We start from the raw sequence: 228,631 nt of genomic DNA on the forward strand, positions 1-228,631 counted from the left end.
CTGCCCAGTTCGCGAAAGTTGCCCGGCCAGCGCGCCTGCGGCGAGCAGGCGAAGGCGAGATAATTTTCGCGCGCCGTTTTATCAAAGCGGATCTGCGTCTGCTGCTGCGCCGAGAAGCGCTGTAGCTCATACTCCACGTTTGGCGCGATATCCTCGCGGCGCTCGGCGAGGCCCGGCAGCGCGAAGGCCCACATATTAATACGCGCAAAGAGATCTTCACGAAAGCGGCCTTCGGCGACCCATCGCGCCATGTCGCGGTGCGTACCGGCGATCAGCTGAAAATCGCTCTGCACTTCTTTATCCGCGCCGAACGGGAAAAAGGTCTTTTCCTCAATAGCTTTCAGCAGCATCGCCTGTTCATCGAGCCCCAGCTCAGCGATTTCATCCAGAAACAGCACGCCGCCGTCGGCCTCGCGCAGAAGCCCTGGCCGCGCCTGCTGCGCGCCGGTAAACGCGCCCTTCACGTGGCCAAAGAGCGTCGACATCGCGTTATCGCCGCGAAGCGTCGCGCAGTTCACGGAGACCAGTTTTCCCTGCACCAGATGCCGCGCCTGGCGCAGCTGGAAAATGCGCTTTGCGAGAAACGATTTCCCCGCGCCGGTCGGCCCCGTCAGCAGAATCGGCGCGGTGGATCGCAGCGCCACGCGCTCGATCTGGTCGATCAGACGGTTAAACGTGGCGTTACGGGTGTCGATGCCGGATTTGAGGAACGACACCGACTGCTGCTGCTCGCGCTGGAAGCGGCTGGTCAGCGTCGCATAGCGGCTTAAATCGAGATCGATGACCGACGTCGTGCCGATGGTTTTCTGCGCTTCATCGTCGCCCTGACGATCGGGGCTGGTCTGTAACAGCGCCGCCGGGAGATACCGCGCTTCGGTCAGCAGGAACCAGCAGATCTGCGCCACGTGCGTGCCTGTTGTGATATGCACCAGATACTCTTCGTTATCGGTATCAAAGGGATAGCGCGTGGCGAAATCCAGCAGCGCGGCGTACACCTCCTCGAAATCCCACGGATCGTCCATCACCACGGTGTGCGGGCGTACTTCGGTATGCGGCGAGACGGCGGCGATATCTTCTGTGACCCGCTCTGCGAGCGACGCGTCGCGCGCCTGGTACAGCAGTTCAAAGCGGTCGACAGGCAAACCGGGCTGCTGGCACAGCGCGACGGACGGACGCCATTTATTCCAGCGGTTGGCGCGCTTACCGCGCCGGTCCAGTACGGTGCCCAGCATGCCAATCACCACGCGACGCTTTTGCATCTCTTATCCTTAAAGATAAATAACGATATTAAAAGATAAATCATACGCCTTTCTGTTATAGCCGTCGCGTATCGAATAAAAAATTTATCTCTTAATAATCAACATATTAAAAATTTATTTTCACCTTAAACGAAACTGGCACGCATCTGGCAATTATCACTTCGTCAGCACGCTGGGTATGCAGGGGTTTATAGCCCCGCCGGCGCACCGGGAACGGTAACACGTTATCCAGGGGGCGTTCCGCCAGTGCAATGACGTGGAAAACGTTCGGTTTATCAGGTTCGACTCCTGAACTTTCTTTCTCCTTCCAGAGAAACGTTAAAAGCAGTACCCCGGCGGTTGAGTCGTTAGCGACCGCCACACACTGACGCCGGTAACGGCGCCGGGCGGCAGGCAGAAAAGACCGGAACAGAGGTGGCTTCCCCCTCCCGCTTCGCGCCGTTATCCGCGTCAGCCACAACAGTAAGGGAAAAAAATGAATAACAAAGTGACGATTCGTAAGGGCCAGCTGGGTTTACTGGCAAAACAGGGTGATTTTTATCAGGTGCTGGAAGCGGGCGAGCATCGCCTGCCGTGGTTCAACAAACCGGATGTGACGCTGGTGGAGATGAACAGCGGTGACGTCGCGCCGGCGCTGACCGACTATCTGCGCCGTTTTCAGCCAGAATGGGTAGAGAAATATTGCCTGGCGGTTGATACCGCCGATAACGAAACCGCGGCGCTGTGGCGTAACAACGTGCTGGTGGAAATTATCCCGCCGGGTGCGCGGCGTCTCTTCTGGCGCGACGGCGACAGCCTGCGCGCCGTGCGTATGGATACCCGCGACGTGCAGGTGCCGACGGAGATAATGGCCGCCGTGTTACAGCCGCGCGGCCGTGATGTCGTAGTGAAAGGGCGCGACGCTATCCTGACCGTTAACGTGCCCGCCTGGCATGTGGGCGTGCTGAAAATCGACGGCGTTACGCAGCCGCTGCTGCCGCCAGGCTTAAGCGCGTACTGGAAAATCAACCATCTGGTGGAGGCGGAAGTCGTGGATACGCGCCTTCAGGCGATGGAAGTCTCCGGGCAGGAGATCCTGACCAAAGATAAAGTGAACCTGCGCATTAATCTGGGGGCCAACTGGCGCTATCAGGACGTGTTGCAGGCGTACAGCCAGCTTGCCAAACCGCTGGAGCATTTATACCGCGAGCTGCAGTTTGCGTTGCGAGAGGCGGTCGGCACCCGCACGCTCGATGAGCTGCTGGAAAATAAACAGATCATCGACGATGTGGTGAGCGCGCAGGTTATCGCCCGTATGGCACCGTTTGGTATCGACGTGGCGTCGACCGGCGTGAAAGACATCGTGCTGCCGGGCGACATGAAAACGATTTTGTCGCGGCTGGTGGAGGCGGAGAAATCCGCGCAGGCGAACGTGATTCGTCGCCGTGAAGAGACCGCCGCGACCCGTTCGCTGCTGAACACCGCAAAAGTCATGGAAAACAATCCGGTCGCACTGCGACTGAAAGAGCTCGAAACCCTGGAAAAAGTGGCGGAGCGTATCGATAAGATCTCCGTATTCGGCGGCCTGGATCAGGTGCTGCAGGGGCTGGTACAGATTAAAGGGGTATAACAATGAAAGAGAATCACTATCAGACGCTGGCGCAGGCTAACGGCGCGCCGGTAAAAATGTGGACCCACGGCGTGCCGGTAGAGCCGGAAGCGCGTGAGCAGCTGCTGAAAACGGCGAAAATGCCGTTTATTTTTAAACACCTGGCGGTGATGCCGGATGTGCATCTCGGTAAAGGCTCGACCATCGGCAGCGTGATCCCGACCAAAGGCGCGATTATCCCGGCGGCGGTGGGCGTGGATATCGGCTGCGGGATGATCGCGGTGCGCACGTCGCTCGTGGCGCGCGATCTGCCGGATAACCTGAGCGGGCTGCGCAGCGCCATCGAACAGGCCGTCCCGCACGGGCGCACCACAGGGCGCGGCCAGCGTGATAAAGGCGCGTGGTCGAACACGCCGCAGGATGTGGACCACCACTGGGCATCGCTTGCGCCGCGCTTTAAACGCCTGACGGATAAATATCCCAACCTGTTGAAGACTAACAATCATCAGCATCTGGGAACGCTCGGTACGGGTAACCACTTTATCGAGATCTGCCTTGATGAACAGGAGCGCGTGTGGGTGATGCTGCACAGCGGATCGCGCGGCGTGGGTAACGCCATCGGCACCCATTTCATCGGGCTTGCGCAGAAAGATATGCAGCGCCATATGGCGAATCTGCCGGACCGCGATCTCGCCTATTTTGAAGAGGGCAGCAAGCACTACGCCGATTACATCGAGGCGGTGGAGTGGGCGCAGGATTTCGCGCGCCAGAACCGCGAAGTGATGATGAACCGCGTGCTGGCGGCGCTTTCCTCGATTATCACGAAGCCGTTTATGACGCAGCAGGAGGCCGTGAACTGCCACCATAACTATGTGCAGAAAGAGACGCATTTTGGTGAAGAGATCCTGGTGACGCGCAAAGGCGCGGTGTCGGCGCAAAAAGGCCAGATGGGCATCATTCCGGGCTCCATGGGTGCCAAAAGCTTTATCGTGCGCGGGCTGGGAAACGAAGAGAGTTTTTGTTCATGCAGCCACGGCGCAGGGCGCGCGATGAGCCGTACCGCGGCGAAAAAACGCTTCACGGTGGAAGATCAAATCCGCGCCACGGCGCACGTGGAGTGCCGTAAAGACAGCGATGTCATTGATGAGATCCCGATGGCGTATAAAGACATCGACGCCGTGATGGCCGCGCAGTCGTCGCTGGTGGAAATTGTGCATACGCTGCGTCAGGTCGTGTGCGTGAAAGGATAATTTTTAAGGAAAAATGATGGAACTGAACGGGGTGGATGCCGCTATGCGCGAGCGCGTGCGGCAGGTGTTAAACGAGGTGCAAACAAAGTATGGCGTGAAGGTGCTTTACGCCTGTGAATCGGGCAGCCGGGGCTGGGGCTTTGCCTCGCCGGACAGCGACTACGACGTGCGCTTTCTCTATGTGCATCCGCCGGAGTGGTATTTACGGGTCGATGCGCCGCGCGATGTCATCGAACTGCCCATCGACGACACGCTTGACGTCTGCGGCTGGGAGTGGCGCAAGGCGCTCGGGCTGCTCAAGCGGGCAAACCCGACGCTTATCGAGTGGCTCGACTCTCCCATCGTCTACCGGCAGGATGAAACCGCCATCGGCGCGCTGCGCGACCAGGTGCCGCTCTGGTTCTCCGCTGAGCGTGCGCGCTGGCACTACTACTCGATGGCCCGCAAAAACTTTCACAGTTATTTGCAGGGCGAGACGGTGCGGCTGAAGAAATATTTCTACGTGCTGCGCCCGCTGCTGGCGGTGCGCTGGGTGGAAGCGGGTAAGGGCGCGCCGCCGATGCGCTTTCGCACGCTGCTGGAGGGTACGGTGAACGATCCGCTGCTGCGGGCGGAAATCGACACGTTGCTTGCCGCCAAACAGCGAGCGGGTGAGGCCGAGTACGGCGCACCGATGCCGCGGATACACGCGTTTATCGCTGCAGAGCTGGCGCGCGGCGAAACGCCGCCGGAGCTGCCGCAGAGTGAAAAGGCGCAGGCGAGTCTGTTAGATAAGCTGCTTTATGAAACGGTGATGGCCTGACAATGTCAGGCCATTTTTTTGGCTTACTCGAAGAGATTGTGGTGCAGCTTCTGGACGACCTGTTCGGCATCGTTGCCCGGCACCAGGAAGCAGAGGTTATAGCTCGACGCGCCGTAGCAAATCATGCGGATGTTAAACGGCTCCAGCACGCCAAACACCTCTTTGCCGACGCCGCAGGCTTTGGAGAGGTTATTGCCAATCAACGCCACCAGCGCCAGGTTTTCTTCCACCTCCACGCGGCAGAGCGAGGAGAGCTCGGTCAGCAGCGCCTGCGTCAGCAGCGTATCGCCGGTTGACGTGGAGCCGGTCGTGTCGAGCGTCAGCGCCACGCTCACTTCCGACGTGGTAATGAGATCGACCGAAATATTATGGCGCGCCAGGATGCTGAACACTTCCGCGAGGAAACCGCGCGAGTGCAGCATGTTCAGGCTGTGGAGCGTCAGCAGCGTCTGCTTGCGGCGCAGCGCCAGCGCGCGGAACAGCGGCGGGTTGGTGGTTTTGTTGCACACCAGCGTGCCGCCTGCTTTAGGGTCTTTGCTGGAGCCGACAAACACCGGAATATCGCTGCGCACGGCCGGCAGCAGCGTCGCCGGGTGCAGCACTTTCGCGCCGAATGTCGCCATCTCGGCAGCTTCTTCAAAGGCGATTTCATCAATGCGTTTCGCGGCGGGCACCACGCGCGGATCGGTGGTGTAAATGCCCGGCACGTCGGTCCAGATATCCACGCGGCGCGCTTTCAGCGCCTCGGCGAGCAGGGCGGCGGTATAGTCGCTGCCGCCGCGGCCAAGCGTAGTGGTGCGTCCTTTGGCTTCGCTGCCGATAAAACCCTGGGTGATAACCAGCCCTTCCGCCAGGCGCGGCGCGAGCTGCTGCGTACAGAGTTCGGCGAGCGCCGCGACATCCGGCTCGGCGCGGCCGAAGCGGTCGCTGGTGCGCATCACTTTACGCACGTCAAACCACAGCGCGTCCACGCCGCGCTCGCGCAGGATCTCGACAAACAGCAGGGTGGACATCAGCTCGCCGTGGCTGACCAGCTCATCGGTAAGCGCGGTGGAGGTCGCAAGCGACGCGGCTTCGGAAAGCGTGGCGATGTTTTCCAGCAGGCGATCAATCTCTTCGCGGATAACCGTCGGGTTTTGCAGGCGTTCCAGAATGTCGTACTGAATTTTGCGGATGGTGTCGAGCTTTACATAGCGCTCGGTCGCTTCGAGCCCTTCAGCCAGCGCCACCAGCAGGTTGGTGATCCCGGCGGAGGCGGAAAGCACCACGAGACGGACGTGAGCGTCGTCCAGGACGACATTGGCGCTGCGGTTCATGGCGTCGAAATCCGCCACGCTGGTGCCGCCAAATTTAGCGACCACTAAAGAATCTGTCATAACAACCTCGTGTCAGGGCGCCATTCATCATGTATGGCGGAATCTGTTCAGCCTGGGCACAAGGAAAGCGCAGTAAAGGGGCGGACGCAGGAGTATAAAACCAACGTTACGATACACCCAGAAGCGCTCCACCTTGCGAAACGTTCGACTGCCGTCGTTTCGGGTGACAGCCCAGGGGATTCAGCCCCTGCAGCCGATGACGCGCCTTACCAGACAGCGCGCCATCTCGGCGTCGTTCCCCCTCGCGTGTGGTCGTAGGACGGGTTCCTCGCACACGTTACCTGGCCGACGCGCCTCTTCCGGTTTTCCTTCATATTTCAGGCTGTGGCGGCGTTGGTTGCGCTTGCTCACCCCAGTCACATACTTTTGCATGCTCCTGGGGATTCACTCGCTTACCGTCTTGCCACATCCCGAACTATTTTGGAAAACAATGATTTTCGTCCTGTTTGTGGCTACTTCGCTGCGTCGCCGCCTTCGCGTAACCCCAAACCGTTTGAAAATCGTGTTCTCTTTCTTTCTCAGGCTATGGCGGCATTGGTTGCGCTTGCCATACCCGAACTCATCTGAAAAACGCTGACGCCGTGCTGCTGTTTTATTGCCGTAATGCGCAAAACCCTAAGCGGGCGTCAGAGGCGGCTTCAGGTTGCGTAAGCAAGTAACTAAAGCCGCAGAAAAAAACAGGCCAGGCGTGCGCAGGGCGCGTCGGGCCGGTACTTATTCATAAATAAAGGGTTGGCCGGGGGATTGTCAACGATACGGTCATGGGGATTTTTCATATTACGCAGGCTGCCAGGAAAATAACTTATAACGACTATACTTTTCTCTTGTCGCCGGGGAGGCTGGCGTCCGGCCTTATGATAAAAATCATCACAATTTCAGCGACTGGCGCTACAATCGACCGCAGTCACAATTCTCAAATCACAAGAGTATTGCTATGAAAAACATCAACCCAACGCAGACTTCTGCCTGGCAGGCACTACAAAATCACTTCGACGCGATGAAAGAGGTCACCCTCGCGGAACTCTTCGCGAAAGACGCTGACCGCTTCGGTAAATTCTCCGCCACCTTCAACGATCAGATGCTGGTGGACTACTCCAAAAACCGCATCACGGAAGAAACCCTCAGCAAGCTGCTGGACCTGGCAAAAGAGACCGATCTGGCGGGCGCCATTAAATCGATGTTCTCCGGCGAGAAGATCAACCGCACTGAAGACCGCGCCGTACTGCACGTCGCACTGCGCAACCGCAGCAATACGCCGATTCTGGTAGACGGCAAAGATGTGATGCCGGAAGTGAACGCCGTGCTGGAGAAGATGAAAAAATTCTCCGAGGCCATTATCTCCGGCGAATGGAAAGGCTATACCGGCAAGCCCATCACTGACGTGGTAAACATCGGTATTGGCGGATCTGACCTCGGCCCGTTCATGGTGACCGAAGCGCTGCGCCCGTACAAAAACCACCTCAACATGCACTTTGTTTCTAACGTCGACGGCACCCACATCGCCGAAGTGCTGAAAAAGGTGAACCCGGAAAGCACCCTGTTCCTGGTGGCGTCCAAAACCTTCACCACCCAGGAAACCATGACCAACGCTCACAGCGCGCGTGACTGGTTCCTGAAAACCGCCGGTGACGAAAAACACGTGGCGAAGCACTTCGCGGCGCTCTCCACCAACGCCAAAGCGGTCGGCGATTTCGGCATTGATACCGCCAATATGTTTGAGTTCTGGGACTGGGTCGGCGGCCGTTACTCCCTGTGGTCGGCGATTGGCCTCTCCATCATTCTGTCCGTGGGTTACGACAACTTTGTTGAGCTGCTCTCCGGCGCGCACGAGATGGACAAACACTTCTCCACCACGCCGTTTGAGAAAAACCTGCCGGTGCTGCTGGCGCTGATTGGCATCTGGTACAACAACTTCTTTGGTGCCGAAACCGAAGCGATTCTGCCGTACGACCAGTACATGCACCGTTTCGCGGCGTACTTCCAGCAGGGCAATATGGAATCCAACGGCAAATACGTTGACCGCAACGGCAACGCCGTGGATTACCAGACCGGCCCGATTATCTGGGGTGAGCCGGGCACTAACGGCCAGCACGCGTTCTATCAGCTGATCCACCAGGGCACTAAACTGGTGCCGTGCGATTTCATCGCACCGGCGATTACGCATAATCCGCTCTCTGATCACCATCAGAAACTGCTCTCGAACTTCTTCGCCCAGACCGAAGCGCTGGCGTTCGGTAAATCCCGCGACGTGGTGGAGCAAGAGTTCCGCGACCAGGGGAAAGATCCGGCTCAGCTGGAAAACGTGGTGCCGTTCAAGGTGTTTGAAGGCAACCGCCCGACCAACTCTATTCTGCTGCGTGAAATCACTCCGTTCAGCCTGGGCGCGCTGATTGCGCTCTACGAGCACAAAATCTTCACCCAGGGCGCCATCCTGAACATCTTCACCTTCGACCAGTGGGGCGTGGAGTTGGGTAAACAGCTTGCTAACCGCATTCTGCCGGAACTGGGTGATAACAAAGAAATCGCCAGCCACGACAGCTCCACCAACGGCTTAATTAACCGTTATAAAGCCTGGCGCGGTTGATTTTAAATAAGCGTGTCAAATAAGCGTAATGATGCCGGCAATATGCCGGCATTTTTTTCTCAGATAAATCTTGTTGTTCGCCCACGTCCCGCTACTCTTTAATCTTGAGGTTAATCCGAAAATCGCCGTGCCCGTCTTCTGCACGCCTGAAATGTTTCAGATAAACCGGATTTCCATTTTGCAGGGATATATTATAACAAGTTGAAAAACAGGCGATTTATATAAAATCTATTACGCCATCCTGCGCCATTTGTCTAATTATCCTAAAACCCTGTGCCTATTTCCCTGTGTCGTAAACCGGCAGGGGTTGTTGTGTATACTCGGAAGCGCCTGAAAAGCTTTTCAGGTAAATCTCCATTCATTCAATGAAGGGAAATTGATATGAAGAAAATCCTTAGTGGCGTTTTCGCCATTGCAGCGCTTGGCGCTGTCTCAGCCCAGGCTGCACCGGTTAGCGTCGGTGAAGCGGCAGGCTCGGCAGCGACCTCCGTGTCGGTTGGCAGCTCCAGCGCCACCGCGTCAAGCACTGTAGGGTCGGTTGTTGGTGTGGCGCTTGCCGCCACCGGCGGCGGCGATGGTTCCAACACCGGGACCACGACCACCACCACCACCAGCACTGCCACCCAGTAAACCCTTCGGGGGCTTTAACCATAACCACACTACGGTGTGGTTATTTTGACTTTTTTTGGGGAAATATCGTGAAGCGACTCGCGATTGTGTTGATGTGCCTGATGATTCAGGCCTGCTCCACCACGACCAAGGGACTCGGCAATTCACTCAGGCAAAGTATTTTCGGCCCGGATGGCGTGCAGCTCACGGATGACGATATCCAGAACATGCCCTACGCCAGCCAGTACATGATGCTGAATAACGGCCCGCAGCTTTTTGTGGTGCTCGCTTTTTCTGAAAACGGCCAGCAAAAATGGGTGACGCAGGACCGCGCGACGATCGTGACGCAGCATGGCCGCGTCGTGAAAACCTTAAGCCTCGCCGATAACCTGATAGACATTAACAATCTGGCGGCCGATCCGCTGGCGCACGCAAATCAGATTATCGACGGCGCAAGCTGGACGCGCACGATGGGCTGGACGGAACGCCATCAGGTGCGTTACGCCACCGCCCGCTCCACCTTTACCTGGGATGGTACCGATACCCTGAAAGTGGGCAGCGACATCACGCCGGTGCGCATTCTGGATGAAGAAGTGACCACAGAAGCCGCCACCTGGCACAACCGCTTCTGGGTGGACAGCGATGGGCAGATTCGTCAGTCAAAACAATATCTGGGTGCGGGGTATTTTCCGGTCACCACCATTCTGTTGAAGGCAGCGAAATAATGAAAACCACACTTATCGCTTCGCTGATTTTTAGCCTCGGCAGCTTTTGCGCTTTCGCCGACGGCACCATTACCGTTTATCGGGACCATGCACAGCCGCTAAAAGTCTCCGGCGCGAAACATCTCGCCGATCTGGTTTCTCAACCGCAGTTAGCCGGCAGCTGGTGGCTGGGTGCGGTTATCAGCGAACGTCAGGCAAGCGTTGAGGCGCAGGCGCAGCATCAGGTGCTGTTAAATCGCCTCGCGTCTCTTGCCGCCGAAGAGGGCGGCGATGACGGCGCGGCGATTAACCGCGTGCGCCAGCAGTTACAGGCCATCAAAGTGACAGGCCGTCAGAGAGTGATCCTCGACCCGGACCGCGTGCGGGTGCGTCCGCACAACAACCCGCCGCTGGAAGGCGATTACGAGCTGTGGGTGGGCCCGCAACCGTCCACCATTACGCTTGTCGGGCTCGTCAGCGCGCCGGGCAAAAAAACGTTTACGCCCGGCAAACCGGTGACCGATTACCTGGACGACGTCAGCCGTCTGAGCGGTGCCGAGCGCAGCTACGCGTGGCTGATTCAGCCGACCGGGCGCGTGGAAAAGGTGCCGGTGGCGTACTGGAATAAGCGCCACGTAGAGCCGATGCCCGGCAGCATTCTGTATGTCGGCTTCGCTGACCATACGTTTACCTCAGCGTATGACGGGCTGAACGAGCAAATCATCTCTTCTCTGACGCATCGGATACCGGATTAATGAAAAAACATTACTACTTCAGCCTGCTGGCGCTGGCGGTCGCTTCCGCCTGCCATGCCGAAACGTATCCGGCACCGGTGGGCCCTTCGCAGTCAGATTTCGGCGGCGTCGGCCTGATGCAGACGCCGACGGCGCGCATGGCGCGCGAGGGCGAGCTGAGCCTGAACTATCGCGATAACGATCAGTATCGTTACTACTCCGCGTCCATTCAGCTCTTTCCGTGGCTGGAAACCACGCTGCGCTACACCGACGTGCGCACCCGCGAATACTCCAACGTGGATGCGTTCTCCGGCGACCAGACCTATAAAGATAAAGCGTTCGATCTCAAGCTGCGCCTGTGGGAAGAGGGCTACTGGCTACCGCAGGTGGCGGTGGGCGCGCGCGATATCGGCGGTACGGGGCTGTTTGACGCCGAATATCTGGTCGCCAGCAAAGCCTGGGGGCCGTTTGATTTCTCGCTCGGTCTCGGCTGGGGCTATCTCGGTACGAGCGGCAACGTGAAGAACCCACTCTGTCAGTACGACGATAAATTCTGCTACCGCGACCCGAGCTATCAGCGCGCGGGCTCCATTGACGGCAGCACCATGTTCCACGGACCGGCGGCGATTTTCGGCGGTATCGAATACCAGACGCCGTGGCAGCCGCTGCGCCTGAAGCTGGAGTATGAAGGCAACAACTATACCCAGGACTTCGCAGGCAAAATCGATCAGAAAAGCAAATTCAACGTGGGCGCGATTTACCGCGTCGCCGACTGGGCGGACGTTAACCTGAGCTACGAGCGCGGCAACACCGTGATGTTCGGCTTTACGCTGCGCACCAACTTTAACGATCTGCGCCCGTCCTATAACGATAACCGTCGCCCTGAGTATGATCCGCAGCCGCAGGACGCGGTGTTGCAGCACAGCGTGGTGGCGAACCAGCTCACTTCGCTGAAATACAACGCCGGGCTTAACGATCCGCAGATTCAGGTGAAGGGCGATACGCTTTACGTGACGGGCGAGCAGTATAAATACCGTGATTCGCGTGAAGGGATCGAGCGCGCCAACCGCATCATCATGAATGACCTGCCGCAGGGCGTGAACCGTATCCGCGTGACCGAAACGCGCCTTAACATGCCGCAGGTCACAACAGAAACTGACGTGGCGAGCCTGAAGCGTCATCTGGAAGGTGAGCCACTCGGTCATGAGACGCCGCTCGCACAGCAGCGCATGACGCCGGTCGTTGCCGAGAACCCGGAACAGGGCTGGTATATTGAGAAATCACGCTTTAATGTCGCGATAAACCCGGTGCTGAACCAGTCCATCGGCGGCCCGGAAAACTTTTACATGTACCAGCTGGGCCTGATGGGCACCGCCGACTGGTGGATGACCGACCATCTGCTGACGTCCGGCAGCGTGTTTGTGAACCTCGCGAATAACTACGACAAGTTCAACTACACCGACCCGAAAGATAATTCGCCGCTGCCGCGCGTGCGTACCCGCGTGCGTGAATATGTGGAGAACAACTATTACGTTAACAACCTGCAGGCGAACTACTTCCAGCATCTGGGCGGCGATTTCTACGGCCAGATCTACGCGGGCTATCTGGAAACCATGTATGCCGGCGCGGGCGCGGAAGTGCTGTGGCGTCCGGTGGACAGCAACTGGGCGTTCGGTATCAACGGCAACTACGTGAAACAGCGCGACTGGACCAGCCCGCAGAATATGATGAAATTCACCGATTACAGCGTGAAAACCGGTCATCTGACCGCGTACTGGACCCCGCCGTTTGCGCAGGATGTGCTGATTAAAGCGAGCGTCGGGCAGTATCTGGCAGGCGATAAGGGCGGCACGCTGGAAGTCGCGAAACACTTCGACAGCGGAATTGTGGTGGGCGCGTACGCGACTATCACTAACGTGTCGCCGGAGGAGTACGGCGAGGGCGATTTCACCAAGGGCGTGTATGTATCGGTGCCGTTTGATCTCTTCACCACAAGCCCGACCCGCAGCCGCGCGGCGATCGGCTGGACGCCGCTCACCCGTGACGGCGGCCAGATGCTGGGCCGTAAGTTTGATCTCTATAGCATGACCAGCGATAAGAGCCTGAATTTCCGGTAATCGTGCGGTGGTTCCGGTTACGGAGCGGTGGGGGTTATGTGGGATGGTGGGTGCGCTGCGCTTACCCACCCTACGGGTGATTCATGTTAGACGGTGGGTGCGCTGCGCTTACCCACCCTACGGGTGATTCATGTTAGACGGTGGGTGCGCTGCGCTTACCCACCCTACGGATGGCTTATGTTTAACGGTGGGGTGATATTTTGTAGGGCGGGTAAGCGCAGCGCACCCGCCACACGATTTCATGCTTACAATCGCCGCAACAACCGCGCCGGGTTACCGGCGTAAACGCCTTTCTCGGTAATCGACTTCGTCACCACGCTGCCTGCGCCAATCACCGCGCCGTCGCAAATCGACACCGCGAGAATGGTCGCATTGCTGCCAATCGACACGCCATTACCAATCACAATCCGCCCCCAATTCTCGCTGTCCGGGTCCGGCTTGCCGTCGCGAAACATATCGTTGGCGAACATCACCCCGTGGCCGATAAAACACGCTTCGCCGATGGTCACGTACTCGCAAATAAACGTATGCGACTGCACCCGCGTACCGCGACCGATGCGGGAATGGCGCTGGATCTCCACAAACGGGCCGATAAACACTTCATCGTCCAGCTCGCAGCCATACACGTTGGCGGGCTGATAAATCACCACGTCGCGCCCGACGGTCACATCGCGCACGGCCACTTCACGCCATTCCGGCACGGGATTCGTCATCACGCACGCTCCCGCGCAATACGCGCGGCAATCTGCGCCAGCGCGGCGCGCGGGCTGGTGAGCAGTTTAGGGTGGCTGAAATAACGCTCCGCGCCCGCCATCGAAGCCTGCGCCAGCGCCACGCAGCCCGCGCCGCGCGCGAAGGCCTGCTGAGCGGCTTCGGCGACGCGCTGGTGAAAGGCGTCATGCTGGCCGCTCTCAAACAGCGCCCAGGCGTCGGGAATAAGCTCAACACCGAGCGGCGTGGTCTGCGGGAGTGTTGCACGAAACAGCGCGGCGGTCGGGTGTAGCGTGGTTGGCGCGGCGCAGAGCACCACGACAGGCTGTCCGGCGGTCACCGTCGCCTGCGCCAGCGCGCGGTCGACACGCATAATGCCCGGGTCCTGCGCGAGGAAATCGGCGGCACCGCCGAGCGTAGAGCAGGTGAGCAGCACCACATCGGCGTCGGTACGCAGATCCGCGAGCGCCGCTATCGTCTCTTTTTCAATCTCAGGCGTGACGCCACCTGCGGCTTGCGCCTGTTCGAGCAGGTGCGGCATCACTTTATGGGTTAAGGCGTCTTGCGGGAGATCCAGCGCACGGGCGGCCTCATCAAAAATCGCCACGTTGCTTTGCGCCGTATGCAGGCAGGCTATTTTCATCTTCTTTCCCTGTTATCAGTAAGCGTTACGGTGCCAGCCTCTCGCGGGCCGGGCAAAACCTGAACCTTTAACTATAGACGCTCGCTGCGTTTTTAGTCTTGCCACAGCCCGAGCGCCCATAAAAAAAGGCGGCCCGCGGGCCGCCGAAAACAACTTCTTAGTCAGGGATACAATGGTACTACAGTGGCAAAATAACGATGAAGAGACTTAACCTTTAACCCCGCCTGCCGTGAGGCCGCTTACCAGCCAGCGCTGCGCCAGCAGGAAGACCACGGTAATCGGGATAGCTGACAGCACGGCCGCCGCCGCGAAATCGCCCCACAGGTAGTTTTGCGGGTTGAGATATTGCTGCATGCCGACCGCCAGCGTGTAGCTGTCGACATCGCGCAGCAGCAGCGAGGCGACCGGCACTTCGGTAATCGCGCCGATAAACGAAAGAATAAACACTACCGCAAGGATAGGCACCGACAGCGGCAGGAGCACCAGCCGGAACGCCTGCCACGGTGTCGCGCCATCCAGCGCCGCCGCTTCTTCAAGCGATCCGTCGATCGTTTCGAAATAACCTTTGATCGTCCAGACATGCAGCGCGATGCCGCCCAGATAGGCGAAGATCACGCCGCCGTGCGTATTAAGCCCGATAAACGGAATGTACTGGCCGAGACGATCAAACAGGGCGTAGAGCGCCACCAGCGACAGCACCGCCGGGAACATCTGGAAAATCAACATGCCTTTCAGCAGCGCGCCTTTACCCGGGAAACGCATACGGGCGAAGGCATAGGCGCAGGTAGTTGAGAGCGCCACGATGCCTGCCGCAGTAATACCCGCGATTTTCACGGAGTTCCACAGCCACAGCAGCACCGGGAACGGCGGCGGCGTGACGCGGCCGTCGGCGTGCTCCACGCTGAAACCGAGCGCCAGCCGCCAGTGCTCCCAGGAGATTTGATCCGGGATGAGGCTACCGGTCGCGAAGTTGCCGGGGCGCAGCGAAATCGCCACGACCATCAACAGCGGGAACATAATGGCGGCGATAAACGCCAGCAGCAGCAGGTGAGTTGCCAGCAGACGCAGCTTTTGCGATTTGGGTTGCACCATAGCCATGTGGGATCTCCTTAATCAAACTTAATGCGCGTGGCTTTGAGGTTCACGACCGCCAGCGCACCCACCAGCAGGAAGATAAGCGTGGCGATAGCCGCCGCGAGGCCAAAGTCCTGACCGCCGCCGCCTTCAAAGGCGATACGCCAGGTGTAGCTCACCAGCAGGTCGGTATAGCCCGCAGGCGTGGTGGTGCCGATGCGGTCCGGGCCGCCGTTGGTCAACAGCAGGATCAGCACGAAGTTATTAAAGTTAAACGCGAAGCTTGCGATCATCAGCGGCGTCAGCGGCTTGATAAGCAACGGGAACGTGATTTTAAAGAAGTTCTGGAACGGGCCGGCGCCGTCCATCGCGGAAGCCTCATAGAGATCGTCCGGAATCGCTTTCAAAAGCCCCATGCAGAGGATCATCATGTACGGGTAGCCAAGCCAGGTGTTGACGATGATGATCATGGTGCGCGCGGTGGTCGGGTCGGTAAACCACGCCGGTTTGATGCCAAACAGCGCGCTCAGCATCATGTTGATTTCACCAAAGCTCTGGTTAAACAGCCCCTTGAAAATCAGAATGGAAATAAACGACGGCACCGCATACGGCAGGATGAGTAGCACGCGGTAGATGGCTTTACCCTTCAGCGATTCCCACTGCACCAGGCATGCCAGCACCATGCCGACCGCAACCGTCAGCACGACGGTCAGCGCCGCGAAAACAACGGTCCAGACGAAGATGGCCATGAACGGTTTCTGGATGCCTTCATCGGCAAAGACGCGCAGGAAGTTATCCCAGCCGATCGTCACGGTATAACCCGGGCTCAGCTTCTCATCGCCCCACTGGCCGTCGGCGTTCACCGCCTGATAAAAGCCGATGTCGTTATTCGGGCGGTATTTCACGCCGCTTTGGTTATTAGTGAGCGTGCCGTCATCGGCGAGCGTATAGAGCGGACGGGTGCCGGAGAACTGGCGCAGCGAGCTCATAACGAGCTGGCTTTCGTCCGGCAGCTCGGCGGTGATCTGGTTCAGCGCCTGGCGATTCTGGGTGATAACACGCAGGCTGGCGCGTTCGCCTTCTGGCAGGGCAGGGGCGGCGGAAAGCTTCAGTTTCTGCTCGCCGCCAAATTTAAACGGTTCAGAGACATAATAGTTGCCGCTGGCGCCGTCCGAGAGGGCGAGACGCCACTGATCGCCTGCGGGATACAGGCCAAAGGTGTAGCTTTCGCCTGCCTGATATTTACGATCCATCAGCACTTCACGCGCGCGCTCCTGCGTGAGCTGGTTGGTGCTGCTGTAGTTGGTAAAGGCGATGGCGATGGTGCAGGCGAGCGGAAAGAGCACGAACAGCCCCATACCCGCGAGACCCGGATAAACATAACGCCACGCGTAGGCGCGGCGATTCGCGAAAATGTAGAGGCCAATTGAGCTTAAAATCAGCGTCATGATGGCGAACAGGTATTCCCCCTGTGCGTACATTAAAACGACAAGGTAACCCACCAGTAAGCCCAGCAGACCAATCGCCGACCATTTCAGCGCGTCGCTTTGCCACCAGTGTTTCTTTTTAATGACATCCATGGGGATAATCCTCAACAACGATGAAAACGTAGGTGTGGCCGTGCCACGGTGTAATGCCTTACAGGGTGTGGTGGGTGCGCTAAGCTTACCCACCTGCTTTTTTTTGTGGGGGCGCGTCGCTTACCCACCCTACATGGTGTTTGTGGGTGCGCTTCGCTTACCCACCCTACATGGTGTTTGTGGGTGCGCTTCGCTTACCCACCCTACATGGTGTTTGTGGGTGCGCTTCGCTTACCCACCCTACATGGTGTTCGTGGGTGCGCTGCGCTTACCCACCGTAACTCTCTGAGAATGGTGTTGTAGGGCGGGTAAGCAACGCGCACCCGCCATTAACAACCGTTACTTCGCAATACGGCCCTGCGCGTCTTTCAATGCGGCGTCCACGGTCTGACGACCGGTTACGGCGTTGATGACGGCGGTACGTACGGCATACCAGAATGCGGACATTTGCGGCACGTTAGGCATAATTTCACCGGTTTTCGCGTTCGCCATGGTGGCGGCGATGCGCGGATCTTTCTCCAGTTTCTCCTGGTAAGATTTCAGCGCGACGGCACCCAGCGGCTTGTCTTTATTTACCGCTTCCAGACCCTGGTCGGTCAGCAGGTAGTTTTCCAGGAACTCTTTCGCCAGCTCTTTGTTCGGGCTGGCGGCGTTAATACCTGCGCTCAGCACGCCCACGAACGGTTTAGACGGCTTGCCTTTGAAGGTTGGCAGCTGCGCCACGCCGTAATTGACTTTGCTCTTATCGATGTTGGCCCACGCCCACGGACCGTTGATGGTCATGGCGGTTTCGCCTTTGTTAAACGCCGCTTCCGCGATGGAATAATCGGTGTCGGCGTTCATATGTTTATCTTTGATAAGCTGAACCAGGAAGTTCAGGCCCGCTTTCGCGCCCGCGGTATCCACGCCGACGTTTTTCACGTCATACTTGCCGTTTTCAAACTTAAAGGCGTAACCGCCGTCAGCGGCAATAATCGGCCACGTGAAGTACGGCTCCTGCAGGTTGAACATCAGCGCGCTCTTGCCTTTCGCCTTCAGTTCTTTATCGAGTTTCGGGATCTCTTCCCAGGTTTTCGGCGGGTTCGGTACCAGGTCTTTGTTGTAAATCAGCGACAGCGACTCCACGGCAACCGGGTAAGCAATGATTTTGCCGTTATAGCGCACCGCATCCCACGTGAACGGGTAAAGTTTGTCCTGGAACGCTTTCTCCGGCGTGATTTCCGCCAGCAGGCCAGACTGTGCGTAGCCGCCAAAACGGTCGTGCGCCCAGAAAATAATGTCCGGACCGTCGCCGGTCGCGGCCACCTGCGGATATTTCTCTTCGAGTTTATCCGGGTGCTCAACGGTCACTTTGATGCCGGTGTCTTGTTCAAACTTCTTACCCACTTCGGCCAGGCCGTTATAGCCTTTGTCGCCGTTGATCCAGATAACCAGCTTACCTTCTTCAATCTTGGCCAGAGCAGAGGCAGAAAAGAGCGCCGTCGTCAGCGCTGAGAGGGCGAGGAGGCGTACGCCGCTTTTAATTTTCATAACTCCTATCCTTTTAGTGGTTTGCGCGTGGATACACGTGTTGGCTTTACGTGTAACAGTCTGGGCATCTGACAAGCGCTTCTCATCCTCCTTTCCTCTACGCCCCACCGCCTCGTAGTGTGATCTGCATAACATAAGTGGATTTTCTGTGGCCTCGCGCACAGAAAACCGCTGCGTTTTTTGCCGGTTACATCACGAAAATCGCCGCGAGCCGCCCGGCCGCAGGACGGCTGACAACCCCTCATCCTCCCGTCTCCTCCCCCATAAAAAAGGCGGGGGTGGAGGATGGCTCGCCCTCGCGTAAGGCGCATAGTGCCGTCAACGTGTTTTTCCCGCGGCAAGCGGGTGAAGTAGACAAGGGAGAAGGGAATGGCAGGCGTTCAGCTTCGCAACGTAACAAAAGCCTGGGGCGATGTGGTGGTATCAAAGGATATCAATCTCGATATCACCGAAGGCGAGTTTGTCGTATTTGTCGGGCCGTCGGGCTGCGGAAAATCCACGCTGCTGCGTATGATTGCCGGGCTTGAGACCATCACCAGCGGCGATTTGCATATCGGCGGCAAGCGTATGAACGACGTGCCGCCCGCCGAGCGCGGCGTGGGGATGGTGTTTCAGTCTTACGCGCTCTATCCGCATCTGTCCGTGGCTGAAAACATGTCTTTCGGCCTGAAGCTGGCAGGCGCTCGCAAAGAAACCATCAACCAGCGCGTCACTCAGGTGGCGGAAGTGCTGCAACTGGCGCACCTGCTGGATCGTCGTCCGAAAGCGCTCTCCGGCGGTCAGCGTCAGCGTGTGGCGATTGGCCGTACGCTGGTGGCGGAGCCTTCCGTATTCCTGCTCGATGAGCCGCTCTCAAACCTCGACGCCGCGCTGCGCGTGCAGATGCGTATTGAGATCTCCCGTCTTCACAAGCGCCTTAAGCGCACCATGATTTACGTCACCCACGATCAGGTCGAAGCGATGACGCTCGCCGACAAAATCGTGGTGCTGGACGCGGGCCGCGTCGCCCAGGTGGGCAAGCCGCTGGAGCTTTATCACTACCCGGCAGATCGCTTCGTCGCGGGCTTTATCGGCTCGCCGAAAATGAACTTCCTGCCGGTGAAAGTCACCGCCACCGCTATCGATCAGGTGCAGGTGGAGCTGCCGAACCGCCAGCTGGTCTGGCTGCCGGTAGAAAGTACCCATGTTCAGGTGGGTGCCAATATGTCTCTTGGCATTCGCCCCGAACACCTCCTGCCGAGTGATATCGCCGATGTGACGCTGGAAGGCGAGGTGCAGGTGGTCGAACAGTTAGGTCATGAAACTCAGATTCATATCCAAATCCCTGCGCTGCGTCAGAACCTGGTCTACCGCCAGAATGACGTCGTGCTGGTAGAAGAGGGCGCCACATTCGCTATCGGCTTGCCGCCGGAGCGTTGTCATCTTTTTCGGGAAGATGGCACCGCCTGTCGTCGGTTGCATAAAGAGCCGGGCGTTTAAGCGCCCCCGCTTACAAAGAAAAGCAATGATCTCAGGAGATAGAATGATGATAACTCTGCGTAAACTCCCTCTGGCTGTGGCCGTGATGGCGGGCATTTTCGCCGCTCAGGCCTCGGCTGTGGACTTCAAAGGTTATGCCCGTTCCGGCATCGGCTGGACCGGCAGTGGCGGCGAACAGCAGTGCTTCCAGGCGACCGGTGCCGGCGCTAAATACCGTCTGGGTAACGAATGTGAAACCTATGCGGAACTTAAATTAGGCCAGGAAGTATGGAAAGAGGGCGATAAGAGCTTCTACTTCGATACTAACGTAGCGTACTCCGTTGCTCAGCAAAATGACTGGGAAGCCACCAGCCCGGCGTTCCGTGAAGCTAACGTTCAGGGTAAAAACCTGATTGACGCCCTGCCGGGTTCAACCATCTGGGCCGGTAAACGCTTCTATCAGCGTCACGACGTTCACATGATCGACTTCTACTACTGGGATATTTCCGGCCCGGGCGCAGGTATTGAAAACGTCGATCTGGGCTTTGGTAAGCTCTCTGTTGCGGCAACCCGTTCCTCTGAAGCTGGCGGTTCTGCGACTTTCCAGAGCGACAGCATTTATGATTACAACAAGAGCACGGCTAACGACGTCTTTGACGTACGTTTAGGCAGCCTGGAAGTGAACCCGGGCGGCACGCTGGAGCTGGGTGTGGACTATGGCCGTGCCAACGCGCGTGACGACTACTATCTGGCTGACGATGCGACCAAAGACGGCTGGATGTTCACCGCTGAGCACGTTCAGACCATCGGTACTGGCTTCAACAAATTTGTGGTTCAGTATGCGACAGATGCGCTGACCTCTCAGGGCAAAGGGCTGTCTCAGGGCTCTGGCATTGGCATCAGCGATACCGATCCTAAGTTTGCGTATGCTCAGAACAACAACGGCCACATGCTGCGTTTAATCGATCACGGCTCAATTTCTATGGGCGATCGCTGGGACATGATGTATGTCGGTATGTATCAGGACATCGACTGGGATAACAACAACGGCACCCGCTGGTGGACCGTGGGTGTACGCCCGATGTTCAAATGGACGCCTATCATGAGCACCCTGCTGGAAGTTGGCTATGACAACGTGAAATCCCAGCGTACTGACGAAACCAACAACCAGTACAAAATCACCCTGGCGCAACAGTGGCAGGCAGGCGACAGCATCTGGTCTCGCCCGGCGCTGCGCGTCTTCGCAACCTACGCCAAGTGGGATGAAAAATGGGGTTATGACAAAACGGGTAACCCGAGCAACAACGCCAACTATGGCTACGCCGTTAAAGATGGCTTTAACGGCGGCAGCTTCGGCCGTGGCGACAATGATGAGTGGACCTTCGGTGCCCAGATGGAAATCTGGTGGTAATCACGCGTTAGTGTTGTAACAAGAGGGGCGAAAGCCCCTCTTAACCCTCATTGAAAAGTACAGATTTGCGGGAAGCGCGCTATTGCCTGGCTACCGTTTCCCTCTCCACCCGAGGTAATAAAAAATGAAAAAACGTCTCGTCGCATTATGCTTAAGCGCAGGGCTGCTCGCAGGCCTGCCCGCCGTCAGCTTCGCTGATGTGAATATCGTGCCGCAGAACACTGCCGCTGCACCATCCATTCCGGCCGGTGAATTACAGCGCCTGACCTGGACGCCCGTCGCGCAGTCGCAAACCCAGACCACCGATCTCGCCGCCGTGGGGCAAACCCTCAACGTACCGGGCATTAGCGGTAAAGTCGCCGCGTATAGTGTGCCGGCCAATATCGGCGAATTAACCATTACGCTCACCAGCCTTGCGAACAAACAGACCGGTATTTATGCCCCGAACGTGCTGGTGCTGGATCAAAACTTAACGCCTGCCGCGTACTTCCCGAGCAATTACTTTACCTATCAGGAGCCGGGCGTGGTCTCTGAAGACCGCCTCGAAGGGGTTATCAAGCTGACCCCTGCGCTGGGGCAGCAGAAACTGTACCTGCTGGTTTTCACCACGCCGCAGGATCTGCAGAAGACCACCACCATGACCAACCCGGCGAAGGCATACGCCAAAGGCGTGGGTAACGCTGTGCCAGATATCGCCGATCCGGTGGCGCGCCACACGCCTGACGGCAAGCTTAAACTGAAAGTAAGCACGAACTCCTCTTCCAGCGTTCTGGTCGGCCCGCTGTTTGGTTCTTCTGGCCCGTCGTCTGTGACGGTCGGCAACACCGCAGCACCAGCCACGGCCTATACCGCGCAAGCGCCTGCCGCACCGGCGGCTGCGCCCGCTCCTGCCGCGAAGCGCGAGCCGGTGCTTAACGACACCGAAGCCTATTTCAACCGCGCCATTAAAGAGGCGGTCGCGAAAGGCGATGTCGATAAAGCGCTGAAACTGTTGGATGAAGCGGAGCGTCTCGGCTCCACTACGGCACGTAAGACTTTTATCAGCAGCGTAAAAGGCAAGGGGTGACTGTCTCCCCACGCTGCTGATGTTTGCAACACCTGGTGCGCTTGCGCGCACCTTTTTTCCTGGCGCAGCATGCCGTCCTGTTGCACCCATGTTGCGCTTTTGTTCGTACTCCTTGTTTCCCCGCCCCCGTTTTGCTGGTTCTGCGTTACAATACGTCCACTTTTGGCCCCGGAGAGTCACGCATGTCCCATCCCGCGCTGAGACAACTGCGCGCGTTGTCCTTTTTTGACGATATCAGCACGCTTGATAGTTCGCTGCTCGACTGGCTGATGCTGGAAGATTCCATGACCCGCCGTTTCGAAGGCTTTTGCGAGCGCGTGACGGTCGACATGCTGTTTGAGGGCTTTGTCGGCCCCGAGGCGCTGGAGGAAGAGGGCGAGTTTTTGCCTGATGAGCCGCGCTACTGGCTGCGCGAAATCCTGCTGTGCGGCGACGGCGTGCCGTGGCTGGTTGGGCGCACGCTGGTGCCGGAGTCTACACTTTGTGGGCCGGAGCTGGCGTTGCAGCAGCTCGGTACCACGCCGCTGGGCCGTTATCTGTTTACCTCATCCACCCTCACGCGTGATTTTATCCAGCCGGGCCGCAGCGACGAACTCTGGGGACGCCGCTCTCTGCTGAGGCTTTCCGGCAAACCGCTGCTGCTGACTGAACTGTTTTTACCTGCATCACCCTTGTACGGAGAGGAAAAATAATGGAGTGGAGCCTGACGCAGAATAAGCTGCTCGCCTATCACCGCCTGATGCGCACCGATAAGCCGATCGGCGCGTTGCTGCTGCTCTGGCCGACGCTGTGGGCGCTCTGGGTGGCATCGCCCGGCGTGCCGCCGCTGTGGATACTCGCGGTATTTGTGGCGGGCGTCTGGCTGATGCGTGCCGCAGGCTGCGTGGTGAATGATTACGCCGACCGCAAATTTGACGGGCACGTGAAGCGCACCGCGCACCGGCCTCTGCCAAGCGGCGATGTCACCGAAAAAGAGGCGCGAAACCTGTTCGTCATCCTGGTGCTGCTGTCGTTTTTGCTGGTGCTGACGCTGAATGTGAAAACCATTCTGCTCTCTGTGGCGGCGCTGGCGCTGGCCTGGATGTATCCGTTTATGAAGCGCTATACCCATCTGCCGCAGGTGGTGCTGGGCGCGGCGTTTGGCTGGTCGATTCCCATGGCGTTTTGCGCGGTGAGCGAGTCGCTGCCGTTAAGCTGCTGGCTGATGTTTTTCGCCAATATCTGCTGGGCGGTGGCGTATGACACGGAATATGCAATGGTCGATCGGGACGACGATGTGAAAATCGGCGTGAAGTCGACAGCCATCCTCTTCGGGCGTCACGACAAGCTGATAATCGGACTGCTGCAGATAGCCGTGCTGGCGCTGCTTGGCACAGTCGGCTGGCTGAACGGTCTCGGGGCGTTTTACTATGCCGGTCTCGCAGGCGCGGGCGTGCTGTTTATCTGGCAGCAAAAAATCATCGCCGGGCGCGATCGCGACGCCTGTTTCCGCGCGTTTTTGAATAATAACTACGTGGGATTGCTGGTGTTTATCGGCCTGGCGCTAAGTTATCTGAAGTTCTGATAAAAGCGGGGAAACCCGCTTTTTTGTTATTAGCGGCGGTGGAGTGACGGCGGGTGCGCTACGCTTACCCGCCCTACATTTTTTCGGCGAGCAAGGTTATGAGTAGAGTGGGTAAGCGCAGCGCACCCGCCGTGTTAAAGGCATGCCAGCCGGGGCTAATTCTGTAGGGTGGGTAAGCGAAGCACACCCACCACTCGCATTGTTATCAGCCATTACCCCTGTTTTTCGCCAATAAAAAAGGCGGGTTTCCCCGCCTTTTTACTGTCAGTGACCAGACCCTGTCACGCGCCCGCTTGTGCCGCCGCGCTCTCGATAGTCAGCCTCACATCGGAGGTCATCAGCTCTGCCAGCATCTGGTAAACCTTCATAGTTTCCGCCGGTTCGGCATCGCCCGTATCGCTGATATAGCCTTCATCACGCAGCGTCAGCACCAGCGTTGAGAACACCGCTTTATCGAAGAACTCCGGCGCGTTAATGCCGTGCAGTACGGAAAGACGCTGCGCCACCGTGCGGCTCTCTTTCTCAAGCGTACCGCGGTTGATGGACGGATTGGCGCTCAGCAGCCAGAAGGTAATCGCGTAGCGTTGCAGCGTTTCGCGCACGCCAGCGGCAAGCAACTGCAGCGTGCGGGAGCGCGCCGGGTTCACCTGCAGCCATTCGTCGTCAGCAAGGATCAGCCCCTGTTGGGCCAGCTCGTTTACCAGCGCGTCAACCACCGCTGGCACTTCTTCTTTCTCCCAGCGCAGGAACAGCTCCGTCTTCAGCATCGGGAACAACAGTTCTACCTGCTGCTGCACCGCCTCACGGCTGATGCGACGATGCTGGGTGACGATAGCCGCGATAAGTGAAGGCAGCACCAGCATATGCATGATGTTATTGCGGTAGTAAGTCATCAGCACCGCTTGTTCACGCGGCAGCACGATGATGTCGCCGATGGTGTCTTTCTCGACTTCAAACTTATTCATCTGCAGCGCGTGCTCAATGAGCTGCGTCGCCGTGGCATCCGGCACCGTGGCGTCTGCGGCGTAAGGCACGTTACGCAGCAGGCTCAGGTAGCAATCAAGCTGTTCGGTTAACTGCTCGCGCGTTAACGAACGCTGGCGCGAGGCCAACAGCGCGGTACAACAGAGGTTCATGGCGTTAGCCGCGCCCGCGTTGTTGATACGCACCATCAGCTGGGCGGCAATCTCGTTGACCGTCGGGGTCAGCCACGCCGGGCGTACCGCTTCGATAGGATCGATAGCATCGCGCCACTCCGGTACGTGCTGGTTCAGGAAGGTCATCAGCGGCAATGGTTCACCGAAGTTCACATAACCCTGACCGAGATTACGCAGTTTGCTTAAGCCGCGCAGCATCTGCAGCAGGCTCTCTTTCTCTTTGGTGGCGCCGCGCAGCTCTTTGGCGTACGTGCCCACTTCCATCACGTGCTCATAACCGATGTAAATCGGCACCAGCGTAATCGGGCGGGTGCCGCCGCGCAGCATGGCCTGAATGGTCATGGAGAGCGTGCCGGTTTTCGGGTCAAGCAGACGGCCAGTACGTGAACGCCCGCCTTCCACGAAATATTCCACCGAATAGCCACGGCTGAAAAGTTCGCCGAGATATTCGCGAAACACCGTCGAATAAAGCTTATTACCCTTAAAGGTGCGGCGGATAAAGAACGCGCCCAGACGGCGGAAAATCGGCCCGGCGGGCCAGAAGTTCAGGTTGATGCCCGCGGCGATATGCGGTGGCACAAGCCCCTGATGATAGAGCACATACGAGAGTAGCAGATAGTCCATATGGCTGCGGTGGCAGGGCACATAGACAATTTCGTGGCCGTCGTGCGCAAGCTGGCGCACACGCTCGGCGTTATGCACGTTAATGCCCTGGTAGAGGCGGTTCCAGGTGAAACCAAGCACGCGATCGGTAATACGAATCGCCTCGTAGGAGAAGTCGGCGGCGATCTCTTCCATCAACGCGACAGCATTCTGCTGGGCTTTCTCGTGCGAGATTTTTTTAGTGCGCGCCTCGTCTTCGACGGCGCGGGCAATCGCTTTTGACGAGAGCAGTTTATTAAAGAGATCCTGGCGCGCAGGCAGGCGCGGGCCGACGGCGGCGAGGCGCTGGCGGGCGAAGTGCATGCGCGCCACGCGGGCCAGTTTCTGGGCGATACGCTTGTCGGTGCCGTGCTCGGTCGCCATACGGCGCAGCGATACGGGCGGTGAGAAGCGCACAAAGCTGTCGCGGCCAAGCCACGAGACCGCGAAGAATTTCTGAATGCCGTTCAGCATGCGCAGCGGCGGGTTTTCCTCGCCTTTTTCGCGGCCTGGTGAGCGGCCAAACATAACCGACACCGGCACCATCTGGACATCGAGATCCGGGTTGCTGCGGTGCAGATCGAGATAATTGTGGAACAGTTTGATCGATTCTTCTTTCGGCGTGTAGTAGGTGAACACGCGGGGGCCGCCATGGATAAACACATAGCGCGGCAATTCGGTGCCGTCGATGACCAGCGGATCCAGCGGATCGGGCAGATCGTGCTCCAGGCACTGCGCGCGTAGCGTCAGGAGATCCGCCTTCGAGTTATACGGCAACACATACATGATAGGGCGTGACGTATCGAGCCCAAGTTCGGGGCAGGGCGCCGCCGGGATGGACTTGCTTTTTACCAGCACGCTTAATGGTAAATTAAGTAATTTGTAGTAAATTCGTGGCCAACCGGACATAAACGATGTAAAGCCTCTGGTTAATAATGCAATTGCGGCGCAAGAATATCAGAAACTCCGTAGAATTTCTGTGGTGCTTCTTTATCGAAGCGCATTAGCATTGACGCCTGAATTTAAAAAAGGTTTCTTGTCATGGCCAATAACACCACGGGGTTAACCCGAATTATTAACGCTGCCGGCTATTCCTGGAAGGGATTACGCGCCGCCTGGAAAAATGAAGCGGCGTTCCGCCAGGAAGGGGTCGCCGTGATAGCGGCTATTCTTATCGCCTGCTGGCTGGATGTCGATCCGATCACGCGCGTGCTGCTGATTGGCTCCGTTACGCTGGTAATGATTGTCGAAATTCTCAACAGCGCCATCGAAGCGGTGGTAGATCGCATCGGCCCTGAATTTCATGAGCTTTCAGGCCGCGCCAAAGATATGGGCTCCGCCGCCGTTCTGCTGTCGATTATCCTCGCGCTGGTCGTGTGGGTCACGCTGCTCTGGCAGCATTTGCGATAAGTTTTCCAGAAATCGCGAAAGAAGCGCTTTTTTAACCGGTTATGGTTTTAAAATCACCTTTAGCTGTATATACTCACAGCATCACTGTATATGCACCCAGGGGGCGGAATGAAAGCATTAACTACCAGGCAACAAGAGGTGTTTGATCTCATTCGGGATCACATCAGCCAGACCGGCATGCCGCCTACGCGTGCGGAAATCGCGCAACGTCTGGGTTTCCGTTCGCCGAACGCGGCGGAAGAGCACCTTAAAGCGCTGGCGCGTAAAGGGGTGATTGAGATTGTCTCCGGCGCGTCGCGCGGTATTCGTCTGTTGCAGGAAGAAGAAAACGGGCTGCCGCTGATAGGGCGTGTGGCGGCGGGTGAACCGCTGCTGGCTCAGCAACATATCGAAGGGCATTATCAGGTTGATCCTGGCCTGTTTAAGCCAAACGCCGATTTTCTGCTGCGTGTAAGCGGGATGTCGATGAAAGATATCGGAATTATGGACGGCGATCTGCTGGCGGTTCATAAAACGCAGGATGTGCGTAACGGCCAGGTCGTCGTCGCGCGCATTGATGATGAAGTAACGGTAAAACGCCTGAAAAAACAGGGTAATACCGTTGAGCTGCTGCCGGAAAACAGCGAGTTTAAACCGATCGTTGTGGATCTGCGCGAGCATAACTTCTCTATCGAAGGTCTGGCGGTCGGCGTTATCCGCAACGGCGAATGGCTCTGAGCCCTTTTCCGGCTCACTGACGCCGCATTACCGTAACTGGCCCGCCCCGGTTACGGTAATGACCTCTCCCGTCTGCTAAAGACTGCATATTTTTTCATCTTCGCGTAACGGCATCGGAACGCCATATGCCCTTTCTCACTTCTACCGATAAAGCTCTCTGGCGCCTCGCGCTGCCAATGATTTTCTCAAATATCACCGTGCCGCTCTTAGGCCTGGTGGATACCGCCGTTATTGGTCATCTCGACAGCCCCGTCTATCTGGGCGGCGTCGCGGTGGGCGCTACCGCCACCAGTTTCCTGTTTATGCTGCTGCTCTTTTTACGCATGAGCACCACCGGGCTAACCGCGCAGGCGTTTGGCGCGCGCGATCCGGTAGCGCTGGCCCGCGCCCTGGTGCAACCTATGGCGCTGGCGCTGATTGCCGGCGTGCTGATCATCGCCCTGCGCGAGCCGCTGATACAGCTGGCGCTGCATGTTACCGGCGGCAGCGACGCGGTGCTGACGCAGGCCCGACGGTTTCTCGAAATCCGCTGGCTCAGTGCGCCCGCCTCGCTCGCTAATCTGGTGTTGCTTGGCTGGCTGTTAGGGGTGCAGTACTCCCGCGCGCCGGTGATCCTGCTGGTGGTCGGCAATCTGCTTAATATCGTGCTCGATCTCTGGTTCGTGATGGGGCTTGGCCTTAACGTCCAGGGCGCGGCGCTGGCGACGGCGCTGGCAGAGTACGCGACGCTTGGTATCGGTCTTGTGATGGCGGCCCGCGTGCTGCGCCTGCGCGGTATTACCCTTTCGATGCTGAAAACCGCGTGGCGCGGCGGCGTTGGCAGGCTGCTTGCGCTTAACCGCGACATCATGCTGCGCTCGCTGCTGTTGCAACTCTGCTTCGGTTCCATCACGGTGTTTGGCGCACGGCTCGGCAGCGATATCGTCGCGGTGAACGCCATTCTGATGACACTCCTGACCTTCACCGCCTATGCGCTTGATGGCTTCGCCTATGCCGTAGAAGCCCATGCCGGGCAGGCCTTCGGCGCGCAGGATAAATCGCAGCTGAGCAGCGTCTGGCGCGCGGCATGCCGACAAGCAGGGATGGTGGCGCTGGCGTTCGCGCTGCTGTATGCCGTGGCGGGGCAGTACATTGTGTCACTGCTCACGTCATTACCTTCGCTTCAGGCGCTGGCGAAGCCCTATCTCTTCTGGCAGGCCATCCTGCCGGTGGTCGGCGTCTGGTGTTATCTGCTGGATGGTATGTTTATCGGCGCGACGCGCGGGGCGGAGATGCGTAACAGCATGGCCGTCGCGGCGCTCGGTTTTGGCCTGACGCTGCTCACCTTGCCAGAGCTTGGCAACCACGGCCTGTGGCTGGCGCTCACCGTTTTCCTGGCGCTGCGTGGGTTGTCGCTCGGCTATTTATGGCGCCGGGGGCGTCTTTTGCACTGAATATCTCTGATACAGCGCCTCAACAGTAAAAGAAAATTTGTCGGTGTCAGCGCTTCGTTATGGTTAAAGATTCTGAATATCCCGCCAGGGTTAAAATTGACGTCTAAAATGAGTAGTACGTTCAGCAAATGATGAAGATGACTCGGGCTGAACCCCCACAGGAAAACCTGTGAGACTGATTCACTACCGAATGTTAAGGAGACGTCTATGAACAGAGATGAAGCTGGCGGTAACTGGAAACAGTTTAAAGGTAAAGTGAAAGAGCAATGGGGTAAATTAACCGACGATGATATGACCATCATCGAAGGGAAACGTGACCAACTGGTAGGTAAAATCCAGGAACGTTACGGTTACGCGAAAGATGAAGCCGACAAGGAAGTGACTGACTGGGAAAGCCGCCACGATTACCGCTGGTAATCGGGCCACCACCTCAAACGGTATTTTCCCTCTGAGGCTGCCCTGCCCACCGGTACAAGGATGTACCACCCAACCTGATTCAACGTCCTTTCTTTTTCACCGTAATGCTGTGGTCGTGACCACACTGTCCCTGATGGCGACACGCCTCAACTTCTGCACACGCCGCACACAGCCCATGCGCTTCAATCACGTTATGACGCAGCGCAAAGCCCATTCTGGCTGCCAGCGCATGCATAATATCTTCCACACCTTCCGCTGCCTCTTCTTTTACCACGCCGCATCTGTCGCAGATAAACATCGCGGAAGTATGCGCCGGGTTATCAAATAAGTGGCACAGCACATAGCTATTGGTGGACTCCACCTTATGCACGAACCCCTGCTCCAGCAGAAAATCAAGCGCGCGGTAAACGGTGGGCGGTTTCGCCTGCGGTTCGCTTTCGCGTAATAAATCGAGCAGATCATAAGCGCTTATCGCGCCCGGCTGGATGGTCATCAGGCGCAGCACTTCGAGGCGCTGCGGAGTCAGGCGCACATTACGTTGCTGGCAGAGCTTTTCAGCCTGCGCCAGAACTTCCTGCGAAATCGTCGTATCCATCGGCATCCTCTATGAATCGTGTTGATGTCATCACTTTATCATGAACTGGCTGAAACACCGACATCCCGCCTGTGTTATACCTTTCAGTGAACATTAACCGGGGGTTTATATGCATACGCGGCCTGAATGTATTTGTCACTGGCAGGAAGTCGAAGGCAACGATGACGCCTGTTACCCGGACAGCGACGAACTGATGTCCATCGGCGCGCCGCTGGCGAAGCGTACCGGGCTCACGCGGCTCGGCATTCATCATGAGCGCCTGCCGCCGGGGCGTCGCACGTCTTACCCGCATGCGGAAAGCAGCGAAGAAGAGTTTGTTTATGTGCTCGAAGGGTTTCCGGATGTCTGGCTCAACGGCGAGCTGTGGCCGTTAAAACCGGGCGACAGCGTCGGCTTCCCGGCAGGCACCGGCCTTTGCCACACCTTTATCAATAACACCGACAGCGAAGTCCGGTTACTGGTGGTGGGCGAGGCGAACAAACCGGAAAACCGCATTTACTATCCGCTTAACGGCCCTTACGCCGCCACGCGCCCGGATCGCTGGATAGACCACCCGCCACAATTTTTTGGCCCACACGACGGCTTACCTACACGAATTAAGAACCCTAATCTATAAATAATGAGGGCGATCACGAAACGAGCCCGGTAGTGCCGTTGAGCTTTTAGCCTCAACCTCTGGCGTAGTGCGTTCTTCACAACAGAAATCGTCTCTGTCATGAACTGACAGAGGATGTCATTCATGTCGCTAATAAGCAGGGTAAACAGTGAAAAATATAATCAAACCTTCAGTGGCAGCCGTCGCCCTTTCTCTGGTGATGGCCAATCAGGCGAGTGCAGCCAATACCTGGGCGCAGGCGCGTAACGATGCGATGGGCGGCACCGGCGTGGCGTCAGCCGATTACGGCAGCGGCGCGTTAATTAACCCGGCATTACTGGCACGTTCACAGCCAGAAGATGACATTACGGTAATTTTGCCGGCATTACAGGCGCAAATTACCGATAAAGACAACCTCGAAGATGAGATAGACCATATCAGCGACCGCGTCGATTATTATCGCGATGTGGTCAACAGCCTGACGCCGGGCGATATCGCGGCGAACCCGATTGGCACGCTGCGCCAGTTCCAGGGCGCGGCGCGTGAACTGGGCGACGAGCTGGAATACCTGCGCGGTAAAACGGCAAGCGCACGTGCGGCGGGCGGCATCGCGGTGAGTATTCCAAACGACGTGCTGGCGGTGGCGTTTGTGGCGAAAGCCTATGCGCATGCGCGTGTCAGCACCCGTGTGGATCAAAGCGATATCGACTATCTGCGCCGCATTCAGAACGATGATATTTACGCAGGCACACAGATCATCAACGCTGCGATTAACGGCTCTGACGCTATCACCGATCGCCTGACGTCTACCGCGTTTGGCCGCGCGGCGATCGTTTCTGATTACGGCGTGGCGTTTGCGCATCAGTTCCAGGTAGGCGACGTGCCGGTTTCCGTCGGCGTTACGCCGAAGCTGCAGAAAACCTGGCTCTATAACTACACGGCTTCGATTTATAACTACGACAGCAGCGACTGGAACAGCTCGCGCTATCGCAACGATGACACTGGCTTCAACGTTGATGCGGGTGTGGCAGCGGATTTCGGCCCGAACTGGACCGTGGGCGTGAGCGGGCAGAACCTGATGTCGCGTGATATCGATACCAAAGAGGTTAACGGGTATAAAGATACTTATCAGATCTCGCCGCTGGTGACGGCGGGCGTGGCCTGGCATAACGATCTGGTGACCCTGAGCGCCGATGGCGATCTGACGGAAACCAAAGGTTTTAAGAGCGAAGAAAACTCGCAGTTCGTCGGCGTGGGTGCCGAGGTGCGTCCGCTTAGCTGGCTGGCGGTGCGCGCCGGTTATCGCGCGGACGTGAAAGATAACGAGAGCAACGTGTTTACTGCGGGCGTCGGTTTCGCGCCGTTTAACCGCGTGCATCTCGATCTGACCGGCATCGTTGGTGAAGACGAAACCTGGGGCGCAGGCGCGCAGTTGAGCCTGACCTTCTGACCATGTGCAGGGGCGCAATGCGCCCCTGCCTGAAGTTTGTGCTATAGTAGCGCCCCTTTTTCAGCCCGAACTTCGACTCGCTTAGCTATTATGACGTCCACATCCCGTAACGCTTTTCCCGCCCATCGTTTTTCCATCGCGCCGATGCTCGACTGGACCGATCGCCATTGCCGCTATTTCCTGCGCCAGCTCTCATCGCAGGTGCTGCTCTATACCGAAATGGTGACGACCGGCGCGATCATTCATGGCAAAGGGGATTACCTCGCCTATAGCGAAGAGGAACATCCGGTGGCGTTACAGCTCGGCGGGAGCGATCCGGCGGCGCTGGCGCACTGCGCGAAGCTTGCCGAGGCGCGCGGCTATGACGAGATAAACCTTAACGTCGGCTGCCCGTCCGACCGTGTCCAGAATGGCCGCTTCGGCGCCTGCCTGATGGGCGAGGCGCAACTTGTCGCCGATTGCATTAAGGCGATGCGCGACGTGGTCTCCATTCCGGTGACGGTGAAAACCCGTATCGGCATCGACGACCAGGACAGCTACGAATTCCTCTGCGATTTCGTCGGCACCGTGGCGGAGCAGGGCGGCTGCGACACCTTTATTATTCATGCGCGTAAGGCGTGGCTCTCCGGCCTGAGCCCAAAAGAGAACCGCGAAATCCCGCCGCTGGATTACCCGCGCGTTTATCAGCTCAAGCGCGATTTTCCGAAGCTTACGATGTCGATTAACGGCGGCATCAAAACGCTGGATGACGTGAAAACGCACCTTGAACATATGGATGGCGTGATGGTGGGCCGCGAGGCGTATCAGAATCCGGGGATCCTAGCGTCGGTCGATCGCGAAATCTTCGGGCTTGATGTGCCGGATACCGATCCGGTGGCGGTAGTGCGCGCCATGTATCCGTACATTGAGCGTGAGCTGGCGAAAGGCACGTATCTGGGTCACGTCACTCGCCATATGCTCGGCCTGTTCCAGGGCATTCCCGGCGCGCGGCAGTGGCGCCGCTATCTCAGCGAAAACGCCCATAAGCCTGGCGCGGATATTAACGTGCTGGAGCAGGCGTTAAAGCTGGTGGCCGACAAACGTTAAGTTCACCAGAATATCGTCAATTTCACTAACGCCCCGGATGACATACCGGGGCGTTTCTTTTGAATTCAGTAAGTTAAATCTGGCACGAAACTTGTAAAAGCAGGGCATAACGTTTTTAAGGAGAACGAGAATGTTTGAACTGCTGTTTGTGGTGGCTTTCTTTCTGATGCTGCTGGCGACCGGCGTGTCGCTTATCGGGATTATCGCCGCGCTGATGGTGGCAACGCTGGTGATGTTTTTCGGTGGCGTGTTCGCGCTGATGATTAAAGTGTTGCCGTGGCTGCTGCTGGCAGTGGCGGTGGTGTGGGTGATCCGCAGCGTGAAGGCCCCGAAAGTGCCCGAGTATCGTCGCACCTCACGTTACAGCCGGACGAATCGCTGGCGTTACTGATAAGTTGCGGGGTTGATCACAACCTCGCAACTTTCCATGTTACTTTGCGCGCTAAGCCATGTTTTTTAACGGGCCTGTCTGGCACTATGTCAGCCGTGTTACCGAATTCATCAGCGCTGTACCCTACATATAGCGCAAACAATAAAAAGAAAGGGCTTCCTGCGGGAAGCCCTAATTCTTTCAGGGAATCAACAGACTGGAGCCTTGCGTGCAGCGGCTTTCCAGCGTCTTATGGGCGCGCGCGGCGTCTTCGAGCGCAAACTTCTGGCTCTGCGCCACCTCCACTTTAATCACCCCGCTGGCGATAAGCGAAAAGAGCTCGTTACTGGCTTCTTCCAGCTCGGCACGGTTGGTCAGATAGCCGTTCAGCGACGGGCGGGTCACGTAGAGCGAGCCTTTCTGGTTAAGAATACCGAGATTCACGCCCGTCACCGGGCCGGAGGAGTTACCGAAGCTCACCATCAGGCCGCGACGTTGCAGGCAGTCGAGCGACGACTCCCAGGTCTCTTTACCCACCGAGTCATACACCACGCGCACTTTTTTCCCGCCGGTCAGTTCACGCAGCCGCTCGGGCACATTCTCTTCACGGTAGTTGATGGTTTGCCACGCGCCCGCCTGTTTCGCCCGCTGGGCTTTTTCGGCCGAACCGACCGTACCGATAAGCCGCGCGCCCAGCGCTTTCGCCCACTGGCAGGCGATAAGCCCGACGCCGCCCGCGGCGGCATGGAACAGAAACATCTCGTCGGGTTTAATTTCATACGTTTTGCGCAGCAGATAAAAAACCGTCAGCCCTTTTAAAAAGCAGGCCGCCGCCTGTTCAAACGAGATAACATCCGGGAGCACAACGGCTTTCTCTGCCGGCACGTTATGCACCGAGCTGTAGGCACCGAGCGCCGACTGTGCGTAGACGACGCGATCGCCAGGTTTGAGGTGCGTTACGCCGCTGCCGACTTTCGTGACGACGCCCGCCGCTTCGGTGCCAAGGCCCGCCGGGAGCGCCGGTGGCGGGTAAAGGCCGCTGCGGATATAGGTGTCGATATAGTTGATGCCGATGGCTTTGTTTTCCACCTGCACTTCCAGCTCGTCCGGGTCGGCCGGGGTAAACGTCACCGCTTTTAACACTTCTGGTCCGCCATGCTGGCTGAATTCAATACGCGTCGCCATAGGAACTCCTTGTTAAGGGTCGGGCATGAAAGCAAGAGCGTGCAAACTGAGTACAAAACGACTCAGATCAGATACACTCCTCATTCTCTCTGATGATGATTTTTGGTAACTCCATTCACTATGGCAGGAAATAAACCCTTCAACAAACCCACTGAACCTCGTGACCCGCAGGTCGCCGGGCTGAAAATGCCGCCGCATTCCATGGAGGCGGAACAGTCGGTGTTGGGCGGTTTGATGCTGGATAACGAGCGCTGGGACGATGTGGCCGAGCGTGTCGTGGCCGAGGATTTTTACACCCGCCAGCACCGCATGATCTTCACCGAAATGCATCGCCTGCAGGAGATGGGCAAACCCATCGATTTGATTACGCTTTCTGAATCGCTCGAACTTCAGGGGCAGCTCGAAAGCGTCGGCGGTTTTGCGTATCTTGCGGAGCTGTCGAAAAACACGCCAAGTGCTGCGAACATCAGCGCCTATGCCGATATCGTGCGCGAACGCGCTGTCGTGCGAGACATGATTTCCGTCGCCAATGAAATTGCCGACGCCGGTTACGATCCGCAGGGCCGCACCAGCGAAGATCTGCTCGATCTCGCCGAATCGCGCGTGTTCCAGATAGCCGAAAACCGCGCCAATAAAGACGAAGGCCCGAAGAGTATCGATCAGATCTTAGAAGCCACCGTCGCGCGTATCGAAACGCTCTATCAGCAGCCGCACGACGGCGTGACGGGCGTGGATACGGGCTATCAGGATCTCAATAAAAAGACCGCGGGCTTGCAGCGCTCAGATCTAATTATCGTCGCGGCGCGTCCGTCGATGGGTAAAACCACCTTCGCGATGAACCTGTGTGAAAACGCCGCGATGCTGCAGGATAAACCGGTGCTGATCTTCTCCCTTGAGATGCCCGGCGAGCAGATCATGATGCGTATGCTGGCGTCGCTCTCCCGTGTGGATCAGACGCGCATCCGTACCGGCCAGCTGGATGACGAAGACTGGGCGCGTATTTCCGGCACGATGGGCATCCTGCTTGAGAAGCGCAATATGTATATTGACGACTCCTCAGGCCTGACGCCGACGGAAGTGCGCTCCCGCGCGCGGCGTATTTATCGCGAGCACGGCGGCTTAAGCCTGATTATGATCGACTACTTACAGCTGATGCGCGTGCCGTCGCTCTCTGATAACCGTACGCTGGAAATCGCTGAGATTTCCCGCTCGCTGAAAGCGCTGGCGAAAGAGCTTCAGGTGCCGGTGGTGGCGCTCTCGCAGCTTAACCGCTCGCTGGAACAGCGCGCCGACAAGCGCCCGGTGAACTCGGATCTGCGTGAGTCCGGCTCTATCGAGCAGGATGCCGACCTTATCATGTTTATCTATCGTGACGAGGTGTACCACGAAAACAGTGACTTAAAAGGCATCGCGGAGATTATTATCGGTAAGCAGCGTAACGGCCCGATAGGCACGGTGCGCCTGACGTTTAATGGGCAGTGGTCGCGGTTTGATAACTACGCGGGTCCCCAGTACGACGACGAATAAAATCCCCGTCATCCTTCACGCCGCAGGTGCGTTGACTGCGCTCGCTCACCCCGGTCACTTAGTTTACTAAGCTCCCGGGGATTCACGAGCTTGTCGCCTTCCTGCAACGCGAATGATTTAGGGGATTTACGGTAACTCTTTAAATAAGCAAGGAAAGTCAATGCAAGCGGCAACTGTGGTAGTAAACCGCCGCGCTCTGCGTCACAACCTGCAACGCCTGCGTGAACTGGCGCCTGCCAGTAAACTGGTTGCGGTGGTGAAGGCAAACGCCTATGGACACGGTCTTCTTGAGACCGCCCGCACTCTCCCTGATGCCGATGCGTTCGGCGTAGCCCGTCTCGAAGAGGCGCTGCGCCTGCGCGAAGGCGGCATTACCCAACCCATTCTTTTGCTCGAAGGTTTTTTCAACGCAGCCGATCTGCCCGCGATTGCCGCGCAACGATTCCACACCGCGGTACACAGCGAAGAGCAACTGGCGGCGCTGGAGCAGGCGACGCTCTCAGAGCCTGTCACCGTCTGGATGAAGCTCGACACCGGTATGCATCGCTTAGGCGTGCGCCCGGAGGCGGCGCAGGCGTTTTACGACAGGCTCGCGGCCTGTAAAAACGTACGTCAGCCGGTGAACGTGGTGAGCCATTTCGCACGTGCCGACGAGCCAGACTGCGGTGCCACCGAACGCCAGCTTGATATCTTTAACAGCTTTACCCACGACAAACCGGGTAAGCGCTCGATTGCCGCGTCCGGCGGGATCCTGTTCTGGCCACAGTCGCATTTCGACTGGGTGCGCCCTGGCATTATTCTCTACGGCGTGTCGCCGCTGGATACGCACCCGTGGGGCGCGGAGCTTGGTTTTCAGCCTGCGATGTCGCTGACGTCAAGCCTTATTGCCGTGCGCGATCACAAAGCGGGCGAACCTGTCGGCTACGGCGGTACCTGGGTGAGCGAGCGCGACACGCGGCTTGGCGTTGTGGCGATGGGCTATGGCGACGGGTATCCGCGCTGCGCGCCGACGGGCACGCCGGTGCTGGTCAATGGCCGTGAAGTGCCCATTGTCGGGCGCGTGGCGATGGATATGATCTGCGTTGATTTAGGCCCTGACGCGGCGGAGAAAGCAGGGGACACGGTAGTCATGTGGGGCGAAGGATTGCCGGTCGAGCGTATCGCCGAAGCGACAGGTGTGAGCGCTTACGAACTTGTTACGCGACTGACCTCAAGAGTGGCGATGCGTTACCTGGATTAAAGGCCATACGAGTGTTTCAACGTCTGGCGGTGGGTGCGCTTCGCTTACCCACCCTACCAACACCGGCGCGTCTTCTGTAGGGCGGGTAAGCGCAGCGCACCCGCCGTGTTTATTAACGCTGCGCGCCCGCCATCTTCCCCAGGGCATCGCACCCGTCACATTGCTCTCGATCTGCTGCGCTATCCGGTTTATTGTGAGGACACATCACACCGTAAATCTGGAGAACCAAGCGTGTTTCAGAATGTTGACGCCTACGCCGGCGACCCCATCCTCTCGCTGATGGAACGCTTTAAAGAAGATCCCCGCAGCGACAAAGTAAACCTGAGTATCGGCCTCTATTACAACGAACAAAATATCATTCCACAGCTGCAGGCCGTAGCGCAGGCGGAACAACGGCTGAACGCGCAGCCGCACGGTGCCTCGCTTTATCTTCCGATGGAAGGGCTCAACAACTATCGCAGCGCCATTGCGCCGCTCCTGTTCGGTGCCGATCACCCGGCGCTGGCCGCAGGGCGTATCGCCAGCATCCAGACGGTGGGCGGTTCCGGTGCGCTGAAAATCGGTGCGGATTTCCTTAAGCGTTATTTTCCGCAGTCCCGTGTCTGGGTGAGCGATCCGACCTGGGAAAACCATGTCGCTATCTTTAACGGCGCAGGCTTTGAAGTAAGCACTTACCCCTGGTTTGACGAAGAGACCAACGGCGTGCGTTTCGAAGCGCTGCTTGAAAAGCTCAACACGCTGCCTGCGCGCGATATCGTGCTGCTGCACCCGTGCTGTCACAACCCGACTGGTGCCGATCTGACTAACGCCCAGTGGGACGCCGTGGTTGACGTGCTAAAAGCGCGCGAGCTTATCCCGTTCCTGGATATCGCTTATCAGGGCTTTGGCGCAGGCATGGAAGAAGACGCCTACGCTATCCGCGCTATCGCCAGCGCGGGCCTGCCAATGCTGGTCAGCAACTCATTCTCAAAAATCTTCTCGCTCTATGGCGAGCGTGTGGGCGGCTTGTCCGTGGTTTGTGACGATGCGGAAACCGCTGCTCGCGTGCTCGGTCAGCTGAAAGCGACCGTGCGCCGCAACTACTCCAGCCCGCCGAATTTCGGCGCGCAGGTCGTGGCCACGGTGCTTAACGACGCCACGCTGAAAGCGCAGTGGCTCGCGGAAGTGGAAGCAATGCGCCGCCGCATTCTGGAGATGCGCCAGGCGCTGGTGGATGTGCTCAAAACAGAAGTGCCGGGGCGCAATTTCGATTATCTGCTTAAACAGCGCGGCATGTTCAGCTATACCGGCCTGAGCGCCGCGCAGGTTGATCGCCTGCGTGATGAGTTCGGCGTGTATCTGATTAGCAGTGGACGCATGTGCGTGGCGGGCCTTAACAGCCGTAACGTAAAACAGGTGGCACAGGCGTTTGCCGCCGTGATGTAACGCCGTTTAAAAGCGCTGCCTGGCAGCGCTTTTGCTATTCTGCAACTCTGTTTTCGGATCTTCTTAAATGTGATTCGCCGATTTGTAAAATATCATTAGTTTTCACAAAGCAGCCGCCTTTTATACCTCCCCACCGTTAAAGCACAACATTACTTTTTTAAAACTTTAATGCGCTTTTCGTGAGTTATTTTCCATATTTGTTCATTAGTGGATGCCTTAACTACGTACGCGTTTTGCTGCTATTTATTTCGGGAATGTGTAATTACTTTTTATTGACGGAAAGGTTTGTATTCTTTTACAGGAATTTTTTGTGGAAATTGCATCGTGGCGATATAGGTAAAACTACTTTTATGTAGTCAGGTCGCGGGTACAACAACTATCAATTCGCAGCCTGTAAACAAGGATTGTTGAGGAATTAACGTGATTTTTTATCGTGCAACCGTATGTATAGCGGTCCTGTCTTTGCTGGCGGCCGTTCGCTCCCAGGCTTTCGCCGATACTCCTGAAAATCAGCAGTCATTAAATCAAAAACAGCAGAACGAAGCCCGCCAGGAAAGCCTGGCTACGCAAAGTAAATCCTTACTTTCATCCACCAGTAATAAACCTGAAGAGGGGCTGAATTTACCTCAGGAAGCGCCCTGCTATCCTGTTAACGCCATTGAGTTTGAGAATAAAAACGCGGTAGCGCACTGGATGACATTTCAGGATGTGATGCGCAGCGTGAGAGGGAAATGCGTTGGTATTAATGGTTTGAAAATGATCCATAAAGCGGTGCAAAACCGGCTGATAGAACATGGCTATATTACGACGCGCGTATTGATTCCGGCGCAGGATCTCAAAAGCGGCACGCTCAAGTTTCAAATTCTTCCGGGCACGATTAGCGATATTGTTTTTAAAGGCGACGGTGGAGAATATATTCATGCAATAAATAATTTTCCTGAACGTGAGGGCGACGTTCTCGATTTGCGTGGCCTTGAACAAGGGCTCGAGAATCTGCAACGCACGCCTGGCTCTGAGGCAACGATCAATCTTGTGCCCGGCGCGAAGCCGGGCGAAACGCGCGTTGAAGTCATGCGTACTCAGCCGAAACACTGGCGTCTCGGAGCCTGGGCGGATGACTCCGGCAGCAAATATACCGGGCGTTATCAGAGCGGTCTGGCACTTTATCTGGATAATCTCACCTCGTTTAACGATATGTCTTATATCGCTTATGGCGGCGGGCTTAAAAATGAGGATGGCAGGCGCAGCGATAACGTCTCGGCGTTTTACTCAGTCCCGTGGGGGTACTGGCAGCTTGAACTGTATGGCAGCAAATACCGCTATACCCAAACTATTCATGACAGTGTCTCCCGCTATCTCTATAGCGGCATTGAAAAATACCTCAGCGCGCAGCTTAGCCGGGTTATTTACCGCAGCGCCAGCCAGAAAACCACGCTGGCGATAAAGGTTTTCCGCCGTCATTCCACGTATCTGCTTAATGATGTGGAAATCGAGGTGCAGCGGCGAAAAACCAGCAACTGGAAGCTGTCACTGGAACATCTGGCATATCTCCCGTTCGGACAGATCAAAGGCAGTCTGGGCTACCAGAAAGCCGCGCACTGGTTTAATGAACAAGAGGATGCCGAAGAAATGGTCGGCAACGCCGATGCGCAGGCGCGCATTATTACGCTCGGCGTTGATGGCGCGTTCCCGTTCAGATTTGGCGATGTCGCGATGAGTTATGAGCCGCACTTTATGTCTCAGACATCGCCGGATCGCCTGACGCAGCCGGATAAATTCACGATCGGCAACCGCTGGACGGTGCGCGGTTTCGATGGCGAAACCACCATTTATGCTGATAAAGGCTGGTATCTGCGCAACGACATTAATCTCAATCTGCCGCAGTGGGGAATGCAGCCCTATCTTGGTGTTGATTACGGCGAAGTAAAAGGCTCGAAAAATGATTACTGGAGCGGCAAGCAACTGGCGGGCGCGGCGCTTGGCGTACGCGGCGTAAAAGGCCAATTTGGCTACGATCTCTTTGCCGGCGTGCCGCTTATGAAACCGCAGGATCTGCATACCAGTCCTTTCACGCTCGGTTTTGCCGTGCAGTGGCAATACTGACTCCATCTTGCTGGCACGATGTGTAAAATTACAGCAGAACGCCAGCGAAATTTTGCCTTTTGCCGCTCAGCCTGCACACTTAGAAGATCACTATTTTTAAGGGGCAGCGTATGTGGTTTCAACAAACCCTGACATTAAAAGCCAGACCGCGGGGTTTTCACCTCATCACTGATGAGATAGTCAGTCAGCTTCCCGCGCTTTCACAGGTGAAGACCGGGCTGCTGCATCTCTTGCTTCAGCACACCTCAGCCTCTCTAACGCTTAATGAAAATTGCGATCCTTCGGTGCGTCGCGATATGGAGCGTTATTTTCTGGGCGCTGTACCGGATAACGGGCATTACGAGCATGATGATGAGGGGCCGGACGATATGCCGGCGCATATCAAATCTTCCACGCTTGGCGTTTCCCTGACATTACCGGTTAAGCAGGGACGCCTGCTGCTCGGCACCTGGCAGGGTATCTGGCTTGGAGAACACCGTAACCATGGCGGTTCGCGGCGCATAGTCGCGACGCTTCAAGGAGAATCCTTATGACTAATTCTGATTTGCTGGATTACTGCATGAACAAACCGGGCGCTGAACAGAGCGAACATCGGGAGTGGAAAGCGGCGCAAATTAAAGTCGGCGATGTGATGTTTGCGATGGTGCACGAGGTTAACCAGCGTCCTGCCGTGTCACTGAAAACCAGCCCGGAGCTGGCGGAACTCTTGCGTCAGGAACACAAAGACGTGTTTCCCAGCGCACAGCTGAATAAAGCGCACTGGAGCACGGTCTTTCTGGATGGCGACCTGCCGGATTCGCAGATTTACTATCTGGTTGATGCGTCGTATCAGCAGGCGCTGGGTCTGCTGCCAGAGCACATTCGCCAGCAACTGTCGGTATGAACGCTGGCAAGCGATGCTATTTCGCGATGCCTGACAGCGCGTTATGTGATTGAGCGACTAAGGGTGCCGGTCACCAGATCCAGCAGCCTGATCGTCAGGGACTGAATGCGCGCGCGCAATGCGATCTCACTGCTGTTAGCGTGGATCTGCGCGATCGTTTTCTGTTTATTCAGCAGCGCAGTCATATCGTCTTCACTGATAAGCCCCTGCGCCCGATCCAGCAGCGCCTGAGCGGTTAACTCCGCGCTGGTTTTGATAAATGTCTCTCTGTCGCTCAGGCCCTGTTTCAGGAGACCAAGACATTCATCCACCGCGATTTTCCCGGCCTGCTTCTGAAATTGCGGCGATGCCAGTAGCTGGCTGACGGCGTTAATTAGCGTACTCATGAACACTCTCCTCTACTCACAGGGCGAAGCGGGGCGTCTGCATTCGCCCCGGACCGCTTCGAGATAAGCCAGCCGGGCCTGATCACGCCAGAGCGCGGCCTGTGCTGGCGTAAAAGGGCGATGCTGTTTCAGTAGCCGGGCATGATCTTCCTGATAGACAGACTGCAACAGGCGCAAATTATCGGTGCGCAGCGGGTCACCCAGGCTTTCGGCATACGCGAGGGCTTCAGCAAAGCGCAACTGCAGAGTGTGGTCAGCGTCTTCGAGCGCGGCGGTGTCCAGCACTCCCGAGGGCGCGGTAAAATCGTCGATAAACTGCAAATGTGCCGCCATCAGATCGGTTAACTGCGCATGCGCGCGTGGTTGATAATTTCCTACCAGACTGCACGCTGAAATGAGCACCGTCAGACAAAGCAGCCACCCCGGAAGATAGCGCGTTAGCGTTGATATGCGCGGCATAAGATCCCCCTGCGTTTGCCCGCTCTGTATGAATTCAGCAGCAGACCGTGGCGCGCGCAAATCATCTTTGCTCACGCACTTCGCAAGAAACATCATCAGAAATAAGTGAGGGTAAATGAGGCGCGTCGGGCCGGACGACCCGACGCGTAAGAGTTACTTCAGAAGCGGTTTCAGGAAGCGAGCGGTGTGCGAGGCTTCGCACTCCGCCACGGTTTCCGGCGTACCGGAGACGAGGATCTCGCCGCCGCCGCTGCCGCCTTCCGGGCCCAGATCGACGATCCAGTCGGCGGTTTTAATAACATCCAGATTGTGCTCAATCACCACGATCGTATTGCCCTGATCCCGCAGCTGATGCAGTACCGCCAGCAGTTGCTGAATATCCGCGAAATGCAGACCGGTGGTTGGCTCATCAAGAATATAGAGCGTCTGCCCGGTGCCGCGTTTTGAAAGTTCACGGGCGAGTTTGACGCGCTGCGCTTCACCACCGGAAAGCGTGGTGGCGGACTGGCCGAGACGAATATAAGTCAGGCCCACATCCATCAGCGTTTGCAGCTTACGCGCCAGCGCTGGAACCGCGTCGAAAAACTCACGCGCTTCTTCGATGGTCATATCCAGCACTTCATGGATGGTCTTGCCTTTATATTTGATCTCAAGCGTTTCGCGGTTATAGCGTTTGCCTTTGCACTGATCGCACGGCACGTAGATATCCGGCAGGAAGTGCATCTCAACCTTGATAACGCCATCGCCCTGGCAGGCTTCACAGCGGCCGCCGCGTACGTTAAAGCTGAAACGGCCCGGCGTATAGCCGCGAGCACGCGCTTCCGGCACGCCCGCGAACAGTTCACGCACTGGCGTAAAGACGCCCGTGTAGGTCGCCGGGTTCGAGCGTGGCGTGCGGCCAATCGGGCTTTGATCGATATCGATAACTTTATCGAAATGTTCCATGCCCTGAACGTCGCGATACGGTGCCGGTTCGGCGATCGTCGCGCCGTTGAGCTGGCGCTGGGCAATCGGGAACAGCGTATCGTTGATAAGCGTCGATTTACCGGAGCCAGAAACGCCAGTCACGCAGGTAAAGAGCCCAACCGGCAGCGTCAGGGTAACGTCTTTGAGGTTGTTGCCGCGCGCACCGGTCAGCTTCAGCACTTTTTCCGGATCGGCTTTCACGCGCTCTTTCGGCACTTCAATCTTGCGCTTACCGCTCATGAACTGGCCCGTGAGCGATTCCGGCACCGCCATAATGGCGTCAAGCGGGCCTTCCGCGACGACCTGGCCGCCGTGTACGCCCGCGCCCGGGCCGATGTCGATCACGTGGTCGGCGGCGCGGATGGCGTCTTCATCGTGCTCCACCACAATCACGGTATTGCCAAGATTACGCAGGTGAATCAGCGTACCGAGCAGACGTTCGTTATCGCGCTGGTGCAGGCCGATGGACGGCTCATCCAGCACATACATCACGCCCACCAGGCCCGCGCCAATCTGGCTTGCCAGACGGATACGCTGCGCCTCGCCGCCCGAAAGCGTTTCCGCCGAACGGGAGAGCGTCAGGTAGTTCAGGCCAACGTTCACCAGGAATTTCAGGCGATCGCCAATCTCTTTCAATACTTTTTCAGCAATTTTGGCGCGCTGGCCGGAGAGCTTCATGTTATTGAAGAACTCCATGGCGTGGCCGATGCTCATGTCGGAAATGGTCGGCAGCGCGGTGTTTTCGACAAACACGTGGCGCGCTTCGCGACGCAGACGCGTACCTTCACAGGTGGCGCACGGGCGGTTGCTGATAAATTTCGCCAGCTCCTCGCGCACCGCGTTGGATTCGGTCTCTTTGTAGCGGCGCTCCATATTGTGCAGCACGCCTTCAAACGGATGACGACGCACGGACGTATCGCCGCGATCGTTCATATATTTGAATTCGATAGTTTCTTTACCGGAGCCGAACAGCACCGCTTTCTGCACTTTATCGCTGAGCGTATTCCACGGCGCTTCGACGTCAAACTTATAGTGTTCCGCCAGCGAGCGCAGCATCTGGAAATAGTAAAAATTGCGGCGATCCCAGCCGCGGATGGCGCCGCCCGCGAGCGACAGCTCGCCGTTCTGCACCACGCGATCCGGGTCAAAATATTGCTGCACGCCAAGACCGTCACAGGTCGGGCATGCGCCAGCCGGGTTGTTAAACGAAAACAGGCGCGGCTCAAGCTCGCGCATACTGTAGCCGCAAATCGGGCAGGCGAAGTTGGCGGAGAACAGCAGCTCTTCCGCTTTTTCGTCATCCATATCCGCCACGACCGCCGTACCGCCGGAAAGCTCAAGCGCGGTTTCAAACGATTCGGCCAGGCGCTGCGCTAAATCTTCACGCACTTTAAAGCGGTCCACGACCACTTCGATGGTGTGCTTCTTCTGCAATTCCAGCTTCGGTGGATCAGAGAGATCGCACACTTCGCCATCGATACGCGCGCGGATATAACCCTGGCTTGCCAGGTTTTCCAGCGTCTTGGTGTGCTCGCCTTTACGCTCTTTAATGACCGGCGCAAGCAGCATCAGGCGCTTGCCCTCAGGCAGCGCCAGCACGTTGTCGACCATCTGGCTGACGGTTTGTGCCGCAAGCGTAACGTCGTGATCCGGGCAGCGCGGTTCGCCGACGCGGGCGTAGAGCAGACGCAGATAGTCGTGGATTTCCGTGATAGTCCCCACGGTAGAACGCGGGTTATGGGACGTCGATTTCTGCTCGATGGAGATAGCAGGCGACAGCCCTTCGATATGATCGACATCCGGCTTTTCCATCAGCGACAGGAACTGACGCGCGTAGGCGGAAAGCGACTCGACATAACGGCGCTGCCCTTCAGCGTAGAGCGTGTCGAAAGCCAGCGAAGATTTGCCGGAACCCGACAGCCCGGTCACGACGATCAGTTTGTCGCGCGGAATGACGAGATTGATATTTTTGAGATTGTGGGTGCGGGCGCCCCGAACTTCTATCTTATCCATTCACCTTTCCTGGATTTGAACGCTAATGCCTGGGTGTTTGAAGGACAACCGGTGGCCAGAAACGGTTAATTATGACACAATTTAACCTGAATGGATATCCAGTATTTATTTGCAACTGTGTATACTGTGTGAACATTTCCTGAAGCCGTCTCGCAGCTATCAACATTGAAGGCTGACGTGGTAGAATGGAATGTTTACACTATTAAGAAATGTTTTCAGGAGACACGATCATGGCCAGCAGAGGCGTAAACAAGGTGATTCTCGTCGGTAATCTGGGGCAGGACCCGGAAGTACGCTACATGCCGAACGGCGGGGCCGTGGCGAACCTGCGCCTGGCAACTTCCGAATCCTGGCGCGACAAGCAGACCGGTGAGATGAAAGAAGTGACCGAATGGCACAGCGTCGTGCTGTACGGGAAACTGGCGGAAGTGGCAGGCGAATATCTGCGCAAAGGCTCGCAGGTGTACATCGAAGGCCAGCTGCGTACCCGTAAGTGGCAGGATCAGAGCGGTCAGGATCGCTACTCTACCGAAGTTGTGGTGAATGTCGGTGGCACCATGCAGATGCTGGGCGGCCGTCAGGGCGGCGGCGCAGGAGGCAACATGGGCGGCGGTCAGCAGCAGGGCGGTTGGGGTCAGCCTCAGCAGCCGCAGCAGCAGGGTGGCGGCGCGCAGTTCAGCGGCGGCGCACAGTCCCGTCCGCAACAGCAGGCGCCAGCGCCTTCTAACGAACCGCCGATGGATTTCGACGACGATATCCCGTTCTGATAGCGCGGCGTTCCGCACGGAATGCCTCTCTTCAGAAAGTGTTGAAAAGCTCTGCTCCGGCAGGGCTTTTTCTTTATGGTTTTCGGCTGAGGCTGTTGAGTGCTTCGGGCCGATTCCCGCCAGGCACAGTTGTTTGTATCGTTGAGCACAATGCACCTTTTACTGACGATTAACGGCACCCGGTTTTTCTCTGCTGGCACGATTAAACCGCCGACAAATGAAGGGCATGACGCTTTTCCGCGATGCGGCGCTAAATCTCGCCGCCGGAATGCCGATATAGGTTGCATGAAGTCTTCATACGTTCCGTACGTTTTCGGCAGGGATGATGCCCCACAGTGCAGGTTAGCCCATGTCAGAAAGAGATCGCGACCAACTCCTTAGCCAGGCGACCGACCAGTACTGGCAACACATTATTCCGATCGTCTGGCTGGCGTTGCTGATTCATGTCGGGCTGATTTTCCTGTTTCTGTTGATGAGTATTCCGACGCTCGCCATTTTTAATATTTTCAGCGTGATGGTTTATATCCACTGCCTGAATGAAATAGAGCATTACCGGTATCTGTATGTCGGTACGCTGATGAGCGTGGAAATTCTGGCGCATGCCGTTGCCACTACGGCGTTGCTGGGCTGGGAGAGTAATTTTTACCTGTTTGTTTTTTCGCTGATCCCCATCGTGTCGTTCAGCTTTCAGCAGGTGCCGGTCCGGCGCGCGCTGTTCCTGGCCGCGATTGCGGTGCTTGGCACGGTGGGTTACGCGCTGCGACATCACACCGGTACGGCGTCCGGGTTAAGCCCGTCAGTGCTGAACGGCATCGGCATTGCGAACGCCGTGATGGCGATTGGGCTGTTAACGTACACCACGCTACGTTCGGTAGAATTCACCCACACGATGAAATTCGATCTGTTTAATACGGCGAGCCGCGACAGCCTGACGAACCTCTATACCCGGCGTCACTTTATGCATCAGGTTTCGCTGCTCGATAAACAGGTGGGCAGTCATAACGTAACGCTGTTGCTGCTGGATATCGATCATTTCAAGGCCATTAATGACAGTTGCGGTCACAGCTATGGCGACATGATTTTGCAGCGCATCGCGCGGGCGATTACCGACAACGTGCGCGAAAGCGACATCGTGGCGCGCTGGGGCGGTGAAGAGTTTCTGGTAATGATGCCGGATACATCACTGGCAGATGCCAGACGTGTGGCGGAGCGGCTGCTGACGCGCATTCAGGAGTGGGTTGGCCAGACGGATAAAAATCCGCGAGAAGTCACCGCGACGCTTGCGATCAGCGCTTTCGGCAAAGATGAAGAGTTTGAAAAAGCGCTCAATCGCGCTGACAAAATGTTGTACGCCGGTAAGCAACAGGGGAGAAACCGTCTGGTTATTGCCGATTAACTTTCTGATTTAAAAGTTAAAAAAGAACAGAAATAACCCCGGGGTACTCCTTAGTTAGCATTTTCCCGGTGGGGGTGAAGTGCCATGCTCTGCGATTCCTTCCTGTGCGACGGCGTTTATTGACGAGCCCGCCAGTTGCCGCCCGCAGGTGAATTTCACACAGGGAATGCAAGCGATGACACAGGAACCGAATCCGTTTACCGCCGCCTGGAGCCGTAACGGCAATTTGCTCTGCCACGGCCACTGGATTATTACGTTTGAAGAACGCCCGGTGACGCTGCCGCAACACTGGCAGGATAAGGCGATGAACACCTGGGGGATCTACTCGATTATCGATCCCGAGGACGAAACGTTCGCCGACGGGCTGGAAGAAGAGGAGTGGATTGTCGAGAACGTCGAGTGGCTGACCGACTGGTTTTTCGATAACCATATTCCGCTGGAGGAGCATTATTACCGCGCCTTCTGGCGGGCTATCAATAAAGCGGACTGGCGCTGTACCAGTTGCGCCGGTTGTATGTAAGGGCCTGGCAGAAAATAAAAAAGCCCCTGATACAGGGGCTTTAATGAAGACGGTGAGGTTATCAGGTCACGACCATCGGCCATTCTGGCGGCGTGTGGCTCATCACTTCCACCATGACGTCTTTCATATTGTGCCAGATGGCGTGAAAGTCGATGCTGACGCCGAGCAGGCCCGTCGCGAAGACGCAGGACGCGGCGATACCCAGCCCACTGCTGATCACCGCCAGCGCCTGGTAGTCGGATTTGCGAAACTGAATATTAAGCGTGCTGGCAAGAAACATTAAAACCGCACCCAGAAGTTGCCAGCGCATCAGTACCATGCTGGCGGTAAGCGTAGCCATGAAACCAGTCCTCAAAAAGCGTTCTGCCGCGCGGGGGCCGGAACGCGGCAGGCCTGGCGCGGCGCTAAAATTTAACGTGACGGCAAGCATGTAAACTTGCACACTAAGTGTGAACTGTATCACATTTGTTGTTTTATTCGCCAGTCTGGCGGGCGCGCTTTGGTGAAAAAAAGCGCACGATCCACAAGATCGCCGGCAACCGTTCGCAATAAAAAATGATCGAAAAGAAAGCAGTGAAAGAATCCCACAACGGATTTTACTAATGCATAAATTTTCATTTCGACACAAAAAAACGCCGCCCGTACATTTTTTCGGCAGCTTTGATTAATTTAACTTAAAACGCTTTCTGAAGTGGTTGATGAATTTTTAGCACGGTTATCAACGCGGATATTTCACTTAAGAAAAATTAAATAGCCATTCCCTATTTTCCTTATGGCAAATTTTAATGTTTCGCGTGAAATATTGGATGGATAACTGGAAATGGCTATTGCCAATGCGTGCTGATTGATGCAACGTAAACACCTGTTTGCGATGTGTCTCATCAGGCGATTAATGTGACACAGAAAGCAGGGATATGAGGCCATAATGAATTTCAGGGCACGACGTCAGGCGTTGCGAATCTCAGGCATAATCATGGTGGTCTTACTGCCTGTGATGCTTGCGCTTTGGGCCGCCCATCATCGCGCGGTCAACGAGACGCGGGCGCACCTGGATACCTTCGCACAACTGGTCCTCAACCGTACCGAGCTGGTATTAAGCCATGTCGATGAAGCCCGTAATGAAGCCGAAAAATATCAGGGCGAAATATGTTCCTCTGCGCATCAGCGTAATATGCTGGATATTTCACGCGGGCAAATTTATATCGAAGATCTCATTTACGCCCAGGGTGATGAACTATTATGTTCCCCTCTGTTCGAACAGCCTTTTATTCTCTCGCCTGCGAATTACACGCGCTCGCCGGATATCGCCATTTATTATTATCGTGACACGCCATTCTTTTCCGGCCACAAAATGGTTTATTTGCGTAAAGGTAATTATGTCGCGGTGGTTAACCCGCTCTCCTTTAGCGAAATATTATCTAATGATGACACTATCACTTATGGCGTGTATGACACCGTCACCCGGGAGTTTTTTTCGGTAAGTGACAAAGCTGACGCCCGTGCGCTCGCGCCTTTTGCGCGTTCACAGAATACGGATTTCCAGAAAGATGGCCGTTTCTGGTCGATAGTGCTTTCTGGTAAGCGCCCGATTGCCGTCGCCGTTTCCACCAGCGACGCCTGGTTCTGGCAGGCGTGGCGGCATCAGATGTCGGTCATGCTGCCCCTTGGGCTTATCATGGGCGGTTTGCTGGTTTTTCTCGGCTCGCGCACCCGTCACCGTTTTAACTCGCCGAGCCGCCAGCTCCAGCGCGCGTTGCATAAACGCGCGCTGCGCCTGCATTACCAGCCGATTATGGATATCAAGCACGGCATGTGCGTCGGTGCGGAAGCGCTGCTGCGCTGGCCCGGCTATAACGGTCAGGTGATGAGCCCGGCGGAGTTTATCCCGCTGGCCGAGAAAAGGTGATGCTGCCAACTTACTGATTTAGTGTATGATGGTGTTTTTGAGGTGCTCCAGTGGCTTCTGTTTCTATCAGCTGTCCCTCCTGTTCAGCTACTGACGGGGTGGTGCGTAACGGCAAAAGCACCGCCGGACATCAGCGCTATCTCTGCTCTCACTGCCGTAAAACATGGCAACTGCAGTTCACTTACACCGCTTCTCAACCCGGTACGCACCAGAAAATCATTGATATGGCCATGAATGGCGTTGGATGCCGGGCAACCGCCCGCATTATGGGCGTTGGCCTCAACACGATTTTCCGCCATTTAAAAAACTCAGGCCGCAGTCGGTAACCTCGCGCATACAGCCGGGCAGTGACGTCATCGTCTGCGCGGAAATGGACGAACAGTGGGGATACGTCGGGGCTAAATCGCGCCAGCGCTGGCTGTTTTACGCGTATGACAGGCTCCGGAAGACGGTTGTTGCGCACGTATTCGGTGAACGCACTATGGCGACGCTGGGGCGTCTTATGAGCCTGCTGTCACCCTTTGACGTGGTGATATGGATGACGGATGGCTGGCCGCTGTATGAATCCCGCCTGAAGGGAAAGCTGCACGTAATCAGCAAGCGATATACGCAGCGAATTGAGCGGCATAACCTGAATCTGAGGCAGCACCTGGCACGGCTGGGACGGAAGTCGCTGTCGTTCTCAAAATCGGTGGAGCTGCATGACAAAGTCATCGGGCATTATCTGAACATAAAACACTATCAATAAGTTGGAGTCATTACCGCGGCTCAGAATATACTTATCTGGATAATAATCTTTACGTCTGCCCGGAGTGCGCCCACGAATGGCGCGAAGGCGAAACCGGTGTTGAAAGCGACGCCCTGGTCGTTAAAGACGCCAACGGCAACCTGCTGGCCGATGGCGACAGCGTCACAATTGCTAAGGATCTCAAGGTCAAAGGCAGCTCATCGATGCTGAAGATTGGCACAAAAGTGAAAAACATCCGTCTGGTGGAAGGCGATCATAACATTGATTGCAAAATCGACGGCTTTGGCCCGATGAAGCTCAAGTCGGAGTTCGTCAAAAAAAGCTGACGGAGCCACAAGGCGCATTTTTCCTGGGCTGGCAGCCTGCGCTGCCAGCGTCAGGCCGTCCAGCTGCCCGCTAACTGGACGGAGCTCTGCTCAGAATAAAATAGCGTGCTCGATCGATTTACCCCTGTGTTTTTTATGGGCGACACTGCCGGTATGACACTTCGTTAACGTGATTTCACGCTTATTTTCGTGCTTCTTTTAAAAAAAGATTAAAACAAAAACGAAAAGCAGCGTAAAATAGAATTCAGAGCGTTAATCCAGATAAATACCCTTAAAAATCAATAAAATAAATAATAACTACACTTGAATTAAGCGCTGCTTAACTTTTCGCCAGTTTCTTTTAGGAATATTATTAATCAGCGCAAAATAAAATATAACTCGCCGGCAATAAATATAATTAAAGAAATAATAACTCAAAACCAAAAACACAAAAAATCGCGCTGTAATAATAATCTTTATCAGGCTAAAAAGATTATTATCGTAAAAATATCACCTCCTTTCTTACCTGACTTAAGCCCAATATTAACCTCTTTCATCGATGATTCCGCTAAAGCCTTGCCGCTCATCTCCTCCTTTTATTGCGCCACATTTCATCTGGCTGTCATGTTTGTTTAACAGCAAGGTCATATTAGACCGTCAGGATGTGCCGCAACCTGCTTGTGGCGACGTCCAGGACGTACCGCCGCGTTGCGCAGCAGTATGGAGATTCTGATGACGTTAAACACCGCTTTTGATTCACCCGTGCATGATGCACAGCAATGCTTTCGTCGCCTGCTAAAAGCCATGAGCGAGCCTGGCGTGATTGTCTCACTGCAGTTGCTCCGCCATGGCTGGCAGCCGCTTGGCGTGGCGACCACCAGCGTGCTGCTTACGCTTGTCGACAGCGATACGCCCGTCTGGCTGTCGCCTTCGCTGGCAAATGATATCGTGCGCTCTAATCTGCGCTTTCACACCGGCACGCGGATTGCTGATACGCCGGACAAGGCAGTTTTCGCCATTGCCGATGAACACCTGAATCCGTTACTTCCCGACAGACTGGCGCACGGCAGCGTGATCGCGCCAGAGCACAGCGCCACGCTGGTGTTACAGGTCAACAGTCTGAGCGGCGGGCGTATGCTGCGCCTGACAGGCACCGGTATTGCGGAGGAACGCATGATAGCGCCACAGCTGCCGGAGTGTCTGATTGCGCAACTGGCCGATCGCCTGCATGCCGGATCGCTTGGCATTGATCTGTTGCTGACCTGCGGCGATCGTCTGCTGGCTATCCCCCGCACTACGCATGTCGAGATCGCCGACAGCGGCCGTTAACGATAATCGTCGTCCTCCAGCCGTTGCTCTTCTTCCTCCAGGCGACGGCGTTCTTCATCCAGACGACGCTGGCGCTCATCGAGCTGCCGGTGGCGCTCTTCCAGACGTCTGCGCCGCTCGTCGTAGCGCGTGCGGCTTTCATCGTCATAGGAACGATCGTCCGACGCCTCGCTGCTATCCGGATGGTAAGCCTCGTTGATCGCTTCTGTTACCGAGTTAATGGTGTCGTTAAAGACAGAATCCAGGCCATCTGCCAGCGCGTGGCTGCTGGAAAGAGAAAGTGTGGCGAAAAGCAAAGCGCGAAGAGATGATTTCATAATGCCAGCCCTGTGTTTGACTGGTCTTAAAGTAATGAGGGCGAAGAGAGGCAGACAGCTGAGGATTCTCAAATCGGGCGGCGATGAACGCCGCCCGTGATGCAAAACTACAGCTGATAGCGCGCCATCACCTGACGGTGATGCGTTTCATCAAGACCGCCCGTCATGGCAACATCCAGCCAGTGGATCGGGTGTTTCCAGCCCTGGGTGAATTCACGCAGCATCGCGTCCACTTCCAGCGGCGAGACCGACTGTGGCATCGCCAGCATGAAGTAGATCCCAGGCAGCGTTTCGCCGCTTTCGCTGTCCGTCACCTGATAATCGGCTTCGCAGTGCACCCAGACGGCACCGCCACGCTGGCGCACGCCATTCACAAACGCGTTGAAGGTCTCCTCACCCGGATCGACGCCGTCGATAAACCAGCTCGGCGCATATTCGCTCGGCTCAAGCGTTTTCACCACGTTATGTACCGGGATGAAGTTCTCGCGCTCTTTTTCATCTTCCGGCGGGGTGTTCAGCAGGTTGGCGTCAAAGACCACCGACTCGTTCATATGCTGTAAGGCTTTACGCCAGGACGGCTGGAACACGCGCGCCGTCACCGGGCCGGTACGCTGAGCGAAGTAATAATGCTCGTCGTAGTTTTCAAAGAAACGCAGACGAACGGTGCCCCACTGCTCTTCAACCGGGCCTTCATCGGTGCTGAACTTCATGCCGAGACGCGCGCCGGCTTCGCGCACGGTCGACCAGTCTTCGCTGGCGCTGGCGGCAGTCAGCAGATCCCACAGAACATTGCTGGCGTCTTCTTCGCGCGCGTCCAGCATCGCCACCGCATCTTTCAGGTACGCCGTGGCGCGGTCATAGGCTTTCTGGCGCATCGCCGCCTGGCCCGCCAGCATCAGCGGCGCTATCTTCTGCTGCCCCTGCGGCGTGGCGCGCAGCGCCTGGCTTACGGACTCCAGTTTTTCCCAGTCTTCCTGCGCCTGCGCCACCTGAGCTTCAAACCACAGCGCCACGTGCGGCAGCGCGTCGCGATAGCTTTCGGCGAGCGCTAAGATGTCGTCGTAACGGCGCGCGTTCAGGAGCGCAGAGAGCAGATGGAACAGCGGCGCGGCCTCTTCCTGCGGGTGGCGTTTCTGCCAGCCAAGCAGGAGATCCGTCGCTTCGCCCTGCGCCTGGCACGCTTCCAGCGCGGCACCTGCCAGCATCAGCAGTTCTTCATCGTCAGGGCGCTGCGCGGAAGCGAGCAGCAGCCACTGGGCCTCTTGCTCCGGATCGCGCGTCACGCCTTCCTGCTGGCCGCGCTCTTCCAGCCACGCCATCAGCGATTCGGCAGGCACCGGCAGCTCTACCTGCGTTTCCATGCCCGCTAACTGGCTCGCGAATTCCGCCAGCGCGGCGTCTTCATCGTGCGGGTTACGCAGTTTTGCCGCGCACTGTTTCGCCTGCATCAGGGCACGACGGGCGACCCAGGTAGCGCCACGCGCCAGCGCCAGGCGGATATGGCTTTTCGCGACCATCACCGCTTCGCGCCACGCCTGCGCTTCTACACGCTGTTCCAGAATCAGCTGCAGCGCGCTGCCGGTCTGCCAGTTGTTGTAAGCCGGATTGAGGCGAACCAGTTGCTCCACCACGCGCACCCAGCGCATACGGTTATAAGCGGTGAGGCGATCCCACGGCAGCAGCCATTCGCGGGCGTCTTCTTCACGGCCCATCAGCGCCAGCACTTCCGCCTTCATCATCATCATGACCTGGCGGACCTGCTCGCTGCTGTTTTCCAGCTCGTCTTTATGAAGCTTATCGATAATCGCCAGCGCCTCGTCATAACGACCAAGCAGCATCAGCGCCTGCGCTTCGTTCTCTTTGAGGCCATTGACGTCCTCTTCGCCTGCCGCGCGGCGCTTCTCCATCTGCTGATGCACAAAGGCCAGCGCCTCTTCAACCTGGCCTTTATCGACCATCGCGAAGAACTGCTCTTCAGAAAGGCACAGGAAGCAGCTGCGCAGCGGAGTGATTTTCGAGAGCGTCTCCTGGCAAACGGCGATACGCTCGTCCGCCCAGCCTGGGCCGTCCACATTGCTGTAGCAGGCGCTGAGATCCTGGGTCACACAAATCGACTGCGGGCACTCTGCGGCATCGGCCTGGTGAGCGCGCTCAAACAGCGCCACGACATCGCCCAGCGCTTTTTCGCCTTCGCCAAGGTTGCCGATGCGGTGACGCATCTCCCAGTGGCCGACCATCACGTCAATCCACGGGTTGCCCGCGGTCTTTTTCAGCGCGCGCGCTTCCGGCAGCAACGCTTCGGTTTTACCGGTCTGCACTTCAACAACAGACTCGATAAGCTTATTAACATGCTGCGTGATCCAGGGTTTACCGGCTTCTGCCAGGTCACGTTCATATTGCTCATACCATGCCCAGATATCCATTAGTTGCTTCCTTCTGTTGTCGGTGTAATAAGTTGCGCCGTGATGCAACTGAATGTGTCCAGCGCCTGGCGAAAGTCGTACTCACGGGAGTCACCCGTAGCCAGAGCAAGAATAATTTTGAGGCTTTTCAGTAATTGCGTGGCGGCGGGCGCGATGGGCTGCCCGGCACGCCAGGCCTGAGATAAGGCTTTTACCGCAGGATTATTAAAGTTGATGTAGAGGCGCACCGGCGCTTGTTGCTCGATTTTGCTGGCAAACTGGCGGGCGAGCATCAGCGCGGCGGTGCTCATGCGGCGATCGGCGTCGTCCTGCTCAAGACGAGCTTTAAGCTCGGCGTCACGGTTGACCACCATCACCAGCGGCAGCGTCGCAGGCTCGAAAGAGGACATTACGCACTCTTCGTCGTCGCGCAGCTGTTCGCTCCACCAGGCCTCTTCTTCGGCGCTGACGTCATGCAGCGCAAAGAGTTGTTCGTTACCCGCTGACGTCCCCACTTCCACCAGCCGCGCGCCGTAGAGCGTCGCCCAGCGTCGCAGGAACGGCACCACCGCGTAGCGATAGCCCAGCGCGACAGGACGGCCCGAAAGCCGGAACAGCATCTCTTCAAAACCGCCCTCTTCGCTGAGCATTACGTTCAGCGTGTTGTTCTGGCGCAACGCTTTAACCGGCAGATCGCCCTGAGACGTCGGGATCAGCAACTCATCTTTCAGCAGATCGAAGAGGCGATCGTCGCAGATAGCCGCGCCGAGCAGCGCTTCGTTATGGCGCACCAGCACACGACGCCAGACGGCAGGCTGCTGCTTCGCGAGATCGGCCAGGCCGTTAATCAGCGCCTCGGTGAGCGCCGCCTGCGTGGCATACCAGGTGACATCGCGCTGTAAATCTTCGCGGCTGGCCGTCGGCGTAAGACGATTCGATTCGATAACGCCGCCGACAAACCCGGCCCACGGCGGCAGCAGCTCGCGCGCCTGATCGTCGAGCAGCATGCCGCGCAGAAACAGCGACAGATTACGGTTATCGCTGGTGCCATACGTCGCGCCGTCCTGAAGCCAGAGCATGCCCACCGCGTCGCTGTCGCCAGAGGGCTCAACCAGCAAGGTACAGAGCGGCGTAAACGCGCGCTCGAAGCGGCTGGCGAATTCAATATTTTGCTTCTGACGTAGCGCCGGATGCAGCGCCACGCCATCCTGCGACGTTACACGCCAGGGCGGCGTCAGGTGATTTACCGCCGTCTGCGCTTCACCCACAAACAGCGGCTCTTTCATTAATATGCAGTAGCGACCCAGCACGTCGCCCAGCAACTTGTTGTTGGCGAGATATAAAAACTCGTCTTTGAGATGCAGCGTGACGGTCGTCCCTGGCTCGCGCGGGCTTGCCGGCGTGACGCTGTAGGTTTCGCCGCTGGCGGAGGCGTAAAGCCAGCCTTCGTCCGGCGTTTTCCAGGAGGTGGTGTGTACCGTTACCCGCTCCGCCAGCACAAAAGCGGAAAGAAAGCCCAGGCCAAACATACCGATAAGCCCGGTTTCATCGTCCTGCTGGCGCAGATGGCGGGTGTAGCCGACGCCGACGGTCGCCAGGAAATCGTGGATCTCCTGCTCCGTGAGGCCAGAGCCGGTATCGTGAATGACGATGGTACGGGTTTGGGTATCGCCCGTGACGCGGATCTCCGCAAGCTGGCCCGCCGCCCCCTCTTCCAGTCGACGTCTGACAATCGCGTCGTGCGCGTTCTGCACCAGCTCACGGATGGCGACCATCGGCGTGGAGTAAAGGTGTTTACTGAGCACCTGCATCAACCCCGGCAGGTTCACCGGCGTTTCGTATTGTCCTGTTAATGGCGCGCTAATGAGGTTATCCACTGTGACTCTCTTTATATTCCGGCTGTGGTTGTCGGTAGCCTGCCCGAATGGCGCATGTACGTGCTCATTATCGCGCAGGCATAAGGGAGAGATGATAAGGGTGTACGGCGGCCGGGTATACTATCATTCCCGATAGTTTTCGGGCGTGACCAGCGCACGTCACGCTTTCTCTCATTATCAGGATACACAACCCGGGCTTTACTGCGCGCGCGGAAAGAAAAAAGAGGCATTCAGTAATATATTAATGGAAAGCGTTATATTTACCTGTTACATCTTTCGTTATTTAAACGCGGAGATTTGCGAGAAAGGTTCCATAATTAATGTAAAAACCACAAATGAATTACATCAGGCTTTTTATTTAATTTTTTGGCGAAAGGATTATTATAAGCACGGGTGCTTAAGGCTTTCTGTCTTAAGCAAACGTGAGGGACAGAAAGAAGAAAGCCCCGGGCAATATTTCTATTAACCCGAGGCTATCCCTCAACTCCAGCAAGTTGAGATTAGCCTCTTACTCTTCAGAATGCAAGGAGTAAAAGGCATGAAGCCACTGCGTTATTTACTGGCCTGTTTATTCATGGTCTGCATCACTATTTTGATTTTTGCATTAATGAATCAGGGTACGTTATGCGAGCTCACCATCAGAAGTGGCAGTCAGGAGGTGGCGGCTAAGCTTGCCTGTACCGGCAAGTAAGGCTCTCCCGGGCGGGGTTTCCTCGCCCGGCTTGCCAGGAGCGGAGGTCTTAACGCACCCAATCCTTTTACCCTTCCGGGTATTTATTCCCCCTTACGCTTTAAATATTCACATTACCAAACGACATTATTTAATTTATAAGCCAACCCAATGCAACAAACCCAACGAAAATTACATTAGGATTTTTATTCTCATTTTAATAAGAGATCATTATGATAAGCGCCGGGTGCTTAAGACTTTCTGTCTTAAGCCGACGCGAGGGACAGAAAGAAGAAAGCCCCGGGCAATATTCCTATTAACCCGAGGCTATCCCTCAACTCCACACAAGTTGAGATTAGCCGCTTACTCGCCGAAAGGCAAGGAGTAAAAGGCATGAAGCCACTGAAATATCTTTTCGCATGTTTTGTTGTATTTTGCGTCACGATATTAATTTTCGCTTTAATTAACCACGGCACGTTGTGTGAGTTAACCATAAAGCAAGGAAATAAGGAGGTGGCGGCACGGCTTTCCTGCTCTGACCGGTAACACTCTCCGGGCGGGGTTCGCTCCGCCCGACTTGCTGGCGTTGAGTGCTTAACGCACCCGTTTTTTACCGCTTCCGGCGCATGGCTTACACCGTCGCCATAAAAAACCCCGCCAGAAGCGGGGTTTGTACACCTACAGATACGCAGAAGATTAGTTATTGGCAGTGCTGTCAAAACGGCCCAGCATTTCCCGCTCGTAAGCCTGCGCTTTTTTGCGGTCAAACTTGTGTTCCCACTTGGCGATCACCAGAACCGCCAGCGCGTTACCGACCACGTTCAGCGCAGTACGCGCCATGTCGAGGATACGGTCCACGCCCGCGATAAACGCCAGGCCTTCCAGCGGAATGCCGACGCTGCCAAGCGTCGCGAGCAGGACGACAAACGACACGCCAGGCACGCCCGCGATCCCTTTCGAGGTCACCATCAGCGTCAGCACCAGGATAATCTCCTGCCCCAGCGACAGCTCAATGCCGTAGAGCTGGGCGATAAAAATCGCCGCGATGCTCTGGTAGAGCGTGGAGCCGTCAAGGTTAAAGGAGTAACCGGTCGGCACCACGAAACTTGTGATAGACGCAGGCGCCCCGTAGGCTTCCATTTTCTCGATAATCCGCGGCAGCACACTCTCAGAGCTGGCCGTGGAGTACGCCAGAATCAGTTCATCTTTGAGGATGCGGATCAGCGTCCAGACGCGCAGCCCACACATCCGCGCCACCGCGCCCAGCACGATCAGCGCGAAGAACAGAATCGCCACATAAACCAGAATCACCAGTTTCGCGAGCGGCCATAGCGAGGCGAAACCAAAGTTCGCCACCGTCACGGAGATCAGCGCAAACACCCCCACCGGTGCATAGCGCATCACCATATGGGTGACTTTAAACATGGTTTCGGAGACAGAGCGGAAGACCGTCACCAGCGGCTCACGGTGCGCGGCGGGCAGTGAAGACAGCCCCAACCCGAACAGCACCGAGAAGAAGATAATCGGCAGCATCTCGCCTTTCGCCATCGAGGCGAAAATGTTGGTCGGCACCAGTGAGAGGATCGTGCCCATCAGACCGTGAGCATGGCTCTGCACCTCTTCGGTCGTGTGCTGATATTTTGAAATATCCACGGCAGCCAGTTGCGACATATCAATGCCGCTCCCTGGCTGGAACACGTTCGCAAGCGTAATGCCAATGATGATTGCGACGGTTGTGATCACTTCAAAATAGAGGATGGTTTTCGCGCCGATGCGCCCGAGCTGTTTGGCGTCGCCGACACCGGCGATGCCCACCACCAGCGTGGAGATAACAATCGGCACCACGATCATTTTAATCAGATGAATAAAAATGTCGCCGGCGGGCGAGAGGAGATTGGTCACCAGCCATTCGCGGCTATCCGTCTGATAATGGAGAAAACTGCCCAGAAGAATACCCAGCACCAGGGCTAGCAGGATCTGCCAGGCCAGGCTGATTTTACTGTTTTTCATAACGACTTTACTTCCTAAATTACAGCGCCATTCCCACGCGTGCTCGAATGAGAACGACGCAAGCTGAAAGGGGTATGACAAACGTTGGGTGATATTGTGGGGTTTTTTAACGCGTTTAATCAGTACCACTTGCACGGCATCCTGCGCAACCCTTTAAGAACAGGCATATTCACTGAAAATTGCCTTAATAACCCTAATTTATCGCGCTAATCATCTATAAGTTAATGTTATTTAAGAATTTATAAAATGGACTCCGCAAATAATACTTAACAGCAATTATTTTCCCTGAAAGATTCGTTTGATGAATTTTCATGCAGTTTCGGCAATGCGTGATCTGCCGCCCAAAAAGTAAACAAAGCTATTCGCAAGCCTGTTCTTAACTTTTGCGTGACATATCATTAACATCTAAAAGGAGAAAAAAGCCATGAGCCAAATCCATAAACACCCTATTCCCGCAGCTATTGCGGAACGTTGCCTGATTACGCCGGAACAATATGATGCGAAATATCAGCAATCCGTGCATGACCCTGACGCCTTCTGGGGCGAACAAGGCAAAATCCTGGACTGGATCACGCCTTACCAGAAGGTAAAAAACGCCTCTTTCGCGCCTGGCAATGTCTCGATTAAATGGTATGAAGACGGCACGCTAAATCTGGCAGCAAACTGTCTTGACCGGCACCTGAGCGAGCGCGGCGATCAGACCGCCATTATCTGGGAAGGCGATGACGCGACCCAGAGCAAACACATCAGCTACCGCGAACTCCACCGCGACGTCTGCCGTTTTGCAAACACCCTGACCTCTCTTGGCATTAAGAAAGGCGACGTGGTCGCTATCTATATGCCAATGGTGCCGGAAGCCGCCGTTGCGATGCTCGCCTGCGCCCGCATTGGCGCGGTGCACTCGGTCATTTTCGGCGGATTTTCGCCGGAAGCCGTCGCCGGACGCATTATCGACTCCAGCGCGCGTCTCGTTATCACCGCGGATGAAGGTGTGCGCGCCGGGCGTGCCATTCCGCTGAAGAAAAACGTCGATGACGCGCTGAAAAACCCCGGCGTCACCAGCGTGGAGCATGTGGTGGTGTTTAAGCGCACCGGCGGAAACATCGAATGGCATGAAGGACGCGATCTGTGGTGGAGCGAGCTGGTGGAGAAAGCCAGCGCGCACCATCAGCCCGTCGAGATGAACGCCGAAGATCCGCTGTTTATTCTCTATACCTCCGGCTCGACCGGTAAACCGAAAGGCGTGCTGCATACCACGGGCGGCTATCTGGTTTACGCGGCCACCACATTCCTCTACGCCTTTGACTACCATCCTGGCGATATCTACTGGTGCACCGCCGATGTGGGCTGGGTGACGGGTCACAGCTATCTGCTCTACGGGCCGCTCGCCTGCGGCGCGACCACGCTGATGTTTGAAGGCGTCCCGAACTGGCCTTCCGCCAACCGCATGGCGCAGGTGGTGGATAAGCACAAGGTGAATATTCTCTATACCGCGCCGACGGCCATTCGCGCGCTGATGGCGGAAGGCGATAAGGCTATCGACGGCACTGACCGTTCGTCGCTGCGCATCCTCGGGTCGGTCGGTGAGCCTATCAACCCGGAAGCGTGGGAGTGGTACTGGAAGAAAATCGGTAATGAAAAATGCCCGGTAATCGACACCTGGTGGCAGACCGAAACCGGCGGCTTCATGATTACGCCGCTGCCAGGCGCGACTGAACTGAAAGCCGGTTCCGCCACGCGTCCGTTCTTCGGCGTGCAGCCAGCGCTGGTGGATAACGAAGGCAATCCGCAACAGGGCGCGACGGAAGGCAATCTGGTCATTACCGACTCCTGGCCGGGCCAGGCGCGTACGCTGTTTGGCGATCACGAACGTTTCGAGCAGACCTATTTCTCAACGTTTAAAAACATGTATTTCAGCGGTGACGGCGCGCGCCGTGACGAAGACGGTTACTACTGGATAACCGGGCGCGTCGATGACGTGCTGAACGTCTCCGGGCATCGTCTTGGCACTGCGGAAATTGAGTCTGCGCTGGTCTCGCACCCGAAAATCGCCGAAGCCGCGGTAGTGGGCATTCCGCACAGCATCAAAGGCCAGGCTATCTACGCTTACGTGACGCTGAACCACGGCGAAGAGCCGTCAGCCGAGCTGTACAGCGAAGTGCGTAACTGGGTGCGTAAAGAGATTGGCCCGCTGGCGACGCCGGACGTGCTGCACTGGACCGATTCGCTGCCGAAAACCCGCTCCGGCAAAATCATGCGCCGTATTTTGCGCAAAATCGCGGCGGGCGATACCAGCAACCTTGGCGATACCTCAACGCTCGCCGATCCGGGTGTGGTGGAAAAACTGCTCGAAGAGAAGCAGTCCATCGCGATGCCATCATAACCACGCCTGCATACTGACCTTTCGACCTAACCCTCTCCCCCAAAGGGAGAGGGAATAATAACAACCCCTACCTTACTTCTGGAGACTGCGATGATGAATAACGATATTTGTCAGCAGATAGAGAGCAGTGCGCCTTACAGGGAGTTAGTGCATAAGCGGCAACGGTTTGCCTTCACCCTTTCCATCATCATGCTGATTATTTACGTCGGTTTTATCCTGCTTATTGCGTTTGCGCCGGGCTGGCTCGGCACGCCGCTCTCGCCCGGCAGCAGCGTGACGCGCGGTATACCTATCGGCATCGGCGTGATCCTGATTTCGTTTATTCTCACCGGCGTGTACGTCTGGCGCGCCAACAGTGAATTTGATCGGCTGAATAACGCCGTGCTGAAAGAGGTGCAGTCATCATGAAAAAGGTGCTTTTCCCGCTGCTGACGCTGCTTTCGCCGGCCGCCCTCGCCGATGCGCTGACCGGTGATGTGCAGCGCCAGCCGACCAACTGGCAGGCCATCATCATGTTCCTGATTTTCGTGGCGCTGACGCTTGGCATCACGTACTGGGCCTCCAAACGCACCCGTTCGCGCAGCGATTACTACACCGCAGGCGGCAACATTACCGGCTTTCAGAACGGGCTTGCCATCGCGGGCGATTTTATGTCCGCCGCGTCGTTCCTCGGCATCTCCGCGCTGGTTTATACCTCCGGCTACGACGGGCTTATCTACTCGCTGGGCTTCCTGGTGGGCTGGCCGATTATTCTGTTTTTAATCGCCGAGCGGTTGCGTAACCTCGGGCGTTACACCTTTGCGGACGTCGCCTCCTACCGCCTGAAGCAGCGCCCTATCCGTCTGCTCTCCGCCTGTGGTTCGCTGGTGGTGGTCGCGCTCTATCTCATCGCGCAGATGGTCGGCGCAGGCAAGCTTATCGAGCTGCTGTTCGGCCTGAACTACCACATCGCCGTGGTGCTGGTGGGCGTGCTGATGGTGATGTATGTGCTGTTCGGCGGCATGCTGGCCACCACCTGGGTACAGATCATCAAAGCTGTGCTGCTGCTGTTCGGCGCAAGCTTTATGGCGTTCATGGTGATGAAGCATGTGGGCTTTAGCTTCAACAATCTGTTTACGGAAGCGATGGCGGTTCACCCGAAAGGCAGCGCCATCATGAGCCCCGGCGGTCTGGTGAAAGATCCGGTTTCCGCGCTGTCGCTCGGCCTCGGCCTGATGTTCGGCACGGCCGGTCTGCCGCATATCCTGATGCGTTTCTTTACCGTCAGCGACGCCCGCGAAGCGCGTAAAAGCGTGTTCTACGCCACCGGGTTTATGGGCTATTTCTACATCCTGACCTTTATCATCGGCTTCGGCGCCATCATGCTGGTGGGCGCGAACCCGGCGTTTAAAGACGCCACCGGCGCGCTGATTGGCGGCAACAACATGGCGGCGGTACATCTGGCCGATGCCGTGGGCGGCAACCTGTTCCTGGGCTTTATCTCGGCGGTCGCCTTCGCCACGATTCTGGCGGTTGTGGCGGGCCTGACGCTCGCGGGCGCGTCGGCGGTGTCGCACGATCTCTACGCCAACGTGTTTTGCAAAGGCGCAACCGAGCGCGATGAGCTGCGTGTCTCGAAAATCACCGTACTGGTGCTCGGCGTGGTGGCTATCCTGCTCGGGATTCTGTTTGAGAAGCAGAACATCGCGTTCATGGTGGGCCTGGCGTTCTCGATTGCGGCGAGCTGTAACTTCCCGATTATTTTACTCTCGATGTACTGGTCGAAGCTCACTACGCGCGGCGCGATGATTGGCGGCTGGCTCGGCCTGCTCACCGCCGTGGTGCTGATGATCCTCGGCCCGACCGTCTGGGTGCAGGTGCTTGGCCACGCCGCGCCGGTCTTCCCGTATGAATATCCGGCGCTGTTCTCCATCGCCGTGGCGTTTATCGGGATCTGGGTCTTCTCGGCAACCGACAACAGCCCGGAAGGCAATCTGGAGCGCGAGCAGTTCCGCGCGCAGTTCATCCGCTCCCAAACCGGTCTTGGCATCGAACAGGGCCGCGCGCACTAACCCTTCCGCCCCGGCCATTCTGGCCGGGGATCACACTTTTCCTCTCCCGCCCTGTTCCGTGTCTCTGGTCGCGCTACATTAGCAAAATGAAACGTTGTTTTTATTTTACGCATACAACACGTCATTTTGGCTGAGAGGAGCATGGCGATGAAAAAATACGCCCTGGTGGGAACCGGCGGGCGCGCCGGTATGTATATCGAGGCTATCGGTAAGACGTTTCGCGACACCGCGCAGATGGTCGCGTTCTGCGACACCAACCAGACCCGCATGCGCTACGCTAATCGTCTGCTGGAAAACGCAGGCGCGCCGCCAGTGCCCTGTTTCGTCGCCGCGCAGTTTGAAGCGATGATACGCAACACCCGGCCCGATACGGTCATCGTCACCACGATGGACCGGACCCACGACGATTATATCGTCCGCGCCCTTCATGCGGGCTGCGATGTTATCACCGAAAAACCCATGACCATCGACGAAGCGCGTGCGCTGCGCATCCTCAACGCCATTGAAGAGACGGGCCGCGAGGTGCGCGTGACCTTCAACTACCGCTATGCGCCGCACCACAGCAAAGTGCGCGAACTGCTGATGAACGGCACCATCGGCGAGGTGTTTTCGGTGCATTTCGAATGGCTGCTGAATACCGAACATGGCGCGGACTATTTCCGCCGCTGGCACCGGGAGAAGCGCAACAGCGGCGGCCTGCTGGTGCATAAATCCACCCATCATTTCGACTTAATGAATTTCTGGCTCGGCAGCTACCCGCAACGGGTTTACGCCGAAGGCGCGCTGCGTTTTTATGGGCGTGAAAACGCCGAAAAGCGCGGCGTTTCGCACTTTTACCCGCGCGCCCATGGCTATGCGGCGGCGAAAGACGATCCGTTCGCGCTGCACATGGAGGAGAGCGCGCCGCTTAAAGCGCTGTATCTGGATGCCGAACACGAGGACAGCTACTTTCGCGATCAGAGCGTTTTTGGCGACGGCATTACCATTGAGGATACGCTGTCGGTGCTGGTGAAATACCAGAACCAGACGCAGCTCACCTATTCCCTCAATGCGTATCTGCCGCAGGAGGGACTCAACGTGATGTTTAACGGCAGCCGCGGTCGGCTTGAAATGAAACTGGTGGAAAACTCTTACGTAAACGGCGGCGGGCTGCGTGAGGCCGAAGGCAGTCTCGACCGTTGCGATATCACGGTTTACCCGATGTTCGCGGCCCCCTGGAAGGCGGATTTCACGCTGGGCGAAGGAGGACACGGCGGCGGCGACAACGCGATGCTGGCGGACCTCTTCGGCGAGCCGGGCGACGACCCGCTGCAACGCGCCGCCGATCACCGTGCGGGCGCGATGTCCATTCTCACAGGCATTGCCGGGAATATCTCGATGCAGCAGCAGCGGCCAGTGAATTTTAGCGAGTTTGAACTGGTGCGACGGCTGACGGGCCGATAAAGAAAAACCGCCGGAAAACTCCGGCGGTTACGGTTATTTACGCTCCATCAGCAGCGCTTCGAGCAGGTCCATATCGTGCAGCATTTTTTGCAGCGTCTCGTTACTGATTTGCCGCGTGGCGCGCAGGTGATACAGCTCGGCGCGCTCGGCACGCAGTGCGGTCAGGCGGAAACGGCGCTCAAGATTTTCCTCAAGCTCGCTGTTTTCCACATCATTGCGCCCGTCGGCACGGCGGCGCAGATTCCCCACCACGCGCGCGGAAACTTCTCTTAGCAACTGATCGTCGATGTTCTCTTCGGTATCCGCAGCCAGACGCTCTTCCATTTTCTGGATGGCGGTAATCGCGACTTCCGCCGTCACCGAACGCGCCATCCGTTCTTCTTTATGCGCCAGGCCGTGATCCGGCGTCTCGACCTGTTGCAGCAGAATCGGCAGCAGGATCACACCAACAAACAGCGAGAAAAGAATGACGCCCGCGGCCAGGAACACCAGCTCATAGCGCGCCGGGAACGGCGAGCCGTCTGGCAGCAGCAGCGGAATAGAGAGCACACCCGCAAGCGTAATCGCCCCGCGCACGCCAGCGAACGACGCCACCAACAGCTCGCGCGTCGAGTACTCGCCAAACGTCAGCGGTTTTTTCTTCAGAAAACGCAGGCTAAAGCGCTTCATGATCCACAGCCACAGGAAACGCACGCCAATCAGCGCGCCGTAGATCAGAACGACATCCATGAACAGCATCCAGGTCTCGACGTTCGGATCTTTCTCCGCTGCGGCAAGCGACGTCTCCATAATCCCCGGCAGTTGCAGGCCAAGCATCAGGAACACCATGCCGTTAAACACAAACTCCAGCATCGACCAGACGCTGTTGGCGCGCAGACGCATCGCCAGCGGCGCGGTGCGCATCACGCCAGAACGGGTGATGGTCATCCCGGCGGCCACCGCGGCGAGAATGCCGGAGAAGCCGATATGTTCGGCAATCAGATAAGAGGCGAACGGCAGCAGGAACAGCAGCACTATCTGCGTGGCGGGCTCATCGCCGCCCCAGCGGCTCAGCAGGCGCAGCGAGCGGCCATACAGCCAGCTTACCGAGATCCCGGCGAGCAGGCCGCCAATCGCCACTTTTAAAAACTCCAGCGACGCGCCGCCCACGGTAAAGACCATCGTTCCCATCGCGACCGCGACGGCGAATTTCAGGGACACCAGGCCGGAGGCGTCGTTCATCAGCGCCTCGCCCTGCAAAATTCCCATGATTTTTTTCGGGATGCGGCCTTCACCCACAATGCCGGAGAGCGCCACCGCATCGGTCGGCGACAGCACCGCCGCCAGCGCGAAAGCAGGAATGAGCGGAATACCCGGCACCATCCAGTAGATCAGAAAACCGATGCCGACAACGGTGACCACCACCAGCGCCAGCGCGAGGCCGATAATTTCGCGGCCGTGATCGAGAAATTCGCGGGTCGGGGTTTTCCAGCCGTCGGCGAACAGCAGCGGCGGAATAAACAGGACCAGGAACAGCTCGGGGTTAAAGTCGACGTGCAGACCGAACGTAGGCCAGGCGAGCAGCGCCCCGATGGCTATCTGCATCAGCGGCAGCGGGATCTGGAAGGGCAGCATACGAGTGACGACCCCGGAGAGCGATACCATAAGGGTCATGATGAGGATGGTAAAAAAGATTTCCATGCGGTCTGAGCGGCTCCTTATTATCTGTGATGAAAGACTCACCTTTGATAATAGAACACTGACGCGCCGGAAAAGGAATCAGGTTGTGCCCTGAAAGCAGGAAAAAAGCGGGCCGCAGCCCGCTTCGTTAAAGAAAGGTTTAGATTGCCCAGCCGCCCGCGTAGAAAGCGACCAGCGCGATGGCGATGACGACAGTACCGATATTGAGCTTGCGGAACTCGCCGGAAACGACGCGGCCAATGACCAGCGACGCAAAGCCTATCATGATGCCGGTCACGATGTTGCAGGTCAGCACGATAAACACCGCGGTAATCAGCCCCGCCATCGCGTCCACAAAATCGGCGAAGTCGATTTTCGCCACGTTGCTCAGCATCAGCAGGCCAACATACATCAGCGCGGGCGCTGTAGCATACGCCGGCACCAGGTACGAGAGCGGCGAGAGGAACAGGATAAGCAGGAACAGCACGCCGACGGTAATCGCCGTCAGGCCCGTTTTACCGCCCGCCGCGGTGCCTGCGGCAGATTCGATATACACCGCCGCCGGTGCCGCGCCCACCAGGCCTGAGAAGACGCTGGAGAAGGAATCGGTGGTCAGCGCTTTGCCGCCGTCGATGATCTGGCCGTCTTTATCCAGCAGATTCGCCTGGCCCGCGACCGCGCGAATGGTGCCGGTGGCGTCAAACACGGCGGTCATCACCAGCGCCAGCACGCTCGGAATCACCACAGGATCGAGCGCGCCCATGATATCCAGGCTGCCAATCAGCGAATTGCCCTTCTCATCGCTCAGCGACGGCATGGCGAACAGGCCGGTGAATTTCACCGTCGGGTCGAAAATCAGGCCGACAATGGAAATACCGATGATGGTCAGCAGAATGCCGCCCGGCACTTTGAGTTTCTCAAGGCCGATAATGACCGCAAGGCCAATCAGCGACATGATCACCGGGAAGCTCGCGAAATGGCCGAGCGCCACCGGCAAGCCGTCGAGCGGGTTCTTAATGACCAGGCCCACGCCGTTCGCGGCAATCAGCAGCAGGAACAGACCGATACCGATACCGGTGCCGTGCGCCACGCCCTGCGGCAGGTTACGCAGGATCCAGCTACGAATGCCGGTCGCGGAAATAACGGTAAACAGCACGCCCATCAGGAAGACCGCGCCGAGCGCGACCGGTACGCTGATGTGCTGCCCGAGCACCAGGCTGAACGCGGTAAAGGCGGTCAGCGAGATGGCGCAACCAATCGCCAGCGGCAAATTCGCCCACAGCCCCATCACGATGGAACCAACGCCTGCGACCAGACAAGTGGCGACAAACACGGCGGCAGGCGGGAAACCGGCTTTGCCGAGCATTCCTGGTACGACGATTACTGAATAGACCATCGCAAGGAACGTGGTGAGACCAGCAACAATCTCCTGACGCACGTTACTGCCGCGCGCGGAAATTTTAAAAAAGGCGTCGAGCGAACCGCCATTACGCGCAGAAGGCGTAGACATAATGAGACATCCCCTGAAAAGTGTGAGTTTTTAAAGCTCGCGCGTGGCAAACAACCCGCTGCGGATCAAACGTTAACTCCCTGCGTTCTGTTTGTGGTTTTGGAGGGGCCACAAAAAGCAAACGTTTAACTCCACGCGCAAAAAACGGCAAAATTTTAAGGCAAACGATTATCCAGCCTTAGGACGGGGATTTTCAACAGAACTTTAAGCCTTTTGGCAAAAAGTTGCGCTGGCTGATGAATAATTCAGCGCAGGCTGCGCAAACGATATCGTTGATGCGCAAAAAGAGGGCCTTCAGAGGAAGGCCATAACGATTAGCTGCCGGGGATCTCCAGCGGGCCGCCTTTTTCGATAGCGCGCTGCCAGGCAGGACGCGCCTGAAGATTAGTCAGCCAGGCACGTAGCTGGCGGAACTCGCCGGATTCGCTGCGCGCCAGCAGGGCGATCACCGGGAAGCTCATCTGAATATCCGCCATGCTGAACGTCTGCCCGGCAAACCACGGATGCTGCGTCAGGTGATCTTCCATAAAGCGGGTGTGGGTGGCGAGCTGCTTATTAAGCCAGGCTTTCTGAACGCCCTGCCCGAGCGCTTTGCCGAGGGTGCGAAGCCCGAGCGGAACGGGCTTTTTCCCGAGACTGCCAAACACCAGCTTCATCAACAGCAGCGGCATCAGGGAGCCTTCGGCGTAATGCAGCCAGATACGGTACTGGATTTTCTCCTCCGCACTCTGCGGCTTCAGGCGTTGTTCAGTGTCATAGGTCTCCTGGAGATACTCCAGAATCGCGCCGGATTCGATAATTTTCTGGCCGTTATCCTCCAGCACCGGCGACTTACCGAGCGGATGCACTTTCTTAAGCGCAGGTGGCGCAAGCATAGTCGGCTCGCGCTGGTAGCGCACCAGTTCATAAGGCTTGCCAAGCTCTTCAAGCGCAAAAAGAATGCGCTGCGAGCGGGAATTATTCAGATGGTGGACCGTCAGCATGGCGTTTTCCTTTCGCTTTTCATTGCATTAACTATAGAGAATCCACCGGCGGCGCACCGAATTTGTTTGCGCGCCGCTTATTCATCTTCCAGCAGACGTGCCCCGCTGCCCTGCGCGCCCAGACGGTCTTCGGGGTTGCGCAGCGGGCAATCGCGGTGCGACAGGCAACCACAGCCGATGCAGCCATCCAGATCGTCACGCAGCGCGGTCAGCGTTTTAATACGCCGGTCCAGCTCCTCGCGCCACTGCGTGGAGAGCTGCTTCCAGGCCTTCGGGCTCAGGTTATGCCCTTCAGGCAGCACGCCGATAGCCTCGCCAATCGTCGCCAGCGGAATGCCGATACGCTGGGCGATTTTAATGATCGCCACCTGACGCAGCACGTCGCGCCGGTAACGCCGCTGGTTGCCGCTGTTGCGGGTGCTTTTAATCAACCCTTTGCTTTCATAGAAGTGCAGCGCGGAGACGGCAACACCGCTGCGCTTCGCGACTTCGCCCGGCGTCAGCAGCGATTTGATTCTGGGTGCTTTCTTTTCCATCGGGGGCTTTACCTCAAGTTAACTTGAGGAATTATACTCGCCGACCAGAAGAACGGCTAACCCAAAACAGAGGAAGAGGACGGCTTATGTCACATCAGGAAATTATCCACGCACTGACGCAATGGATTGATGAGCATATTGACCAGCCACTGAATATCGATGTGGTGGCAAAGAAGTCGGGCTATTCGAAATGGTATTTACAGCGGATGTTCCGCACTGTGATGCATCAGACGCTGGGTGAGTATATTCGCAAGCGGCGTTTGCAACTGGCGGCGCAGGAGTTGCGTACGACCCGGCGACCGATTTTTGATATTGCGATGGATTATGGCTATGTGTCGCAACAGACGTTTTCGCGGATATTCCGCCGTCAGTTCGACCGCACGCCGAGCGATTATCGTCAGAGCGCCTGACGATTAACGGCGCAGTTCTGCCAGCCCGGCATCGCCCGGGCGTCATCCTGTTGCAGCCAGGCGACAAACTCCTGACGCGGCAGCGCTTTTGAGAAATGCCACCCCTGACAATATTGCACTCCACGCTTTAACAGCCAGCCCACCTGTTCGGCGGTTTCCACGCCCTCGGCGATAATTTTCAGCCGCAGGCTCTGGGCCATATCGATAATATGCTCGGCAATCAGATGGCTGGTGCTGTTGGTGGTTAAGGTATCGATAAACGACTTATCAATTTTCAGAATATCGACGTTCAGCGAATAGAGATTATGAAGGTTGGAATATCCGGTGCCGAAATCGTCAATCGCAATCTCAAACCCTGACTGGCGAAACGCCTGAATAACCGGGGTGGTGCGCGGCACGTCAATAAAGCCCCGCTCGGTCACTTCAATCTTGATTTGCTGCGCGCGTACGCCGTGCTGGTTATTTTTCCCTTCGATTAACGCTATCAGGCGCGACGAATGGAAATCGGATGCCGAAAGGTTAATAGAAATATAAATCTGCGGGTGGGTCGCCAGGAAATGGCCTAAGTCATTAAATAACTCTTCCACCACATAATCCGTAACCTGCGCGATCATCCCGGTTTTCTCGGTAATGACTCCAACTTATTGATAGTGTTTTATGTTCAGATAATGCCCGATGACTTTGTCATGCAGCTCCACCGATTTTGAGAACGACAGCGACTTCCGTCCCAGCCGTGCCAGGTGCTGCCTCAGATTCAGGTTATGCCGCTCAATTCGCTGCGTATATCGCTTGCTGATTACGTGCAGCTTTCCCTTCAGGCGGGATTCATACAGCGGCCAGCCATCCGTCATCCATATCACCACGTCAAAGGGTGACAGCAGGCTCATAAGACGCCCCAGCGTCGCCATAGTGCGTTCACCGAATACGTGCGCAACAACCGTCTTCCGGAGCCTGTCATACGCGTAAAACAGCCAGCGCTGGCGCGATTTAGCCCCGACGTATCCCCACTGTTCGTCCATTTCCGCGCAGACGATGACGTCACTGCCCGGCTGTATGCGCGAGGTTACCGACTGCGGCCTGAGTTTTTTAAATGGCGGAAAATCGTGTTGAGGCCAACGCCCATAATGCGGGCGGTTGCCCGGCATCCAACGCCATTCATGGCCATATCAATGATTTTCTGGTGCGTACCGGGTTGAGAAGCGGTGTAAGTGAACTGCAGTTGCCATGTTTTACGGCAGTGAGAGCAGAGATAGCGCTGATGTCCGGCGGTGCTTTTGCCGTTACGCACCACCCCGTCAGTAGCTGAACAGGAGGGACAGCTGATAGAAACAGAAGCCACTGGAGCACCTCAAAAACACCATCATACACTAAATCAGTAAGTTGGCAGCATCACCCTGAGCCGCATTGCGGGCAGGCTGGTAGTGACATGGTTTCTCCTTAGAATGAACCAACAGGGCAGCAAAAGAGGGCTGCAAAAGAAGCGGTCGCTTACGCGGCGCGCATGAAAGGCGGGATTATACCCTAAACCCTTACGTTTTACGGGCTTGTCCGTGACGCAAACGCGCAGGCACCCGAAGCCGATAAACTTTTTTACTGCCAGGGATAAAACATATATCGTGATTTATTGCCAGGCGGTGTTATTCTGGAGTAGTTAATGTTGATCTGAATTATTAAAACCATCCCCTGAAGTCGGAACATTTTTGTCAAATGACCGATGTGAGGATATATTCTTTCGCTCTGAAAAATCGATCGGCCCACTGGTCTTACAGCGTGATTATTTGGTTTTTGACGAACAGGAAGGTTTGAAACGTTTCTCGTAGTCTCATACATATTTTACCACAACGATGGTATGGCATTTTTACGCCACTTTTCGTCATGTAGCCTCATGACGCGCAGGATATTTTCCACACGTAATTATAAAAGCCGCATTGAGCTAATAAAAAGATAAGGCAAAAGGTCATTTAATTTGTGTTAAGGAAAGATTTTTCATGCACACACAGACTGTATTTGAAATGAATCAGGAAGCGGAGCGGCTTCTTCAGTTGGCTCTGTATAATCTCAGCGCCCTGAAACAAATGCCGCTGGCGGTGCAGGATGACTGTGGGAACGTTGCCAGCCGCCAGACCGCCGCCGTGCATCCGCTTCATTTTTCCTTACGCGGCCTTGAGGCGCAGCAAGAGATGCTGCAGGCCGAATTGCGAAAAACCACCCAGCAGGAGATGGTCGTGGCGATTGTCGGCACGATGAAAGCGGGGAAATCGACCACGATCAACGCTATCGTCGGTAAGGAAGTTCTGCCAAACCGCAACCGCCCGATGACGGCGCTGCCGACGCTGATTCGCCACACGCCGGGCCAGAAAGAGCCGGTACTGCATTTCACCCACGCCGGACCCATAGAAACGCTGATGCAGGCGCTGCGCGCGCGATTAGAGAACGCTTCGCGCGAAAGCCTGTCGCTGCGTCTTGAAATCGATCGCGATATGGACCTCCTGCTGGCGCGCATTCTTAACGGCACCTCGTTTGAAAAACATTATCTCGGCGCTCAGCCCATTTTTCACTGTCTGAAAAGTTTAAACGATCTGGTACGGCTCTCGGCCGTGCTTGACGTGCCGTTCCCGTTTCGCGCTTACGCGGCCATTGAACATATTCCGGTGATAGAAGTGGAGTTTACTCACCTCGCGGGTATGGAGAGAGGGCTTGGCCAGCTTACGCTACTGGACACGCCAGGGCCGAACGAAGCCGGACAGCCGCACCTGCAAAAGATGCTGCAGGAGCAGATTGCCCGCGCCTCCGCCGTGCTGGCGGTGATGGACTATACCCAGCTGAAATCGACCTCCGATGAAGAGGTGCGTCTGGCCCTCGCGGCGGTGGGCGAATCCGTGCCGCTCTACGCGCTGGTCAATAAGTTTGATCAACTGGATCGCAACAGCGACGACGAAGATCAGGTGCGCGCGCTGATCGCCGGTACGCTGATGAAAGGCGCTATCGATCCGACGCATATTTTTCCGGTTTCTTCCATGTGGGGCTATCTGGCTAATCGCGCGCGTCAGGAACTTGACGAGCACGGCGCGCTGCCGCCGTATGACCAACAGCGCTGGGTGCAGGATTTCGCTGAAGCTGCGCTGGGTCGTCGCTGGCGAAACGCCGATTTCACCGACGCCGCGCATCTGCGCCACGCCGCCGACCTGCTGTGGGAGGATTCCCTTTTCGAAGCGCCTGTTCGGGCGATTCTGCACACCGCGCACGCCCACGCCTCGCTCTACGCGCTGCGCTCGGCCTGCGCAAAATTAACTCACTCTGCGCAATGCACCCGAGACTACCTGGACTTCCGCTGTCAGGGGCTCGATATCGCAAATGACCAACTGGTGGAGAGTATCTCTCAAATGAATAATGACATCGCACAGCTAAAACGTTGCCAGGCAGACGCCAGCAAAGCCATTCAGGAAGAGGTTGTTAAGGCGCTCGGGCGCGCGTCGGAAACTATTGCGGGTCATGAACAGAAAGTGCTGGCGGATATCGCCAGTTATTTTGATACCGGCAAAGTGCCCTCGCTGTCGCTCAGCAGCCCGGTGCGTCGCGCGGTGACCTGGGGAAGCGATTTTGACGCAGGCAGCGAGCAGCTGATTCTGGATCAAGAGAGCGACGCGCGGATGCTGCTGCACAAAATTCGTGCCTCCTGCGAGCTGATTCTGCTGTCGGTACAGGAAAATCTGACCCGCGATCTGGCGGCGCATTTCAGCGAGCTGGAAACCGCGCTGGGAGATATCCTGCGCGCGGCGCTGGCACCGCTGGAACAGCGCGTCACAGACGGGCTGCGCCGCACCGGTTTTCGCGCGCACATTACGCTGCCGGTCTTTCAGCGCAGCCAGCTTAATTTCAACGCGCATCAGCTTTTTAACGACATTATTGAAGAAGAGAGCGTGCCGGTCGCCAGTGCCCCGCGCAACGACGGCGTGCGCGGCACCGTGGCCCGCTGGCTTAACAGCAAAGATCTCGGCTGGGACGACTGTACGGCGATGCGCTCCCGCTATGTTATCAATCTGCTGCAACTGAAGCAGACGCTCAGCCGTTACGTCAGCCGCTTCTGCGCGCAGATCCGCCAGGCGATGAACGCGCAGGTGGATATCTCTGTTACGGCGGGCATGGCGACGTTTTTCGCCGAATTCCAGATGGCGATGGCGGCGATTGAGGCGAACCTTCAGCAGAGTCTTGCGGCGCGCCAGCAGAGTGAGTCGGCGCGTAACGCGCTGCGTGAGAAGCTGCAGCAGTGCGCCCGCACCGCGCGCGATATTAACGAAGACGCCCGTGCGCTGCGTGATGACATCCAGACGCTGTTTTCCGTGGAGCACTGAACGCCATGAACGGGTCACTGCTTGAAGGGCCGGGCCGACATTTACGCGCGCTGCGCGGGCGACTGATGGTGGATCTGGCGAAGGGCGAAGACGAAGAACGTTACGGTCGCTCGCATCCGCAACATCAAAACATGCGAGAGCGGCTGCAAAAATCGCTGGCCGTCACGCGTGCGGAACCCATTGCGGCCACCCCGGAGGTAGCGGCGCTGCATCTGCTGGAGTCGCTCTCTCGCCAGAGCCCGCCGGGGCATCTGGCATTAAGCCTCACCGCGCAGGCGCTGGCGCGTCGCAGCCAGCGTCTTGCTGAGAAAGGCGTTTGCGCGCCCTTTGCACAGGCGCTTGAGGTGACGGCCGGGCAGTATCAGCACAGCGCCGCGCGGCTTGAGGCGCAACTGCGTCAGGGCGATTTACTGGCCGCGGCGCAGCGCCACGCCAGCGAGGTTATGGCGCGCTGGCAACGCGGTGAATTTAACGGCTGGTCGCCAGTCGGGCGCTGCTACGTAGCGCTTCAGGAGCTGCACTGGGGGGCGTTCGGCGATGCCTTGCGCTTAGGTGAACCCCAGTACAAAACCGCGTTGTTACCGCCGGTGTATGACGACACCGCCAGATTACTTGCGCACAGCGTTAACGCCTCGCCCGACACGCGGCATTTCTACCACCAGTGGCTGCATACGCCGCCACAGCCGGGCCTGCTTGAGCATAAAGATATCCTCTGCTGGCTGGGCGCGATGCATGACAGCGAGCGTCAGCCAGTCAGCTGGTCGGTGACGCAAACCTGGCAGAGCGTCTCGCTCGGGATGCCGCGGATCTGTTCCGCAAGGCGGCTGGTGAACGCGCTGGTGGAAGAGATTTTCCTGCTCTGAACGCCCAACCACACCCCGCCGATGCGGGGTGCTTTCTTCTTTACACGGACTTTACCGGTGCAGCGTGCTCGTACTGACGCTTTCGGCGTGTGCTACCGCTGGTGCCTGTTTCGCCACATGGCGGGCATAGAGCGCAGTAATGATGGGCACCAGAATCGCCGTCACGATAACGCTCGCGGCGACCAGGGCCGTGGCTTGCGCGGCCACCGGCTCAAACGCGGGGTTGATTTGCGCGATGATAACCGGGTTCGCGACCGCCGCCCCCGCCGCGGAAGAGGCCGCCACGCCAGCCGTACCGTTACCGCCGCCCAGAAACTTATCTGCCATGATCAACGGAATACCGGTAATAATGATGACGGCGACACCCAGCACAATCCCCAGCAGGCCCGTTTCCAGAATCACGCGCAAATTAATGGTATTGCCGAGCGCGAAGCCAAAGAACGGGATCAGCACCGGCGTGGCTTTGCTGAAGAACGCGCGCAGATCGTGGTCAAGGTTGCCGAGCGCGAAGCCTATCAGAAACGGCAGCACCGCGCCGATGAAGTGATGCGGCTCAAAAGAGGCGAGACCGGCAGATCCCAGAATCACCATCGTCATTAATGGGCCCGATTCCAGCGACATCAGCACAAACGCGCCGGACTCTTCCTTTGTACCGTACTGGTTCATCAGACTGGCATACAGCCCGCCGTTGGTCATGTCCATCGCGGAAACGATAGCCAGTACCGACAGCCCGGCGAAAAAGCCGGTCTGAATGCCGGTGTCGGGAATAAACGAGGCCGCAATCATCGCGACAAGCCAGGCCACAGCGATTTTGGTCAGTACCAGCGTGCCGGATTTACGCAGTACCGTGCCAGTCGCGCGTAAATCAATAGACGCGCCAATACAGAAAAACCAGACGGCGAGAATAGGTACCGTTCCGCTAATCATGCCTTTGGTAAACGAGCCGAAATAATTCCCGGTTTCCGGAGCCAGCGTATTTAAAATGGCGCCAAGTAACAGTGGGATAAGCATCATCCCTCCGGGGATGCGTTCCATCGTAGCTTTAATCTTCATCATAAACCTCAGCGGTTTTATTCAGCCCAGGCTGAATTAAGGTTATAAGTGCCCACCGATAAAAATGATTACTTTTCATCTGGTTACGTTGGTATTTTTTGTAGGGCAGCCGTGGCGAGGCAGCGGCGGCTGGCATCTTCGGTATAAGAATTGAGACTGGTCTGTGTGCGACTTATCCCGTTATTGAAGCGACTGGCGCTACTATTACTCTTTCGGAATAATGATTCAATAGAAATGAAACGATGTTTTAGTTACATCGATCACATTATTGATTCACGTGTTTGATAGCATCAAACGCAGCGAAAATTTATGTAAATCCACTGTTATTTAATTGGGGTTTTTACGCTTATCTGATACCGGGACTCGATCCCCGTAACGTCACGAGGAGTCAGAATGGACGTTCGTCAAAGCATTCATAGCGATCACACGAAAACCCTGGATACCGCCGGGCTTCGCAGGGAATTTTTAATCGAGACGATTTTTGTGGCTGACGAGTACACCATGACGTACAGCCATATCGACCGCATCATTGTGGGCGGCGTGATGCCGGTAAACCGCACGGTGGCCGTGGGCAGTGAAGTGGGCAAACAATTGGGCGTGAGCTATTTTCTGGAGCGCCGCGAGCTGGGGGTCATTAATATCGGCGGGCCGGGGCTTATCACGGTGGACGGCACGCGCTATGAAATGAACAGCCGCGACGGGCTGTATGTCGGCAAGGGCGCGAAAGAAGTGATGTTTGAAAGCGCCGACGCGGCGAATCCCGCGCGTTTTTACTATAACTGCGCGCCGGCGCACACGACATTTCCAACCAGGCGCGTGACGCCCGCGGATGTTTCGCCGGTGCATCTTGGCGAGGATGTGACCAGCAACCGCCGTACCATCAATAAATATTTTATTCCTGACGTGCTGGAGACCTGCCAGCTCAGCATGGGTCTGACGGAGCTGGCGCCGGGCAACCTGTGGAATACGATGCCGTGCCACACGCACGAGCGGCGCATGGAGGTGTACTTCTATTTTGGGCTAGAAGAGAACAGCTGCGTCTTTCACATGATGGGTCAGCCGCAGGAGACGCGGCACATTGTGGTGCAAAACGAGCAGGCGGTCATTTCGCCGAGCTGGTCGATTCACTCAGGCGTCGGGACGCGCGCGTATACGTTTATCTGGGGAATGGTGGGCGAAAACCAGGTCTTCGACGATATGGATCACGTTGCGGTGAAGGATTTGCGCTAACCGCACACGTATAAAAAAAGCCTCGTCAGTGACGAGGCTTTTTTGTGGGCTACGCGCCGCGTTTGTCTTCGGTATTTCGCTCGAAATCAGAGGCGTCGTGACGCTCGTGAAGCTGCTCGTTGAGCGGCCCCCAGGTGCGGTTAACGATGCGCCCGCGCTGCACGGCCGGACGTTGTGCCACCTCTTCGGCCCAGCGCTTCACGTTTTTGTATTCCTCAACCTGCAGGAATTTACTCGCCTCATACAGCCCGCCGATAATCAGGTTGCCGTACCACGGCCAGATGGCGATATCGGCAATCGAATAGGCGTCGCCCGCGATAAAACGGTGCTGCGCGAGCTGTCTGTCCAGCACGTCGAGCTGGCGTTTGGCTTCCATCGTGAAGCGGTTAATCGCGTACTCGATTTTCTGCGGCGCGTAGTGGTAGAAGTGGCCGAAACCACCGCCGAGATAGGGCGCTGACCCCTGCAACCAGAATAGCCAGTTCAGCGCTTCGGCGCGTCCGGCGTAATCTTCCGGCAGGAACTGGCCGAACTTATCGGCGAGATAAAGCAGGATCGCGCCAGATTCAAACACGCGCACCGCGGGCGTGACCGAGCGGTCCAGCAGCGCCGGGATCTTGGAATTAGGGTTCACCTCAACGAAACCGCTGGAGAACTGATCGCCTTCGCTGATGCGGATCAGGTGCGCGTCATATTCCGCGCCGCTGATGCCAAGCGCCAGCAGTTCTTCCAGCAGGATAGTCACTTTCTGGCCGTTCGGCGTGCCGAGCGAATAGAGCTGTAACGGGTGTTTGCCGACCGGCAGCGTTTTTTCATGCGTCGGCCCCGCGATGGGACGGTTAATGTTTGCAAAGGCGCCGCCAGACTGCGGTTCCCAGGTCCAGACTTCAGGTGGCTGATATTCGTTTTGAGACATAATGTTATCCCGCGCGATGAGTAAGGAAGTAAACCGGCCGTCCGGTTCGCGTTTTCGAGTGTAGCAGGCGAGGGCGTACTCGCCTGTTATCCGGTTGTGGCATTACCCCACTCAACAGCCCGCGGCGATGTAGTCGCCGTTCGGGCTGACAGGAATCACCGTGAGGAAGAGAACGGCGGCGAACAGCAGTAGCGCCAGCCCGCCAGCAATCCGCAGCAGCGCAGCGATACGCTGCGCCTGAGCGGCCGTGGTTTGCGTGCCGAAAAGCCGTGTGGTGGTGCGGCGGGCATACTGCACGCCAAGCGACAGCGCCATAATCGAGAGCGCCGTACCGAGCGCCATCGTCATCACCGCCGCCATTCCCCAGCTCGCCATGCCCAGCGCATTGGCAAACAGCATAATCATTATCGCGCCGCTACAGGGCCGCGCGCCGATAGCGGCGATAACGCCAAGCCGGGCGCGCCAGTCGCCACCATGATTTTCACGGCCGACACCATGATGGCCGCAGCCGCAGTTTTCCGGGTGCGATTGCACAGGCGTCAGCGAATGGATTTTCAGGCGCGGCGCACGCAGGCTTCTCGCGGCGCGCAGAATAAGAAACAGCCCGAACGCGCCGATAAGCAGCGCGCTCACCTTTTCGAGATACCAGCGGCTCTGGCTCAGATCGCCAGACGCCAGGTTAAAGCCGACCGCCAGGATAAACACAAACGCGATGGCGCTGACGCCCTGCATCAGGCTGCCCGCGAGCGGCACCACTCTTGCCGCGAAGAGGTTTTCGCGGTGGGTGGCAAGATACGCGCTGACGATAAATTTGCCGTGCCCCGGCCCGATGGCATGCAGTACGCCGTAAATAAACGCGCCGCTGATAAGCCAGAGGCCGCCGGTGTACTGATGGTTATTGAGCTGCAACAGATAAAGCACCAGATAGCGGTGCAGCGCGATTTGCAGGCTGAACGCCCATTGCAGAAACGCGCCCCAGTGGCTGTAGAAGAAAAACGCCACGCCCAGCGCAAAGAGCGTTAACAGCAGCGCGCCGGGACGTTGCCAGCGGCGGTTCAGGATGGCAGTCGACATGCAGTTATCCCGTGAATGAGCATTGAGCAAGTATAACGATGAAAGCGTTAGGGAGAAGCGGGAAAGGGAAGGGGAGCACTCAGTGCGAGTCGCAGGGATGCGACGAGTGAATCGAACGCAGTCCGATGAAGAGTCCGGCTCGCCAAAAGCAAAAAACCAGCCCGTAGGCTGGTTTTTCTAAATTAGTGGTGCCCGGACCGGACAAAAACGCCGGGAGCGTTTTTGCACAGCGCATCGCGCTGCCCGCAGGGCGAGTCGCAGGGATGCGACGAGTGAATCGAACGCAGTTCGATGGAGAGTCCGTCTCTCCAAAAGCAAAAAACCAGCCCGTAGGCTGGTTTTTCTAAATTAGTGGTGCCCGGACTCGGAATCGAACCAAGGACACGGGGATTTTCAATCCCCTGCTCTACCGACTGAGCTATCCGGGCAACGGGGCGCATTAAACCGTAAAGGCCCGAAGGCGTCAACGGCTTTGTCATAAAAAATTCGTCAATCTGTGCTGACTGGCTGATTTTCAGACAAAAAGGCACCCGTTAATGGGTTATCAGGTCAGCGCGCCGCCCTGACGACACTGAGCGAAACGCAGGATATCTTCGGCGAGACGCCGCGCGGTATCCACGTCCGCCTGGCTGCGTTTGACCAGCAGACGGCTCAGACAGCCTTCCAGCACCAGTTCCATCTGCTCGGCGACCATCGCCGGATCGTCCACTTCGAGCTGCGTTAACAGCTCATGCGTGTAGTGATACGCCGCGCGTTTTTGCTGATCCGCCAGTTGATGGATCGGGTGTGACGCCTCGGGGTAAAACGTGCAGGCGGCGATAAACAGACAGCCTGGGTAGCGATCCTGGCTGACGCAGTCCGTCAGCGCCTGATAGCGCGCCATGAGCTTTTGCTCGGCGCTTAGCTCTTCGTTGTAGATCAGCTGGCGGCGCCAGGCGTCCACACGCTGGCTTAAATAGCGCAATGCGTCATACAGCAGCGCCTCGCGATCCGGCCAGTAGCGCTGGATCTCTTCCGTCGGACACTGTGCCGCGGCGGCCACCATTTCCGGTGTGGTATTGGCAATCCCTTCCTGTTCAAGGATATGCAGGGCCTGCTCCAGAACTTCTTCACGTTGCACGGTCTACTCCTCTCCGTTTAGCCCAACGGTTTCTCCCACCCAAGTGTTGTTTACCGCAGGCGATTGTGCAAATGCGTTGCAAACGCGGGGGCGTCCATAAAACCGGTGACGCGGCCATTTGGGATCTCGTTACCCTGCGCATCGAAGAAAATAATCGTGGGCAGCCCGAGCACATTAAGGCGCTTCAGCAATGCCACATCGGCGGCGCTGTTAGCGGTGACGTTAGCCTGCAACAGCACCGCGCCATCAAGCGCGCGCTGCACCTCTGGCGCGCTGAACGTATATTTTTCAAACTCTTTACAGGCGACGCACCAGTCAGCGTAGAGATCGAGCATCACCGGCTTGCCTTTGGCCTGCGCCAGCGCGCGGTCGAGATCGTCCACCGTGGCGATGCGGGTGAAGGCCAGATGCGCCTGGGATTCCGCGACAGGCGCGCCGAAAACCCAGTCCTGCAACGGACGGGCGCAAATCATTGCCGCACCCAGCAGGACGATTTGCACCGCGCGCATCCAGGAGCGGGTGGCGTTCAGGCTCGTGACAAACGCCCAGCCGAAGAACGCGACGCCAAGCACGCTCCAGAGACGCACTCCCCACGGCTCGCCCAGCACGCGCTCCAGCAGAAATACCGGTAGCGCCAGGATAACAAAGCCGAACGCGGTTTTTACCTGCTCCATCCACGGGCCGCTTTTTGGCAGCAGCCGGTTGCCGAAAACGGTAACCATAATCAACGGCAGCCCCATGCCGAGCGCGTAGAGATACAACGTACCGCCGCCGAGCCACAGGTTCCCGCTCTGGGCGATATAAAGCAGAATGGCACTGAGCGGCGCAGTGGTGCAGGGCGAGCAGATAAGCCCGGCAATCGCGCCCATCGCAAACACGCCGCCCGGCGAGCCGCCGCGCTGGCGGTTGCTCATCAGCGTCAGGCGCGTTTGCAGCGACGCGGGCAGTTGCAGCGTAAAGAGCCCGAACATCGAGAGTGCCAGCAGAACAAACACCGCAGAGAGCGTCACCAGCACCCACGGGCTTTGCAGCGCCGCCTGAAATTGTAGCCCCGCGGCGGCGGCCACCAGCCCGAGCGCGGTATACGTGAGCGCCATTCCCTGCACGTAGATAAACGCCAGCAGCAGCGCGCGGCGGGTGGAAAGCCGTTTTTCGCCGCCAAGCACGATGCCGGAGATAAGCGGGTACATGGGGAGCACGCAGGGGGTGAAAGCGACGCCGATGCCGATGAGCAGCGCCCAGAGCGCGGAGAAGGGCAGGGTGGCGGAAGGCGCATCGCTGTTAACGCGGGTTTGCTCGCCAGTGGCGGCCGAAGGCGTAGCGGCGTCGGCTTTAACACTCTCTGTCGGTTCGACGGCGCTCAGCGGCACCGTGCGGGTTTCCGGCGGGTAACAGAAACCGGCTTCTGCGCAGCCCTGGTACGTCACGCTCAGCGTCGCGCCCGGCGACGCCTGCTCTACCGTGACCGGCACGCTGAGCGCGTCACGGTAGATTTCGCTTTTGCCGAAGAACTCATCTTCATGCGGCTCGCCAGTGGGCAGTGCGAGCGGTGCCACGCTTGCACTGGCGGGCGTTACGCGAATTTGCTGGCGATAGAGATAGTAGCCGGGCTTAATCTGCCAGTTCAGCGTCAGCTGGTTCTTCTGCTGCTGAAAATCAAACGCGAAGGCCTGGTCTGCCGGCACAAACTGCGAGGCGTTTTGCTGGCCGAAGAGTGAGGCCGAAGCATGAGCGCTGCAAAACAGCAGGATCAGCGTAAGGATGCGGTGAGCCATGAGAGGTAATCGTTGTCTCCATGAATAACGGGGATCACAAGCAGTTCGGGTGTCTGATACGGATGATGGCTTTTAAGACACGTCAGCAGCGCCTGCTGGCGCGCGATATCGCTTTTTAACACCATTTGCACTTCGTACTCTTGCTCCAGTTTGCCTTCCCAGTAGTAGAGCGAGGTGGCACCCGGCAGCAGCGTCACGCAGGCGGCGAGATTTTCCGCCAGCGCTTTGGCCGCCAGATCCTGCGCGGTGGCTTCGTCCGGCGCGGTGCAAAGCACAACGACGGCGTCCGGCGCGGCGTGAGTAACGGTATTTTCATCCAGCATAAAGCCCTCCTGCCTGAAAAGTGTGAACGGCTACTATACAACGGCAGAAGCGGGCGCGTTAGCCGTTGAGCGCAGGTGTGAGGGGTTGTGACGTAAAAAGGGGCGCCGCAGCGCCCCGGAAGATCACAGCATGACGCTGCCCAGCAGGAAGCCAAAGCAGACGGAGAGCACAACGCCGAGCGTGCCCGGAATAAAAAACGGGTGGTTAAAGACGAAGCGGCCAATACGCGTGGTGCCGGTATCGTCCATCTGTACGGCGGCAACCAGTGTCGGATAGGTCGGCAGAATAAACAGGCCGGAAACGGCGGCAAAAGAGGCGACGGCTGTCAGCGGGGAGACGTTCAGCGCCAGCGCCATCGGCATCAGCGCTTTGGCGGTCGCCGCCTGAGAATAAAGCAGCGCGGAGGCGATAAAGAAAATCAGCGCCAGCAGCCACGGGTGGCCCTGAATCACGCTGCCCGCCGTGGCTTTGATCCAGTCGATATTGGCGGAAACGAAGGTGTCGCCAAGCCACGCCACGCCGAGGATACAGATACAGGCGCTCATTCCCGCTTTAAAGGTGCTGGAGTTCAGAATGGTGTCGGTTTCCACGCGGCAGAGAAGCGTGATAAGCGTCGCGACGCTCAGCATGATGATGAGGATGGCGCTGGTGGTGTTCATCAGCGGTTTTGCCACAAGGCCAAGGCTCGGGCTGTTGATAATCGCATATGCAACAACGCAAACCACGCCCAGCAGGAACAGCCATACGGAGGTTTTGGCGCGCGGTTTGATGTCAATTTGCTTATCGCCGCGCAGCTCGATTAACCCCTCTTCAAGACGTTTGAGGTACACCGGATCGTCGGAAAGCTTCGAGTTAAAAAGGATCGAGACGAGAAAAGACATGACCAGGACCGCCGCGAGCGTAGAAGGGATAACGACCATCAGCAGATGAATGTAGCTGACGCCGTGACCTTCCATCACCGAGGACATATACACCACGGCCGCGGAAATCGGCGACGCCGTGATGGCTATCTGCGCGGCGACCACGGCGGTGGAGAGCGGACGGCAAGGCTTCACGCCCTGTTCTTTGGCCACTTCGGCGATAACCGGCAGCGTGGCGAGCGAGATATTCCCGGTACCGGCGAAAATCGTCAGAAAATAAGTGACGATGGGAGCCAGTATCGTGATGTATTTCGGGTTTTTGCGCAGCAGCTTTTCCGTCTGGTTGACCAGGAAATCGAGCCCGCCCGCGACCTGCATGGCGGAGATGGCGGCGATCACCGCCATGATGATTGAGATAACGTCAAAAGGGATATTACCGGGTTTCACCCCGATGGCGGCGAGGACCAGCACGCCCAACCCGCCTGCATACCCAATGCCGATTCCCCCAAGCCTGGCGCCAAGAAAAATGGCCAGTAAAACGATGATAAGTTCGACAACTATCATGATGGCTTCCTTGATGGTTAATTGTTGGATAATTAAAAGTTATAATTTGGTATCCATTAAACGAAAAAGGCACGTCCGAAGACGTGCCTTTTCAGTGTACCGCGAAAGGGGATTACTGTTCGCTTTCATCGGTATAGCGTTTTGCTTTGTAGGCCGGATGCATCAGGTTCTGGACAGAGAAAATGTCGTCCAGCTCCGCTTCCGTCAGCAGACCGCGCTCCAGTACGACTTCACGCACGCTCTTGCCGGTTTCAGCGCAAATCTTCCCGACGATATCGCCGTTGTGGTGGCCGATGAACGGGTTGAGATAGGTGACGATACCGATAGAGTTGTAGACGTAGCCTTCGCACACTTCTTTATTGGCGGTAATGCCGTTGACGCATTTTTCCAGCAAGTTGTAGCAGGCGTTGGTCAGGATATGAATCGACTCAAACATCGCCTGGCCGATGACCGGCTCCATCACGTTCAGCTGCAGCTGGCCGGCTTCAGACGCCATGGTCACGGTGGTGTCGTTGCCGATGACTTTAAAGCAGACCTGATTTACCACTTCCGGCACAACCGGGTTCACTTTGGCTGGCATGATGGACGAACCCGCCTGCAGCTCCGGCAGGTTAATTTCGTTTAAGCCCGCGCGCGGACCGGAAGAGAGCAGACGCAGGTCGTTACAGATTTTGGAGAGCTTAACGGCCAGTCGCTTGAGCGAGCTGTGCACCATAACGTAAGCGCCGCAGTCGGAGGTCGCTTCGATCAGGTCTTCCGCCGGAACGACCGGCAGATTGCTCACTTCCGCGAGTTTCTGCACCGCCAGTTGCTGATAACCATCCGGGGTGTTCAGACGCGTGCCGATAGCGGTCGCGCCGAGGTTCACCTCAAGCAGCAGCTCCGCCGTACGCAGCAGGTTTTTGGTTTCTTCATTCAGCAGCACGTTAAATGCGTGGAACTCCTGGCCGAGCGTCATCGGCACGGCGTCCTGAAGCTGGGTGCGGCCCATTTTCAGGATGTTTTCAAACTCGACGGCCTTGCGCTGGAAACCTTCGCCCAGCTCTTTAATGGCGTCGACCAGTTTCACGACAGACGCGTAAACCGCGATGCGGAAGCCGGTCGGGTAGGCGTCGTTCGTGGACTGGCATTTGTTCACATGATCGTTAGGGTTGAGGAACTGGTATTCCCCTTTCTGGTGGCCCATCAGCTCAAGACCAATGTTCGCCAGCACTTCGTTGGTGTTCATGTTAACGGAAGTGCCCGCGCCGCCCTGGTACACATCGACCGGGAACTGATCCATGCATTTTCCGTTATTCAGCACTTCATCGCAGGCGGCGATAATCGTGTCGGCGATTTTGCGCGGAATGGTCTGCAACTCTTTGTTGGCCAGCGCCGCCGCCTTTTTCACCATCACCATGCCGCGAACAAACTCAGGGATATCGCTGATTTTGCTGTTGCTGATGTAAAAGTTTTCAATCGCTCGCAGAGTGTGAACACCGTAGTAGGCATCCGCTGGAACTTCCCTGGTACCCAACAAATCTTCTTCGATACGAATGTTGTTTAACATGTGAACCTTCTTACTTAAGCTGACTAAGAATGCACCAAACTCACAGGATATATGTGGTTATGGAGGTAAAATGACCGACATTTATGTCCTTAATCGGTCTGGTGCCCACGATCATATGCTGATGATAGCGAAAAGCAGTAACCTGGATCACTTATTCCCGGCCGCGTCTGATGACAATTATTAAACTGTGAAATGGGTCACCGCTTAAAAATTTCCAGAAAAAATGTCCGTGCAAAGTGATTGAACTTTGACTAAGGCGCCTCCATCTCAGTGTATATGCGTTCGCACATCCATTTCTAAGGCGCCAGAAGGCGCCTGCTTTTTACAGGAGAACCCGGTGCGCTGGATACCCTTTATCGCCTTCTTTCTTTACATCTACATTGAAATTTCCATCTTTATTCAGGTGGCGCATGTGTTCGGCGTTTTTCTGACCTTAGTACTGGTGATTTTCACCTCGGTCATCGGGATGTCGCTGGTGCGTAACCAAGGCTTTAAAAACCTGATGCTGATGCAGCAGAAAATGGAAGCGGGCGAAAGCCCGGCGGCGGAAATGCTGAAGAGCGTGTCGCTGATTATCGCAGGCCTGTTGCTTCTGTTGCCTGGCTTCTTTACCGATTTCCTCGGCCTGCTGTTGCTGCTGCCGCCGGTGCAAAAACTTATTACCCTGCGCCTGATGCCGCATTTGCGCTTTGGGCGGATGCCGGGCGGTGGTTTTGGGGCTTCATCGCAGGGCGGCAACACCTTCGACGGCGAGTACCAGCGTAAAGACGACGGCCCCAAACGTCTTGAAGACCACGATCGCGACTCGCGATAAAAAATCCAAAAAATTTTTTTCTTTTCCCCCTTGAAGGGGGAAAACCCCAACCCCATCTCTCAGGGCACCAGCCGGAAACCTTCACGGGCCGGCTCAATCCCTAACTGATACGGACTTTCTCAAAGGAGAGCTATCAATGAATATTCGTCCATTGCATGATCGCGTGATCGTCAAGCGTAAAGAAATTGAATCTAAATCTGCTGGCGGCATCGTTCTGACCGGCTCCGCTGCGGGTAAATCCACGCGTGGCGAAGTGCTGGCTGTTGGCAATGGCCGCATCCTTGAAAATGGCGAAGTGAAGCCGCTGGATGTGAAAGTGGGCGACATCGTAATTTTCAACGATGGCTATGGTGTAAAAACCGAGAAGCTGGACGATCAGGAAGTGCTGATCATGTCTGAAAGCGACATTCTGGCAATTGTTGAAGCGTAATCTCACGCGCGAACAAAACTGAACGTACGAATTTAAGGGAAATAACGATATGGCAGCTAAAGACGTAAAATTCGGTAACGACGCTCGTGTGAAAATGCTCCGCGGCGTAAACGTACTGGCAGACGCAGTGAAAGTCACCCTGGGCCCGAAAGGCCGTAACGTGGTGCTGGATAAATCTTTCGGTGCGCCGACCATCACCAAAGACGGCGTGTCCGTAGCACGTGAAATCGAACTGGAAGACAAGTTCGAAAACATGGGTGCCCAGATGGTGAAAGAAGTGGCCTCCAAAGCGAACGACGCGGCAGGCGACGGTACCACCACTGCAACCGTACTGGCACAGGCTATTATCACCGAAGGCCTGAAAGCTGTTGCGGCAGGCATGAACCCGATGGACCTGAAACGCGGTATCGATAAAGCGGTTGTTGCCGCTGTTGAAGAGCTGAAAGCGCTCTCCGTACCGTGCTCTGACTCTAAAGCTATCGCTCAGGTCGGCACCATCTCCGCTAACTCCGATGAAACCGTAGGTAAACTGATTGCCGAAGCGATGGAGAAAGTGGGCAAAGAAGGCGTTATCACTGTTGAAGAAGGCACCGGTCTGCAGGACGAGCTGGATGTGGTTGAAGGTATGCAGTTCGACCGCGGCTACCTGTCTCCGTACTTCATCAACAAGCCGGAAACTGGCGCTGTTGAGCTGGAAAGCCCGTTCATCCTGCTGGCTGACAAAAAAATCTCCAACATCCGCGAAATGCTGCCGGTTCTCGAAGCCGTGGCTAAAGCAGGCAAACCGCTGCTGATCATCGCTGAAGATGTTGAAGGCGAAGCACTGGCGACCCTGGTCGTGAACACCATGCGCGGCATCGTGAAAGTGGCTGCGGTGAAAGCACCGGGCTTCGGCGACCGTCGTAAAGCTATGCTGCAGGATATCGCAATCCTGACTGGCGGTACCGTTATCTCTGAAGAGATCGGTATGGAGCTGGAAAAAGCGACCCTGGAAGATCTGGGTCAGGCGAAACGCGTTGTTATCAACAAAGACACCACCACCATCATCGATGGCGTGGGCGACGAATCCGCAATCCAGGGCCGTGTTGGTCAGATCCGTCAGCAGATCGAAGAAGCGACCTCTGACTACGACCGTGAAAAACTGCAGGAGCGCGTAGCTAAACTGGCTGGCGGCGTTGCGGTTATCAAGGTTGGCGCTGCGACCGAAGTGGAAATGAAAGAGAAGAAAGCCCGCGTTGAAGACGCCCTGCACGCAACCCGTGCTGCGGTGGAAGAAGGCGTGGTTGCTGGTGGCGGTGTAGCGCTGGTGCGTGTTGCTGCGAAACTGACCGAACTGACTGGCCAGAACGAAGACCAGAACGTGGGTATTAAAGTTGCGCTGCGCGCAATGGAAGCTCCGCTGCGTCAGATCGTGTCCAACGCCGGTGAAGAGCCGTCTGTTGTCGCGAACAACGTGAAAGCTGGCGACGGTAACTATGGTTACAACGCGGCGACCGAAGAATACGGCAACATGATCGACATGGGTATCCTGGATCCGACCAAAGTGACCCGTTCTGCACTGCAGTACGCGTCTTCTGTGGCTGGCCTGATGATCACCACCGAGTGCATGGTTACCGATCTGCCGAAAGAAGATAAAGCCGACTTAGGCGCTGCAGGCATGGGCGGCATGGGCGGTATGGGCGGTATGATGTAATTTAATCTTCATACTTCAGGCCCAGTGCGTTGGCTGCATTCATTCACCCCCGTCACTTACTGAGGTAAGCGCCTGGGATTCATGAACTTGCCGCCTGCCTGCAACCTGAATTATTCGATTAAAAACAGAAAACCCCGGTCAGGAATGGCCGGGGTTTTTCTTTTGGTCATCTTTTTAGTATAAGGTCTTACCGGGCTTACGCAGCCCAGGCTATCACCAGCTATTCATAATGGGGAACAACATGCGCTTGAAAGTCACTACAGGAATGGTTGTCGCAGCGCTGCTGCTGGCGGGATGCAGCAACGGTAACTCACTCTCTGCCGCAGGCCAGAGCGTGCGTTTTGTTGAAGAGCAGCCAGGTAAAGAGTGCCGCTTACTGGGCACGGCGACCGGTGAGCAGAGCAACTGGCTTTCTGGTCAGCACGGCGAAGAGGGCGGCTCCATGCGCGGTGCGGCAAACGATCTGCGTAATCAGGCCGCAGCGATGGGCGGCAATGTGCTTTATGGCGTAAGCAGCCCGACCCAGAACCTGCTTTCAAGCTTTGTTCCAACATCCAGCAAAATGGTCGGTCAGGTGTATAAATGCCCGAACTGAAAGTGATATCACCGCATTAACGGTTTTGAAAGATAAAAAGGCGGGTGCGCTGCGCTTACCCGCCCTACGATTTTAACGCCGCGCTGGGTTTGACTGTGGCGGGTGCGCTGCGCTTACCCGCCCTACGATTTTAACGCCGCGTTGGGTTTGACTGTGGCGGCTGCGCTGCGCTTACTTGCCCTACAGGTTTATCGCTGCCGCTTTTTCTGCGTAGGGCGGGTAAGCGCCAGCGCACCCGCCGCCTTGCCATTCACGATAAAATCAATTCTGTCGCAGCTGCAAATCCAGCGGCGTTTTGCTCGGCTCGCCACCAATTTCACGCGCCAGCTTCGGCACCAGATAACCGGAAACCCGCGACAACAGCTCGCGCATAATCGCCCGCGCCTCGTCGTCGCTCACCATAAAATGCGCCGCGCCTTGTACTTTATCCAGCACATGCAGGTAATAGGGCATCACGCCCGCATCAAACAGCGCATTGCTGAGCGCCGCCAGCGTTGCCGCGTTATCGTTCACGCCTTTCAACAGCACGCTCTGGTTCAGCAGCGTAACGCCTGCCGCGCGCAGCTTCGCCATTCCCGCGCGAAACGCGTCGTCAATTTCCTGTGCATGGTTAATGTGATTCACGAGGAGCACCTGCAAACGCGTCTCGCCGAGCAGCCGGACCAGCGCATCGGTAATACGCGCCGGGATAACAATTGGCAGACGGCTGTGGATGCGCAGGCGCTTGATATGTGGGATCGCCTCAAGATGCGCGACCAGCCATTCCAGCTCGTGGTCTTTCGCCATCAGCGGATCGCCGCCGGAGAAAATAATTTCATCCAGCTCCGGGTGCGCGGCGATGTAATCCAGCGCGGCCTGCCAGTTGCGCTTATTGCCCTGGTTATCCGCATACGGGAAATGACGGCGGAAGCAGTAGCGGCAATTCACCGCACAGCCGCCTTTTACCAGCAGCAGCGCGCGATTGTGGTACTTATGAAGGAGGCCTGGCACCACACTGTTTTGCTCTTCCAGCGGATCGGTGGTAAAACCGGGCGCCGCGACAAACTCCTCGCGCGCGGTTAATACCTGGCGCAGCAGCGGATCCTGCGGGTTGCCTTTCTCCATCCGCGCGGCGAACGCGCGCGGTACGCGCAGCGCAAATAACCGGCGCGCGTCGCGACCTGCCAGCAATTCTTCACTGGCGTCTATATTGAGAAGGTGCAGGAGCTCATCGGGATCGGTGATAACATCGGCAAGTTGCGATAACCAATCTTCTCGGGATGGGGTATTTAGGGTTACAATATGCGCCATTTTGTGGCTTAGCTACCAGTTAACAATTTCAGAGGGCCTTATGGCGACTTATTCTAGCAACGATTTTCGTGCCGGTCTTAAAATCATGATGGACGGCGAACCGTACGCCGTTGAATCCAGCGAATTCGTTAAACCGGGTAAAGGTCAGGCGTTCGCACGCGTTAAGCTGCGCCGTCTGCTGACCGGTTCTCGCGTTGAGAAAACCTTTAAATCCACCGACTCCGCTGAAGGCGCAGACGTTGTGGATATGAACCTGACTTACCTCTACAACGACGGTGAGTTCTGGCACTTCATGAACAACGAAACTTTCGAACAGCTGGCTGCGGATGCCAAAGCCGTTGGCGACAACGCGAAATGGCTGCTGGACCAGGCTGAGTGCATCGTGACCCTGTGGAACGGCCAGCCTATCTCCGTTACCCCGCCGAACTTCGTAGAGCTGGAAATCGTGGATACCGATCCGGGCTTGAAAGGCGATACCGCAGGCACCGGTGGCAAACCGGCGACCCTGTCTACCGGCGCTGTGGTAAAAGTACCGCTGTTCGTACAGATCGGCGAAGTCATCAAAGTGGATACCCGCTCTGGTGAATACGTTTCCCGCGTAAAATAATCTCGACTGATATCAGCGGCGTGGTGTCGCCACGCCGCATATTTGCAGAGAACGTTCCATGAAAACCCCGCTGTTACGTCCCCTTTTGATTCTGCTGCTGTGCTCGCTAATCAGCGCCTGTAATACGGCTCGTGGCTTTGGCGAAGATATTCAGCATCTCGGCGGCGCGATTGAGCGCGCAGTAAAATAGTTCTTCTGTTCCTAAAAATCGTTTCCTTCCGGCAGCTTGTCAGTTTTTGTCTATGCTTAAAAAGCTATACACAAATAACTTAGGCTATAAAAGGAAGAGATTATGGTTAAGAAAACAATTGCGGCGCTCTTTTCAGCACTGGTCCTTTCTTCACTGTTGACGGCCTGTAACACCACGCGTGGTGTAGGCGAAGACATTCAGGACGGCGGTAGCGCAATTTCTGGCGCAGCGACTCGCGCATCGCAGTAAGCTTTGCGACGACGGTACGACCCCTCCCGGTGTCGTACCGTTATCTTGCGCACATCTCTGGCAGCGGCACGAACAGCGAAAAGCGGTTATCGGCACCGAGTTTCATGCGAATATTGCGTTTATAGGTGTAAACCGTTTTAACGGCGATGCCCATTTTCCGCGCGATTTCTTCATTGCTCATTCCCACGCTCCACCATTCCAGAATGCGTTCTTCACGCAGCGTCAGTAGCGGCGTAATGGTTTTAGGCTCGCCGAACGGCGGACGTGACATCAGCGCTTTACCAATCATCTGGCCAAGCTCGCGCAGTGGAATAGTTTTATCCACGATGCGCCAGGTTATTTGCTGTGAGCAATAATCATTCAGCACGTCTGAACTACCGCTTTGTAATAAAATAAGGCGCGTAGTATTGCCGCAGGCGGCGAAAATCGAGGAGAACTGATTTACGTGGTGAATATCTCCCATAAACCCGTGAAGATCGGCAATCACCATATTGGGTTGCCATTGAATAAGAAGCTCACGCGCGCGCAGCAAGTGATCGGTTGCCGTCACGTGAAACGGCGCCGCGAAATCTTCAGCGTGGTTAAGCCAGCTTTCGAGCCCGGTACGGCTGAAATGACAGCGGTCAACCAGTAAAATTTTATACATGCTCGGATTCATTATGGAGAGAAAGACGCACCTGCTGACGCCAGCAGGAAAGTGTTTCATCATAGGAAGATTTATCGCTAACTGAACCCGTGATGTACGCGCACAATCGCGGCTATTTCCTGGCTTAACTCACGAGAATCCGCTGGTTTAGGAAAAACCTGGTTGCAAAATGCGCAACAAGAAGGGATGATCCCGCTGTTTAATCACCTGGCCTTGCGGGACGACCTGCAAGCGCGTCATGTTGAACGGGGACGGCCCCAAATAACCTGGAGCTGAATATGTCCTGGTTCGTTCTGTTTATCGCTGGTCTTCTGGAAGTGGTCTGGGCCGTCGGCCTGAAATATACCCACGGTTTTACGCGTGTTGTGCCAAGCCTCATCACCGTTTCGGCGATGATTGTCAGCATTGTGCTGCTTTCATGGGCGATGAAAAGCCTGCCGACCGGCACGGCTTATGCTGTCTGGACGGGGATCGGCGCGGTGGGTGCGGCCATTACCGGCATTCTGCTGTTAGGTGAGTCCGCAAGCCCCGCGAGGCTGATAAGCCTGGGGCTTATCGTCGCGGGGATTATCGGTCTGAAACTCAGCACGCACTAACCGGCGCGCTGGTTTACCCAAATCAGTTTTTCCACCGCGAAGCCCTGACGGGTCGCGGAATCCAGCAGATCCTCTTTCACTTGCTTACTGATGGTTGGCGTGCGGGAGAGGATCCACAGATAACTGCGATCCGGTCCGCAGATCAGCGCATGCTGGTAGTCTTTATCCAGTGCGATAATGTTATATCCGCCGTAGAACGGGCCGAAGAAAGAGACTTTCAGCGCGGCGCGGCGGGTATCGCCGGTGAAATAGGCTTTACCTTCGCTCTGCTGCCATTTGTTACGATCCGGGTTAAAGCCGCGGTTAATCACGTTCAGGCCGCCATCGCCACGCAGGCTGTAGATCGCGGTGACCTGCTCAAGACCGCGCTCAAAGCGGTGATCGAAACGCGCGATTTCATACCACGTGCCGAGATAGCGGTTAACGTTAAAATCCTCCACCACTCTGACACCGCTCGGCGGCGTCGGGGTACTGCAGGCGACAAGCAGTGCTGCAGTCGCGACGGTAGCTATAACAGGGAGTAGTCGAATACGCATGGCGGGATCCTTCTGTTTTTACTGCTAAGTGTAGATGCCCGTAGCGGTTTTGTAACATCAGAGAAGGGAAATAGTCAGGAAGAAAAGCGCCGCTTCGTGAGAAGCGGCGACAGGGTTCAGAGTGTAACTACGCCAATCAGCGTCACGACCGTCAGAATGGCGGCCAGACCATAGAACACCCATTTCCCGGCAGGAACGTGGATTTTCAGGTCATGCATACCGTGATGAATGCGGTGCAGGCCACACCACAGCGGCAGCACAATCATCAGGAGCAGGAACAGGCGGCCCACCCAGCTCTGGGCGAACGCCAGCACGCGCTCGTAGCTGAATGCGCCTTCCGGCCCTATGCCGAGCGGCAGCAGAATGCCCACCAGCAGGATGATGACCGGCGCGATAATCGCGCACCACATGCCGCCTGCGCCAAACAGGCCCCAGAATACCGGCTCGTCGGAGCGTTTCGGGTGTTGATTAATCACGATATCCTCCTTACCAGACCAGGGCGATAAACAGCACGACAATCGTGACAAGCACCGTCACGCCCCACAGCCCGCGGATCACCGGCTCCGGCCCCATTTTTTCGTCTTTCACCACCACGATGGCGGCTTTCGGCGCCAGTTCAAACCAGGTTTTGGTGTGTAGCAGCGCCGCCAGCAGCGTGATGATGTTCAGTAACACGACGACAGGGTTTTGCAGAAAACCGACAAAACCGGCCCAGCTCTCCGGGCCATGCTTAAGCGCGAACAGGCCATAAATCAGTACAAGGCTGAACCAGACAGCAGGCACCGAGGTGCCTTCGCGCAGCATGTAAAAGCGGTAGAAGGGCAGTTGCTTCCACCAGCCTGTTTCCATCGTCCGTACATAAGGCTTACGTTTCGAGGTCATCATTCACTCCTTGCGCCGGGTTTGAGCATGGCGATTAAGAAATCCTTCGAGCTCTCCACTTTGCTCTGCTGGATAGCCGCGGCCGGATCGACATGTTTCGGGCAGACTTCCGAGCAGAAGCCAACAAACGTACAGGTCCAGACGCCGTTCTGGCTGTTAAGCTGCGGCATACGCGCCTTCTGGCCCTTATCGCGGCTGTCGAGGTTATAGCGGTGCGCGAGCGTGATCGCCGCCGGGCCGATGAACTCCGGGTTCAGGCCAAACTGTGGGCAGGCGGCGTAGCACAGGCCGCAGTTGATGCAGCCGGAGAACTGATGGTATTTCGCCATCTGTGCCGGCGTCTGGGTGTTTGGCCCCTGTTCCGGCTTTCTCGGGTTGCCGATGATATAAGGCTTAATGGCTTCGAGGCTCTCGATAAAGTGGGTCATATCGACAACCAAATCGCGCTCGATCGGGAAATTCGCCAGCGCCTCGACTTTCATACCGGAGGTGTAATCGCGCAGGAACGTTTTACAGGCGAGTTTCGGCACGCGGTTGACCATCATGCCGCAGGAGCCGCAGATAGCCATGCGGCACGACCAGCGATAGCTTAAATCCGGCGCCAGGTTGTCTTTGATATAGCCGAGCGCGTCAAGCAGCGAGGTTTGCTCATCCCAGGGCACGTCGTAAAACGCGCTGTGCGGCGCGTTATCGGTTTCCGGGTTATAACGCACGACTTCAATGCGCAGCGTTTTCATCTCAGCCATTCGCCGTCTCCTTTTTATCGGCCGCTTCCGACTCCGCGCCATAAACGCGTTTCGCCGGAGGCAGAGTGGTAATCTTCACGTCGCTGTAATCGAGGCGGGTGGTACCGTCTGCGTCGCGAAAGGCGAGGGTATGACGCAGAAAGTTCACGTCATCGCGCTCGGTACAGCCTTCGTCAAGACGCTGATGCGCGCCGCGCGACTCTTTGCGCGCCATCGCGGAGTGCGCCATACATTCAGCAACGTTCAGGCCGTGGCCAAGCTCAATGGTGTAGAGCAAATCGGTGTTGAAGACGCTGGAAGTGTCGCTAATGCGCACACGTTTAAAGCGCTCCTGCAATTCAGCAAGTTTATCGATGGTTTTCTGCATCAGTTCAGGTGTGCGGTAAATGCCGCAGCCTTCTTCCATCGAGAGGCCCATTTCATCGCGGATTTTCGCCCAGCTTTCGTTGCCGTCCTGGTTCACCAGCGCGTGCAGACGCGCTTCGACATCCGCGGCCTGTGCGTTCAGCACGTCGTCACGGGTGGATGTCACTTCCATCGCGCGTTCCATCGCCTGCGTGCCTGCCAGTTGGCCGAATACGACCAGCTCCGCCAATGAGTTTGAACCAAGACGGTTCGCGCCATGCAGCCCCACGGACGAGCATTCGCCCACGGCAAACAGCCCCTTGATGCGGGTTTCGCACTGCTGATTGGTTTCGATGCCGCCCATGGTGTAATGCGCCGTCGGGCGCACGGGAATCGGCTCTTTGACCGGATCGACACCCACGTAGGCTTTCGCCAGCTCGCAAATGAACGGTAGCCGCTCCAGCAGTTTTTTCTCGCCGAGGTGGCGTAGATCGAGATAGACCACATCCCCGCGCGGCGTAGAGATGGTGTTGCCTTTGCGCCACTCGTGCCAGAAGGCCTGCGATACTTTATCGCGCGGCCCCAGTTCCATATATTTGTTCTTCGGCTCGCCGAGCGGCGTTTCCGGCCCCATGCCGTAATCCTGTAAATAGCGATAGCCGTTTTTATTCACCAGAATGCCGCCCTCGCCACGGCAGCCTTCCGTCATCAGAATGCCGGAGCCGGGCAGACCGGTCGGGTGATACTGCACGAACTCCATATCGCGCAGTGGCACGCCGTGCGCCAGCGCCATGCCCATGCCGTCGCCAGTGACGATGCCGCCGTTGGTGTTATAGCGATAGACGCGCCCCGCGCCGCCGGTCGCCATCACCACCGCGTTCGCCCGGATCTGCACGAGCGTACCTTCCATCATGTTCATCGCCACCAGGCCGCGCGCCTGCCCGTCATCCACCAGAATATCGAGGACGAAATGCTCATCGAAGCGCTGGATTTGCGGGAATTGCAGGGAGGTCTGGAACAGGGTGTGGAGCATATGGAAGCCGGTTTTGTCGGCGGCAAACCAGGTCCGCTCGATTTTCATGCCGCCAAAGCGTCTGACGTTGACCGAGCCGTCTGGTCGGCGGCTCCACGGGCAGCCCCATTGCTCAAGCTGAGTCATTTCACGCGGGCAATGTTTAACGAAATAGTCCACCACATCCTGCTCGCACAGCCAGTCGCCGCCTGCGACCGTGTCGTGGAAATGATACTCAAAACTGTCATGATCCTGGGCAACGGCCGCCGAACCGCCTTCGGCGGCGACGGTATGACTACGCATCGGATAGACTTTTGAAATCAGTGCGATTTTAGCGTTGGGATTACGCTCGGCCGCCGCAATGGCTGCCCGCAGTCCCGCGCCGCCGGCACCGATAATGGCGAGATCGGCTTGAAAAGTATGCACGACATTCCTCCGGGTTTTAGTTATTCCCACCGCGCGGTAACAAAGGCGAAAACTCGGGGCTGCGCGGGGGTAAAGCATTCCCCTGCTCCTTTTTGGGTAGGTGAGTATAACCTTAGCCCTAAAGGGGAAATTTGATGTGTTCGATTTTTTGGGGCGGTGCGACGCGTTTTACACGCCGGGTTAATTGAAGTGGCTCACAAAACGCAAATCTGGCGTGAGTAAAGGAAAAAAGTGCGCAAAATTTGTCTGGCGAACGGGATACGAGTAGACTTCGTGCCCTTGTTTGACGACGGAGAAAGTACCATGAGCGAGACGGCCACCTGGCAGCCGAGCGCATCCATCCCCAACCTGTTAAAACGCGCCGCCATCATGGCGGAGATCCGCCGTTTTTTCGCGGACCGCGGCGTACTGGAGGTGGAAACCCCCTGCATGAGCCAGGCGACGGTAACCGATATCCACCTGTTCCCGTTTGAAACGCGTTTCGTCGGCCCCGGCCATTCCCAGGGGATTAATCTCTATCTGATGACCAGCCCGGAATATCACATGAAACGCCTGCTGGCGGCGGGCTGTGGGCCGGTGTATCAGCTGTGCCGAAGCTTTCGTAATGAAGAGATGGGGCGTCATCACAACCCGGAATTCACGATGCTGGAGTGGTATCGCCCGCATTACGATATGTACCGCCTGATGAACGAGGTGGACGATCTTCTGCAGCAGGTGCTGGAGTGCCAGCCCGCCGAGACCATTTCCTACCAGCAGGCGTTCCAGCGCCATCTGGAGATAGACCCGCTGTCGGCGGATAAAACGCAGTTGCGCGAGGTAGCGGCGAAGCTTGACCTGAGCAATATCGCGGATACCGAAGAAGATCGCGACACGCTCCTGCAGCTCTTGTTCTCTATGGGCGTTGAGCCACACATCGGTAAAGATCGCCCGGTGTTTGTGTATCACTTCCCGGCAAGCCAGGCGGCGCTCGCGCAAATCAGCACCGAAGATCACCGCGTGGCGGAGCGTTTTGAGGTCTATTACAAAGGCATTGAGCTGGCGAATGGTTTCCATGAGCTGACCGACGCGCGCGAACAGCAGCAGCGTTTCGAGCAGGATAACCGCAAACGCCTTCAGCGCGGACTGCCGCAGCAGCCGGTGGATTACAACCTGCTGGAAGCGCTGAAAGTGGGCCTGCCAGATTGTTCCGGCGTGGCGCTGGGCGTCGATCGCCTGATCATGCTGGCGCTGGGCGCAGAGAGCCTCGCTGAAGTTATCGCCTTTACGGTTGATCGGGCATAACGGCTGGATGCTTACTTGTGGCGGGTGCGCTTCGCTTACCCGCCCTACGGTGTTAGATAAGGCTTAATTTGCCTTTGTAGGGTGGGTAAGCGCAGCGCACCCACCTTTACTAAACGACTTCAACAACAGAATTGCCGACATAAAAAAGGAGCCTTGCGGCTCCTTTTTCGTTACATACTGCCCGGCGCGCGGCTGGTGCGCCCGGCTGAACTTAACGTTCGCGCCATGCGCTTGCCGTCGAGGCTCTCCAGACGCATCTGGAACGGCGGGAATGGCATCTCGATGCCGTGTTCGCGGAAGCCCTGCAAAATCAGCTGATGGATTTCGTGGCGCAGCGGCATGCGGTGTCCCATCTCGGCGGCGTGAATACGCAGTTCAAAGAGCTGAATACCCTGCTGCAAATCGACCAGGAACACTTCCGGCGGCGGGTTATCAATCACATACGAGCACTTCTCAGCGGCACGATAGAGGATCTGCGTTACCTCTTCGCTGTTAGCATCTGCCGGAGCAGGCACCGTCAGCACCACGCGCGTGACCGAATCCGAGAGCGACCAGTTAATAAACTGCTCGGTAATGAACGCCTTATTCGGCACGATTATCTCTTTACGGTCCCAGTCGCTGATGGTCGTCGCGCGCGTGTTGATGCGCGTCACGCTGCCGGTTAGATCGCGAATGGTCACGGTATCGCCGATACGAATCGGCTTTTCAAAGAGAATAATCAGGCCCGAAATAAAGTTGGCGAAAATCTCCTGTAAGCCGAAACCGAGCCCCACACCGAGCGCCGCCACCAGCCATTGCAGCTTCGACCACTCAATACCAATCATGGAGAAGCCCACCAGGCCGCCTATCAGCATCAGCAGATATTTGGTGATGGTGGTAATGGCGTAACCGGTGCCCGGCGTCAGCTCCAGATGTTGCAGGACGACCAGCTCCAGCAGCGCGGGCAGGTTACGCACCAGCTGCGTGGTGACGATAAACACCAGAATGGCGATCAGCACCGCGCCAAGCGTAATCGGTTCAATGCTCTCAACGCCCTGCACGGTTGAGGTGACATCCCACAGCGAAATATTCTCAAGGAACCCGAAAGCCGAGTGAATTTCCGACCACAGCACAATCACGGACAGCAGTGCGATAAGCGTCAGGATCGAGCGCACCAGGCGCAGCGACTGGGCGCTGATCGCATCCAGATCAAGCTCCGCGACTTCCACTTCCACGCTGCCTTCGGTGCTATGCCCGTGGTGCGGTTCTTCTTCGCCGCGGGCGCGCTGGGCCAGAATTTCCGCGCGACGCGAGCGGGCGCGATCAAAGGCCAGGCGACGGCGCTGAATGAGCATCCAGCGGCGAATGATGTGGTAAATCACCAGCAGCAGGAACCAGATGGCGACAGACGTTTCCAGACGTGCCAGCAGCGCCTGCGCGGTGGCGAGATAACCGACGGCCGCGGCGAGGATTGCCGTTAACGGCGCGCACAGCAGCAGGTTCCACAGCAGCCGGTTGACCCAGTTATCGCCGTTGCCTTCTTTATCAAGAAAGAGCGGGAGGCCTGCACGCTTGAGGCTGAGCGTGACGATCGCCAGCGCGCCGCAGATAAGCACAAAGCACAGCCGCCCCAGCGAGCCGGAGAATTCGCGGTCGTTGAGGTTATCGAAGGTTATCAGCGCCATGATGAGCGGCACGATAAAGCCGATGCTCATCAGGTAGTAGCGCATCGCGCGGGCGACCCGGTTGCGCGGCCAGCCGAAATGCGTGGTAAACAGGCCGTTCGGGCGTGCGAAGGTCGCAGAAATCATCACGACCCACAGCAGCGGCACTGTGGCGGTGACGCCGTCGCCGACCGCCACGGCGATAGGCCAGGGCCAGGCTTCACGAAGGCCATAGCCAAGCGTTGCCCACAGCACGGGCAGGGGAGAGGCCACCAGAATCGACCAGAACACCGTGCGCATCGTGAGCCAGAAATGGTCCTGCGTTACCTTCCCGACCCGCGCGCTGGAGCGCTCTAGAAACGCTGTAAAGTGACGCCGCGAACTGATGCTAAAGCCCACCAGCAGCAGCGCGCCGAAGAGCGGCAGCAGCGTCTCTTTGCTGGTCACCATCATCACGGCGGCTTTACCGAGCTGGCCGAAAAAGTCGAGCGAGATAAGACGGCGCAGATCCTGAACGATATCCACCGGCCAACTGATGGTGAGCGGGCTGACGTCAGAGGTCCAGAACAGGTAGCGGTGCGTCGCCTCGTTCACTTCTTTCAGCGCGTCTTCAAGCTGGCTGTTTGCCACTTTCAGCTTGGTAAGCTCAAGGATTAACGTATCGCCGCCCTGCAACAGCGAGTTGAGCAGTTCGCGTTGGGTGCGTAACTGCGCGTCGAGAATACGGCTCTGCTCTGCCGTCAGCGGCTTGCCGTCCGCCTGCCGCAGCTGGCGCAGTTGCGGCTGCTTGTTGAGCTGATCTTCATAGCGCAGCCGATGAACGCGCAGCTGCGCCATCTCGGTATCGAGCTGCTGAAGCTTCGGCATCTCCGGCAGGCGCGCCACCTGCGCGCGCAGCGCCTCGCCGAGCACGTTCGACACACCGAGCCACTGCGACTGTTCACGCAGCGTGGTTAACGCCTGACGCACCTGCATGGTCTGACTGGTGGCCTGCCGCTGCTGGGACGCCACCAGATCCATACGCTGCGCCTGCTGGTTTAGCGCGCGCGACAGCTCGCGGTTTACGTTGAACTGCTCGACAATCGCCGGCGGCAGGTTGGCGCTGTTCTCGGCAAGCAGTTCGGTGCTCTCCAGCGCGCGCTCAGCTTCCTGCTGGCGCTGGCTGTTAAGCTGATTGCGCAGCGCCTGGAGGTAAGCATCAAGCTGTTCGCTCTGTTTTTGCGCCAGTTCTGCGCGCAGGCGCGCCAGCTCCTGGCGGTTGCTGGCGGAGAGCTGGGCGAGTTCGAGTTCGTCAACGCGGGCTTTTAACTGGGCCGATTCCGCCTGCTGGCTGAGAAGCTGCGCTGCGCCAAGCGCATTTGAGCCGGTCGGCGCGCCTGCGCGGCGTTCCATCTCGTTAAGCTGGCGGCGCGCGTCGGTTTGCTGTTGGGGGAGCTGGCTTAAGGAGTCAGCGATTTCGCGCGCGCGATCCTGCTCCTGCTGCGCTTCGCGGCTCTTCTCCAGCAGCTGACTGCTGACCTGGAGGATCTCCTGATTGAGCGCGTCAGTGGTAAGCCCGGTGGGCACCCGGCGCGGCTCATCGCGCAAATTGTTAAGTTGCTGGCGCAGCGACTGCGAAAGCTTAGGGAAGTTATCGATAACCTGCTGATATTGCTTCGCGCGCTCAAGGGAGGCTTTTCGCTCCTCAAGCGCGTTTTGCGCCGCCTGCAGGGCTTCAACCACTTGCGCCTGATCGGGCTGGTTTTTGGCCGCTTTGGCCTGCTCCAGCTCCTGCGCTATCTGTTTTTCATCAGGCGCGGTTGCGGCGTTCGCCCAAAAGCTCAGGCTCCAGGCCAGCAGCACGTAAAGGATCAGGCGCACGTCATTTACCTTTGAATTAACGGTTTTGGTCGTTATCTACCAGCGGGTTGGCTTCACGCTCGGCGTCGGCTTCTTCTTGTGAGATAACCGCAGGGGCGACGTCGGCTGCGACCGCCTCAACAGAGACCGCCAGCGGCTCGCCGAGGCGCGTGACGGAGAGGCTTTGCAGATGCTCAACCAGCTCCACTTTGCCCGGCGCGAACAGGTTGATAACTGTTGAGCCAAGCTTAAAGCGGCCCATCTCCTGGCCTTTCAGCAGCGCCACCGCACCGTCGCTTTCGCCTGCCGGGTACGTCCAGCGCTTGATGATGCCTTCACGCGGCGGGGTGATGGTGCCAGCCCAGACGGTTTCAATGCTCCCCACAATCGTCGCGCCCACCAGAATTTGCGCCATCGGCCCGAATTCCGTGTCGAACAGGCAGATGACACGCTCGTTACGGGCGAACAGGTTCGGCACGTTCTGCGCGGTCAGATGGTTTACCGAGAAGAGATCGCCCGGCACATAGATCATTTCGCGCAGGATGCCGTTGCATGGCATATGGACGCGGTGATAGTCGCGCGGCGAGAGATAAGTGGTCGCGAAGGTGCCGTTACGGAACAGATCGGCCATCAGATAGTTGCCTGCCAGCAGCGCTTCCAGCGTGTAGTTGTGGCCTTTGGCCTGCAGGATTTTATCGCCTTCGATGCGCCCGAGCTGGCTGATTACGCCGTCCGCCGGCATTGTCAGCACGTTCGGATCGGTGTTCAGCGGGCGAACTTCATCACGCAGCGGACGCACAAAAAATTCGTTAAAGGTGCGATAGCTGGCGGTATCGGGCTTCTGCGCCTCGCTCATGTTGACCTTGTAGTACTTCACAAACAGATCGATGACCAGTTTAGTCAGCCAGCCTGCGCGTTTGCTCGCGCCCCAGCCAGCCAGACGGGTGAGCCACTGTTTGGGCAGAATGTATTGCAGCGAAAGTTTGATTTCGTTTAACAAGGTAGCCTCCAGGCCAGTGTTTCGTCATTCCTGGCCCGGTTATATGCCGGGCCTGTCAGAAAAAGGGGCTGATTCTAACGACGCCAAGCGTAATTGTCAGTCGTCGCTTTCGGAAAAGTTTTTACGCGTTTTTACCTGCGCCATACTTTCCAGAATCCGGTGATAATTGTCGAAGCGGGTTTCGGCTATCTCACCGCGCTCGACGGCCTCGCGAATGGCGCAACCCGGATCGCTGCCATGTTTGCAGTCGCGGAATTTGCACAGGCCGAGATAATCGTGGAATTCGATAAAGCCGCGGGTGATCTGCTCTGGCTCCAGATGCCACAGACCGAACTCGCGCACGCCGGGGGAATCGATGACTTCGCCGCCGCCGGGGAAGTGATAGAGGCGCGAGGCGGTCGTGGTGTGCTGTCCAAGCCCGGAGTTATCGGACACGTCGTTAACCAGAATCTGGTTATCCTTGAGGCCCAGCAGATTATTCAGCAGGCTCGATTTCCCGACGCCCGACTGCCCGGCGAAGATGCTGGTGCGGCCAATCAGCGCCTCTTCCAGTTCTTTCAGCCCTTCGTCTTTGTAGCTGGAAACCAGCAGGACGCGATAGCCGATACGGCGATAGATATCCATCTGCTCGTTGACGAAGGCCAGGTCTTTTTCATCAAGCAGGTCAATCTTGTTGAGCACCAGTAATGGCTCAATATCCAGCGTTTCACAGGCCACTAGATAGCGGTCGATAATATTCAGCGACAGCTCCGGCAAGATGGCCGAGACGATAATGATTTGGTCGATATTCGCGGCGATAGGCTTCACGCCGTCGTAAAAATCCGGGCGCGTCAGGACGGAGGTGCGCTCGTGCACCGCATCGACAATGCCTTTGCCCTGCACGTTTTCTTTCGCCGGACGCCAGACGACGCGATCGCCAGTCACCAGCGAGCGGATAGTGCGGCGAATGTTGCAGCGGTGCACCCCGCCGTCAGACGCTTCGACGTCGGCATGCTGACCAAAACGACTGATAACGCGGCCGTCGCGAGGCTCACCAAACTGCGAGTCGTCGGGATCGGCTTTCTCCGGAGTCTGTTTGAGCCGGCGCTGATGATTCGCTGAGACGCGGCGTTGCTGACCTTTGGAGAGTTTATTTTTGCTCAATCTTAATGGCTCCTGGTCGCCCCTGGTGGGCAAAACCTCTATGATACCAGCTATTGTAAATGAATTAACTGCCTGTCACCCCAGCGTGACGCGATACGGATGGAAAATAGCATGAGTGCCAATGAAAACAACCTCATTTGGATCGATCTGGAAATGACCGGGCTTGACCCGCGACAGGATCGCATCATCGAGATCGCCACCCTGGTGACCGACGCCAACCTCAACATTCTGGCGGAAGGGCCGGTTATTGCCGTGCATCAGTCTGACGAGCAGCTGGCGCTGATGGATGACTGGAACGTGCGCACCCATACCGCCAGCGGGCTGGTGGATCGCGTGAAGGCGAGCACGATGGGCGATCGCGAAGCGGAACTGGCGACCCTCGAATTTCTGAAGCAGTGGGTACCGGCCGGAAAATCGCCCATCTGCGGTAACAGCATCGGCCAGGATCGCCGCTTCCTGTTTAAATATATGCCGGAGCTGGAAGCGTATTTCCACTACCGCTATCTGGATGTCAGCACCCTGAAAGAGCTGGCGCGCCGCTGGAAGCCGGAAGTGCTCGATGGCCTTAAAAAACAGAATACCCACCAGGCACTGGACGATATCCGCGAATCGGTAGCGGAACTCGCCTATTACCGCGAACATTTTATAAAATTGTGATGCAAGCGAGGGGCTAAGCCCCTCTTTTGTTGATAAAGTGATCGCTTTGGCGAATAAAAACGCAGTCAGACAAAAATCACGAAAAAAAGCGTTTAAGGGGTTGCGGTAGAAATCATTTCTCGTATAATGCGCCTCCCGTAACGACACAGAAATGTGAATTACGCAGAGCGGGAATAGCTCAGTTGGTAGAGCACGACCTTGCCAAGGTCGGGGTCGCGAGTTCGAGTCTCGTTTCCCGCTCCAAAATTTGAAATGCCGAAAGGCAACACCACCCAAGCGGGAATAGCTCAGTTGGTAGAGCACGACCTTGCCAAGGTCGGGGTCGCGAGTTCGAGTCTCGTTTCCCGCTCCAAAATTTGAAATGCCGAAAGGCAACACCACCCAAGCGGGAATAGCTCAGTTGGTAGAGCACGACCTTGCCAAGGTCGGGGTCGCGAGTTCGAGTCTCGTTTCCCGCTCCAAATCTCCTCGATTGTACAAATTATCCACAGCGATAACGCGCGCTACGGCGGGTTTTTCACGTTTGTGCCACACTTTTCTGAACAGACTTATCCACAGAATGCATAAAGTTATCCTGTGAGCAAAAATGATAACTTTGTTCACATCTTTTCTTTATCTTATTGATATTGAAAGCTTATAATTTATTACTAAATGTTAATTTTGAGGCTTTTTGATAATCATGGCCTTTGAATGACAAGACTTTTTTAATTTTATTCACAGCGAAACGCGTCTAGGCGTCGCGCGGTAAGCCTTTCTCAATCACCCTGACCAGCCGCTGTTTCTGCGGGAGCTGCACTTCCACCACGCAGGCATTACGTTTGTCTGTTTGTTGCGCAATCGCCCAGTCAATATGTTCATCAAGAAGTGGGTGCTCACCCTTGCGCTGTTGCAACGCCGTGATATTGGCCTCGTCCCAGGGCGCGTTCCCGAGCGCGACCGCGATATTACGCAGCCAGCGTAAGTGACCAATGCGGCGAATCGCCGACCCTTCCGTGACTTTCAGAAAGTGCGCTTCGCTCCAGCTAAACAGCTCAATCAGCTTTGGCGCGTGCAGCGCCTGGCGCGGGCTGAAATCCGCTTCATCGGTGAGTTGTGAAAAACGATTCCACGGGCAAATTAACTGGCAGTCGTCGCAGCCATAAATGCGGTTGCCCATCAGCGGGCGAAACTCTTCAGGGATCGCGCCTTCAAGCTCAATGGTCAGATAGGAGATGCAGCGGCGCGCATCGACCGTGTACGGCTCGACAATCGCGCCGGTGGGGCAGATGGTCATGCAGGCCACGCAGCGCCCGCAGCCTTCTTCGACAGGCTTATCCACTGGTAGCGGTATATCCACCAGCAGTTCGCCAAGAAAGAAAAACGATCCGGCGTCGCGGCTTAAGATCAGCGAATGCTTGCCGGTCCAGCCGAGACCCGCTTTTTCGGCGAGCGGGCGCTCAAGGATGGGCGCGGAGTCGACAAAAGGTCTAAAATTCAGCGATGCGCAATGCTGTTGCAGCGTTTCGCCGAGTTTTTTCAGCCGGTTTCTCAAAAGCTTATGGTAATCGCGCCCCAGGGCGTAACGGCTCACGTAGCCGAGCGAGGGATCTTTCAGCGTGCTGGCAAAGGCCGCCCTTGCGGGCAGATAGTTCATGCGCACGCTGATAACGCGCAGCGTGCCGGGCAGCAGCTCATGCGGGCGGGCGCGCAACATACCGTGACGCGCCATCCACTCCATCTCGCCATGGTACTGTTTATCCAGCCACGCCTGTAACGCGCCTTCGCTGGCGCTGAGATCGGTATCGGTAATACCGACCTGCTGGAAACCGAGCTCGGCGCCCCATTGTTTAATTTTTTGCGCTAACTGATTGAGATCGAGGGGTTCAGACATGACGGACCACGGGATGAAGAAAAACGACGCCAGTATACCACACTCCGTCTGGCCCGCAGACTGGCTGCGCACGGCGGAACGCGAGGCGGCGGACAGCCTCGGGCTGACGCTCTATGAACTGATGCAACGCGCGGGCGATGCGGCCTTTCAGGTGGCGCGTGCGGCGTATCCGCACAGCCAGCGCTGGCTGGTGCTGTGCGGCCACGGCAATAACGGTGGTGATGGCTATGTGGTGGCGCGTCTGGCGCAGGCGGCGGGCATTGACGTGACGCTGCTGGCGCTGGAAAGCGACAAACCCTTGCCGGAAGAGGCGCAGGCCGCGCGCGAGGCCTGGCTTAACGCAGGCGGTGAAATCCATGCGCCGCACACGCCGCTGCCGGAAACATGCGATCTGATTATCGATGCATTGCTCGGCACGGGGCTTTCTCAGGCCCCGCGCGAGAACGTCGCCACGCTGATTGAACACGCGAATAAACACCGCGCACCCGTAGTGGCGCTGGATACTCCGTCCGGCCTGCTGGCGCAAACCGGCGCTGCGCCGGGCGCGGTGATTCATGCCGCGCATACCGTGACGTTCATTGCGCTCAAGCCGGGGCTGCTTACTGGCCGCGCCCGTGACGTCGTCGGGCAGCTGCATTATCACGCGCTGGGGCTTGAGGCGTGGCTTGCCGGGCAACAGGCGCCGTATGCGCGCTTCGACGCAACGCAGCTCTCCCGCTGGCTCCGGCCGCGCCGTCCTGGTTCGCATAAAGGCGATAACGGCAAGCTGGTGATTATCGGCGGCGATCATGGCACCGCTGGCGCTATCCGCATGACCGGCGAGGCGGCGCTGCGTGCGGGCGCAGGCCTGGTGCGAGTACTTACTCGCGCGGAAAACATCGCGCCGCTGGTGACTGCACGCCCGGAGCTGATGGTGCATGAGCTCACCAGCGATGCGCTCGACGCCAGTCTGGAATGGGCCGACGTCGTGGTTATCGGGCCGGGGCTCGGGCAGCAGGAGTGGGGCAAATCGGCGCTGGCGAAAGTACGCCAGTGCAATAAACCGATGCTGTGGGATGCGGACGCGCTTAACCTTCTGGCAATCGCTCCCGATACCAGTCACAATCGCATTCTTACGCCGCACCCCGGCGAGGCCGCGCGGTTACTTAACCGTAGCGTGGCAGAAATTGAGAGTGACCGCTTACTTAGCGCCAGAGAGCTGGCGCAGCGCTACGGGGGTTGCGTGGTGCTGAAAGGCGCGGGAACGGTGGTAACAGGGCCGCAGGACGAATGCGGCATTATCGATGTCGGTAATCCTGGCATGGGTACGGGCGGCATGGGCGACGTGCTTTCCGGCATTATCGGCGCGTTGCTGGCGCAGGGGCTTAACCTTTTTGATGCCGCTTGCGCAGGCAGCGTGGCGCACGGCGCGGCGGCGGATGCGCTCGCGAAGCGCTTTGGCACGCGCGGCATGCTGGCAACCGATCTGTTTTCCACGCTCTATCGTTTTGTTAACCCGGATATAGACATAGACCAGAATCATGATTAATCGCGTTATACCCTTACCCGAAGAGCAGGCCACCCTCGATCTTGGCGCACGCGTGGCGCGTGCCTGTACCGGCGCAACCGTCATCCATCTGTATGGCGATTTGGGCGCGGGCAAAACCACATTCAGCCGTGGTTTCCTGCAGGCGTGCGGTCATCAGGGCAACGTGAAAAGCCCGACGTACACGCTGGTAGAGCCTTATACGCTGGAAAACAGAGTGGTTTATCACTTCGATCTCTATCGTCTGGCCGATCCGGAAGAGCTGGAGTTTATGGGCATCCGCGATTATTTCACCAACGACGCCATTTGTCTTGTCGAGTGGCCGCAGCAGGGCGCGGGCGTGTTGCCGTCGCCCGATATCGAAATCCACTTGTCATGGCAGGAGCAAGGGCGAGAAGCGCGGGTGAAAGCGGTCTCCGCCGCCGGTGACGCGCTGCTGGCCCGCCTCGCCTGAACGCAAGGACGACAGGATGATCACACGCATGAAAAACTGGGTAGTGGCGCTTCTGCTGGCGATATGCGCGCCTGCGTTCGGGGCGACGCTGTCTGATATTCAGGTGTCCAACGGCGACGGCCAGGCGCGGATCACCTTAAGTTTTATGGGCGATCCTGAATACGCTTACTCGCAGCAGGGTAAGCGCAGCGTCGCCCTTGATATTAAACAGACCGGCGTGATTCAGGGCCTGCCGCTGATCTTTAGCGGCGAAAACCTGGTCAAGAGCATTCGCGCCGGCCAGCCGAAAGATAATCAGTCGCTGCGTCTGGTGGTCGATTTAACCAAAGATGGCAAAGCGCGCGCGGTGAAGCAGCAAAAGGGCGCGGGCTATAACGTCGTCTTTACGATCGACGCCGACGAGCCGCCACCGCCACCGCCGCCACCGGTTGTAGCGCAGCGCGAGCCCGTCGCCGCTCCCGTTCGATCGTCCGAGCCTGCGCGCAACCCGTTTCGCACCGATAACGACCGTATCACCAGCGTCGTCGGCAGTAATACCGTGACGCGGCCGGGGCGCAGCGTCAGTCGGACCGCGACATCCGATCGCGTAGTGGTGGCTATCGACGCCGGGCATGGCGGACAAGACCCCGGCGCTATCGGCCCCGGCGGCGTGCGTGAGAAAAACGTCACCATCGCTATCGTCCGGAAGTTGCGTACGCTGCTCAATGACGATCCGATGTTTAAGGGCGTGCTGACCCGCGACGGCGACTATTTTATCTCCGTCATGGGCCGCTCCGATGTGGCGCGTCAGCAAAATGCGAATCTGTTGGTCTCCATTCACGCCGACGCCGCGCCTAACCGCGACGCCACCGGCGCATCCGTCTGGGTGCTCTCGAATCGTCGTGCCAACAGCGAAATGGCGAGCTGGCTTGAGCAGCACGAGAAACAATCAGAGCTTCTCGGCGGCGCAGGCGACGTGCTCGCGAACAGCCAGGCGGACCCGTACCTGAGCCAGGCGGTACTGGATTTGCAGTTCGGCCATTCACAGCGCGTCGGGTATGATGTCGCCACCAGCGTGCTCGGGCAGCTTCAGCGGGTGGGCGCGCTGCATAAGCGGCGGCCGGAACACGCAAGCCTCGGCGTGCTGCGCTCGCCGGATATCCCGTCGCTTTTAGTGGAGACCGGTTTTATCAGCAACACCGGCGAAGAGCGTTTGCTGGCAAGCGATGATTATCAGCAGCAAATTGCCGAAGCGATTTATCAGGGGCTGCGCAACTACTTTATTGCGCATCCGCTCCAGGCCGCGCCAAAGGGTGACGGCGGAACGGGGCAGACCGCCCGCTCCGCTGACAACGCCACAAGCCAGGTCACCGTGATTCAGTAAGGAGAATTCATGCCGATTCAGGTTCTGCCGCCGCAGCTTGCGAACCAGATCGCCGCGGGCGAGGTGGTGGAGCGCCCTGCGTCGGTTGTGAAAGAGCTGGTGGAAAACAGTCTCGACGCGGGCGCCACGCGCATTGATATCGATATCGAGCGTGGCGGCGCGAAGCTTATCCGCATCCGCGATAACGGCGGCGGCATTAAGAAAGATGAGCTGGCGTTGGCGCTGGCGCGTCACGCCACCAGTAAAATCGCCTCGCTGGACGATCTCGAAGCCATCATCAGCCTCGGCTTTCGCGGCGAAGCGCTGGCCAGTATCAGTTCGGTATCGCGTCTCACGCTCACTTCGCGCACCGCCGACCAGCAGGAAGCCTGGCAGGCGTACGCCGAAGGCCGCGATATGGAGGTGACCATCAAACCGGCGGCGCACCCGGTCGGCACCACGCTGGAAGTGCTGGATCTGTTCTACAACACTCCCGCGCGGCGCAAATTCATGCGCACCGAGAAAACCGAATTCACGCACATTGACGAAGTGGTGCGGCGTATCGCGCTGGCGCGCTTTGACGTGACGATAAACCTCAGCCATAACGGCAAAATGATGCGTCAGTACCGGGCCGTGCAGGGCAACGCGCCGCGCGAACGCCGTCTTGGCAGCATTTGCGGCCCGGCATTTCTGGAACACGCGCTGGCTATCGCGTGGCAGCACGGCGATCTGGCGCTGCGCGGTTGGGTGGCGGAGCCGAAAGGCACTACGGCGGCACTGGCCGAAATCCAGTACTGCTATGTAAATGGCCGTATGATGCGCGACCGGTTGATTAACCATGCGATTCGCCAGGCCTGTGAAGATAAGCTCGGCATCGATCAGCAACCTGCGTATGTGTTGTACCTGGAAATCGATCCGCATCAGGTGGATGTGAACGTGCATCCGGCCAAGCATGAAGTGCGTTTTCACCAGTCGCGCCTGGTGCACGATTTTATCTATCAGGGCGTGGTAAGCGTGCTACAGCAGCAGGCGGCAAATCCGCTCTCTCTCAATGAACCGGCCGAGGACGCGCCACGCTTTCAGCCGGAAAACCGCGTCGCGGCGGGAAAAAATCAGTTTGCCGACCCGGCGCCGCGTGAGCGTGTGAGCGCACGCGAGAACGACGCGCCGCGCTATTCATCCGGCGGGGCGTCAGCAGGCAGCAACGCAGGGCGCAGCGCTGCCAGCAACGGCGGCTGGCCGCATGCGACGCCGGGCTATCAGAAACAGCAGGGCGCGCTGTACAAACAATTGCTGGAGACGCCCGCGGTGACGCCGCCGCCTGCCGCGCCTTCGGTGACAAGCGCGCGTGAAGTTATGCCGTCTGCGCCTGCGCTGGACGGCCATTCGCACAGTTTTGGACGCGTGCTGACGCTGGTGTCTGAAAACGTGGCGCTGCTTGAGCGCGACGGTAAGTTAATGCTGCTGGCCTTAAGCGTGGCGGAGCGCTGTCTCAAACAGGCGCAGCTGTTGCCGCATGATGAAGCGCCCTGCGCACAGCCGTTACTGATTCCGGTTCGTCTGAAAATTTCCGGCGACGAGCGCGATATTATGACCCGCGCGCAGCCGCAACTGGCGCGTCTGGGTATCGAAATCGTCCTCGACGGGCATCACGTGACAATTCGTGCAGTGCCTTTACCCTTACGCCAACAAAATTTACAAATCTTGATTCCCGAACTGATAGGCTACCTGGCGCAGCAACCAAATGCTGACGACGCCGCTATTGCCGGATGGCTTGCCCGCCATCTGGTTATCGCGCAACCGTGGAGCGTCGCGCAAGCCATCGCGACGCTGGCGGAGCTCGAAAGGCTGTGTCCGCAGATGGTGAAAACGCCGCCGGGTGGTCTATTACAACCTATTGATCTACAACCGGCGATGAATGCCCTGACACATGAATGATGTAAGTAAAACAGGCCTTCCGAAGGCGATTTTTCTGATGGGGCCGACGGCATCCGGCAAAACGGCGTTAGCCATTCGCCTGCGCCAGACGCTGCCGGTGGAGCTGATTAGCGTGGATTCCGCGTTGGTCTATAAGGGCATGGATATCGGCACCGCCAAGCCTGATGCGCACGAATTGTCGCAGGCGCCGCACCGCTTGCTGGATATTATCGATCCCGCGCAGGCGTACTCCGCGGCGGATTTCCGCCGCGATGCGCTACAAGCGATGGCGGAGATTGTCGCCGCCGGGCGCATACCGCTGCTGGTGGGCGGCACCATGCTCTACTTTAAGGCGCTGCTGGAAGGGCTTTCGCCGCTTCCTTCAGCGGATCCGACCATCAGAACGGAGATCGAACGGCAGGCAGCAGAGCAGGGGTGGGACGCATTACACCGCAAGCTTCAGGATATCGACCCTGTCGCGGCGCAGCGAATCCATCCCAACGATCCGCAAAGGCTTTCCCGGGCACTGGAAGTTTTTTTCATTTCGGGTAAAACTTTAACGGAACTGACGCAAACGTCAGGAGAAGCTCTGCCCTATCAGGTGCATCAGTTCGCCATCGCCCCGGCGAGCCGTGAACTGCTCCATCAGCGCATTGAGCAGCGTTTTCACCAGATGTTGGCTTCAGGTTTTGAGGCAGAAGTCCGGGCGTTATTTGCCCGTGGAGATTTGCATACGGACATGCCTTCCGTTCGTTGCGTGGGATACCGTCAGATGTGGTCTTATCTGGCGGGTGAAATCTCATACGACGAAATGGTTTATCGAGGTATTTGCGCCACGAGACAGTTAGCGAAGCGGCAAATGACCTGGCTGCGCGGTTGGGAAGGCGTACACTGGCTCGACAGTGAGAAGCCTGAACAGGCGTACAGCGATGTGTTACAGGTTATTGGTGCGAAGCAACAATGAATGTGTACAATTGAACCGTATCGTGCGCGGATTTTTACGCAGTTTTTCAGAGCCCAAGGGTTCAAGAGTATAAACAACAAGCATATAAGGAAAAGATAGAATGGCTAAGGGGCAATCTTTGCAAGATCCGTTCCTCAACGCGCTGCGTCGGGAACGTGTTCCAGTTTCTATTTATTTGGTGAATGGTATTAAGCTGCAAGGTCAGATTGAATCTTTCGATCAGTTCGTGATCCTGTTGAAAAACACGGTCAGCCAGATGGTTTATAAGCACGCGATCTCGACCGTGGTGCCGTCTCGTCCGGTTTCTCACCATAGTAACAACGCGGGTGGCGGTTCCAATAACTACCATCACAGCAACAACGCACAGCCATCTTCCGCTGCCTCTCAGGATAGCGAAGACGCCGAGTAAGGCCTGGCTGTTGCTCCATGTCGGGGGACCAGTTCGTCTGTGTTCCCCGCTGGTATTTTAAGAGGGTTTACGCTTGTTTGACCGTTATGATGCCGGTGAGCAGGCGGTGCTGGTACACATCTATTTTACGCAAGACAAAGATATGGAAGACCTCCAGGAGTTCGAATCTCTGGTCTCTTCCGCCGGTGTCGAAGCATTACAGGTGATTACCGGTAGCCGTAAAGCGCCGCACCCAAAGTATTTTGTTGGTGAAGGTAAAGCCGTTGAGATTGCCGATGCAGTCAAAGCCACTGGGGCGTCTGTTGTCCTTTTTGATCATGCGTTGACCCCGGCTCAGGAACGTAATCTTGAGCGCCTGTGCGAGTGTCGCGTTATCGACCGCACCGGCCTGATTCTTGATATTTTCGCCCAGCGTGCACGCACCCATGAAGGGAAGCTGCAGGTTGAGCTGGCGCAGCTGCGCCATTTAGCTACGCGACTCGTGCGCGGCTGGACCCACCTTGAGCGCCAGAAAGGCGGTATCGGCCTGCGCGGCCCGGGTGAAACCCAGCTGGAAACCGACCGTCGCTTACTGCGTAACCGTATTACTCAGATCCTCTCGCGCCTGGAGCGCGTCGAGAAGCAGCGAGAGCAGGGACGTCGGTCGCGAACCAAAGCCGATATTCCCACCGTCTCTCTGGTGGGCTACACCAACGCCGGCAAATCCACCCTGTTTAACCAAATCACCACGGCTGAGGTGTATGCAGCGGATCAGCTGTTCGCGACACTCGACCCGACGCTGCGCCGCATAGACGTCGCGGACGTCGGCGAAACGGTGCTGGCGGATACGGTCGGGTTTATCCGCCATCTGCCGCACGATCTGGTCGCGGCGTTTAAAGCCACGCTGCAGGAGACGCGTCAGGCGACGCTGCTGCTGCATGTGATCGACGCGGCGGATGTCCGCATGGCGGAGAATATCGAGGCGGTTAATACCGTGCTCGAAGAAATCGACGCCCACGAGATCCCGACGCTGCTGGTGATGAATAAAGTCGACATGCTGGAGGATTTCGAGCCGCGTATCGACAGGAACGACGAGAATGTGCCTATCCGCGTGTGGCTTTCCGCGCAGACGGGGGCGGGCGTGCCACTGCTTTTCCAGGCCCTGACGGAACGTCTCTCCGGCGAAATAGTCCAGCGTGCGCTGCGTCTTCCGCCGGAAGCGGGGCGTCTGCGGAGCCGGTTTTACCAGCTTCAGGCGATCGAAAAAGAGTGGATGGAGGAGGACGGTTGCGTCGGACTGCAAGTTCGCATGCCGATTGTTGACTGGCGTCGCCTCTGTAAACAGGAACCGGCATTGGTTGACTACGTGGTCTAACCGGCCGGCCGAAGCCTGAAAATATTCCCCTTTGGGGGGTACCCGGATGAACTCAGGCGGCGTGATGACGCCTGCGCTTTTTCGCATTAGCACAATGAATGAAAGCGCACGCCATCACGCCATCTGAAGGACGAAAGGTATATCACCGCATAACAAATATGGAGCATAAACATGGCGTGGAATCAGCCCGGTAATAACGGACAGGACCGCGACCCGTGGGGAAGCAGCAAGCCTGGCGGCAACTCTGGGGGAAATAAAGGCGGTCGCGAGCAGGGGCCGCCGGATCTGGATGATATCTTCCGTAAACTCAGCAAAAAGCTGGGCGGCATTGGCGGTGGTAAAGGCGGCGGTGCTTCGCAGGAACCACGTAGCCCGGTCGGCGGTCGTATTGTCGGTATCGTCGCGGTGGCTGCGGTCGTCTTATGGGCCGTCACCGGGTTCTATACCATCAAAGAAGCCGAGCGCGGCGTTGTGACGCGTTTTGGCAAATTCAGCCATCTGGTTGAGCCGGGTCTTAACTGGAAGCCCACCTTTATCGATGAAGTGGTGCCGGTCAACGTGGAAGCCGTGCGTGAGCTGGCCGCCTCCGGCATCATGCTAACGTCTGATGAAAACGTCGTGCGCGTTGAGATGAACGTCCAGTACCGCGTGACCGATCCGCAGCGCTACCTGTTTAGCGTCGCCAACGCGGACGACAGCCTGCGTCAGGCCACCGACAGCGCCCTGCGCGGCGTCATCGGTAAATACACGATGGACCGCATTCTGACGGAAGGCCGTACCGTTATCCGTAGCGATACCCAGCGCGAGCTGGAAGAAACCATTCGTCCGTACAACATGGGCATCACGCTGCTCGACGTTAACTTCCAGGCCGCCCGTCCGCCGGAAGAGGTAAAAGCCGCGTTTGACGACGCGATTGCCGCCCGTGAAAACGAACAGCAGTACATCCGTGAAGCGGAAGCGTACAGCAACGAAGTGCAGCCGCGAGCAAACGGTCAGGCGCAGCGTATTCTGGAAGAAGCCCGCGCGTATAAAACGCAGACTGCCCTGGAAGCTCAGGGTGAAGTGGCGCGCTTTGCGAAGATCCTGCCGGAATATAAAGCCGCGCCGGAAATTACCCGCGAGCGTCTGTATATCGAAACCATGGAAAAAGTGCTGAGCCACACCCGTAAAGTGCTGGTCAACGATAAAGGCGGAAACCTGATGGTACTGCCGCTGGATCAGATGCTGAAAGGCGGCTCCGCGCCTGCCGCGAGCGACGATAATAACAGCGGCAATCCGCTGCTGCGTCTGCCGCCGGCCTCCGGCAGCGGCAACAGTGGCGCGAGCAACAGCGCGTCCTCTGGCCGTGGCGATATTATGGATCAACGCCGTGCCAACGCGCAGCGTAACGATTACCAGCGCGAAGGGAGTGAATAACGATGCGTAAGTCAGTCATTGCGGTAATCATCATCGCGTTGGTGGTGCTTTACACCTCGATTTTTGTGGTGAAAGAGGGTGAGCGCGGCATCATCCTGCAGTTCAGTAAAGTGGTGCGTGACAACGATAACAAGCCGAAAGTGTATGAGCCTGGCCTGCACTTTAAGCTGCCGTTTATCGAGTCGGTGAAGACGCTGGACGCCCGTATCCAGACCATGGATAACCAGGCGGACCGTTTCGTCACCAAAGAGAAGAAAGACCTGATCGTCGATTCTTACATTAAATGGCGCATCAGCGATTTCAGCCGTTACTACCTGGCGACAGGCGGCGGCGATCTCTCTCAGGCGGAAGTGCTGCTGAAACGTAAGTTCTCTGACCGTCTGCGTTCTGAAATTGGTCGTCTCGACGTGAAAGACATCGTGACCGATTCTCGTGGTCGTCTGACGTCTGAAGTGCGCGAAGCGCTGAACTCCGGTTCTGCGGGCACTGAAGATGAAGTCGAAACCCCGGCGGCGGATGACGCTATCGCCTCTGCGGCGAAACGCGTGACCGAAGAGACCAACGGTAAAGTGCCGGTGATCAACCCGAACAGCATGGCCGCACTCGGTATTGAAGTGGTTGACGTGCGTATCAAGCAGATCAACCTGCCGGCGGAAGTCTCGGAAGCTATCTTCAACCGTATGCGCGCCGAGCGTGAAGCGGTCGCCCGTCGTCACCGTTCGCAGGGTCAGGAAGAGGCTGAGAAATTGCGCGCGGCGGCGGATTACGAAGTGACCCGTACGCTTGCGGAAGCGGAGCGTCAGGCGCGTATCCTGCGTGGTGAAGGCGATGCCGAAGCCGCGAAACTGTTCGCCGACGCGTTCAGCCAGGATCCGGATTTCTACGCCTTTATCCGCAGCCTGCGTGCCTACGAGAGCAGCTTTAACTCCAATCAGGATGTGATGGTGTTAAGCCCGGACAGCGATTTCTTCCGTTATATGAAAACGCCGGCCAATAGCACACGTTAAGCCCTTACCCTAAACAAGAGCCGGTCATTGCCGGCTCTTTTTTTATGCAGGTTTTACGCACAATGAATACAACGGTTTTACTGGCGCTGGGTCTGGTACTGGTCGTCGAGGGGCTCGGCCCGCTGCTTTTTCCACGTCTGTGGCGGCGGATGATCCTCTCTGTAGCGCAAATGCCGGACACCTTACTGCGCCGTTTCGGTGGCGGTCTTGTGGTTGCCGGGATTGTTATCTACTACATGTTGAGGAAAACGATTAACTGAATAAAAATCGGGCAAAATCGACGAAATTTGTATACAAAAAGGGCTGAACATCAGCAAAGCTGGTGTTAGAATCCTTTTTTAAGCAAACGGTGATTTTGAAAAATGGGTAACAACGTCGTCGTACTGGGCACCCAATGGGGTGACGAAGGTAAAGGGAAGATCGTCGATCTTCTGACTGAACGGGCTAAATATGTTGTACGCTACCAGGGCGGTCACAACGCAGGCCATACTCTCGTAATCAACGGTGAAAAAACCGTCCTCCATCTTATTCCATCAGGCATTCTTCGCGATAACGTCACCAGCATCATTGGTAACGGCGTTGTGCTGTCGCCTGCCGCGCTAATGAAAGAGATGAAGGAACTGGAAGACCGTGGTATCCCGGTTCGCGAACGTCTGCTGTTATCCGAAGCCTGCCCGCTGATCCTCGACTACCACGTCGCGCTCGACGTCGCACGTGAGAAAGCGCGCGGTGCCAAAGCCATCGGCACCACCGGTCGCGGCATCGGCCCGGCCTATGAAGATAAAGTCGCACGTCGCGGTCTGCGCGTGGGCGATCTCTTTGATAAAGCCACTTTCGCTGAAAAACTGAAAGAAGTGCTGGAATACCACAACTTCCAGCTGGTGAACTTCTACAAAGTTGAAGCGGTTGACTATCAGAAAGTGCTGGACGACGTCATGGCGATTGCCGACGTGCTGACCAGCATGGTGGTGGATGTTTCCGATCTGCTGGATCAGGCGCGTAAACGTGGCGACTTCATCATGTTTGAAGGCGCGCAGGGTACGCTGCTGGATATCGACCACGGCACCTATCCGTATGTCACCTCCTCCAACACCACCGCAGGCGGCGTCGCGACCGGTTCCGGCATTGGCCCGCGTTATGTGGATTACGTGCTCGGCATCATCAAAGCCTACTCCACCCGCGTGGGCGCAGGCCCGTTCCCGACCGAGCTGTTCGACGATGTCGGCGAATTCCTGTGCAAAAAAGGCAATGAATTCGGTGCCACTACCGGTCGTCGCCGTCGTACCGGCTGGCTGGATGCGGTAGCGGTGCGCCGCGCCGTGCAGATCAACTCCCTGTCCGGCTTCTGCCTGACCAAACTGGACGTCCTGGACGGTCTGGAAGAGGTGAAAATCTGCGTCGCTTACCGTATGCCGGATGGCCGCGAAGTCACTACCACCCCGATGGCGGCGGATGACTGGGAAGGTATCGAGCCGATTTACGAAACCATGCCGGGCTGGTCTGAATCCACCTTCGGCGTGAAAGAGCGCAGCGGCCTGCCGCAGGCGGCGCTGAACTATATCAAACGTATTGAAGAAGTCACCGGCGTGCCGATCGACATCATCTCTACCGGTCCGGATCGTACCGAAACCATGATCCTGCGCGATCCGTTCGACGCATAATATGACCAGGGGCGCGGCAAACGCGCCCTTCGTTTTCCCGGTTTTTACCCGCCTTTTTCAAATAAATTAGCCGCCTGACATGTGGCTGGTTTATCATCAATATATCGCCCACTGGGCGAACCGCGTTTTTCCCCTCCCATATTCTGAGGTTGATGTGCAGTTAACGAGTTTTACCGATTTCGGGCTACGGGCTTTGATCTATATGGCGTCCTTGCCGGAAGGCCGCATGACCAGCATTTCTGAAGTCACTGAGGTGTACGGCGTCTCCCGCAATCATATGGTCAAAATAATCAACCAACTTAGTCGTGCGGGCTATGTGACCGCCGTGAGGGGTAAAAACGGCGGGATCCGCCTTGGCAAACCAGCCGCAACCATCCGTATTGGTGATGTCGTGCGTGAGCTGGAGCCCCTGTCTATAGTGAACTGCAGTAGCGCGTTCTGTCACATCACCCCCGCGTGTCGCCTGAAACAGGTGCTGGGCGACGCGGTGGCGCGCTTTCTTCAGGAACTGGATAACTACACGCTGGCCGATTTAGTGCAGGAAAACCAGCCGCTTTACAAATTACTGCTGGTGGAATGACGCATTCGCGCCACTGATGACAACGGAGGAACCGCTATGTCACACGATCCTTTTCAGGAACGAGAAGCTGAAAAGTACGCCAACCCCATCCCGAGCCGGGAATTCATCCTTGAACATTTAACCAAACGTGAAAAACCGGCTAATCGCGATGAACTGGCGTCTGAACTCGGCATTGAAGGCGAGGAACAGCTGGAAGCGCTGCGTCGCCGCCTGCGCGCCATGGAGCGCGACGGCCAGTTAGTCTTTACCCGCCGCCAGTGCTATGCGCTGCCGGAACGTCTTGATCTGCAAAAAGGCACCGTCATCGGCCATCGCGACGGTTACGGCTTTTTACGCGTAGAAGGACGCAAAGACGATCTCTATCTCTCGTCTGAGCAGATGAAAACCTGCATTCACGGCGATATCGTGCTGGCGCAGCCGCTCGGTTCAGACCGCAAAGGCCGCCGCGAAGCGCGTATCGTGCGCGTGCTGGTGCCGAAGCAGAGCAATATCGTCGGGCGCTATTTCACCGACGCGGGCGTCGGCTTCGTGGTGCCGGACGACAGCCGCCTGAGCTTTGATATCCTCATTCCGCCGGAAGAGGTGATGGGCGCACGCATGGGCTATGTCGTGGTCGTCGAGCTGACACAGCGTCCGACGCGGCGCACCAAAGCGATCGGTAAAATTGTTGAAGTGCTCGGCGACAACATGGGCACCGGCATGGCCGTCGATATGGCGCTGCGCACCCATGAAATCCCTTACGTCTGGCCGAAAGCCGTCGAAGAACAGATTGCGCACCTGAAAGAAGAAGTGCCGGAAGAGGCCAAAGTGGGGCGCGTCGATTTGCGCAACCTGCCGCTCGTCACCATCGACGGCGAAGACGCCCGCGACTTTGACGACGCCGTATTCTGTGAGAAAAAACGCGGCGGCGGCTGGCGCCTGTGGGTCGCTATCGCCGACGTCAGCTATTATGTGCGTCCGCCAACGCCGCTTGATAACGAAGCGCGCAACCGCGGCACGTCGGTTTACTTCCCGTCGCAGGTTGTCCCGATGCTGCCGGAAGTGCTCTCCAACGGCCTGTGTTCGCTGAACCCGCAGGTGGATCGCCTCTGTATGGTCTGTGAGATGACGATCTCCGCCAAAGGCCGTCTCACTGGCTATAAATTCTATGAAGCGGTGATGAGCTCGCACGCCCGTCTGACCTACACCAAGGTGTGGCATATTCTGCAGGGCGATGAAGATCTGCGCAGCCAGTATCAACCGCTGGTGAAGCATCTTGAAGAGCTGCACACGCTGTATAAAGCGCTGGAAGAGGCGCGCACCGAGCGCGGCGGTATCTCGTTTGAGAGCGAAGAGGCGAAGTTCATCTTCAACGCCGAGCGCCGTATCGATCGCATCGAGCAGACCCAGCGTAACGACGCGCACAAGCTTATCGAAGAGTGCATGATCCTCGCCAACATTTCGGCGGCGCGCTTTGTCGAGAAGCACAAAGAGCCGGCGCTGTTCCGTATTCACGATCGCCCGACGAATGAAGCGATCACCTCGTTCCGCTCTGTACTGGCGGAGCTGGGGCTGGAGCTGCCGGGCGGCAACAAGCCGGAACCGCGCGACTACGCCGAGCTGCTTGATTCCATCGCCGATCGTCCCGATCACGAGATGCTGCAAACCATGCTGCTGCGCTCGATGAAGCAGGCGATTTACGATCCGGAAAACCGCGGCCACTTTGGCCTCGCGCTGCAATCCTACGCGCATTTTACCTCGCCGATTCGCCGCTACCCGGATCTCACGCTGCACCGCGCGATCAAATACCTGATCGCCAAAGAGCAGGGCCACGAAGGCAACACCACCGAAAGCGGCGGCTGGCACTACACCATGGAAGAGATGCTGCAGCTGGGCCAGCACTGCTCCATGACCGAACGCCGCGCCGATGAAGCTACCCGTGAAGTGGCGGACTGGCTGAAGTGCGACTTCATGCAGGATCAGGTCGGCCAGACCTTCTCCGGCGTGATTTCAAGCGTCACCGGCTTTGGTTTCTTTGTGCGCCTCACCGATCTCTTTATCGACGGCCTGGTGCATGTCTCGTCGCTGGATAACGACTACTACCGCTTCGATCAGGTCGGTCAGCGGCTGATTGGCGAATCCGGCGGCCAGACGTACCGTCTGGGCGACCGCGTCGAAGTCAAAGTCGAAGCGGTTAACATGGACGAGCGCAAAATCGACTTCTCGCTCATCTCCAGCGAACGCGGGCCGCGTAACGTGGGTAAAACCGCGCGCGAGCGCGAGAAACGAGGCGGCGGCGCTAAAAACCGCAGCCGTCGTCAGGTCGGCAAACGCCAGAATTTCGAACCCAACGAGGCGTTTCGCAGCGAGAAAGGCCGTGGAAAGGTGAAGAAAGACGGCGCGGCGCGGGCAGAAAAGAGCGACAAACCGGCGAAAAGCAGTAAAAAACCGTCGGCCAAAACGCAGAAAATCGCGGCCGCCACCAAAGCGAAGCGCGCGGCGAAGAAAAAGCGCGACAACTAATCGCGGGGCCTGCGAGTCAGGCCCGATTTATTACGTATTGCCTAACACCGGGCGGCTTGCCGCCCATAACGAGTACCATTCATGAGTGAAATGATTTACGGCATCCACGCGGTGCAGGCCCTGCTGGAGCGCGCTCCCGAGCGCTTTCAGGAAGTGTTTATTCTGAAAGGGCGTGAAGATAAACGTCTGCTGCCGCTGATCCACGCGCTGGAAGCGCAGGGCGTGCCGGTGCAGGTGGCAAACCGCCAGTGGCTGGATGAAAAAGCGGATGGCGCGGTGCATCAGGGGATTGTCGCACGCGTCAAGCCGGGGCGTCAGTATGGCGAAAACGATCTGCCGGATCTGCTGGCGGCGCACGCGCAGCCGTTCCTGCTGATCCTGGACGGCGTAACCGATCCGCATAACCTCGGCGCCTGCCTGCGCAGCGCCGACGCGGCGGGCGTACATGCCGTGATCGTGCCGAAAGATCGCTCCGCGCAGCTTAACGCGACCGCCAAAAAAGTCGCCTGCGGCGCGGCGGAAAGCGTGCCGCTGATCCGTGTGACCAACCTCGCGCGCACCATGCGTCTGTTGCAGGAAGAGAATGTCTGGATCGTCGGCACGGCAGGCGAGGCAGATCACACCCTCTTCCAGAGCAAAATGACCGGCCCGCTGGCGCTGGTGATGGGCGCGGAAGGAGAAGGGATGCGTCGTCTCACGCGCGAGCATTGCGATGAGCTTATCAGCATCCCGATGGCGGGCAGCGTCTCCTCGCTGAACGTCTCGGTGGCGACCGGTATCTGCCTTTTCGAAGCCGTGCGTCAGCGCAGCTAATCGTAAAACCCTCTGCGGAGGGTTTTTTATTGCGCCCGTTTCCTGTGTAAAGTTTTATTAAAGCGCCGGTCACGTTAACCGGCGCTGCTACTATAAGCGCCACAGGCTATGACCTGTTTAATCAATACCTCTAACTGGACTCAGGAGATACCACCGTGCAGACATTCCACGGACTGATGGCGTTTTGCGCTTACTTTTTTATCGGGCTGGCGATGATTAACTGTTTCATGTTCATCTACACCCGCATTACCGCTCATGACGAGTGGAAATTAATTAAAGAGAATAACAGCGCGGCGGCGATTACTTTCGGCGGTGCGATTTTAGGTTACGTGGTGCCGCTCGCCAGCGCGGCGATCAACTCCGTCAGCATTACGGACTATCTGATTTGGGGGGCGATCGCGCTCGTCGTCCAGCTTATAATCTACGGCGGCGTGCGTTTATATATGCCGAAACTGAGCGAGAAGATTATTGACCGCAACGTCGCGGCCGCTATTTTCATGGGCGTGGCGTCGCTGGCGGGCGGTATTCTGAACGCGGCCTGTATGACCTGGTAAAATGCAATAACAAGGAAGGCTATGTCGGCAGCAAGGAAAAGACGTGGAAAGAAAAAAGGCGGTCATCCGGTCGCGAATACGTCGGATCTGAAATTTCTTCCACGCCCGGAGCCGGAACGAAAAGGGCCGAAAATACTCACGCTCGCCATCATGGGCGGCGCGGCGTTTTTCGGCCTCAAAGCCTGTCAGGATACCGGCGATAACGACAATGACGGCGACGGGGTCTATTACTCGACGCCCGACGAGTGCCGTGAGGACGGGAACCCGGCAGATCTCTGCACCAACGCCTGGAATACCGCTAAAGCCGAATTTGAAAAAGATATCCCGCCGAAGCTCACCTGGGACGCCTGTAGCACCGCATATGGCAATAACTGCTATTACGACGGCGTGACGAAAACCTGGGTGCCGATGATGGCGGGCTTCCTGCTGGCGAGCAACAGAGACAAAAAGCGCGAGCTGGATGACTCCTCGTCATCGTATTACACGTCCGGCTCCGACTATCACTATTACTACACGCGCCCCGTCTGGCAAAACGCGTCCGGTGATTATGTCTGGCGCGGCGGCAACCGCTCAGGTGCCAGCACCAGCAGCCACAGCCTCGTTACCCGCAGCGCCACGACGATTTCCCGCGGCGGCTTTGGCCGTTCATCCAGCTCCCGCAGTAGCTGGGGAGGCTAAATGCTGCGCCATCACACGCCGGTGCGCCCGGATCTCGCGCGTATCGCGCACGAACACGGCTTTCACTTTCATATCATCGACGATGAAATTTACTGGGATGAAAGCCGCGCCTACCGCTTTACGCTGCGCCAGATTGAAGAACAGATAGAAGCGCCCACTGCGGAGCTGCACGAAATGTGCCTGGACGTGGTGGATAGCGCCGTACGCGATGCGCGCCTGCTTGAGCGGCTCGCCATTCCTGAACTTTACTGGGACGCCATCGCCCAAAGCTGGAAAGACCAGGATCCGTCGCTTTACGGGCGCATGGATTTTGTCTGGACCGGGCAGGGGCCGGTGAAGCTGCTGGAGTACAACGCCGATACGCCCACCTCGCTGTACGAATCCGCGTATTTCCAGTGGCAGTGGCTGGAGGATGCGCGCCGCCAGGGCGTTATCCCGCGCGATGCCGATCAGTTCAACAGCCTTCAGGAGAAGCTCATCGCGCGTCTGGCGGAGATAGCGACGCCTGAACCGCTCTACTTCAGCTGCTGCCAGGAGTCTGAAGAGGATCGCGGCACGGTGCTGTACCTGGAAGACTGCGCGCGCCAGGCGGGCCTTGAGACGCGTTTTATCTATATCGAAGAGATTGGCCTGGGCCTTGGCGGCGTGCTGACGGATTTGGACGATAATGTTATCCGGCAGGCGTTTAAGCTCTATCCCCTGGAGTGGATGATGCGCGACGACAACGGCCCGCTGCTCTGTAAGCGCGCCGAGCGCTGGTATGAGCCGCTGTGGAAAAGCATTCTCAGCAATAAAGGGCTACTGCCGCTGCTCTGGGCGCAGTTTCCGGGCCATCCGAATCTGTTACCGGCGTGGTTCAACAACGATTTCGCGCGCGAGCGGCATGATGTCGCGCAGGCGCTTGCGGGCTACGCAGGATACGTTCGCAAACCGCTGTTCTCACGCGAAGGCGGCAACGTGACGCTATTTGATAACGCCGACCAGGTGCTGGCCCACGAAGAGGGCGATTATGGCAACGAGCCGGTTATCTGGCAGGCGTTTCAGGCGCTGCCGCGCTTTGGCGACAGCTATACGCTGCTCGGCAGCTGGATTGTCGGCGATGAGCCCGCGGGTATTGGCATCCGCGAAGATGTCTCGCTTATTACTAAAGATACCTCTCGTTTCATTCCTCACTATATCGCCGGCTGACGGGTTTTCACTTTTGTGAAGCACGCAGGCGGTTTCTTTTTCCTCTCCTTCCATACTTAACGCGGTTGTCACAGGTAAGGAGAGGGATTTATGCACTGGCAAACCCATACGGTGTTTAACCAGCCCGTTGCGCTCAATAACAGCAATCTGTTTTTATCCGATACCGCGCTGCGCGAGGCGGTGCTGCGCGAAGGCGCAGGCTGGGACGCTGAATTGCTCGCAAGCATTGGCCAGCAGCTCGGCACCGCGGAATCGCTGGAATTAGGGCGACTGGCGAACGCCAATCCGCCAGAGCTGTTGCGCTATGACGCGCGCGGCGAGCGTCTTGACGACGTGCGCTTTCATCCGGCCTGGCACCTGCTGATGCAGGGGCTGTTCGCTAACCGGGTTCATAATCTGCCGTGGCTTGAGACGGCGCGCGAAGGCGCGCTGGTCGCCCGCGCGGCGCGCTTCGTCCTGCATGCTCAGGTGGAAGCGGGCACGCTGTGTCCGATTACTATGACGTTCGCCGCGACACCGCTGTTACAGGCTCATCTGCCGCCGCTGTTCGCCGACTGGCAAACCCCGCTGGCAAGCGATCGCTACGATTCCCACCTGCTGCCCGGCGCGCAGAAACGCGGGCTGCTCATCGGCATGGGCATGACGGAAAAGCAGGGCGGTTCGGATGTGCTCAGTAATACCACCCGCGCGGAACCCGTAGCAGGGCGCGGCCCCGGCGAGGCGTACCGGCTGGTGGGCCATAAGTGGTTTTTTTCAGTGCCGCAAAGCGACGCGCATCTGGTGCTGGCGCAGACGAAAGGCGGTCTTTCGTGTTTCTTCGTGCCGCGCTTTTTGCCGGACGGCCAGCGCAACGCGGTGCGCCTTGAACGCCTGAAAGATAAACTCGGCAACCGCTCGAACGCCAGCAGCGAGGCGGAGTTTCTCGACGCGCTCGGCTGGCTGCTTGGCGAAGAGGGCGAAGGCGTGCGCCAGATCCTGCGTATGGGCGGCATGACGCGCTTTGACTGCGCGCTCGGCAGCCACGGGCTGATGCGCCGCGCGATGGCGGTGGCGCTTTACCATACCCATCAGCGTCAGGCGTTCGGCAAAAATCTTATCGATCAGCCGCTGATGCGTCAGGTGCTCGGGCGCATGGCGCTGGAGCTGGAAGGGCAGACCGCGCTGCTGTTTCGTCTGGCGCGCGCCTGGGAGCAGCGCGAATCGCCGCATGAAGTGGCGTTTGCCCGCCTCTTTACGCCTGCCGCGAAATATGGCGTCTGCAAGCGCGGCATTCCGTTTGTGGCGGAGGCGATGGAAGCGCTCGGCGGCATCGGGTATTGCGAAGAGAGCGAACTGCCGCGGCTTTACCGCGAAATGCCGGTCAACAGTATCTGGGAAGGCTCCGGCAACATCATGTGCCTTGATGTATTGCGCGTGCTGACGCGCCAGCCGGGCGTTCTGGAGATGCTGAGCGATGAGTTTGACGCGGTAAAAGGACAGGACCGGCATTTCGACCGCGCCTGGCGACAGCTGGCGGGGCAGTTGCGCAGGCCCGATGAAGCGGCCGGACGCGCTATGACCACCCAGCTCTTTTTACTGGCGACCGGCGCCCAGGTGCTGCGTTCGCTGACGCCGCCGCTGGCGCAGGCCTGGTGCCGGATGATGCTGGATACCCGTGGCGACAGCCCGCTACCAGAGCCGGTGCTGGCGCAGGCGCTACTGCGCGCCACGGGTGGGGCGGGCTGATTACGCCTTCAGGCGGAACAGACTCACCAGTTCGTTCAGGTGGTTGCCTTTCTCACGCAACACCTGCGCGGTCTGCTCGCTGCGCGTCACGCGCTCGGCGTTGATGTGGGTGGCTTCGCCAATCTGGTGCATGGCGATATTCACCTGGCCAATACCGGCAGACTGCTCGTGCGAGGCGTGGTTGATTTCCGTCACCAGCTGATTGATCTGACCGATGCGGCTGATGATCGCTTCCATCGCCTTACGTGTCTGCTCAGAAAGCGCGTGGCCTTCGCTGACTTTCGCCAGCGTGTCGCTGATGAGCTGCTCTATCTCTTTCACCGCATTGGCGCTGCGCGCCGCCAGCGCGCGGACTTCCTGCGCCACGACCGCGAAGCCTTTACCATGCTCTCCCGCGCGGGCCGCCTCCACGGCGGCGTTCAGCGCCAGAATGTTGGTCTGGAAGGCGATAGATTCAATCACATGTGTGATATCCGCGATGCGCTGTGAAGCGCTGCGAATGTCGTTCATGGTGGTCACTGCGTTGCTGACCGTTTCGCCGCCGTGCTGCACGGCGTCAGACGCCTCTTTCACCAGGCTCTGGGTCTGCTCCATGTTGGCGGCATTTTGCGACACCGTGGCCGCCAGCTGTTCCATACTTGCGGAGGTTTCCTCCACGCTGCTCGCCTGCTTGTTGATCTGCTCGCTGATTTCACCGCTGTCGGAGGCCAGCGCGCGGGTGCCGTGGCTGATATCGCCCGCGGCGTCGCGCACCTGGGTCACTATCTGCTGTAAGCCGTTGCCGATGCCGTTGATGGCGTCGATAAGCTGGCCGACCTCATCCTGGCGACGCGTGTCGATGGTTTCACGCAGATCCCCTGCGGCGTACTGGCGCGCAAGCGTAATGACATTACGCAGCGGCGCGGTAAGCCAGCGGCGAACGGTCCAGACAAACACGGCGGCAAACAACAGCGAGACGATAACGCCTGCGGCAAGGAACTGATTGCGCATGCTCGTTACACCGCTCAGCAGCGTCGCTTTATCCACTTCGCCGACAATCGCCCAGTTCCAGCCCGGCAGTTGCGTGAAGCTCAGCAGGGCAGTGCGACCATCTTCTTTTTCCATCTCCAGCGTGCCCTGCGGCTCGCTCAGCACCGGTTTTAAGACAGCGTCCGGCCATGACGGGCGTTTGCCTTCATCGCTCGAATGGAAAAGGAACTGGCCGTAAGTTTTGCCCGGCGCGCGGTTAATGACATAAAAATGCCCGCTGTCGCCCAGACGGCGATTAAGGATTTTATTGCGCATCACCTGCCAGGAGTTGGTGATATCCACCCCGACGAACAGAATCGCGATCACCTTGCCGCTGGCGTCTTTCACCGGTTCGTATTGCGTGATGTAGCGTTTGCCGAACAGCAGCGCCAGGCCGCGGTAAGTTTCGCCTTTCATGACCGGCGCGAACGCCGGACTTGCGGTATCGAGCTGCGTGCCGATAGCGCGGCTGCCATCTTCTTTACGCAGCGAGGTCGCCACGCGCACGAAGTTATCGCCGCTGCGGACAAACAGCGTGGCGATAGCGCCGGTGCGGGTCAGGAAATCATCGGGCAATGCGTTATTTTCATGCAGGGACGTTTCGCCGCCTTTTAGCATTGGCACGCTGATGCCATTGATGCTTTGCATTTGGCTTTCATCACGGCTGATGGGTTGCGGAATAAAGCTGTTGAAGAGTTTGGTAAAGCTTGCCACTTCTTCACTGAGGCTGCTGTCGAACATCTGCGCCATATCCACCACGCTTGTGGTCTGGTTATGGAGATCTTCAAGCGCCAGCGCTTCCAGCTGCTCGCTGGCTTTGTGACTTAATGCAAACGTGAACAATAAAAAAAGGGCCGCGACCGCGACGCCTGTGAGGAAAGAGAGCTTCGCGCCCAGTCCCCAGCGTTGAAATGAGAGTGTCATAAAAGAGCCCAAAAGTGCCAATATTTGGCACCTTCAACGGCAGTTGAGCCCTAATATTTAGTGGGTAAATGTAACCATTTGTTTCAATCTATTTTGATTTGGATCATGGCAAGGCTAAATAAAAGCCAGAATTTAGCTAAAGAACGTTCAACTATAGATAATTGCCTGTACGTGCCAGTTATCAGGCCGCTGATTTTCATGCATCTGAATAATTCGATAATACGCCGCGCCCTGTTCATCCGCTTTATAGGCGATGACTTTTTCAATCTCCTGCGGCGTGCCGGAAATATCGTTTACCGAAATGACGCCAATTTCATTTAAGCCGGTCACTCTGTCGGCATTCACCTCTTCGGCAGACTGCGCAGAAGTGGAAATCAGACCCGCCGATAACAACAGCGACGTTAAAGCCAGCGATCGTTTCATTGTCAGCTCCCTTACACCTTTTCGATAGATGCAGCGCGCCGGTTTCGGGCGCAGTCCGAAAGTTATTGTGCAGCAGGTACGATCAATGCACGCAAAGGCAGTGTAAATTTCGCTAAATAAAACGACGGCTTACGCTTACTTTCGGTACAGAATCGCCCGGGCGTGCCAGCGGCCAGGCAGCAAAGAGTCATCATTGGAGATGACCTGATAGTAATCTGCGCCTGCGGCGCCTGCCTGTGCGGCGATATCGCGCAGCGCGTCATCCGGTGACCCATACTGTAGCGTCGTGACGGTGCCCATTTTGACCAGACCCTGCGTCTGGTAGCGCTGGATCTCCTGCGGATGATCCGCCACCGGCGGCGCAGGTTGCGGCGTGCCCTGCAGGGCGCTACAGGCGGTCAGTGCCGCCACCATTAATAAAAGGATGAGCCGTCGCATATGCATTCTCGTTACCTCAGGGATTAATTGTAGTAAGTGTAAGGGAATAGGCGTTCGCTATATCCCGGTTCTGCCGACGAAGGCGCGCTTTTGACCCTGAAAAATCGTAAAAGCGTAATCTGGCTCGCAACACGATAAAAATCCATGCGTTGCGCGGGTTTTTGGCATCATGCCGTTTGTGCCTAAAGACGTTTTGCAGGAGATAAGTATGATCGAAATTTCGACACGGCGTTTTGCAGGGATTGAGGCGCTGCACGCGGTGCCTGCGGGGAGCTGCGATAGCGCATTGCCAACGGTGCTGTTTTATCACGGCTTTACCTCATCCAAAACGGTCTACAGCTATTTCGCCGTCGCGCTGGCGCAGGCCGGGTTTCGGGTGATCATGCCGGACGCGCCTGACCACGGCGCGCGCTTTTGTGGCGATGCGGCAAGGCGGATGACGCAGTTCTGGCAAATTCTTCACGAGACGCTCACGGAATACCCGGCGCTGCGTGACGCGATTCTCAGCGAAGGGCTGGTGGCGGACGGCAGGCTCGCCGTTGGCGGCGCGTCGATGGGCGGCATGACCGCGCTTGGCATCATGTCCCATCATCCGGAAGTGAAATGCGTCGCGAGCCTGATGGGCTCCGGCTGGTTTAGCTCGCTCTCACAGACGCTTTTTCCGCCGCAGGCCGCCGAGGCTGACGCGGTGAGAGCCGCGCTGGCTCCGTGGGACGCAAGCGTGCGCCTGCCATCTCTTTCGGATCGCCCGCTGTTTTTATGGCATGGCGAAGAGGATGACGTCGTGCCGGCGGCGCAAAGCCGGGGTTTAGCCGACGCGCTGCGCGACCGGGCGCTTGATAACAATCTGACCTGCCAGTGGCAGCCGTGCGTGAAGCACCGCATTACGCCCGAGGCGCTGGACGCGACGGTCGCGTTTTTCCGCCGCTCTCTTTGAAAGCCGCACAAACCGGGATTGCGGCTTTTTTTACCAGCGGCCTTGTGTTTGTCATGGTCCGCCATTAGAATGACGCGTCAATTTTTCAGCCGCCCTTTAATCACGTTCCTTGCCTCCCCGGGCCGCGGCTGACCCAGACAGGAGGCTGAATAATCCGTAAGGAGCAATTCGATGCGTCATTACGAAATCGTTTTTATGGTCCATCCTGACCAGAGCGAACAGGTTCCGGGCATGATCGAGCGCTACTCTGCTGCCATCACTGGTGCAGAAGGCAAGATCCACCGTCTGGAAGACTGGGGCCGCCGTCAGCTGGCTTACCCGATCAACAAACTGCACAAAGCACACTACGTTCTGATGAACGTTGAAGCGCCGCAGGAAGTTATCGATGAGCTGGAAACTACCTTCCGCTTCAACGATGCCGTTATCCGCAGCATGGTTATGCGCACCAAACACGCCGTAACTGAAGCCTCTCCGATGGTTAAAGCGAAAGACGAGCGCCGTGAGCGTCGCGATGATTTCGCTAACGAAACCGCTGATGATGCTGAAGCTGGGGATTCTGAAGAGTAATTCTGATGGCCAACCGTCTGGTGTTGTCCGGCACCGTGTGCAGGGCACCCCTTCGTAAGGTCAGCCCATCAGGAATTCCTCATTGCCAGTTCGTGCTTGAGCATCGTTCTGTGCAGGAGGAGGCCGGTTTCCACCGGCAGGCGTGGTGCCAGATGCCTGTAATAATCAGCGGGCACGAGAACCAGGCCGTTACTCACAGTATAACGGTCGGCACGCAAATCACCGTTCAGGGGTTCATCAGTTGCCACAAGGCAAAGAACGGACTGAGCAAAATGGTGTTGCATGCCGAGCAGATTGAATTGATAGATTCTGGAGACTAGCCAAATGGCACGTTATTTCCGTCGTCGCAAGTTCTGCCGTTTCACCGCGGAAGGCGTTCAAGAGATCGACTATAAAGATATCGCTACGCTGAAAAACTACATCACCGAAAGCGGTAAGATTGTCCCGAGCCGTATCACCGGTACCCGTGCAAAATACCAGCGTCAGCTGGCTCGCGCTATCAAACGCGCTCGCTACCTGTCCCTGCTGCCGTACACTGATCGTCATCAGTAATCGGTCACGGTCCATTAATACGACTTTGAGAGGATAAGGTAATGCAAGTTATTCTGCTTGATAAAGTAGCAAACCTGGGCAGCCTGGGCGACCAGGTAAACGTTAAAGCGGGCTACGCTCGTAACTTCCTGGTTCCGCAGGGCAAAGCTGTGCCGGCTACCAAGAAAAACGTTGAGTTCTTCGAAGCACGTCGCGCTGAACTGGAAGCCAAACTGGCTGACGTTCTGGCCGCTGCTGAAGCTCGCGCAGAGAAAATCAATGCGCTGGGCTCTGTTACCATCGCGTCCAAAGCGGGCGACGAAGGTAAACTGTTCGGTTCCATCGGTACTCGCGACATCGCTGACGCTGTAACTGCAGCTGGCGTTGACGTGGCTAAGAGCGAAGTTCGTCTGCCGAACGGCGTTCTGCGTACCACTGGCGAACACGAAGTGGACTTCCAGGTTCACAGCGAAGTATTCGCTAAACTGACTGTAAACGTGGTTGCTGAGTAAGTTTTTACTCAACTACACGTAAAGACGCCGGCCTTGTGCCGGCGTTTTGCTTTTCTGACGCGCTGAAAAGTCTCAGCGCACACGCAGGAAACTGCCGTCCGGCTGGCGGGTAAACAGCACCTGCTGGTTATCACCGGTATCAATGGTCAGCGCCGTCACCACGCCGCTGGCGTTCTGACGAACCTGCACCATCTGCCCCTGCTGAAGATTACTGAGCGGCTTGCCGTCGCCTTCCACTTTCGCCATCGCGTACACATCTTCCGGCGGCAGGCCGTGATCGCGGAACAGTTGCGCCAGCGTTTTGCCCGATTCCACGCGATAAGTACGCCACTGCTGCTCGATGTCATTATTCTGGAACGGCTGCACCGGCGCGCTGGGCGCAGGCTGCTGGACATTCGCCTCTGGCGTTTCCACAGGTGCTACCGCCTGCGGCTGCATCGGCGCTTCCGGCGTAGGCGTTAAATCGAGCTGCGCGTCGCGACGCTGCGGCGTTTCCGGCTCGTTGGAAGAAGGCCATAAAAAGCACAGCGCGATAACGACCGCGCAAAGAATAATGCCGCGTCGGTGCGCAGGCGGCAGCGGGTCCATCAGCCGGATATGATCCGGGGCGTGCCATACCTGCGCCAGCAGCGGTTTAATTCGTCCAGGCATGTCTTCTCCTCATTCACTCAAACGCATCGCCGCGCCAGTGTACCATTATAGCGTTCTAACTGTTTGATGCCGGTAGTAAAGCGCGCATTCGTGAGCGCGCTGACATCCCTGACCTTATCACCTTGCCGGAGGATTATTTTACCCAACGTGGCGCTGCTGTTATGCTGCCCGCTAATTTTCCCATTGAGAAAGGATAACCCCATGACAACCCCTTCTTTTGACACCATCGAAGCCCAGGCAAGCTACGGCATTGGCTTACAGGTCGGACAGCAACTGCGCGAGTCGGGCTTACAGGGTCTGCTGCCGGAAGCTCTGGTGGCGGGGCTGCGTGACGCGCTGGAAGGCAACCAGCCAGCCGTTCCTGTTGACGTGGTGCATCGCGCGCTGCGTGAAATCCACGAACGCGCCGACGCCGTGCGTCGCGAGCGCCAGCAGGAGATGGCGGTAGAAGGCCAGAAATATCTGGATGAAAACCGCGAGCGCGAAGGGGTGAACAGCACCGAATCCGGCCTGCAATTCCGCGTGCTGACGCAGGGTGATGGCCCGATCCCGTCCCGTAAGGATCGCGTACGTGTGCACTACACCGGTAAACTTATCGACGGTACCGTGTTTGACAGCTCCGTCGCGCGCGGCGAACCCGCGGAATTCCCGGTCAGCGGCGTGATCGCAGGCTGGATCGAAGCGCTGACGCTGATGCCGGTCGGCTCCAAATGGGAACTGACCATTCCGCACAACCTGGCCTACGGCGAGCGCGGCGCGGGTGCATCCATTCCGCCGTTCAGCACGCTGGTCTTTGAAGTCGAGCTGCTGGAAATCCTGTAAGGCTTTTCCTTTCCCCGCTGCGGCGGGGAATTGTTTTCCCGTAAGCGAAATGACGCGATTTTATTTTGATAATAAGCGGAATGCGGGTATTTTTGTGATGCATTTCGCGAAGTGAAAGTGATTTGCCACCCATTTTAAACATAAAATTAACATTATATTTAAATCTTAGTATTCAACCCTCCGATTCTTACCTAATATCGATGTTGCTTTCGCCAAGGACATCGTCATTTCAACACGTAAATAGAGGCCAGCAGAGCCTCCACAACACAGACAGGTACAGGAAACGAACATGTCAGAACAGATCAAAGTGGCTGATGCTGCTGAGGCACCGGCTGAGCAGTCGCTACGGCGCAATCTAACCAATCGTCATATCCAGCTAATCGCTATCGGCGGCGCTATCGGCACCGGGTTATTTATGGGCTCTGGCAAAACCATTAGCCTCGCCGGCCCGTCGATCATTTTTGTCTATATGATCATCGGCTTTATGCTGTTTTTCGTCATGCGGGCGATGGGCGAGCTGCTGCTCTCTAATCTCGAATATAAATCGTTCAGCGATTTCGCCGCCGATTTACTCGGCCCGTGGGCGGGGTATTTTACCGGCTGGACGTACTGGTTCTGCTGGGTGGTCACCGGCATGGCGGATGTCGTGGCCATCACGGCTTATGCGCAGTTCTGGTTCCCTGGGCTTTCGGACTGGGTCGCGTCGCTGGCGGTGGTCGTGCTGCTGCTCTCCCTTAACCTCGCCACCGTGAAAATGTTCGGCGAGATGGAGTTCTGGTTCGCGATGATTAAAATCGTCGCCATCGTCGGGCTTATCGTGGTCGGGCTGGTGATGGTGCTGATGCACTTTAAATCGCCGACCGGCGTTGAAGCGTCCTTTACGCACCTGTGGAATGAGGGCGGCTGGTTCCCGAAAGGGCTGAGTGGGTTCTTCGCGGGCTTCCAGATTGCGGTCTTCGCGTTTGTGGGGATTGAGCTGGTGGGCACCACCGCCGCCGAAACCAAAGATCCGGAGAAATCACTGCCGCGCGCGATCAACTCGATTCCGGTTCGTATCATTATGTTCTACGTCTTCGCGCTGATTATTATTATGTCCGTGACGCCGTGGAGTTCCGTCGTGCCGACCAAGAGCCCGTTCGTGGAGCTGTTTGTGCTGGTGGGGCTGCCGGCGGCAGCGAGCCTGATTAACTTCGTGGTGCTGACCTCGGCGGCCTCTTCGGCCAACAGCGGCGTCTTCTCCACCAGCCGTATGCTCTACGGCCTGGCGCAGGACGGCGTGGCGCCGAAAGCGTTCGCGAAGCTCTCTAAACGCGCCGTACCGGCGAAAGGGTTGACCTTCTCCTGCATCTGCCTGCTGGGCGGTGTGGTGATGCTCTATATCAACCCGAACGTCATCACCGCGTTTACGATGATCACCACCGTGTCGGCTATCCTGTTTATGTTCGTCTGGACCATCATCCTGTGCTCTTATCTGGTGTACCGGAAGCAGCGTCCGCAACTGCATGAGAAATCGATCTACAAAATGCCGCTCGGTAAACTGATGTGCTGGGTCTGCATGGCGTTCTTCGTGTTTGTTATTGCGCTGCTGACGCTGGAAGACGACACCCGCCAGGCGCTGATGGTGACGCCGCTGTGGTTTGTGGTGCTGGGCGTGTGCTGGTTGTTTATCGGCAAGAAACGTCTGGCGAACTTCCGCCGCTAAGCCATAAAAAAAGGGCCCACGTATCGGGCCCAAAAGGTCAAGTTACTGAGGCGCTCGACAGGGCGCCTTTTATTTTTCGCCTGCGAGGGCACGCGGGAAAAGGGTGTTGTTCTCAAGGCTGATGTGGTTCATCAGATCGTCAATCAGCGCATTGATGCCGTTATACAGCGTGCGCCATGTCGTGCAGGCCTCCGGCGGCGGCGTCACGTTATTCGTGGTGTGCTTAATCACCTCCAGCAGTTCTCCCGCCTCGTCGTGCTCGCTCTCCATCACGCTAACCGGCCCCGCCGCCTGGCTGCCCATGCCCTGTTTAATCATCGGGAACAGTACGCGCTCCTCTTTCATCATGTGGCTCGTCAGCTCTTCATGCAGCAGGCTCAGATACTTCGCGAGCCCCTTCGGCACGCCCGGTTTATCGGCGTGAACGCGTTCCACTTTGGTGGCCTGCAAAATCAGCTCTGGTAACTGCTCACGGTGGCGGTCGTGATAGCGCACGAGGATGTGATCGATGATTTCAGCAAGCGGCGCGGCTTGCCAGTCCTTCTCCAGCGGTGTTTCAGCCAATGCCGCCAGTTCGCTTTCAATCGCGTTCAAATCAAGCGCCTGGCGCGTTGCCGCGCGCAGCAGCGTCTGTTTGCCGCCGCAGCAGAAATCCAGGTTGTATTTACGAAACAGTGCAGAGGCGCGCGGGATGGTTAACGCCAGTTCGCCAAGGGGTTGGTCACGGAAGGCCATAGCAGTACCTCACTCAGGATTTATTAAGATGCATATTAAATGCATCTTTAAGGCGAGGCTATAACCCTTTCGGGGAGGAGGGATTAAAATGTGAGGTGTGTCACAAAAATATTTTGCCAGCTAACTGGCTGATCGCTATCAGGAAATAACTGGAAACCGCGCTCCGCGCCGCTTTGCTGATTAAACAACCTGAATGACCTGCCGATAGATACACCCTGGATTACACCTGCAAAAAGGTCTTTCATGTTTAAACGTATAAAAGTCATAACCCTTTTAATTACCGTATTGATCGTTCTGGGCGCGATGCAGCTTATCGCGGCAGGCGTTTTTATCTCTGCGCTCAATAACGACAAAGACAACTTTAACGTCTCGCAAATCTCCAGCCAGAACGTGGCGGAATTTACCGACGCGTGGATTAGCCTCAACCAGACGCGCGTTACGCTGAACCGCGGCATGCTGCGTCTGCAAGGCAACATGGCGAACCAGATTAACGGCGGCCAGCTCAATCAACTGGTTGATACCGCGAATAAACTGCTGGCAGAGTCGAAGAGCCATTACGATAAATACTATAGCCTGCCGGAAACGCCGGGCATGGACGAACACCTGGTCGATCGTCTGGAAGAACAGTACCGCATCTACTCCTCGACGCTTGCGCAAATGAACAAATTCCTGGCCGAAGGCAATCTGGAAGGCATGTTCAAGCAGAACGCCGAGCAGAAGCAGAACGCCATGCAGGTCGTTTATCGCGAATGGCGCGCCGAGCAGGCGAAGCTTGCCAGCAAAGGCGTGAAAGACAACGAAAGCGACTACCAGCGCATTCTGTGGATCCTGTCGGCGATTATGGTGATGGTGCTGGCTGTGATTATTATCAGCTGGGTGGCGATGCGCCGTGTGCTGCTGCTGCCGCTGCATGACGTCATGGGTCACATTCGTGCGATTGCCGCAGGCGATCTGACGCAGCCTATCGATGCGCAAGGCCATAACGAAATGGCGCTGCTGGCGCGCAACGTCCACGAGATGCAGCAGGCGCTGGCCCGTACGGTCAGCACCGTGCGCGATAGCACCGACACCATCTTCACCGGTGCCAGCGAAATCTCCGCAGGCAGTAACGATCTCTCCTCGCGCACCGAGCAGCAGGCCGCGTCGCTCGAAGAGACCGCCGCCAGCATGGAACAGCTGACCGCGACCGTGAAACAGAACGCCGATAACGCCCGTCAGGCGACGCAACTGGCGCGTACCGCGTCGGAAACCGCGCTGAAAGGCGGTGAAGTGGTGGATGGCGTCGTTCGCACCATGGACGAAATCGCCGCCAGCTCTAACCAGATCGCGCAGATAACCAACGTGATCGACGGCATCGCGTTCCAGACCAACATCCTCGCGCTCAACGCGGCGGTGGAAGCGGCGCGTGCAGGTGAGCAGGGCCGTGGTTTTGCGGTGGTGGCGGGCGAAGTCCGTACGCTGGCAAGCCGCAGCGCCCAGGCGGCGAAAGAGATCAAAGCGCTTATCGAAAACTCCGGCAACCGCGTCGACGCGGGCTCGCAGCTGGTGCGCGAAGCGGGCGAAACCATGAAAGAAGTGGTCGGCGCGGTGACGCGTGTGACCGATATCATGGGGGAAATCGCCTCGGCGTCCGATGAGCAGAGCCGCGGTATTGATCAGGTGGGCCTGGCGGTCTCCGAGATGGATAAAGTGACGCAGCAGAACGCCGCGCTGGTGGAAGAGTCCGCCGCCGCAGCAGCAGCCCTTGAAGATCAGGCCGGCAAGCTCAATGAAGCGGTCGCGGTGTTCAAACTCAACCGCGCCCAGGCGCGCGCGGCGAGCGTTGCGCCGCAGGCGTCAACCTTCAGCGCGCCAGCGCCGGTGGCGAGCCTCAAAGCCGCACCGGCTGGCGGCAGCGACAACTGGGAAACGTTCTAAGCCTGAAGGCCCGTCACCGACGGGCCTTTTTTTATGGCGCCTCCTGCGTCACGCGCTCCGCGACCGGCACGATTTTTACCCGCACCGCCATCACCACGCCTGCGGCCAGCAGCGCGATGCCGGTCAGGGTCAGCAGTGGCGGCAGGCTCTGGCGCAGCAAAAAGGTATAGAGCAGCCCGGCCAGTGTTTCAAAAACGATAAGCGGACCGAGGATCACGGTCGGCAGGCGCTGGCTTGCAATATTCCAGCACAGCGCGCCAATCCACGAACAGCAGAGCGCAATGGCGATCATCAGGCCAATAAACACGCCAGGACGCGGGCCGAAGGGCAGCGCGAAGCCGCTGTTATCCGCAGAGAGCCACACGCACGCGGCGATATACCCTGCCAGCGAAACCGGCAGCGTCACCAGCCCCTGCGCGGTCGCCCACATCATCGGGTGCTTGTCGGGATTTTCCCGCAGCCAGCGCGCATTACGCAGCGCATACCACGCCCAGCAAATCACCGACACGCTCGCCAGCGCAATGCCGCTTGCGTAACGGCCCGGCGTAAAGCCCGGCAAACCGTGGCGCAGCTCGGCGAAATTGACGCAAACCAGCCCGCAGAAAATCGCCCCCAGCGCCGGGCACAACCGCCGCCAGGGCAGCCTGCCGTCGCGACGGCTGTAGAGCAGATTGGCGAAGACCGGGATGACCACCGGCAGCGTGCCGATGATCATCGTGGAGACCGGCGCGCCGGTGCGCTGAATGGCGCTCGCAAGACACACGTAATAGATAAGATTGCCCATCATGGTCAGCGCCAGCGCGGTCAGCCAGTCGCGCGCGGTAAGCTGTTTCAACCGCCTGCGCCCGGCCCACGCCAGCGGCAGCGCAAGCAGGCCCAGCGCCAGATAGCGCCCCATCGACTGCAATACCGACGGGTATTCCGGCACCAGCAAAGGGCCGACGAAAATCAGCCCCCACATCATCCCCGCCAGCAGGGCATACAACACACCCGTTAACATCATCACCACCCACGTCGCTGTTTATTGCCTGAGTGTAGCGGCGGGTGAAAACGGGCGTCTTGTACCAGCTTGCTGCGCATCAGCTCAGATCGTGCAGATCTTTGCCGTTGGGTGGCCCGAGATGAAAATCGGAAAAGACGATCTCAAGCCCGGCGCGCGACGGCGAACAACACATCGCGCCGAGGAAATAGCGCTCCGCTTGCGGAAACGGGCACAGGCGCAGCAGCGGCCAGGTGTCGCCGTCGGTGGAGTATTGCAGGCGCAGGCTCTGGTTCTGGTGCGTCAGGCGCAGCCAGAAGTGCTTCTGCGCGGCGGGGAAAATGCCGGTCGCCCAGTCGGAGCGTTCAAGCGTCAGCACGCTGCCTATCATCGGCTGCGCGTCGTTATACTCAATACCCGCTTTCAGCCAGTGTTGCTCATCCGCCATCAGGAACAGCCCCGCCTGATCATACAGCGTGGTGAAATCGCCCTCGACGCGCAACTGGAACGTAAACTCACCGGCAACCTCCGTACCAAAAACGTGCCCGGAATGGCGCTGAAAGCCATACCAGGTGGTTTGCCAGAAATCGGTTTGCGCATCGGTGGTGACATGCAGCGCGTCACTTTCGCGCCGCCAGCGTGCGGGTTCATTCAGCCAGCGCCAGTTCGCCAGATTTTCCATCACTCTTCTCCCTTACAACGGTGTCTGAATTATAGCCGGGCTGAAGATCTGGCGAGCCACCTGTTTCTGGTAGCGGGCGGGCGTAATGCCGTAGCGGCGGGTGAAGGCGCGGGTCAGGTGCGGCTGATCGGTAAGGCCCACGGCCGCCGCGACATCAGCGGCGGGCAGGCCAGCGGCGAGAAACTGTTTGGCGCGCCACAGGCGCACCGCCATCAGCATCTGGTGCGGCGTAACGTCATAGCGCGCTTTGAACTGGCGCTGGAAATGATAAGGGCTTAACGCCGCTTCGGCGGCAATCTCATCGAGCGTCAGCGGCAGCATGTAGTTTTCGTAAAGAAACTCGCGCACCCGGTCGAAGCGGTGCGCGCCTTCGGCAGCCTGCGGCGCGTGGCGCGCGTACGGACGGAAGGTGTCGATAAGATCAAGCAGCAACCCCTGCTGCGCGAGCGTATCCGGCGCGGACCAGAGTGCGGCGATAAGCTGGCCGGTCTGGCGGGCGCGTAGCGGATCGTGTCGCTCCACCTCGGCAAACCACCAGAGACGCTCGCCGGTGAGCTGCGCCAGCGTTTCGGGCTCCAGATAAATCATCCGGTAGCGCCAGCCCTGCTGGGTCGCCGCTTCGCCGGTATGCAGTTCATCGGGGTTCATGGTGACGAGCGAATTCACCGCCGCCACGTGCTGCGCGCCACGGTAGCGAAAGCGCTCGGCACCAAGCTCAATCGCGCCGATGCCAAAGGCTTCGTGGGTGTGTGGCTCAAAAGCGTAATGCGTGATATGGGCGTGATAAAGCTCCACGCCCGGCAGCGCAGGCAGTTGCCGGAAGCGGGCGCTGTCGCGTTCGTCGGTGAACTGATCGGGTACGCCGTGCACAGGAGCTCTCCACGAAGGGTAAGTCCCCATTATAAGAACAACGGTGACCTTCGCCACCGTAATTAACAATTAATTAACCTGGCGGTTATTCGATGCGGGAGAGGTCGGCGTCGTTGCAACCGGCGTTGCGGCACTCGCGCTCAATGCTTTTCAGCAGCGCAATACGAGCGGCCATTTTTTCGTTGGCGCACCCGAGCAGCAGCGTGGAGCCTTCCGCGCACTCGTGATCGCGCACTTTCAGCCAGGAGATCTGGGCGTTTTTCACGACCTGTTTCTGCGCAGGCGAGAGCACGGACATGGTGTTTTTATATTGCTGGTTGAGGTCGCGGTCGCCCTGAACCATTTCCAGCGCGGCGCAGTAGGTGGTGTCATACGGGCTGCGCGGATTGTCACAGCTCATGGACCACGCGGCGGCGCTGCACAGCAGCAGCGGAAGTGCGAGAAGGTGTGCTTTCATGAGGATCCCTGTTTTCGGTTTATTGTTTTGAGCGCCTGTGGCAGGCGCTCGCATTGTATCCGGCAGGCACAGGGAAAGCAGCCTGCCAGATTTAATATTACGGTTTCAGACTCTCACGCAGGCTCGCTTCAAGCGAGGTGGTCGGGCGGCCAATGAGCGCGCTGAGCTGGTGGCTGTCATCAAACAGGCCGCCTTTGGACGCGCCGATATCGGAATCCGCCAGCAGCCTCGCAAAGCCTTCCGGCAGGCCCGCGCCCGTGAGCGCCGCGGCGAAATCCGCCTCGCTCAAATTCTGATACGCGACCGTTTTGCCGGTCTCTTTACTTAACAGCGCGCTTAAATCGCGAAGCGTCCAGGCGTGGTCGCCCGCCAGTTCGTAGACGCGCCCGGCCTGGTTATCGAGCGTCAGCACTTTCGCAGCGGCTTCGGCATAATCCTGACGGCTGGCGGAGGCGATTTTCCCGTCGCCTGCGCTGCCAATAAACACGCCGTGCTCAAGCGCCGGCGGCACGCTCGCCAGATAGTTTTCGGTGTACCAGCCGTTACGCAGCAGCACATAAGGAATACCGGCATCCGCGAGCATCTTTTCAGTAGCGACATGTTCTTCGGCAAGCCCCAGCGGCGAGCGATCGGCGTGCAGCAGGCTGGTGTAAGCGATGAGTTTCACGCCTGCGGTTTTCGCGGCGTCGATAACATTACGGTGCTGCGGCGCGCGCTGGCCGACTTCACTTGATGAGATGAGCAGCAGCTTTTCCACGCCCGCGAGTGCCGCGGTGAGCGCCGCCGCGTCGTTGTAATCGGCCGCGCGAACCTGGACGCCTCTGGCGCTAAGCGCGGCGGCTTTCGCCGGGTTGCGGACAATCGCGACAATCTCCTGTGCCGCAACGGTGTTCAGCAGGGTATCAATCACGCGCTGGCCAAGCTGGCCGGTAGCGCCGGTAATCGCAATCATGGTCTTTTCCTTTGTCTCGGTTGGGTGTTGTGGCACACTATCACTCAAACTAACTTTTAGTAAGTACGTACAAAAAGGTAAGTATGAAATGACCCGTTCTACCCTGAGTGAGCAGTTACGCGACGGCAATCTGTTCGCCGAAGAATGCCCGTCACGCGATGTGCTGAAACATGTCACCAGCCGCTGGGGCGTGCTAATCCTGGTGGCGCTGCGCGACGGTACGCACCGTTTCAGCGATCTGCGCCGGAAAATGGGCGGCGTGAGCGAGAAGATGCTGGCGCAGTCGTTACAGGCGCTGGAGCAGGACGGTTTTGTCGATCGCGTCTCGTATCCGGTGGTGCCGCCGCATGTGGAATACAGCCTGACGCCGCTCGGCGTGGAGGTGAGCGAGAAGGTGGCCGCGCTGGCCGACTGGATTGAAGTTAATCTGCCGCAGGTGCTGGCGAACCGTGGGGAGCAAGCGGCGTGAGCGCCGGGTTCTGGTGCTGAAGACAGGATGCCGGGTGCGGCTGCGCCTTACCCGGCCTGGGAGGGGATTGGTTGGCGTGAGTGCCGGGTGCGGCTGCGCCTTACCCGGCCTACGGGAGGAGTGGTTTGTCTGGGGGCCGGGTGCGGCTGCGCCTTACCCGGCCTACGGGGGAAATGGTTGGCCTGAGTGCCGTTACTTCGACAGATCCAGCTGATACACCGCAAAACCGATATCGTCTTTGCCGACGCTGGTCATCGGGTATTGCGCTTTCTCTTTGATGAACGCCGCCGCTTTGTCAGAAGGCGAGGTTTCAAAGCGGATATCCAGCTTGTGGTTGCCCGCAATCGGCGCGAGACGCCAGTTGTTATCCGCGGCCGGGTGAATTTCGCCCGCGCGTTTGGTTTCGGCACCAATCCACGCCGCCAGCACCGCGCGGTTCTCGTCCGGCGAGGCAAACGCGATATGGCTGTCGCCGGTGCCGGCAAACTTGCCGCCATAAGCGCGATAGTTATTGGTGGCGACCAGGAACGTCGCGTTCGGATCGATAGGCTTGCCGTTAAACGTCAGGTTTTTGATGCGTTCCGCTTTCGGGTTGATCGTCTGGCATTCACCGTCATAGCGGGCGGGCTGCGTCACGTCTATCTGGTAATTCACGCCGTCGATAACGTCGAAGTTATAGGTGCGAAAACCGTCCCAGTTCAGCAGCGACTGCGGCTTCGTGCTGTTGACGTCAATCTGATTAAACTGCCCGGCGGAGCACTCCAGCCACGCTTTTACTTCCGCGCCTGTTGCCTTCACCACCACCAGCGTGTTGGGGTAGAGGTAAAGATCGGCGGCGTTACGCAGCGTCAACTGGCCTTTTTCCACTTCCACGAAGCTTGCCGGATCGTTTTTACGCCCGCCCACTTTAAACGGCGCGGCGGCGGAGAGCACCGGTAACTGCGCCAGATCCGGATCGCCCTGAATAAAGTGTTCCACGTAAGCTTTCTGCGCGTTGTTCACCACCTGCACGGTTGGATCGTCCTGCACCAGCGCCAGATAGCTGTACATCGGATCGGCGGATTTCCCGACCGGCTGGCTGACAAATTCGCGCGTGGCGTCGTGATCCGCTTTCAGCACTTTCACCAGCGCCGGATCTTCAGCGGCGAGCGATTTCTTCGCCTGGGTGTCGTAGATCGGGCGGGCTTCGGCTTTGCTTTGCGTCACTTTCCACTTGCCGCTGTCGTTATTCAGCACCAGATCGACTATCCCCAGATGATCGCCCCACATGCCCGGCATTACCGCCGGTACGCCGTTCAGCGTGCCTTTGGCGATATCCGCGCCTTTGATGGCGGCGAAATCTTTACCCGGGAACACCGCGTGCGCATGGCCGAAAAGAATGGCGTCCACGCCCGGCACCTTGCTTAAGTAGTAGACCGAGTTTTCCGCCATCGCTTTATATGGCTCGGCGGAAAGCCCCGAGTGCGCCACCACCACCACCAGATCGGCGCCTTCCGCGCGCATTTGCGGCACATATTTACGGGCGGTTTCGGTGATATCGTTGACGGTGACTTTGCCGCTGAGATTCGCCTTATCCCAGGTCATTATCTGCGGTGGCACAAACCCGATGTAGCCAATTTTCAGCGTATGCGGTTTGCCGTCTTTGTCCTTTACCTGGGTTTCTTTAATCAGGTACGGCGTAAAAAGCGGCTTTTGGGTTTTGGCATCGATGATGTTCGCGTTGACGTAGGGGAATGTCGCGCCAGCGAGCGCCTTATGCAGGTAATCGAGGCCGTAGTTGAATTCATGGTTGCCGAGGTTGCCGACGGCGTAATCCAGCGTGTTCAGCGCCTTGTAGACCGGATGCACATCGCCGTCTTTCAGGCCCTTCGCGGCCATGTAATCGCCCAGCGGACTGCCCTGAATGAGGTCGCCGTTATCCACCAGCACGCTGTTGGCGGCCTCCTGGCGTGCGGCTTTGATTAAGCTTGCGGTACGCACCAGACCGAATTTTTCAGTGGGCGCGTCTTTGTAATAGTCAAAGTCCATCATGTTACTGTGCAGGTCGGTGGTTTCCAGTATGCGCAGGTCCACCGTGGCGGCGTTCACGCTGGCGGCAACCAGCGTGGCTATCATCGTTGCACTAAACTTAATCATCAGGCAGGTCCTTTTTTTCAGAGCGAAGCCACAAAAGTTTATGTATCTATCGTTTGTTGCTTACAAAAATGTGAATCCTGCCAGAAAAACGGGCAGGGAAACCGGAATCGCTTCACAGATAGCGGAACAAGACGCAATGCGATATAAAAATCATATCGATAAAACAAGGTGTTAAATCCGCAGCCGGGACGGACTGCGAAACGAGAAAGAGGTGGATGACAATGTTAGAACAGATTTGCCAACTGGCGCGCGAAGCCGGCAGCGCCATCATGGAAGTCTACGAGGGTCACAAACCGCTGGAAGCCACCCAAAAGGTTGATGATTCGCCGGTGACGGCGGCGGATATCGCAGCGCACGCGGTGATTGTCGCCGGGCTGAAAGCGCTGACGCCGCAGGTGCCGGTGCTCTCCGAAGAAGATCCGCCAGGCTGGGACGTGCGCCAGCACTGGCAGCGCTACTGGCTGGTGGACCCGCTCGACGGCACTAAAGAGTTTCTCAAGCGCAACGGCGAATTCACCGTTAATATCGCGTTGATTGAAAACGGCAAACCGGTGCTTGGCGTGGTCTACGCGCCGGTGCTGAATGTGATGTACAGCGCGGCGGAAGGCAAGGCGTGGAAAGAAGAGTGCGGCGTGCGCAAGCAGATCCAGGTGCGCGACGCGCGTCCGCCGCGTGTGGTGATAAGCCGCTCTCACGGCGATAACGCCGAATTGCAGGATTATCTGCAGCAGCTCGGCGAACACCAGACCACGTCGGTAGGCTCGTCGCTGAAGTTCTGCCTGGTGGCGGAAGGAGAAGCGCAGCTTTACCCGCGTTTCGGGCCGACGAATATCTGGGATACGGCGGCAGGCCACGCCGTGGCGGTCGCCGCCGGGGCGCAGGTTCACGACTGGCAGGGTAAAACGCTGGATTACACGCCGCGTGAGTCGTTCCTGAACCCCAGCTTCCGGGTCACTATTTACTGAGTAACTGTTGCAGCAGGTTCATGACCTGCTGCACTTCTTCCTGCGTCAGCCCGCCATCTTTCGCGTACCGCACGCGCCCGTCTTTATCCAGCACCACAATCGCCGAGCTTCCCGGCTCAAGCTGCCAGGCTTTCTGGGCCACGCCGTTGCTGTCAACGATAAACTGCGACCACGGATACTGCTGTTTATTGCTCTCAATGCTGTTGCGAACAAACATCCCGGTGCCGGGAATGGCGTCGTCGCTGTTCACAATCGTTGTGGTCTGGTAGCGGTCGTGCGGGAATTTCGCGGCTTTGATGGCTTCAATCAGCCCCGCATTTTTCTCTTTTGCCGAGGTGCGCCCGGCAATATGTTGCAGCACTCGCACTTTTCCAGGTAACTGCGCGCTGTTCCAGTTTTTGTAGCTAAACTGATCTTTATTCAGCATCAGCTCGCCTTTGTCGTTAATGCCGATGGGCGGCACGCGGTCGTTTTCTTTGAAGTTATGTGCCGAGGCCATCAGCGGCAGCAGCAGGCAGCTCAGCGCCAGCATTCCGCGCAGGGTCATAGGTGGCTCCTTTTTCGATTTTGCAGGTGATCGGACCACTTGGGCCCATTGCTTTTTAGCTTAATTGTTAATTTTCTGTTTTCACGCAACCACAGTGCCAGTTTGCGGGCGAACGCACAGAAACCGTTAAAAAAAGCGGCATTCTCCTGCGCTCCGTAGAGTTTTGAAAAGAAAATTCTGAAAGAATGTAATAAAAGCGTAAATAAAGTCAGGCAGAGTGGGTGCTCCCGAACTTCTGGTCTATAGTCATCTGGCAACAAATTTTGCGTCTTAATCATGATGGTCCAAATGTGGCACCACGAGGGCGTAATTCAGCAGGAGAGAACAATGAAAATTTTCCAACGTTACAACCCGCTTCAGGTGGCGAAGTACGTGAAGATCCTGTTTCGTGGACGGTTGTATATCAAGGATGTTGGCGCTTTCGAGTTCGATAAAGGCAAAATCCTCGTCCCGAAAGTGAAGGACAAACAGCACTACTCCGTCATGTCCGAAGTCAACCGTCAGGTTATGCGTCTCCAGACCGAGATGGCGTAACGACAGCGTTGTACGTATGCAGTAAGACAAACGGCCCCGATGGGGCCGTTAGTGTTTTGAGGCTCAGGCGGCGTTCTGCTCGTCTGGCAGTTTGGGCGTCAGCACACCCGGCTTGTTGTCGATGCGCGTCACCAGCAGCTGGTCGATGCGGTAGTTATCGATATCCACCACTTCAAACTTATACCCGGAGAACTTCACCGCGTCGGTGCGTTTCGGGATTTTGCGCAGCATAAACATCATAAAGCCGCCGATGGTTTCGTAGTTGCCGGACTGCGGGAACTCGTCGATATCCAGCACGCGCATGACGTCGTCAATCGGCGTGCCGCCGTCAATCAGCCAGGAGTTTTCGTCGCGCGCGACGATCTGCTCTTCCAGCCCCTGACCGACCAGATCGCCCATCAGCGTGGTCATCACGTCGTTCAGCGTGATAAGCCCCACCACCAGCGCATACTCGTTCATGATAACCGCGAAGTCTTCACCCGCCGTTTTGAAGCTCTCCAGCGCCTCGGAGAGCGTCAGCGTATCCGGCACGATAAGCGTGTTGCGGATCTGCACGCCGCTGGTCAGCGCCAGGCTCTGGTTGGCCAGCACGCGGTTCAGCAGGTCTTTGGAATCGACATAACCGATGATGTGGTCGATATCCTGATTACAGACCAGGAACTTGGAGTGCGGATGCTCCGCCACTTTGTTCTTCAGGCTCTGCTCATCTTCATGGAGATCGAACCAGACGATGTTTTCACGTGAGGTCATGGAGGACGGCACGGTGCGCGACTCCAGCTCAAACACGTTTTCGATAAGCTCGTGCTCCTGCTTGCGCAGGACGCCCGCGAGCGCGCCGGCTTCCACCACCGCGTAGATATCGTCGGAGGTGATGTCATCTTTACGCACCATCGGCAGCTTGAAGATGCGGAAAATCACATTCGCCATGCCGTTGAAGAACCACACCAGCGGGCGGAATACGAACAGACAGAAGCGCATCGGGTTGATGATGCGCAAAGCCACGGCTTCTGGCGCAATCATACCGATGCGTTTCGGGGTCAGGTCGGCGAAGAGAATGAATAGGCTGGTGACGAGCGTAAAGGAGAGAATAAAGCTCACCTGCTCGGCGGCCTCGGGGGAGATAAACCGCACCAGCAGCGTGTAGAACGCCGGGGAAAACGCCGCATCGCCCACGATACCGCCAAGAATGGCGACGGCGTTCAGGCCAATCTGCACCACGGTAAAGAAGGTGCCGGGGTTTTCCTGCATCTTCAGCACCCGTTGGGCGTTGATGTTGCCGTCATCGGCCAGCAGCTTGAGTTTGATTTTACGGGAGGCGGCAAGCGAGATCTCGGAAAGCGAGAAAAAGGAGCTGACGCCAATGAGACAAAGTATCAGTAAAATACTGTTTAACATATCTTATCCAGCCATCGCCGGATCCTCGGAAGGGAAGTTGATTATTGTGTGAAAACACGGTGAATGCAGGCTGTAGAGAAGGAGGCCTGCAAATTCAAAGGGTAGTATAGCGTAAGCCCCGGCGTGGCTGCCAGAGGGCTTGCGCAACGGGTGAAGAAAGCGCCCGCCGCGTAGGGAAATTGCTGCGGGCGTAAACGGTCAGATCTCCGGTACGTTTTCGTAGCCTGTCAGCATCAGCAGCAGGTTTTCTTTGGTGCCTGCCGGGTTAAAGCTGTAATTGCCGCCCTGGCGGTCACCGCCAATGTACCAGGCGATTTCGGTTTTCCCGGCCGCCAGCGCGGCCCGCACGGCTTTATCGACATCCACGTAGCGATAGATTCGCGCGTTATCGAGATACAGAATGCCGTCAGATTTGTAGTTACACGCCGGACGATTATTCCAGTTCACCTGATGCTCATCCCACTGCGTATCGGCCGGGTAAAAAAAGATCTGATTCGCGCCTTCGCCGTTTTTCCCGCCATAAATGCGAATTTTATATTTAAACAGCGCGGCATCGGCGTCGGAATAGCCTTCAGGCAGCGGCGGGATGGAAAATTTCACCAGCGACATGACCTCTTTATTGGCGGTGCGTCCCCCGTTGCGCCAGTCATCCTGCACCTGCAGCGTCGGCTCGTCACCAAAGTTACGGCCCGGCTCCGCGCTGCTGACAAACGTATCGGCGCTGGCGCGTTGGTAACTGAACGGAATATTGGTGCCGCAGTCCATATTTTTGTTCATGCATTCTTCGGTCATAAACTGCGCCGATTACACCGGCCAGCCATTCATAAAGTCGCCATGCGCGGTGTAGATACTGCCCCATTTCTCAATGCGGGTTTCGCCATCCATCTGCGGGTCCATCGACAGCTGGATTTTTGCGGTATCAAACGAGGTAATCTGTGGCAGAACCCAGGCGACGTTCATATTCACCGTCGGGATTTTCACCGGGAAGTCCGCCGGGCACGCGCCTGCGTCGTTGGTGTAGGTGGCGTTCATCCTGCCGCGTGCGGGTTTGAGGTTGACGCCATCCCAGCAGTTCGGGAACTGGATACCGATATTAAACTGTACCGCATCGCCTTTCTGGCGTAACCCGCAGACTTCGCCTGCCGTATTGGTATACCCCTTGCCATTGGCGCACAGGAAGGTGATGCGCCGGTTAGGCCCGGTGCCGTAATGATCGCCCGCCAGCAACTCAAGACCGGGCGGGAAGGGGGTCAGGGGGTAAGTATCTACACTGGTGCTTTGATAGTAGGTTTTCTGGTAGGCAGGTTTGACGATTTGTCCGTCGGGCAACTTCATGGTGGGAACCCACCAGGCGGAGCTGTCCGCTTTGTTATTACAGGTATTATCCGGCTGGTTTCGCAGCCGGACATAATCGGAATAAGCGTCGGTATGGGTATTGCCAAAGAAGTCATGCAGCATGGCGTGGTTTGGCATGCCATACATCATGATGGCATCGTCGCCAGCGGTATGGTGGTAAGCACAGTCAACATCCGCCTGGGGACCGGCCCAGGCGGAAAGCGCACTAAGACCGGTCACCACCGGGATAAACGAGCGTAACAGCGTGATGAGTTTCATAGCAGTTCTCCGCAACCAGTGTCGGTTGAGGGATAGCATGGGCGCGCCGCTTAACGCCTCTCATCACTTATCACAAATCCTGATAATACAATGATTGATGAATTGTTACGCCTCGGGTGGCAGGCACACGCCGATGCCGCCGATGCCGCAATAGCCGTACGGATTTTTGTGCAGATACTGCTGGTGTTCGTCTTCGGCATAGTAAAACGGTTTGGCCGGGGCGATTTCTGTCGTGATATGGCGATAGTCGCCCGCCGCTTCCATCGCCGCGCGGAACCGTTCGAGGCTCGCCTGCGCCGCGGCCTCTTGCTCCGGCGTTAACGGGTAAATCGCCGAACGGTATTGCGTCCCGACATCATTACCCTGACGCATCCCCTGTGCCGGATCGTGGTTTTCCCAGAACACCTGCAACAGCTGTTCGTAGCTGATGACGTTCGGGTCATAGACCACGCGCACCGCTTCGGCGTGCCCCGTCTGCCCGCTGCAGACTTCGCGGTAGGTCGGGTTTGGCGTATAACCGCCGGTGTAGCCTGCCGCGGTGCTGTAGACGCCCGGCAGCGCCCAGAAGAGTCTCTCCACGCCCCAGAAGCAGCCCATCGCGAATAACGCCACCTCCATTCCTTCCGGCACATTGGTCATTGAGTGCCCGGTCACGGTATGCAACGCTGCCACCGGCATACGGGTGTTACGCCCCGGCAGAGCCTCTTCTTCGGTAATCATTTGTTTCTTATCAAAAAAACTCATAGGGCCGACCTCCTGAAAAATGTTAAGCGTGCAAATTCTCGCCTGCGGTTGTCACGAAGCGGCTCTTTGCCCACAATAAACCTCTTAAATGCGACTAAATTAAACATAAGAAATATTTGGGTGATCGTCTTCATTTCAACTCCATTTACCGGAGTTTTGTCAGGCCGCGGAGCGGCATCAGGTTTCCTCCCGGGAGTGGGAATAAGGGATATTCAGGAGAAAACGTGCCATTAATCCGTAACTTGTGCTGGGCCACGCTGCTGGTGGCGGGCGCCTCGACCGCTGCGCCTGTCCGTTTGCAGGTGGAAGGGTTGACCGGCGCGCTACAAAAAAACGTCCGCGCTCAGCTTTCCACGATTCAGACGGATGAGGTCACGCCGGACCGCCGCTTTCGCGCGCGCGTCGATGACGCCATCCGCAACGGGCTGAAAGCGCTGGGCTACTACGAACCGACCATTGATTTCGAACTGCGTGAACCGCCGCCGGGCGGGCGTCGCCAGGTGTTGCTGGCGCGGGTTAACGCGGGCAAACCGGTGCTTATCGCCGGAACGAATGTGATTCTGCGCGGCGGCGCGCGCGACGATAAAGAGTACCTGGCGCTGCTGAAAAAGCGTCCCGCCATCGGCACAGTGCTGAACCATAACGACTACGACAGTTTCAAAAAAGGGCTGACCAGCCTGGCGCTGCGTCGGGGCTATTTCGACAGCGAATATAAAAAAAGCCAGCTTGGCGTTTCGGTGGAGCGTCGCGAGGCATTCTGGGATATCGATTACGACAGCGGGCAGCGCTACCGCTTCGGCGATGTCACCTTCAGCGGCTCGCAGATCCGCGAAGAGTATCTGCAAAACCTGGTGCCGTTTAAAAAGGGCGATTATTACCAGTCAAGCGACGTAGCAGAGCTCAGCCGCCGTTTATCCGCCACCGGCTGGTTTAACTCGGTCGTCGTGGCGCCGGAATTTGAAAAATCCCGTAAGACCAAAGTGCTGCCGCTGCGGGGCGTGGTCTCGCCGCGCATTAAAAATACCGTCGAAGTGGGCGCGGGGTACTCCACTGACGTCGGACCGCGTCTCAAAGCGAACTGGCGCAAACCGTGGATCAATTCTTACGGCCATAGCCTGACCACCTCGACCAGTATCTCCGCGCCGGAGCAGCAGCTCGATTTCAGCTATAAAATGCCGCTGCTGAAGAACCCGCTGGAGCAATATTATCTGGTGCAGGGCGGCTTTAAGCGCACCGATCTCAACGATACCGAAGCAGATTCCACCACGCTTGCCGTCTCCCGCTACTGGGATCTCTCCAGCGGCTGGCAGCGCGCCATTAACCTGCGCTGGAGTCTGGATCACTTTACCCAGGCCAACGTCACCCATACCACGATGCTGCTCTATCCGGGCGTGATGCTAAGCCGCACTCGCTCACGCGGTGGCCTGATGCCGACGTGGGGCGATTCACAGCGCTATTCCATTGACTACTCTGACTCCGCCTGGGGCTCTGACGTCGATTTCGTCGTCCTGCAGGCGCAAAACGTCTGGATACGCACGCTCTATGACAAACATCGCTTTGTGGCGCGCGGCAACCTCGGCTGGATAGAAACCAACGACTTTGAGCGCGTGCCGCCGGACCTGCGCTTCTTCGCGGGCGGCGACCGCAGCATCCGCGGTTATAAATATAAATCTATCTCTCCTAAAGATGACGACGGCAAGCTGACCGGCGCCTCGAAACTCGCTACCGGCTCGCTGGAATACCAGTACAACGTGACCGGCAAATGGTGGGGCGCGGTGTTTGTCGATTCCGGTGAAGCCGTCAACGACATCAAGCAAAGCAATTTCAAAACTGGCGCGGGCGTCGGGGTGCGCTGGCAGTCGCCGGTCGGGCCGATCAAGCTCGATTTCGCGGTGCCCGTTGGCGACAAAGAGGAGCATGGTTTGCAGTTTTACATCGGTCTGGGGCCTGAATTATGAGTCGTATGAAAAAAATCAGCCTCGCCGTTCTGGCCGTTGTCGTGCTGCTTATCGCAACCGTTGGCTTTCTGGTGGGCACCACCACGGGTTTACACCTGGTTTTCAACGCCGCTAACCGCTGGGTGCCGGGGCTGGATATTGGCCGCGTCACGGGCGGCTGGCGTGACCTGACTATCACCTCGCTGCGCTACCAGCAGCCGGGCGTGGACGTTAACGCCGGCGAAATCCATCTTTCCGTGAAGCTCGCCTGCCTGCGCGACAGCAGCCTGTGCGTGAATGATTTCTCGCTGAAAGATATCAACGTGGTCGTCGATACCAAAAAAATGCCGCCAGCGGCGAAAGTGGAAGAAGAAGAGAGTGGGCCGCTTGATCTCTCCACGCCGTACCCGATTACGCTGAGCCGGGCGGCGCTGCATAACGTCAATATCAAAATCGACGATACGCTGGTGTCGGTGATGGATTTCAGCTCGGGCCTCGCCTGGGAGAGCCGCAATCTGACGCTCAACCCGACCTCGTTACAGGGGCTGCTCATCGCGCTGCCCAAAGCGGCGGATGTGGCGCAGGAGGAGGTGATCGAGCCGAAGGTGAATAACCCGCAGCCGCAGGAGAAACCGCTCGGCGAGACGCTGCGTGAGCTGTTCGCTAAACCTGTGCTGCCGGAGATGACGGATGTCCATCTGCCGCTCAACCTGACGGTGGAAAATTTTCACGGCGAACAGCTGCGCCTGACCGGCGACACCGATATTACGGTCAGTAATCTGCTGGTGAAAATCAGCAGCGTGGATGGCGTCACGAAGCTCGACACGCTGGATATCGATTCGAATCAGGGCACGGTTAACGCCACCGGCAGCGCGGAGCTGCGCAACAACTGGCCGGTCGATATTACGCTTAACAGCACGCTGAACGTGGAGCCGCTCAAGGGCGAGAAAGTGAAGCTCAAAGTGGGCGGCGCGCTGCGCGACCAACTGGAGTTCGGCGTCAATCTTTCCGGCCCGGTGGATGTAGTGCTGCGCGGGCAGACGAAACTTGCCGAAGCGGGCTTGCCGCTCAATCTGGATATTACCAGCGAGCAGCTCTACTGGCCGCTCACTGGCCCGAAACAGTATCAGGCTGACGATCTTAAACTGAAGCTTTCCGGCAAAATGACCGATTACGCGCTGTCGTTCCGTACCGCCGTGAAAGGCGATCAACTGCCGCCCGCCACCATTACGCTTGACGGTAAGGGCAATGAACAGCAGATCAACATTGATAAGCTGGATGTCGCGGCGCTGCAGGGCCACACCACGCTGACCGCGTTGCTCGACTGGCAGCAGGCCATCAGCTGGCGCGGCGAACTGGCGCTGAAAGGCATTAACACCGCCAAACAGTACCCGGAGTGGCCGTCGAAGCTTGACGGGCTGATGAAGCTGCGCGGCAGCCTCTATGGCGGCACCTGGCAGCTTGATGTGCCGGAGCTGAAGCTCGCGGGCAACGTTAAGCAGAATAAGGTGAAGGTCGACGGGCAGCTTAAGGGCAACAGCTATCTTCAGTGGACTATCCCCGGCCTGCATCTGGAATTAGGGCGCAATAAAGCGGACGTGAAGGGCGAGCTGGGCGTTAAAGATCTGGCGCTGGACGCCACGATTGACGCGCCGGCGCTGGATAACGCGCTGCCGGGGCTCGGCGGCACAGCGAAAGGGCTGGTGAAAATTCGCGGTAACGTCGAGGCACCGGAACTTAACGCCGATGTCACCGCGCGCAACCTGCGCTGGCAGGAGCTCTCCGTCGCGCAGGTGCGCCTGCTTGGCGATGTGAAATCCACCGATCAGATCGGCGGCTCGCTGGATCTGCGCGTTGAGCGTCTGGTGCAGGGCGATATCAACCTGCGGCTGATTACGCTCGCCGCCAAAGGCAATGAAAAGTCACATCAGATGGCGCTGCGCGTGCAGGGCGAGCCGGTCTCCGGGCAGCTCGACCTGCGCGGCAGCTTTGACCGTCAGGCGATGCGCTGGCGCGGCGAGATTGATAATACGCGCTTCGCCACGCCAGTCGGCCCATGGGCGCTAAGCCGCGCGCTGACGCTCGACTACCGCGGGCAGGAGCAGAAAATCGCCATCGGCCCGCACTGCTGGCGTAACCCGAACGCCGAGCTCTGCGTTCCGCAAACCATCGATGCGGGCGCGACCGGCCGGGCGCAGGTGAATCTCAACCGTTTCGATCTGGCCATGATCAAACCGTTTATGCCGGAAGAGACGCAGGCGAGCGGGCTTTTCACCGGTAAAGCGGATGTCAGCTGGGATACCACAAAAGAAGGGCTGCCGCAGGGACAGGTGCAGCTCGCCGGGCGCGGGGTTCGCGTGACGCAACTGGTGAACGGCAATCCGCTGCTGGTGGCGTTCGACACGCTGAACCTGAACGCGGAGTTGCGTAATAACCGTGCGCGGCTCAACTGGCTGATTCGTCTCGCTAATAATGGCCAGTTCGACGGTGATATTCAGGTGGCGGACCCACAGGAGCGCCGCAATCTTTCCGGGAATATCAATATCCGTAATTTCTCGCTCGCTATCGCCAACCCGGTCTTTTCGCGCGGCGAGAAAGCGGCGGGTATTCTGAGCGCGAACCTGCGGCTTGGCGGCGACGCCCGCCAGCCGCAGCTGTTCGGCCAGATGCAGCTTAACGGCGTGGATATCGAGGGTAACTTTATGCCGTTCGATATGCAGCCGAGCCAGCTTGCCATGAACTTCAATGGCATGAGTTCGACGCTGCAGGGAGTGGTGCGCACGAAGCAGGGCGAAATCGCGCTGAACGGTAACGCCGACTGGAGCCAGATCGATAACTGGCGCGCCCGAGTGGAGGCGCGCGGCAGCCGCGTGCGGATCACCGTGCCACCGATGGTGCGCCTGGACGTTTCGCCGGATGTGGTGCTGGAGGCGACGCCAAGCCTGATTACGCTTGATGGCCGTGTGGATGTGCCGTGGGCGCGCATCGTGGTACACGATCTGCCGGAAAGCGCGGTGGGCGTCTCCAGTGATGAAGTTCTGCTCGATGAAAATCTGAAACCGGAAGAGGAGCAGCACGCTTCCATTCCGATCAATAGTAATCTCATCGTTCACGTTGGGAACAACGTGCGGATAGATGCTTTTGGGCTGAAGGCGCGTCTCACCGGCGATCTGAAAGTCGCGCAGGATAAACAGGGGCTGGGCCTGAACGGGCAGATTAATATTCCGGAAGGGCGCTTCCACGCTTACGGCCAGGATCTGCTGGTGCGTAAGGGTGAGCTGCTGTTCTCCGGTCCGCCGGACCGGCCACTCCTGAATATCGAGGCGATCCGTAACCCTGACGCCACCGAAAACGATGTGATCGCTGGCGTGCGCGTAACTGGCGAAACCGACGAGCCGAAGGTGGAAGTCTTCTCCGACCCGGCAATGTCGCAGCAGGAGGCGCTCTCTTATCTCTTGCGCGGGCAGGGGCTTGAGAGCGGGCAGAGCGACAGCGACGCCATGACGTCCATGCTGATTGGCCTGGGGGTTGCACAAAGTGGTCAGGTTGTGGGTAAAATCGGCGAGACGTTTGGCGTAAGCAATCTGGCGCTGGACACCGAAGGGGTGGGCGATTCCTCCCAGGTGGTGGTCAGCGGCTATGTACTGCCGGGTCTCCAGGTGAAATACGGCGTGGGCATTTTTGACTCGCTGGCGACGCTCACGCTAAGGTATCGCCTGATGCCTAAGCTATATCTGGAAGCGGTGTCTGGCGTAGATCAGGCACTTGATGTGCTCTATCAGTTTGAGTTTTAGCAATGCGAATATTTGTCTACGGCAGTTTACGACGCAAACAAGGCAACAGCCACTGGATGACCAACGCCCAGTGGCTGGGCGATTATGACATCGAAAACTACCAGCTCTTCAGCCTGGGGCATTACCCTGGGGCAGTGCCAGGCGAAGGCTCGGTAGTCGGCGAAGTGTATCGCATCGATGCCACGACGCTTGCGGAGCTGGATGCGTTGCGCACCGCGCGCGGCGAGTATAAACGCCAGCTTATCCAGACGCCGTACGGCAGCGCCTGGATGTATGTTTACCAACGACCAACTGAAGGGCTGACCCGCATCGAAAGCGGCAACTGGCTCGACAGATAAAATCGTTCTTCCTCGAAAACCACGCTTCGGCGTGGTTTTTTATTATTCGTAATATTTTTAAATATATTTTAAGGAAAGGATTATCAATAAATCGGGTGATTGTTTTTAAATAGAAAAAAACTGGGTTTTTATCTGATTTTTTTCTTATGGCTATATTTCTTCATTATGCCCTTTTTATGCGGGTATCAATGCCTTAGATGGTGGTTTTATGTATGCTTTCGGCTATTCTTTTTTTAGAATTTATATATGTTGCTGCATCCCATCCTGAAATTTAAAATTCTCGCCAATTCAAGAGCTGGTAAATATAAAATACTCCATACATTGATTTGGTGAATTTTATAAATACGGCTCTTGAATAGTCTGTAAGGAATCGTTTTTATTTACTCAAGGAAATAACATGAAATTCAGCAAGGTTTCTCTGGCAGCGGCAATGGGATTAATGCTGGCGGCAGGCATGGCGAACGCACAAGATCAGGGCCACGGAAAAGTCACTTTCACCGGTTCTATCATCGATGCACCGTGCTCCATTCATCCTGACAGCATCGATCAGACTGTCGGCATGGGGCAGATTTCTAACGTTGCGCTGAAAGCAAACGGCAACACCGGTACTTCCGTACCGCGCAACTTTGAAATCAAACTGGAAAACTGCGATGTCAGCACGCTGAAAACCGTAAAAACCACGTTTACCGGCGCAGAAGGGGCAACTGACGGCTCTCTGGGCATCACCGGTACCGCTAAAGGCGCCAGCATTATCCTGACCAACGGCGACGGCCAGCAGCTCAAACTTGGCGAAGCGTCTGCAGCGCATCAGCTGCAGGAAGGCAACAACACGCTGCTGTTTTCTGCTTATCTGCAGGGTGATGGCGCATCTGCAACCATCGTCCCGGGTGATTTTACTGCTGTCGCAGACTTTACGCTGGCTTACCAGTAAGTCTGGTGCCACCGGGCTGCATACGTCCGCTCAGGCGGGCGTATGATTTTTCGCTTCCAGAGACGGACTTCATGACCAGATTAACGTGTTATGCGATAGCGCTGACCCTCGGAATCGCTACTGCTGCCACACAGGCGTCACCGTCAGCCAGACCTGCTTCAGAATTTGATATCGGCTTGAATGGCCGCGTAAATATGCAAGGCGCGATCGTTTCAAAAGCCTGCGATATCGCCATGGAAAGTCGCTATCAGTCTATCGAAATGCCAGATGAATCTGTCAATGTGATTAAACGTGCTGGTGAAGGTGTCGCAATGCCATTTTCCATTCACCTGGTAAATTGCACCTTTGATACTGGCGAGCCGGACAGCGCACCATGGCAGTTTTTGCAGGTCACCTTTGACGGCGCGGACGATGACGGATTATTCAAAATCACGGGCGAGGCTGGTGGCGTTGCGTTAGCGATTGAGAGCAAAAACGGAAAAGAGATTCACCCGGGTCAACCACTGCCTTATACGGAAATCTCTACCGAAGATATTAAGCTGGATTACGAATTACGCTTGAAAACAACGCATGACGAGTTAAAACCCGGCGCCTATTCGTCAATAATTAAATATCGCATTGATTATTTTTAAATACCGCTGTTCTTCAGTCTTAATTTAATAATAGAGGCAGAGATTGCCCGTAAACAAACCGGCGAAAGGGATATGGCCAGATCACACAATAAACAAGCCTCTCTATCAAAACTGATTGTGCCGTCAGCATTGGCTTTATGCATCTGCGCGTGTTTACGGACAGCGGCAATAGCCGCAGACGATATTCAGTTTAATACCGATGTGCTTGACGTAAAAGATAAGCAAAATATCGATCTTAGCCGTTTTTCAAAGCGCGGTTATATTATGCCGGGCGATTACGGATTTAAAATTAAAGTTAACCAAAACGAACTGGAAGAGCAGACGGTCAGTGTTTTTGCTGCCGAAAATGATAAAAACCAGTCACTGGTGTGCTTTACGCCGGACCAGATCAAAAAATTTGGCTTTAAAGAAAAATACCTCGGGCAATTTAAAGTCTGGCATAACGGCCAGTGTGTCGATATCACGGCATTAAAAGGCGTTGAAGTCACACCGGACCTTGGCAACAGTATGCTGATGATAAGCGTACCCCAGGCTTATCTGGAATATACCTCCGATAACTGGGTGCCGCCGTCAATGTGGGATAACGGTATTCCCGGCGTTATCGCGGATTACAACGTCAACGCCCAGACGCGCCATAACGAAGGGCGTGAAGGCGGTGACGATAACTCGGTGTCCGGCAATGGTACGTTTGGCGCCAATATGGGGCCGTGGCGTCTGCGTGCAGACTGGCAGACCAACTATGACGATCGCTCAGGTAGCAGCGGTCAGAAAAAGTGGACGTGGAGCCGGTTCCAGATGTACCGCGCGCTGCCCAAAATGGGCGCGAAGCTGACTGTCGGCGAAGACTACATGAATTCAGATATGTTCGACAGCGTGCGTTACACCGGCGCAAGCGTCGTGTCTGATGACAATATGTTGCCGCCGAACCTGCGCGGTTACGCGCCGGAAGTGACCGGTGTAGCGAAGACTAACGCCAAAGTCACCATTTCGCAGCAAGGCCGGGTTATCTATGAAACGCAGGTCGCGGCAGGCCCGTTTGCCATTCAGGATCTCAATAACTCAGTCTCCGGGGCGCTGGATGTGCGTGTTCAGGAACAGGATGGCTCGGTACAGGAATATAAAGTCAATACGGCTTCTATTCCTTATCTGACAAGACCTGGCAGCCTGCGTTACAAAATGTATGCCGGAAGACCAAGCACTTACGATCACCATAGCGAAGGCAGTGGTTTTGGTTCGGGGGAATTTTCCTGGGGTATCAGCAACGGTTGGTCGCTTTATGGCGGTCTTGTGGCGAGCCGCAATTACCTGGCCACGGCGTTGGGTGTCGGCCGCGATCTAATGGCGCTGGGTGCGCTGGCGTTCGATATTACCCGCTCCGGCGCGAAGCTCGATAACGGTGAAGACCGGCATGGGCAATCTTATCGCCTGAGCTATTCGAAGCGTTTCGATGACACAGGAAGCCAGGTGACATTTGCGGGTTATCGCTTCTCCGAAAAAGACTTCATGAGCTTTAACGATTATCTGAATTACCGTGCAGATAACGGCAGCTTTATGCAGAGCAAAGAGATGTACACCATCTCCTTTAATCAGCAGTTTGAAAGTATCGGGCTTAGCGCTTATCTGAACTATTCACACCAGACTTACTGGAGTAACCCGGCGGAAGATCGCTATAGCCTGTCGCTGTCTCGCTATTTCGATATCGGGAAAATGAAAAATATCAGCGCGTCGCTGACGGCGTACCGTAACAAATTCAATGGCGAAAACGATGATGGTATGTATGTCTCCGTCTCTATGCCGATGGGCGATACCGGTACGCTGGGATTTAACTCATCCTATGACGCCGACAATAACAGCCATAGCCTGAGTTATTTCAACCGGCTGGATAACGGCGATAACTATCGTATTGCCGCAGGCGGCAGCAATGATGGCGGTAACCTGAGCGGTTATTACGATCACCCTGGAGACCTGGCTGAGGTCAGCGGTAACGTTGATTACCAGCACGGTCAATACAGTTCGGCCGGGTTATCACTGCGCGGCGGGATGACGGCGACGGCGAAAGGCGCAGCATTGCACCGCACTAACGTGATCGGCGGAACGCGCGTTCTGCTCGATACCGGTGACGCCGCGGATATCCCGGTACAGGGTTATGCCAATGCGACGACCACCAACCATTTCGGTAAAGCGGTAATCACAGACGTGAGTGATTACAGCAAAAATAGCCTGAGCATTGATATTAACCATCTGCCAGAAGATGCCGAAGCGTCTGCCTCGGTGGTTCAGGCAACGCTCACCGAAGGCGCCATTGGCTATCGCAAATTTAATGTGATTTCAGGCCTGAAAGCGATGGCGATTATCCGCCTTGCGGATGGAACTTACCCGCCGTTCGGTGCCAGCGTGCTCAATGCGGAAAATCAGGAAATTGGCATCGTCAATGATGAGGGCCAGGCATACCTGAGCGGTTTACAACCGGGCCACCAGTTAAGGGTTAGCTGGAATGGCAATGTGCAATGCGCCGTCACCCTGCCGAAAAATCTTCAGGGAACAAGCCAGAACGAAAATCTGCTGCTGCCGTGCCGCTAAGGCGCGGCGGTTAACCGATTAACTTAACAGGTCATTAATTATGTTAACCATGAAAAAAACCATATTTGCCGCCGCGCTGGCGCTGTCTGGCGTAATGGCAACTCAACAGGCTTTTGCGGCCATCGCGCTCGATCGCACCCGCGTAGTTTATAACGGCGAAGAAAAATCCATTAGCCTGGGCATCAGCAATGAAAACAAGAATCTGCCTTATCTTGCCCAGGCCTGGATTGAAGATGCGCATGGCAATAAAATCACGTCCCCGTTAAATGCGCTGCCCCCTGTACAGCGCGTAGAAGCGGGCGCGAAAAGCCAGGTGAAAGTGCAGGCTTCGCCAGCAATTGCGTCGTTGCCGCAAGACAGAGAAACGCTTTTTTATTTCAACCTGCGTGAAATTCCGCCGCGCAGCAATAAACCGAACACGCTGCAAATTGCTCTGCAGACCCGCATCAAACTGTTTTACCGTCCGAAAGCTATCGCGCTCGATAAAACGCAGGCGGCGCAGGGCGACTGGGTGGAAAAAGTCACGCTGACGCGTCAGGGCGATAAATTTATGGTCAATAACCCGACGCCTTATTTCCTGACTATTGTTGAAGGCGCGACTGGCGTCAAAGGGAAAACGGTGGGCTTTGAGCCTGTGATGGTCAGCCCGAAATCCAGCGCGACGATTGAAGCGTCTGCTGCCGCTTTTGGTAATAACCCGGTGCTGACGTATGTGAATGATTACGGCGGACGCCCGCACCTGCAGTTCGCCTGTAGCGGAACGACCTGCACAGCGAAATTGCTGAAAGAACAAAACTAATCAGCCACGGGAAACCATTGTGATGAAAAGGATGACTCAACTTATGGCGCTCGGCGCGGCGCTCTGTGTCATACCGCCTGTGTTTGCTGATGAGCCGGTTTCAGCCGATGGCGGTACGCTCTATGTGCATGGGGCTTTGCGTGAAAATACCTGTCGACTGGAGATGGATTCCGCGTGGCAGGACGTCGATCTTGGCAATATCACCCGCGCGGATGTGAACCTTGTGGGCAAAATGACGAAGCCGATTCCGGTGACGCTCTATCTGCGAGACTGCCCGGAAATCCCGACTCGCAGTGCGAATATCACGCCGCTGACGCACACCCGCAGTACACAGCAGCCTGCGTACCAGGCGCGCTTTTTGGCTGCGACCGATACGCTGAGGCCGGAGCTTATCAAAGTGACGGGCGCATCCGGCATCGGGTTGCGGTTGAAGACAGTCGCGGGCAAACCGTGAACATGGGGCAGCAGGGAGACACCGTTTTGCTCAACCCAGGTCAGGATAGCGTGACCTATACGCTGCAGGTCGAGCGTACCAATGCACCATTAGTTCCGGGCTCTTATCATGCACTGATCCATTTCAGCATGATGTATCAGTGAAAATGATAATTCCCAACGTGAGGTGTTATATGAAAAAGGTTAGATTTTATTTTTTCTACTTTTTCGGTTTTTTTATTATAAGCCTCTACTCTTCGTCTGTTTTTGCCACGTGCCAGTTCTGGACGGCTGAAACACCGAATATGCTTACTCATGATTTCGACTTTGGAAATATTGTCGTTCCGCCGAATGCTCCTGTAGGAACGGTACTGGCCTCACAAGCAAAAGGGAATAATGGCGATGTCCATATCTTCTGCCAGACTGGCGGCACAATTCATTATTGGCTGAATCCACCGTGGGTAACCTCCACAAGTGTTGATAATACCTATGCAACTAATATACCTGGCGTCGGCATCAGGGTGGGGGCTCGTGGCGGAGACTGGTGGTTTTCTCCTGTTGATGGACATCCTGCAGTATTTGACGGTTACAATAACGTACACTCTGGATATGTTGAATTTTCAATTATTAAAACGGGTGAAGTGACTTCTGGCGGCAGCCTTGATACGGGTTTTGTGGGATATATTGCGGATGACTTTGGCACCCACGCTGTTGAAGTGTGGCTCAATAACGCATCAATTTCTTTACTCGCATGTAATTTGAATGATGGCAAACCCATTGATGTTGATTTTGGTAGCGCTATAGCCACAACTGGGTAATGACTCCAACTTATTGATAGTGTTTTATGTTCAGATAATGCCCGATGACTTTGTCATGCAGCTCCACCGATTTTGAGAACGACAGCGACTTCCGTCCCAGCCGTGCCAGGTGCTGCCTCAGATTCAGGTTATGCCGCTCAATTCGCTGCGTATATCGCTTGCTGATTACGTGCAGCTTTCCCTTCAGGCGGGATTCATACAGCGGCCAGCCATCCGTCATCCATATCACCACGTCAAAGGGTGACAGCAGGCTCATAAGACGCCCCAGCGTCGCCATAGTGCGTTCACCGAATACGTGCGCAACAACCGTCTTCCGGAGCCTGTCATACGCGTAAAACAGCCAGCGCTGGCGCGATTTAGCCCCGACGTATCCCCACTGTTCGTCCATTTCCGCGCAGACGATGACGTCACTGCCCGGCTGTATGCGCGAGGTTACCGACTGCGGCCTGAGTTTTTTAAATGGCGGAAAATCGTGTTGAGGCCAACGCCCATAATGCGGGCGGTTGCCCGGCATCCAACGCCATTCATGGCCATATCAATGATTTTCTGGTGCGTACCGGGTTGAGAAGCGGTGTAAGTGAACTGCAGTTGCCATGTTTTACGGCAGTGAGAGCAGAGATAGCGCTGATGTCCGGCGGTGCTTTTGCCGTTACGCACCACCCCGTCAGTAGCTGAACAGGAGGGACAGCTGATAGAAACAGAAGCCACTGGAGCACCTCAAAAACACCATCATACACTAAATCAGTAAGTTGGCAGCATCACCCAGTAAGCTTTATTTATAAAAGAGATGGGGTATTTATAAAATTTAAATTTTATAGAAACTAACATAACTTTCATACAGAAAGGCTGAGCCTCCTTAAAAAGAGAACGCAATCGGTTTTGTTGGCTTTTTATTAATATATTATAAAGCATAGCCATAACCTTTTAATAAACATCTGCAGGATATGCTTTTCAGTCATCAATAAAAGGAAAGGCGGGGCTTTCCTTTTTCTCTGATTAAATTAGAACACTATGACACCTTTATTTTCCGTTATCCCTCTGTTTATTCTGACGTTGTTTTATATTGCCAACTCTGGCGGTTACGGTATCGCGCTGCCTTTTAATCTGACTTTCCTGTGCTGGCTGGGGAGCCTTGTGATGCTGCTCATCTGGAGGTACAGAAAAGGCGATGCAGATCGCCAGCCATTGTTGTTAGCGGGTGGGTTGTTACTTCTTGTATCCGGCTTTATGCAGGTAAAGGAAAATCCCGGCGTATGGGTGCTGCTGGGTGCTGTCTTTCTGTGGCAGGGCCTGCGGCATCTGTCATTCACATCACGCTACAGGCGTACGATTCTGGTGGTTTTATTTGTGCTGGCGCTCGGCCAGACAACGGTGAGCCTGCTTCAGGTTTTCTGTCCACCTCTCGCCATGCGGCTTTATGAATATGACTGGCTGCGTAATCACGGCCGCCCTTATGGTATTTTCCAGCAGGTGAATCTGCTCGCTAGTTTTCTGGCCTCCGGCATCGGCTGCGGTTTTTTGCTGCTAATGCAACAACGACTGCGCAGGAACGTGCTGCTGTGTACCGCCGGGTTGAGCCTGCTGACGTTTGTACTGGTGCTGAATCAGTCCCGCGCCGGAGCCATTGGCGCGCTATTGATTGTACTCTGCCTCGCAGCCCTGCTATGGCGTCAGCATCCGGCACGCAGCGCGGCGGCGTTAACGCTCATGATAATAAGCGCGGCCTCAGCCTGGTACATCACGCAGCATACGACGGTGCTGGTCAACGGCGTGCCATATTCGCTGGCGCGCAGTTATGGTGAATCGACGCGCGAGCGTTGGCAGATGCTGTGTATTACCTGGCATATGATTATGTTGCATCCCTGGACTGGCTGGGGCTACGGCACGTTTGAATATGCGTTCAGCCGCTTTGTCCTGGCGCACCCGGAATATGGTTTTATCAGCGCAGATGTTATCACTCACCCCCATAACGAACTGCTTTACGCCTGGTTCCAGGGCGGTGTGGTGGCGCTGTCGGGGATGTTATTGCTCTTCGCGGGTTGGGTGAAAATAGTAATGAGCGCCTGGCGGCAGGGCCGTATGCAGACAGGCTACGCGCTGCTGATTATTCCGCTGCTGGTGCATCTTAATCTGGAGTATCCGTTTTACCAGTCGTTCGTACACTTCGGGTTGTTTATCCTGCTGCTGCGCCTCGGTGTTATCGATAAACCGCATTGCCAGACACAGCGCGCAAAGCTGAGCTTGCGCGTCACGATCGCTGCTGCTGCGGCTGCGCTGATGGCCTTTAGCCTGACGGCGCTCTACGCCGGTTATCATCTCACGATGTTTGAGCGCGGCCATCTGGCGAATTTCCCGCGCCCTGCGCCATGGTATTTCGCGCTGCAGGGCGAACGGACAGAATTTGATGAAAATGTGTCACGCCTGATCGACTACAATCGCACCCATAACAGCGCCGATCTCGACACGTTTATGTCCTGGGCTGCGCGGTATTCGTTGCGTCATAACGACAAAAATGTCTGGCAGAGCATGATCGTGATTACGCAATATAAAGGCGATACCGCTGCGGCAGCCCGCCTGCGCGCGCAGTACAATCGCCTGTTTCCTGTTGTTCAAACCAGCGATTCGCCGTAAATCTGTGCTGTCATAAAACTGCCATAAAAGTTTTAGCGTGACTAATTAAGTACTTAACTGCTGCTACCATTTCCGCGTGTTTCCGCCCCATAAAGCTCGTATTTCGCAGGCCGATAGATCCGAAGCGCCCCTTTCAGGCGTGCCTACACCATGGGAAACAGAGTATGAAATTAAACCACCTGACAATCGGGCAACGACTCGGTCTGCTGGCGGCGTTACTGCTTGTCGCGGTGCTGTTTATCGGCATTCGTGGCCTGACTATCAACGCCGACGGGCTTGAGCAAAACAACAACATTATGGCCACGGAAAAGGTGATAGCAGAGAGCATCGACACCGCGCGGAATGCGCAGGTGCAGTTCAAAATCCAGGTACAGGAGTGGAAAAACACCCTGCTGCGCGGCACGCAGGGGCAGGCGGCGTTTGATAAATATAAAGCCGCGTTTGTCGATCAGAGTGACAAAACCCAGGCGCTGTTAAACCGCCTTGCCACACTTCTGCCGCAGCTTGGCATGAGCGTGGACGAGGTGCATCAGACCATCGCGCTGCATGAGGGGCTGGAAAAGAGCTATCTGGCGGCGATTGCGCAATACAATATCGCCGACCCGACGAGCGCCCAGCATGTCGATAAGCTGGTGAGCGGTATCGACCGCGAGCCGACCCGGATGATTGATGACGTCGTCGCGAAAACGCTGAAGCAGGCGGATGCGCTGACCCGTCAGACCGAGGTGCGCAACCTGGCGCAGTATCAGCAGACCCGCACGATGCTGCTTATTACGATGGCGCTGACGCTTATCGCGAGCATTCTGATCACCTTCTGGCTGGTACGCAGCATCACGCGCCCGCTGGCGCAGGCCGTGATTATTGCTCGTAACGTCGCCGCCGGTGATTTGCAGACGGCGATCACCGTCAGCGGCCGCGATGAAACCGCTGAGCTGATGAGCGCGCTCCAGGAGATGAACGGTAACCTCACCCGCATCGTGGCGGGCGTGCGCAACGGTACCGAAACCATCGCCACTGCGTCGACCCAAATCGCCACCGGCAGCCGTGAGCTCTCGGCACGCAACGAAGCGCAGGCAAGCGCGCTGGAAGAGACCGCGGCGTCGATGGAAGAGCTGACGTCGGTGGTGAAAAATAACGCTGAGAACTCGCGCTTTGCGAGCGATATCGCGCGCGATGCCTGCCAGGTGGCCGGGCAGGGTGGCGAAGTGGTTGAGCGCGTGGTGCAGACCATGAGCGAAATCCACCAGTTCTCTACCGAAATTAGCAACATTATCAGCGTTATCGACGGTATTGCCTTCCAGACCAATATTCTGGCGCTTAACGCGGCGGTCGAAGCGGCGCGCGCAGGCGCGGAAGGACGCGGCTTTGCGGTCGTGGCGGCGGAAGTGCGCGCGCTGGCGCAGCGTTCCAGCTCGGCGGCGCAGGATATCCGTAACCTGATTGACCGTTCCGTGAGCCGTATCGCCGAGGGCAACAGCCTGGTGAAAGGCGCAGGCAGCGCGATGGAAGATATCCTGAAAAGCGTGCAGCGCGTGAGCGAGCTGGTGGAAACCATTTCGATGGCGAACCGCGAGCAGAGTACCGGTATTGACCAGGTCAATATCGCCGTGACGCAGATGGACGCCTCGACGCAGCAGAACGCCGCGCTGTCGCAGGAGTCCGCCGCGGCGGCGCAGTCGATGCAGTATCAGGCCGAGAAGCTGCTGGATTCCGTCAGCGTCTTCCGTCTGGCGGCGCACCGGGACGAAGCGCTGGCGTAACGCCCATAAAAAAACACCGCCTTCGGGCGGTGTTTTTTCATTCGCGGCGAATTACTTCTTCGCGCGTTCGAAAGAGGCGCGGATCTCTTCTTTAGCGGCTTCGGCGTTATCCCAGCCTTCCACTTTGACCCACTTGCCTTTTTCCAGATCTTTGTAGTGTTCAAAGAAATGGGTGATCTGCGCTTTCAGCAGTTCCGGCAGATCGTTCACGTCTTTGATGTGATCGTACTCTTTAGAGAGTTTAGTGTGCGGTACCGCAACCAGTTTGGCGTCTTCGCCAGACTCGTCGGTCATTTTCAGTACGCCAACCGGACGGCAGCGGATCACAGAGCCAGGCTGCAGCGGGTACGGCGTCGGGACCAGCACGTCAACCGGGTCACCGTCCAGAGACAGGGTGTGGTTGATGTAGCCGTAGTTGCACGGATAGAACATCGCGGTGGACATAAAACGGTCAACGAACAGCGCGCCGCTCTCTTTGTCCACTTCGTATTTGATAGGATCAGCGTTAGCCGGAATTTCAATAATAACGTAGATGTCTTCCGGCAGATCTTTGCCCGCAGGTACGTTCAGTAAGCTCATGTCTGTTTCCTTAAAAATGTATGGCAAACAAGTGCCAGGTATTATAGCCAACTGCAATGGAAAGTCGTGGACTCTTTTGTTTCACCGGTGAGCCTGCTGCACCTTTCAGCGTTTTCCCATGACACGTTCATCCATAAAGCCAGCTGCATCCTCAATAAATTACTGAAAACGTTTACATTAGGTGTCTGGTAACCCTTTTTACGCTAAAAATTTTTGGCCGATGCCGCGCTGGCGCTTGCCGCGCCGTATCCCGGCTGGCGTTAAATCCCGCCACTTCTGAATTTTAACTTTTTCGTTACTTTTTTGAATTGTGATGTAACGCATTCAGTTACATCCACGCTTGTCTATAGTTTCGCCACAGGTGGACTCTTACCCAACAATAACCCTACGAGGATACCCTTATGTGGAAGCGCTTACTTGTTGTCACAGCAGTTTCGGCAGCCATGTCGTCTATGGCATTGGCTGTCCCGTTAACCGTGGGATTTTCTCAGGTCGGCTCTGAATCGGGCTGGCGCGCGGCGGAAACCAGCGTTGCGAAAAGCGAGGCGCAGAAGCGCGGCATTACGCTGAAAGTCGCTGACGGCCAGCAGAAGCAGGAGAACCAGATTAAAGCGGTGCGTTCATTTATCGCCCAGGGCGTGGACGCGATCTTTATCGCGCCTGTGGTGGCGACCGGCTGGGAGCCGGTGCTGAAAGAGGCAAAAGACGCGGAAATCCCGGTGATCCTCCTCGACCGTTCGATTGATGTTAAAGACAAGTCGCTCTACATGACGACCGTTACCGCCAACAACGTGCTGGAAGGCAAGCTTATCGGCGACTGGCTGGTGAAAACCGTTGCGGGCAAACCGTGTAACGTCGTGGAGTTGCAGGGCACCGTGGGCGCGAGCGTAGCTATCGATCGTAAAAAAGGGTTTGCCGAGGCGATTTCCAAAGCGCCGAACATCAAGATTATCCGTTCTCAGTCCGGCGACTTTACGCGCTCGAAGGGCAAAGAAGTGATGGAGAGCTTTATCAAGGCCGAGAACAACGGCAAAAACATCTGCATGGTTTACGCGCATAACGACGATATGGCGATCGGCGCCATTCAGGCCATCAAAGAGGCCGGGCTGAAGCCGGGCAAAGATATCCTGACGGGCTCCATCGACGGCGTGCCGGATATTTTCAAAGCAATGGCGGATGGCGAGGCGAACGCGAGCGTAGAGCTGACGCCGAACATGGCCGGCCCGGCGTTCGACGCGCTGGAGAAATTCAAGAAAGACGGCACGCAGCCTCCGAAGCTGACGATTACCGAGTCGGTGCTGTATCTGCCGGATACCGCCAAAGAGATGTTAGAGAAGAAGAAAACGATGGGGTATTGATTGACCAGCGTGACGGGTTTTTGAGGTGTTCTTACGGCGGCGGCGGGTGCGCGTTGCTTACCCGCCCTACCTGTCAAAAAGCGGGCAATATGTAGGGCGGGTAAGCGTAGCGCACCCGCCAGCAGGTGTGAGTTTTGTAGGGCGGGTAAGCGTAGCGCACCCGCCGTGTCCAGACAGCGCACCCGCCGCGCCAACCAACATCACGCTAACCGCAACACGCCAGGCTCAGGCAACAGGAGAGTCCGACCATGAATAACGACAACCATCAGGAAATCCTGCGAACGGAAGGCCTGAGCAAAACGTTCCCCGGCGTAAAGGCGCTCGACCATGTCGATTTCAGCCTGCGGCGCGGAGAGATCATGGCGCTGCTCGGGGAAAACGGGGCCGGAAAATCGACGCTGATTAAAGCGCTCACCGGCGTTTATCAACCCGATGGCGGCACCATTTATCTCGGCGGCGAGGCCGTACGGCCGCGCAACACCGCGCACGCGCAACAGCTTGGCATCGGCACCGTCTACCAGGAAGTTAACCTGCTGCCCAACATGTCGGTGGCGGACAACCTGTTTATTGGCCGCGAGCCGCGCCGCTTCGGCCTGCTGCGCCGTAAAGAGATGGAAAAACGCGCCACGACGCTGCTCGAATCCTACGGATTTCATCTTGACGTCCGCGAGCCGCTGAACCGCTTTTCGGTGGCGATGCAGCAGATCGTTGCCATTTGCCGCGCCATCGATCTCTCGGCGCGCGTGCTGATCCTTGATGAACCCACCGCGAGCCTCGACGCTAAAGAGGTCGAGATGCTCTTTACCCTGATGCGCCAGCTGCGCGCGCAGGGCGTCAGCCTTGTCTTCGTCACGCACTTTCTCGATCAGGTCTATGAAGTCACCGATCGCATCACGGTGTTGCGTAACGGGAAATTTGTCGGCACGCGCGACACCGCCGACCTGCCGCAAATCGAACTGGTGAAAATGATGCTGGGGCGCGAGCTTGAGAGCAACGCGCTGCAGCGCGCCGGGCGCACGCTGCTGAGCGAAAAACCGGTCGCGGCGTTTCACGATTACGGCAAAAAAGGCGTTATCGCGCCGTTTTCGCTGGAAGTGCGCCCCGGCGAAATCGTCGGCCTCGCGGGCCTGCTCGGCTCCGGGCGTACCGAAACGGCGGAAGTCATCTTCGGCATCCACCCAGCAGACAGCGGCACGGCGACCATTAAAGGTAAACCGCAAACGCTGCGCTCGCCGCAACAGGCGTCGCGGCTCGGGATCGGCTTTTGCCCTGAAGACAGGAAAACCGACGGCATCATCGGGGCCGCCTCGGTGCGCGAAAACATCATTCTGGCGCTGCAGGCCCAGCGCGGCTGGCTGCGCCCGATCCCGCGGCGTGAACAGGATGAGATCGCCGCCCGCTTTATTCGCCAGCTCGGCATCCGCACGCCGGGCCCGGAACAGCCGATTGAATTTCTCTCCGGTGGCAACCAGCAAAAAGTCCTGCTGTCGCGCTGGCTGCTGACGAAACCGCAGTTTCTGATCCTCGACGAGCCGACGCGCGGCATCGACGTCGGTGCCCATGCGGAGATCATCCGGCTTATCGAAACCTTGTGCGCCGACGGGCTGGCTCTGCTGGTCATCTCGTCTGAGCTGGAAGAGCTGGTGGGCTACGCCGACCGGGTGATTATCCTGCGCGACCGCCAGCAGGTGGCGGAGATCCCGCTTGAGGATCTCTCGGTCGGCGCCATTATGAATGCCATTGCGGCATAAGGAGCTACGCGTGATGCCTCGTTCATTACCGGATACGGGCGCGCCGAAGCGGCGCTTACGCTTCCCGCCCGGCATGCCGCAAATCGCGGCGCTGATGCTGGTGCTGCTGGTCGACGGCCTGGTGGCGGATCACTTTTTCCAGATAGTGCTGCAGGACGGGCGGCTCTTCGGCAGCCCGATAGATATCCTCAACCGCGCCGCCCCCGTGGCGCTGCTGGCGATTGGCATGACGCTCGTCATCGCCACCGGCGGGATTGACCTCTCCGTCGGCGCGGTGATGGCGATTGCGGGCGCGACCGCCGCGACGCTGACCGTGGGCGGGCACAGTCTCGCCGTGGTGATACTGGCGTCGCTCGGCGTCGGCGTGCTGGCCGGGTTCTGGAACGGCATTCTTGTGGCGGTGCTTAAAATTCAGCCCTTTGTGGCGACGCTGATACTGATGGTCGCCGGGCGCGGCGTGGCGCAGCTGATTACCTCCGGGCAGATCGTCACGTTCAACTCGCCGTCGCTCGCCTGGCTTGGCAGCGGCTCGCTCTTTTTCTTCCCGACGCCGGTCATTATCGCGATCGTGACGCTGCTGGCATTCTGGCTTTTTACCCGCAAAACCGCGCTCGGCATGTTTATTGAAGCCGTCGGTATCAATATTCGCGCGGCGAAAAATGCGGGCGTCAGCACGCGGCTTATCGTCATGCTCACCTACATGCTGAGCGGCCTGTGCGCGGCGATTGCCGGGATCATCGTCGCGGCGGACATTCGCGGCGCGGACGCCAACAACGCCGGGCTGTGGCTTGAGCTCGATGCCATTCTGGCGGTGGTGATTGGCGGCGCGTCGCTGATGGGCGGGCGCTTTAACCTGGCGCTGTCGGTTGTCGGCGCGCTGATTATTCAGGGGATGAACACCGGGATTTTGCTGTCGGGCTTTCCGCCGGAGCTGAACCAGGTGGTGAAAGCGGTGGTGGTGCTGTGCGTGCTGATTGTCCAGTCGCCGCGATTTATTGGTCTGATTAAAGGAGTGCGCCGCCATGATAAAACGTAACCTGCCGCTCACCATCACGCTCGCGGTGTTTGTGCTCGGCTATCTCTACTGCCTGACGCAGTTCCCCGGTTTCGCCTCCACGCGCGTGATTTGCAATATCCTGACGGATAACGCGTTTCTTGGGATCATCGCCGTCAGCATGACGTTTGTGATCCTCTCCGGCGGCATCGATCTCTCGGTTGGCTCGGTGATCGCCTTTACCGGCGTGTTCCTCGCCAAAGCGATCGGCTTCTGGGGCATGTCGCCGCTGGTGGCGTTTCCGCTGATCCTGCTGATGGGCTGCGCGTTCGGCGCGCTGATGGGCTGGCTTATCGATGCGCTGAAAATCCCGGCGTTTATTATTACGCTCGCGGGCATGTTCTTTCTGCGCGGCGTCAGTTATCTGGTGTCTGAGGAATCGATCCCGATTAACCACCCGATTTACGACACGCTCTCAAGTCTCGCGTGGAAAATCCCCGGTGGCGGACGGCTTAGCGCAATGGGCCTGCTGATGCTGGGCGTGGTGGTGATTGGCATTTTCCTCGCGCACCGCACCCGTTTTGGCAACCAGGTGTACGCCATCGGCGGCAGCGCCACGTCCGCCAACTTGATGGGCATCTCCACCCGCAGCGTTACCGTGCGTATTTATATGCTCTCGACCGGGCTTGCTACGCTCGCGGGTATTGTTTTCTCCATTTACACCTCGGCGGGCTACGCGCTGGCGGGCGTCGGCGTTGAGCTGGACGCCATCGCCTCGGTGGTTATCGGCGGCACGCTACTTTCCGGCGGCGTGGGTACAGTGCTCGGCACGCTGTTTGGCGTGGCGATTCAGGGGCTTATTCAGACCTATATTAACTTCGACGGCACGTTGAGCTCCTGGTGGACCAAAATCGCCATCGGGCTACTGCTGTTTATTTTTATCGCGCTGCAGCGCGGGCTGACGGTACTGTGGGAAAACCGCCAGAGCGCCGAGGTCACGCGTGTGACGCCGCGCTAACTTTTCAGTTATAAGATATTGATCTGGCTAAACTGTATAAACTTTCTCCGGTAATTGCCGATAGTTTTTTCTTCAATGGATCAAGCTATCGCGATTACCGGGACCCCACCATGTTGAGAAATCTCTCTATCCGTACCGGCCTGCTGACGCTGTTGGCGGTTATGGCCGTTTTGCTTCTGCTCGTGAGCGCCATGGGCATCTATTCACTCACCCAAAGCTCGGCATCCTTACAGCGCATTAATGCGTTGCAGGGCGAAAAAATGATGCGTCTGAACGAAGGCTATACGCTGCTGTTGCGTGCGCGCAACGAGGCAGGCCAGGCGGTACGCCAGATGGAAATCGGCATGGTGGACGACGCGACCTCGACCGTGAAAACCATCGCGGGCGAGCTGGTGCGTGGTCAGCAACTGCTGAAAACGGTGCTCACCAGCGAGGTGGATGACGAACAAGGCGCGCTGCTGCTCGGCAAGCTTAACCAGAGCTTTAACGCGCTGAATGGCCAGGGGCTCGCGCCGATGATGGCGGCGCTCAACAAGCAAAGCCCGGATGACTATTACGATCTGCTCGGCAACGGGCTTATCCCGCTGACCCGCGCGTTTGATAACGATGTGCAGGCGTTTCAGCGCTGGGGCGAGGCGCGTGGACGTCAGGAAGTTAACGGCGTGCTGACGCAGAAACAGGTGATGCTGGCGCTGATTGGTCTGGTGGCGCTGCTGACCGCGGCGATGATGACGCTGGTCTGGCTGGCGCTGCGGCATTTGCTGCTCAAGCCGCTGGCGCAGTCCGTGGAGCAACTGGAGCATGTGGCGGCAGGCGATCTGACCCGTTCGCTGACCGCGACCAGCAATAACGAGCTGGGGCGTCTGGTGAGCGCCATTGAGGCGATGCGTTTGTCGCTCGCGCAGTCGGTGATGCGCGTGCGTGACGCCAGCGCGCAAATCGACACCGGGAGCCGCGAGCTGGCGGCAGGCAACGTCGATCTGGCGCAGCGCACCGAATCAACCGCCACCTCGCTTGAGCAGACCGCGGCGAGTATGGAGCAGATCACCGCGACGGTGAAACAGAACGCCGATAACGCAGGGATGGCGCATCAGCTGGCGAAAGCGGTCTCCGATACCGCCGATCGCGGCAGTGAGATGGTCTGCTATGTGATTGAAAAAATGCGCGACATTTCCGGCAGTTCAGACCGGATTGGCGACATTCTAAGCGTGATTGACGCCATTGCGTTCCAGACCAATATCCTCGCGCTGAACGCGGCGGTGGAAGCGGCGCGCGCGGGTGAGCAGGGGCGCGGCTTTGCGGTGGTGGCGGGTGAAGTGCGTACGCTCGCGAGCCGCAGCGCCGAGGCGGCGAAGGAGATCCGCGCGCTTATCAGCAATTCACAAAGCCAGGTGGGCGAGGGCAGCGAGCTGGCCATGCAGGCCGGTGAGACAATGGATGAGATTGCCGAAGAAGTATTGCGGATGACGAAGCTGGTGCGCGAAATCGCCGACGCGTCGCTGGAGCAGAGCCGCGGTATTGAGCAGGTGAATATCGCCGTGAGCCAGATGGACGAAACCGCCCAGCAGAACGCGGCGCTGGTGCAGCAATCCTCCGCCGCGACCCGTTCGCTGGAAGAGCAGGCACAGCAGCTGGTGGAAGCGATGGCGTCGTTCCGGTTGCAGACGGCGGGTTAAGAGTTTTCGCTGATAACCGGTGGGTGCGCTGCGCTTACCCACCCTACAAATAAGCGGTGAGGTAACCGGTTGGTGGGTGCGCTGCGCTTACCCACCCTACAAATAAGCGGTGAGGTAACCGGTTGGTGGGTGCGCTGCGCTTACCCACCCTACAAAATGAGACGTGAGATAACGTGTTGGTGGGTGCGCTGCGCTTACCCACCCTACAAGATTAGATGGGTTTCGTAGGGCGGCTAAGCGTCAGCGCACCCGCCGTTTTTGCCTCAGCCCGCCGTTTTCTTCACCCGCCAACAAAAAAGGCAGCCGTGGCTGCCTTTTTCATCACTGACAAACGCGCTTACGCGTCCGGGAATTCGCGGATAAACCGCTCGACGTCGTTCACCATCTGCTCGGTGCCGACGAAGAACGGACGGCGCTGGTGCAGGCTGTCCGGTTTAATATCGAGAATACGCTGCTTGCCGTCGCTCGCCTTGCCGCCCGCCTGCTCGGCCAGAAACGCCATCGGGTTGCATTCATACAGCAGACGCAGCTTGCCTTCCGGGTGGCTCGCGGTGCTCGGGTAGAGATAAATCCCGCCTTTCAGCAGGTTACGGTGAAAATCCGCCACCAGCGAACCAATATAGCGCGAGGTATACGGGCGCTGGGTCGCTTTATCTTCTTCCTGGCAATATTTAATGTACTTCTTCACGCCCATCGGGAATTTAATGTAATTCCCTTCGTTAATGGAGTACGTATTGCCGCTTTGCGGGAAGCGCATACGCTCCTGGCACAGACAGAACACGCCGAGCGACGGATCGTAGGTAAAGGCGTGTACGCCGCAACCGGTGGTATACACCAGCATCGTGGAGGAGCCGTAAACCACATAACCTGCGGCGACCTGCTGGCTGCCCGGCTGCAGGAAATCTTCCATCGTGACCGGCGTACCTACCGGCGTCACGCGGCGATAGATAGAGAAAATGGTGCCGACAGAGACGTTGACATCAATGTTTGACGAGCCATCCAGCGGATCCATCAGGACGACATACTTCGCGTGTTCGCAGCCTTCGAAAACGACAATCTCGTCTTCTTCTTCGGAGGCGATGCCCGCCACGATATCGCGTGCCTTAAGCGCGGCTTTGAGCTTTTCATTGGCGAACAGATCGAGTTTTTGTTGCGTCTCGCCCTGCACGTTTTCGACGCCGCTGGCACCCAGGATATCGACCAGACCGGCCTTATTGATATCGCGGTGGATGATCTTAGCGCCAAGCTTTATTGCCGACAGCAGCGCCGTCAGTTCCCCGGTGGCGTGAGAAAATTCGTGCTGCTTTTCAACAATAAATTCACCTAACGTTTTCATAACACTTTCCCTGCATCCTGAAGTTGAGTAAAGCGATCGCAACAATCTTAACAAACATTCAAATTGTAGCGCACAGGTGAATCGCGCCAGCAAAATGCGGATTATCCTGAAATGCGTTTATTCGCCCCGTCTCAAACAGGTAGAATGTGCGTCAGTTTTAATAAGGACTGTACCTATGCGTATTCATATACTGGGAATTTGCGGCACATTTATGGGCGGCGTGGCGATGCTGGCGCGCTCGCTGGGTCATGAAGTGACGGGGTCGGACGCGAACGTCTACCCGCCGATGAGTACCCTGCTGGAAAAGCAAGGGATTGACTTAATTCAGGGCTATGACGCCTCGCAGCTCGAACCGCGTCCGGATCTGGTGGTGATTGGCAACGCCATGACCCGCGGCAATCCGTGCGTTGAGGCGGTGCTGGAGCAGGGCATTCCTTATATGTCCGGCCCGCAATGGCTGCACGATTTCGTCCTGCGCGACCGCTGGGTCGTGGCGGTGGCGGGCACGCACGGCAAAACCACCACGGCGGGCATGGCCACCTGGATCCTGGAAGCCTGCGGCTACAAGCCCGGCTTTGTCATCGGCGGCGTGCCGGGCAATTTCGATGTCTCCGCGCGCCTTGGTGAAAGCCCGTTCTTTGTGATTGAAGCCGACGAATATGACTGCGCGTTCTTTGATAAACGCTCCAAGTTTGTTCATTACGCGCCGCGCACGCTGGTGCTCAATAATCTCGAATTCGATCACGCGGATATTTTTGACGATCTGAAAGCCATCCAGAAACAGTTCCACCACCTGGTGCGCATTGTGCCAGGGCAGGGAAAAATCATTTGGCCTGAGAATGACATCAATCTCAAGCAGGTGATGGCGATGGGCTGCTGGAGCGAGCAGGAACAGCTTGGCGAGCAGGGCCGCTGGCAGGCGAAAAAACTCACTAACGACGCTTCAAAATGGGAAGTCTGGCTGGACGGCGAATGCGTGGGCCAGGTGGAGTGGCAGCTGGTGGGCGAGCACAACATGCAGAACGGGCTGGCGGCCATCGCCGCGGCGCGTCATGTCGGCGTGACGCCTGCCGATGCCGCGCAGGCCCTCGGCTCGTTCGTGAACGCGCGTCGCCGCCTTGAGCTGCGCGGCGAAGCCAACGGCGTCACGGTGTATGACGATTTCGCGCATCACCCGACCGCTATCCTCGCCACGCTTGCCGCGCTGCGCGGCAAAGTGGGCGGTACGGCGCGTATTATCGCGGTGCTTGAGCCGCGCTCTAACACCATGAAAATGGGCGTCTGCAAAGACGATCTGGCGCCATCGCTCGGGCGCGCCGATGAAGTGTTCCTCTTCCAGCCGCACCACATTCCGTGGCAGGTGGCAGAAGTGGCGGATGCCTGCATCCAGCCGGCGCACTGGAGCGCTGATATCGACACGCTGGTGGAGATGATTGTCAAAACCGCGCAGCCGGGCGATCACATTCTGGTGATGAGCAACGGCGGCTTCGGCGGCATTCATCAGAAACTGCTGGATGCGCTGGCGATAAAAGCCGAAAAAGTGCAGGCGCTCTGAGCCACTCCCGCTAATAAAAAAGCCTCCGCATGCGGAGGCTTTTTTATTAGGCCCGGCTCACTCTTTGGCGATGGGCGTCTCTTCCTGCGTAGTCTTCTTATCGCCCTGAATATCGGCGATGCGTTTTTCAACGTCAGAGACCTGCTGCGCGTTATACAGCAGCGTGTAGGTCAGGTCAAAGCGTGTGCTTTCGCCAGGGGCGAGCTGTTTCACGCGTTTCTGTTCGCGCTCAATCGTGACCGGATAAGCGTAGCTGGTGCCAGGCTCAATGCCGGTCACATAGCCCTGCTTCAGGGTGTCGGTGTTTTTCCACATCGTCAGCACCGGCAGTTGCTGAAGGTTAAAGCTAATCGCCGCGCCTTTATCACCCGCCTTGTTGACCACCGCGGCGACCGTCTCCTGCTTCGCATCGCCGAGCGGCGTCAGGTTAAAGACCATCTCGTCGAAGCCTTTGGTCGGCCCGCTGTAAGTGTTCCACTCTTTCAGGCCGCCTTTGGCATAGTCGTTAAAGGGGCTCACTTTTTCCAGCGGCGCGATAAAGCGCGCGCCTTCTTCCAGAATCGGCTGGCCGAAGTTACTGTGGTAGATAATCTGGTAGTCGTGCGGGTAATCCGCGTGGTTGGTCAGTACATCGTTGATGCTGAAACTGTTGCTGCCTGGCACGTAGCGCAGCTCGGTCAGGGTCTGCAAATCCGCTTTCTTGAACGTGCTCTCTTTCAGCAGGCCGCGCACTTTGATTTCATACGGCGCGTTGTCGCTCACTTCCACTTCCACGCGTGAGGCAGGCGTATTGCCCGCTTTGCCGTGCAGCGTGTAAAGCTGACCGTCAGCAGTGGTCGGGTGACCGGTCCATTCATAACCGCAACGCACCATCATCTCGTTGAAGCCTTCCAGCCAGCCCAGCCCGTTGCGGCTTTCCAGGTTGATATACGCCGGGTTAACCACTTCTTTCACCGGCGAATCCCAGCCCATGCGCACGCCAAAACCGTCGGCGCGCAGCAGGTTCATACCGCGCGTCGGGCTTAACGTAATGGTCAGGCCGTCTTTACTGGTGATGGTGATGATTTTGCTGCCTTCCTGCTTGCCGCCATGAAGCACTTTCTGCTCAATGCTGAACGGCGCGCCGGAAAGCTTCAGCTTTTGGCTGCTGATTTGCCAGTTTCCTTTCTCGACGCCCTGTTCAGCATCGGTCAGCACCCAGGTTTGCGCGCTCACCTGAGCAGAAATCAGCAGGGCAAGCGGGGTAAGCCATACGGTTTTATTCATCTTTTCTTCCTTTTAGCTGAATCGTTTTTAGCTTTGCCCGTGCAGCCTGGCGGATCGCAGGTTAAGAAAACGTGATCGTTTTCAACTGTCTAAAAAAAGCCGGTTTTTGCGAAGGTAATTGTGATTCGCATTAAATTAGAGATGAAAATGTAATCATCATTACAGTCAAAATCGTGAATGTGAGCAGCTTTAGCTTTAACGATTCAGCCAATAAAGGCGGAGTCATGTCCGGCGTTAAGAGACGCCTTAAAAGCGGTCATAAACTATCACTAAAAGGAATAGAAAAGGGGAAACAGCTCAGGCAGCGCCTGAGCCGGGAGGGATTACTGCTCGCTTTCCGCCAGTTCGCGCAGATACTGGAAAATCAGGCGTGAGGATTTCGGCGGTTTATTGCCTTCTTTCTCTTTTTTGGCGTTACGGATAAGCGAACGCAGCTGCTGGCGATCCGCCTGCGGCCACAGGTTCAGCACGTCCGGCACCGCGTCGTCGCCTTCTTCGATCAGACGATCGCGCAGCTGTTCCAGCTTATGGAACAGCGCCACCTGCTGGTTATGGCGGTTTTTCAGCTTATCGAGCGCCTGGCGGATCGGCTCGTCGTCACGCTGACGCAACATTTTGCCGATAAGCTGCATCTGGCGGCGGCGGCCTTCTTTCTTAATGCGTTGCGCCAGTTCAATGGCGGCGCGCAGATCGTCGTCCAGCGGGATTTTATCCAGCGCGTTTTTACCGAGATCGACCAGTTCAGCGCCAAGGCGCTTCAGCTCTTCGGCGTCGCGTTTAATTTCACTTTTGCTGACCCAGATAATCTCATCATCGTCGTCATCATTTTCGTTATCGGGCACTTCATCGAGCCAGTCATCGGGCTGCTTTGTCATCTCAGGCTCCTCAAAAAAAGAGGCTAATACTACCAGTTAAGGCGCGCACTGCGAAATGGTTCTCTGTTAGACTCACAAAATGTGGCTTTTCAGTTTCACCTTACATTATGGCACTCGCGATGAAAGTAATCACACAAGTTGAAGCGCAGCGCAAAGCGCTGGAACAGGCGGTTTCTCAGGCGCTGGAGCTGGCGTCCGGCAAGTCGGACGGCGCGGAAGTGGCGGTCAGCAAAACGACCGGCATCAGCGTCAGCACCCGCTACGGTGAGGTGGAGAACGTCGAGTTCAACAGCGACGGGGCGCTTGGCATCACGGTTTATCACCAGAATCGCAAAGGCAGCGCCTCGTCGACCGATTTAAGCCCGGACGCTATCGCCCGCACCGTACAGGCGGCGCTGGATATCGCCCGTTACACCTCGCCAGACCCGTGCGCGGGCGTGGCGGAAAAAGATCTGCTGGCTTTCGACGCCCCGGATCTCGATCTCTTCCATCCGGCCGAGATCGAACCGGAACAGGCTATCGACTACGCCGCGCGCGCCGAACAGGCGGCTTTAAAGGCCGATAAACGCATCACCAATACCGAAGGCGGCAGCTTTAACAGCCACTACGGCATCAAAGTGTTCGGCAACAGCCACGGCATGTTGCAGAGCTACTGCTCGACACGCCATTCGCTTTCCAGCTGCGTGATTGCCGAAGAGAACGGCGACATGGAGCGCGACTACGCCTACACCATTGGCCGCGCGCTGGGCGATCTGCAATCGCCGGAGTGGGTGGGCGAAGAGTGCGCCCGCCGCACGCTGTCGCGCCTCTCGCCGCGCAAACTGCCGACCATGAAAGCGCCGGTGATTTTTGGCCGCGAAGTGGCGACCGGGCTGTTTGGTCATCTGGTCGGTGCCATCAGCGGCGGCGCGGTGTACCGTAAATCCACGTTCCTGCTCGATTCGCTCGGCAAGCAGATCCTGCCGGAGTGGCTGACGATTGAAGAGCATCCGCATCTTCTGAAAGGCCTCGCCTCCACGCCGTTCGACAGCGAAGGTGTGGCGACCTCGCGCCGCGACATTATCAAAGACGGCGTGCTGCAACAGTGGCTGCTTACCAACTACTCCGCGCGCAAGCTGGGGCTGAAAAGCACCGGCCACGCGGGCGGCATCCACAACTGGCGCATCAAAGGCCGCGGCCTGAGCTTTGAGCAACTGCTGAAAGAGATGGGCACCGGCCTTGTGGTGACCGAACTGATGGGCCAGGGCGTCAGCGGCATCACCGGCGATTACTCGCGCGGCGCGGCGGGCTTCTGGGTGGAAAACGGCGAAATCCAGTATCCGGTGAGCGAAATCACCATCGCCGGCAACCTGAAAGAGATGTGGCGCAATATGGTTACCATTGGTGACGATATCGAAACACGTAGCAATATTCAGTGTGGTTCAGTACTGCTGCCGGAGATGAAAATCGCCGGTGAGTAAGGCAAGGGCGCCCGTTGTGGCGCTTTTTTTTCGTCATAACAATAAAAAGGTGAGTCAATGCGTAAGCAAGCATTAGCGATGTTAGCGGTCTCCTCTCTGTTGTTCACCAGCGCCGCGGCGTGGGCGGATCTGGAAGACAACATGGACACCCTCAATGAAAACCTGAAAGTCGTGCAGAAGACCAGCGATGCGGCAGAAATGAAAACCGCGCTGACGAAAATGCGCGAGGCGGCGCTGGACGCCAAAAAAGAAACCCCGCCGAAGCTCGAAGATAAGGCAGCTGACAGCCCGGAAATGAAAGATTTCCGCCACGGTCTCGATACGCTGGTAAGCCAGATTGACGGCGCGCTGAAGCTCGTTGATGAAGGCAAAATCAAAGAGGCCCAGGCGAGCGCCGAAGAGTTCAAAACCACCCGCAACACCTACCACAAGAAGTATCGCTAAGCCCTTTTTTGTGCGGCGGTTCGCCGCCGCACGTTCCCTCTGCGCCCGGTCATAAGCCACGCTTATTCTCCGCCGCCTTTTGCGCGCGGCGTCGCAAGCCCGTTATTTTCTTTTTCCCACGCCCGACATGACCGCCAGTGACATTCATCACAGTTATTTGGTTGTTTATATCCATTCACGGCTTTTATGTGGAACAGATCACTGCCGCCACTCTCCTTTCCACTTTGAAGTGGAAAACAACTCGCTACAAACCTTTAACACCCGCCGTTAGTGTTACCTCAGCGCAACTAATCGGGTATGCAGAGTGAATAACGGAGCGGTAATGAACAACGCCGGATGTCAACACGCGGATGAGACCGCGACGCTTGCCGGGCGGATGCTGGATGAAGTTTACGCGCTCCTTGAGCGCCACCAGATAACGCCTAACGCCGTACAGCGGCAGATGCTCAGCTCACACGTGCGGGCGATGGCGCACCGCTCGGTGACCGGCGAGCCGCTGCCCGAGGTGGAAGAGAGCCTGTTTGAGGAGATCTCTGAAGGCTCGATGGCGCTGGCGCGTGAAATTGTGGCGCAGTTCGGCAATCTGCCCGATGAAGAGGCCTGGCTGTTGTCGGTGCACTTCGAGGTGGCGAAAGAGAATCTTTAACCTTCAGGAGCGAACCATGGAACAGATTACAGTAGTGATTGGCGATCGTCTGGGCAAAGGCCAGAAAGTGGCGGCGGGCGCGGAGAAAGCGGGCGCGCGGGCGGTCGTGGTGCCGGGTGTCGCGGCGGATATGAAGCTTGGCGACGTGATGAAAACCGAAGGCGCGACGTTCGGTATCTCGTTTTGCGGCAGCGGCGGCGCGGGCGCTATCACCGCGCAGACCAAACATGGCTATAAGGCCAAATATGGGATGCGCTCGGTGGAAGAGGGTGTCACCGCCATCAACGAGGGCTGCAACGTGCTGGGTTTCGGCTTTATGGATAAAGAAGAGCTGGGCGAGCGGCTGGTGGAAGCCTGGAAAAAGAAATACGGCGCATAACGTATGAAAGAACAGTTCACCACCACGGTGAGAGTGAAAGGCAAAGGCGACACGCGTGCTCGCGCGTTCGCTGATGCCCTGAATCAGGTACAGGCGGCGGTGATAAAAGCCTCGCCGCACATCTTACTGCGTATAGAGCCACAGGATGTGCAGGTTGTTCATGCGCGGGAAACGGTGCGTAAAGAAGCGTTTCTGTTTTTCTTTTTGCGCCGGGAACGACGGGCTTTCAGCGTGGAGCTGGACGTGACCGTCAACGTGACCGCCATCAATCTCGAAAAGGTGGATTTCGTCACGCAACACAGCTGATCGTTACTAAAAGGGCAGACCAATGTTCCTGATAATTTTAATAAAATCGCTCATCATCGGCGGCCTGGTCGGCGTCGGCGTGGGCGCCGGGGCCGCACGCATGTTCCATGCGCCCACCACGCAAGGGATGGGTGCCTTTCGTACGTTAGGAGAGCTGAACTCCTGTGAAGGCGATCCGGCTTCGCATTTCTCCTTTGGGTTAGGGTTTTTCTTCAACGCCTGGGCGTCCTCCGTCGCGGCGGGCGCGTTCACCCAGGATGTCGATCACCGCATTATTCCCAACTGGGGCGCGGCGGCGCTGATGGTGAAAAACCGCAATCTCGCCGACACCCTGCACAACCCGAAAAAAATGGCGGTTGCCTGCGGGCTTATCGGCATGGCGGTGGTGGCGTTTCTCAACACCACGGCCTCTGCCGTGCCGGAAGCGCTTCAGGTTACCGCCGTTAAAGTGCTGGTGCCTGCCGCTAACCTGCTGGTGAACACCGTGATGCCGGTGATTTTCTGGCTGGCCGCCATCGACGCCGGGAAAAGATCGGGCTTCTGGGCCACCGTCTTTGGCGGCGCGGCGCAGCTGATCATGGGCAACGCCGTGCCGGGGCTGGTGCTGGGCATTCTTATCGGCAAGGGTGTTGAAGAGAGCGGCTGGAACCGCGTTACCAAAGTCATGATGACTGCCATTGTGCTGCTGTTCGTGCTGAGCGCCTTCTTCCGCGGCTTCGACATGAAAATGATCGAATCTTTCCGTCTGACCGTGCCGGACTGGCTCAGTCTTATCCACAACTCGCTGAGCGGCAAATAAGGAGCGCATGATGGAAGAGAATAAAGGTTTCTGGTACGCCGACTGGTCATTCCCGATCTTCGTTGGCCTGCTCTCCTCCGGCGTATTCGCCGGAACGCATATGTACTACCTCTACGGCATCGGCGCGTTTAACGAAGTGGCGTTCGTGGCGATGCTCAAAGCCGGCATCGACACCGGCGTCTATGGCGCGGTGGCCGCCTTCGGCGCGAGTTTCCTCTTTGCCCGCATTATCGAAGGCTCGCTGGTAGGCATTCTGGATATCGGCGGCGCCATCCAGACCGGCGTGGGGCTTGGCGTTCCGGCGCTGCTGCTCGGCGCGGGCTTCGTTTTTCCGGTAGCGAATTTCGCCGCCTCGCTGGTCACCGGCCTGCTGATTGGCCTCGCGATCGGCTACGTCATCATTCTGGCGCGTAAATTCACCATTAATCAGAGCGATTCCACCTACGGCGCGGACGTGATGATGGGCGCGGGCAACGCCTCCGGGCGTTTCCTCGGGCCGCTTATCATCCTGAGCGCCATGACCGCCTCAATCCCGATTGGCGTGGGATCGCTTGTGGGCGCGCTGCTGTTTTATCTCTGGCAGAAGCCGATCACCGGCGGAGCTATTCTCGGCGCGATGATCCTGGGCTCGCTGTTTCCTGTGGCGATCGGTTAACTGCGCGGGCGCTCCGGCGCCCGCCTTCTGAGGAAACCCTATGTTTGACCTGATCCTGCGCAAGGCGCGGCTGGTGGACGACACGCTGGCGGATATCGCCATCAAAGACGGCAAAATCGCCGCGCTCGGCAGCGTGACCGGCGAGGCGCGCGCCACGCGCGATCTCAATGGCGAGTATTACGTCAGCCCCGGCTGGATCGATCTGCACGTCCACTGCTACCCGAAATCGCCGATTTACCACGACGAGCCGGACGCGGTTGGCGTTTCGACCGGCGTTACCACCGTGGTGGACGCGGGCAGCACCGGCGCGAACGATATCGACGACTTTTACGCGCTGACACGTGGCGTGGCGACCGAGGTGCTGGCGCTGCTTAATGTTTCGAAGGTAGGTCTTATCGCGCAAAACGAGCTGGCGGATATGGCGAATATCGACGCCGCGGCGGCGCGCGATGCTATCGCCCGTCACCCCGATTTTATCGTCGGCCTGAAAGCGCGCATGAGTAGCAGCGTGGTGGGCGATAACGGCATCGCGCCGCTTGAGCGCGCCAAAGCTATTCAGCAGGAGAACGGCCATCTGCCGCTGATGGTACATATCGGCAACGGCCCACCGCCGCTGGATGAGATCGCCGCGCGGTTATCCCAGGGCGACATCATTACCCACTGCTTTAACGGCAAACCGAATCGCATCCTGACGCCGCAGGGCCAGCTTCGCGCCAGCATTAGCGACGCGCTCGGGCGCGGCGTGCGGCTTGATGTCGGCCACGGCAGCGCCAGCTTTAGCTTTGAGGTGGCGCGCCAGGCCATCGCGCTCGGCATTCTGCCGCACACCATCAGCTCTGACATCTACTGCCGTAACCGCATCAACGGCCCGGTGCGAAGCCTTGCCCATGTGATGTCGAAATTCCTCGCCATCGGCCTGTCGCTGCCGCAGGTGATTGACTGCGTCACGCTGCACGCCGCGCAGGCGCTGCGTCTGGCCCATAAAGGGCGGCTGACGCCAGGGGCCGACGCCGATCTGACGATTTTCGACCTGCGCCGTCAGCCGGCCCTTTTTACCGATGCCGACGAAGAGACGCTACACGGCGATTATTTACTGGTGCCGCTTGCCGCCGTGCGGGCGGGCGCCTGGCACATGACCGAACAAGGGAGCGCGGAACATGCCTTCAGTGTATGAAAAATATGAATTGAAACAGGTAATTAACGCCTCCGGGCGCATGACGATTTTAGGCGTCTCCACGCCGCGCCAGGAGGTGGTGGAAGCCGTCACGCAGGGGCTGAATCACTATTTCGAAATGAAAGATCTGGTCAATAAAACCGGCGCGTACATCGCCAGGCTGCTGGAGGTGGAGGCCGCGACGATTGTCTCCTGCGCCTCGGCAGGCCTTGCGCAGTCAGTGGCGGCGGTGCTGGTCAAAGAGAGCGACTGGCTGCTTGAGAACCTGCATACCACTGCGATTGAGCAAAACGAAATTGTGCTGCCGAAAGGGCATAACGTGAATTACGGCGCGCCGGTCGGCACGATGGTGGCGCTCGGCGGCGGAAAGCTGGTCGAGGCGGGCTATGCCAACGAGTGTTCGGCACAGCAGCTTGCTGCCGCGATTACGCCGCGAACAGCGGCGATCCTCTATGTAAAATCGCACCACTGCGTGCAAAAAAGCATGCTGAGCGTGGCGCAGGCCGCTGCGGTGGCGCGTGAGCATCAGCTGCCGTTGATTGTCGACGCCGCCGCCGAAGAAGATTTGCAGTGCTACTACCACGCGGGCGCGGATCTGGTCATCTACAGCGGCGCGAAGGCGATTGAAGGGCCGTCGAGCGGTCTGGTGATCGGCAAAACGCAGTACGTGGAGTGGGTAAAACGTCAGGCGAACGGCATCGGGCGCGCGATGAAAGTCGGCAAAGAGGGCATTCTCGGCCTTACCAGCGCCATTGAGCACTACCTCAGCGCGCCGAAAGAGAGCGGCGCGCAGATGGTGGCCAAAATGACGCCGTTTATCGACCAGCTCAACACGCTGAACGGCGTAACAGCCCGCGTGGTGTGGGACAGCGCCGGGCGCGACATCGCCCGCAGCGAAATCAAATTCGACGAAGCCGTCACCGGCATCAACACCGGCGATCTGGTCAGCGCGCTGAAGCAGGGCGAATACGCCATCTATTTTCGCGGCTACAAAGCCAACGAAGGCATTATTGAAGCGGATGTGCGCAGCGTCAGCGCCGCGCAGCTGGAGATTGTGTTCCGCCGTATCCGGGACGTGCTGAATCAGGAGGCGCACGCATGAAACTGACCCCGAATTTTTACCGCGACCGTGTTTGCCTGAACGTGCTGGCAGGCTCGAAAGAAAACGCCAGCGCGATTTATGAAGCCGCCGAAGGGCATGTGCTGGTGGGCGTCCTCTCGAAAAACTACCCGGACGTGGCGAGCGCCGTCGAGGATATGCGGGACTACGCGAAGCGCATCGATAACGCGCTGTCGGTGGGGCTGGGCGCGGGCGATCCGAACCAGTCCGCGATGGTCAGCGCCATCGCGCGCGAGCTACAGCCGCAGCATGTGAACCAGGTCTTTACCGGGGTGGGCGCGAGCCGCGCGCTGCTTGGACAGCGCGAGACGGTGGTGAACGGGCTGGTGTCACCAACGGGCACGCCTGGCCTTGTGAAAATCTCCACCGGCCCGTTGAGCAGCAGCGCGCCCGACGCCATCGTACCGGTGGAAACGGCGATTGCCCTGCTGAAAGATATGGGCGGCAGCTCGGTGAAATATTTCCCGATGGGCGGCCTTGCCTGCCGCGAGGAGTATCAGGCTGTGGCGGACGCCTGCGCGCGTCACGACTTCTGGCTGGAGCCGACCGGCGGCATCGATCTTGATAACTTCGAAGCGATCCTGCGCATCGCGCTGGAGGCGGGCGTGAGCAAAGTGATCCCGCATATTTACAGCTCGATTATCGACAAAGCCAGCGGCGACACGCGCCCGGAGGATGTGCGCCGCCTGCTGGCGATGACGCGCAACCTGGTGGGGTAAGGCCGTTTTACGTTAAGGCTGGAGAATATATTCATCACCGTGATAAATATATTCCCTGGCCTGAAGCCGTCCGCGGGCGCGATGGCGCGCCCGTTTAACGAGAGGAAACCGGTGTGCGATTCCCGAGTCAACGTCTGTCCCGGCTGTTTGATCTGCTGCAAAACGAAACGCTGCCGCAGGATGAGCTGGCGCGCCGGTTAAACGTCACGACGCGCACCGTGCGGGCGGATATCAGCGCGCTCAATACGTTGCTTCGTCAGCATGGCGTGCAGCTGGTGCTTAACCGCGGCAGCGGCTATCAGCTGACCGTTGACGATATGGGGCGCTATCAGGCGCTCCAGGCGAGCCGCCCGAAGGCGCTGCGCATCCCGCGCACCGCGCCGGAACGCGTGCATTATCTGGCGGTGCGTTTCCTGACTTCCGCGTTTTCCCTGAAGCTTGAAGACCTGGCGGAAGAGTGGTTCGTGAGCCGCGCCACGCTGCAAAACGACATGGCGGAAGTGCGCGAACTCTTTACCCGCTACAACCTCACGCTTGAAACCCGCCCGCGTCACGGCATGAAGCTGTTCGGCAGTGAAATGGCGCTGCGCGCGTGCCTGACGGATCTGCTCTGGCAGCTTGCCCAGCAGGATAGCGCTAACCCATTAATTACCGAAGAGGCACTGAACGCGGGCGTGCAGGAGCGGCTCGCCGGGGGGCTGCCGACGATTTTCGCGCACGCGCGCCTGCGCTTTACCGATGAGGGCGAGCAGTTTATTCGCCTCTATTGCGCCGTGGCGGTGCGGCGCATCAGCGAGGGCTTTCCGCTGCCTGAATTTGTGGCGGACGATGTGGACGATAACGTGCGCGAGGCGGCGCGCGGCATCGCGGCGCTGCTGCAAACGCTGTGCGGCAAACCGCTATCAGAGGCGGAAGAGAACTGGCTGCGGGTGCATATCGCCGCGCGCCAGGTGCAGGAGCTGGAGCCGAGCGCCATCAGCGCCGATGACGCCGAAGCGCTGGCAGGCTACATCCTGCGCTATATCAACACGCACTATAACTACAATCTGCTGACCGACGAACAGTTGCGCGCCGACCTGCTGACCCATATTCGCACCATGATCACCCGCGTGCGTTACCAGATAAACATTCCTAATCCGCTGCTCGGCAATATCAAACAGCACTACCCGATGGCCTGGGATATGACGCTGGCGGCGGTGTCCGGCTGGGGTAAATACACGCCTTACACCATCAGCGAAAACGAAGTGGGGTTTCTGGTGCTGCATATCGGCGTCGGGCTTGAGCGCCACTATAACGTGGGCTACCAGCGTAACCCGCGCGTGCTACTGGTGTGCGATACCGGCAACTCCACGGTGCGCATGATCCAGTCGATGCTGCTGCGCAAATACCCGCAGTTAGAGGTGAGTGAAATCGCCACGCTTCGCGACTACGAGCAGCGCGCCGCCATCGCCGAGGATTTCGTGATTTCCACCGCGCGGGTGGCGGAAAAAGATAAGCCGGTGGTGGTAATGTCGCCGTTTCCGACCGATTTCCAGCTGGAGCAAATCGGCAAGCTGGTGCTGGTGGACAGAACCCGGCCCTGGATGCTGGAGAAATATTTCGACGCCCGGCATTTTCGCGTGGTGGACGGGCCCATGACCCAGCAACAGCTTTTCAAAGAGCTGTGTGATGAGCTGGAGCAGGACGGGTATGTAGGCGGGGATTTTCTGCCGTCGGTGGTCGAGCGCGAGGCGATTGTCAGCACCATGCTTGGGGACGGTATCGCGTTGCCGCACTCGCTCGGGCTGATGGCGCGCAAAACGGTGGTCTATACCGTGCTGGCCCCGCAGGGGATTGCGTGGGGCGAGGAGACCGCGCATGTGATTTTCCTGCTCGCCATCAGCAAACGCGAATATGAAGAGGCGATGACGATCTACGATCTGTTCGTCACGTTTTTGCGCGAGCGGGCGGCGCAACAGCTGCAAACGTGTCGTGATTTCGCCCAGTTTCAGGACGTGGCGATGACCTGCCTGAGCCGGTTTTAGAAGCTGTCTTCCAGAATTCGATGTAATTCATATGTAATGCTATATTGCATTACACTTTGAAAAACGGTGGAGGCATAATGGCCACAATCAACGTAAGGCTTGATGACAAGCTTAAAAATGAGGCTTATGCGGTGCTGGGAAAACTGGGTATCACACCTACCGAAGCGGTGCGTCTGCTGTTTCAGTATGTGGCGCAAAATGGCCGTATGCCAGTCAAAACGCTAACCGTCAGCGACAGCGAAGAGGCGCTGCTGCGTACCGTGCGGGAGCGACTGGCGGACCCGCGGCCGGGCATCAGGGTTGATCTGGATGAGCTATAAACTGGTCTTTGACCCACGTGCGCTGAAGGAGTGGCACAAACTGGGCGAGACCGTTAAAGCGCAATTCAAAAAGAAGCTGGCGTACGTGCTGGCGGCTCCCAGGGTGAAATCCGCCCGGTTAAGTGGCCTGCCGGACTGCTACAAAATTAAATTAAGAACGAGCGGTTACCGGCTGGTGTATCAGGTGCGCGATGATGCTGTCTGTGTGCTGGTCATCGCGATCGGCAAACGCGAAAACCTGACCGTATACCAGGGTGCCGGGCACCGTCTGGAGTAAGCGCCTCTCAGCGCAGCCGGTGGATAACCTGGTTGCTGCTGCCACGCCAGATAAGCGCCGGATCTTTCAGATCCTGCACAAATTTGCCGTCCACCAGCACGTTGATAAGGTTTACCACCTCGCGCTGGGCATCGCTCAGTTCATCGATTTTATACCCCGTCCAGACCCAGATATCTTTACCGGGGCACTCGGCCCGCACGCGTTGGACGAGCTTTAGGATCGCCGGCACATTTTGCGGGTGCAGCGGATCGCCGCCCGACAGCGACAGCCCCTGGCGTTTGACGCGGGTGTCGTTGAGATCGGCAATGATGCGGTTTTCCATCTCGTCCGTGAACGGTACGCCGGAGTTGAGCCGCCAGGTGCTTTTGTTGTAGCAGCCGGGGCATTCGTGAACGCAGCCCGCCACAAATAATGTGCAGCGGGTGCCGGGGCCGTTGACGACATCAACGGGATAATATTGATGGTAATTCATGGTTTCCTCGTCCCAGGCGGGCGAACGGTGGGTGCGCAGAGCCGTTGCGCGGCGGGTGCGCGTTGCTTACCCGCCCTACGCGTTTCGTTTTGTAGGGTGGGTAAGCGCAGCGCACCCACCGTGCCAGACGCCAGAGCGGCGTTAACCCAACTGCCCGTTGCCGAGGTGCTTCACGCGGCGCTTCACCTCTTCCTGTTTACCCGCGTTGAACGGACGGGCGTCGGGGCTGCCGAGATACCCGCAAACGCGGCGGGTGACGGAAACGCGCGATGCATCATGGTTGCCGCATTTCGGACAGGTAAAGCCCTTGCTGGTGCACTCGAATTCGCCGGTGAAACCGCACTCGTAACACTCGTCAATCGGCGTATTGGTGCCGTAATAAGGCACGTGGTGATAGCTGTAATCCCACACGTCTTCCAGCGCCTTCAGGTTGTGCTGAAGATTCGGGTATTCGCCGTAACAGATAAAGCCGCCACTTGCGAGCGGCGGGTAGGGCGCTTCGAAATCGATTTTATCGTACGGGTTTACCTTCTTCTCCACGTCCAGGTGGAAGCTGTTGGTGTAATACCCTTTGTCGGTCACGCCCGGCACCACGCCAAACTCGGCGGTATCGAGGCGGCAGAAACGATCGCACAGGTTCTCGCTCGGCGTGCTGTAGAGGCTAAAGCCGTAACCGGTCTCCTCTTTCCACCGATCCACCGCCTGACGCAGACGCTCGACAATCGCGATACCTTTGGCGCGCAGTGTCTCGCTGTCATAGATATGCTGGTTGCCGGACAGCGCGTTAATCGTTTCATGAATGCCGATATACCCGAGAGAAATCGACGCGCGGCCATTTTTGAAAATCTCCGCGACATCGTCATCAGGTTTAAGACGCACCCCGCACGCGCCTTCCATATAGAGAATCGGTGCCACCCGCGCTTTTACGCCTTCGAGACGCGCAATGCGCGTCATCAGCGCTTTGCGGGCGAGTTTCAGCCGCTCATTGAGCAGCGCCCAGAACGCGGTTTCGTCGCCTTTCGCCTCCAGCGCGATGCGCGGCAGGTTCAGGCTAATCACGCCGAGGTTATTGCGCCCGTCGTGGATCTGCTCGCCGTTCTCTTCATAAACGCCAAGAAAACTGCGGCAGCCCATCGGCGTTTTGAACGAACCGGTCACTTTCACTACCTGATCGTAGTTGAGAATATCCGGGTACATGCGCTTGCTCGCGCACTCCAGCGCCAGTTGTTTGATGTCGTAGTTCGGATCGCCAGCTTTATGGTTCAGGCCGTCGCGAATCGCGAACACCAGTTTCGGGAACACCGCCGTTTTATGGTTTTTACCCAGCCCCGCGATACGGTTGCGCAGAATCGAGCTTTGGATCAGGCGCGATTCCCAGCTGGTGCCAAGGCCAAAACCAAAGGTGACGAACGGCGTCTGGCCGTTGGCCGTGTGCAGCGTGTTGACTTCATATTCTAGCGACTGGAACGCGTCGTAACACTCTTTTTCGGTGCGGGCGCGGGCGTAGCCTTCGACATCCGGAATGTTCCACTCAAGCGCGGTGCGGCGGTGCTTCTCAAAGCTTGCCGTCACAAACGGGGCCAGCACTTCGTCAATGCGGTTGATGGTGGTGCCGCCGTAAATGTGGCTCGCCACCTGGGCGATGATCTGCGCCGTCACGGCGGTGGCGGTGGAAATAGACTTCGGCGGTTCTATCTCGGCGTTGCCCATTTTAAACCCCTGCGTCAGCATGCCTTTTAAGTCGATCAGCATGCAGTTGAACATCGGGAAGAAGGGCGAGTAGTCGAGATCGTGATAGTGGATTTCGCCGCGTTCATGGGCGAGCACCACGTCGCGCGGCAGCAGATACTGGCGCGCATAGTGTTTGGCGACAATGCCCGCCAGCAGGTCGCGCTGGGTCGGGATCACTTTACTGTCTTTATTGGCGTTCTCGTTCAGCAGCGCCGGGTTGGTCTGCTCAACCAGCCCGCGGATCTCTTTATTCAGGCGGCCCTGTTTTTCGCGGGCGATATCACGGTCGTGGCGATACTCAATATAGGCGCGCGCCAGCTGCTTGTAATTGCCCGCCATCAGCTGGTTTTCCACCGCCGTCTGGATCTCTTGAATGTCCACTTCACGACGATGCTGCATCTGGCTGCTGACGATTTCCGCGACGGTGGCGCAATAGTCTGCGTCATCGACTCCCGCTGCCTGCGCCGCGCGAAGAATCGCTTCGCGAATGCGCGCTGAATTGAAAGGTACTTTACACCCGTCTCGTTTCACTACATGCGGTGTCATGATCACTCCATATTAAGCACAGGTTATCCACAGAAACTCCGTCGTGCGGCGCAGGGAATATTGGCTGCATAAACCCCCGGTAACGTCGGAGCTAGCCCGTTTTATCCACAGCAGCGCGGGAATATCCTCCGCACCGGATTGCTGAAAGTTTAGCCTGAAATAACAAGATATTGGGTCGCGGTGGATTTTAATGTCTATATATAGTGATTTGCATCAAACAAGTTTGCGATTTTATTGATGCAGGACAAAGCAAAGCGGCGAGTGCGCTTACGGTCTGCGTTGAGGCGAGAAACATTTACACTGTGAATTTTTCGATTAAAAAATCAACGAAAGCCCGCACGCGCGGGGCCAGGCGATGGTACGGATACTTCACCCAGAGCGGCTGCGGCGCAGGCCAGTGCGCTTCCATCAACGGCACCAGACGGCCTGTGGCGATAAGCGGCGCCAGATACCAGTCGGCGAGCGAGACAATGCCCATCTCCGCCAGCGCGGCGTCCACCAGCACATCGGGAAAGGTGCTGATAAGAAAAGCGTGCTGTTCTTCCATCGCCAGTTCGTCAGCAAGCCAGCTTTGCAGCTTGCCGTTGCCGGGATTGCGGTGCACCAGGCAGCGATGATGCAGCAGATCCTGCGGCTGTTGCGGCGTACCAAACTGCGCCAGGTAGGCAGGCGAGGCGGCGAGCATCATGCGCATCGGGCGGATTTCGCGCGTCACGATGCGGCTGTCCTGCACCGTCCGCTGGCCAATCGCCACATCGATCCGCTCGCCAATCAGGTTAACGCGGCGCGGATCCATCGCCAGATCCAGCCGCACCTGCGGGTAACGCTGCTGGAAAGCGGGCAGCTCCGGCATCAGAAGGTAGCGCCCGAAGCCGGGAATCACGCTCACGCGCACCAGCCCCTGCGGCTCGTCGGCAGGCTTTTCCAGCGCCTGGTTGAGCGCATGCCACAGCGGGGCTACTTGTTCGCGCAGCGCCGCGCCTTCTTCCGTCAGCACCACAAAATGCGTGTTGCGCTGAAACAGCACGCGGCCCAGGCGCGCCTCCAGTTGCCGCACGCTTTTACTGACAGCAGCAGGCGTCACGCCCAGCAGGCGAGCGGCGGCGGAAAAACTCTGGCTCTGCGCGGCGGCGAGAAACGCAGGCAGCAGGCGATGTACGTCTGAGGTGAGCGTCATGATTGATACCTTTAGTTGAAACAGATATGCCCGGAACGGCACTACAGGTTAACCCTGCGTCATGCCAACATTACCTCAACCACATCGTTGAGGAGAGTAAAAATGAAAAAAGTTCTGGTTCTGGCCGGGCACCGTTACCCGGATGATTCCCGCGTCAACCGCGCGGCTATCGAGGCGCTGAAAGCACTGCCGCAGGTGACGGTGCATGAGCTGATGCGTGAATACCCTGACTTTAACATCGACGTGAAGCGCGAGCAGGCGCTGCTGCTGGCGCATGATGCGGTGGTGATGCTGTTTCCGTTCTGGTGGTACAGCTCGCCCGCGATTTTAAAAGAGTGGCAGGATCAGGTGCTTGAGCACGGTTTTGCCTACGGCACCGGCGGCGATCGCCTGCACGGCAAACCGTTTATGCTGATGGTTTCGACCGGCGGCAGCGCAGAGGCTTATTCGCCGCAGGGCTATAACCGTTACCCGATAGACGAGTTCTGGCTGCCGTTTCACGCGATGGCCAACATGACCGGCATGATCTGGCAGCCGCCAGCGCTGATTCAGGGCACGCATGTGCTGAGCGACGCCAGTCTCGACGCCGGCGTCGCGCAGTGGCTGAGCCGGGTTAACGCGCTGGTGCGTTAACCCGATTGGGTTACGCGTCCCCCTGAAGCCATATTACGGCTTCGAACGGGCGCAGGTTCATTTCGCCGGGGCGGGGTGCTGCATCGGGATAGTTGCTCATCAGCACCTGCCACGCGCCGCTAAACTCACCCGGCGTACACCAGTGCGCTTCGCGCGACAGATTCGCCATCACCACCAGCGTCTGCCCTTGCCATTCACGGCGATAGCACCACAGGTAAGGATGCTCCGCCAGCAGGTCGTGATAGTCGCCCCAGGTGAAAATCGGGTGCGCCTTACGCAGCCTGATGAGTTTCTGGTAAGCGTAAAAAACGGAGTCAGGATCGTCGAGCGCGCGCGCGGCGTTGATCTCGCGGTAATTATCGCAAAGCCCTATCCACGGCGTGCCGGTGGTAAAGCCGCCGTTATCGCTGTCATCCCATTGCATCGGCGTGCGGCTGTTATCGCGCGATTTGCTGGCGAGGATCGCGAGCAGCGTCTCCGGGCTTTGCCCCTGCGCGCGCCGCTCGGCAAACATATTGTGGCTTTCCACGTCGCGGTAATCGATGATCCGTGTGAAGTGCGGGTTGGTCATGCCCAGCTCTTCGCCCTGGTAGATATAGGGCGTGCCCTGCATGCCGTGCAGCACCATCGCGAGCATTTTCGCCGCCGGTACGCGCAGCGCGCCCTCGTCGCCGAAGCGCGAGACGATGCGCGGCTGATCGTGGTTACACCAGAACAGCGCGTTCCAGGCCACGCCATGCATCCCCTGCTGCCAGTGGTTGAAAATCGCTTTCAGCGCCACGAAATCGGGCGCGGCGAGCGTCCACTTCTGCCCGTCCGGGTAATCCACTTTCAGGTGATGGAAGTTAAACGTCATCGAGAGTTCGTGGCCCTCCAGCGCGGCGTAGCGCTGGCAGTTCTCAAGCGTCGTGGAGGACATTTCGCCCACCGTCATCAGCCCGCGCGGCTGAAACACGTCGCGGCTCAGCTCCTGTAAATAGTCGTGAATGCGCGGTCCGTCGGTGTAAAAACGCCGCCCGTCGCCGCGATCGTCCGACGGGAAATCCTGATCTTTTGAAATCAGGTTGATCACATCGAGACGCAGGCCGTCCACGCCGCGATCGGCCCAGAATTCGCAGACCTTTTTCACCTCGGCGCGCACCTGCGGGTTTTCCCAGTTGAGATCCGCCTGTTCGGGCGCAAAGAGATGCAGATAGTACTGGCCGCTCTCGGCGTGCCAGCGCCAGGCGCTGCCGCCGAATTTTGAACGCCAGTTGTTGGGCGCTTCTTCCGGCGTGCCGTCGCGCCAGATGTAAAATTCGCGGTGCGCGCTCTCGCCGGTCAGCGCGTCATGAAACCAGGCGTGCTGTGTCGAGGTGTGGTTAAACACCATGTCCAGAATCACACGGATGCCGCGGGCATGGGCGTCCGCCACCAGCGCGTCGAACTCCTCCAGCGTGCCATAGGCTGGATCAATGGCGGTATAGTTCGCCACGTCGTAACCGTTATCGACCTGCGGAGAGAGATAGAAGGGCGTCAGCCAGATGGCGTCCACGCCAAGTTGTTGCAGATAATCGAGGCGTCGGGTGACGCCCGCCAGATCGCCTGTGCCGTTGCCGGACGTATCCTGGAAACTCTTCGGGTAAATCTGGTAAATCACCCCGTTTTGCCACCACGGCAGAGTGTTATTCATAACGCGTTCCTGCTGTTGCTAAAGGGGAGCGCCGAAACGCTCCCCGCACTACCCTAAAAGTTAGACGACTAAGAGCGTTCCCTGGCGGGATTTTCGCTTGTAGAGAAAGGCGGTCAGGATGAAAGGAACAATGATCGCCACCAGCATCGCCATGCCGTACACCTGCCAGTAATCCGGCTGGATGGAGAGAATGGCGGGCAGGCCGCCGACGCCGATGCCGTTCGCCACCACGCCGCTCAGCCCGCACAGCAGCGCTGCAATGCTGGAACCCACCATGCCGCAGAGCATCGGGAAGCGGTATTTCATGTTGATGCCGTACATGGCGGGTTCGGTCACGCCGAGATACGCCGAAATAGCCGCTGGTACGGAAATTTCGCGCTCGTTATGTTTGCGGCTGGTCATGATGATACCCACCACCGCCGAGCCCTGGGCAATGTTCGACAGCGCAATCAGCGGCCACACCGGCGTGCCGCCCATGCTCTGGATCATCTGCATATCCACCGCAAGCGTGGTCTGATGCACGCCGGTGATAACCAGCGGCGCGTAGAGAAAGCCAAACAGCGCGGCACCGATGGGCGCGAAGCTGCCGGTCATCAGGTGACGCACGCCGAACGCCACGCCGTCGCCGATAAGGCGGCCGAACGGGCCGATAAACGCGTGCGCCAGGAATACCGCGAGCAGCAGCGAGCAGACCGGCACCACTACCAGATAGAGGTAATCCGGCACCAGGCGTTTTAAGCGAATTTCAATCATGCCGAGCGCCAGACCCGCCAGCAGCGCCGGGATCACCTGCGCCTGATAGCCCACTTTGGCGATGGTAAAGAGCCCAAAATCCCATACTTCCGGCGTTTGCTGGCCGAGCAGATAGGCGTTCATCAGTTGCGGCGAAACCAGCGTCACGCCAAGCACGATCCCGAGGATCGGCGTGCCGCCCATTTTGCGCACCGCCGACCAGCAGATCCCGACCGGCAGATAGAAGAAGATGGCCTCGCCGATAAGCCATAAAAAGTCGTAGATGGTTTTAAGCGACGGGAACATCTGCGCCAGCGTTTTGCCGTCGTGCATTGGCACATCGCCAATCACGTTGCGAAAGCCGAGGATCAGGCCGCCGCTAATCAGCGCGGGCAGCAGCGGGAAGAAAATTTCAGCGAAGTGGGAGATAAGCCGCTCATGCCATTTCATGTTCTGGCGCGCGGCGAGTTTCGCCTGCTCTTTACTGGCGGCACTGTGACCGCTGGTGGCGATCAGCGCCTGGTAGTAATCGCCGACATTGGTGCCAATCACCACCTGAAACTGTCCGGCGTTGGTAAAGCAGCCTTTCACCATCGGCAGCTCTTCTATCGCTTTCGGATCGGCTTTAGACGGCTGATTCAGTACAAAACGCAGACGGGTAATGCAGTGGCTAACGGTTGCGATATTCTCGCGGCCGCCCACAAGGGTTATCAGCTTATCGATATCCTGTTGGTTTACTTTGCTCATGATGAAGCCCTGTCGCAGAGGTAGGTACGAGGCGCGGATGGCCTGGGGCGCAGAGTAACTTTTAAGCGGGATGGCGTGAACGGGAACGTTCCCGAAAACAGAGCGCGATCACAATAAACGTGCGAGAAGAGGGTTAATCCAGACGGGCGGGGATCACTATCTGGCGCGGATCGGCGCGGCCGGTTATCTGATCGATAAGCTGTTTCGCCACGGCGCGCCCGGCTTCACCATAACCCGGATCGACCGCGAGAGCCTCCGGATGCAGGAATTTCAGTAGCGGCGTATTGCCGACGCTCGCAAGCTGCACTGGCACGCCGCGGTGCTGCTGAAGATATTTACTGGCGCCGATGGCAAGGGTATCGGTCGCGCAGACCAGCGCGGTGGTCTCTTCACTCAGCACGTCGGCGGCGTGTTCATAACCCTGCTTCATGGCAAGCCCCGGCAGCGTGTCGCGCGGCGTCAGCCCGTGCTGTTTACAGAAACTGAGATACGCCTCGTGGCGGCGTTTTCCGGTCGTGATATCGCTGTGCGGCACGCCGAGAAAGCTGATATGGCGGTGGCCGTTGTCATACAGGCGCTGCATTAAGAGGCGTATCGCGCCGTCATCGTCATAACAGACCGACGCAAAACCCGTCGCGTCGCGCGCCATTAGCACCAGCGATTTCTGCCAGGCGGCGGTCAGCACCTCGTTAATGCCGCTAAAGCCAAACAAAATCACGCCATCGATATGGCGGCGGCTCAGCACGCCCAGATGCTCCTGCACCAGCGCGGGCGAAAAACGGCTCTCCAGCATGATAGGATCGTAACCCTGTTCATACAGCGCGGGCAGAATGGTCTGCACCGCCAGGTTTTCCGAGAGCGAATCCAGACGGGTGACGATAATCGCGACGACTTTATCACTCTGTCCGCGCATCGCGCGCGCCGAGCGGGAAGGGGAGAAACCGTGCTGGCGCATCACCGCCTCGACCTTTTCGCGGGTGCGTTCGCTGACGCCGCTCTCGTTATTGAGCACGCGCGACACGGTGGATTTCCCCACCCCGCTTAAGCGCGCAATGTCTTTAATGGTGAGGCGGTGTTGCATCGTCCATTCCTCTGGCTGGCGGTCTGTAAAAGCGATAATGCGTAAAGGTAATGCCCCTGGCGTGTGGCGCAATGGGCATAATCTGGTTCAGGGGGGCTTTCGCGCCTATATGGCCAACCATTGTGCCTGACGTCACAAAGCGAAGCGCCAGAAGGTATCTTCGCCGATGATTTTTGGCTTATCAATCATTGTGCTGCGGATTTGTGCGCCTGGCGCGAGTCACCGGGCGCAGTCGGCGAGAAAAGCGTCAGACGGCGTGATGATGGCGGCTTAACCAGATGCCCTCGCACAAGAGCTGCGCACAGCCCAGCGCCAGCGCCTCCGGGGTCGCCTCATCCGCCGGGACCCGCGCCATCTGGTCTATCATGCCCACGCAGCAACGCGCCATGTGCAGCGCGTCGATATCATCGCGAAACAGGCCAAGCGACTGCTCTTTGGCGATATTACTGGCGATGGCGTTGACCAGCGTTGCTTTGGTCTGGGTACAGCCGGGCGGCTGAAAGAAGCCGATTTCGGTCAGCGCTTTATCTTCGGCAAGGAAATTCAGCAGCTTGAGAAAGCTGTTCTGCACGCTTTTCACCAGCGCTTCGCCTTCGACGCGGTCGCGGATCAGCAGCGTTTCGGTGAGCCGTTCCAGGCGCAGGCGAAATTCGCTCACCAGCTCTTCATAAGCGGCTTCTTTACTGGCGAAATAGAGATAAAACGTCGGCTGGCTCAGGCCGCTCGCCTTTACGATATTGCTGACTTTGGTGCTGTGATAGCCAAGCCGCGCGAACTCGGCGCAGGCGTGTTTCAACAGCCGGCGGCGGGTGGCGATGCCCCGTTTCGGTTTGCGGTTTTCCGGGTGGTCAGCGTCAGTCTGCAAATCCTCTCTCCCTGGGTTACGTGAACGGCGTAAGCTTACTGCAAGCCAGACGGCAAAGGTATCGCACCAGGCGTTTTCGTCGCGCTTGTCACGCAAACGCGTTATGTTACTATCGAGTAAGGTTACTCATCAGTAGTCTTTTTTGCGAGCGATAACAAGATGGTCGCCGCGCCCCCATGGAGAATTGCATGAAGCTGCATATCTACGAGCACTGCCCGTTCTGTGTCCGCGCCCAGATGATTTTCGGCCTGAAAAAGCTGCCGGTTGAGGTGTGCGTCATTATGGAAGGCGATGCCGACACGCCGATCCGCATGGTCGGGCGCAAGGTGGTGCCGATTCTCGAAAAAGACGACGGCACGTATATGCCGGAGAGCATGGATATCGTGCGCTACGTAGATGGGCTTGCGCAGCCGCGCGTGGCCGACGCGCCGGTGGATGAGGCCATTAAACAGTGGTGCGAGTCGGTATCGACCCCGCTGTTTAATCTGGCGATCCCGCGCTTTACCGAGGGCGATTTCGCCGAGCTGGCGACGCCACAAGCGCGTCGCGCCTATACCGCGCGTGAAGAGAAAGCGTTTGGCGATTTAGCCGCGCTGCGCGCGCAGACGCCGGCGCTGCTCGCGCAGGTGAATTCAGATCTGAACGCGCTGGAGCCGCTGGTAGCCGGGCGACAGGCCATTGATACCACCGATTTTATTCTCTTCCCGCTGCTGCGCTCGCTCACGATTGTCAAAGGCGCGGCGTTCGGCCCGCAGGTGAGCGCGTATATCGAGCGCGTGTCGACACAAACGGGAGTGGCGCTGTTAAGCGCCCAGGCGAAATAAACGCGACGGGCAGAAGGCGCGCCGCTTGTCCTGGTAAATATGATTGCAGGAGTACAACATGACCGTTCCGGTAGTAGCTATTTTCGTCAGTAAACCTGGCAAGGAAGAGACGCTTGAGCAGCTGTTTCGCGGCGTCATCGAAAAAACGCATGCCGAAGAGGGCTGTATCGTGTATCAGCTCAACCGCGACACGGAAAATCCGCGCCGTTTTGTCTGGACGGAAGAGTGGGAAAGCCGCGAACTGCTGCAAAAGCATTTACAGTCGGCGCACATCATTCATCTCTTCTCCGAGCTGCCGAAGTACATCGAAACGTCCAGCGTAATGATGCTCGATAAACTCGCGGGCGGCCCGGCGAAATAACGCGGCCGCAGATAAAAAAACGGCTTGCCAGTGGCAAGCCGTTTTTTATTACCAAGATCTCAGGGAGAGACGGTATCGTTATTGGTGCGATCGGCGCGCAACTGCTGGCCGCTCTCCTGCAACGATTTATAGAGGCTGCCGTTGCCGTTCATGATGTCGTCGATGCGCCAGCGGCCTTTCTCGTTAATCAACGCAAAGCTCTGGGTGGTGGCATCCGGTGAGCTGCGGAATGGGCGGAAGGTAATCGTGGCTTTGGCATGCGTGGCGTCGCTGTTAGTGACGTTTATCTTATCCACGGCCAGATCGTCCCAGTCCTGGCAATAGCAGATGGGATCGTAATCGAGAAAGCCGACTTCACCGCCGGAGAGACGGGTATCTTCTTCCACCAGGCTCAGCAGGCGATCGGAGAGGATCTGCTGCTCGCCTTTACTGGCAAAATCCACCGGTTCATTGCCTTTGGCATAGCTCTGGTAGAGCGATTTCAGAAATTGCGTGGGGGTCTGTGCGTCCCCCTGCGCCAGCGTGCTGGCGGAAAAAAACAGCATAACTAACGCTAAGCGGTGCTTCATCGGAACTGGTCCTCAAACGTCCGTAAACAGGCCTGCGTAGTATGCTGTTTTTTCTTTTTGCCGCCAACTGGCGCGATTACCCGCCGAACTGTTCTGGATCCGGGCCGAGGCGTTTGCCCTGGTCGAGCTTCGCGATTTCGCTGAGTTCGTCTTTATCCAGACGGAAATCCCAGACGTTAAAGTTTTCCGCGATGCGCGTCGGGGTGACGGATTTCGGGATAACGACCAGGCCGCTGTCGAGGTGCCAGCGAATCACAATCTGCGCCGGGGTCTTGCCATATTTATCCGCCAGCTCGCGAATAATTTTCTGGTCAAATACGCCTTCGCCGCCCTGCGCCAGCGGGCTCCAGGATTCCGTCTGGATCTTGTGCGTGGCGTTCCAGGCGTGCAGCTGGCGCTGTTGCAGCAGCGGGTGCAGCTCAATCTGGTTGATAACCGGCGTCACGCCCGTTTCGTCGATGATGCGTTGCAGATGCTCAACGTTAAAGTTACAGACGCCGATGCTCTTGATGAGTCCTTCCTGCTGCAGCTCAATCATGCCTTTCCAGGCCTCGACATAGCGGTCGATAGCCGGCACCGGCCAGTGCATCAGATAGAGATCCACATAGTCGAGTTGCAGCTTTTCGAGGCTCTCTTCCAGCGCCTCACGCGGACGCTTCTGATCGTCGTTCCAGAGCTTGGTGGTGATGAATAACTCATCGCGCGCAACGCCCGCGCTTTTCAGCGCGTCGCCCACGCCTTGTTCATTCTTATAGGCCGCGGCGGTGTCGATGGAGCGGTAGCCCACCTCCAGCGCTTTGTGAATCGCGGTGACAACATCTTCGTTAGTCGCCTGCCATACGCCGAGGCCGAGCTGGGGCATCAGGTTGCCGTCATGCAGCTTAATTACGCCTGGATTTGCCATATTTCCTCCTTTTGAGCTAACACACCGGGGCAAGCTGCCCCGGCGCAAGTCAGTGAGTTAAGTCTGGTCGAAATAGCCAAAAACGAAAGCTCGCGGGTAAAAAGCTTAGCGGGCGGCTTCGTAAATGCGGCGGCTGACGTCAAGCGTAATATCTTTATGTTCGCCAAGCGCGGTGAGGCCGTGCTCTTCAAGCTTCGCCAGCAGTGCCGGAATGGAGCTGCTATCCAGACCGTAATCGCTCAGGCGGGTTGGCGTGCCCATGGTTTCGAAGAAGCGGCGGGTGGTGGCAATCGCGGCGTCGATGCGCTCATCATCGCTGCCTTCGGTGATATTCCAGACGCGCTCAGCATATTGCAGCAGTTTGGCGCGCTTCTCATTGCGCTTCTCGTTCCAGAGCGCTGGCAGCACGACCGCCAGCGTCTGGGCGTGATCCAGGCCGTGCATCGCGGTCAGTTCATGGCCGAGCATATGTGTTGCCCAGTCCTGCGGCACGCCCGCGCCGATAAGCCCGTTCAGCGCCTGAGTCGCGGCCCACATCAGGTTGGCGCGCACGTCGTAATTTTCCGGCTCTTTCAGCGCTTTCGGGCCTTCTTCGATAAGCGTCAGCAGAATGCCTTCCGCGAAGCGGTCCTGAATTTTAGCGTTCACCGGATACGTGACGTATTGCTCGACGGTGTGAACAAAAGCGTCCACTACGCCGTTCGCCACCTGGCGCGGCGGCAGGGTGTAAGTGTAAACCGGGTCGAGAATGGCGAAACGCGGCTGAACATGCGCGGAGTGGAACGCCTGTTTGTCACCGGTGGCGCGACGCGAAACCACCGCGCCTTTGTTGGATTCTGAGCCGGTTGCTGGCAGCGTCAGGACAGAGCCCATCGGGATGGCGCTGGTGATTTCGCTACCGCCGGTTTCCAGGATATGCCACGGATCGCGCGAGGACGGATAGTGCGCGGCGGCCGCGATGAATTTCGTGCCATCAAGAACAGAACCGCCGCCGACGGCGAGTAAAAATGTCACTTTTTCTTTACGCACCAGCTCAACGGCGTTCATCAGCGTCTCGTAAGACGGGTTGGGTTCGATACCGCCGAACTCCAGCACGTCAAGGCCGTTCAGGGCGCTGTAGACCTGATCGAGCACGCCGGTTTTTTTGACGCTGCCGCCGCCGTAAGTCACCAGCACGCGGCTGTCTGCCGGAATGAGCGCGCGCAGTTCGCTGATGGCGCCTTTACCAAAGGCGATATGGGTCGGGTTATGGAGGTTAAAGTTGTTCATCGAAAACTCCTTCTGAAATAAACGTCATGCATCAGGCATGAACCATTGACGTCTATTCTCGGCGCGGTGACGCACAGCCTCAATGCTCATTCCTGCCTTTCTCTTGCCCATTTCTCTTTACTTCTGGAGGAAATCGGATTTTTTGCGCACACTGAACGCCGGTTAAAAGGGCTGTCTGGAGTCGCTGTTAATGAATCGCGATGCAATATGTAGGAATATCACAGAAGAAATTAAGCGCTTAAAAGAGAAAGAAAAAACGCTGACTTTTTTGCCGCCGGAGATACGCCTGCTCTACGGCACGACGCCCGGCGCGCGCACGCCGGTAATTTATCAGCCTGGCATCATATTTCTCTTTTCCGGCCATAAAACGGGTTATCTCAACGATAAGGTTTTCCGTTACGATCCGCGTGAATATCTGCTGCTGACGGTGCCGCTGCCGTTTGAGTGCGAAACCTTCGCCACTGCGGAAGAACCGCTCGCGGGCATTCGCATTAATATTGATGTGCTCCAGCTTCAGGCGCTGGTGATGGAGATTGGCGAGGATGACCATTTCCGGCCCGCGCCGTGCTCGTGCGGGATTAATTCCGGCGTACTGACCGATGACATTCTCTGCGCCGTCGAGCGGTTGCTGGAGGTGTTAGAGCAGCCGCTGGATGCGCGCATTCTTGGCAAACAGATCGTGCGTGAAATTCTCTATCACGTGCTGAAAGGTCCGGGCGGCGGGGCGCTGATGGCGCTGGTAAGCCGCCAGACGCATTTCAGTCTGATAAGCCGCGCGATAAGGCGCATCGAAACCCGCTACGCCGAAAGCCTGACGGTCGAGCAACTGGCGGCGGAAGCCAACATGAGCGTCTCGGCGTTTCACCATAATTTCAAAGCGGTGACCAGCACCTCGCCGCTGCAATACCTGAAAACCTGGCGGTTGCAGAAAGCACGGCTGCTGATGGCGCATAACGGGATGAAGGCCAGCGCAGCGGCGATGCAGGTGGGGTATGAGAGCGCGTCGCAGTTCAGCCGTGAATTTAAACGCTATTTCGGGGTGACGCCGGGAGAGGATGCCGCGCGCCTGCGCGCGCTGTCGTGAGCGGAGCCTGCGCTCCGCCCGGAAAGACTTACTGCGTTTTTTTCTTTAATACGACCAGCAACGCGCCAAGCAGGCCGATAACCAGCAGCGCGATGGGCAGGATCATCAGGAACGTCATCACCTGATCTTCATGGCGTTTCACAAACGGGATCATGCTGAGCGCATAGCCAAAGCCGGTCACCACGCCGACCCAAATCACGGCGCTCAGCCAGTTGAAGATCTGGAAGCGACGGTTAGAGAGCCCGGAGATGCCTGCCATCGTCGGCAACAGTGTGCGCACAAACGCCAGGAAACGGCCGGTCAGCAGCGCCAGCAGGCCGTGGCGATCGAACATGCAGGTGGCGCGGTGATGGTATTTCGCCGGTAGCTGCGCGAGCCAGCCGCGCACAATACGCGTATTGCCGAGCCATCTTCCCTGGACGTAGCTCAGCCAGCAGCCGAGGCTGGCAGCACTCGTGAGGATCACAAGCGTCGGCACAAAATCCATGACGCCCTGCGCTATCATCGCACCCGCCAGCAGCAGCAGGCTATCGCCCGGCAGAAACGACGCCGGCAGCAGACCATTTTCTAAAAACAGCGTGGCAAACATCACACACCAGACCACGCCGACAATGTGCGGGTCCGCCAGCGCGGCAAAATCGTGATGCCAGAGCGCAGCGATAATATCCTGGATAACAGCCATGGGAGATCCTGTGGAACAGCGGAATTGCCTTATTGTACCTCTAAATGGGCCGTTACATCTGCACTACAGGTTCAACAAACCCTCTCTTTTCCTGGGATAACGCGGTTTTTTTTCACTTCAGGCGATACGACGGAAGGCCGCGTCGAGATCGGCGATTAAATCTTCAACGTTTTCGAGCCCGATATGCAGGCGCACCAGCGTGCCGGTGAAGTCCACGCCGCCCGCCGGACGGATCGCTGCAAGCTCTTCCGGCTGGTTGGCGAGGATAAGCGATTCATAGCCGCCCCACGAATAGGCCATGCTGAAATGCGCGAAATTATCGAGATAATGCGCGAGCTCTGCGTCGCTAAGGCGTTTGTCGAGAATAAAAGAGAAGAGGCCGCTGGCCCCGCTGAAATCGCGCTTCCAGAATTCATGGCCTTTGCTGCCCGGCAGCGCCGGGTGATTGACGCGCGCCACCTGTGGGTGCGCCGCCAGCCACTGCGCCACGCGCAGGCCGCTTTCATGATGCTGGCGCAGGCGCACCGCCAGCGTACGCAGGCCGCGGCTGGTGACATACGCGGAATCGGCATCCGCCATCTGGCCCATCAGATAAGCGTTTTCGCGAAGCGTATCCCAGCAGCGGGCGTTGGCAACCGCCGTGCCTATCATCGCGTCCGAATGCCCGACCAGATATTTGGTGCCTGCCTGAATCGAGATATCGACGCCGAAATCGAGCGCCTTAAAAAGAATGCCCGCCGACCAGGTGTTGTCCATCATGATGATGGCATCCGGCGCGACGCGGCGTACCGCCGCGACAATCGCGGGCACGTCGTGAACTTCCATCGTGATGGAGCCGGGCGATTCCAGAAACACCACTTTGGTGTTCGGCTGAAGGTGCTTTGCGATGCCATCGCCCGCCAGCGGGTCGAACCAGGTGGTGGTGACGCCGAATTTCGTGAGAATTTTAGCGCAGAAATCCTGGGTCGGCTCATACGCGCTGTTGGTCACCAGCACATGATCGCCCTGTTCGACAAACGCCAGAATCGTGTTGGCGACCGCCGCCGCGCCGCACGGAAACAGCGCGCAACCCGCGCCGCCTTCCAGCTCGCACATCGCCTCCTGAAGCGAAAAATGCGTCAGCGTGCCGCGTCGCCCGTAAAACAGTTCGCCCTGCGCGCGCCCGGCGGTGGCCTGTTTTTTCGCGGCCACGCTGTCAAACACCAGCGATGAGGCACGCTGAATCACGCTGTTTACCGAGCCTTGCGTGTAACGTTTTGCGCGCCCGGCCTGCACCAGCGCCGTCTCAATGTGTTTGTCGGTCATGGCTTTCCCTTGTCTGAACGTCTGGATGTCTAAATCTACGTTACCACGGAAAATCGCCATCGCCTCGCGCTGTTTTTATTCTGGCGTCAAAGATGAAAAAACGTCATCTGAACGCCTTTCCTGTCTGAGCGCAAAGAAAAAAATTTCGCGCTGGCGCACCATGCAAATACTAATGAGAACTACTATCAATTCGATGTCATTTTGATATCATTGTGAGCAGTTTTGTGACTTTCGTCCTGGAGATGCACAGTGGGAAATAATTTGATGCAGACGGATCTTTCCGTCTGGGGCATGTATCAGCATGCCGACATCGTGGTGAAAATCGTCATGATTGGCCTCATTCTGGCGTCCGTCGTGACCTGGGCGATTTTCTTCAGTAAAAGCGTTGAGCTGTCTGGCCACAAACGCCGCCTTAAGCGCGAACAGCAGGAGCTGGCTGGTGCCCGCACGCTGGACGACGCGCGTGAAATGGCCGAACGTTTCGGCCCGAAAAGCCTGAGCGCGCGCCTTATTGAAGAAGCACAGAATGAGCGTGAACTCTCGGCGGGCAGCGAAGATAACGAAGGCATTAAAGAGCGCACCGGTTTTCGTCTTGAGCGTCGCGTGGCGGCGGCAGGGCGTCACATGGGGCGCGGCAACGGTTATCTCGCGACCATCGGCGCGATTTCGCCGTTTGTGGGTCTGTTCGGCACCGTGTGGGGCATCATGAACAGCTTTATCGGCATCGCGCAGTCGCAAACCACCAACCTCGCGGTGGTGGCACCGGGTATCGCTGAAGCGCTGCTCGCGACGGCCATTGGTCTTGTCGCCGCTATTCCGGCGGTGGTTATCTATAACATCTTCGCGCGCACTATCGGCAGCTATAAAGCCACGCTTGGCGATGTGGCAGCCCAGGTACTGCTGCTGCAAAGCCGCGATCTGGATCTTGAAGCCAGCGCCCAGGCGCAGCCGGTGCGTACCGCTCAGAAACTGCGTGTAGGTTAATCCTATGGCGATGCGTTTTAACGAAAATCTCGATGATAACGGCGAAATGCACGAAATTAACGTCACGCCGTTTATCGACGTAATGCTGGTGCTGCTGATTATCTTTATGGTGGCGGCACCGCTTGCGACGGTCGATGTGAAGGTGAACCTGCCGGCCGCGTCCAGCGAGCCGCAGCCGCGCCCGGAAAAACCGGTCTATCTGTCGGTGAAGGCGGATAAAACGATGTTTATCGGCAACGATCCGGTGACGCGTGATTCGATGATTAGCGCGCTCGACGCCCAGACCGGCGGCAAGAAAGACACCACGATTTTCTTCCGCGCGGATAAAACCGTCGACTACGAAACCATGATGAACGTGATGGACACGCTGCATCAGGCGGGCTATCTGAAAATCGGCCTGGTCGGACAGGAAGTGACGAAAGCGAAGTAACGCTTACGCCTTCAGCCAAAGAAAAAGCGCGGCATAAGCCGCGCTTTTTTATTATCCCATCTGAAAGAGATTAACTCAGGTGCTCGCCGCCGGTGACACCGTGAACCTCGGCGGTGACATAGCTCGATTCCTGGCTTGCCAGATAGACATAAATCGGCGCCAGTTCCGCCGGCTGGCCTGCGCGCTTAAGCGGCGTCTGCTGGCCGAACTGCGGGATTTTCTCCTGCGGCTGACCACCGCAGATTTGCAGCGGCGTCCAGATAGGGCCTGGGGCCACGATATTCACGCGAATGCCTTTTTCCGCCACCTGTTTGGCAAGCCCGCGGCTGTAGTTGAGGATAGCGGCCTTCGTGGACGCGTAATCCAGCAGGTGCGGGCTTGGCTGATACGCCTGAATGGATGACGTGGTGATAATGCTGGCACCCGGTTTCAGGTGCGGCAGCGCCTCCTGGGTTATCCAGAACAGCGCGAACACGTTAGTCGCATAGGTCTTCTGGAACTGCTCGCTGGTGAGATTCGCGATATCCTCAACGGCGGTCTGCTTACCGGCCACCAGCGCCAGAATATCCAGCCCGCCCAGCTCTTTAATGGCGCGATGCACCAGATCGCGGGCGAATTTCTCGTCGGTCAGATCGCCTGGGATCAGCACCGCTTTGCGGCCCGCCTCTTCAATCAGCGCCTTCACTTCTTCGGCGTCCTGCTGCTCCTCCGGGAGGTAGTTCAGCACCACGTCCGCGCCTTCTCGCGCGTAAGCAATGGCGGCAGCGCGACCAATACCGGAATCGCCCCCTGTCACCAGTGCCTTACGATCCTGAAGGCGACCACTTCCCTTGTAGCTTTTCTCACCGCAGTCCGGCACCGGCTCCATTTTGGCCTGAATGCCCGGCGCAGGCTGTTTCTGCTTTGGATATTCCCCGGTGAAGTACTGGGTCGTCGGGTCCTGGATCTTGTTCTGGTCGTTCGCCATAAGTTCCTCCTCGTTATCAAAGCGTCCTCTAAGGGTAGTGCCTCATGCTGCGTTGGCGGAAATTATCAGGATTTTCTGTATTTCCGGCGCGGCCCGGTTCTCCTTTCCGTGTGCCTGCTGCAATAATGAACAGCGTGCAATCCAGGCCATTCACCGACGGAGCAGCAGGATGAAAAATGAGCGTCAGCAGAAGATTATCAGGCTCTTGTGGGCGCATGAGGCGCTGAGCACCCAGGCGCTGGCGCACCGCCTTGCTGTAAGTCAGGAGACCATCCGGCGCGATCTGAGCGAGCTGCAGCGCGCCGGGAAAATTCTGCGCAGCCACGGGCGGGCGCGGGCACTGCGGCGTGATGTGCAAAGCCATGACGATCCGTTCCAGGCGCGCATGAAAAGCCACCATGCGCATAAGATGGATATCGCGCGTAATGCGCTAAACTGGCTCGACGCCGGAATGGTGGTGGCGCTCGATGCCAGCACCACCTGCTGGTATCTGGCGCGGCAGTTGCCGGATATCCCGCTCACCATTTTCACCAACAGCGTGCGGGTAGGGCAGGAGGTCGCCAGACGCGAGCAGATAACGCTTATCAGCACCGGCGGCATCCTGCATCGTCAGGCCGCCTGTTATGAAAACCCGTCGCTGCCTGCGTTATTGAAGCATATTGATATCGATCTGTTTCTTTTCTCATGCCAGGGGATTGATGAAGCGGGCACCATCTGGGACGCGCGCTCGTGGAACGCGGAGTACAAAACGCTGCTGCTGCGCCGGGCGGCGCAATCGCTGCTGTTGATAGACCGAAGCAAGCGTAATCGTACCGGGGATGTGCAAATCGGAACGCTGGATCAGGTGACGGAGGTAATAACGCAGGAGGAAAACGGCGGACAGAACGCGGGCGCGCTACTTGTCGGGTGAGGCGACGGGCGGTTCGGGAAGCGGCGTGACGGAAGAAGTCTGGCAGTTACCCTCGGCGAGCCTGCGGCTTAACATCAGCGTTTCGGCTTCCTGCGCTTTAATCTGCTGATAATTTTCTTCAATCGCCGTCAGGATTTGCGCGCGCAGCTGCGGATAATGCTTCATGATCTCTTCAAGTACAGCGCCATAAACCTCTTCTTTCACCAGAAATGGATAGATTTCGCGGCGATTTTGCCATTTCAGTTGAACCAGGGCAGCCGGGATCGTCAGCACGGCCCGGGTATAACCGGCAATGGCTTCATTTTTTTCATTAATCAGCGCCTGCAAATTCTGACTTAAGATAAATTTCTGTTCTTCTTGCTTATCTAAAGTGAAATATTGGTGGCTGGAGGTTATTTCCGTCACGCCAGTTAATCCTCGAACTTATAAAAAACGGGGGCGTCTTTTTCCTGGGTAATGAGATTAAGCCAAATTTTATTACCCGCTTCATTTATCTGCGCGGTTTTCGTGGCGATCAGTTCAGCCAATTCTTCAGCGCTAATAGCATTATCTTCGACCAGTTTATTCAGGACTTTAGTGTAAGCCTCAATTTTAACCACACTGAGCAGGCGTGCTTTAATATGACGGTCGCGTTCTTCCAGCAGTACGTTGCCGCTCTGGCCCGCCAGAGATTTGCCGCTCAATATGTCCGTTTCATATTCTTCGAGCTTTGGCTTTCCCTGAGTTAAATTTTCGCTATTTTGTTCGCCGGAGGGGTGGTTGTCGGGTGTGGGAATACGATAACGCGCCGGCACAAGATTGTCGGGCAACATTGATGTTATTTCCTTTTATATCAGAAGGATAAAGAAATACGCCGGATGGTTTTCGTTGACAATAACATGCCGGAAAATTAAAATCAAAAAAAACGGAGCCTGCGCATGAACAGTATTTTTTATTCTGTCATTACCTTGCTGCTGCTTTTAAGCGGCGTGCTTTTTTTTATGAAAGAAAATGGTGCCAATAAACCAGACAACGCTTCTGGCGCAGATCCCATCCCGCCGCGTAACAAAGAAGAGGGCGAGGACCATTTCTCCGCGCTCCTTAACGCAATTACGCCATTGTGGTACTGGCGCGTTAATCATGAATATATCGATTTTACGAACGCCACCATTAAAAAAATGACATTTGAAGAACTGAACGCCACGCCGGGTTTATTTGAGGCGCAGCGCCGTTGCAGTAATCTTAATTCAGCCGTTTATAAATATTACGATAATTTAAAAAAACGCTGTCTGAACGGTGAGTTAGTCACTTTCTCTGATATCGAAGTGCTCAACCTGCGCCACTGCTTCCATGAATTCAGCCAGGAAGCCTATCCGCAACTGGTGGCGATCGTCTGGCCCGAGTTCCAGCGCCCGCAGGTCGATATCACCCAGGTCTGATCCCTTCCGTCTGTTGTCAGACCGTCACCTCTGTGCGTTATACTGAAAGCCATTCTGGCTATTTTTCAGGACGCTATGGAACGCTTTATCGAAAACGCAATGTACGCCTCACGCTGGCTGCTGGCCCCGGTTTATTTCGGGCTTTCTCTGGCGCTGCTGGCGCTGACCGTCAAATTCTTCCAGGAAATTATTCACGTTCTGCCGAACATTCTGACGATTGCTGAGGCGGATCTGATCCTGCTGTTACTGTCGCTGGTAGACATGACGCTGGTGGGCGGATTGCTGGTCATGGTGATGTTTTCCGGCTATGAAAACTTCGTCTCCCAGCTTGATATTCATGAAGGTAAGGAAAAACTGAGCTGGCTGGGGAAAATGGACGCCAGCTCGTTGAAAAATAAAGTGGCGGCGTCGATTGTCGCCATCTCCTCCATTCACCTGCTGCGTGTCTTTATGGATGCGAAGAACGTGCCGGATAATAAACTGATGTGGTATGTCATTATCCACCTGACATTTGTGCTGTCGGCGTTTGTGATGGGGTATCTGGATAAAATCTCCCGCTCCAAAGGGTATTAAGCCGTTACGGCGTAAAGCCCCGCTCTGTTAATTTTTGCATTAAGCCCCTTCTGATGAAGGGGTTTTTTTTATGCTTGAAGACAGCCTAACCCTATGAAAAGAGCCCTATTAGCGATGGTCTATACTCAGGTTTCACTTTAGGGCTACCGACCAGGGAGGAAGAATGGATTACATTCTGCACACCAATTTTTTGCGCCTGATGACATCATTAACGTTCTGGGGAAATGTCTTGCTGGTGCTGGCGATAACCCTCGTCACTTACTGGGTCGTCAGTAAAATTCTCGCGATACTGCACAAGCGCATCGCGCGCTGGGCGGAGGAACATAATAACGGCTCAGCGTATAAGGTCTTTCTCGACGTATTAAGAAAGACGCGACGCATTTTGATCCTCTTCGCCGCCTTTCTTTTCAGTTTGCAGTTTGTCAGCCTGCCTGACCGGATACACAGTACAATTTCCCACGCCTGGTTCCTGGTGCTGGCGTTGCAAATCGCGCTCTGGTTCGATCAGGCGGTGCAGTCGTGGCTGCACCATTCGCTAATGCGCCCTGGCACGCACCGTAATCCGGTGACGATGGTTATTCTGGGGCTGATAATCCGCGCGCTGATCTGGGCGGTGATGCTGCTGTCGATTCTCGCTAACGCCGGGGTCAATATCACCGCGCTGGTGGCGAGCCTCGGCGTCGGCGGTATCGCCATCGCGCTGGCGGTGCAGACGGTGCTGAGCGATGTGTTCGCCTCGCTCTCGATTGGCTTTGACAAACCCTTTGAAATTGGCGATTTCATCGTCTTTAACGATGTCTCCGGTACCATCGAACATATCGGCCTGAAAACCACGCGTATCCGCAGCTTAAGCGGCGAGCAGATTGTCTGCGCGAACGCCATTCTGCTTCAGCAAACCATTCATAACTACAAACGCATGCAGACGCGCCGTATCGTATTCACCTTTGGCGTCTCGCTCTCCACGCCGCCGGAGAAGCTGCGCCAGATTGGCCCGATGGTGAAATCCATTATCGAGCAGAGCGGTGATACCCGTTTCGACCGCGCGCACTTCGCCACTTTTGATCAGGATCGCCTGACCTACGAAGTGGTGCACATCATTAATACGGCGGATTACAACCAGTACATGGACCTGCAGCAGGAGATCAACCTGCGCATTATGGAAGGGCTTCAGGAGCTGGGCGTGCGCCTTGCGCTGCCAAGCCGTGTGATTATCCAGCCTGATGTGCCGGAAGAAGAAAAGCCGCAGGAGGCGGCTGAAGAGGGCCGAACCCCACCCGCAGCAAGCCCGGCGTAACGCGCGATAAACAGAAAAACCCGCCCCGGTGCGCCGGCGGCGGTTTTTTTTGCGCACGTTATCCCTGCCTGATTACCACCAGGCTTCCCACATCGCGCCGATGTTCAGCGAATCGAGCGTGGTGTCGTCGGTATTGTTGACGCGCGCGGTGCGTTTGTTATCCACTTCGCCGCCAGTCACGTAGAAGCGCAGCATCGGGCGGAATTCCGGGCCCATCGCGATAGACATGTTCTGCGAGAGCGTCACTTTCCAGCCGCTGTTATCGCCGCCTTCCTGGTAATCAACGCGCTGCCAGCCCGCTTCAAGCCAGGTCGAGTGGACGTCGTTCCAGAAATACATCGGACGCACGATGGCGTTATAGTTGCGGCGGTTATCGCGATCGTCACGGTCATTGTCGTAATCGTGGAACGCCAGCAGATACTCCACCTGCGCCTGCTGCGTGAATCTGTGCAGCCCTTCGAAGCTCGCGTATACCGTGGTCAGATCGTCGGTTTTGTTATACACGCTGTTGTCTGAATTATCGGAGTAGCGGGCGATGAGCTTGTTCACGCCGCTGTCGTTGGTGTGGCTCAGCACCACGCCGCCCTGCCAGGCTTTCAGGCGCTCATCGCGATCGACGGCTTTTGAGTCAAAGCCGTAGTTGGCGTACAGCTCCAGATCGAGCGGGCCGACTTTCATGCCGTGAATTTTCGATGTCGCCGCGTAGTTGCCTTTATCGCCGGTGCCGGAGCCGCCGGTACAGGTGATGCGCGACGGGTTCGCTTCGTCTTCCATCACTTCCGGGCTACAGGATTCCACGGCGGCCACCACCGCCACATCAAACTGAACACCGCCCAGATCGAAGTTCTTCACCCCGGCGCCCTGGCCGTCGTGGTTCATCCAGAAGTAGTCGTTGATACCCTGTTGCGGACGCTGGTGGAAATCACGCCCGGCCCAGAAATAGGCGTTCGGGTTCGATTCCAGCAGATTAGTCACGCCCGCGTAGGCTTTTTTCAGGTTCACTTCGTCGCCCCAGTGGTCAAACATCACGTTGACATCCCAGATTGCGCCGTTGCCGCCTTTAAAGGCCTTCGAGAGCTGGAATTCGCCGCCGTTGCCTTCGTTGCCGAGACGGCCAATCGCGGAGGCGCCGTTATAAGAACCGTCAACCGCGACAAATTTCTGATCGCCGCTCTGGTAATGCGCGCCATAACGGGCGTAGCCGGTAAACTTCACGCCGAACGGAATCGCCAGATCCGGCGTCTGAGCAGGGCTTTGCGGCTCGGTGACAACATCCGCTTTTTTGTTCATGGCGGCGTCGATTTTCGCCTGACGCTCGGCCAGCGCTTTATCCACCGCTTTGGCCACCATGGCGTCAATCTGTTCCTGGGTATATTCCTGAGCGAGCACGGATACCGGGCAAAGGGCGGCGATAACCGCCAGGGTTAATGGAAGTTTTTTTAACGTAGTCATAATTATCTCTTTATCGTCACTATTATTAAGACAACAGCTTTCCCTTCTGGCGGGCCAGAATTAATGCGCTATCATCGGAAAAGCGTATTTACGTCGTTTCGGGTACAGCGGTTTATTTATCGCCCACAGAGGATCTTCTGCCGCGAATAAAATAATTTATTTACTGACGCTGATATAAATGAATCAGCTCTTCAGAAAATTCGCGCGCCAGCAGGGAATTCATTAAATGATCCTGCGCGTGAACCATAATTAAGGTCATCGGCTGGCGGCCTTCGCCCGCGTCCTGCTCAATCAGCTTCGTCTGCATCTTATGCGCCTGACGGGCGTAGCCGTCGGCTTCGCGCAGTAGATGTTGCGCCTCGCTGAAATTGCCCGCCCGCGCGGCGTGCAGCGCTTCAAAGCAGAGGCTGCGCGACTGCCCCGCATTGACGATGATTTCCATTACCGCTTCTTCCAGTGCAATCATTCTTTGTTACTCTTCATTGATGAAAGGGAATAAAAAGGCGTAACGCTCCCCGCATAGCGAAATACCGCCACGCGTTTAATGCCTGTTATTTCCGGTGTCGTTATTTGAGCCGCGCCGTCCCTGGCGCGACGGGAATTATCCGGTCACGGTTTGCGCCTGTGGGGCCGCGTTACGCGCTTTCAGCTCTTCGGTCTTGATAAGTGAGCGTTCATAGGCGCGCAGGAACGGGAGATAAATTAACGCCGACATCACCATGCAGATAAGGCACATCACCACCGGGGCCAGCGCCCAGTTGGCGGCCCAGGAAGCGCCGATGGGCGCAGGCGTCGTCCAGGGCGTGAGCGACACCACCTGTTCAATCAGCCCCAGTCGTGTGGCGGTCCAGGCGAGTACGGCGTTGACCAGCGGCACGCAGACGAACGGGATAAACAGAATGGGGTTCATGATGATCGGCGCGCCGAACAGAATCGGTTCGTTGATATTAAAAAAGCTCGGTACGATGCCCATTTTGCCGATGGTGCGCAGGTGTGTCGCCCGGCTTTTAAGCAGTAAAAATGCCAGCGGCAGGGTGCAGCCGACGCCGCCGATCAACAGGTAGTGATCCCAGAAGCCTTGCAGATAAGTGTGCGGCAGCGCGGCCCCTGCGGCCAGCGCCGCCTGGTTGGCGGAGAGGTTCGCCATCCAGAACGGGTTCATAATGCCGGTGACGATAAGCGAGCCGTGAATGCCCGCAAACCAGAAGATCTGGCACAGCAACACGGAGAGCAATACGGCAGGCAGGGAGTCCGACGCGGAAACCAGCGGCTCCAGCAGATGCATAATCGCCTGCGGCATGATCATGCCGGTTTGCGCTTCGATAAACAGGTTCAGCGGGTGCAGCGTTCCCATCACCGCGATAACCGGAATGAGAATTTCAAACGAGCGCGCCACGCCGGTCGGCACCTCTTTCGGCAGGCGGATGGTCACCTTGTGCTCCTTGAGCCACGCGTAGACGCGGGTGGAGTAAATCGCCGTAATCAGCGCCGTGAAAATGCCCTGGCCTGAGAGATACTGCGTGGAGATTTTGCCGTCGGCGTAGGGGGCGGCCACCAGCAGGAACGCCATAAACGCCAGCAGACCCGCCATGACGGGATCGAGCTGGAACTGACGCCCGAGGCTCGCGCCGACGCCAACGGAAATAAAAAAGGTCATCACGCCCATGCTGAGATTAAACGGCAGCATTAGCTGTTCGCGGTACGTCTGCGAGAAATCGAGCCAGGCGCGGGCAAAGCCGACCGTGGTATCGGCAGAGAACGGCGGGAAGATAAACACCAGCATAAACGAGCCGATAATCATGAACGGCAGCGCCGCGGTGAAGCCGTCACGAATGGCGATAACATATTTCTGCTGGCCGAGTTTCCCGGCGAGCGGCGTAATCGTCTGTTCAATAACGGCAACCATCGACTGATATAAAGAACTCATGGGCGAGATCCTGTTTCTAATGCGCGGCTTCAATAAGCGAGAGCGCGTAATCCAGCACTTTGTCGCCACGCTGCATTCCGTAATCCATCATGTCGATGGCCTGAACAGGAATGCCGTGAGCGGCAGCCTTTTGCGACAGCGTCGGTAACATATACTTCACCTGCGGCCCGAGCAGCACCACCTGATACTTTGGAAACTGCGTATCAAATTCGGCAACGCCCCAGGCTTCAATCTGTACGGGAAGATCCCGTTCCCCTGCCGCATCAACCATCTTTCTCACCAGCAAACTGGTGGACATCCCCGCAGAGCAACACAGCATAATCTTGTACATGGCCTCATCCTTAAATGTAAAAACTTATTGCGGAGATGATTGGATAGGATATGGAAACCGATTTCCATTTATAAAAAAGAGAAGTGTGAAACCCGTCATGATCTCCGCTTTATCGCGAGAATTAATTGGATTTGTGTCACAGCTTTTCGGGCGAAATGCGTACCACGGACACGAAACGGAAAATCGGTTTCCATGATTTCGGGAAACGGATATACTTCAGGCGGTTATCATCTGAACGATTTTTGATGAAAATTTGACGCAGAAAGCCAGGTTTCTGCCAGGGGAAAAAGATGTCAACAATCAACGACGTATCGCGTCTGGCCGGGGTCTCAAAGGCCACGGTGTCACGGGTGTTGAGCGGATCGCGCGGCGTGAAGGAAGCCAGCCGTCAGGCCGTGCTAAAAGCCGTCGATGAACTCAATTACCGGCCCAATGTTATCGCACAGTCGCTGTTAAGCCAGAGCACCGGCTGTATCGGCGTTATCTGCGCGCAGGAGAATATCAACCAGACCACGGGCTATCTCTACGCGCTGGAAAAACAGCTCAGCCAGCACCAGAAACACCTGCTGCTGCGCTTTGCTAACAGCAAGCATGAAGTGATGAACGCGCTGGACGAACTTACCAGCGGCCTGTGCGACGACGTGCTGATTATCGGCGCGCGGTTTCCGTTAAACATCACTCAGGAAAATGTGATCCTCGTGGACTGCATGGAGAGCGAAAACGCCCCCAGTCTGCATTACGATCACGCGTTCGCCGTCGAAACCGCCTGTAACTATCTGATTCGGCAGAACCGCCGCCAGATAGCCCTGATTTACCCGCAGGGCAACGGCTTCGCCGATCAGGTGCTGCTTGGCTATAAACTGGCGCTGGAGCGCAACTTCCTGCCGTTTAACCGTAACCTGGTGTTTATGGACGCCACTTCCTCCTCGGTGGCGTTGCAGGAGTTGCTCAACAACGCGACGACGCTTAACTTCAACGCGCTGCTGGTGGCGGACGATCAGGAGGCGCAGCGGGTTATTCCGCAGCTTCAGGCCTTTAATAAATCGGTGCCGGACGACATCATGGTCTTCAGCCTCGCGGGTACGCTGCAAATGCCGGGCGTGCCGACGATTCCGGCCATTGAATATTCGATGGACGTCATGGCCGCGCGCATTGTGGGCTGGCTGAATGAAAAGACGCAGGATGTGCTGGGCAGCGGCGTGCTGCGCGGCGATCTCTTCCTGCCGGAGATGCGCAAGCGCTAAACGCATCAGGCCGCCTGCGGGCGGCTTTTTTATTCGCGCATTACGCGTTTAAGCTGGCGGTTGTGGCCGCGCGCCAGCGCAAACACCGAGATAAACGCGCCGAGGAGCGCGCAGAGCATATCCGCCTGCGTATCCCACTCGTCGCCTTGCGTGCCGAGAAAATCATCCGCGTCTTTGCCGAGCGCCAGCGCCACCCACCACTCAATCAGCTCGTAAAAGGCGCTGATAGCAAGCGTCACGCAGCAGACCAGGAACGCGAGCATTTTCGCGCCGAGCCGGTAGCCGCCGCGCGCCAGCACTTCCCGCGCCGAAAGCGACACCACTAAACCCTGCAACACATGGCCGAACCGGTCATATGGGTTGCGCGCCATCCCGAGCAACTCCTGCACCATAAACCCGACAGGCACCCGCGCGTAGGAATACATCCCACCAACGATAAGCGACACGCAGCCGGTGAAAATCAACGCATAAAGCAGCGGCGTGAGCGGGTAGCGCTTGGCGGTGGTCCACAGCACCGGCACCACGATAAACACCGGCACCACTTCCATCAGCCAGGTGAGCCGTCGTTCGGTGGTCAGCGCGGTGAGAATAAGCAGCAGCGCCAGCAGCAATGTGCCGACAGAGAGATACAGCGGGCGGGAGAGCGGCATCAGCGATCCTTCACCTGGGTAAAAGTTACTGTTTAGCGCAAAAGAGGGGGTTTGCAAGGAGAGAACAACGGGAGCGTTTTTGCACAGCGCATCGCGCTGCCCGCAGGGCGAGTCGCAGGGATGCGACGAGTGAATCGAACGCAGTTCGATGGAGAGTCCGGCTCGCCAAAAGCAAAAACCCGCCTTGTGGGCGGGTTCTTTAAATTAGTGGTACCCGGACCGGACAAAAACGCCGGGAGCGTTTTTGCACAGCGCATCGCGCTGCCCGCAGGGCGAGTCGCAGGGATGCGACGAGTGAATCGAACGCAGTTCGATGAAGAGTCCGGCTCTCCAAAAGCAAAAACCCGCCTTATGGGCGGGTTCTTTAAATTAGTGGTGCCCGGACCGGACAAAAACGCCGGGAGCGTTTTTGCACAGCGCATCGCGCTGCCCGCAGGGCGAGTCGCAGGGATGCGGCGAGTGAATCGAACGCAGTTCGATGGAGAGTCCGGCTCTCCAAAAGCAAAAACCCGCCTTGTGGACGGGTTCTCTAAATTAGTGGTGCCCGGACTCGGAATCGAACCAAGGATTCGTTGTCATAGCAACGAAATCACCGAATAACAGTAAGTTACCTTTACGCTTCGATTCCGAATGTACCACTGTTTTGTACCAGATACCACGACTTTGATGTTAACGAACTAGCTGTCAATCCTTGTTGGTTTTAGCTGACTTGAGCTTGTCGTAGATATCCTTTGCCTCGAATATGGTTGAGGCATCCACTTTGCCCATAACCTTTTCGGCTATTGCATCAACATGCTTGTCTAGCTCACCATCAAGCTTAAGCTTTTCATTAACCAGTTTCTTCACTTCGTGTTTGATGATTTTCTCTTTTGCTGTATCAGGTAGTAATTTATTGGCCCATCTAGTCAATAAGCTCATCAGCCTTCCCTTTTGCTTTACCTTTAACTGCATCATCTATGCAACCTGCCACTGCTACAAGGGCGGCAGCGATTACAGCCATGTCATCCGTATACCCGAGTATCGGCGTTAAATCGGGGATAATATCTATCGGCGATACCAAGTACGCCAGCGCCCCGTAGATGGTTGCTCTGTGTTTAGCTGTGCAGTTTTCACTATCCAAGGCGTAATACAGACGGAGTACCTGCTCAAGCGAGTCTTTCCCGATCGCTTTACAGTACTTCTTAACTTTTGACCAAAATCCGTCCTCGTTGTAGTCTTCAATCTCGATCTTGCTAGTCCCATCCATTAACATTTCCTCACATTTGTGTTTTCATATCACTTGTCTAACAGATCAGGACGTTCGTTCCGAATGATCCGATAAATACTTGTGATCCCGATACCTAACTCCCGAGAAATCGCCGGTTTACTCATACCTTTTTCGACCAAATCTATAATTTCTTGAGCTTTACTTCTGGCAGTCGCTTTCCGACCTTTGTACTTCCCTTTGAGTTTTGCCAGTGCGATCCCCTCAGCCTGACGTTCCAGCATCATTTCACGCTCAAACGTGGCGATAGCCCCAATCATGGTCAACATGAGCTTTCCGGTTGGTGTGGCCGTATTGATGCCGATATTGAGGATATTTAACGCCACGCCTTTCCCCTGAAGGTATTCTGACACCTCCAGTAGATGACGGGTGTTACGGGCGAGGCGGTCCAGCTTCGTTACCTGTACTATGTCACCCTCACGAACAAACTCGAGCATTGCCTGTAGCTCTGGACGGTCATCCTTGGCCCCACTGATTTTTTCCCTGAAAACCTTTTCGCAGCCTGACAGGGCTTCGAGTTGTGTATCCAGACTTTGCCCTGTGGTGGACACGCGGGCGTAGCCGACTGTAGCCATTTGAACTCCTTACCCTGCCAATAGGTCATGCTAGGATGCAAAGACCTGCCAAAATGCCAAACCAACCTTGTGACAGGGGTGAGAGCGGCATTTCACCGTTGCGGCGATGGCAGATCTTTAGGGCATGGGCTATTGGTATGGGTCTAGCGGTAGTAGGGGATTAGAGGAAATCTTCTTCTGAGGCGTAGCGTGCTGCCATTCCCCGGAAGAAGACGGTTGCAAAGGTTGTCAGAGCCATTATCAGGGCTTCAACAAGTAAGGATTTCCAGTTCATAGCCAGCCCCTTTCTGCGAATGAAACTGTTTGACCGCCGCCCACGACGATGTGATCTACCAGTCGGACTTCGATTAGCTCCATAACTTTCTGAATGTTGAGCGTTATCGCTTTATCCTGAACGGATGGCTCGGCGTTGCCAGATGGATGATTATGGGAACAGATAACAGCTGCGGCGTTGAGCTTAAGCGCCTGCCGGGCAATCTCGCGGGGGTAGACTGGCGTTGTTGCTATACTGCCGTGGAACATTTCCTGATAGTTCAGGACGTGATTCCGGTTGTCGAGGAATATCACGCTGAACACTTCCTGCTCCCGATCGCCAAGCTGTAAAGCCAGATAACTCGCAGTGTCCTTCGGTGATGCCAGTGTGTCGGTACGGTAGAGCCGTTGAGTGAGGATTTCGCGGGCCTGAGTGATTATTTCATCATGCATGATTCAGCCTCCTGTTGTGATCTGCATATTTCTTGTACCTGCGGAGCGGGGAGTCTTGGAAAGAAGGATTGAGCGAGCGGCTTTGGATGCCTGCCTGACGATCTGTACGGGCCTCTGAGCTGAGTTCAGAAGTGATTCATGCCTTGAATGCAGAAAGGCCGTGAGAGGCCTACAGGACGTCTGGTGACTTCTGACGTGAAAAGAACTTTTGGGGGAGTAGAGGCAGCAAAATCATTAAGCTGTCGCTCAGTTCGACGTATTGATATGGCGGTAACTTTGCACCTTTGGTAAATTCGAGTTAGCGTTGATAGCTTAAGGATAATTATCTGTAAGATGCTATGAGTAAGATGAATTTGAGTAATAAAAATTGATAGAACCCTATAAATCTATATAAGTGTCTTGGGGTTAGGTTTCAAAGGTTGCAACGTTTGAACAGATAGAAAAGCCTAGTCCTTTAGGCTTTTGTTGTAACTTTTGATGCAACTTTTCAGTTTATATGCCGTATGACCTCAATTTTGCACGCTGGAAGTATCTGTCCCTGCGTTTATCAAAGGGGATTGTCAGCCTGTCCAGCAGTTTACCCATCTCACTGAGAGGCTGCCGTGGGCTTTTTAGAAGGAAACTGCATTCATTATGTGCTGCATCATAGGCTTTTCGGGCTGACTCGCTGCTTATCTTTAACGTGGATTCTGAAAGGCTAATACAGGCCATTCGCAGGCAGTGGGCATAGCAATCCTCCACACTGACGAACCGCTTTAGCTGGCGGACCGCTTCCAGCCATACTTCCTGTTCTGCATGTCTGACCCTGATTAACTTTACATCAGGCTGATTTTTCCGTAACCAGCGATCCCGCCGTTTATCATTGAATTGATAACGCGTCGTTCTGTGAGCCTCCTCGTCAAATTCAATGATGAACTGGCGTTTAGCAGTTTCCCCTTTTGCCATATCGGTATACCACTGCTCGGTAAGGAAGAAATCCACTCTGTAGGGGCCGACCTGCTTTTGCCGTTCGAGTTCATAGCTTCTGAATTGTGGTTGTTGCCTTAGTTCGACGATCAAATCGTGTAATTTGACGCCAAATTGCCCCTCAAGGCGGCTTTCGCCGGGCTTTACCGGGAGTTTCAGACCAGATTTTTGCTCAATGGCATCTATGAGAAGCCCATTCTGGCTGGAGTGGATACTGTAAGTCAGCAGGGTAAGGGCATCACCAGCGGTAAGCCAGCCGTTTTTGTCGGGAATTTTACCTTCAATCAGGCCGGATGTGCAGCACGACAGGACATTTTCGGGAGTCTTGAGCAATTTGGCATGTGTCCGCTGTGCCCATTGAGTAAATCTGGCTGCCTGAGGCGTCATTTTCCGCAAGAAAGCAACGGAAAGTTGGGGGGCTCCATCAACGATCCGCCAGTCCGAGTCAGGAATTCTTAACATTTTGATAATCTCCAGTAAGTTACTGTGCCTTATACCGCTGAAAATCATTTTTCCAGTCGCTTTAGCTCCAGTCTGGGGATCTGCTCAATGAGTATCCGGCTTGTTTCAATCAAGTACTTGCCGTAACGCCGTGGGACGGAACCGGGAACGTGGCCGAGGATGTTGTTTTGTGTGTCTTCGCGGACGTCTAGAGCACGGCATTGAGTAATGAAGTAGTGCCGGAAACTGTGACAGGGCTTAACTTCCTTACGGATACCATGCTTACGGATCAATCTTCCCCACCACCGACTGTAGTTGTATGCGTATTTATCATTAACGTCAGATTTTTCAGCAAAGAGCTGGCCTTCTCTGGTATTAACGAAATCCATAAAGCCCAGCTCCAGTACATGGCTGTGTATGGGTACATAACGCACGGAGCCAGCAGTTTTGACTGATTGATCTTCTCCCATCTGGATTTTGAAGCAGGGAACGCCGAAGTCATCCACAATATCAGCCCTGCGGAGCTGTCCGATCTCCTCAACGCGAGCCCCGGTGTAGTAAAGGATTATCGGTATCCAGTACGCCATTTCGCCATAGTGAGACTGCTCACCGTGAAACAGAGATAGCCGGAAAATCGTCCTGATTTCGTCGTCAGTGAACGGGATATCCTCATTGATCGTCTGCACTTTTTTACGCATTTTGAAACTATCGAAGGGATGTTCATCCACGAGATCGTCTTGGAGTGCAACAGTGAACATGGCCGAGAGGTGCATGAAGTTGTTTCGCACGGTGTTGGCGCTGAGTTTCTTGCCCTGAGCTTTGGCCTGATTCTCCAGCGACAGCAAGTTGACGGCCTTACTGCGGTTAGCCGGGGTCTGCTCCAGGAGCGTACGGAACGCCGAAAGGTCACTCTTCGAGATGTCTCGGATGGGCTTATCACCGATGAATTTGATAAAGCGATTAGCTGAGGGAGTGTAATCACGGATACGTCGTGATGCCGCTCTGTCTTCTTCGGTTCGCTGGATATGTGTCTTGTAATGCTCGAACAAACCAGAAAAGCTGAGGTTTTTCTTTTTCTGCGTGGCAGTGGTGGCGTTGTACACAGGAAGCTCATCGACAATGTACATTTCAGTAGTACTGATTCTGCATTCTGCGAGGCGCCATGCGAGTTTTTGTTTCCACGCCGGGGTAAGTTCAGCAGGTGCCCATTGAAGGGCTTCTTCGAGTTCTGGTTGTAGCAGTTGAGTGATTAGCCGGAAGTCGGCTTCGCTGGCTGATTCGCCTTTACGGAGGCATTCGTTTAGTTGTTCGTTATCGGCGGTCAGGCCATAACCATAATCGTATTGCCGTACATAACGTGCTTTGATGGTTTCTGGTTGCTGGAGGATTCTGGTCATCCATACCGAAGCGATCACCTCTGTGTCGTCCTGCGTTACGGAGCGCTCTGCTTTGGCGTTCTGGATGATAGCGTTAATTTTTGCCAGAGCGGCAGGGGCTTTGAGCTTGGCTTGTCCGAGGTCTTTCGTCTCAAGGGAACGTTTTAGTTCGCCTTTGCCGATGGCTGAACGCAGCTCCAGAGGAACCGCTTTGCGGATGTAGTAGGTGCCGTTTCGGTCTTTGGTAGGCTTTATCATAATGCCCATTTTGTACCACCTTTTTGTACCACCGGGAAGCGGGGCCGGAGGAGAGATGAGGGCGGTAACTACTGATAAACCAACAAGTTGTTGACTCAGAAAGCAAAAACCCCCGCCGAAGCGAGGGTTGTAAATGAGTGGTGCCCGGACTCGGAATCGAACCAAGGACACGGGGATTTTCAATCCCCTGCTCTACCGACTGAGCTATCCGGGCAACGGGGCGCATTAAACCCGATTCACCTTTCGACGTCAACGAAATTCCGCGAATTCTGCGCCGCCCGCCCATTCCTGCGCCACTTTGCTTGCGAAATAGCCGTTTTAACGCCTTACGCGAAGAAATGCGTCCAGAGCGCGGAAAGCGGCATTGAAATCAGCAGCGCGGGCAGCAGATTCACCACCGCGAACATCTTAATGCCGCAGATGCGCAGGCCCGTCGCCAGCAACAGCAAACCGCCCGTCGCAGTAAAATCGCCCATCATCGCGGGTGTGGTCAGCGGCAGGATAAATACCGCGCCGGCGGCGAGCGCTAACTGGATAAGCAGCATCGGCAGGGAGATGGCCGCGACGGCGGCGCCAAGCGTTGTGGCGAAAATCGTGGCGGTGAAGAAATCGAGAAACGCTTTGGCGATAAGCAGGCTATTGTCGCCGGTCATGCCTTCGCGCATCGCGCCAAAAATGCCGGTTCCGCTCGCGCAAAACAGCACGATGATCGCCACAAAACTCTGGACGAAATTATCCTGCGCGGGCCGCGCGTTTTTACCGGGCCGCAACCGGCGCGCCACGCCGTTCAGGCCATGCACCAGATTGATGATTCCTTTTTCGATATAGCAGAGCTCGCCAATCAGCGCGCCGAGCAGCATCGAGAGCACCATCACCGGCAGGTTCACGCACTTCACCACCAGTAAAATGCCAATGCCGAGCGACGCCAGGCCGAAGATCGAGGGCATCGAACTGCGCAGCCGCTCGGGAAGCCGCTGGCTTAACGCCGCGCCGAGCAGTCCGCCGAGCAGCACCGCCGCCGCATTGATAAAAGGTCCGGTTACCACATTGTGCTCCTGCTTAAGTTGGTCTCGCGATGAGGGTCAGCATAAGCCTGTTGCCGGAGGGAGGAAAGCGCGCCCGGCAATGGCATTTTTATGCGAATATGATGATTACTTATTTTAACCATTTATTTTATCCCATAATAATCAAAATGATAAAAAATGCTCAGATTAAAATCATGCTTAAAACCCCGATTTTCTCCGCGCGCTGTCTTGCCCCACACGGCGTAAGGTGACATGATTGCGCGACTTTTCTCCATCAGACAGGGTGTGTTATGACCGCGCGTTCGCTGCCAGCCGTCATTTCTTCGCGACATTGCACAATGCCGCGCGCCCGTCATGTCTGTCCGCCATACTTCTCCATGCCCACCATGCGGTGAGGCCACCGTACGCTCACTGCCGGACAACAGTAAAACCAGGCGCGCTCTGCTTTTACTGATGTCTCGCGGTCGGAGCTGGTAACCAGTCAGACCTCATCGTTTCGCCGGGATACCGTCCCGTTGCCGTGCCCGAAGGCGCTTACACCGACACTCAGGGTTTTTGTGCTTATGAAATCGTTAAAAATTGCCGCCAGCCACGCCGTGGCTCCTCTGCTTTCAACCTCCCGCGACGTGGTGGGGCTCGATAGCACCGACTTCACCGACGTGGCCGCCGTGGTGCTTTCCGTGGCCGATACGCGCAGCGGTATTCTCGCGCTGCTTAAGCGCACCGGTTTTAACCTGCCGGTTTTTGTTTATCTTCAGAATGGCGAAAGCTGCGACGCGCCGGTCAGCGGCACGCTCACGGGAACGTCGCAGGAGTTTCTGGCGCTTGAAAGCGCGGCGTTCGCGTATGAAGAGAGCCTGCTGCCGCCGTTTTTCGACACGCTGACGCAGTATGTAGAGATGCAAAACAGCACCTTCGCATGCCCCGGCCACCAGCACGGCGAGTTCTTTAAAAAGCATCCGGCGGGCCGGCAGTTTTACGATTTCTTCGGTGAGAACGTGTTTCGCGCCGATATGTGCAACGCCGACGTCAAACTGGGCGATTTGCTGATCCACGAAGGCTCCGCCAAACACGCGCAGAAATTTGCCGCGAAGGTCTTTCACGCCGATAAAACCTATTTTGTGCTCAACGGCACATCGGCGGCCAATAAGGTGGTGACCAACGCGCTGCTGACACAGGGCGATCTGGTGTTGTTCGATCGTAACAACCATAAATCGAACCATCACGGGGCGCTGATTCAGGCGGGCGCGACGCCGGTCTATCTTGAAGCGGCGCGTAACCCGTTTGGGTTTATCGGCGGGATCGACGAGCGCTGCTTCGACGAGGCGTATCTGCGTGAGCTGATTGCCGAAGTCGCGCCGTCACGCGCGCAGGAGGCGCGTCCGTTCCGCCTGGCGGTGATCCAGCTTGGCACCTACGACGGCACCGTCTATAACGCCCGTCAGGTGGTGGATAAAATCGGCCACCTGTGTGATTACATCCTGTTTGATTCCGCGTGGGTCGGCTACGAACAGTTCATCCCGATGATGGCCGACTGCTCGCCGCTGCTGCTGGATCTCAATGAAAACGATCCGGGGATTTTCGTCACGCAGTCGGTGCATAAGCAGCAGGCCGGGTTCTCGCAGACCTCGCAGATCCACAAAAAAGATAACCATATCCGCGGCCAGGCGCGCTTTTGCCCGCACAAGCGGCTCAATAACGCCTTTATGCTGCACGCCTCCACCAGCCCGTTTTATCCGCTGTTCGCGGCGCTGGATGTGAACGCCAAAATCCACGAAGGGGAGAGCGGCAAGCGGTTGTGGGCCGAGTGCGTGGAACTTGGAATCGAAGCGCGCAAAGCGATCATCGCCAACTGCCACATGATCAAGCCGTTTATCCCGGATACGGTGGCGGGGCGGCCGTGGCAGGATCACCCGACGGACGCGATTGCCCGCGAGCGGCGCTTTTTCAGCTTTGAGCCGGGCGCGGCGTGGCACGGTTTCGCCGGTTACGCGCGCGAGCAATATTTTGTCGATCCGTGCAAACTGCTGTTGACCACTCCCGGTATTGATGCCGAAACCGGCGAGTACAGCGATTTTGGCGTCCCGGCGGCAATCCTCGCCAATTACCTGCGAGAAAACGGCATCGTGCCGGAAAAAGCGGATCTTAACTCGATCCTGTTTTTGCTCACTCCCGCCGAGAGCGCGCAGAAGATGGCGCACCTGGTCGCGATGCTGGCGCGCTTCGAGCAACATATTGAAGACGACACGCCGCTTGCTGACGTGCTGCCGACGATCTGCCAGAAATATCCGGTGCGTTACAAAGGCTACACGCTGCGCCAGCTTTGTCAGGAGATGCATAACCTGTACGTGAGTTTCGACGTGAAGGCGTTGCAGCGGGCGATGTTCCGTAAAGCCGAGCTGCCGCAGGTGGTGATGAATCCGCAGCAGGCGAATGTGGAGTATATTCGCGGCAACGTGGAGCTGGTGCGTCTGAGCGAGGCCGAAGGGCGCGTGGCGGCGGAAGGCGCGCTGCCGTATCCGCCGGGCGTGTTGTGCGTGGTGCCCGGCGAGGTGTGGGGCGGCGCGGCGCTGCGTTATTTCCTGGCGCTGGAAGAGGGCGTGAACCTGTTGCCGGGCTTTTCGCCTGAGTTGCAGGGCGTTTACAGCCAGACCGACCCGGACGGCATTAAGCGGTTGTACGGGTATATGTTG

Annotated in this window: 214 protein-coding genes, 5 tRNA genes, 3 pseudogenes and 1 riboswitch (2 of these 223 cut by a window edge); of the genes and pseudogenes, 129 read left to right on the top strand and 93 right to left on the bottom strand. The window is 57.1% G+C overall.

What is annotated here, in order from left to right; all coding sequences use genetic code 11:
* Positions 1-1,259: the 5' portion of an RNA repair transcriptional activator RtcR gene (gene rtcR / locus CSK29544_RS06700; protein ID WP_007891554.1), read on the bottom strand. The gene continues 334 nt to the left of window position 1, outside the view; 1,259 of the gene's 1,593 nt are visible here — the first part of the coding sequence; the start codon lies at positions 1,257-1,259; the stop codon falls past the left edge of the window.
* A 475-nt stretch (positions 1,260-1,734) separates the two neighbouring features.
* On the opposite strand from rtcR, the gene CSK29544_RS06710 reads away from it, so the two are divergent.
* The 3 genes from CSK29544_RS06710 to CSK29544_RS06720 are packed head-to-tail and all read left to right on the top strand — an operon-like array spanning position 1,735 to position 4,899.
* On the top strand, positions 1,735-2,868 hold the full coding sequence (locus CSK29544_RS06710; protein ID WP_029039413.1) for a slipin family protein: 1,134 nt from the start codon (positions 1,735-1,737) through the stop codon (positions 2,866-2,868).
* 2 nt (positions 2,869-2,870) lie between these two features.
* Positions 2,871-4,097, top strand: a complete 1,227-nt coding sequence (locus tag CSK29544_RS06715) for an RtcB family protein (RefSeq protein WP_007891546.1) — start codon at positions 2,871-2,873, stop codon at positions 4,095-4,097.
* Positions 4,098-4,113: 16 nt separating this feature from the next.
* On the top strand, positions 4,114-4,899 hold the full coding sequence (locus CSK29544_RS06720; RefSeq protein ID WP_007891539.1) for a nucleotidyltransferase domain-containing protein: 786 nt from the start codon (positions 4,114-4,116) through the stop codon (positions 4,897-4,899).
* Positions 4,900-4,922: 23 nt separating this feature from the next.
* Here the strand turns inward: CSK29544_RS06720 and lysC are convergent, their stop codons facing one another.
* Positions 4,923-6,275 (bottom strand): lysine-sensitive aspartokinase 3, encoded by a 1,353-nt coding sequence (gene lysC, locus CSK29544_RS06725; protein WP_029039412.1) that lies wholly within the window; start codon positions 6,273-6,275, stop codon positions 4,923-4,925.
* 113 nt (positions 6,276-6,388) lie between these two features.
* Positions 6,389-6,582, bottom strand: a riboswitch (Lysine riboswitch).
* A gap of 627 nt (positions 6,583-7,209) precedes the next feature.
* Here lysC and pgi point away from each other — a divergent pair.
* From pgi to CSK29544_RS06750, 5 genes are all read left to right on the top strand, one after another.
* Positions 7,210-8,859, top strand: coding sequence for a glucose-6-phosphate isomerase (gene pgi, locus CSK29544_RS06730; RefSeq protein ID WP_007888854.1), 1,650 nt, complete (start codon positions 7,210-7,212; stop codon positions 8,857-8,859).
* 381 nt (positions 8,860-9,240) lie between these two features.
* Entirely contained in the window at positions 9,241-9,489 is a 249-nt protein-coding gene (gene yjbE, locus CSK29544_RS06735; protein WP_004387525.1) for an exopolysaccharide production protein YjbE, read from the top strand.
* A gap of 68 nt (positions 9,490-9,557) precedes the next feature.
* Positions 9,558-10,193: a YjbF family lipoprotein gene (locus CSK29544_RS06740; protein ID WP_007888856.1), complete on the top strand. Its 636-nt coding sequence runs from the start codon at positions 9,558-9,560 to the stop codon at positions 10,191-10,193.
* Positions 10,193-10,927, top strand: a complete 735-nt coding sequence (locus CSK29544_RS06745) for a capsule biosynthesis GfcC D2 domain-containing protein (protein ID WP_007871426.1) — start codon at positions 10,193-10,195, stop codon at positions 10,925-10,927. The genes CSK29544_RS06740 and CSK29544_RS06745 overlap by 1 nt, the downstream gene beginning before the upstream one ends.
* Positions 10,927-13,023, top strand: coding sequence for a YjbH domain-containing protein (locus tag CSK29544_RS06750; RefSeq protein WP_007888860.1), 2,097 nt, complete (start codon positions 10,927-10,929; stop codon positions 13,021-13,023). The genes CSK29544_RS06745 and CSK29544_RS06750 overlap by 1 nt, the downstream gene beginning before the upstream one ends.
* Positions 13,024-13,268: 245 nt before the next feature.
* Here CSK29544_RS06750 and CSK29544_RS06755 read toward each other — a convergent pair whose 3' ends face one another.
* The 5 genes from CSK29544_RS06755 to malE form a co-directional block, all read right to left on the bottom strand.
* The gene (locus tag CSK29544_RS06755) at positions 13,269-13,724 is read right to left on the bottom strand and encodes an acyltransferase (protein ID WP_162140782.1); all 456 of its coding nucleotides are present in this window, start codon (positions 13,722-13,724) and stop codon (positions 13,269-13,271) included.
* 11 nt (positions 13,725-13,735) lie between these two features.
* Positions 13,736-14,377: a hypothetical protein gene (locus CSK29544_RS06760; protein WP_007888868.1), complete on the bottom strand. Its 642-nt coding sequence runs from the start codon at positions 14,375-14,377 to the stop codon at positions 13,736-13,738.
* A gap of 207 nt (positions 14,378-14,584) precedes the next feature.
* Positions 14,585-15,475 (bottom strand): maltose ABC transporter permease MalG, encoded by an 891-nt coding sequence (gene malG, locus CSK29544_RS06765; RefSeq protein WP_004387533.1) that lies wholly within the window; start codon positions 15,473-15,475, stop codon positions 14,585-14,587.
* Between the two features lie 11 nt (positions 15,476-15,486).
* A complete protein-coding gene (gene malF / locus CSK29544_RS06770) occupies positions 15,487-17,031 on the bottom strand; it encodes a maltose ABC transporter permease MalF (protein WP_007888870.1) in 1,545 nt (514 codons plus the stop codon).
* A 339-nt stretch (positions 17,032-17,370) separates the two neighbouring features.
* Entirely contained in the window at positions 17,371-18,561 is a 1,191-nt protein-coding gene (gene malE, locus CSK29544_RS06775) for a maltose/maltodextrin ABC transporter substrate-binding protein MalE (protein ID WP_004387535.1), read from the bottom strand.
* A gap of 369 nt (positions 18,562-18,930) precedes the next feature.
* Here malE and malK point away from each other — a divergent pair, with 369 nt between their 5' ends.
* From malK to ubiA, 5 genes are all read left to right on the top strand, one after another.
* Positions 18,931-20,040, top strand: a complete 1,110-nt coding sequence (gene malK / locus CSK29544_RS06780; RefSeq protein ID WP_004387536.1) for a maltose/maltodextrin ABC transporter ATP-binding protein MalK — start codon at positions 18,931-18,933, stop codon at positions 20,038-20,040.
* 43 nt (positions 20,041-20,083) lie between these two features.
* Entirely contained in the window at positions 20,084-21,430 is a 1,347-nt protein-coding gene (locus CSK29544_RS06785; protein ID WP_007888874.1) for a maltoporin, read from the top strand.
* 124 nt (positions 21,431-21,554) lie between these two features.
* Positions 21,555-22,496 carry a maltose operon protein MalM gene (malM, locus tag CSK29544_RS06790; RefSeq protein WP_007888880.1) on the top strand — a complete coding sequence of 314 codons (942 nt, stop codon included), beginning with the start codon at positions 21,555-21,557 and terminating at the stop codon, positions 22,494-22,496.
* A 182-nt stretch (positions 22,497-22,678) separates the two neighbouring features.
* The gene (ubiC, locus tag CSK29544_RS06795; protein WP_004388585.1) at positions 22,679-23,188 is read left to right on the top strand and encodes a chorismate lyase; all 510 of its coding nucleotides are present in this window, start codon (positions 22,679-22,681) and stop codon (positions 23,186-23,188) included.
* Entirely contained in the window at positions 23,188-24,060 is an 873-nt protein-coding gene (gene ubiA, locus CSK29544_RS06800; RefSeq protein WP_007888881.1) for a 4-hydroxybenzoate octaprenyltransferase, read from the top strand. Before ubiC ends, ubiA begins: the two co-directional genes overlap by 1 nt.
* A 281-nt stretch (positions 24,061-24,341) precedes the next feature.
* Here ubiA and plsB read toward each other — a convergent pair whose 3' ends face one another.
* Positions 24,342-26,768 carry a glycerol-3-phosphate 1-O-acyltransferase PlsB gene (plsB, locus tag CSK29544_RS06805; protein WP_038860620.1) on the bottom strand — a complete coding sequence of 809 codons (2,427 nt, stop codon included), beginning with the start codon at positions 26,766-26,768 and terminating at the stop codon, positions 24,342-24,344.
* 132 nt (positions 26,769-26,900) lie between these two features.
* Here plsB and CSK29544_RS06810 point away from each other — a divergent pair, with 132 nt between their 5' ends.
* The 4 genes from CSK29544_RS06810 (at position 26,901) to CSK29544_RS06825 (ending at position 29,836) form a co-directional block, all read left to right on the top strand.
* Positions 26,901-27,269 carry a diacylglycerol kinase gene (locus CSK29544_RS06810; RefSeq protein ID WP_004388588.1) on the top strand — a complete coding sequence of 123 codons (369 nt, stop codon included), beginning with the start codon at positions 26,901-26,903 and terminating at the stop codon, positions 27,267-27,269.
* 108 nt (positions 27,270-27,377) lie between these two features.
* Positions 27,378-27,986, top strand: a complete 609-nt coding sequence (gene lexA, locus CSK29544_RS06815; RefSeq protein WP_007888886.1) for a transcriptional repressor LexA — start codon at positions 27,378-27,380, stop codon at positions 27,984-27,986.
* Positions 27,987-28,111: 125 nt separating this feature from the next.
* A complete protein-coding gene (dinF, locus tag CSK29544_RS06820) occupies positions 28,112-29,419 on the top strand; it encodes an MATE family efflux transporter DinF (protein ID WP_029039410.1) in 1,308 nt (435 codons plus the stop codon).
* A 207-nt stretch (positions 29,420-29,626) separates the two neighbouring features.
* Complete coding sequence (locus CSK29544_RS06825) at positions 29,627-29,836, top strand: CsbD family protein (protein ID WP_004388591.1); 210 nt, start codon at positions 29,627-29,629, stop codon at positions 29,834-29,836.
* Positions 29,837-29,915: 79 nt separating this feature from the next.
* On the opposite strand, the gene zur is transcribed toward CSK29544_RS06825, so the two are convergent.
* Positions 29,916-30,431, bottom strand: coding sequence for a zinc uptake transcriptional repressor Zur (gene zur / locus CSK29544_RS06830; RefSeq protein WP_007871399.1), 516 nt, complete (start codon positions 30,429-30,431; stop codon positions 29,916-29,918).
* 109 nt (positions 30,432-30,540) lie between these two features.
* Between zur and CSK29544_RS06835 the strand changes: the two genes are divergently transcribed.
* The 4 genes from CSK29544_RS06835 to pspG all read left to right on the top strand — a co-directional run bounded on the left by CSK29544_RS06835 (position 30,541) and on the right by pspG (position 33,953).
* A complete protein-coding gene (locus CSK29544_RS06835) occupies positions 30,541-31,047 on the top strand; it encodes a cupin domain-containing protein (RefSeq protein ID WP_007888891.1) in 507 nt (168 codons plus the stop codon).
* Between the two features lie 148 nt (positions 31,048-31,195).
* Positions 31,196-32,476: a conjugal transfer protein TraF gene (locus CSK29544_RS06840; protein WP_007888892.1), complete on the top strand. Its 1,281-nt coding sequence runs from the start codon at positions 31,196-31,198 to the stop codon at positions 32,474-32,476.
* A gap of 90 nt (positions 32,477-32,566) precedes the next feature.
* Positions 32,567-33,562, top strand: a complete 996-nt coding sequence (dusA, locus tag CSK29544_RS06845; protein WP_007888893.1) for a tRNA dihydrouridine(20/20a) synthase DusA — start codon at positions 32,567-32,569, stop codon at positions 33,560-33,562.
* 130 nt (positions 33,563-33,692) lie between these two features.
* Positions 33,693-33,953, top strand: a complete 261-nt coding sequence (pspG, locus tag CSK29544_RS06850; RefSeq protein WP_007871379.1) for an envelope stress response protein PspG — start codon at positions 33,693-33,695, stop codon at positions 33,951-33,953.
* Positions 33,954-34,133: 180 nt separating this feature from the next.
* Here the strand turns inward: pspG and CSK29544_RS06855 are convergent, their stop codons facing one another.
* A complete protein-coding gene (locus CSK29544_RS06855; protein WP_007888894.1) occupies positions 34,134-35,117 on the bottom strand; it encodes a quinone oxidoreductase in 984 nt (327 codons plus the stop codon).
* Between the two features lie 120 nt (positions 35,118-35,237).
* On the opposite strand from CSK29544_RS06855, the gene dnaB reads away from it, so the two are divergent.
* The 6 genes from dnaB (at position 35,238) to CSK29544_RS06885 (ending at position 42,295) form a co-directional block, all read left to right on the top strand.
* Positions 35,238-36,644, top strand: a complete 1,407-nt coding sequence (gene dnaB / locus CSK29544_RS06860) for a replicative DNA helicase (RefSeq protein WP_004388597.1) — start codon at positions 35,238-35,240, stop codon at positions 36,642-36,644.
* 160 nt (positions 36,645-36,804) lie between these two features.
* The gene (gene alr, locus CSK29544_RS06865) at positions 36,805-37,884 is read left to right on the top strand and encodes an alanine racemase (protein ID WP_007888898.1); all 1,080 of its coding nucleotides are present in this window, start codon (positions 36,805-36,807) and stop codon (positions 37,882-37,884) included.
* Positions 37,885-38,115: 231 nt separating this feature from the next.
* A complete protein-coding gene (tyrB, locus tag CSK29544_RS06870; RefSeq protein ID WP_004386194.1) occupies positions 38,116-39,309 on the top strand; it encodes an aromatic amino acid transaminase in 1,194 nt (397 codons plus the stop codon).
* Between the two features lie 420 nt (positions 39,310-39,729).
* Positions 39,730-41,412, top strand: coding sequence for a ShlB/FhaC/HecB family hemolysin secretion/activation protein (locus CSK29544_RS06875; RefSeq protein ID WP_029039409.1), 1,683 nt, complete (start codon positions 39,730-39,732; stop codon positions 41,410-41,412).
* 110 nt (positions 41,413-41,522) lie between these two features.
* Positions 41,523-41,945: a secondary thiamine-phosphate synthase enzyme YjbQ gene (locus tag CSK29544_RS06880; protein WP_029039408.1), complete on the top strand. Its 423-nt coding sequence runs from the start codon at positions 41,523-41,525 to the stop codon at positions 41,943-41,945.
* On the top strand, positions 41,942-42,295 hold the full coding sequence (locus CSK29544_RS06885) for an MmcQ/YjbR family DNA-binding protein (protein WP_007893292.1): 354 nt from the start codon (positions 41,942-41,944) through the stop codon (positions 42,293-42,295). The genes CSK29544_RS06880 and CSK29544_RS06885 overlap by 4 nt, the downstream gene beginning before the upstream one ends.
* 41 nt (positions 42,296-42,336) lie before the next feature.
* Here the strand turns inward: CSK29544_RS06885 and CSK29544_RS06890 are convergent, their stop codons facing one another.
* The 3 genes from CSK29544_RS06890 to uvrA form a co-directional block, all read right to left on the bottom strand.
* Positions 42,337-42,681: a hypothetical protein gene (locus tag CSK29544_RS06890; RefSeq protein ID WP_007893291.1), complete on the bottom strand. Its 345-nt coding sequence runs from the start codon at positions 42,679-42,681 to the stop codon at positions 42,337-42,339.
* 12 nt (positions 42,682-42,693) lie between these two features.
* On the bottom strand, positions 42,694-43,140 hold the full coding sequence (locus tag CSK29544_RS06895) for a hypothetical protein (protein ID WP_007893290.1): 447 nt from the start codon (positions 43,138-43,140) through the stop codon (positions 42,694-42,696).
* Positions 43,141-43,293: 153 nt separating this feature from the next.
* Positions 43,294-46,119, bottom strand: coding sequence for an excinuclease ABC subunit UvrA (gene uvrA, locus CSK29544_RS06900; RefSeq protein WP_004386200.1), 2,826 nt, complete (start codon positions 46,117-46,119; stop codon positions 43,294-43,296).
* 230 nt (positions 46,120-46,349) lie between these two features.
* Here uvrA and ssb1 point away from each other — a divergent pair, with 230 nt between their 5' ends.
* From ssb1 to CSK29544_RS06915, 3 genes are all read left to right on the top strand, one after another.
* Positions 46,350-46,886, top strand: a complete 537-nt coding sequence (gene ssb1, locus CSK29544_RS06905) for a single-stranded DNA-binding protein SSB1 (protein WP_004386202.1) — start codon at positions 46,350-46,352, stop codon at positions 46,884-46,886.
* A gap of 349 nt (positions 46,887-47,235) precedes the next feature.
* Entirely contained in the window at positions 47,236-48,282 is a 1,047-nt protein-coding gene (locus CSK29544_RS06910; protein WP_007893286.1) for a GGDEF domain-containing protein, read from the top strand.
* A gap of 175 nt (positions 48,283-48,457) precedes the next feature.
* Positions 48,458-48,802, top strand: a complete 345-nt coding sequence (locus tag CSK29544_RS06915) for a PM0253 family protein (RefSeq protein ID WP_004386204.1) — start codon at positions 48,458-48,460, stop codon at positions 48,800-48,802.
* Positions 48,803-48,863: 61 nt separating this feature from the next.
* Here the strand turns inward: CSK29544_RS06915 and CSK29544_RS06920 are convergent, their stop codons facing one another.
* A complete protein-coding gene (locus CSK29544_RS06920) occupies positions 48,864-49,142 on the bottom strand; it encodes a YjcB family protein (RefSeq protein ID WP_004386205.1) in 279 nt (92 codons plus the stop codon).
* Positions 49,143-49,775: 633 nt separating this feature from the next.
* Between CSK29544_RS06920 and CSK29544_RS06925 the strand changes: the two genes are divergently transcribed.
* The 4 genes from CSK29544_RS06925 to phnH all read left to right on the top strand — a co-directional run bounded on the left by CSK29544_RS06925 (position 49,776) and on the right by phnH (position 53,090).
* The gene (locus CSK29544_RS06925; protein ID WP_007893277.1) at positions 49,776-50,708 is read left to right on the top strand and encodes a CSS-motif domain-containing protein; all 933 of its coding nucleotides are present in this window, start codon (positions 49,776-49,778) and stop codon (positions 50,706-50,708) included.
* A gap of 50 nt (positions 50,709-50,758) precedes the next feature.
* A protein-coding gene (locus CSK29544_RS06930) for an IS1-like element IS1B family transposase (RefSeq protein WP_095033700.1) occupies positions 50,759-51,456 on the top strand; the annotation gives its coding sequence in 2 pieces (ribosomal slippage) (positions 50,759-51,008 and positions 51,008-51,456; 699 coding nt in all).
* On the top strand, positions 51,453-51,782 hold the full coding sequence (locus CSK29544_RS06935) for a zinc ribbon domain-containing protein YjdM (RefSeq protein ID WP_046622990.1): 330 nt from the start codon (positions 51,453-51,455) through the stop codon (positions 51,780-51,782). The genes CSK29544_RS06930 and CSK29544_RS06935 overlap by 4 nt, the downstream gene beginning before the upstream one ends.
* A 711-nt stretch (positions 51,783-52,493) precedes the next feature.
* Positions 52,494-53,090 carry a phosphonate C-P lyase system protein PhnH gene (phnH, locus tag CSK29544_RS06940; RefSeq protein ID WP_007887544.1) on the top strand — a complete coding sequence of 199 codons (597 nt, stop codon included), beginning with the start codon at positions 52,494-52,496 and terminating at the stop codon, positions 53,088-53,090.
* Here the strand turns inward: phnH and yjdP are convergent.
* The 3 genes from yjdP to CSK29544_RS06955 all read right to left on the bottom strand — a co-directional run bounded on the left by yjdP (position 53,087) and on the right by CSK29544_RS06955 (position 57,686).
* On the bottom strand, positions 53,087-53,407 hold the full coding sequence (gene yjdP / locus CSK29544_RS06945) for a DDRRRQL repeat protein YjdP (protein ID WP_007871335.1): 321 nt from the start codon (positions 53,405-53,407) through the stop codon (positions 53,087-53,089). The genes phnH and yjdP overlap by 4 nt on opposite strands.
* A gap of 107 nt (positions 53,408-53,514) precedes the next feature.
* Entirely contained in the window at positions 53,515-55,830 is a 2,316-nt protein-coding gene (locus CSK29544_RS06950) for an ATP-binding protein (protein WP_007887546.1), read from the bottom strand.
* Positions 55,830-57,686, bottom strand: coding sequence for an ATP-binding protein (locus tag CSK29544_RS06955; RefSeq protein WP_007887547.1), 1,857 nt, complete (start codon positions 57,684-57,686; stop codon positions 55,830-55,832). The genes CSK29544_RS06950 and CSK29544_RS06955 overlap by 1 nt, the downstream gene beginning before the upstream one ends.
* 538 nt (positions 57,687-58,224) lie before the next feature.
* Between CSK29544_RS06955 and CSK29544_RS06965 the strand changes: the two genes are divergently transcribed.
* Positions 58,225-58,377, top strand: a complete 153-nt coding sequence (locus CSK29544_RS06965; protein ID WP_007887548.1) for a Hok/Gef family protein — start codon at positions 58,225-58,227, stop codon at positions 58,375-58,377.
* 372 nt (positions 58,378-58,749) lie between these two features.
* Positions 58,750-58,902, top strand: a complete 153-nt coding sequence (locus CSK29544_RS22535) for a Hok/Gef family protein (protein WP_015742631.1) — start codon at positions 58,750-58,752, stop codon at positions 58,900-58,902.
* A 150-nt stretch (positions 58,903-59,052) separates the two neighbouring features.
* Here the strand turns inward: CSK29544_RS22535 and gltP are convergent, their stop codons facing one another.
* Positions 59,053-60,366 (bottom strand): glutamate/aspartate:proton symporter GltP, encoded by a 1,314-nt coding sequence (gltP, locus tag CSK29544_RS06970; RefSeq protein WP_029039679.1) that lies wholly within the window; start codon positions 60,364-60,366, stop codon positions 59,053-59,055.
* A gap of 424 nt (positions 60,367-60,790) precedes the next feature.
* On the opposite strand from gltP, the gene acs reads away from it, so the two are divergent.
* The 4 genes from acs (at position 60,791) to CSK29544_RS06990 (ending at position 66,243) form a co-directional block, all read left to right on the top strand.
* A complete protein-coding gene (gene acs, locus CSK29544_RS06975; RefSeq protein WP_029039678.1) occupies positions 60,791-62,749 on the top strand; it encodes an acetate--CoA ligase in 1,959 nt (652 codons plus the stop codon).
* Positions 62,750-62,842: 93 nt separating this feature from the next.
* On the top strand, positions 62,843-63,157 hold the full coding sequence (locus CSK29544_RS06980; RefSeq protein WP_004386213.1) for a DUF485 domain-containing protein: 315 nt from the start codon (positions 62,843-62,845) through the stop codon (positions 63,155-63,157).
* A complete protein-coding gene (gene actP / locus CSK29544_RS06985; RefSeq protein ID WP_029039677.1) occupies positions 63,151-64,800 on the top strand; it encodes a cation/acetate symporter ActP in 1,650 nt (549 codons plus the stop codon). The genes CSK29544_RS06980 and actP overlap by 7 nt, the downstream gene beginning before the upstream one ends.
* 147 nt (positions 64,801-64,947) lie before the next feature.
* Positions 64,948-66,243, top strand: a complete 1,296-nt coding sequence (locus CSK29544_RS06990; RefSeq protein WP_029039676.1) for a Gfo/Idh/MocA family protein — start codon at positions 64,948-64,950, stop codon at positions 66,241-66,243.
* 33 nt (positions 66,244-66,276) lie between these two features.
* Here the strand turns inward: CSK29544_RS06990 and CSK29544_RS06995 are convergent, their stop codons facing one another.
* The 4 genes from CSK29544_RS06995 to soxR all read right to left on the bottom strand — a co-directional run bounded on the left by CSK29544_RS06995 (position 66,277) and on the right by soxR (position 70,931).
* On the bottom strand, positions 66,277-67,923 hold the full coding sequence (locus tag CSK29544_RS06995) for a Na+/H+ antiporter (protein ID WP_029039675.1): 1,647 nt from the start codon (positions 67,921-67,923) through the stop codon (positions 66,277-66,279).
* Between the two features lie 139 nt (positions 67,924-68,062).
* Positions 68,063-69,412, bottom strand: coding sequence for a guanine/hypoxanthine transporter GhxP (gene ghxP / locus CSK29544_RS07000; protein WP_029039674.1), 1,350 nt, complete (start codon positions 69,410-69,412; stop codon positions 68,063-68,065).
* A 314-nt stretch (positions 69,413-69,726) separates the two neighbouring features.
* On the bottom strand, positions 69,727-70,395 hold the full coding sequence (locus CSK29544_RS07005; protein ID WP_029039673.1) for a glutathione S-transferase family protein: 669 nt from the start codon (positions 70,393-70,395) through the stop codon (positions 69,727-69,729).
* 77 nt (positions 70,396-70,472) lie between these two features.
* On the bottom strand, positions 70,473-70,931 hold the full coding sequence (gene soxR / locus CSK29544_RS07010; protein ID WP_004386207.1) for a redox-sensitive transcriptional activator SoxR: 459 nt from the start codon (positions 70,929-70,931) through the stop codon (positions 70,473-70,475).
* 86 nt (positions 70,932-71,017) lie between these two features.
* On the opposite strand from soxR, the gene soxS reads away from it, so the two are divergent.
* The gene (gene soxS / locus CSK29544_RS07015) at positions 71,018-71,341 is read left to right on the top strand and encodes a superoxide response transcriptional regulator SoxS (RefSeq protein ID WP_004386206.1); all 324 of its coding nucleotides are present in this window, start codon (positions 71,018-71,020) and stop codon (positions 71,339-71,341) included.
* Here soxS and CSK29544_RS07020 read toward each other — a convergent pair.
* Both CSK29544_RS07020 and CSK29544_RS07025 read right to left on the bottom strand, forming a co-directional pair.
* Positions 71,329-71,973 (bottom strand): annotated as a pseudogene (locus tag CSK29544_RS07020) (EAL domain-containing protein); the annotation flags it as partial. The gene soxS and the pseudogene CSK29544_RS07020 sit on opposite strands and share 13 nt — an antisense overlap.
* A 9-nt stretch (positions 71,974-71,982) precedes the next feature.
* A protein-coding gene (locus CSK29544_RS07025; RefSeq protein WP_095033700.1) for an IS1-like element IS1B family transposase occupies positions 71,983-72,680 on the bottom strand; the annotation gives its coding sequence in 2 pieces (ribosomal slippage) (positions 71,983-72,431 and positions 72,431-72,680; 699 coding nt in all).
* Positions 72,681-73,329: 649 nt separating this feature from the next.
* Here CSK29544_RS07025 and crfC point away from each other — a divergent pair.
* The gene (gene crfC, locus CSK29544_RS07030) at positions 73,330-75,693 is read left to right on the top strand and encodes a clamp-binding protein CrfC (RefSeq protein WP_029039339.1); all 2,364 of its coding nucleotides are present in this window, start codon (positions 73,330-73,332) and stop codon (positions 75,691-75,693) included.
* Positions 75,694-75,698: 5 nt separating this feature from the next.
* Positions 75,699-76,556, top strand: a complete 858-nt coding sequence (locus tag CSK29544_RS07035) for a diguanylate cyclase regulator RdcB family protein (protein ID WP_004388188.1) — start codon at positions 75,699-75,701, stop codon at positions 76,554-76,556.
* Between the two features lie 51 nt (positions 76,557-76,607).
* Here the strand turns inward: CSK29544_RS07035 and kdgT are convergent, their stop codons facing one another.
* Positions 76,608-77,609, bottom strand: a complete 1,002-nt coding sequence (kdgT, locus tag CSK29544_RS07040; RefSeq protein WP_015386315.1) for a 2-keto-3-deoxygluconate transporter — start codon at positions 77,607-77,609, stop codon at positions 76,608-76,610.
* Positions 77,610-78,002: 393 nt separating this feature from the next.
* On the opposite strand from kdgT, the gene kduI reads away from it, so the two are divergent.
* The gene (gene kduI, locus CSK29544_RS07045) at positions 78,003-78,839 is read left to right on the top strand and encodes a 5-dehydro-4-deoxy-D-glucuronate isomerase (protein WP_007887538.1); all 837 of its coding nucleotides are present in this window, start codon (positions 78,003-78,005) and stop codon (positions 78,837-78,839) included.
* Positions 78,840-78,888: 49 nt separating this feature from the next.
* On the opposite strand, the gene yghU is transcribed toward kduI, so the two are convergent.
* From yghU to aspA, 8 genes are all read right to left on the bottom strand, one after another.
* Complete coding sequence (gene yghU, locus CSK29544_RS07050; RefSeq protein WP_007887537.1) at positions 78,889-79,755, bottom strand: glutathione-dependent disulfide-bond oxidoreductase; 867 nt, start codon at positions 79,753-79,755, stop codon at positions 78,889-78,891.
* Positions 79,756-79,866: 111 nt separating this feature from the next.
* Complete coding sequence (locus tag CSK29544_RS07055; protein WP_007887534.1) at positions 79,867-80,829, bottom strand: nickel/cobalt transporter; 963 nt, start codon at positions 80,827-80,829, stop codon at positions 79,867-79,869.
* 352 nt (positions 80,830-81,181) lie between these two features.
* A tRNA-Phe gene (locus tag CSK29544_RS07060) sits at positions 81,182-81,257 on the bottom strand.
* Between the two features lie 116 nt (positions 81,258-81,373).
* The gene (locus tag CSK29544_RS07065) at positions 81,374-81,949 is read right to left on the bottom strand and encodes a transcriptional regulator (RefSeq protein WP_004387009.1); all 576 of its coding nucleotides are present in this window, start codon (positions 81,947-81,949) and stop codon (positions 81,374-81,376) included.
* Positions 81,950-81,999: 50 nt separating this feature from the next.
* Positions 82,000-83,724, bottom strand: a complete 1,725-nt coding sequence (locus tag CSK29544_RS07070; protein ID WP_007887533.1) for a protein-disulfide reductase DsbD — start codon at positions 83,722-83,724, stop codon at positions 82,000-82,002.
* Positions 83,700-84,047, bottom strand: a complete 348-nt coding sequence (gene cutA / locus CSK29544_RS07075) for a divalent cation tolerance protein CutA (protein WP_007796688.1) — start codon at positions 84,045-84,047, stop codon at positions 83,700-83,702. The genes CSK29544_RS07070 and cutA overlap by 25 nt, the downstream gene beginning before the upstream one ends.
* Positions 84,048-84,170: 123 nt before the next feature.
* The gene (locus CSK29544_RS07080) at positions 84,171-85,472 is read right to left on the bottom strand and encodes an anaerobic C4-dicarboxylate transporter (RefSeq protein WP_007887530.1); all 1,302 of its coding nucleotides are present in this window, start codon (positions 85,470-85,472) and stop codon (positions 84,171-84,173) included.
* A 112-nt stretch (positions 85,473-85,584) separates the two neighbouring features.
* Positions 85,585-87,021: an aspartate ammonia-lyase gene (aspA, locus tag CSK29544_RS07085; RefSeq protein WP_007871256.1), complete on the bottom strand. Its 1,437-nt coding sequence runs from the start codon at positions 87,019-87,021 to the stop codon at positions 85,585-85,587.
* 337 nt (positions 87,022-87,358) lie between these two features.
* Here aspA and CSK29544_RS07090 point away from each other — a divergent pair, with 337 nt between their 5' ends.
* The 4 genes from CSK29544_RS07090 to CSK29544_RS07105 all read left to right on the top strand — a co-directional run bounded on the left by CSK29544_RS07090 (position 87,359) and on the right by CSK29544_RS07105 (position 90,553).
* Positions 87,359-87,835 (top strand): FxsA family protein, encoded by a 477-nt coding sequence (locus CSK29544_RS07090; protein ID WP_007887527.1) that lies wholly within the window; start codon positions 87,359-87,361, stop codon positions 87,833-87,835.
* A gap of 136 nt (positions 87,836-87,971) precedes the next feature.
* A complete protein-coding gene (locus CSK29544_RS07095; RefSeq protein ID WP_004387018.1) occupies positions 87,972-88,265 on the top strand; it encodes a co-chaperone GroES in 294 nt (97 codons plus the stop codon).
* A gap of 49 nt (positions 88,266-88,314) precedes the next feature.
* Positions 88,315-89,958 (top strand): chaperonin GroEL, encoded by a 1,644-nt coding sequence (groL, locus tag CSK29544_RS07100; RefSeq protein ID WP_004387019.1) that lies wholly within the window; start codon positions 88,315-88,317, stop codon positions 89,956-89,958.
* 241 nt (positions 89,959-90,199) lie between these two features.
* Complete coding sequence (locus tag CSK29544_RS07105; protein WP_032975127.1) at positions 90,200-90,553, top strand: DUF4156 domain-containing protein; 354 nt, start codon at positions 90,200-90,202, stop codon at positions 90,551-90,553.
* A gap of 261 nt (positions 90,554-90,814) precedes the next feature.
* Here CSK29544_RS07105 and epmB read toward each other — a convergent pair whose 3' ends face one another.
* Positions 90,815-91,843: an EF-P beta-lysylation protein EpmB gene (epmB, locus tag CSK29544_RS07110; RefSeq protein WP_015386318.1), complete on the bottom strand. Its 1,029-nt coding sequence runs from the start codon at positions 91,841-91,843 to the stop codon at positions 90,815-90,817.
* Between the two features lie 40 nt (positions 91,844-91,883).
* Here epmB and efp point away from each other — a divergent pair, with 40 nt between their 5' ends.
* The 3 genes from efp to ecnB all read left to right on the top strand — a co-directional run bounded on the left by efp (position 91,884) and on the right by ecnB (position 92,889).
* Complete coding sequence (gene efp / locus CSK29544_RS07115) at positions 91,884-92,450, top strand: elongation factor P (RefSeq protein WP_004386068.1); 567 nt, start codon at positions 91,884-91,886, stop codon at positions 92,448-92,450.
* A gap of 58 nt (positions 92,451-92,508) precedes the next feature.
* Positions 92,509-92,640: an entericidin A/B family lipoprotein gene (locus tag CSK29544_RS22545; protein WP_007871236.1), complete on the top strand. Its 132-nt coding sequence runs from the start codon at positions 92,509-92,511 to the stop codon at positions 92,638-92,640.
* A 102-nt stretch (positions 92,641-92,742) separates the two neighbouring features.
* Positions 92,743-92,889: a lipoprotein toxin entericidin B gene (gene ecnB, locus CSK29544_RS07120; RefSeq protein ID WP_004386070.1), complete on the top strand. Its 147-nt coding sequence runs from the start codon at positions 92,743-92,745 to the stop codon at positions 92,887-92,889.
* A 40-nt stretch (positions 92,890-92,929) separates the two neighbouring features.
* Here ecnB and CSK29544_RS07125 read toward each other — a convergent pair whose 3' ends face one another.
* Positions 92,930-93,535, bottom strand: coding sequence for a response regulator transcription factor (locus CSK29544_RS07125; RefSeq protein ID WP_004386071.1), 606 nt, complete (start codon positions 93,533-93,535; stop codon positions 92,930-92,932).
* Positions 93,536-93,813: 278 nt separating this feature from the next.
* Here CSK29544_RS07125 and sugE point away from each other — a divergent pair, with 278 nt between their 5' ends.
* Positions 93,814-94,131, top strand: coding sequence for a quaternary ammonium compound efflux SMR transporter SugE (gene sugE, locus CSK29544_RS07130; RefSeq protein WP_007702160.1), 318 nt, complete (start codon positions 93,814-93,816; stop codon positions 94,129-94,131).
* On the opposite strand, the gene CSK29544_RS07135 is transcribed toward sugE, so the two are convergent.
* The 5 genes from CSK29544_RS07135 to frdA form a co-directional block, all read right to left on the bottom strand.
* Positions 94,128-94,667 (bottom strand): lipocalin family protein, encoded by a 540-nt coding sequence (locus tag CSK29544_RS07135; protein ID WP_071844239.1) that lies wholly within the window; start codon positions 94,665-94,667, stop codon positions 94,128-94,130. The genes sugE and CSK29544_RS07135 overlap by 4 nt on opposite strands.
* Before the next feature lie 116 nt (positions 94,668-94,783).
* Complete coding sequence (gene frdD / locus CSK29544_RS07140) at positions 94,784-95,143, bottom strand: fumarate reductase subunit FrdD (RefSeq protein WP_007887517.1); 360 nt, start codon at positions 95,141-95,143, stop codon at positions 94,784-94,786.
* A gap of 10 nt (positions 95,144-95,153) precedes the next feature.
* On the bottom strand, positions 95,154-95,549 hold the full coding sequence (frdC, locus tag CSK29544_RS07145) for a fumarate reductase subunit FrdC (RefSeq protein WP_007887513.1): 396 nt from the start codon (positions 95,547-95,549) through the stop codon (positions 95,154-95,156).
* The gene (locus tag CSK29544_RS07150) at positions 95,549-96,295 is read right to left on the bottom strand and encodes a succinate dehydrogenase/fumarate reductase iron-sulfur subunit (protein WP_007887512.1); all 747 of its coding nucleotides are present in this window, start codon (positions 96,293-96,295) and stop codon (positions 95,549-95,551) included. Before CSK29544_RS07150 ends, frdC begins: the two co-directional genes overlap by 1 nt.
* Positions 96,288-98,078, bottom strand: coding sequence for a fumarate reductase (quinol) flavoprotein subunit (gene frdA / locus CSK29544_RS07155; protein WP_007887510.1), 1,791 nt, complete (start codon positions 98,076-98,078; stop codon positions 96,288-96,290). The genes CSK29544_RS07150 and frdA overlap by 8 nt, the downstream gene beginning before the upstream one ends.
* Before the next feature lie 303 nt (positions 98,079-98,381).
* On the opposite strand from frdA, the gene epmA reads away from it, so the two are divergent.
* The gene (gene epmA, locus CSK29544_RS07160; protein ID WP_007887508.1) at positions 98,382-99,359 is read left to right on the top strand and encodes an elongation factor P--(R)-beta-lysine ligase; all 978 of its coding nucleotides are present in this window, start codon (positions 98,382-98,384) and stop codon (positions 99,357-99,359) included.
* A 170-nt stretch (positions 99,360-99,529) separates the two neighbouring features.
* On the opposite strand, the gene mscM is transcribed toward epmA, so the two are convergent.
* The 3 genes from mscM to rsgA all read right to left on the bottom strand — a co-directional run bounded on the left by mscM (position 99,530) and on the right by rsgA (position 104,984).
* Positions 99,530-102,862, bottom strand: coding sequence for a miniconductance mechanosensitive channel MscM (mscM, locus tag CSK29544_RS07165; RefSeq protein ID WP_007887506.1), 3,333 nt, complete (start codon positions 102,860-102,862; stop codon positions 99,530-99,532).
* Positions 102,863-102,878: 16 nt separating this feature from the next.
* Complete coding sequence (gene asd, locus CSK29544_RS07170; protein WP_007887503.1) at positions 102,879-103,841, bottom strand: archaetidylserine decarboxylase; 963 nt, start codon at positions 103,839-103,841, stop codon at positions 102,879-102,881.
* Between the two features lie 96 nt (positions 103,842-103,937).
* Positions 103,938-104,984, bottom strand: coding sequence for a small ribosomal subunit biogenesis GTPase RsgA (gene rsgA, locus CSK29544_RS07175; RefSeq protein ID WP_007871220.1), 1,047 nt, complete (start codon positions 104,982-104,984; stop codon positions 103,938-103,940).
* A 111-nt stretch (positions 104,985-105,095) separates the two neighbouring features.
* Here rsgA and orn point away from each other — a divergent pair, with 111 nt between their 5' ends.
* From orn to CSK29544_RS07195, 4 genes are all read left to right on the top strand, one after another.
* Positions 105,096-105,641, top strand: coding sequence for an oligoribonuclease (gene orn / locus CSK29544_RS07180; RefSeq protein ID WP_007887500.1), 546 nt, complete (start codon positions 105,096-105,098; stop codon positions 105,639-105,641).
* A 167-nt stretch (positions 105,642-105,808) separates the two neighbouring features.
* Positions 105,809-105,884 (top strand) — tRNA-Gly (locus CSK29544_RS07185).
* Between the two features lie 33 nt (positions 105,885-105,917).
* A tRNA-Gly gene (locus CSK29544_RS07190) sits at positions 105,918-105,993 on the top strand.
* Between the two features lie 33 nt (positions 105,994-106,026).
* A tRNA-Gly gene (locus CSK29544_RS07195) sits at positions 106,027-106,102 on the top strand.
* Positions 106,103-106,371: 269 nt separating this feature from the next.
* Here CSK29544_RS07195 and queG read toward each other — a convergent pair.
* Positions 106,372-107,511, bottom strand: coding sequence for a tRNA epoxyqueuosine(34) reductase QueG (gene queG / locus CSK29544_RS07200; protein ID WP_004385286.1), 1,140 nt, complete (start codon positions 107,509-107,511; stop codon positions 106,372-106,374).
* Between queG and nnr the strand changes: the two genes are divergently transcribed.
* The 18 genes from nnr to CSK29544_RS07290 all read left to right on the top strand — a co-directional run bounded on the left by nnr (position 107,510) and on the right by CSK29544_RS07290 (position 127,600).
* On the top strand, positions 107,510-109,039 hold the full coding sequence (gene nnr, locus CSK29544_RS07205; RefSeq protein WP_029039341.1) for a bifunctional ADP-dependent NAD(P)H-hydrate dehydratase/NAD(P)H-hydrate epimerase: 1,530 nt from the start codon (positions 107,510-107,512) through the stop codon (positions 109,037-109,039). The genes queG and nnr overlap by 2 nt on opposite strands.
* Positions 109,032-109,490: a tRNA (adenosine(37)-N6)-threonylcarbamoyltransferase complex ATPase subunit type 1 TsaE gene (tsaE, locus tag CSK29544_RS07210; RefSeq protein ID WP_029039342.1), complete on the top strand. Its 459-nt coding sequence runs from the start codon at positions 109,032-109,034 to the stop codon at positions 109,488-109,490. The genes nnr and tsaE overlap by 8 nt, the downstream gene beginning before the upstream one ends.
* 16 nt (positions 109,491-109,506) lie before the next feature.
* Positions 109,507-110,853 carry an N-acetylmuramoyl-L-alanine amidase AmiB gene (amiB, locus tag CSK29544_RS07215; protein ID WP_007887483.1) on the top strand — a complete coding sequence of 449 codons (1,347 nt, stop codon included), beginning with the start codon at positions 109,507-109,509 and terminating at the stop codon, positions 110,851-110,853.
* 9 nt (positions 110,854-110,862) lie between these two features.
* Complete coding sequence (mutL, locus tag CSK29544_RS07220; RefSeq protein ID WP_029039343.1) at positions 110,863-112,770, top strand: DNA mismatch repair endonuclease MutL; 1,908 nt, start codon at positions 110,863-110,865, stop codon at positions 112,768-112,770.
* Positions 112,763-113,713 carry a tRNA (adenosine(37)-N6)-dimethylallyltransferase MiaA gene (gene miaA, locus CSK29544_RS07225; protein WP_007887480.1) on the top strand — a complete coding sequence of 317 codons (951 nt, stop codon included), beginning with the start codon at positions 112,763-112,765 and terminating at the stop codon, positions 113,711-113,713. Before mutL ends, miaA begins: the two co-directional genes overlap by 8 nt.
* Positions 113,714-113,813: 100 nt before the next feature.
* Positions 113,814-114,122 carry an RNA chaperone Hfq gene (hfq, locus tag CSK29544_RS07230; protein WP_004385293.1) on the top strand — a complete coding sequence of 103 codons (309 nt, stop codon included), beginning with the start codon at positions 113,814-113,816 and terminating at the stop codon, positions 114,120-114,122.
* A 73-nt stretch (positions 114,123-114,195) separates the two neighbouring features.
* Positions 114,196-115,476, top strand: a complete 1,281-nt coding sequence (gene hflX / locus CSK29544_RS07235; RefSeq protein ID WP_004385294.1) for a ribosome rescue GTPase HflX — start codon at positions 114,196-114,198, stop codon at positions 115,474-115,476.
* Between the two features lie 171 nt (positions 115,477-115,647).
* Complete coding sequence (gene hflK / locus CSK29544_RS07240; RefSeq protein ID WP_007887478.1) at positions 115,648-116,892, top strand: FtsH protease activity modulator HflK; 1,245 nt, start codon at positions 115,648-115,650, stop codon at positions 116,890-116,892.
* 2 nt (positions 116,893-116,894) lie between these two features.
* Positions 116,895-117,899 (top strand): protease modulator HflC, encoded by a 1,005-nt coding sequence (hflC, locus tag CSK29544_RS07245; protein WP_004385296.1) that lies wholly within the window; start codon positions 116,895-116,897, stop codon positions 117,897-117,899.
* 62 nt (positions 117,900-117,961) lie between these two features.
* The gene (locus CSK29544_RS07250) at positions 117,962-118,159 is read left to right on the top strand and encodes a DUF2065 domain-containing protein (RefSeq protein WP_004385297.1); all 198 of its coding nucleotides are present in this window, start codon (positions 117,962-117,964) and stop codon (positions 118,157-118,159) included.
* Positions 118,160-118,261: 102 nt separating this feature from the next.
* Positions 118,262-119,560, top strand: coding sequence for an adenylosuccinate synthase (locus tag CSK29544_RS07255; protein WP_004385298.1), 1,299 nt, complete (start codon positions 118,262-118,264; stop codon positions 119,558-119,560).
* A 154-nt stretch (positions 119,561-119,714) separates the two neighbouring features.
* Positions 119,715-120,140: a nitric oxide-sensing transcriptional repressor NsrR gene (gene nsrR, locus CSK29544_RS07260; RefSeq protein ID WP_004385299.1), complete on the top strand. Its 426-nt coding sequence runs from the start codon at positions 119,715-119,717 to the stop codon at positions 120,138-120,140.
* Between the two features lie 36 nt (positions 120,141-120,176).
* Positions 120,177-122,642 carry a ribonuclease R gene (rnr, locus tag CSK29544_RS07265; RefSeq protein WP_007852332.1) on the top strand — a complete coding sequence of 822 codons (2,466 nt, stop codon included), beginning with the start codon at positions 120,177-120,179 and terminating at the stop codon, positions 122,640-122,642.
* A gap of 81 nt (positions 122,643-122,723) precedes the next feature.
* The gene (rlmB, locus tag CSK29544_RS07270) at positions 122,724-123,455 is read left to right on the top strand and encodes a 23S rRNA (guanosine(2251)-2'-O)-methyltransferase RlmB (RefSeq protein WP_007778372.1); all 732 of its coding nucleotides are present in this window, start codon (positions 122,724-122,726) and stop codon (positions 123,453-123,455) included.
* A gap of 155 nt (positions 123,456-123,610) precedes the next feature.
* A complete protein-coding gene (locus CSK29544_RS07275; RefSeq protein WP_007778369.1) occupies positions 123,611-124,009 on the top strand; it encodes a DUF350 domain-containing protein in 399 nt (132 codons plus the stop codon).
* A 21-nt stretch (positions 124,010-124,030) separates the two neighbouring features.
* Entirely contained in the window at positions 124,031-124,687 is a 657-nt protein-coding gene (locus CSK29544_RS07280; RefSeq protein ID WP_007887463.1) for a DUF1190 domain-containing protein, read from the top strand.
* Positions 124,688-125,875, top strand: a complete 1,188-nt coding sequence (locus CSK29544_RS07285; protein WP_007887462.1) for a glutathionylspermidine synthase family protein — start codon at positions 124,688-124,690, stop codon at positions 125,873-125,875.
* Positions 125,876-125,965: 90 nt separating this feature from the next.
* Entirely contained in the window at positions 125,966-127,600 is a 1,635-nt protein-coding gene (locus CSK29544_RS07290) for an isovaleryl-CoA dehydrogenase (RefSeq protein ID WP_007887461.1), read from the top strand.
* Here CSK29544_RS07290 and CSK29544_RS07295 read toward each other — a convergent pair whose 3' ends face one another.
* The 3 genes from CSK29544_RS07295 to bsmA form a co-directional block, all read right to left on the bottom strand.
* On the bottom strand, positions 127,601-129,532 hold the full coding sequence (locus tag CSK29544_RS07295; RefSeq protein WP_029039344.1) for a methyl-accepting chemotaxis protein: 1,932 nt from the start codon (positions 129,530-129,532) through the stop codon (positions 127,601-127,603).
* 147 nt (positions 129,533-129,679) lie between these two features.
* On the bottom strand, positions 129,680-129,955 hold the full coding sequence (locus CSK29544_RS07300; protein WP_007778355.1) for a YdgH/BhsA/McbA family protein: 276 nt from the start codon (positions 129,953-129,955) through the stop codon (positions 129,680-129,682).
* Between the two features lie 135 nt (positions 129,956-130,090).
* Positions 130,091-130,399 (bottom strand): biofilm peroxide resistance protein BsmA, encoded by a 309-nt coding sequence (gene bsmA / locus CSK29544_RS07305; protein WP_007887456.1) that lies wholly within the window; start codon positions 130,397-130,399, stop codon positions 130,091-130,093.
* Between the two features lie 202 nt (positions 130,400-130,601).
* On the opposite strand from bsmA, the gene yjfP reads away from it, so the two are divergent.
* The 5 genes from yjfP (at position 130,602) to rplI (ending at position 132,940) form a co-directional block, all read left to right on the top strand.
* Entirely contained in the window at positions 130,602-131,330 is a 729-nt protein-coding gene (yjfP, locus tag CSK29544_RS07310; protein WP_007887454.1) for an esterase, read from the top strand.
* Between the two features lie 171 nt (positions 131,331-131,501).
* Entirely contained in the window at positions 131,502-131,897 is a 396-nt protein-coding gene (gene rpsF, locus CSK29544_RS07315; protein ID WP_001216673.1) for a 30S ribosomal protein S6, read from the top strand.
* Between the two features lie 5 nt (positions 131,898-131,902).
* Positions 131,903-132,217 (top strand): primosomal replication protein N, encoded by a 315-nt coding sequence (gene priB / locus CSK29544_RS07320; RefSeq protein WP_004385309.1) that lies wholly within the window; start codon positions 131,903-131,905, stop codon positions 132,215-132,217.
* Between the two features lie 4 nt (positions 132,218-132,221).
* Positions 132,222-132,449, top strand: coding sequence for a 30S ribosomal protein S18 (gene rpsR, locus CSK29544_RS07325; RefSeq protein WP_000135199.1), 228 nt, complete (start codon positions 132,222-132,224; stop codon positions 132,447-132,449).
* A 41-nt stretch (positions 132,450-132,490) separates the two neighbouring features.
* On the top strand, positions 132,491-132,940 hold the full coding sequence (rplI, locus tag CSK29544_RS07330; RefSeq protein ID WP_004385310.1) for a 50S ribosomal protein L9: 450 nt from the start codon (positions 132,491-132,493) through the stop codon (positions 132,938-132,940).
* 72 nt (positions 132,941-133,012) lie between these two features.
* Here rplI and CSK29544_RS07335 read toward each other — a convergent pair whose 3' ends face one another.
* Positions 133,013-133,591 (bottom strand): OapA family protein, encoded by a 579-nt coding sequence (locus CSK29544_RS07335; RefSeq protein ID WP_007887453.1) that lies wholly within the window; start codon positions 133,589-133,591, stop codon positions 133,013-133,015.
* A 201-nt stretch (positions 133,592-133,792) separates the two neighbouring features.
* Here CSK29544_RS07335 and bamJ point away from each other — a divergent pair, with 201 nt between their 5' ends.
* Both bamJ and cycA read left to right on the top strand, forming a co-directional pair.
* Positions 133,793-134,413, top strand: a complete 621-nt coding sequence (bamJ, locus tag CSK29544_RS07345) for a BamJ family beta-barrel-assembly machinery protein (RefSeq protein ID WP_007702034.1) — start codon at positions 133,793-133,795, stop codon at positions 134,411-134,413.
* Positions 134,414-134,702: 289 nt separating this feature from the next.
* Positions 134,703-136,115, top strand: a complete 1,413-nt coding sequence (cycA, locus tag CSK29544_RS07350) for a D-serine/D-alanine/glycine transporter (protein ID WP_004385314.1) — start codon at positions 134,703-134,705, stop codon at positions 136,113-136,115.
* Between the two features lie 69 nt (positions 136,116-136,184).
* Here cycA and ytfE read toward each other — a convergent pair whose 3' ends face one another.
* Positions 136,185-136,850, bottom strand: a complete 666-nt coding sequence (ytfE, locus tag CSK29544_RS07355) for an iron-sulfur cluster repair protein YtfE (RefSeq protein WP_007887449.1) — start codon at positions 136,848-136,850, stop codon at positions 136,185-136,187.
* A gap of 243 nt (positions 136,851-137,093) precedes the next feature.
* On the opposite strand from ytfE, the gene CSK29544_RS07360 reads away from it, so the two are divergent.
* Positions 137,094-138,767 (top strand): methyl-accepting chemotaxis protein, encoded by a 1,674-nt coding sequence (locus CSK29544_RS07360; RefSeq protein ID WP_007887447.1) that lies wholly within the window; start codon positions 137,094-137,096, stop codon positions 138,765-138,767.
* Between the two features lie 31 nt (positions 138,768-138,798).
* On the opposite strand, the gene CSK29544_RS07365 is transcribed toward CSK29544_RS07360, so the two are convergent.
* From CSK29544_RS07365 to CSK29544_RS07385, 5 genes are all read right to left on the bottom strand, one after another.
* Positions 138,799-139,767 carry a DMT family transporter gene (locus CSK29544_RS07365; RefSeq protein ID WP_042391171.1) on the bottom strand — a complete coding sequence of 323 codons (969 nt, stop codon included), beginning with the start codon at positions 139,765-139,767 and terminating at the stop codon, positions 138,799-138,801.
* A 79-nt stretch (positions 139,768-139,846) separates the two neighbouring features.
* Positions 139,847-140,428 carry a DUF1349 domain-containing protein gene (locus CSK29544_RS07370; RefSeq protein ID WP_007887443.1) on the bottom strand — a complete coding sequence of 194 codons (582 nt, stop codon included), beginning with the start codon at positions 140,426-140,428 and terminating at the stop codon, positions 139,847-139,849.
* Positions 140,429-140,440: 12 nt separating this feature from the next.
* The gene (locus CSK29544_RS07375; protein WP_029039347.1) at positions 140,441-141,298 is read right to left on the bottom strand and encodes an AraC family transcriptional regulator; all 858 of its coding nucleotides are present in this window, start codon (positions 141,296-141,298) and stop codon (positions 140,441-140,443) included.
* An 85-nt stretch (positions 141,299-141,383) separates the two neighbouring features.
* The gene (locus CSK29544_RS07380; RefSeq protein WP_004385319.1) at positions 141,384-141,755 is read right to left on the bottom strand and encodes a lysozyme inhibitor LprI family protein; all 372 of its coding nucleotides are present in this window, start codon (positions 141,753-141,755) and stop codon (positions 141,384-141,386) included.
* Positions 141,756-141,852: 97 nt separating this feature from the next.
* Positions 141,853-142,707, bottom strand: a complete 855-nt coding sequence (locus CSK29544_RS07385) for an SDR family oxidoreductase (protein ID WP_007887436.1) — start codon at positions 142,705-142,707, stop codon at positions 141,853-141,855.
* 88 nt (positions 142,708-142,795) lie between these two features.
* Between CSK29544_RS07385 and CSK29544_RS07390 the strand changes: the two genes are divergently transcribed.
* A complete protein-coding gene (locus CSK29544_RS07390; protein ID WP_004385321.1) occupies positions 142,796-143,176 on the top strand; it encodes a winged helix-turn-helix transcriptional regulator in 381 nt (126 codons plus the stop codon).
* 192 nt (positions 143,177-143,368) lie between these two features.
* Here CSK29544_RS07390 and CSK29544_RS07395 read toward each other — a convergent pair whose 3' ends face one another.
* Entirely contained in the window at positions 143,369-145,312 is a 1,944-nt protein-coding gene (locus tag CSK29544_RS07395) for a bifunctional 2',3'-cyclic-nucleotide 2'-phosphodiesterase/3'-nucleotidase (RefSeq protein ID WP_007887434.1), read from the bottom strand.
* Positions 145,313-145,533: 221 nt separating this feature from the next.
* Between CSK29544_RS07395 and cysQ the strand changes: the two genes are divergently transcribed.
* Positions 145,534-146,277, top strand: coding sequence for a 3'(2'),5'-bisphosphate nucleotidase CysQ (gene cysQ, locus CSK29544_RS07400; protein WP_007887430.1), 744 nt, complete (start codon positions 145,534-145,536; stop codon positions 146,275-146,277).
* Here the strand turns inward: cysQ and CSK29544_RS07405 are convergent.
* Positions 146,267-146,824 carry a YtfJ family protein gene (locus tag CSK29544_RS07405; protein ID WP_004387561.1) on the bottom strand — a complete coding sequence of 186 codons (558 nt, stop codon included), beginning with the start codon at positions 146,822-146,824 and terminating at the stop codon, positions 146,267-146,269. The two genes, cysQ and CSK29544_RS07405, sit on opposite strands and share 11 nt — an antisense overlap.
* Positions 146,825-147,151: 327 nt before the next feature.
* Between CSK29544_RS07405 and CSK29544_RS07410 the strand changes: the two genes are divergently transcribed.
* Complete coding sequence (locus CSK29544_RS07410) at positions 147,152-147,358, top strand: DUF1107 domain-containing protein (protein WP_004387562.1); 207 nt, start codon at positions 147,152-147,154, stop codon at positions 147,356-147,358.
* Between the two features lie 63 nt (positions 147,359-147,421).
* Here the strand turns inward: CSK29544_RS07410 and paeA are convergent, their stop codons facing one another.
* The 3 genes and pseudogenes from paeA to msrA all read right to left on the bottom strand — a co-directional run bounded on the left by paeA (position 147,422) and on the right by msrA (position 151,111).
* Positions 147,422-148,753, bottom strand: coding sequence for a polyamine export protein PaeA (paeA, locus tag CSK29544_RS07415; protein WP_007887421.1), 1,332 nt, complete (start codon positions 148,751-148,753; stop codon positions 147,422-147,424).
* Positions 148,754-148,951: 198 nt separating this feature from the next.
* Positions 148,952-150,367: pseudogene (locus tag CSK29544_RS07420) on the bottom strand (CBM96 family carbohydrate-binding protein).
* Positions 150,368-150,472: 105 nt separating this feature from the next.
* On the bottom strand, positions 150,473-151,111 hold the full coding sequence (gene msrA / locus CSK29544_RS07425) for a peptide-methionine (S)-S-oxide reductase MsrA (RefSeq protein ID WP_007887408.1): 639 nt from the start codon (positions 151,109-151,111) through the stop codon (positions 150,473-150,475).
* A 224-nt stretch (positions 151,112-151,335) separates the two neighbouring features.
* Between msrA and tamA the strand changes: the two genes are divergently transcribed.
* The 9 genes and pseudogenes from tamA to CSK29544_RS22555 all read left to right on the top strand — a co-directional run bounded on the left by tamA (position 151,336) and on the right by CSK29544_RS22555 (position 163,372).
* On the top strand, positions 151,336-153,069 hold the full coding sequence (gene tamA, locus CSK29544_RS07430; protein WP_015386325.1) for an autotransporter assembly complex protein TamA: 1,734 nt from the start codon (positions 151,336-151,338) through the stop codon (positions 153,067-153,069).
* Entirely contained in the window at positions 153,066-156,842 is a 3,777-nt protein-coding gene (tamB, locus tag CSK29544_RS07435) for an autotransporter assembly complex protein TamB (RefSeq protein ID WP_007887402.1), read from the top strand. Before tamA ends, tamB begins: the two co-directional genes overlap by 4 nt.
* 2 nt (positions 156,843-156,844) lie before the next feature.
* On the top strand, positions 156,845-157,180 hold the full coding sequence (locus CSK29544_RS07440; RefSeq protein ID WP_004387569.1) for a gamma-glutamylcyclotransferase family protein: 336 nt from the start codon (positions 156,845-156,847) through the stop codon (positions 157,178-157,180).
* Positions 157,181-157,577: 397 nt separating this feature from the next.
* On the top strand, positions 157,578-158,111 hold the full coding sequence (locus CSK29544_RS07445) for a fimbrial protein (RefSeq protein ID WP_007852288.1): 534 nt from the start codon (positions 157,578-157,580) through the stop codon (positions 158,109-158,111).
* A 71-nt stretch (positions 158,112-158,182) separates the two neighbouring features.
* Positions 158,183-158,743 carry a fimbrial protein gene (locus CSK29544_RS07450; protein ID WP_007871129.1) on the top strand — a complete coding sequence of 187 codons (561 nt, stop codon included), beginning with the start codon at positions 158,183-158,185 and terminating at the stop codon, positions 158,741-158,743.
* Positions 158,744-158,815: 72 nt separating this feature from the next.
* Positions 158,816-161,323, top strand: a complete 2,508-nt coding sequence (locus tag CSK29544_RS07455; RefSeq protein ID WP_155241616.1) for an outer membrane usher protein — start codon at positions 158,816-158,818, stop codon at positions 161,321-161,323.
* 40 nt (positions 161,324-161,363) lie between these two features.
* On the top strand, positions 161,364-162,122 hold the full coding sequence (locus CSK29544_RS07460) for a fimbria/pilus periplasmic chaperone (protein ID WP_029039349.1): 759 nt from the start codon (positions 161,364-161,366) through the stop codon (positions 162,120-162,122).
* A gap of 43 nt (positions 162,123-162,165) precedes the next feature.
* Positions 162,166-162,719, top strand: a pseudogene (locus CSK29544_RS07465) (fimbrial protein).
* 29 nt (positions 162,720-162,748) lie between these two features.
* Positions 162,749-163,372, top strand: a complete 624-nt coding sequence (locus CSK29544_RS22555) for an MrfF (RefSeq protein ID WP_071999653.1) — start codon at positions 162,749-162,751, stop codon at positions 163,370-163,372.
* A gap of 10 nt (positions 163,373-163,382) precedes the next feature.
* Here the strand turns inward: CSK29544_RS22555 and CSK29544_RS07470 are convergent.
* Positions 163,383-164,080 (bottom strand): IS1-like element IS1B family transposase gene (locus CSK29544_RS07470; RefSeq protein WP_095033700.1). Its coding sequence is split into 2 segments (ribosomal slippage): positions 163,383-163,831 and positions 163,831-164,080, totalling 699 coding nucleotides; the frame shifts between segments, so codons are not numbered across the junction.
* Between the two features lie 303 nt (positions 164,081-164,383).
* Here CSK29544_RS07470 and CSK29544_RS07475 point away from each other — a divergent pair.
* Together CSK29544_RS07475 and CSK29544_RS07480 are read left to right on the top strand one after the other, a co-directional pair.
* Entirely contained in the window at positions 164,384-166,003 is a 1,620-nt protein-coding gene (locus tag CSK29544_RS07475) for a PglL family O-oligosaccharyltransferase (RefSeq protein ID WP_007897854.1), read from the top strand.
* Positions 166,004-166,167: 164 nt separating this feature from the next.
* Entirely contained in the window at positions 166,168-167,763 is a 1,596-nt protein-coding gene (locus CSK29544_RS07480) for a methyl-accepting chemotaxis protein (RefSeq protein WP_007897852.1), read from the top strand.
* A gap of 51 nt (positions 167,764-167,814) precedes the next feature.
* On the opposite strand, the gene ppa is transcribed toward CSK29544_RS07480, so the two are convergent.
* Both ppa and CSK29544_RS24825 read right to left on the bottom strand, forming a co-directional pair.
* Positions 167,815-168,342: an inorganic diphosphatase gene (gene ppa / locus CSK29544_RS07485; RefSeq protein ID WP_004388179.1), complete on the bottom strand. Its 528-nt coding sequence runs from the start codon at positions 168,340-168,342 to the stop codon at positions 167,815-167,817.
* A gap of 198 nt (positions 168,343-168,540) precedes the next feature.
* On the bottom strand, positions 168,541-168,666 hold the full coding sequence (locus tag CSK29544_RS24825) for a hypothetical protein (protein WP_007897850.1): 126 nt from the start codon (positions 168,664-168,666) through the stop codon (positions 168,541-168,543).
* Between the two features lie 77 nt (positions 168,667-168,743).
* Here CSK29544_RS24825 and ytfQ point away from each other — a divergent pair, with 77 nt between their 5' ends.
* The 5 genes from ytfQ (at position 168,744) to CSK29544_RS07510 (ending at position 175,139) form a co-directional block, all read left to right on the top strand.
* Positions 168,744-169,700 (top strand): galactofuranose ABC transporter, galactofuranose-binding protein YtfQ, encoded by a 957-nt coding sequence (gene ytfQ / locus CSK29544_RS07490; RefSeq protein ID WP_004388180.1) that lies wholly within the window; start codon positions 168,744-168,746, stop codon positions 169,698-169,700.
* A gap of 248 nt (positions 169,701-169,948) precedes the next feature.
* The gene (ytfR, locus tag CSK29544_RS07495) at positions 169,949-171,451 is read left to right on the top strand and encodes a galactofuranose ABC transporter, ATP-binding protein YtfR (RefSeq protein WP_007897849.1); all 1,503 of its coding nucleotides are present in this window, start codon (positions 169,949-169,951) and stop codon (positions 171,449-171,451) included.
* A 13-nt stretch (positions 171,452-171,464) separates the two neighbouring features.
* Complete coding sequence (gene ytfT, locus CSK29544_RS07500) at positions 171,465-172,487, top strand: galactofuranose ABC transporter, ATP-binding protein YtfT (protein ID WP_007897846.1); 1,023 nt, start codon at positions 171,465-171,467, stop codon at positions 172,485-172,487.
* A complete protein-coding gene (gene yjfF / locus CSK29544_RS07505; RefSeq protein ID WP_007897844.1) occupies positions 172,474-173,463 on the top strand; it encodes a galactofuranose ABC transporter, permease protein YjfF in 990 nt (329 codons plus the stop codon). The genes ytfT and yjfF overlap by 14 nt, the downstream gene beginning before the upstream one ends.
* Before the next feature lie 110 nt (positions 173,464-173,573).
* A complete protein-coding gene (locus CSK29544_RS07510) occupies positions 173,574-175,139 on the top strand; it encodes a methyl-accepting chemotaxis protein (RefSeq protein ID WP_007897840.1) in 1,566 nt (521 codons plus the stop codon).
* 337 nt (positions 175,140-175,476) lie between these two features.
* Here CSK29544_RS07510 and fbp read toward each other — a convergent pair whose 3' ends face one another.
* Positions 175,477-176,475: a class 1 fructose-bisphosphatase gene (gene fbp, locus CSK29544_RS07515; protein WP_012123724.1), complete on the bottom strand. Its 999-nt coding sequence runs from the start codon at positions 176,473-176,475 to the stop codon at positions 175,477-175,479.
* A 175-nt stretch (positions 176,476-176,650) separates the two neighbouring features.
* On the opposite strand from fbp, the gene mpl reads away from it, so the two are divergent.
* Positions 176,651-178,030 carry a UDP-N-acetylmuramate:L-alanyl-gamma-D-glutamyl-meso-diaminopimelate ligase gene (gene mpl / locus CSK29544_RS07520; RefSeq protein ID WP_007897834.1) on the top strand — a complete coding sequence of 460 codons (1,380 nt, stop codon included), beginning with the start codon at positions 176,651-176,653 and terminating at the stop codon, positions 178,028-178,030.
* A 57-nt stretch (positions 178,031-178,087) separates the two neighbouring features.
* Here the strand turns inward: mpl and CSK29544_RS07525 are convergent, their stop codons facing one another.
* Both CSK29544_RS07525 and yjgA read right to left on the bottom strand, forming a co-directional pair.
* On the bottom strand, positions 178,088-179,296 hold the full coding sequence (locus CSK29544_RS07525; protein WP_007897830.1) for an aldose 1-epimerase family protein: 1,209 nt from the start codon (positions 179,294-179,296) through the stop codon (positions 178,088-178,090).
* Between the two features lie 323 nt (positions 179,297-179,619).
* On the bottom strand, positions 179,620-180,171 hold the full coding sequence (gene yjgA / locus CSK29544_RS07530) for a ribosome biogenesis factor YjgA (protein WP_004385258.1): 552 nt from the start codon (positions 180,169-180,171) through the stop codon (positions 179,620-179,622).
* A gap of 107 nt (positions 180,172-180,278) precedes the next feature.
* On the opposite strand from yjgA, the gene pmbA reads away from it, so the two are divergent.
* The 13 genes from pmbA (at position 180,279) to CSK29544_RS07595 (ending at position 190,494) form a co-directional block, all read left to right on the top strand.
* Entirely contained in the window at positions 180,279-181,631 is a 1,353-nt protein-coding gene (gene pmbA / locus CSK29544_RS07535) for a metalloprotease PmbA (protein WP_012123727.1), read from the top strand.
* Between the two features lie 57 nt (positions 181,632-181,688).
* Positions 181,689-182,075: a cytochrome b562 gene (gene cybC, locus CSK29544_RS07540; protein WP_007897828.1), complete on the top strand. Its 387-nt coding sequence runs from the start codon at positions 181,689-181,691 to the stop codon at positions 182,073-182,075.
* A 304-nt stretch (positions 182,076-182,379) separates the two neighbouring features.
* Entirely contained in the window at positions 182,380-182,721 is a 342-nt protein-coding gene (locus CSK29544_RS07545; RefSeq protein ID WP_029038979.1) for a glycine dehydrogenase, read from the top strand.
* Between the two features lie 16 nt (positions 182,722-182,737).
* Positions 182,738-183,100 carry an SFCGS family glycine-rich protein gene (locus CSK29544_RS07550; RefSeq protein ID WP_004385262.1) on the top strand — a complete coding sequence of 121 codons (363 nt, stop codon included), beginning with the start codon at positions 182,738-182,740 and terminating at the stop codon, positions 183,098-183,100.
* A gap of 3 nt (positions 183,101-183,103) precedes the next feature.
* Entirely contained in the window at positions 183,104-183,406 is a 303-nt protein-coding gene (locus CSK29544_RS07555; protein WP_007897825.1) for a DUF4312 family protein, read from the top strand.
* Between the two features lie 22 nt (positions 183,407-183,428).
* Entirely contained in the window at positions 183,429-184,205 is a 777-nt protein-coding gene (locus CSK29544_RS07560; RefSeq protein WP_007897823.1) for a DUF4311 domain-containing protein, read from the top strand.
* A gap of 10 nt (positions 184,206-184,215) precedes the next feature.
* Complete coding sequence (locus tag CSK29544_RS07565; protein ID WP_004385265.1) at positions 184,216-184,860, top strand: DUF4310 family protein; 645 nt, start codon at positions 184,216-184,218, stop codon at positions 184,858-184,860.
* Positions 184,861-184,900: 40 nt separating this feature from the next.
* Entirely contained in the window at positions 184,901-186,034 is a 1,134-nt protein-coding gene (locus CSK29544_RS07570) for an amidohydrolase/deacetylase family metallohydrolase (RefSeq protein ID WP_007897820.1), read from the top strand.
* Complete coding sequence (locus CSK29544_RS07575; RefSeq protein WP_029038980.1) at positions 186,018-187,136, top strand: DgaE family pyridoxal phosphate-dependent ammonia lyase; 1,119 nt, start codon at positions 186,018-186,020, stop codon at positions 187,134-187,136. Before CSK29544_RS07570 ends, CSK29544_RS07575 begins: the two co-directional genes overlap by 17 nt.
* Complete coding sequence (gene dagF / locus CSK29544_RS07580) at positions 187,133-187,873, top strand: 2-dehydro-3-deoxy-phosphogluconate aldolase (RefSeq protein ID WP_007897814.1); 741 nt, start codon at positions 187,133-187,135, stop codon at positions 187,871-187,873. The genes CSK29544_RS07575 and dagF overlap by 4 nt, the downstream gene beginning before the upstream one ends.
* Before the next feature lie 113 nt (positions 187,874-187,986).
* Entirely contained in the window at positions 187,987-189,897 is a 1,911-nt protein-coding gene (locus CSK29544_RS07585; protein WP_007897812.1) for a BglG family transcription antiterminator, read from the top strand.
* A gap of 77 nt (positions 189,898-189,974) precedes the next feature.
* Entirely contained in the window at positions 189,975-190,217 is a 243-nt protein-coding gene (locus CSK29544_RS07590; RefSeq protein WP_029038981.1) for a type II toxin-antitoxin system RelB/DinJ family antitoxin, read from the top strand.
* The gene (locus tag CSK29544_RS07595) at positions 190,207-190,494 is read left to right on the top strand and encodes a type II toxin-antitoxin system RelE family toxin (RefSeq protein WP_007871045.1); all 288 of its coding nucleotides are present in this window, start codon (positions 190,207-190,209) and stop codon (positions 190,492-190,494) included. Before CSK29544_RS07590 ends, CSK29544_RS07595 begins: the two co-directional genes overlap by 11 nt.
* Before the next feature lie 7 nt (positions 190,495-190,501).
* Here the strand turns inward: CSK29544_RS07595 and nrdG are convergent, their stop codons facing one another.
* From nrdG to CSK29544_RS07610, 3 genes are all read right to left on the bottom strand, one after another.
* Positions 190,502-190,966 (bottom strand): anaerobic ribonucleoside-triphosphate reductase-activating protein, encoded by a 465-nt coding sequence (gene nrdG / locus CSK29544_RS07600; protein WP_007897806.1) that lies wholly within the window; start codon positions 190,964-190,966, stop codon positions 190,502-190,504.
* Positions 190,967-191,107: 141 nt separating this feature from the next.
* On the bottom strand, positions 191,108-193,243 hold the full coding sequence (gene nrdD / locus CSK29544_RS07605) for an anaerobic ribonucleoside-triphosphate reductase (RefSeq protein WP_007897804.1): 2,136 nt from the start codon (positions 193,241-193,243) through the stop codon (positions 191,108-191,110).
* Positions 193,244-193,538: 295 nt separating this feature from the next.
* Positions 193,539-194,420, bottom strand: coding sequence for a LysR family transcriptional regulator (locus CSK29544_RS07610; protein WP_007897803.1), 882 nt, complete (start codon positions 194,418-194,420; stop codon positions 193,539-193,541).
* 102 nt (positions 194,421-194,522) lie between these two features.
* Here CSK29544_RS07610 and CSK29544_RS07615 point away from each other — a divergent pair, with 102 nt between their 5' ends.
* The gene (locus CSK29544_RS07615) at positions 194,523-195,053 is read left to right on the top strand and encodes an NAD(P)H-dependent oxidoreductase (protein WP_007897802.1); all 531 of its coding nucleotides are present in this window, start codon (positions 194,523-194,525) and stop codon (positions 195,051-195,053) included.
* A 10-nt stretch (positions 195,054-195,063) separates the two neighbouring features.
* Here the strand turns inward: CSK29544_RS07615 and treC are convergent, their stop codons facing one another.
* The 4 genes from treC to CSK29544_RS07635 form a co-directional block, all read right to left on the bottom strand.
* On the bottom strand, positions 195,064-196,725 hold the full coding sequence (gene treC / locus CSK29544_RS07620; RefSeq protein WP_007897801.1) for an alpha,alpha-phosphotrehalase: 1,662 nt from the start codon (positions 196,723-196,725) through the stop codon (positions 195,064-195,066).
* Between the two features lie 60 nt (positions 196,726-196,785).
* A complete protein-coding gene (gene treB / locus CSK29544_RS07625) occupies positions 196,786-198,204 on the bottom strand; it encodes a PTS trehalose transporter subunit IIBC (RefSeq protein ID WP_004386038.1) in 1,419 nt (472 codons plus the stop codon).
* A gap of 133 nt (positions 198,205-198,337) precedes the next feature.
* Positions 198,338-199,285 carry a trehalose operon repressor TreR gene (treR, locus tag CSK29544_RS07630; protein WP_007897800.1) on the bottom strand — a complete coding sequence of 316 codons (948 nt, stop codon included), beginning with the start codon at positions 199,283-199,285 and terminating at the stop codon, positions 198,338-198,340.
* A 247-nt stretch (positions 199,286-199,532) separates the two neighbouring features.
* Positions 199,533-200,150 (bottom strand): TetR/AcrR family transcriptional regulator, encoded by a 618-nt coding sequence (locus CSK29544_RS07635; RefSeq protein ID WP_012123743.1) that lies wholly within the window; start codon positions 200,148-200,150, stop codon positions 199,533-199,535.
* A 188-nt stretch (positions 200,151-200,338) separates the two neighbouring features.
* Between CSK29544_RS07635 and grxB the strand changes: the two genes are divergently transcribed.
* A complete protein-coding gene (grxB, locus tag CSK29544_RS07640) occupies positions 200,339-200,974 on the top strand; it encodes a glutaredoxin 2 (protein WP_007897798.1) in 636 nt (211 codons plus the stop codon).
* Positions 200,975-201,032: 58 nt separating this feature from the next.
* Entirely contained in the window at positions 201,033-201,335 is a 303-nt protein-coding gene (locus tag CSK29544_RS07645; RefSeq protein WP_004386042.1) for a putative quinol monooxygenase, read from the top strand.
* 59 nt (positions 201,336-201,394) lie between these two features.
* Here the strand turns inward: CSK29544_RS07645 and CSK29544_RS07650 are convergent, their stop codons facing one another.
* From CSK29544_RS07650 to yqhD, 3 genes are all read right to left on the bottom strand, one after another.
* Entirely contained in the window at positions 201,395-201,904 is a 510-nt protein-coding gene (locus tag CSK29544_RS07650; RefSeq protein WP_029038982.1) for a DUF3828 domain-containing protein, read from the bottom strand.
* A gap of 76 nt (positions 201,905-201,980) precedes the next feature.
* Complete coding sequence (gene dkgA / locus CSK29544_RS07655; protein ID WP_007774512.1) at positions 201,981-202,808, bottom strand: 2,5-didehydrogluconate reductase DkgA; 828 nt, start codon at positions 202,806-202,808, stop codon at positions 201,981-201,983.
* 105 nt (positions 202,809-202,913) lie between these two features.
* Positions 202,914-204,077 (bottom strand): alcohol dehydrogenase, encoded by a 1,164-nt coding sequence (yqhD, locus tag CSK29544_RS07660; RefSeq protein WP_007897796.1) that lies wholly within the window; start codon positions 204,075-204,077, stop codon positions 202,914-202,916.
* Between the two features lie 190 nt (positions 204,078-204,267).
* On the opposite strand from yqhD, the gene CSK29544_RS07665 reads away from it, so the two are divergent.
* Entirely contained in the window at positions 204,268-205,161 is an 894-nt protein-coding gene (locus CSK29544_RS07665) for an AraC family transcriptional regulator (protein ID WP_007897793.1), read from the top strand.
* Between the two features lie 28 nt (positions 205,162-205,189).
* On the opposite strand, the gene yghB is transcribed toward CSK29544_RS07665, so the two are convergent.
* Both yghB and metC read right to left on the bottom strand, forming a co-directional pair.
* Positions 205,190-205,843, bottom strand: a complete 654-nt coding sequence (yghB, locus tag CSK29544_RS07670; RefSeq protein WP_004386049.1) for a DedA family general envelope maintenance protein YghB — start codon at positions 205,841-205,843, stop codon at positions 205,190-205,192.
* A 117-nt stretch (positions 205,844-205,960) separates the two neighbouring features.
* The gene (metC, locus tag CSK29544_RS07675; protein WP_007897788.1) at positions 205,961-207,148 is read right to left on the bottom strand and encodes a cystathionine beta-lyase; all 1,188 of its coding nucleotides are present in this window, start codon (positions 207,146-207,148) and stop codon (positions 205,961-205,963) included.
* A 249-nt stretch (positions 207,149-207,397) separates the two neighbouring features.
* Between metC and exbB the strand changes: the two genes are divergently transcribed.
* Positions 207,398-208,132, top strand: a complete 735-nt coding sequence (gene exbB, locus CSK29544_RS07680; RefSeq protein ID WP_007871016.1) for a tol-pal system-associated acyl-CoA thioesterase — start codon at positions 207,398-207,400, stop codon at positions 208,130-208,132.
* A gap of 4 nt (positions 208,133-208,136) precedes the next feature.
* A complete protein-coding gene (exbD, locus tag CSK29544_RS07685; protein WP_004386053.1) occupies positions 208,137-208,562 on the top strand; it encodes a TonB system transport protein ExbD in 426 nt (141 codons plus the stop codon).
* Between the two features lie 70 nt (positions 208,563-208,632).
* On the opposite strand, the gene CSK29544_RS07690 is transcribed toward exbD, so the two are convergent.
* Positions 208,633-209,529 (bottom strand): SDR family oxidoreductase, encoded by an 897-nt coding sequence (locus CSK29544_RS07690; protein ID WP_007897776.1) that lies wholly within the window; start codon positions 209,527-209,529, stop codon positions 208,633-208,635.
* 169 nt (positions 209,530-209,698) lie between these two features.
* On the opposite strand from CSK29544_RS07690, the gene fucR reads away from it, so the two are divergent.
* Complete coding sequence (gene fucR / locus CSK29544_RS07695; protein WP_007897774.1) at positions 209,699-210,439, top strand: L-fucose operon activator; 741 nt, start codon at positions 209,699-209,701, stop codon at positions 210,437-210,439.
* Here the strand turns inward: fucR and CSK29544_RS07700 are convergent.
* Together CSK29544_RS07700 and CSK29544_RS07705 are read right to left on the bottom strand one after the other, a co-directional pair.
* Positions 210,425-210,844: a hypothetical protein gene (locus tag CSK29544_RS07700; RefSeq protein ID WP_029038983.1), complete on the bottom strand. Its 420-nt coding sequence runs from the start codon at positions 210,842-210,844 to the stop codon at positions 210,425-210,427. The two genes, fucR and CSK29544_RS07700, sit on opposite strands and share 15 nt — an antisense overlap.
* 5 nt (positions 210,845-210,849) lie before the next feature.
* Positions 210,850-211,251, bottom strand: coding sequence for a hypothetical protein (locus CSK29544_RS07705; RefSeq protein WP_004384867.1), 402 nt, complete (start codon positions 211,249-211,251; stop codon positions 210,850-210,852).
* 105 nt (positions 211,252-211,356) lie between these two features.
* On the opposite strand from CSK29544_RS07705, the gene CSK29544_RS07710 reads away from it, so the two are divergent.
* From CSK29544_RS07710 to CSK29544_RS07720, 3 genes are all read left to right on the top strand, one after another.
* Positions 211,357-211,857 (top strand): ESA_00282 family adhesion-associated protein, encoded by a 501-nt coding sequence (locus CSK29544_RS07710; protein WP_007774537.1) that lies wholly within the window; start codon positions 211,357-211,359, stop codon positions 211,855-211,857.
* 75 nt (positions 211,858-211,932) lie between these two features.
* Positions 211,933-212,430, top strand: coding sequence for a TIGR00645 family protein (locus CSK29544_RS07715; protein WP_004384868.1), 498 nt, complete (start codon positions 211,933-211,935; stop codon positions 212,428-212,430).
* A 163-nt stretch (positions 212,431-212,593) separates the two neighbouring features.
* Positions 212,594-213,724, top strand: coding sequence for a mechanosensitive ion channel family protein (locus CSK29544_RS07720; RefSeq protein ID WP_007897767.1), 1,131 nt, complete (start codon positions 212,594-212,596; stop codon positions 213,722-213,724).
* A gap of 72 nt (positions 213,725-213,796) precedes the next feature.
* On the opposite strand, the gene CSK29544_RS07725 is transcribed toward CSK29544_RS07720, so the two are convergent.
* The 4 genes from CSK29544_RS07725 to CSK29544_RS07740 form a co-directional block, all read right to left on the bottom strand.
* On the bottom strand, positions 213,797-215,176 hold the full coding sequence (locus CSK29544_RS07725; RefSeq protein ID WP_007897766.1) for a carbohydrate porin: 1,380 nt from the start codon (positions 215,174-215,176) through the stop codon (positions 213,797-213,799).
* Positions 215,177-215,336: 160 nt separating this feature from the next.
* Positions 215,337-215,642 (bottom strand): PTS lactose/cellobiose transporter subunit IIA, encoded by a 306-nt coding sequence (locus tag CSK29544_RS07730; protein ID WP_004384871.1) that lies wholly within the window; start codon positions 215,640-215,642, stop codon positions 215,337-215,339.
* A gap of 135 nt (positions 215,643-215,777) precedes the next feature.
* Positions 215,778-217,103 carry a PTS cellobiose transporter subunit IIC gene (locus tag CSK29544_RS07735; protein ID WP_004384872.1) on the bottom strand — a complete coding sequence of 442 codons (1,326 nt, stop codon included), beginning with the start codon at positions 217,101-217,103 and terminating at the stop codon, positions 215,778-215,780.
* 16 nt (positions 217,104-217,119) lie between these two features.
* The gene (locus CSK29544_RS07740) at positions 217,120-217,434 is read right to left on the bottom strand and encodes a PTS sugar transporter subunit IIB (protein WP_004384873.1); all 315 of its coding nucleotides are present in this window, start codon (positions 217,432-217,434) and stop codon (positions 217,120-217,122) included.
* 290 nt (positions 217,435-217,724) lie between these two features.
* Between CSK29544_RS07740 and CSK29544_RS07745 the strand changes: the two genes are divergently transcribed.
* A complete protein-coding gene (locus CSK29544_RS07745) occupies positions 217,725-218,678 on the top strand; it encodes a LacI family DNA-binding transcriptional regulator (RefSeq protein ID WP_007764195.1) in 954 nt (317 codons plus the stop codon).
* Between the two features lie 29 nt (positions 218,679-218,707).
* Here CSK29544_RS07745 and CSK29544_RS07750 read toward each other — a convergent pair whose 3' ends face one another.
* A complete protein-coding gene (locus tag CSK29544_RS07750) occupies positions 218,708-219,328 on the bottom strand; it encodes a DUF2238 domain-containing protein (protein WP_029038984.1) in 621 nt (206 codons plus the stop codon).
* Positions 219,329-219,457: 129 nt separating this feature from the next.
* On the opposite strand from CSK29544_RS07750, the gene CSK29544_RS07755 reads away from it, so the two are divergent.
* On the top strand, positions 219,458-219,928 hold the full coding sequence (locus CSK29544_RS07755) for a hypothetical protein (RefSeq protein ID WP_046622997.1): 471 nt from the start codon (positions 219,458-219,460) through the stop codon (positions 219,926-219,928).
* 84 nt (positions 219,929-220,012) lie between these two features.
* On the opposite strand, the gene CSK29544_RS07760 is transcribed toward CSK29544_RS07755, so the two are convergent.
* The 8 genes from CSK29544_RS07760 to CSK29544_RS07795 all read right to left on the bottom strand — a co-directional run bounded on the left by CSK29544_RS07760 (position 220,013) and on the right by CSK29544_RS07795 (position 225,959).
* Positions 220,013-220,246 (bottom strand): hypothetical protein, encoded by a 234-nt coding sequence (locus CSK29544_RS07760; RefSeq protein ID WP_007805967.1) that lies wholly within the window; start codon positions 220,244-220,246, stop codon positions 220,013-220,015.
* Entirely contained in the window at positions 220,230-220,574 is a 345-nt protein-coding gene (locus CSK29544_RS07765; RefSeq protein ID WP_029038985.1) for a YkvA family protein, read from the bottom strand. Before CSK29544_RS07765 ends, CSK29544_RS07760 begins: the two co-directional genes overlap by 17 nt.
* A gap of 29 nt (positions 220,575-220,603) precedes the next feature.
* Entirely contained in the window at positions 220,604-221,167 is a 564-nt protein-coding gene (locus CSK29544_RS07770) for a recombinase family protein (RefSeq protein WP_029038986.1), read from the bottom strand.
* Between the two features lie 270 nt (positions 221,168-221,437).
* Positions 221,438-221,872 carry a RadC family protein gene (gene radC, locus CSK29544_RS07775; RefSeq protein ID WP_052367192.1) on the bottom strand — a complete coding sequence of 145 codons (435 nt, stop codon included), beginning with the start codon at positions 221,870-221,872 and terminating at the stop codon, positions 221,438-221,440.
* Positions 221,873-222,364: 492 nt separating this feature from the next.
* A complete protein-coding gene (locus tag CSK29544_RS07780; protein WP_029038987.1) occupies positions 222,365-223,300 on the bottom strand; it encodes a putative endonuclease domain-containing protein in 936 nt (311 codons plus the stop codon).
* 44 nt (positions 223,301-223,344) lie between these two features.
* On the bottom strand, positions 223,345-224,922 hold the full coding sequence (locus CSK29544_RS07785) for a site-specific integrase (RefSeq protein WP_029038988.1): 1,578 nt from the start codon (positions 224,920-224,922) through the stop codon (positions 223,345-223,347).
* A 129-nt stretch (positions 224,923-225,051) separates the two neighbouring features.
* Positions 225,052-225,127: transfer RNA gene (locus tag CSK29544_RS07790), tRNA-Phe, on the bottom strand.
* 112 nt (positions 225,128-225,239) lie between these two features.
* Positions 225,240-225,959: a DUF554 domain-containing protein gene (locus CSK29544_RS07795; RefSeq protein WP_029038989.1), complete on the bottom strand. Its 720-nt coding sequence runs from the start codon at positions 225,957-225,959 to the stop codon at positions 225,240-225,242.
* Positions 225,960-226,501: 542 nt separating this feature from the next.
* Here CSK29544_RS07795 and CSK29544_RS07800 point away from each other — a divergent pair.
* Positions 226,502-228,631, top strand: partial view of an ornithine decarboxylase gene (locus tag CSK29544_RS07800; RefSeq protein WP_029038990.1) — the 5' portion only. It continues 9 nt past the right edge of the window; only the first 2,130 of its 2,139 coding nucleotides appear in the window; its start codon is at positions 226,502-226,504; its stop codon lies off the right edge, out of view.

It is taken from the genome of Cronobacter sakazakii, from assembly GCF_000982825.1.
Lineage (GTDB): Bacteria > Pseudomonadota > Gammaproteobacteria > Enterobacterales > Enterobacteriaceae > Cronobacter > Cronobacter sakazakii.

What these genes read in the sequence shown, in the direction of transcription:
- CSK29544_RS06710 (WP_029039413.1), top strand. Translation starts at nt 1,735, where the DNA reads ATGAATAACAAAGTGACGATTCGTAAGGGCCAGCTGGGTTTACTGGCA.
- CSK29544_RS06715 (WP_007891546.1), top strand. Translation starts at nt 2,871, where the DNA reads ATGAAAGAGAATCACTATCAGACGCTGGCGCAGGCTAACGGCGCGCCG.
- CSK29544_RS06720 (WP_007891539.1), top strand. Translation starts at nt 4,114, where the DNA reads ATGGAACTGAACGGGGTGGATGCCGCTATGCGCGAGCGCGTGCGGCAG.
- lysC (WP_029039412.1), bottom strand. Translation starts at nt 6,275, where the DNA reads ATGACAGATTCTTTAGTGGTCGCTAAATTTGGCGGCACCAGCGTGGCG.
- pgi (WP_007888854.1), top strand. Translation starts at nt 7,210, where the DNA reads ATGAAAAACATCAACCCAACGCAGACTTCTGCCTGGCAGGCACTACAA.
- yjbE (WP_004387525.1), top strand. Translation starts at nt 9,241, where the DNA reads ATGAAGAAAATCCTTAGTGGCGTTTTCGCCATTGCAGCGCTTGGCGCT.
- CSK29544_RS06745 (WP_007871426.1), top strand. Translation starts at nt 10,193, where the DNA reads ATGAAAACCACACTTATCGCTTCGCTGATTTTTAGCCTCGGCAGCTTT.
- CSK29544_RS06750 (WP_007888860.1), top strand. Translation starts at nt 10,927, where the DNA reads ATGAAAAAACATTACTACTTCAGCCTGCTGGCGCTGGCGGTCGCTTCC.
- CSK29544_RS06760 (WP_007888868.1), bottom strand. Translation starts at nt 14,377, where the DNA reads ATGAAAATAGCCTGCCTGCATACGGCGCAAAGCAACGTGGCGATTTTT.
- malG (WP_004387533.1), bottom strand. Translation starts at nt 15,475, where the DNA reads ATGGCTATGGTGCAACCCAAATCGCAAAAGCTGCGTCTGCTGGCAACT.
- malF (WP_007888870.1), bottom strand. Translation starts at nt 17,031, where the DNA reads ATGGATGTCATTAAAAAGAAACACTGGTGGCAAAGCGACGCGCTGAAA.
- malE (WP_004387535.1), bottom strand. Translation starts at nt 18,561, where the DNA reads ATGAAAATTAAAAGCGGCGTACGCCTCCTCGCCCTCTCAGCGCTGACG.
- malK (WP_004387536.1), top strand. Translation starts at nt 18,931, where the DNA reads ATGGCAGGCGTTCAGCTTCGCAACGTAACAAAAGCCTGGGGCGATGTG.
- CSK29544_RS06785 (WP_007888874.1), top strand. Translation starts at nt 20,084, where the DNA reads ATGATGATAACTCTGCGTAAACTCCCTCTGGCTGTGGCCGTGATGGCG.
- malM (WP_007888880.1), top strand. Translation starts at nt 21,555, where the DNA reads ATGAAAAAACGTCTCGTCGCATTATGCTTAAGCGCAGGGCTGCTCGCA.
- ubiC (WP_004388585.1), top strand. Translation starts at nt 22,679, where the DNA reads ATGTCCCATCCCGCGCTGAGACAACTGCGCGCGTTGTCCTTTTTTGAC.
- ubiA (WP_007888881.1), top strand. Translation starts at nt 23,188, where the DNA reads ATGGAGTGGAGCCTGACGCAGAATAAGCTGCTCGCCTATCACCGCCTG.
- plsB (WP_038860620.1), bottom strand. Translation starts at nt 26,768, where the DNA reads ATGTCCGGTTGGCCACGAATTTACTACAAATTACTTAATTTACCATTA.
- CSK29544_RS06810 (WP_004388588.1), top strand. Translation starts at nt 26,901, where the DNA reads ATGGCCAATAACACCACGGGGTTAACCCGAATTATTAACGCTGCCGGC.
- lexA (WP_007888886.1), top strand. Translation starts at nt 27,378, where the DNA reads ATGAAAGCATTAACTACCAGGCAACAAGAGGTGTTTGATCTCATTCGG.
- dinF (WP_029039410.1), top strand. Translation starts at nt 28,112, where the DNA reads ATGCCCTTTCTCACTTCTACCGATAAAGCTCTCTGGCGCCTCGCGCTG.
- CSK29544_RS06825 (WP_004388591.1), top strand. Translation starts at nt 29,627, where the DNA reads ATGAACAGAGATGAAGCTGGCGGTAACTGGAAACAGTTTAAAGGTAAA.
- zur (WP_007871399.1), bottom strand. Translation starts at nt 30,431, where the DNA reads ATGGATACGACGATTTCGCAGGAAGTTCTGGCGCAGGCTGAAAAGCTC.
- CSK29544_RS06835 (WP_007888891.1), top strand. Translation starts at nt 30,541, where the DNA reads ATGCATACGCGGCCTGAATGTATTTGTCACTGGCAGGAAGTCGAAGGC.
- dusA (WP_007888893.1), top strand. Translation starts at nt 32,567, where the DNA reads ATGACGTCCACATCCCGTAACGCTTTTCCCGCCCATCGTTTTTCCATC.
- pspG (WP_007871379.1), top strand. Translation starts at nt 33,693, where the DNA reads ATGTTTGAACTGCTGTTTGTGGTGGCTTTCTTTCTGATGCTGCTGGCG.
- CSK29544_RS06855 (WP_007888894.1), bottom strand. Translation starts at nt 35,117, where the DNA reads ATGGCGACGCGTATTGAATTCAGCCAGCATGGCGGACCAGAAGTGTTA.
- dnaB (WP_004388597.1), top strand. Translation starts at nt 35,238, where the DNA reads ATGGCAGGAAATAAACCCTTCAACAAACCCACTGAACCTCGTGACCCG.
- alr (WP_007888898.1), top strand. Translation starts at nt 36,805, where the DNA reads ATGCAAGCGGCAACTGTGGTAGTAAACCGCCGCGCTCTGCGTCACAAC.
- CSK29544_RS06880 (WP_029039408.1), top strand. Translation starts at nt 41,523, where the DNA reads ATGTGGTTTCAACAAACCCTGACATTAAAAGCCAGACCGCGGGGTTTT.
- CSK29544_RS06885 (WP_007893292.1), top strand. Translation starts at nt 41,942, where the DNA reads ATGACTAATTCTGATTTGCTGGATTACTGCATGAACAAACCGGGCGCT.
- CSK29544_RS06890 (WP_007893291.1), bottom strand. Translation starts at nt 42,681, where the DNA reads ATGAGTACGCTAATTAACGCCGTCAGCCAGCTACTGGCATCGCCGCAA.
- CSK29544_RS06895 (WP_007893290.1), bottom strand. Translation starts at nt 43,140, where the DNA reads ATGCCGCGCATATCAACGCTAACGCGCTATCTTCCGGGGTGGCTGCTT.
- uvrA (WP_004386200.1), bottom strand. Translation starts at nt 46,119, where the DNA reads ATGGATAAGATAGAAGTTCGGGGCGCCCGCACCCACAATCTCAAAAAT.
- ssb1 (WP_004386202.1), top strand. Translation starts at nt 46,350, where the DNA reads ATGGCCAGCAGAGGCGTAAACAAGGTGATTCTCGTCGGTAATCTGGGG.
- CSK29544_RS06910 (WP_007893286.1), top strand. Translation starts at nt 47,236, where the DNA reads ATGTCAGAAAGAGATCGCGACCAACTCCTTAGCCAGGCGACCGACCAG.
- CSK29544_RS06915 (WP_004386204.1), top strand. Translation starts at nt 48,458, where the DNA reads ATGACACAGGAACCGAATCCGTTTACCGCCGCCTGGAGCCGTAACGGC.
- CSK29544_RS06920 (WP_004386205.1), bottom strand. Translation starts at nt 49,142, where the DNA reads ATGGCTACGCTTACCGCCAGCATGGTACTGATGCGCTGGCAACTTCTG.
- CSK29544_RS06925 (WP_007893277.1), top strand. Translation starts at nt 49,776, where the DNA reads ATGGTGGTCTTACTGCCTGTGATGCTTGCGCTTTGGGCCGCCCATCAT.
- phnH (WP_007887544.1), top strand. Translation starts at nt 52,494, where the DNA reads ATGACGTTAAACACCGCTTTTGATTCACCCGTGCATGATGCACAGCAA.
- yjdP (WP_007871335.1), bottom strand. Translation starts at nt 53,407, where the DNA reads ATGAAATCATCTCTTCGCGCTTTGCTTTTCGCCACACTTTCTCTTTCC.
- CSK29544_RS06950 (WP_007887546.1), bottom strand. Translation starts at nt 55,830, where the DNA reads ATGGATATCTGGGCATGGTATGAGCAATATGAACGTGACCTGGCAGAA.
- CSK29544_RS06965 (WP_007887548.1), top strand. Translation starts at nt 58,225, where the DNA reads ATGAAGCCACTGCGTTATTTACTGGCCTGTTTATTCATGGTCTGCATC.
- CSK29544_RS22535 (WP_015742631.1), top strand. Translation starts at nt 58,750, where the DNA reads ATGAAGCCACTGAAATATCTTTTCGCATGTTTTGTTGTATTTTGCGTC.
- gltP (WP_029039679.1), bottom strand. Translation starts at nt 60,366, where the DNA reads ATGAAAAACAGTAAAATCAGCCTGGCCTGGCAGATCCTGCTAGCCCTG.
- acs (WP_029039678.1), top strand. Translation starts at nt 60,791, where the DNA reads ATGAGCCAAATCCATAAACACCCTATTCCCGCAGCTATTGCGGAACGT.
- CSK29544_RS06980 (WP_004386213.1), top strand. Translation starts at nt 62,843, where the DNA reads ATGAATAACGATATTTGTCAGCAGATAGAGAGCAGTGCGCCTTACAGG.
- CSK29544_RS06990 (WP_029039676.1), top strand. Translation starts at nt 64,948, where the DNA reads ATGAAAAAATACGCCCTGGTGGGAACCGGCGGGCGCGCCGGTATGTAT.
- CSK29544_RS06995 (WP_029039675.1), bottom strand. Translation starts at nt 67,923, where the DNA reads ATGGAAATCTTTTTTACCATCCTCATCATGACCCTTATGGTATCGCTC.
- ghxP (WP_029039674.1), bottom strand. Translation starts at nt 69,412, where the DNA reads ATGTCTACGCCTTCTGCGCGTAATGGCGGTTCGCTCGACGCCTTTTTT.
- CSK29544_RS07005 (WP_029039673.1), bottom strand. Translation starts at nt 70,395, where the DNA reads ATGCTGACGGTCCACCATCTGAATAATTCCCGCTCGCAGCGCATTCTT.
- soxR (WP_004386207.1), bottom strand. Translation starts at nt 70,931, where the DNA reads ATGGAAAAGAAAGCACCCAGAATCAAATCGCTGCTGACGCCGGGCGAA.
- soxS (WP_004386206.1), top strand. Translation starts at nt 71,018, where the DNA reads ATGTCACATCAGGAAATTATCCACGCACTGACGCAATGGATTGATGAG.
- crfC (WP_029039339.1), top strand. Translation starts at nt 73,330, where the DNA reads ATGCACACACAGACTGTATTTGAAATGAATCAGGAAGCGGAGCGGCTT.
- CSK29544_RS07035 (WP_004388188.1), top strand. Translation starts at nt 75,699, where the DNA reads ATGAACGGGTCACTGCTTGAAGGGCCGGGCCGACATTTACGCGCGCTG.
- kdgT (WP_015386315.1), bottom strand. Translation starts at nt 77,609, where the DNA reads ATGAAGATTAAAGCTACGATGGAACGCATCCCCGGAGGGATGATGCTT.
- kduI (WP_007887538.1), top strand. Translation starts at nt 78,003, where the DNA reads ATGGACGTTCGTCAAAGCATTCATAGCGATCACACGAAAACCCTGGAT.
- yghU (WP_007887537.1), bottom strand. Translation starts at nt 79,755, where the DNA reads ATGTCTCAAAACGAATATCAGCCACCTGAAGTCTGGACCTGGGAACCG.
- CSK29544_RS07055 (WP_007887534.1), bottom strand. Translation starts at nt 80,829, where the DNA reads ATGTCGACTGCCATCCTGAACCGCCGCTGGCAACGTCCCGGCGCGCTG.
- CSK29544_RS07070 (WP_007887533.1), bottom strand. Translation starts at nt 83,724, where the DNA reads ATGGCTCACCGCATCCTTACGCTGATCCTGCTGTTTTGCAGCGCTCAT.
- cutA (WP_007796688.1), bottom strand. Translation starts at nt 84,047, where the DNA reads ATGCTGGATGAAAATACCGTTACTCACGCCGCGCCGGACGCCGTCGTT.
- CSK29544_RS07080 (WP_007887530.1), bottom strand. Translation starts at nt 85,472, where the DNA reads ATGATAGTTGTCGAACTTATCATCGTTTTACTGGCCATTTTTCTTGGC.
- aspA (WP_007871256.1), bottom strand. Translation starts at nt 87,021, where the DNA reads ATGTTAAACAACATTCGTATCGAAGAAGATTTGTTGGGTACCAGGGAA.
- CSK29544_RS07095 (WP_004387018.1), top strand. Translation starts at nt 87,972, where the DNA reads ATGAATATTCGTCCATTGCATGATCGCGTGATCGTCAAGCGTAAAGAA.
- groL (WP_004387019.1), top strand. Translation starts at nt 88,315, where the DNA reads ATGGCAGCTAAAGACGTAAAATTCGGTAACGACGCTCGTGTGAAAATG.
- CSK29544_RS07105 (WP_032975127.1), top strand. Translation starts at nt 90,200, where the DNA reads ATGCGCTTGAAAGTCACTACAGGAATGGTTGTCGCAGCGCTGCTGCTG.
- epmB (WP_015386318.1), bottom strand. Translation starts at nt 91,843, where the DNA reads ATGGCGCATATTGTAACCCTAAATACCCCATCCCGAGAAGATTGGTTA.
- efp (WP_004386068.1), top strand. Translation starts at nt 91,884, where the DNA reads ATGGCGACTTATTCTAGCAACGATTTTCGTGCCGGTCTTAAAATCATG.
- CSK29544_RS22545 (WP_007871236.1), top strand. Translation starts at nt 92,509, where the DNA reads ATGAAAACCCCGCTGTTACGTCCCCTTTTGATTCTGCTGCTGTGCTCG.
- ecnB (WP_004386070.1), top strand. Translation starts at nt 92,743, where the DNA reads ATGGTTAAGAAAACAATTGCGGCGCTCTTTTCAGCACTGGTCCTTTCT.
- CSK29544_RS07125 (WP_004386071.1), bottom strand. Translation starts at nt 93,535, where the DNA reads ATGTATAAAATTTTACTGGTTGACCGCTGTCATTTCAGCCGTACCGGG.
- sugE (WP_007702160.1), top strand. Translation starts at nt 93,814, where the DNA reads ATGTCCTGGTTCGTTCTGTTTATCGCTGGTCTTCTGGAAGTGGTCTGG.
- CSK29544_RS07135 (WP_071844239.1), bottom strand. Translation starts at nt 94,667, where the DNA reads ATGCGTATTCGACTACTCCCTGTTATAGCTACCGTCGCGACTGCAGCA.
- frdC (WP_007887513.1), bottom strand. Translation starts at nt 95,549, where the DNA reads ATGACCTCGAAACGTAAGCCTTATGTACGGACGATGGAAACAGGCTGG.
- CSK29544_RS07150 (WP_007887512.1), bottom strand. Translation starts at nt 96,295, where the DNA reads ATGGCTGAGATGAAAACGCTGCGCATTGAAGTCGTGCGTTATAACCCG.
- epmA (WP_007887508.1), top strand. Translation starts at nt 98,382, where the DNA reads ATGAGCGAGACGGCCACCTGGCAGCCGAGCGCATCCATCCCCAACCTG.
- orn (WP_007887500.1), top strand. Translation starts at nt 105,096, where the DNA reads ATGAGTGCCAATGAAAACAACCTCATTTGGATCGATCTGGAAATGACC.
- nnr (WP_029039341.1), top strand. Translation starts at nt 107,510, where the DNA reads ATGACGGACCACGGGATGAAGAAAAACGACGCCAGTATACCACACTCC.
- queG (WP_004385286.1), bottom strand. Translation starts at nt 107,511, where the DNA reads ATGTCTGAACCCCTCGATCTCAATCAGTTAGCGCAAAAAATTAAACAA.
- tsaE (WP_029039342.1), top strand. Translation starts at nt 109,032, where the DNA reads ATGATTAATCGCGTTATACCCTTACCCGAAGAGCAGGCCACCCTCGAT.
- amiB (WP_007887483.1), top strand. Translation starts at nt 109,507, where the DNA reads ATGATCACACGCATGAAAAACTGGGTAGTGGCGCTTCTGCTGGCGATA.
- mutL (WP_029039343.1), top strand. Translation starts at nt 110,863, where the DNA reads ATGCCGATTCAGGTTCTGCCGCCGCAGCTTGCGAACCAGATCGCCGCG.
- miaA (WP_007887480.1), top strand. Translation starts at nt 112,763, where the DNA reads ATGAATGATGTAAGTAAAACAGGCCTTCCGAAGGCGATTTTTCTGATG.
- hfq (WP_004385293.1), top strand. Translation starts at nt 113,814, where the DNA reads ATGGCTAAGGGGCAATCTTTGCAAGATCCGTTCCTCAACGCGCTGCGT.
- hflK (WP_007887478.1), top strand. Translation starts at nt 115,648, where the DNA reads ATGGCGTGGAATCAGCCCGGTAATAACGGACAGGACCGCGACCCGTGG.
- hflC (WP_004385296.1), top strand. Translation starts at nt 116,895, where the DNA reads ATGCGTAAGTCAGTCATTGCGGTAATCATCATCGCGTTGGTGGTGCTT.
- CSK29544_RS07250 (WP_004385297.1), top strand. Translation starts at nt 117,962, where the DNA reads ATGAATACAACGGTTTTACTGGCGCTGGGTCTGGTACTGGTCGTCGAG.
- CSK29544_RS07255 (WP_004385298.1), top strand. Translation starts at nt 118,262, where the DNA reads ATGGGTAACAACGTCGTCGTACTGGGCACCCAATGGGGTGACGAAGGT.
- rnr (WP_007852332.1), top strand. Translation starts at nt 120,177, where the DNA reads ATGTCACACGATCCTTTTCAGGAACGAGAAGCTGAAAAGTACGCCAAC.
- rlmB (WP_007778372.1), top strand. Translation starts at nt 122,724, where the DNA reads ATGAGTGAAATGATTTACGGCATCCACGCGGTGCAGGCCCTGCTGGAG.
- CSK29544_RS07280 (WP_007887463.1), top strand. Translation starts at nt 124,031, where the DNA reads ATGTCGGCAGCAAGGAAAAGACGTGGAAAGAAAAAAGGCGGTCATCCG.
- CSK29544_RS07285 (WP_007887462.1), top strand. Translation starts at nt 124,688, where the DNA reads ATGCTGCGCCATCACACGCCGGTGCGCCCGGATCTCGCGCGTATCGCG.
- CSK29544_RS07290 (WP_007887461.1), top strand. Translation starts at nt 125,966, where the DNA reads ATGCACTGGCAAACCCATACGGTGTTTAACCAGCCCGTTGCGCTCAAT.
- CSK29544_RS07295 (WP_029039344.1), bottom strand. Translation starts at nt 129,532, where the DNA reads ATGACACTCTCATTTCAACGCTGGGGACTGGGCGCGAAGCTCTCTTTC.
- CSK29544_RS07300 (WP_007778355.1), bottom strand. Translation starts at nt 129,955, where the DNA reads ATGAAACGATCGCTGGCTTTAACGTCGCTGTTGTTATCGGCGGGTCTG.
- bsmA (WP_007887456.1), bottom strand. Translation starts at nt 130,399, where the DNA reads ATGCATATGCGACGGCTCATCCTTTTATTAATGGTGGCGGCACTGACC.
- yjfP (WP_007887454.1), top strand. Translation starts at nt 130,602, where the DNA reads ATGATCGAAATTTCGACACGGCGTTTTGCAGGGATTGAGGCGCTGCAC.
- rpsF (WP_001216673.1), top strand. Translation starts at nt 131,502, where the DNA reads ATGCGTCATTACGAAATCGTTTTTATGGTCCATCCTGACCAGAGCGAA.
- priB (WP_004385309.1), top strand. Translation starts at nt 131,903, where the DNA reads ATGGCCAACCGTCTGGTGTTGTCCGGCACCGTGTGCAGGGCACCCCTT.
- rpsR (WP_000135199.1), top strand. Translation starts at nt 132,222, where the DNA reads ATGGCACGTTATTTCCGTCGTCGCAAGTTCTGCCGTTTCACCGCGGAA.
- rplI (WP_004385310.1), top strand. Translation starts at nt 132,491, where the DNA reads ATGCAAGTTATTCTGCTTGATAAAGTAGCAAACCTGGGCAGCCTGGGC.
- CSK29544_RS07335 (WP_007887453.1), bottom strand. Translation starts at nt 133,591, where the DNA reads ATGCCTGGACGAATTAAACCGCTGCTGGCGCAGGTATGGCACGCCCCG.
- bamJ (WP_007702034.1), top strand. Translation starts at nt 133,793, where the DNA reads ATGACAACCCCTTCTTTTGACACCATCGAAGCCCAGGCAAGCTACGGC.
- cycA (WP_004385314.1), top strand. Translation starts at nt 134,703, where the DNA reads ATGTCAGAACAGATCAAAGTGGCTGATGCTGCTGAGGCACCGGCTGAG.
- ytfE (WP_007887449.1), bottom strand. Translation starts at nt 136,850, where the DNA reads ATGGCCTTCCGTGACCAACCCCTTGGCGAACTGGCGTTAACCATCCCG.
- CSK29544_RS07360 (WP_007887447.1), top strand. Translation starts at nt 137,094, where the DNA reads ATGTTTAAACGTATAAAAGTCATAACCCTTTTAATTACCGTATTGATC.
- CSK29544_RS07365 (WP_042391171.1), bottom strand. Translation starts at nt 139,767, where the DNA reads ATGTTAACGGGTGTGTTGTATGCCCTGCTGGCGGGGATGATGTGGGGG.
- CSK29544_RS07370 (WP_007887443.1), bottom strand. Translation starts at nt 140,428, where the DNA reads ATGGAAAATCTGGCGAACTGGCGCTGGCTGAATGAACCCGCACGCTGG.
- CSK29544_RS07380 (WP_004385319.1), bottom strand. Translation starts at nt 141,755, where the DNA reads ATGAAAGCACACCTTCTCGCACTTCCGCTGCTGCTGTGCAGCGCCGCC.
- CSK29544_RS07385 (WP_007887436.1), bottom strand. Translation starts at nt 142,707, where the DNA reads ATGATTGCGATTACCGGCGCTACCGGCCAGCTTGGCCAGCGCGTGATT.
- CSK29544_RS07390 (WP_004385321.1), top strand. Translation starts at nt 142,796, where the DNA reads ATGACCCGTTCTACCCTGAGTGAGCAGTTACGCGACGGCAATCTGTTC.
- CSK29544_RS07395 (WP_007887434.1), bottom strand. Translation starts at nt 145,312, where the DNA reads ATGATTAAGTTTAGTGCAACGATGATAGCCACGCTGGTTGCCGCCAGC.
- cysQ (WP_007887430.1), top strand. Translation starts at nt 145,534, where the DNA reads ATGTTAGAACAGATTTGCCAACTGGCGCGCGAAGCCGGCAGCGCCATC.
- CSK29544_RS07405 (WP_004387561.1), bottom strand. Translation starts at nt 146,824, where the DNA reads ATGACCCTGCGCGGAATGCTGGCGCTGAGCTGCCTGCTGCTGCCGCTG.
- CSK29544_RS07410 (WP_004387562.1), top strand. Translation starts at nt 147,152, where the DNA reads ATGAAAATTTTCCAACGTTACAACCCGCTTCAGGTGGCGAAGTACGTG.
- paeA (WP_007887421.1), bottom strand. Translation starts at nt 148,753, where the DNA reads ATGTTAAACAGTATTTTACTGATACTTTGTCTCATTGGCGTCAGCTCC.
- msrA (WP_007887408.1), bottom strand. Translation starts at nt 151,111, where the DNA reads ATGAGTTTTTTTGATAAGAAACAAATGATTACCGAAGAAGAGGCTCTG.
- tamB (WP_007887402.1), top strand. Translation starts at nt 153,066, where the DNA reads ATGAGTCGTATGAAAAAAATCAGCCTCGCCGTTCTGGCCGTTGTCGTG.
- CSK29544_RS07440 (WP_004387569.1), top strand. Translation starts at nt 156,845, where the DNA reads ATGCGAATATTTGTCTACGGCAGTTTACGACGCAAACAAGGCAACAGC.
- CSK29544_RS07445 (WP_007852288.1), top strand. Translation starts at nt 157,578, where the DNA reads ATGAAATTCAGCAAGGTTTCTCTGGCAGCGGCAATGGGATTAATGCTG.
- CSK29544_RS07450 (WP_007871129.1), top strand. Translation starts at nt 158,183, where the DNA reads ATGACCAGATTAACGTGTTATGCGATAGCGCTGACCCTCGGAATCGCT.
- CSK29544_RS07455 (WP_155241616.1), top strand. Translation starts at nt 158,816, where the DNA reads ATGGCCAGATCACACAATAAACAAGCCTCTCTATCAAAACTGATTGTG.
- CSK29544_RS07460 (WP_029039349.1), top strand. Translation starts at nt 161,364, where the DNA reads ATGTTAACCATGAAAAAAACCATATTTGCCGCCGCGCTGGCGCTGTCT.
- CSK29544_RS22555 (WP_071999653.1), top strand. Translation starts at nt 162,749, where the DNA reads ATGAAAAAGGTTAGATTTTATTTTTTCTACTTTTTCGGTTTTTTTATT.
- CSK29544_RS07475 (WP_007897854.1), top strand. Translation starts at nt 164,384, where the DNA reads ATGACACCTTTATTTTCCGTTATCCCTCTGTTTATTCTGACGTTGTTT.
- CSK29544_RS07480 (WP_007897852.1), top strand. Translation starts at nt 166,168, where the DNA reads ATGAAATTAAACCACCTGACAATCGGGCAACGACTCGGTCTGCTGGCG.
- ppa (WP_004388179.1), bottom strand. Translation starts at nt 168,342, where the DNA reads ATGAGCTTACTGAACGTACCTGCGGGCAAAGATCTGCCGGAAGACATC.
- CSK29544_RS24825 (WP_007897850.1), bottom strand. Translation starts at nt 168,666, where the DNA reads ATGCGTTACATCACAATTCAAAAAAGTAACGAAAAAGTTAAAATTCAG.
- ytfQ (WP_004388180.1), top strand. Translation starts at nt 168,744, where the DNA reads ATGTGGAAGCGCTTACTTGTTGTCACAGCAGTTTCGGCAGCCATGTCG.
- ytfR (WP_007897849.1), top strand. Translation starts at nt 169,949, where the DNA reads ATGAATAACGACAACCATCAGGAAATCCTGCGAACGGAAGGCCTGAGC.
- ytfT (WP_007897846.1), top strand. Translation starts at nt 171,465, where the DNA reads ATGCCTCGTTCATTACCGGATACGGGCGCGCCGAAGCGGCGCTTACGC.
- yjfF (WP_007897844.1), top strand. Translation starts at nt 172,474, where the DNA reads ATGATAAAACGTAACCTGCCGCTCACCATCACGCTCGCGGTGTTTGTG.
- CSK29544_RS07510 (WP_007897840.1), top strand. Translation starts at nt 173,574, where the DNA reads ATGTTGAGAAATCTCTCTATCCGTACCGGCCTGCTGACGCTGTTGGCG.
- fbp (WP_012123724.1), bottom strand. Translation starts at nt 176,475, where the DNA reads ATGAAAACGTTAGGTGAATTTATTGTTGAAAAGCAGCACGAATTTTCT.
- mpl (WP_007897834.1), top strand. Translation starts at nt 176,651, where the DNA reads ATGCGTATTCATATACTGGGAATTTGCGGCACATTTATGGGCGGCGTG.
- CSK29544_RS07525 (WP_007897830.1), bottom strand. Translation starts at nt 179,296, where the DNA reads ATGAATAAAACCGTATGGCTTACCCCGCTTGCCCTGCTGATTTCTGCT.
- yjgA (WP_004385258.1), bottom strand. Translation starts at nt 180,171, where the DNA reads ATGACAAAGCAGCCCGATGACTGGCTCGATGAAGTGCCCGATAACGAA.
- pmbA (WP_012123727.1), top strand. Translation starts at nt 180,279, where the DNA reads ATGGCACTCGCGATGAAAGTAATCACACAAGTTGAAGCGCAGCGCAAA.
- cybC (WP_007897828.1), top strand. Translation starts at nt 181,689, where the DNA reads ATGCGTAAGCAAGCATTAGCGATGTTAGCGGTCTCCTCTCTGTTGTTC.
- CSK29544_RS07550 (WP_004385262.1), top strand. Translation starts at nt 182,738, where the DNA reads ATGGAACAGATTACAGTAGTGATTGGCGATCGTCTGGGCAAAGGCCAG.
- CSK29544_RS07555 (WP_007897825.1), top strand. Translation starts at nt 183,104, where the DNA reads ATGAAAGAACAGTTCACCACCACGGTGAGAGTGAAAGGCAAAGGCGAC.
- CSK29544_RS07560 (WP_007897823.1), top strand. Translation starts at nt 183,429, where the DNA reads ATGTTCCTGATAATTTTAATAAAATCGCTCATCATCGGCGGCCTGGTC.
- CSK29544_RS07565 (WP_004385265.1), top strand. Translation starts at nt 184,216, where the DNA reads ATGGAAGAGAATAAAGGTTTCTGGTACGCCGACTGGTCATTCCCGATC.
- CSK29544_RS07570 (WP_007897820.1), top strand. Translation starts at nt 184,901, where the DNA reads ATGTTTGACCTGATCCTGCGCAAGGCGCGGCTGGTGGACGACACGCTG.
- CSK29544_RS07575 (WP_029038980.1), top strand. Translation starts at nt 186,018, where the DNA reads ATGCCTTCAGTGTATGAAAAATATGAATTGAAACAGGTAATTAACGCC.
- dagF (WP_007897814.1), top strand. Translation starts at nt 187,133, where the DNA reads ATGAAACTGACCCCGAATTTTTACCGCGACCGTGTTTGCCTGAACGTG.
- CSK29544_RS07590 (WP_029038981.1), top strand. Translation starts at nt 189,975, where the DNA reads ATGGCCACAATCAACGTAAGGCTTGATGACAAGCTTAAAAATGAGGCT.
- CSK29544_RS07595 (WP_007871045.1), top strand. Translation starts at nt 190,207, where the DNA reads ATGAGCTATAAACTGGTCTTTGACCCACGTGCGCTGAAGGAGTGGCAC.
- nrdG (WP_007897806.1), bottom strand. Translation starts at nt 190,966, where the DNA reads ATGAATTACCATCAATATTATCCCGTTGATGTCGTCAACGGCCCCGGC.
- nrdD (WP_007897804.1), bottom strand. Translation starts at nt 193,243, where the DNA reads ATGACACCGCATGTAGTGAAACGAGACGGGTGTAAAGTACCTTTCAAT.
- CSK29544_RS07610 (WP_007897803.1), bottom strand. Translation starts at nt 194,420, where the DNA reads ATGACGCTCACCTCAGACGTACATCGCCTGCTGCCTGCGTTTCTCGCC.
- CSK29544_RS07615 (WP_007897802.1), top strand. Translation starts at nt 194,523, where the DNA reads ATGAAAAAAGTTCTGGTTCTGGCCGGGCACCGTTACCCGGATGATTCC.
- treC (WP_007897801.1), bottom strand. Translation starts at nt 196,725, where the DNA reads ATGAATAACACTCTGCCGTGGTGGCAAAACGGGGTGATTTACCAGATT.
- treB (WP_004386038.1), bottom strand. Translation starts at nt 198,204, where the DNA reads ATGAGCAAAGTAAACCAACAGGATATCGATAAGCTGATAACCCTTGTG.
- treR (WP_007897800.1), bottom strand. Translation starts at nt 199,285, where the DNA reads ATGCAACACCGCCTCACCATTAAAGACATTGCGCGCTTAAGCGGGGTG.
- grxB (WP_007897798.1), top strand. Translation starts at nt 200,339, where the DNA reads ATGAAGCTGCATATCTACGAGCACTGCCCGTTCTGTGTCCGCGCCCAG.
- CSK29544_RS07645 (WP_004386042.1), top strand. Translation starts at nt 201,033, where the DNA reads ATGACCGTTCCGGTAGTAGCTATTTTCGTCAGTAAACCTGGCAAGGAA.
- CSK29544_RS07650 (WP_029038982.1), bottom strand. Translation starts at nt 201,904, where the DNA reads ATGAAGCACCGCTTAGCGTTAGTTATGCTGTTTTTTTCCGCCAGCACG.
- dkgA (WP_007774512.1), bottom strand. Translation starts at nt 202,808, where the DNA reads ATGGCAAATCCAGGCGTAATTAAGCTGCATGACGGCAACCTGATGCCC.
- yqhD (WP_007897796.1), bottom strand. Translation starts at nt 204,077, where the DNA reads ATGAACAACTTTAACCTCCATAACCCGACCCATATCGCCTTTGGTAAA.
- CSK29544_RS07665 (WP_007897793.1), top strand. Translation starts at nt 204,268, where the DNA reads ATGAATCGCGATGCAATATGTAGGAATATCACAGAAGAAATTAAGCGC.
- yghB (WP_004386049.1), bottom strand. Translation starts at nt 205,843, where the DNA reads ATGGCTGTTATCCAGGATATTATCGCTGCGCTCTGGCATCACGATTTT.
- metC (WP_007897788.1), bottom strand. Translation starts at nt 207,148, where the DNA reads ATGACCGACAAACACATTGAGACGGCGCTGGTGCAGGCCGGGCGCGCA.
- exbD (WP_004386053.1), top strand. Translation starts at nt 208,137, where the DNA reads ATGGCGATGCGTTTTAACGAAAATCTCGATGATAACGGCGAAATGCAC.
- CSK29544_RS07690 (WP_007897776.1), bottom strand. Translation starts at nt 209,529, where the DNA reads ATGGCGAACGACCAGAACAAGATCCAGGACCCGACGACCCAGTACTTC.
- fucR (WP_007897774.1), top strand. Translation starts at nt 209,699, where the DNA reads ATGAAAAATGAGCGTCAGCAGAAGATTATCAGGCTCTTGTGGGCGCAT.
- CSK29544_RS07705 (WP_004384867.1), bottom strand. Translation starts at nt 211,251, where the DNA reads ATGTTGCCCGACAATCTTGTGCCGGCGCGTTATCGTATTCCCACACCC.
- CSK29544_RS07710 (WP_007774537.1), top strand. Translation starts at nt 211,357, where the DNA reads ATGAACAGTATTTTTTATTCTGTCATTACCTTGCTGCTGCTTTTAAGC.
- CSK29544_RS07715 (WP_004384868.1), top strand. Translation starts at nt 211,933, where the DNA reads ATGGAACGCTTTATCGAAAACGCAATGTACGCCTCACGCTGGCTGCTG.
- CSK29544_RS07720 (WP_007897767.1), top strand. Translation starts at nt 212,594, where the DNA reads ATGGATTACATTCTGCACACCAATTTTTTGCGCCTGATGACATCATTA.
- CSK29544_RS07725 (WP_007897766.1), bottom strand. Translation starts at nt 215,176, where the DNA reads ATGACTACGTTAAAAAAACTTCCATTAACCCTGGCGGTTATCGCCGCC.
- CSK29544_RS07730 (WP_004384871.1), bottom strand. Translation starts at nt 215,642, where the DNA reads ATGATTGCACTGGAAGAAGCGGTAATGGAAATCATCGTCAATGCGGGG.
- CSK29544_RS07735 (WP_004384872.1), bottom strand. Translation starts at nt 217,103, where the DNA reads ATGAGTTCTTTATATCAGTCGATGGTTGCCGTTATTGAACAGACGATT.
- CSK29544_RS07740 (WP_004384873.1), bottom strand. Translation starts at nt 217,434, where the DNA reads ATGTACAAGATTATGCTGTGTTGCTCTGCGGGGATGTCCACCAGTTTG.
- CSK29544_RS07745 (WP_007764195.1), top strand. Translation starts at nt 217,725, where the DNA reads ATGTCAACAATCAACGACGTATCGCGTCTGGCCGGGGTCTCAAAGGCC.
- CSK29544_RS07750 (WP_029038984.1), bottom strand. Translation starts at nt 219,328, where the DNA reads ATGCCGCTCTCCCGCCCGCTGTATCTCTCTGTCGGCACATTGCTGCTG.
- CSK29544_RS07760 (WP_007805967.1), bottom strand. Translation starts at nt 220,246, where the DNA reads ATGAGCTTATTGACTAGATGGGCCAATAAATTACTACCTGATACAGCA.
- CSK29544_RS07765 (WP_029038985.1), bottom strand. Translation starts at nt 220,574, where the DNA reads ATGGATGGGACTAGCAAGATCGAGATTGAAGACTACAACGAGGACGGA.
- CSK29544_RS07770 (WP_029038986.1), bottom strand. Translation starts at nt 221,167, where the DNA reads ATGGCTACAGTCGGCTACGCCCGCGTGTCCACCACAGGGCAAAGTCTG.
- radC (WP_052367192.1), bottom strand. Translation starts at nt 221,872, where the DNA reads ATGCATGATGAAATAATCACTCAGGCCCGCGAAATCCTCACTCAACGG.
- CSK29544_RS07780 (WP_029038987.1), bottom strand. Translation starts at nt 223,300, where the DNA reads ATGTTAAGAATTCCTGACTCGGACTGGCGGATCGTTGATGGAGCCCCC.
- CSK29544_RS07785 (WP_029038988.1), bottom strand. Translation starts at nt 224,922, where the DNA reads ATGGGCATTATGATAAAGCCTACCAAAGACCGAAACGGCACCTACTAC.